General features: G+C 73.5%; 180 protein-coding genes, 3 tRNA genes and 1 other RNA gene (1 of these 184 only partly in view). 98 read left to right on the plus strand and 86 right to left on the minus strand.

The window, feature by feature from the left end:
* A protein-coding gene (locus tag ACLQ14_RS03235; RefSeq protein WP_425809815.1) for an MFS transporter crosses the window boundary here: on the plus strand, positions 1-1,295 show its 3' portion. 307 nt of this gene lie to the left of the window's left edge; the window shows 1,295 of its 1,602 coding nt (coding positions 308-1,602); its start codon lies off the left edge, out of view; the stop codon is at positions 1,293-1,295.
* 41 nt (positions 1,296-1,336) lie between these two features.
* Here ACLQ14_RS03235 and ACLQ14_RS03240 read toward each other — a convergent pair whose 3' ends face one another.
* The gene (locus tag ACLQ14_RS03240; RefSeq protein ID WP_425810190.1) at positions 1,337-2,077 is read right to left on the minus strand and encodes an HAD-IIA family hydrolase; all 741 of its coding nucleotides are present in this window, start codon (positions 2,075-2,077) and stop codon (positions 1,337-1,339) included.
* A gap of 59 nt (positions 2,078-2,136) precedes the next feature.
* Positions 2,137-2,916, minus strand: coding sequence for a VTT domain-containing protein (locus tag ACLQ14_RS03245; protein ID WP_425809817.1), 780 nt, complete (start codon positions 2,914-2,916; stop codon positions 2,137-2,139).
* An 81-nt stretch (positions 2,917-2,997) separates the two neighbouring features.
* On the opposite strand from ACLQ14_RS03245, the gene ACLQ14_RS03250 reads away from it, so the two are divergent.
* From ACLQ14_RS03250 to fbaA, 4 genes are all read left to right on the plus strand, one after another.
* The gene (locus ACLQ14_RS03250) at positions 2,998-3,840 is read left to right on the plus strand and encodes an SDR family oxidoreductase (protein WP_425809819.1); all 843 of its coding nucleotides are present in this window, start codon (positions 2,998-3,000) and stop codon (positions 3,838-3,840) included.
* Positions 3,841-3,895: 55 nt separating this feature from the next.
* A complete protein-coding gene (locus ACLQ14_RS03255) occupies positions 3,896-5,119 on the plus strand; it encodes a Fic family protein (protein ID WP_425809821.1) in 1,224 nt (407 codons plus the stop codon).
* A gap of 20 nt (positions 5,120-5,139) precedes the next feature.
* Positions 5,140-5,817 (plus strand): TrmH family RNA methyltransferase, encoded by a 678-nt coding sequence (locus tag ACLQ14_RS03260; protein WP_425809823.1) that lies wholly within the window; start codon positions 5,140-5,142, stop codon positions 5,815-5,817.
* A 76-nt stretch (positions 5,818-5,893) separates the two neighbouring features.
* Positions 5,894-6,913, plus strand: a complete 1,020-nt coding sequence (gene fbaA / locus ACLQ14_RS03265; RefSeq protein WP_425809825.1) for a class II fructose-bisphosphate aldolase — start codon at positions 5,894-5,896, stop codon at positions 6,911-6,913.
* 72 nt (positions 6,914-6,985) lie between these two features.
* Here fbaA and ACLQ14_RS03270 read toward each other — a convergent pair whose 3' ends face one another.
* Positions 6,986-7,417: an STAS domain-containing protein gene (locus tag ACLQ14_RS03270; RefSeq protein ID WP_425809827.1), complete on the minus strand. Its 432-nt coding sequence runs from the start codon at positions 7,415-7,417 to the stop codon at positions 6,986-6,988.
* A 94-nt stretch (positions 7,418-7,511) separates the two neighbouring features.
* Here ACLQ14_RS03270 and ACLQ14_RS03275 point away from each other — a divergent pair, with 94 nt between their 5' ends.
* Together ACLQ14_RS03275 and ACLQ14_RS03280 are read left to right on the plus strand one after the other, a co-directional pair.
* Positions 7,512-9,758, plus strand: coding sequence for a SpoIIE family protein phosphatase (locus tag ACLQ14_RS03275; RefSeq protein WP_425809829.1), 2,247 nt, complete (start codon positions 7,512-7,514; stop codon positions 9,756-9,758).
* A 61-nt stretch (positions 9,759-9,819) separates the two neighbouring features.
* Entirely contained in the window at positions 9,820-11,052 is a 1,233-nt protein-coding gene (locus tag ACLQ14_RS03280; RefSeq protein WP_425809831.1) for an acyl-CoA dehydrogenase family protein, read from the plus strand.
* A gap of 416 nt (positions 11,053-11,468) precedes the next feature.
* On the opposite strand, the gene ACLQ14_RS03285 is transcribed toward ACLQ14_RS03280, so the two are convergent.
* Positions 11,469-11,990 (minus strand): NUDIX domain-containing protein, encoded by a 522-nt coding sequence (locus ACLQ14_RS03285; RefSeq protein ID WP_425809833.1) that lies wholly within the window; start codon positions 11,988-11,990, stop codon positions 11,469-11,471.
* The gene (locus ACLQ14_RS03290; protein ID WP_425809835.1) at positions 11,987-12,331 is read right to left on the minus strand and encodes an STAS domain-containing protein; all 345 of its coding nucleotides are present in this window, start codon (positions 12,329-12,331) and stop codon (positions 11,987-11,989) included. The genes ACLQ14_RS03285 and ACLQ14_RS03290 overlap by 4 nt, the downstream gene beginning before the upstream one ends.
* A 28-nt stretch (positions 12,332-12,359) precedes the next feature.
* Between ACLQ14_RS03290 and ACLQ14_RS03295 the strand changes: the two genes are divergently transcribed.
* From ACLQ14_RS03295 to thyX, 6 genes are all read left to right on the plus strand, one after another.
* Complete coding sequence (locus ACLQ14_RS03295; protein WP_425809837.1) at positions 12,360-12,806, plus strand: DUF3151 domain-containing protein; 447 nt, start codon at positions 12,360-12,362, stop codon at positions 12,804-12,806.
* Between the two features lie 104 nt (positions 12,807-12,910).
* The gene (locus tag ACLQ14_RS03300; RefSeq protein WP_425809839.1) at positions 12,911-14,197 is read left to right on the plus strand and encodes an adenylosuccinate synthase; all 1,287 of its coding nucleotides are present in this window, start codon (positions 12,911-12,913) and stop codon (positions 14,195-14,197) included.
* Between the two features lie 14 nt (positions 14,198-14,211).
* Positions 14,212-15,555 (plus strand): GNAT family N-acetyltransferase, encoded by a 1,344-nt coding sequence (locus ACLQ14_RS03305; RefSeq protein WP_425809842.1) that lies wholly within the window; start codon positions 14,212-14,214, stop codon positions 15,553-15,555.
* A gap of 85 nt (positions 15,556-15,640) precedes the next feature.
* Complete coding sequence (gene purD / locus ACLQ14_RS03310) at positions 15,641-16,969, plus strand: phosphoribosylamine--glycine ligase (protein WP_425809844.1); 1,329 nt, start codon at positions 15,641-15,643, stop codon at positions 16,967-16,969.
* A 153-nt stretch (positions 16,970-17,122) separates the two neighbouring features.
* Positions 17,123-17,437 (plus strand): hypothetical protein, encoded by a 315-nt coding sequence (locus ACLQ14_RS03315; protein WP_425809846.1) that lies wholly within the window; start codon positions 17,123-17,125, stop codon positions 17,435-17,437.
* A gap of 85 nt (positions 17,438-17,522) precedes the next feature.
* The gene (gene thyX / locus ACLQ14_RS03320) at positions 17,523-18,281 is read left to right on the plus strand and encodes an FAD-dependent thymidylate synthase (protein ID WP_425809848.1); all 759 of its coding nucleotides are present in this window, start codon (positions 17,523-17,525) and stop codon (positions 18,279-18,281) included.
* Between the two features lie 60 nt (positions 18,282-18,341).
* Here thyX and ACLQ14_RS03325 read toward each other — a convergent pair whose 3' ends face one another.
* A complete protein-coding gene (locus tag ACLQ14_RS03325) occupies positions 18,342-19,472 on the minus strand; it encodes a tyrosine-protein phosphatase (RefSeq protein ID WP_425809850.1) in 1,131 nt (376 codons plus the stop codon).
* Positions 19,473-19,606: 134 nt separating this feature from the next.
* Positions 19,607-21,859: a DUF222 domain-containing protein gene (locus tag ACLQ14_RS03330; protein WP_425809852.1), complete on the minus strand. Its 2,253-nt coding sequence runs from the start codon at positions 21,857-21,859 to the stop codon at positions 19,607-19,609.
* Between the two features lie 189 nt (positions 21,860-22,048).
* Here ACLQ14_RS03330 and ACLQ14_RS03335 point away from each other — a divergent pair, with 189 nt between their 5' ends.
* Positions 22,049-22,717, plus strand: coding sequence for an SIMPL domain-containing protein (locus ACLQ14_RS03335; protein ID WP_425809854.1), 669 nt, complete (start codon positions 22,049-22,051; stop codon positions 22,715-22,717).
* Between the two features lie 99 nt (positions 22,718-22,816).
* Here ACLQ14_RS03335 and ACLQ14_RS03340 read toward each other — a convergent pair whose 3' ends face one another.
* The 4 genes from ACLQ14_RS03340 to ACLQ14_RS03355 are packed head-to-tail and all read right to left on the minus strand — an operon-like array spanning position 22,817 to position 28,483.
* The gene (locus ACLQ14_RS03340; protein WP_425809856.1) at positions 22,817-24,505 is read right to left on the minus strand and encodes an ABC transporter family substrate-binding protein; all 1,689 of its coding nucleotides are present in this window, start codon (positions 24,503-24,505) and stop codon (positions 22,817-22,819) included.
* Between the two features lie 35 nt (positions 24,506-24,540).
* A complete protein-coding gene (locus tag ACLQ14_RS03345; RefSeq protein ID WP_425809858.1) occupies positions 24,541-26,583 on the minus strand; it encodes a dipeptide ABC transporter ATP-binding protein in 2,043 nt (680 codons plus the stop codon).
* Positions 26,580-27,545 (minus strand): ABC transporter permease, encoded by a 966-nt coding sequence (locus tag ACLQ14_RS03350; RefSeq protein ID WP_425809860.1) that lies wholly within the window; start codon positions 27,543-27,545, stop codon positions 26,580-26,582. Before ACLQ14_RS03350 ends, ACLQ14_RS03345 begins: the two co-directional genes overlap by 4 nt.
* Positions 27,542-28,483 (minus strand): ABC transporter permease, encoded by a 942-nt coding sequence (locus ACLQ14_RS03355; RefSeq protein WP_425810192.1) that lies wholly within the window; start codon positions 28,481-28,483, stop codon positions 27,542-27,544. Before ACLQ14_RS03355 ends, ACLQ14_RS03350 begins: the two co-directional genes overlap by 4 nt.
* Positions 28,484-28,774: 291 nt before the next feature.
* Between ACLQ14_RS03355 and ACLQ14_RS03360 the strand changes: the two genes are divergently transcribed.
* The 4 genes from ACLQ14_RS03360 (at position 28,775) to ACLQ14_RS03375 (ending at position 31,730) form a co-directional block, all read left to right on the plus strand.
* Entirely contained in the window at positions 28,775-29,557 is a 783-nt protein-coding gene (locus ACLQ14_RS03360; RefSeq protein WP_425809862.1) for a hypothetical protein, read from the plus strand.
* Positions 29,558-29,762: 205 nt separating this feature from the next.
* Complete coding sequence (locus ACLQ14_RS03365) at positions 29,763-30,881, plus strand: ScyD/ScyE family protein (RefSeq protein ID WP_425809864.1); 1,119 nt, start codon at positions 29,763-29,765, stop codon at positions 30,879-30,881.
* A gap of 137 nt (positions 30,882-31,018) precedes the next feature.
* A complete protein-coding gene (locus tag ACLQ14_RS03370) occupies positions 31,019-31,309 on the plus strand; it encodes a type II toxin-antitoxin system Phd/YefM family antitoxin (RefSeq protein ID WP_425809866.1) in 291 nt (96 codons plus the stop codon).
* Between the two features lies 1 nt (position 31,310).
* On the plus strand, positions 31,311-31,730 hold the full coding sequence (locus tag ACLQ14_RS03375) for a type II toxin-antitoxin system VapC family toxin (RefSeq protein WP_425809868.1): 420 nt from the start codon (positions 31,311-31,313) through the stop codon (positions 31,728-31,730).
* A gap of 18 nt (positions 31,731-31,748) precedes the next feature.
* On the opposite strand, the gene ACLQ14_RS03380 is transcribed toward ACLQ14_RS03375, so the two are convergent.
* From ACLQ14_RS03380 to ACLQ14_RS03390, 3 genes are read right to left on the minus strand one after another with little or no spacing between them, the layout of a single operon-like run.
* Entirely contained in the window at positions 31,749-32,552 is an 804-nt protein-coding gene (locus tag ACLQ14_RS03380) for a hypothetical protein (RefSeq protein ID WP_425809870.1), read from the minus strand.
* A gap of 23 nt (positions 32,553-32,575) precedes the next feature.
* The gene (locus tag ACLQ14_RS03385) at positions 32,576-34,186 is read right to left on the minus strand and encodes a S41 family peptidase (protein WP_425809872.1); all 1,611 of its coding nucleotides are present in this window, start codon (positions 34,184-34,186) and stop codon (positions 32,576-32,578) included.
* A gap of 9 nt (positions 34,187-34,195) precedes the next feature.
* Positions 34,196-35,767: an amidohydrolase family protein gene (locus tag ACLQ14_RS03390; RefSeq protein WP_425809874.1), complete on the minus strand. Its 1,572-nt coding sequence runs from the start codon at positions 35,765-35,767 to the stop codon at positions 34,196-34,198.
* Positions 35,768-35,950: 183 nt separating this feature from the next.
* Between ACLQ14_RS03390 and recC the strand changes: the two genes are divergently transcribed.
* From recC to recD, 3 genes are read left to right on the plus strand one after another with little or no spacing between them, the layout of a single operon-like run.
* On the plus strand, positions 35,951-39,466 hold the full coding sequence (recC, locus tag ACLQ14_RS03395; protein ID WP_425809876.1) for an exodeoxyribonuclease V subunit gamma: 3,516 nt from the start codon (positions 35,951-35,953) through the stop codon (positions 39,464-39,466).
* Positions 39,463-43,008 (plus strand): UvrD-helicase domain-containing protein, encoded by a 3,546-nt coding sequence (locus tag ACLQ14_RS03400; RefSeq protein ID WP_425809878.1) that lies wholly within the window; start codon positions 39,463-39,465, stop codon positions 43,006-43,008. The genes recC and ACLQ14_RS03400 overlap by 4 nt, the downstream gene beginning before the upstream one ends.
* The gene (gene recD, locus ACLQ14_RS03405; RefSeq protein WP_425809880.1) at positions 43,005-44,891 is read left to right on the plus strand and encodes an exodeoxyribonuclease V subunit alpha; all 1,887 of its coding nucleotides are present in this window, start codon (positions 43,005-43,007) and stop codon (positions 44,889-44,891) included. The genes ACLQ14_RS03400 and recD overlap by 4 nt, the downstream gene beginning before the upstream one ends.
* A 46-nt stretch (positions 44,892-44,937) precedes the next feature.
* Here the strand turns inward: recD and ACLQ14_RS03410 are convergent, their stop codons facing one another.
* Entirely contained in the window at positions 44,938-45,777 is an 840-nt protein-coding gene (locus ACLQ14_RS03410; protein ID WP_425809882.1) for an MBL fold metallo-hydrolase, read from the minus strand.
* A 155-nt stretch (positions 45,778-45,932) separates the two neighbouring features.
* Between ACLQ14_RS03410 and ACLQ14_RS03415 the strand changes: the two genes are divergently transcribed.
* Both ACLQ14_RS03415 and ACLQ14_RS03420 read left to right on the plus strand, forming a co-directional pair.
* Positions 45,933-46,601, plus strand: a complete 669-nt coding sequence (locus ACLQ14_RS03415) for a hypothetical protein (protein ID WP_425809884.1) — start codon at positions 45,933-45,935, stop codon at positions 46,599-46,601.
* Positions 46,592-47,269: a DUF6318 family protein gene (locus ACLQ14_RS03420; protein ID WP_425809886.1), complete on the plus strand. Its 678-nt coding sequence runs from the start codon at positions 46,592-46,594 to the stop codon at positions 47,267-47,269. Before ACLQ14_RS03415 ends, ACLQ14_RS03420 begins: the two co-directional genes overlap by 10 nt.
* Before the next feature lie 27 nt (positions 47,270-47,296).
* Here ACLQ14_RS03420 and ACLQ14_RS03425 read toward each other — a convergent pair whose 3' ends face one another.
* A complete protein-coding gene (locus tag ACLQ14_RS03425; protein WP_425809888.1) occupies positions 47,297-47,806 on the minus strand; it encodes a heme-degrading domain-containing protein in 510 nt (169 codons plus the stop codon).
* Between the two features lie 154 nt (positions 47,807-47,960).
* On the opposite strand from ACLQ14_RS03425, the gene ACLQ14_RS03430 reads away from it, so the two are divergent.
* Positions 47,961-48,470 carry an SRPBCC family protein gene (locus tag ACLQ14_RS03430; protein ID WP_425809890.1) on the plus strand — a complete coding sequence of 170 codons (510 nt, stop codon included), beginning with the start codon at positions 47,961-47,963 and terminating at the stop codon, positions 48,468-48,470.
* A gap of 18 nt (positions 48,471-48,488) precedes the next feature.
* Here the strand turns inward: ACLQ14_RS03430 and nth are convergent, their stop codons facing one another.
* Positions 48,489-49,169 (minus strand): endonuclease III, encoded by a 681-nt coding sequence (nth, locus tag ACLQ14_RS03435; protein WP_425809892.1) that lies wholly within the window; start codon positions 49,167-49,169, stop codon positions 48,489-48,491.
* 214 nt (positions 49,170-49,383) lie between these two features.
* On the opposite strand from nth, the gene ACLQ14_RS03440 reads away from it, so the two are divergent.
* Positions 49,384-50,061, plus strand: a complete 678-nt coding sequence (locus ACLQ14_RS03440) for a Crp/Fnr family transcriptional regulator (protein WP_425809894.1) — start codon at positions 49,384-49,386, stop codon at positions 50,059-50,061.
* 325 nt (positions 50,062-50,386) lie between these two features.
* Here the strand turns inward: ACLQ14_RS03440 and ACLQ14_RS03445 are convergent, their stop codons facing one another.
* On the minus strand, positions 50,387-50,857 hold the full coding sequence (locus tag ACLQ14_RS03445; RefSeq protein ID WP_425809896.1) for a RidA family protein: 471 nt from the start codon (positions 50,855-50,857) through the stop codon (positions 50,387-50,389).
* Positions 50,858-50,862: 5 nt separating this feature from the next.
* Positions 50,863-51,024: a DUF4177 domain-containing protein gene (locus ACLQ14_RS03450; protein WP_085998081.1), complete on the minus strand. Its 162-nt coding sequence runs from the start codon at positions 51,022-51,024 to the stop codon at positions 50,863-50,865.
* A gap of 106 nt (positions 51,025-51,130) precedes the next feature.
* On the opposite strand from ACLQ14_RS03450, the gene ACLQ14_RS03455 reads away from it, so the two are divergent.
* Complete coding sequence (locus tag ACLQ14_RS03455) at positions 51,131-53,521, plus strand: transglycosylase domain-containing protein (protein ID WP_425809898.1); 2,391 nt, start codon at positions 51,131-51,133, stop codon at positions 53,519-53,521.
* A gap of 3 nt (positions 53,522-53,524) precedes the next feature.
* A complete protein-coding gene (locus ACLQ14_RS03460; RefSeq protein ID WP_425809900.1) occupies positions 53,525-54,535 on the plus strand; it encodes a metallophosphoesterase in 1,011 nt (336 codons plus the stop codon).
* Positions 54,536-54,565: 30 nt separating this feature from the next.
* Here the strand turns inward: ACLQ14_RS03460 and ACLQ14_RS03465 are convergent, their stop codons facing one another.
* Positions 54,566-55,417: an LppX_LprAFG lipoprotein gene (locus ACLQ14_RS03465; protein WP_425809902.1), complete on the minus strand. Its 852-nt coding sequence runs from the start codon at positions 55,415-55,417 to the stop codon at positions 54,566-54,568.
* Positions 55,366-56,376: a DMT family transporter gene (locus ACLQ14_RS03470; RefSeq protein WP_425809904.1), complete on the minus strand. Its 1,011-nt coding sequence runs from the start codon at positions 56,374-56,376 to the stop codon at positions 55,366-55,368. The genes ACLQ14_RS03465 and ACLQ14_RS03470 overlap by 52 nt, the downstream gene beginning before the upstream one ends.
* Positions 56,377-56,405: 29 nt before the next feature.
* Here ACLQ14_RS03470 and ACLQ14_RS03475 point away from each other — a divergent pair, with 29 nt between their 5' ends.
* The 3 genes from ACLQ14_RS03475 to ACLQ14_RS03485 all read left to right on the plus strand — a co-directional run bounded on the left by ACLQ14_RS03475 (position 56,406) and on the right by ACLQ14_RS03485 (position 59,154).
* Positions 56,406-57,923 carry a PLP-dependent aminotransferase family protein gene (locus ACLQ14_RS03475; protein WP_425809906.1) on the plus strand — a complete coding sequence of 506 codons (1,518 nt, stop codon included), beginning with the start codon at positions 56,406-56,408 and terminating at the stop codon, positions 57,921-57,923.
* 17 nt (positions 57,924-57,940) lie between these two features.
* Positions 57,941-58,915 carry an NAD-dependent epimerase/dehydratase family protein gene (locus ACLQ14_RS03480; protein WP_425809908.1) on the plus strand — a complete coding sequence of 325 codons (975 nt, stop codon included), beginning with the start codon at positions 57,941-57,943 and terminating at the stop codon, positions 58,913-58,915.
* 162 nt (positions 58,916-59,077) lie between these two features.
* Positions 59,078-59,154, plus strand: a tRNA-Pro gene (locus ACLQ14_RS03485).
* Positions 59,155-59,203: 49 nt separating this feature from the next.
* Here the strand turns inward: ACLQ14_RS03485 and ACLQ14_RS03490 are convergent.
* Together ACLQ14_RS03490 and ACLQ14_RS03495 are read right to left on the minus strand one after the other, a co-directional pair.
* Complete coding sequence (locus ACLQ14_RS03490; protein WP_425809910.1) at positions 59,204-59,908, minus strand: NADPH-dependent F420 reductase; 705 nt, start codon at positions 59,906-59,908, stop codon at positions 59,204-59,206.
* Positions 59,909-59,956: 48 nt separating this feature from the next.
* Complete coding sequence (locus ACLQ14_RS03495; RefSeq protein WP_425809912.1) at positions 59,957-60,415, minus strand: MarR family winged helix-turn-helix transcriptional regulator; 459 nt, start codon at positions 60,413-60,415, stop codon at positions 59,957-59,959.
* Positions 60,416-60,512: 97 nt separating this feature from the next.
* Between ACLQ14_RS03495 and ACLQ14_RS03500 the strand changes: the two genes are divergently transcribed.
* The gene (locus tag ACLQ14_RS03500) at positions 60,513-61,253 is read left to right on the plus strand and encodes an SDR family oxidoreductase (RefSeq protein WP_425809914.1); all 741 of its coding nucleotides are present in this window, start codon (positions 60,513-60,515) and stop codon (positions 61,251-61,253) included.
* Between the two features lie 30 nt (positions 61,254-61,283).
* On the opposite strand, the gene ACLQ14_RS03505 is transcribed toward ACLQ14_RS03500, so the two are convergent.
* Positions 61,284-62,798, minus strand: coding sequence for an amino acid permease (locus ACLQ14_RS03505; RefSeq protein WP_425809916.1), 1,515 nt, complete (start codon positions 62,796-62,798; stop codon positions 61,284-61,286).
* Positions 62,799-62,935: 137 nt separating this feature from the next.
* On the opposite strand from ACLQ14_RS03505, the gene ACLQ14_RS03510 reads away from it, so the two are divergent.
* The 3 genes from ACLQ14_RS03510 to ACLQ14_RS03520 are packed head-to-tail and all read left to right on the plus strand — an operon-like array spanning position 62,936 to position 64,772.
* Positions 62,936-63,400 (plus strand): DUF3592 domain-containing protein, encoded by a 465-nt coding sequence (locus ACLQ14_RS03510; protein ID WP_425809918.1) that lies wholly within the window; start codon positions 62,936-62,938, stop codon positions 63,398-63,400.
* A gap of 26 nt (positions 63,401-63,426) precedes the next feature.
* A complete protein-coding gene (locus ACLQ14_RS03515; protein WP_425809920.1) occupies positions 63,427-64,032 on the plus strand; it encodes a hypothetical protein in 606 nt (201 codons plus the stop codon).
* Positions 64,029-64,772, plus strand: a complete 744-nt coding sequence (locus ACLQ14_RS03520; protein ID WP_425809922.1) for a hypothetical protein — start codon at positions 64,029-64,031, stop codon at positions 64,770-64,772. The genes ACLQ14_RS03515 and ACLQ14_RS03520 overlap by 4 nt, the downstream gene beginning before the upstream one ends.
* Before the next feature lie 37 nt (positions 64,773-64,809).
* Here ACLQ14_RS03520 and ACLQ14_RS03525 read toward each other — a convergent pair whose 3' ends face one another.
* Genes ACLQ14_RS03525 through ACLQ14_RS03540 form a run of 4 tightly spaced genes read right to left on the minus strand, consistent with a single transcriptional unit; the run spans position 64,810 to position 69,140 of the window.
* The gene (locus tag ACLQ14_RS03525; protein ID WP_425809924.1) at positions 64,810-65,952 is read right to left on the minus strand and encodes a bifunctional 2-methylcitrate synthase/citrate synthase; all 1,143 of its coding nucleotides are present in this window, start codon (positions 65,950-65,952) and stop codon (positions 64,810-64,812) included.
* Between the two features lie 36 nt (positions 65,953-65,988).
* Positions 65,989-66,906 carry a methylisocitrate lyase gene (gene prpB, locus ACLQ14_RS03530; RefSeq protein ID WP_425809926.1) on the minus strand — a complete coding sequence of 306 codons (918 nt, stop codon included), beginning with the start codon at positions 66,904-66,906 and terminating at the stop codon, positions 65,989-65,991.
* Entirely contained in the window at positions 66,906-68,438 is a 1,533-nt protein-coding gene (locus ACLQ14_RS03535; protein WP_425809928.1) for an MmgE/PrpD family protein, read from the minus strand. Before ACLQ14_RS03535 ends, prpB begins: the two co-directional genes overlap by 1 nt.
* A gap of 21 nt (positions 68,439-68,459) precedes the next feature.
* Entirely contained in the window at positions 68,460-69,140 is a 681-nt protein-coding gene (locus ACLQ14_RS03540; protein ID WP_425809930.1) for a GntR family transcriptional regulator, read from the minus strand.
* A gap of 92 nt (positions 69,141-69,232) precedes the next feature.
* Between ACLQ14_RS03540 and ACLQ14_RS03545 the strand changes: the two genes are divergently transcribed.
* Complete coding sequence (locus ACLQ14_RS03545) at positions 69,233-70,042, plus strand: SDR family oxidoreductase (RefSeq protein ID WP_425809932.1); 810 nt, start codon at positions 69,233-69,235, stop codon at positions 70,040-70,042.
* Here ACLQ14_RS03545 and ACLQ14_RS03550 read toward each other — a convergent pair.
* Positions 70,032-70,610: a TetR/AcrR family transcriptional regulator gene (locus ACLQ14_RS03550; protein WP_425809934.1), complete on the minus strand. Its 579-nt coding sequence runs from the start codon at positions 70,608-70,610 to the stop codon at positions 70,032-70,034. The two genes, ACLQ14_RS03545 and ACLQ14_RS03550, sit on opposite strands and share 11 nt — an antisense overlap.
* A 72-nt stretch (positions 70,611-70,682) precedes the next feature.
* Here ACLQ14_RS03550 and ACLQ14_RS03555 point away from each other — a divergent pair, with 72 nt between their 5' ends.
* On the plus strand, positions 70,683-71,411 hold the full coding sequence (locus tag ACLQ14_RS03555; protein WP_425809936.1) for an SDR family oxidoreductase: 729 nt from the start codon (positions 70,683-70,685) through the stop codon (positions 71,409-71,411).
* A gap of 32 nt (positions 71,412-71,443) precedes the next feature.
* A complete protein-coding gene (locus tag ACLQ14_RS03560; RefSeq protein WP_425809938.1) occupies positions 71,444-72,658 on the plus strand; it encodes a DUF4232 domain-containing protein in 1,215 nt (404 codons plus the stop codon).
* Between the two features lie 3 nt (positions 72,659-72,661).
* Here the strand turns inward: ACLQ14_RS03560 and ACLQ14_RS03565 are convergent, their stop codons facing one another.
* Positions 72,662-74,590, minus strand: coding sequence for a cytochrome c biogenesis protein DipZ (locus tag ACLQ14_RS03565; RefSeq protein WP_425809940.1), 1,929 nt, complete (start codon positions 74,588-74,590; stop codon positions 72,662-72,664).
* Between the two features lie 127 nt (positions 74,591-74,717).
* On the opposite strand from ACLQ14_RS03565, the gene ACLQ14_RS03570 reads away from it, so the two are divergent.
* Entirely contained in the window at positions 74,718-75,398 is a 681-nt protein-coding gene (locus ACLQ14_RS03570; RefSeq protein ID WP_425809942.1) for a fasciclin domain-containing protein, read from the plus strand.
* 67 nt (positions 75,399-75,465) lie between these two features.
* Here the strand turns inward: ACLQ14_RS03570 and ACLQ14_RS03575 are convergent, their stop codons facing one another.
* The 9 genes from ACLQ14_RS03575 to ACLQ14_RS03615 form a co-directional block, all read right to left on the minus strand.
* Positions 75,466-76,251: an anti-sigma factor domain-containing protein gene (locus ACLQ14_RS03575; protein ID WP_425809944.1), complete on the minus strand. Its 786-nt coding sequence runs from the start codon at positions 76,249-76,251 to the stop codon at positions 75,466-75,468.
* Positions 76,248-76,820: an ECF RNA polymerase sigma factor SigK gene (gene sigK / locus ACLQ14_RS03580; protein ID WP_425809946.1), complete on the minus strand. Its 573-nt coding sequence runs from the start codon at positions 76,818-76,820 to the stop codon at positions 76,248-76,250. The genes ACLQ14_RS03575 and sigK overlap by 4 nt, the downstream gene beginning before the upstream one ends.
* A 198-nt stretch (positions 76,821-77,018) precedes the next feature.
* On the minus strand, positions 77,019-78,122 hold the full coding sequence (locus ACLQ14_RS03585) for a 3-deoxy-7-phosphoheptulonate synthase (protein ID WP_425809948.1): 1,104 nt from the start codon (positions 78,120-78,122) through the stop codon (positions 77,019-77,021).
* A gap of 348 nt (positions 78,123-78,470) precedes the next feature.
* Complete coding sequence (locus ACLQ14_RS03590) at positions 78,471-79,214, minus strand: glutamine amidotransferase (protein WP_425809950.1); 744 nt, start codon at positions 79,212-79,214, stop codon at positions 78,471-78,473.
* 78 nt (positions 79,215-79,292) lie between these two features.
* Positions 79,293-80,234: a ribonuclease Z gene (locus ACLQ14_RS03595; protein WP_425809952.1), complete on the minus strand. Its 942-nt coding sequence runs from the start codon at positions 80,232-80,234 to the stop codon at positions 79,293-79,295.
* Between the two features lie 244 nt (positions 80,235-80,478).
* A complete protein-coding gene (locus ACLQ14_RS03600) occupies positions 80,479-81,609 on the minus strand; it encodes an aminopeptidase P family protein (protein WP_425809954.1) in 1,131 nt (376 codons plus the stop codon).
* Between the two features lie 4 nt (positions 81,610-81,613).
* Positions 81,614-82,456, minus strand: coding sequence for a serine hydrolase domain-containing protein (locus tag ACLQ14_RS03605; protein WP_425809956.1), 843 nt, complete (start codon positions 82,454-82,456; stop codon positions 81,614-81,616).
* Positions 82,457-82,506: 50 nt separating this feature from the next.
* On the minus strand, positions 82,507-83,592 hold the full coding sequence (locus ACLQ14_RS03610; RefSeq protein WP_425809959.1) for an aspartate-semialdehyde dehydrogenase: 1,086 nt from the start codon (positions 83,590-83,592) through the stop codon (positions 82,507-82,509).
* A gap of 14 nt (positions 83,593-83,606) precedes the next feature.
* Positions 83,607-84,947 (minus strand): aspartate kinase, encoded by a 1,341-nt coding sequence (locus ACLQ14_RS03615; RefSeq protein WP_425809960.1) that lies wholly within the window; start codon positions 84,945-84,947, stop codon positions 83,607-83,609.
* Between the two features lie 104 nt (positions 84,948-85,051).
* Between ACLQ14_RS03615 and ACLQ14_RS03620 the strand changes: the two genes are divergently transcribed.
* A complete protein-coding gene (locus ACLQ14_RS03620; protein ID WP_425809962.1) occupies positions 85,052-85,624 on the plus strand; it encodes a GNAT family N-acetyltransferase in 573 nt (190 codons plus the stop codon).
* A 19-nt stretch (positions 85,625-85,643) separates the two neighbouring features.
* On the opposite strand, the gene ACLQ14_RS03625 is transcribed toward ACLQ14_RS03620, so the two are convergent.
* The 3 genes from ACLQ14_RS03625 to ACLQ14_RS03635 all read right to left on the minus strand — a co-directional run bounded on the left by ACLQ14_RS03625 (position 85,644) and on the right by ACLQ14_RS03635 (position 87,162).
* Complete coding sequence (locus tag ACLQ14_RS03625; RefSeq protein ID WP_425809964.1) at positions 85,644-86,057, minus strand: type II toxin-antitoxin system VapC family toxin; 414 nt, start codon at positions 86,055-86,057, stop codon at positions 85,644-85,646.
* Positions 86,054-86,284 (minus strand): type II toxin-antitoxin system VapB family antitoxin, encoded by a 231-nt coding sequence (vapB, locus tag ACLQ14_RS03630; protein ID WP_425809966.1) that lies wholly within the window; start codon positions 86,282-86,284, stop codon positions 86,054-86,056. Before vapB ends, ACLQ14_RS03625 begins: the two co-directional genes overlap by 4 nt.
* A gap of 80 nt (positions 86,285-86,364) precedes the next feature.
* The gene (locus ACLQ14_RS03635; protein WP_425809968.1) at positions 86,365-87,162 is read right to left on the minus strand and encodes a TSUP family transporter; all 798 of its coding nucleotides are present in this window, start codon (positions 87,160-87,162) and stop codon (positions 86,365-86,367) included.
* 85 nt (positions 87,163-87,247) lie between these two features.
* On the opposite strand from ACLQ14_RS03635, the gene ACLQ14_RS03640 reads away from it, so the two are divergent.
* The gene (locus ACLQ14_RS03640) at positions 87,248-88,003 is read left to right on the plus strand and encodes an AraC family transcriptional regulator (RefSeq protein ID WP_425809971.1); all 756 of its coding nucleotides are present in this window, start codon (positions 87,248-87,250) and stop codon (positions 88,001-88,003) included.
* Between the two features lie 10 nt (positions 88,004-88,013).
* Here ACLQ14_RS03640 and ACLQ14_RS03645 read toward each other — a convergent pair whose 3' ends face one another.
* Together ACLQ14_RS03645 and ACLQ14_RS03650 are read right to left on the minus strand one after the other, a co-directional pair.
* A complete protein-coding gene (locus tag ACLQ14_RS03645; RefSeq protein WP_425809973.1) occupies positions 88,014-88,799 on the minus strand; it encodes a sulfite exporter TauE/SafE family protein in 786 nt (261 codons plus the stop codon).
* A complete protein-coding gene (locus ACLQ14_RS03650; protein ID WP_425809975.1) occupies positions 88,796-89,737 on the minus strand; it encodes an alpha/beta fold hydrolase in 942 nt (313 codons plus the stop codon). Before ACLQ14_RS03650 ends, ACLQ14_RS03645 begins: the two co-directional genes overlap by 4 nt.
* 212 nt (positions 89,738-89,949) lie before the next feature.
* On the opposite strand from ACLQ14_RS03650, the gene ACLQ14_RS03655 reads away from it, so the two are divergent.
* Both ACLQ14_RS03655 and ACLQ14_RS03660 read left to right on the plus strand, forming a co-directional pair.
* Positions 89,950-90,984: an ABC transporter ATP-binding protein gene (locus tag ACLQ14_RS03655; protein WP_425809977.1), complete on the plus strand. Its 1,035-nt coding sequence runs from the start codon at positions 89,950-89,952 to the stop codon at positions 90,982-90,984.
* A complete protein-coding gene (locus ACLQ14_RS03660; RefSeq protein WP_425809979.1) occupies positions 90,981-92,156 on the plus strand; it encodes an ABC transporter permease in 1,176 nt (391 codons plus the stop codon). Before ACLQ14_RS03655 ends, ACLQ14_RS03660 begins: the two co-directional genes overlap by 4 nt.
* 21 nt (positions 92,157-92,177) lie before the next feature.
* Here ACLQ14_RS03660 and ACLQ14_RS03665 read toward each other — a convergent pair whose 3' ends face one another.
* Genes ACLQ14_RS03665 through ACLQ14_RS03680 form a run of 4 tightly spaced genes read right to left on the minus strand, consistent with a single transcriptional unit; the run spans position 92,178 to position 96,641 of the window.
* A complete protein-coding gene (locus tag ACLQ14_RS03665) occupies positions 92,178-92,735 on the minus strand; it encodes a DUF5063 domain-containing protein (RefSeq protein ID WP_425810194.1) in 558 nt (185 codons plus the stop codon).
* Positions 92,736-92,748: 13 nt separating this feature from the next.
* A complete protein-coding gene (gene recR, locus ACLQ14_RS03670) occupies positions 92,749-93,348 on the minus strand; it encodes a recombination mediator RecR (protein WP_425809982.1) in 600 nt (199 codons plus the stop codon).
* A 45-nt stretch (positions 93,349-93,393) separates the two neighbouring features.
* Positions 93,394-93,870 carry a VOC family protein gene (locus ACLQ14_RS03675; protein ID WP_425809984.1) on the minus strand — a complete coding sequence of 159 codons (477 nt, stop codon included), beginning with the start codon at positions 93,868-93,870 and terminating at the stop codon, positions 93,394-93,396.
* Entirely contained in the window at positions 93,867-96,641 is a 2,775-nt protein-coding gene (locus ACLQ14_RS03680) for a DNA polymerase III subunit gamma and tau (RefSeq protein ID WP_425809986.1), read from the minus strand. The genes ACLQ14_RS03675 and ACLQ14_RS03680 overlap by 4 nt, the downstream gene beginning before the upstream one ends.
* A gap of 119 nt (positions 96,642-96,760) precedes the next feature.
* Here ACLQ14_RS03680 and ppk2 point away from each other — a divergent pair, with 119 nt between their 5' ends.
* A complete protein-coding gene (ppk2, locus tag ACLQ14_RS03685; protein WP_425809988.1) occupies positions 96,761-97,627 on the plus strand; it encodes a polyphosphate kinase 2 in 867 nt (288 codons plus the stop codon).
* 24 nt (positions 97,628-97,651) lie between these two features.
* Here ppk2 and ffs read toward each other — a convergent pair.
* Positions 97,652-97,748: signal recognition particle sRNA small type (ffs, locus tag ACLQ14_RS03690), an RNA gene on the minus strand.
* Positions 97,749-97,875: 127 nt separating this feature from the next.
* Between ffs and ACLQ14_RS03695 the strand changes: the two genes are divergently transcribed.
* Together ACLQ14_RS03695 and ACLQ14_RS03700 are read left to right on the plus strand one after the other, a co-directional pair.
* Positions 97,876-97,961, plus strand: a tRNA-Ser gene (locus ACLQ14_RS03695).
* A gap of 723 nt (positions 97,962-98,684) precedes the next feature.
* Positions 98,685-99,641 (plus strand): SDR family oxidoreductase, encoded by a 957-nt coding sequence (locus ACLQ14_RS03700; protein WP_425809990.1) that lies wholly within the window; start codon positions 98,685-98,687, stop codon positions 99,639-99,641.
* Here the strand turns inward: ACLQ14_RS03700 and ACLQ14_RS03705 are convergent.
* From ACLQ14_RS03705 to ACLQ14_RS03715, 3 genes are all read right to left on the minus strand, one after another.
* A complete protein-coding gene (locus ACLQ14_RS03705; RefSeq protein ID WP_425809992.1) occupies positions 99,527-100,768 on the minus strand; it encodes a WxL protein peptidoglycan domain-containing protein in 1,242 nt (413 codons plus the stop codon). The genes ACLQ14_RS03700 and ACLQ14_RS03705 overlap by 115 nt on opposite strands.
* An 86-nt stretch (positions 100,769-100,854) precedes the next feature.
* Positions 100,855-102,837 carry a fibronectin type III domain-containing protein gene (locus ACLQ14_RS03710; protein WP_425809994.1) on the minus strand — a complete coding sequence of 661 codons (1,983 nt, stop codon included), beginning with the start codon at positions 102,835-102,837 and terminating at the stop codon, positions 100,855-100,857.
* 132 nt (positions 102,838-102,969) lie between these two features.
* Positions 102,970-104,193 carry a HupE/UreJ family protein gene (locus tag ACLQ14_RS03715; protein ID WP_425809995.1) on the minus strand — a complete coding sequence of 408 codons (1,224 nt, stop codon included), beginning with the start codon at positions 104,191-104,193 and terminating at the stop codon, positions 102,970-102,972.
* Between the two features lie 146 nt (positions 104,194-104,339).
* On the opposite strand from ACLQ14_RS03715, the gene ACLQ14_RS03720 reads away from it, so the two are divergent.
* From ACLQ14_RS03720 to ACLQ14_RS03750, 7 genes are all read left to right on the plus strand, one after another.
* Positions 104,340-105,038: a hypothetical protein gene (locus tag ACLQ14_RS03720; protein WP_425809997.1), complete on the plus strand. Its 699-nt coding sequence runs from the start codon at positions 104,340-104,342 to the stop codon at positions 105,036-105,038.
* 57 nt (positions 105,039-105,095) lie between these two features.
* Positions 105,096-105,749, plus strand: coding sequence for a TetR family transcriptional regulator (locus ACLQ14_RS03725; RefSeq protein WP_425809999.1), 654 nt, complete (start codon positions 105,096-105,098; stop codon positions 105,747-105,749).
* The gene (locus ACLQ14_RS03730; protein WP_425810001.1) at positions 105,746-106,702 is read left to right on the plus strand and encodes an ABC transporter ATP-binding protein; all 957 of its coding nucleotides are present in this window, start codon (positions 105,746-105,748) and stop codon (positions 106,700-106,702) included. The genes ACLQ14_RS03725 and ACLQ14_RS03730 overlap by 4 nt, the downstream gene beginning before the upstream one ends.
* Complete coding sequence (locus ACLQ14_RS03735; RefSeq protein ID WP_425810003.1) at positions 106,699-108,381, plus strand: ABC transporter permease; 1,683 nt, start codon at positions 106,699-106,701, stop codon at positions 108,379-108,381. The genes ACLQ14_RS03730 and ACLQ14_RS03735 overlap by 4 nt, the downstream gene beginning before the upstream one ends.
* 70 nt (positions 108,382-108,451) lie before the next feature.
* Complete coding sequence (locus ACLQ14_RS03740) at positions 108,452-108,748, plus strand: type II toxin-antitoxin system VapB family antitoxin (protein ID WP_036954593.1); 297 nt, start codon at positions 108,452-108,454, stop codon at positions 108,746-108,748.
* A 64-nt stretch (positions 108,749-108,812) separates the two neighbouring features.
* Entirely contained in the window at positions 108,813-109,454 is a 642-nt protein-coding gene (locus ACLQ14_RS03745; RefSeq protein ID WP_425810006.1) for a LytR C-terminal domain-containing protein, read from the plus strand.
* Positions 109,455-109,459: 5 nt separating this feature from the next.
* The gene (locus tag ACLQ14_RS03750; protein WP_425810008.1) at positions 109,460-110,134 is read left to right on the plus strand and encodes a GNAT family N-acetyltransferase; all 675 of its coding nucleotides are present in this window, start codon (positions 109,460-109,462) and stop codon (positions 110,132-110,134) included.
* A 72-nt stretch (positions 110,135-110,206) separates the two neighbouring features.
* On the opposite strand, the gene ACLQ14_RS03755 is transcribed toward ACLQ14_RS03750, so the two are convergent.
* A complete protein-coding gene (locus tag ACLQ14_RS03755; RefSeq protein WP_425810010.1) occupies positions 110,207-111,142 on the minus strand; it encodes an LLM class F420-dependent oxidoreductase in 936 nt (311 codons plus the stop codon).
* Between the two features lie 44 nt (positions 111,143-111,186).
* On the opposite strand from ACLQ14_RS03755, the gene ACLQ14_RS03760 reads away from it, so the two are divergent.
* The 7 genes from ACLQ14_RS03760 to ACLQ14_RS03790 all read left to right on the plus strand — a co-directional run bounded on the left by ACLQ14_RS03760 (position 111,187) and on the right by ACLQ14_RS03790 (position 118,416).
* Positions 111,187-112,671 (plus strand): glycosyltransferase 87 family protein, encoded by a 1,485-nt coding sequence (locus ACLQ14_RS03760; RefSeq protein ID WP_425810012.1) that lies wholly within the window; start codon positions 111,187-111,189, stop codon positions 112,669-112,671.
* 70 nt (positions 112,672-112,741) lie between these two features.
* Positions 112,742-114,349, plus strand: coding sequence for an AMP-binding protein (locus tag ACLQ14_RS03765; protein ID WP_425810014.1), 1,608 nt, complete (start codon positions 112,742-112,744; stop codon positions 114,347-114,349).
* Between the two features lie 259 nt (positions 114,350-114,608).
* Positions 114,609-115,748 carry a chitinase gene (locus ACLQ14_RS03770; protein ID WP_425810016.1) on the plus strand — a complete coding sequence of 380 codons (1,140 nt, stop codon included), beginning with the start codon at positions 114,609-114,611 and terminating at the stop codon, positions 115,746-115,748.
* Positions 115,749-115,867: 119 nt separating this feature from the next.
* Entirely contained in the window at positions 115,868-116,245 is a 378-nt protein-coding gene (locus ACLQ14_RS03775) for a winged helix-turn-helix transcriptional regulator (protein WP_425810018.1), read from the plus strand.
* Between the two features lie 86 nt (positions 116,246-116,331).
* The gene (locus ACLQ14_RS03780) at positions 116,332-117,291 is read left to right on the plus strand and encodes an NADP-dependent oxidoreductase (RefSeq protein ID WP_425810020.1); all 960 of its coding nucleotides are present in this window, start codon (positions 116,332-116,334) and stop codon (positions 117,289-117,291) included.
* 36 nt (positions 117,292-117,327) lie between these two features.
* Positions 117,328-117,888: an ATP-binding protein gene (locus ACLQ14_RS03785; protein WP_425810022.1), complete on the plus strand. Its 561-nt coding sequence runs from the start codon at positions 117,328-117,330 to the stop codon at positions 117,886-117,888.
* 21 nt (positions 117,889-117,909) lie between these two features.
* A complete protein-coding gene (locus ACLQ14_RS03790; RefSeq protein ID WP_425810024.1) occupies positions 117,910-118,416 on the plus strand; it encodes a hypothetical protein in 507 nt (168 codons plus the stop codon).
* 75 nt (positions 118,417-118,491) lie between these two features.
* On the opposite strand, the gene ACLQ14_RS03795 is transcribed toward ACLQ14_RS03790, so the two are convergent.
* Positions 118,492-118,578, minus strand: a tRNA-Ser gene (locus tag ACLQ14_RS03795).
* Positions 118,579-118,654: 76 nt separating this feature from the next.
* On the opposite strand from ACLQ14_RS03795, the gene ACLQ14_RS03800 reads away from it, so the two are divergent.
* Positions 118,655-119,500 carry an NAD-dependent protein deacetylase gene (locus ACLQ14_RS03800; protein ID WP_425810026.1) on the plus strand — a complete coding sequence of 282 codons (846 nt, stop codon included), beginning with the start codon at positions 118,655-118,657 and terminating at the stop codon, positions 119,498-119,500.
* A complete protein-coding gene (locus tag ACLQ14_RS03805; RefSeq protein ID WP_425810028.1) occupies positions 119,497-120,336 on the plus strand; it encodes an alpha/beta fold hydrolase in 840 nt (279 codons plus the stop codon). The genes ACLQ14_RS03800 and ACLQ14_RS03805 overlap by 4 nt, the downstream gene beginning before the upstream one ends.
* Positions 120,337-120,383: 47 nt before the next feature.
* Here the strand turns inward: ACLQ14_RS03805 and ACLQ14_RS03810 are convergent, their stop codons facing one another.
* From ACLQ14_RS03810 to ACLQ14_RS03820, 3 genes are all read right to left on the minus strand, one after another.
* On the minus strand, positions 120,384-121,139 hold the full coding sequence (locus ACLQ14_RS03810) for an alpha/beta hydrolase (protein WP_425810030.1): 756 nt from the start codon (positions 121,137-121,139) through the stop codon (positions 120,384-120,386).
* A 184-nt stretch (positions 121,140-121,323) separates the two neighbouring features.
* Positions 121,324-122,625 carry an LCP family protein gene (locus ACLQ14_RS03815; RefSeq protein WP_425810032.1) on the minus strand — a complete coding sequence of 434 codons (1,302 nt, stop codon included), beginning with the start codon at positions 122,623-122,625 and terminating at the stop codon, positions 121,324-121,326.
* 87 nt (positions 122,626-122,712) lie between these two features.
* Positions 122,713-123,144 carry a nucleoside deaminase gene (locus ACLQ14_RS03820; protein ID WP_425810196.1) on the minus strand — a complete coding sequence of 144 codons (432 nt, stop codon included), beginning with the start codon at positions 123,142-123,144 and terminating at the stop codon, positions 122,713-122,715.
* A gap of 99 nt (positions 123,145-123,243) precedes the next feature.
* On the opposite strand from ACLQ14_RS03820, the gene upp reads away from it, so the two are divergent.
* The gene (gene upp / locus ACLQ14_RS03825; protein ID WP_425810034.1) at positions 123,244-123,879 is read left to right on the plus strand and encodes a uracil phosphoribosyltransferase; all 636 of its coding nucleotides are present in this window, start codon (positions 123,244-123,246) and stop codon (positions 123,877-123,879) included.
* Positions 123,880-124,145: 266 nt separating this feature from the next.
* A complete protein-coding gene (locus ACLQ14_RS03830; RefSeq protein WP_425810036.1) occupies positions 124,146-124,790 on the plus strand; it encodes a winged helix-turn-helix domain-containing protein in 645 nt (214 codons plus the stop codon).
* Between the two features lie 38 nt (positions 124,791-124,828).
* On the opposite strand, the gene ACLQ14_RS03835 is transcribed toward ACLQ14_RS03830, so the two are convergent.
* Entirely contained in the window at positions 124,829-129,211 is a 4,383-nt protein-coding gene (locus tag ACLQ14_RS03835; protein ID WP_425810038.1) for a sigma-70 family RNA polymerase sigma factor, read from the minus strand.
* 179 nt (positions 129,212-129,390) lie between these two features.
* Here ACLQ14_RS03835 and ACLQ14_RS03840 point away from each other — a divergent pair, with 179 nt between their 5' ends.
* A complete protein-coding gene (locus ACLQ14_RS03840; RefSeq protein WP_425810040.1) occupies positions 129,391-130,212 on the plus strand; it encodes a hypothetical protein in 822 nt (273 codons plus the stop codon).
* A 5-nt stretch (positions 130,213-130,217) separates the two neighbouring features.
* Here ACLQ14_RS03840 and ACLQ14_RS03845 read toward each other — a convergent pair whose 3' ends face one another.
* The 5 genes from ACLQ14_RS03845 to dnaK all read right to left on the minus strand — a co-directional run bounded on the left by ACLQ14_RS03845 (position 130,218) and on the right by dnaK (position 134,739).
* The gene (locus ACLQ14_RS03845) at positions 130,218-130,526 is read right to left on the minus strand and encodes a DUF1540 domain-containing protein (protein WP_425810042.1); all 309 of its coding nucleotides are present in this window, start codon (positions 130,524-130,526) and stop codon (positions 130,218-130,220) included.
* Between the two features lie 158 nt (positions 130,527-130,684).
* Positions 130,685-131,092, minus strand: coding sequence for a heat shock protein transcriptional repressor HspR (locus tag ACLQ14_RS03850; RefSeq protein WP_425810044.1), 408 nt, complete (start codon positions 131,090-131,092; stop codon positions 130,685-130,687).
* A gap of 34 nt (positions 131,093-131,126) precedes the next feature.
* The gene (locus tag ACLQ14_RS03855; RefSeq protein WP_425810046.1) at positions 131,127-132,152 is read right to left on the minus strand and encodes a DnaJ C-terminal domain-containing protein; all 1,026 of its coding nucleotides are present in this window, start codon (positions 132,150-132,152) and stop codon (positions 131,127-131,129) included.
* A 47-nt stretch (positions 132,153-132,199) separates the two neighbouring features.
* Positions 132,200-132,835, minus strand: coding sequence for a nucleotide exchange factor GrpE (locus ACLQ14_RS03860; protein ID WP_425810048.1), 636 nt, complete (start codon positions 132,833-132,835; stop codon positions 132,200-132,202).
* 23 nt (positions 132,836-132,858) lie between these two features.
* A complete protein-coding gene (gene dnaK, locus ACLQ14_RS03865; protein ID WP_425810050.1) occupies positions 132,859-134,739 on the minus strand; it encodes a molecular chaperone DnaK in 1,881 nt (626 codons plus the stop codon).
* A 182-nt stretch (positions 134,740-134,921) separates the two neighbouring features.
* On the opposite strand from dnaK, the gene ACLQ14_RS03870 reads away from it, so the two are divergent.
* From ACLQ14_RS03870 to ACLQ14_RS03890, 5 genes are all read left to right on the plus strand, one after another.
* Positions 134,922-135,347 (plus strand): histidine phosphatase family protein, encoded by a 426-nt coding sequence (locus ACLQ14_RS03870; RefSeq protein WP_425810052.1) that lies wholly within the window; start codon positions 134,922-134,924, stop codon positions 135,345-135,347.
* Positions 135,348-135,479: 132 nt separating this feature from the next.
* The gene (locus tag ACLQ14_RS03875) at positions 135,480-136,439 is read left to right on the plus strand and encodes an ABC transporter ATP-binding protein (RefSeq protein WP_425810054.1); all 960 of its coding nucleotides are present in this window, start codon (positions 135,480-135,482) and stop codon (positions 136,437-136,439) included.
* On the plus strand, positions 136,436-137,251 hold the full coding sequence (locus ACLQ14_RS03880) for an ABC transporter permease (RefSeq protein WP_425810056.1): 816 nt from the start codon (positions 136,436-136,438) through the stop codon (positions 137,249-137,251). Before ACLQ14_RS03875 ends, ACLQ14_RS03880 begins: the two co-directional genes overlap by 4 nt.
* Positions 137,248-138,042, plus strand: coding sequence for an ABC transporter permease (locus ACLQ14_RS03885; RefSeq protein ID WP_425810058.1), 795 nt, complete (start codon positions 137,248-137,250; stop codon positions 138,040-138,042). Before ACLQ14_RS03880 ends, ACLQ14_RS03885 begins: the two co-directional genes overlap by 4 nt.
* A gap of 147 nt (positions 138,043-138,189) precedes the next feature.
* Positions 138,190-138,855 (plus strand): SDR family oxidoreductase, encoded by a 666-nt coding sequence (locus ACLQ14_RS03890; RefSeq protein ID WP_425810060.1) that lies wholly within the window; start codon positions 138,190-138,192, stop codon positions 138,853-138,855.
* A 156-nt stretch (positions 138,856-139,011) separates the two neighbouring features.
* On the opposite strand, the gene ACLQ14_RS03895 is transcribed toward ACLQ14_RS03890, so the two are convergent.
* Entirely contained in the window at positions 139,012-139,413 is a 402-nt protein-coding gene (locus ACLQ14_RS03895) for a MarR family winged helix-turn-helix transcriptional regulator (RefSeq protein ID WP_425810062.1), read from the minus strand.
* Positions 139,414-139,628: 215 nt separating this feature from the next.
* Between ACLQ14_RS03895 and ACLQ14_RS03900 the strand changes: the two genes are divergently transcribed.
* Positions 139,629-140,573 (plus strand): alpha/beta hydrolase, encoded by a 945-nt coding sequence (locus ACLQ14_RS03900; RefSeq protein ID WP_425810064.1) that lies wholly within the window; start codon positions 139,629-139,631, stop codon positions 140,571-140,573.
* A 63-nt stretch (positions 140,574-140,636) separates the two neighbouring features.
* On the opposite strand, the gene ACLQ14_RS03905 is transcribed toward ACLQ14_RS03900, so the two are convergent.
* The 4 genes from ACLQ14_RS03905 to ACLQ14_RS03920 all read right to left on the minus strand — a co-directional run bounded on the left by ACLQ14_RS03905 (position 140,637) and on the right by ACLQ14_RS03920 (position 143,420).
* Complete coding sequence (locus ACLQ14_RS03905; RefSeq protein WP_425810066.1) at positions 140,637-141,263, minus strand: GNAT family N-acetyltransferase; 627 nt, start codon at positions 141,261-141,263, stop codon at positions 140,637-140,639.
* A gap of 23 nt (positions 141,264-141,286) precedes the next feature.
* The gene (locus ACLQ14_RS03910; protein WP_425810068.1) at positions 141,287-142,249 is read right to left on the minus strand and encodes a cold-shock protein; all 963 of its coding nucleotides are present in this window, start codon (positions 142,247-142,249) and stop codon (positions 141,287-141,289) included.
* Positions 142,250-142,357: 108 nt separating this feature from the next.
* A complete protein-coding gene (locus ACLQ14_RS03915) occupies positions 142,358-142,618 on the minus strand; it encodes a GlsB/YeaQ/YmgE family stress response membrane protein (protein WP_425810070.1) in 261 nt (86 codons plus the stop codon).
* A gap of 127 nt (positions 142,619-142,745) precedes the next feature.
* Positions 142,746-143,420, minus strand: a complete 675-nt coding sequence (locus ACLQ14_RS03920) for an SPFH domain-containing protein (protein ID WP_425810072.1) — start codon at positions 143,418-143,420, stop codon at positions 142,746-142,748.
* A 445-nt stretch (positions 143,421-143,865) separates the two neighbouring features.
* Between ACLQ14_RS03920 and ACLQ14_RS03925 the strand changes: the two genes are divergently transcribed.
* A complete protein-coding gene (locus tag ACLQ14_RS03925; RefSeq protein ID WP_425810074.1) occupies positions 143,866-145,374 on the plus strand; it encodes an SDR family NAD(P)-dependent oxidoreductase in 1,509 nt (502 codons plus the stop codon).
* A 78-nt stretch (positions 145,375-145,452) separates the two neighbouring features.
* Positions 145,453-145,815, plus strand: a complete 363-nt coding sequence (locus tag ACLQ14_RS03930; protein ID WP_425810076.1) for a VOC family protein — start codon at positions 145,453-145,455, stop codon at positions 145,813-145,815.
* Between the two features lie 77 nt (positions 145,816-145,892).
* Here the strand turns inward: ACLQ14_RS03930 and ACLQ14_RS03935 are convergent, their stop codons facing one another.
* Complete coding sequence (locus tag ACLQ14_RS03935; protein WP_425810078.1) at positions 145,893-147,791, minus strand: phosphatase PAP2 family protein; 1,899 nt, start codon at positions 147,789-147,791, stop codon at positions 145,893-145,895.
* Positions 147,792-148,000: 209 nt separating this feature from the next.
* Between ACLQ14_RS03935 and ACLQ14_RS03940 the strand changes: the two genes are divergently transcribed.
* The gene (locus ACLQ14_RS03940) at positions 148,001-148,537 is read left to right on the plus strand and encodes a GNAT family N-acetyltransferase (protein ID WP_425810080.1); all 537 of its coding nucleotides are present in this window, start codon (positions 148,001-148,003) and stop codon (positions 148,535-148,537) included.
* A 13-nt stretch (positions 148,538-148,550) separates the two neighbouring features.
* Here the strand turns inward: ACLQ14_RS03940 and ACLQ14_RS03945 are convergent, their stop codons facing one another.
* On the minus strand, positions 148,551-149,048 hold the full coding sequence (locus ACLQ14_RS03945) for a GNAT family N-acetyltransferase (protein WP_425810082.1): 498 nt from the start codon (positions 149,046-149,048) through the stop codon (positions 148,551-148,553).
* A 103-nt stretch (positions 149,049-149,151) separates the two neighbouring features.
* On the opposite strand from ACLQ14_RS03945, the gene ACLQ14_RS03950 reads away from it, so the two are divergent.
* Positions 149,152-149,337: a hypothetical protein gene (locus ACLQ14_RS03950; RefSeq protein ID WP_425810084.1), complete on the plus strand. Its 186-nt coding sequence runs from the start codon at positions 149,152-149,154 to the stop codon at positions 149,335-149,337.
* On the opposite strand, the gene ACLQ14_RS03955 is transcribed toward ACLQ14_RS03950, so the two are convergent.
* Complete coding sequence (locus tag ACLQ14_RS03955) at positions 149,330-150,817, minus strand: MFS transporter (protein WP_425810086.1); 1,488 nt, start codon at positions 150,815-150,817, stop codon at positions 149,330-149,332. The two genes, ACLQ14_RS03950 and ACLQ14_RS03955, sit on opposite strands and share 8 nt — an antisense overlap.
* A gap of 151 nt (positions 150,818-150,968) precedes the next feature.
* Here ACLQ14_RS03955 and ACLQ14_RS03960 point away from each other — a divergent pair, with 151 nt between their 5' ends.
* Both ACLQ14_RS03960 and ACLQ14_RS03965 read left to right on the plus strand, forming a co-directional pair.
* Positions 150,969-151,595 carry a TetR-like C-terminal domain-containing protein gene (locus ACLQ14_RS03960; RefSeq protein WP_425810088.1) on the plus strand — a complete coding sequence of 209 codons (627 nt, stop codon included), beginning with the start codon at positions 150,969-150,971 and terminating at the stop codon, positions 151,593-151,595.
* Between the two features lie 37 nt (positions 151,596-151,632).
* Positions 151,633-152,652, plus strand: coding sequence for an LLM class flavin-dependent oxidoreductase (locus tag ACLQ14_RS03965; protein ID WP_425810090.1), 1,020 nt, complete (start codon positions 151,633-151,635; stop codon positions 152,650-152,652).
* Between the two features lie 7 nt (positions 152,653-152,659).
* Here ACLQ14_RS03965 and ACLQ14_RS03970 read toward each other — a convergent pair whose 3' ends face one another.
* The gene (locus ACLQ14_RS03970) at positions 152,660-153,217 is read right to left on the minus strand and encodes a TetR/AcrR family transcriptional regulator (protein WP_425810092.1); all 558 of its coding nucleotides are present in this window, start codon (positions 153,215-153,217) and stop codon (positions 152,660-152,662) included.
* Positions 153,218-153,314: 97 nt separating this feature from the next.
* Here ACLQ14_RS03970 and ACLQ14_RS03975 point away from each other — a divergent pair, with 97 nt between their 5' ends.
* A complete protein-coding gene (locus ACLQ14_RS03975; RefSeq protein ID WP_425810094.1) occupies positions 153,315-154,349 on the plus strand; it encodes an ABC transporter permease in 1,035 nt (344 codons plus the stop codon).
* Positions 154,350-154,404: 55 nt separating this feature from the next.
* Positions 154,405-155,454: a magnesium and cobalt transport protein CorA gene (locus ACLQ14_RS03980; RefSeq protein ID WP_425810096.1), complete on the plus strand. Its 1,050-nt coding sequence runs from the start codon at positions 154,405-154,407 to the stop codon at positions 155,452-155,454.
* A gap of 72 nt (positions 155,455-155,526) precedes the next feature.
* Here the strand turns inward: ACLQ14_RS03980 and ACLQ14_RS03985 are convergent, their stop codons facing one another.
* On the minus strand, positions 155,527-156,669 hold the full coding sequence (locus ACLQ14_RS03985) for a hypothetical protein (RefSeq protein WP_425810098.1): 1,143 nt from the start codon (positions 156,667-156,669) through the stop codon (positions 155,527-155,529).
* A 204-nt stretch (positions 156,670-156,873) separates the two neighbouring features.
* Between ACLQ14_RS03985 and ACLQ14_RS03990 the strand changes: the two genes are divergently transcribed.
* Both ACLQ14_RS03990 and ACLQ14_RS03995 read left to right on the plus strand, forming a co-directional pair.
* On the plus strand, positions 156,874-158,034 hold the full coding sequence (locus ACLQ14_RS03990; protein WP_425810100.1) for a sensor histidine kinase: 1,161 nt from the start codon (positions 156,874-156,876) through the stop codon (positions 158,032-158,034).
* Positions 158,031-158,681: a response regulator gene (locus ACLQ14_RS03995; protein WP_425810102.1), complete on the plus strand. Its 651-nt coding sequence runs from the start codon at positions 158,031-158,033 to the stop codon at positions 158,679-158,681. Before ACLQ14_RS03990 ends, ACLQ14_RS03995 begins: the two co-directional genes overlap by 4 nt.
* A 12-nt stretch (positions 158,682-158,693) precedes the next feature.
* On the opposite strand, the gene ACLQ14_RS04000 is transcribed toward ACLQ14_RS03995, so the two are convergent.
* Positions 158,694-159,779, minus strand: a complete 1,086-nt coding sequence (locus ACLQ14_RS04000) for a DUF5937 family protein (protein ID WP_425810104.1) — start codon at positions 159,777-159,779, stop codon at positions 158,694-158,696.
* Positions 159,780-159,878: 99 nt separating this feature from the next.
* On the opposite strand from ACLQ14_RS04000, the gene ACLQ14_RS04005 reads away from it, so the two are divergent.
* Positions 159,879-160,124: a hypothetical protein gene (locus ACLQ14_RS04005; protein ID WP_425810106.1), complete on the plus strand. Its 246-nt coding sequence runs from the start codon at positions 159,879-159,881 to the stop codon at positions 160,122-160,124.
* Between the two features lie 86 nt (positions 160,125-160,210).
* Here ACLQ14_RS04005 and ACLQ14_RS04010 read toward each other — a convergent pair whose 3' ends face one another.
* A complete protein-coding gene (locus tag ACLQ14_RS04010) occupies positions 160,211-162,898 on the minus strand; it encodes a beta-glucosidase (protein WP_425810108.1) in 2,688 nt (895 codons plus the stop codon).
* A gap of 204 nt (positions 162,899-163,102) precedes the next feature.
* Here ACLQ14_RS04010 and ACLQ14_RS04015 point away from each other — a divergent pair, with 204 nt between their 5' ends.
* Both ACLQ14_RS04015 and ACLQ14_RS04020 read left to right on the plus strand, forming a co-directional pair.
* Positions 163,103-164,326 (plus strand): ROK family protein, encoded by a 1,224-nt coding sequence (locus ACLQ14_RS04015; protein ID WP_425810110.1) that lies wholly within the window; start codon positions 163,103-163,105, stop codon positions 164,324-164,326.
* The gene (locus ACLQ14_RS04020; protein WP_425810112.1) at positions 164,323-164,835 is read left to right on the plus strand and encodes a GyrI-like domain-containing protein; all 513 of its coding nucleotides are present in this window, start codon (positions 164,323-164,325) and stop codon (positions 164,833-164,835) included. Before ACLQ14_RS04015 ends, ACLQ14_RS04020 begins: the two co-directional genes overlap by 4 nt.
* A gap of 31 nt (positions 164,836-164,866) precedes the next feature.
* Here the strand turns inward: ACLQ14_RS04020 and ACLQ14_RS04025 are convergent, their stop codons facing one another.
* Positions 164,867-165,880, minus strand: a complete 1,014-nt coding sequence (locus ACLQ14_RS04025) for a TIGR00341 family protein (RefSeq protein ID WP_425810114.1) — start codon at positions 165,878-165,880, stop codon at positions 164,867-164,869.
* 107 nt (positions 165,881-165,987) lie between these two features.
* Between ACLQ14_RS04025 and ACLQ14_RS04030 the strand changes: the two genes are divergently transcribed.
* Positions 165,988-166,260, plus strand: a complete 273-nt coding sequence (locus ACLQ14_RS04030) for a hypothetical protein (protein ID WP_425810116.1) — start codon at positions 165,988-165,990, stop codon at positions 166,258-166,260.
* Between the two features lie 85 nt (positions 166,261-166,345).
* Here ACLQ14_RS04030 and ACLQ14_RS04035 read toward each other — a convergent pair whose 3' ends face one another.
* Genes ACLQ14_RS04035 through ACLQ14_RS04045 form a run of 3 tightly spaced genes read right to left on the minus strand, consistent with a single transcriptional unit; the run spans position 166,346 to position 169,549 of the window.
* A complete protein-coding gene (locus ACLQ14_RS04035; RefSeq protein WP_425810118.1) occupies positions 166,346-167,272 on the minus strand; it encodes a carbohydrate ABC transporter permease in 927 nt (308 codons plus the stop codon).
* On the minus strand, positions 167,259-168,260 hold the full coding sequence (locus ACLQ14_RS04040; protein ID WP_425810120.1) for a carbohydrate ABC transporter permease: 1,002 nt from the start codon (positions 168,258-168,260) through the stop codon (positions 167,259-167,261). Before ACLQ14_RS04040 ends, ACLQ14_RS04035 begins: the two co-directional genes overlap by 14 nt.
* A complete protein-coding gene (locus ACLQ14_RS04045) occupies positions 168,260-169,549 on the minus strand; it encodes an extracellular solute-binding protein (protein ID WP_425810122.1) in 1,290 nt (429 codons plus the stop codon). The genes ACLQ14_RS04040 and ACLQ14_RS04045 overlap by 1 nt, the downstream gene beginning before the upstream one ends.
* A gap of 311 nt (positions 169,550-169,860) precedes the next feature.
* Here ACLQ14_RS04045 and ACLQ14_RS04050 point away from each other — a divergent pair, with 311 nt between their 5' ends.
* From ACLQ14_RS04050 to ACLQ14_RS04070, 5 genes are all read left to right on the plus strand, one after another.
* A complete protein-coding gene (locus ACLQ14_RS04050) occupies positions 169,861-172,950 on the plus strand; it encodes a glycoside hydrolase family 2 TIM barrel-domain containing protein (RefSeq protein WP_425810124.1) in 3,090 nt (1,029 codons plus the stop codon).
* Positions 172,951-172,960: 10 nt separating this feature from the next.
* Positions 172,961-174,004 (plus strand): LacI family DNA-binding transcriptional regulator, encoded by a 1,044-nt coding sequence (locus tag ACLQ14_RS04055; RefSeq protein WP_425810126.1) that lies wholly within the window; start codon positions 172,961-172,963, stop codon positions 174,002-174,004.
* A gap of 85 nt (positions 174,005-174,089) precedes the next feature.
* On the plus strand, positions 174,090-174,353 hold the full coding sequence (locus ACLQ14_RS04060; RefSeq protein WP_425810128.1) for a GlsB/YeaQ/YmgE family stress response membrane protein: 264 nt from the start codon (positions 174,090-174,092) through the stop codon (positions 174,351-174,353).
* 67 nt (positions 174,354-174,420) lie between these two features.
* Entirely contained in the window at positions 174,421-175,098 is a 678-nt protein-coding gene (locus ACLQ14_RS04065) for a DUF433 domain-containing protein (RefSeq protein WP_425810130.1), read from the plus strand.
* Positions 175,099-175,105: 7 nt separating this feature from the next.
* Entirely contained in the window at positions 175,106-175,519 is a 414-nt protein-coding gene (locus ACLQ14_RS04070; protein WP_425810132.1) for a hypothetical protein, read from the plus strand.
* A 15-nt stretch (positions 175,520-175,534) separates the two neighbouring features.
* Here ACLQ14_RS04070 and ACLQ14_RS04075 read toward each other — a convergent pair whose 3' ends face one another.
* Together ACLQ14_RS04075 and ACLQ14_RS04080 are read right to left on the minus strand one after the other, a co-directional pair.
* A complete protein-coding gene (locus ACLQ14_RS04075) occupies positions 175,535-176,215 on the minus strand; it encodes a response regulator (RefSeq protein WP_425810134.1) in 681 nt (226 codons plus the stop codon).
* Positions 176,212-177,567 carry a sensor histidine kinase gene (locus ACLQ14_RS04080; protein WP_425810136.1) on the minus strand — a complete coding sequence of 452 codons (1,356 nt, stop codon included), beginning with the start codon at positions 177,565-177,567 and terminating at the stop codon, positions 176,212-176,214. Before ACLQ14_RS04080 ends, ACLQ14_RS04075 begins: the two co-directional genes overlap by 4 nt.
* A 217-nt stretch (positions 177,568-177,784) precedes the next feature.
* Here ACLQ14_RS04080 and ACLQ14_RS04085 point away from each other — a divergent pair, with 217 nt between their 5' ends.
* On the plus strand, positions 177,785-178,294 hold the full coding sequence (locus ACLQ14_RS04085; RefSeq protein WP_425810138.1) for a hypothetical protein: 510 nt from the start codon (positions 177,785-177,787) through the stop codon (positions 178,292-178,294).
* A gap of 112 nt (positions 178,295-178,406) precedes the next feature.
* Here the strand turns inward: ACLQ14_RS04085 and ACLQ14_RS04090 are convergent, their stop codons facing one another.
* From ACLQ14_RS04090 to ACLQ14_RS04100, 3 genes are all read right to left on the minus strand, one after another.
* Complete coding sequence (locus ACLQ14_RS04090; protein WP_425810140.1) at positions 178,407-178,907, minus strand: SRPBCC family protein; 501 nt, start codon at positions 178,905-178,907, stop codon at positions 178,407-178,409.
* A complete protein-coding gene (locus tag ACLQ14_RS04095) occupies positions 178,904-179,257 on the minus strand; it encodes an ArsR/SmtB family transcription factor (protein WP_425810142.1) in 354 nt (117 codons plus the stop codon). The genes ACLQ14_RS04090 and ACLQ14_RS04095 overlap by 4 nt, the downstream gene beginning before the upstream one ends.
* Before the next feature lie 185 nt (positions 179,258-179,442).
* Entirely contained in the window at positions 179,443-188,049 is an 8,607-nt protein-coding gene (locus tag ACLQ14_RS04100) for a DUF5979 domain-containing protein (RefSeq protein WP_425810144.1), read from the minus strand.
* Between the two features lie 331 nt (positions 188,050-188,380).
* Between ACLQ14_RS04100 and ACLQ14_RS04105 the strand changes: the two genes are divergently transcribed.
* Both ACLQ14_RS04105 and ACLQ14_RS04110 read left to right on the plus strand, forming a co-directional pair.
* Entirely contained in the window at positions 188,381-189,643 is a 1,263-nt protein-coding gene (locus ACLQ14_RS04105) for an ArsB/NhaD family transporter (RefSeq protein ID WP_425810146.1), read from the plus strand.
* Positions 189,644-189,660: 17 nt separating this feature from the next.
* Entirely contained in the window at positions 189,661-190,101 is a 441-nt protein-coding gene (locus ACLQ14_RS04110) for a universal stress protein (protein WP_425810148.1), read from the plus strand.
* Between the two features lie 31 nt (positions 190,102-190,132).
* Here the strand turns inward: ACLQ14_RS04110 and ACLQ14_RS04115 are convergent, their stop codons facing one another.
* Both ACLQ14_RS04115 and ACLQ14_RS04120 read right to left on the minus strand, forming a co-directional pair.
* On the minus strand, positions 190,133-191,809 hold the full coding sequence (locus tag ACLQ14_RS04115) for a PP2C family protein-serine/threonine phosphatase (RefSeq protein ID WP_425810150.1): 1,677 nt from the start codon (positions 191,807-191,809) through the stop codon (positions 190,133-190,135).
* 156 nt (positions 191,810-191,965) lie between these two features.
* Positions 191,966-193,882, minus strand: a complete 1,917-nt coding sequence (locus tag ACLQ14_RS04120; protein ID WP_425810152.1) for an alkyl/aryl-sulfatase — start codon at positions 193,880-193,882, stop codon at positions 191,966-191,968.
* A gap of 229 nt (positions 193,883-194,111) precedes the next feature.
* On the opposite strand from ACLQ14_RS04120, the gene ACLQ14_RS04125 reads away from it, so the two are divergent.
* The 6 genes from ACLQ14_RS04125 (at position 194,112) to ACLQ14_RS04150 (ending at position 206,620) form a co-directional block, all read left to right on the plus strand.
* Positions 194,112-199,937 (plus strand): prealbumin-like fold domain-containing protein, encoded by a 5,826-nt coding sequence (locus ACLQ14_RS04125; RefSeq protein WP_425810154.1) that lies wholly within the window; start codon positions 194,112-194,114, stop codon positions 199,935-199,937.
* A 124-nt stretch (positions 199,938-200,061) separates the two neighbouring features.
* Positions 200,062-201,963 carry an alkyl/aryl-sulfatase gene (locus ACLQ14_RS04130; protein ID WP_425810156.1) on the plus strand — a complete coding sequence of 634 codons (1,902 nt, stop codon included), beginning with the start codon at positions 200,062-200,064 and terminating at the stop codon, positions 201,961-201,963.
* 88 nt (positions 201,964-202,051) lie between these two features.
* Complete coding sequence (locus ACLQ14_RS04135; protein ID WP_425810158.1) at positions 202,052-202,270, plus strand: hypothetical protein; 219 nt, start codon at positions 202,052-202,054, stop codon at positions 202,268-202,270.
* A 16-nt stretch (positions 202,271-202,286) separates the two neighbouring features.
* Entirely contained in the window at positions 202,287-203,477 is a 1,191-nt protein-coding gene (locus tag ACLQ14_RS04140; protein WP_425810160.1) for an AI-2E family transporter, read from the plus strand.
* Positions 203,470-204,900 carry a DUF1254 domain-containing protein gene (locus ACLQ14_RS04145; protein WP_425810162.1) on the plus strand — a complete coding sequence of 477 codons (1,431 nt, stop codon included), beginning with the start codon at positions 203,470-203,472 and terminating at the stop codon, positions 204,898-204,900. Before ACLQ14_RS04140 ends, ACLQ14_RS04145 begins: the two co-directional genes overlap by 8 nt.
* A gap of 7 nt (positions 204,901-204,907) precedes the next feature.
* On the plus strand, positions 204,908-206,620 hold the full coding sequence (locus tag ACLQ14_RS04150) for a SulP family inorganic anion transporter (RefSeq protein WP_425810164.1): 1,713 nt from the start codon (positions 204,908-204,910) through the stop codon (positions 206,618-206,620).
* Positions 206,621-206,975 lie beyond the last annotated feature (355 nt).

A 206,975-nucleotide genomic window follows, 5' to 3' on the forward strand; every position in this document is an offset into this window, starting at 1 on the left:
TCACGCTCGCGTCGGTCGCGATCGGGCTGAGCGGGTCGATCGGCGAGGTCGTCGCGTTCCGCGCGGTGCAGGGCCTGTTCGGCGGCCTGCTCATGCCCAACACGCTCGGCCTGCTCCGCGAGGTGTTCCCGCCCCGCAAGTTCGGCATGGCCGTCGGCATCTGGGCGATGGTGTCGTCGGTCTCCACCGCGCTCGGGCCGATCATCGGCGGGCTCCTCGTCGAGCACGTGGGCTGGGAGTCCGTGTTCTTCCTCAACGCACCGGTCGGCGTCGTCGCGATCCTCGTGAGCGCGCTCGTCCTGCCGAAGGGCGTCCCGGCGGCGGCCAAGCACCAGTTCGACGTCGCCGGCGTGGTCCTGCTCGCGGTGGGTCTCGTCGTCCTGGTCTACGGCGTGGTCCAGGCCCAGACCTGGGGCTGGGGCTCCGCGAAGACCCTCGCGACGATCGTCGTGGGGGCGCTGGTCCTCGTCGGCTTCGGCTGGTTCGAGGCGCGGCGCGAGCACGCGCTGCTGCCCATGCGGCTGTTCCGCAGCTCCGCGCTGACGGTCGGCACGATCATCACGGTCGTCAACTTCTTCGTGCTGCTCGGCGTGATCTTCTTCGTGATGCTCTACCTGCAGAACGTCCGCGGCCTGAGCCCCGTCGAGGCGGGCGTCTGGACGCTCCCGCTGAGCCTGGCCTCCGTGGCGGCGTCACCGCTCGGGGCGGCGGTGACCGGACGGTTCGGCCCGCGCGTCTCCATGCCGATCGGCATGGGCCTGCAGGCGGTCGCCGCCGCGCTCATGCTCCTGTGGTCCGCCGACTCCTCGTACGCGCTCATGTGGCCGCCGTTCGTCGCGCTCGGGCTCGGCGTCGGCATGGTCATGGCGGCGTCGTCGGACGCGATCGTCGGGAACGCGCCGGTCCGCGACGGCGGCGTGGCCGGCGGCCTCCAGGCCACCGCGCTCCAGGTCGGCGGGGCGCTGGGGACGTCCGTCCTCATGTCCCTCATCGCGGTGCGTGTGAACGGCACCTGGCCGGCCGAGCTGGCGTCGGCCGGGATCCCGGCGGCGCAGGCGGACGCGCTCGGGGGCGCTGCGGACGCGGTGGCGCTCGGCGTCGCCCCCGTCGGTGACGGGATGCCCGCCTCGCTGGGCACGGCGGTCACCCAGGCCAGCGACGCCGCGTTCCTGAACGGCGTCCACCTGGCGGCCGGGGTGACGGCCGTGCTGTGCGTGCTCGCGGCCGTCACCGCCGCTGTCGGCGTGCGGCGCGGCGCCCACGAGCCGGCGTCGGACGGCGAGCCGGAGGCCTGAGCGGCGCCCGGGCCCGGGCGATCCGGCACGGGCCCGGGCGGTCAGACCCGGTCGACCAGGTCGGCGATCCCGCCGACGACCTCGTTGGGCCGGAACGGCCAGCCCTCGACCTCGTCGCGGCTCGTGGAGCCCGTGAGCACGAGGTACGTGTAGAGCCCGGCCTCGATGCCGGCGACGACGTCGGTGTCCATCCGGTCGCCGATCATCGCCGTCCGCTCCGAGTGCGCGTCGATCCGGTTGAGCGCCGAGCGGAACATCATCGGGTTGGGCTTGCCGACGAAGTACGGCTGCCGCCCGGTCGCCTTGGTGATCATCGCGGCCACGGCGCCCGTGGCGGGCAGCGGGCCCTCGGGGCTCGGACCGGTCGAGTCGGGGTTCGTGCAGATGAACCGCGCGCCGTCGCGCACGAGCCGGATCGCCCGCGTGATCCCCTCGAACGAGTACGTGCGCGTCTCGCCGAGGATCACGTAGTCGGGATCCGAGTCGGTGAGCGTGTAGCCGGCCTCGTAGAGCGCCGTCGTGAGCCCGGCCTCCCCGATCACGTACGCGCTGCCGCCGGGGATCTGCTGCGACGCGAAGGTCGCCGTCGCGAGCGCCGAGGTCCAGATCGACGACTCGGGCACGTCGATGCCCGACGCCGCGAGCCGGGCCCGCAGGTCGCGCGGCGTGTAGATCGAGTTGTTCGTCAGGACGAGGAACGGCCGCTCCTTCTCGCGGAGCCGGGCGATGAACTCGGGCGCGCCGGGCAGGGCGCGGTTCTCGTGGACGAGCACGCCGTCCATGTCGGTCAGCCAGCAGTCGACCTCGCGGGCGGGTTCGTTGTGCGCCTCGGTTGCCACGGTCAGACCTCCTCGTGCTCGTTGCGGGGGTGGGTGGCCGGCGCGGCGACCCCGGCGGCGCGCCCGTGGCGCGGCCCGGGCGTAACCGGTGCTTCCGCGCGGGACGCCTTCGTCTTGCGTCGCGCCTCGATCGCGATCGGCACCACGGACAGCACCACGATGCCGATGAAGATGGGCTCGATGTTGTCGCGGATGAACGAGATGCGACCCAGGTAGTAGCCGAGCGTCGTGACGACGGTGGTCCACACGAACGTGCCGAGCAGGCTGTACGGCCAGAACGACCGGTACCGCATGCGCCCGACGCCCGCGGCGATCGGCGCGAACGTGCGCACGATCGGCACGAACTGGGCGAGGAGGATGGTGCGGCCGCCGTACCGGTCGAAGTACTCGTTCGTCTTGTCGACGTAGTCCTTGCGCAGGATCTTCGAGTCGGGTCTGCTGAAGATCCGTGGCCCGGCGAACTTGCCGATGGCGTACCCGCACTGGTTCCCGCAGAACGCGGCGGCGAACAGGATCGCTATCAGCACGGGCAACGAGATGTCGAGGCTTCGGCCCCCGTCGGTCGCGGCCACCAGCATGCCCGCGGTGAACAGGAGCGAGTCGCCGGGCAGGAACGGGAACACGAGCCCGGTCTCGATGAAGACGATGAACACGATGCCGGCGAGCGCGAGCGACCCGAACCGGTCGATCAGGTTGTTCGGGTCGATCAGGTCGAGCGGGCTCGCGGCGAGCTGTGCGGACAGGTGGCCGGCCAGCTCTCCGGACAGGGCGAGGGCGGTCATGGGTTCAGCGTAGTGGCCGGGTTCTGCGCAGGGTGGGGCCACGGTGGGTACGACCTGTGCAGGGCCCCCTACGATCGGCAGATGGCAACCGGGCAGGTCGTGACCACGGTCGTGGTGCTGGGCGGGACGGGGAACGCGGGGACCGCCGTCGTGCGCGAGGCCGCCTCCCGGGGGCTGACGGTACGGGCGGTGTCGCGGCACGTGCCCGCGCACGACGACGCGCGCCGGGTCGACGGCGTCGGCTACGTGGCGCTCGACCTCCTGGCGGACAAGGGGGTCGTGGCCGAGGCGCTGGACGGCGTGCTGGCCGGGGCGGACGTCGTCGTCGACGCGAGCAACGGCATGGGCCCGGCGTCGATGAAGGTCTTCACGATCGGCGCCGAGCGGGTCGCCGCGGCCGCCCGACGCGCCGGCGTGCGGCGCGTGTCGGTGCTGTCGATCGCGAACGTCGACCGCGCCGACTACGGCTACTACCAGGCGCACGTGGCCCAAGAGCGGACGTACCTGCGGGCCGCGGAGATCGGCGGGGCGCCCGTGACGATCGTGCGGGCCACCCAGTTCCACGACTTCCTGGAGCTGTTCTTCGGGCACGACGGGCGCCTCGGGCGCTGGGCGCGCCTCGGGCTGCTGCCCGTGCCGCGCGGCACGAAGTTCCAGTCGATCGACCTGACCGACGTCGCCCGCGCGCTCGTCGACGCGGCGCTCGAGGACGGCCCGTCGCGCACCTGGACCGTGGGCGGCCCCGAGGTGCTCGACGCGCGCGACATGGCGCGGCGCTGGCGGCGCGCCCACGGCTCGCGCCGGCCCGTGGTCGCGGTCCCGCTGCCGGGCGGCATCGGGGTGTTCTTCCGCGAGGGCCTCAACCTCGTGCCCGACGCGCGGTACGGCACGGTGACGTACGACGCCTGGCTCGCAGGGAAGTGAGCGCAACGATCCGAGCTACGCTCACTTACGGACTAACTGAGCGTAAGATGAGGTGATGGGGTCACCTTCGCTCGCGGTCCCGGCACTGCGCCTCGACGAGCACACCTGGCTCGCCGAGCAGGACGGCATGACGTCGCGCCGCGCGATGAGCCAGGCGAACGGGCCCTACCGGTCGGCCGTGCCGGCCTCGATCGCCGGTCTCGAGCTCGCGCTGCCCGGCGCCCTCGCCGCCGACGTCGAGGAGGCCGCGGCCGCGTTGGGCCGGTTCGACCTGTACGCACGCTCGGTGCTCGGACCGCAGTCGCCGGCGCTCGGCCCGATGGCATCGATCCTTCTGCGCACGGAGTCGGCGTCGTCGTCGCAGATCGAGAACCTCACCGTCGGGGCCAGGCAGCTGGCGCTCGCCGAGATCGGGCAGGCCTCGGCGCAGAACGCGGACGAGGTCGTCGCCAACGTCCGGGCCATGGAGGCGGCGCTCGCGGTGTCGGGGCCCCTCGCCGAGGACGACGTCCTCGGGATGCACCGGGTTCTCCTCGCGGGGCAGGCCAGGTGGGGCGCGCACGCCGGTCGCTACCGGGACGGGCTCGTCTGGGTGGGGACCAGCCGTGTCACGCCGCGCGGTGCGTCGTACGTCGCACCCCAGGCGGAGCTCGTCCCCGCAGCCATGCGCGACCTCGTCGCCTTCATGGCGCGCGACGACCTTCCCGTGCTCGTCCAGGCCGCGATCGCGCACGCTCAGCTCGAGACGATCCACCCGTTCGCCGACGGGAACGGGCGCACGGGCCGCGCGGTCGTGCATGCTCTGCTCCACGGCAAGGGGCTGCTCACGTCGACGACGGCCCCGGTCTCCGCCGGCCTGCTCCGCGAGACGGAGCGCTACTTCGACGCGCTCACCGCCTTCCGCCGGGGAGACGCGGCGCCGATCGTCGAGCGCTTCTGCGAGGCGTCGATGTTCGCGGCCGGCTCGGGCGTCCGGCTCGTCGACTCCTTGCACGCCCGCGTCGAGGCGTCCGAGAAGCGCCTCGACGCAGCGGGGCTGCGCCGCGACGCCGCGGCCCGGCGGGTGTTGCCGTACCTCGTCGGGAACCCGGCCGTCGACGCCGCGTTCCTCGTCGCGCGCCTCCGCCTCGCGCCGGCGACCGCGCGCCGGGCGCTCGACGACCTCACGGATGCGGGGGTGCTCGTCGAGCGCAGCGGCAAGCGACGGAACCGCGTCTGGCAGCACCCCGGCATCCTGGCGGAGCTGGACGCCTACGCACAGGCGGTGAGGCGGCAGTGACACCGCCGGACGGAGCACAGGTGGCAGGTCGGGATGACGAGCCGGGGCGCGTCGTCGGCGTCGGGCCGTGGCCGGGCGGGCCGGACGCGTGGCCGCGGCTGCCGTCCGGCGAGCTGGACCCCCGCTACGACCCCGAGCTGCTCGCGGGCGGCGACACCCGCAACGTCGTCGACGCGTACCGCTACCGGACGGTCGAGGCGATCGCCTGTGACCTCGACGCCCGCCGCGCCGAGCGCCCCGCCACCCGGCTCCACGTCGCCGTCGAGAACTGGGCGCACGACCTCAACATCGGGTCCGTCGTGCGGACCGCGAACGCCTTCAACGCGGCGAGCGTCCGGATCGTCGGGCGCCGGCGATGGAACCGGCGCGGCGCGATGGTCACCGACCGGTACCTGCACGTCGAGCACCACCCGGACGCCGAGGCGCTCGCAGCATGGGCGCGGAGCGCGGGGCCCGACGGCGCTCGCCTGCCCGTCGTCGGCGTCGACAACGTGCCCGGCTCGGTGCCGCTCGAGGGGATGGCGCTCCCGGCGTCGTGCGTGCTGCTGCTCGGCCAGGAGAGTGCGGGGCTGAGCACTTCGGCGCAGGCCGTGTGCGACGTCGTCGTGCACGTGACGCAGCACGGCTCGACGCGGTCGCTCAACGCCGGCGCGGCGGCCGCGATCGCCATGTGGGCGTGGGCCGTCCAGCATCTGTGACACCCGCGGGACCCGTGACGGATCCGTGAAACAATCCGAGGAACCCACCCTCCGCATCACACAGGAGACCACTCAGATGCCCATCGCAACCCCCGAGATCTACGCCGAGATGATCGACCGCGCCAAGGCGGGCTCGTTCGCCTACCCGGCGGTCAACATCACCTCGTCGCAGACGATCACCGCGGCCCTCCAGGGCTTCGCCGAGGCGGAGTCGGACGGCATCATCCAGGTCTCCGTGGGCGGTGCCGAGTACGCCGCGGGCTCCACGATCAAGGACCGCGTGTCCGGTTCGCTCGCGCTCGCCGCGTACGCGACCGAGGTCGCGAAGAACTACCCGGTGAACATCGCGATCCACACCGACCACTGCGCCAAGCAGAACATCGACTCGTGGGTCCGCCCGCTGCTGCAGCTCGAGGCCGAGCAGGTCAAGAACGGCGGCCTGCCGACGTTCCAGTCGCACATGTGGGACGGCTCGACCGTTCCGCTCGACGAGAACCTCGTCATCGCGCAGGAGCTCCTCGAGCTCTCCGTCGCCGCCCGGACGATCCTCGAGATCGAGATCGGCGTCGTCGGCGGCGAGGAGGACGGCCACGAGGCCGCCATCAACGAGAAGCTCTACACGACCCCCGAGGACGGCCTCGCCACGGTCCGCGCGCTCGGCCTGGGCGAGAAGGGCCGCTACCTGACGGCCCTCACGTTCGGCAACGTGCACGGCGTGTACAAGCCCGGCGCGGTGAAGCTCCGCCCGGCCCTCCTCAAGGAGATCCAGGATGTCGTCGGCAAGGAGGTCGGCAAGGAGAACCCGTTCGACCTCGTCTTCCACGGCGGCTCGGGCTCGACGGCCGAGGAGATCTCGGAGGCCGTGGACAACGGCGTCATCAAGATGAACATCGACACCGACACGCAGTACGCGTTCACGCGTCCCGTCGCCGGCCACATGTTCAGCAGCTACGACGGCGTCCTCAAGATCGACGGCGAGGTCGGCAACAAGAAGGCGTACGACCCGCGCGCCTGGGGCAAGCTCGCCGAGGCCGGCATGGCCCAGCGCATCGTCGAGGCGGCGCAGCAGCTGCGCTCGGCCGGGCACAAGCTCTGACCTGCCCGTCGACGGACACGACGAGGGCCCGGCGGACGACCGTCGGGCCCTCGTGGCGCGTCTGCGCGGGTGCTAGTCGAGGCCGCCGTCGACGTCGACCAGCTCCACGAGCTCGTCGAGGCGCGTGACCGTGAGCAGGAACTTCATGCTCGGGGGCGCGCGCAGGACGCGCACCGGCGGGTTGGCGCGGCTCGCCAGCTCCGCGAGGAACGACACGCCCGACGAGTCGATGAACGTCACGTGGTGGGCGTCGACCTCGATGGGGAGGCCTGTGCTCTCGGCGTCGCCGATCGCCTCCCGCAGGTCGTGCTCCAGATCGATGTCGATCTCACCCGCGAGGACGATGCGGACCCGCTGGCTGCCGACGATGACGCCGACGTCCCCGGGGTCGCGCGCGGCGCCGGCAACCTCGTCGATCGAGGCGCGGGCAAGCTCGTCGGCGACGTCGACGGACGCGCCGTCGGGCTCACCGGCGGGATCGGTACGGTTGTTCTGCTCGTGCACGTGCCCAATCTACGGTCGATCGGCGTCCGGGGACAGTACCCTCGACGCGTGCCGCACACGCGCTGACCTGCGCGGGCGGCGCTGAGGAGGGGTCATGGAGGGACAGGACCCGCGTCCGGCGCGTCCGCCGGACCCGTCGATCACCGTGCCCGCACCCGTGACGACGCCTTCTGCGGCACCGTTCCCGGCCGCGCTGATGGCCGCTCTCGAGGCCTCGACGGTGCCCATGTTCCTCACGGGGCCGCGGTCGGACGGCATGCGGATCGAGTGGCTGAACGAGGCGTTCCGCAACCAGGTGTCCGGGGGAGCGCGGGCCCTCGTCGGCGAGCGGATCTCCGTCCTGCGACGCCTGGTCCAGGAGGGTGCCGACGTCGGGCCCCTGCGGGCGGCGTTCGACTCGGGCCGCGCGGTGCAGGTCGTCGTCCACGACGTGACCGCCGACGGCGAGCTGCGCTGGTACCAGATCTCGTTCAGCCCGGTGCTCGGCGCCGACGGCGCGCCCGAGCACTGGCTCGGGGTCCAGGTCGACGTGTCGGACCACGTGGCGGAACCCTCCGACGAGCTCGAGACGTTCGAGCTGTCGCGCCGCAGGATGGCCCGGCTCGACCTCATGACGCAGGTGTCGTCGCTCCTCACCGACCTCGACCACCCCCAGGTGCTCCGGGAGATCGCGGACGTGCTGGGCCGCGCCGTCGGCTGCCGGATCGCGTTCTACATGAACGACAAGGGGCTCGTGTACGCGGAGAGCGTCGACGTGAACACCCCGCCGAGCTCCCGGCTGCGCACCCGCCACCACCCGCGGCACGCCGCGCAGACGGCCCCGCCGGACGGGCGGGCCTGGTCGCGCGACGTCGTGCAGGACGTGCTCGACGGCGAGGACCTCGGCCCCGTCGAGGTGGACCTGGGTGGCGCGTACCCGCCCGGCAGCGCCGGCGACGTCCTGCAGCGCGACGTGCGGTCGCGGCTCGTCTCCGACCTCACGGCTCCGGGCGCCGTGACGGTCTACCCGGTGCCCGGGCGCCGTCGGGTGCTGGGGCTGCTGGTCGTCGCGCTCGAGCCGGGCCGCGAGTTCATGCCCTCGCTGACGCCCGGCACGACCCTGCGCTCGATCGCGCGGCGCGCGGGCATGCTGATCGACACCGCCCGGCTGTACGCGCGCGAGCACCGGCTCGCGGAGACGCTGCAGCGCGCGATGCTGCCCGAGCAGGCCGACGTCACGGGCCTCGACGTGTGGACGTACTACGCCCCGAACTCGGACCACGCGCAGGTCGGCGGCGACTGGTACGACGTCCTCCAGCTCACCGAGCGAGACGTCGGCGTCGTCATCGGGGACGTCGTCGGGCACGACGTCGAGGCCGCGGCGACCATGGGTCAGATGCGGTCCGTGGTGCGGTCGTACGCGTTCGAGATGACGCTCCCCGGCGACGTCCTCGAGCGCGTCGACGAGCTCGTCTCCGGGATGCGGCTGCCGCGCGCGTCGAGCCTGGTCTACTCGCGCCTCGAGCGGCTGCCGGTCGAGCCCGCGCAGGGCGAGCCGCTCTGGGAGCTGACCTACTCGCGGGCGGGCCACCTCCCGCCGGTGCTCGTGCGCGACGGTACCGCCCACCTGCTCGACGGTGCCCCGGGCACCCTCATCGGGTACGGCCCGAGCGTGCGGGCGACCGCGAGCCTGCGCCTCCTGCCGGGCGACGTCCTGGTCTTCTACACGGACGGCCTCATCGAGCGCCGGGACCGTGACCTGCGCGCCGGGCTCGTGGCACTCGCCGACGAGGCGGGCGCGGTGAGCGCCTCGGACGCCGCGGGCGTGGGGGAGCAGCTCCTGTCGCGTGTCGGGTCGACGCCCGAGGACGACATCGCGGTCGTGGTCGTGCGGGTGCCCGACGTGCGGAGCGACGTCGCGCCGACCGACGGCGGGCCGCGCAGCCGCCGGTGGCTCCTGCCCAGCGAGCCGACGTCGATCGCCCGGGCGCGGCACGCCGTCGTGCGGACGTGCCAGGCGTGGCAGGTCGAGGGCGCGTCGCAGGCCGAGCTCGTGGCGTCGGAGCTGGTCGCGAACGCCGTGATGCACGGCTGGGGGCACGTGGCCCTGCGCCTGTTCGACACCGGCCGGACGCTGCGCATCGAGGTCGAGGACGCCAACCCGTCGCCGCCCGTGCCGACCGACGGGCACGTGAACCGGGGCGGCGGCTACGGCATGCAGATCGTCGAGCGGCTCGCGGACTGGGGCTGGCGCCCGACCCGCACGGGCAAGATCGTCTGGGCCAAGCTGCACGGCGTGAGCACGTTCACGGGCGCGCTCCGGCGGGTACCTGATACCGACAGTTCTGGTCAGTCATCCTGACCGGAGGGGTCGGCGCCGGTGTCGACCCCGCGAAGCAACGGCGCGACCAGGGAGCAGCACCATGTCGACCACGTCCACCACCCCTGCCACCACCGGTGTCGGCACCACCGAGCCCGACTACGACCTCTCCCAGCCCCTCGCGCCCGACTTCGGCGACGCCTTCCACGACGCCACCGACGCCGACCGCGCGCACCAGCTCCGCGTCCGCGCCTTCGTCCAGGACGAGGTCCTCCCCGTCATCGACGACTACTGGGAGCGCGCCGAGTTCCCCGTCGACCTCGCTCGCCGCATGGGCGAGCTCGACCTCCTGCGCGACGGCGTCGCCGTCCCCGGCTTCCCCGGCACCAGCCCCCTCGGCGCCGGGCTCGCCGCCATGGAGATGTCCCGCGGCGACGGCTCCGTCGCCACCATCTCCGGCGTCCAAGGCGGCCTCGCGCTCCGCTCGATCATGATGCTCGGGTCCGACGAGCAGATCGCCGAGTGGGCCGAGCCCATCTCCCGCGGTACCAGGCTCGCCGCGTTCGCGCTCACCGAGCCCACCCACGGCTCCGACTCCGTCTCCCTCGAGACCACCGCCCGCGCCAAGGACGGCGGGTTCGTGCTCCGCGGCGAGAAGAAGTGGATCGGCAACGGGTCCGTCGGGGACGTCTCCGTCGTCTGGGCGCGGGGCGAGGACGGTCAGGTCCACGGCTATCTCGTGCCCCAGGACTCGCCCGGCTACGAGGCCCGCACCATCACCGGCAAGATGTCGCTGCGCGCCATCTTCCAGGCCCACATCGTGCTCGACGACGTGTACGTCCCCGCCGAGAACGTCCTCCCCGGCGCGCGGTCCTTCAAGGACACCTCGCGCGTCCTCGAGGCGACCCGGCTCGGGGTCGCGTGGGGCGCCGTCGGGCAGGCCACCGCCTGCTATGAGGCCGCCGTCGCCTACTCCCAGCAGCGCGTCCAGTTCGGCAAGCCCCTCGCCAAGCACCAGATGGTGCAGGAGCGGCTCACCCAGATGCTGTCCACGCTCACGCAGCTCCAGCTCACCGTCGCCGCCATGACCCGGCAGGACGCCGCCGGGACCCTCACCGGGCCGCAGGCCTCGCTCGCCAAGTACACCTGCACCCGCGGCGCCCGGCAGATCGCCGCCACCGCCCGCGACCTGCTCGGCGGCAACGGGATCCTGCTCCAGAACCGCGTCGCACGGCACTTCACCGACATCGAGGCGCTGCACACCTACGAGGGCACCGAGAGCGTGCAGGCGCTCATCGTGGGGCGGGCGATCACCGGCATGTCGGCGTTCGCGTAGGGGAGTCTCTCGTGGTCCGGGCGGGCCTGGGACGGGGGTGTGCGCGCGGTCTACCATCCGCCTCGCTCGTTCCTCGCTCGGCTCCCGCCAGGCCCACCACGGTCGCGCACGACAACCCCGTCCCACCCGCCTCTGCGTTCCGGGTCGCCCTCGCTCACTGGGCTCGGCACGACCCGCGAGCTCGGGTGGGTGCACCGGCGTCAGCGAGGGGCGTCGAGCATGTGCCAGCCATTCCCGCCCGACCGCCGAGCATGCTGTTGCGTCGCACCCCGTCGTGCCGAGCATGTGCGTGGGCGCATGTTCGGGCTCGAGCATGGTGCTGCTCGCATGGTAGGCGGTGGCGAGGTGGGCAACCGCATGGTCGGCGCGCGGGGACGCGCGCGCCATGGCCGGTTAGGAACCTAACCTAGCCTCGCTCACCGCGCCTCGAGGCGGGTCAGGAGGCCCTCCTGCGCCGCGACGACGAGGGCGCGGGCCTCGTCGAGGGGGCACCAGCGGGTGCGGTCCAGCTCGGGGAACTCCTGCGTGCGGCCGGAGCGGGGCGGCCACTCGAGCGTGAAGGTGTTGGAGGCCGGGTGCCCCGGGTCGGGCAGGTCCCAGCCGTCCGGGACGCGGCGGGCCCACGCGGTCACGCGCTTGCCGCTCTTGTTGCGGACGGTGCCGAGCGGGACGTCGGGTTCCGCGGCGCCGTCGGGGCCGACGGCCGACGGCGGCAGCACGCCCAGCTCCTCCGCCGTCTCGCGCAGGGCGGCGTCGTAGAGCGCCTCGGTGCGTTCGGGGCCGTCGTCGTCGGCCGGGAGCGTCTCGACCTCGCCCTTGGGGATCGTCCACGCCCGCGCGTCCTTGCGCGCCCAGAACGGGCCGCCCATGTGCCCGACGAGCACCTCGACCCCGGCCGGGCCGCGGCGCCACAGGACGAGACCCGCGGCCTCGATCACACGGTGCCCTGGAGGGGGAACTCGTCGGTGCAGCGGTGCGTCCGGTCGATGCGGAACAGGTCGAGCGCGCCGCACACCTCCAGGACGAACAGGTCCCGGTCGGACGTGCCGCGCAGCACCGTCGCGCCGCCCCGCTTCCGGCCGGAGTCGGCGAGCGAGATGAGGAACGCGGCGCCGGTCGAGTCCATGAACGTGACGGCGCACATGTCGATCACGAGGAGCTGGCGTCGGAGCCCGACGACGCGGGCAGCGATCTCGGGGAACTGGTCCCGCTCCGCGAGGTCGAGGTCGCCCGTGACGACGAGCGTCGTCGTCGCCGGAGACGTGGCGATCTCGATCATGGTTGCCACCGTAACCAACAATGGGCGTATGGCACACAACCTCCTGGGTCCCGACCCCGTCCGCCTCCCCGACGACCACGCCGACATGGCCGCCCGCGCCCTGATCGCCGACGGCGCCAGCGTCCAGGACGCCGCCCGCGCCCACCCGGCGTCGTCGTACGTGTGGGCCGTCCTCGCGGAGGACGCGCTCGCGGGCCGCGGCACCACCTCCGGCCTGCCCGACGCCGACCTCCTCGCCTACGCGCTGGCCCGCACCGGGTACCACCGCGGCCTCGACTCGCTCCGCAAGGCGGGGTGGCGGGGACAGGGCCCGATCCCCGTGGACCACGTCGCGAACCAGGGCGTCCTGCGGGCGCTGCTCGCGCTCGCCGAGGCGGCGGACCTGATCGGCGAGACCGACGAAGGTGCGCGATGCCGTCAGTTCCTCGTCGACTCCGGGGTCACGCCGGACGAGGTCGCCGCCCTCCGGTCGTAGCGCCGTCGGGGCTCCCGAAGCGGGGGAGCCCCGACGAAGGTCAAGAGCGCGCCAACCGGTAGACTCGCCAAGGTTTGTCCAGCGATCGGGAAAGTGGTGGAGTCATGCCGGCCGTGGTGCTCGTCGGTGCCCAGTGGGGCGACGAAGGCAAGGGCAAGGCGACGGACCTGCTCGGGTCCCGCGTCGACTACGTGGTGAAGTTCAACGGCGGCAACAACGCCGGTCACACGGTCGTCATCGGGGACGAGAAGTATGCGCTCCACCTGCTGCCGTCGGGCATCCTGTCGCCGGGCGTCGTGCCGGTCATCGCGAACGGCGTCGTCGTCGACATCGACGTGCTGTTCGAGGAGCTGGACGCGCTGATCGAGCGCGGCGTCGACGTGTCGCGGCTGCTGGTGTCGGGGTCCGCGCACGTCATCGCGGGCTACCACCGGACCATCGACAAGGTGACGGAGCGGTTCCTCGGCAAGCGCCGCATCGGGACGACCGGCCGCGGCATCGGGCCGGCCTACGCGGACAAGATCAACCGCGTCGGCATCCGCATGTGGGACCTGTTCGACGAGAAGATCCTGGCGGAGAAGGTGGAGGGCGCCCTCGACCAGAAGAACCACCTGCTGGTCAAGGTCTACAACCGCCGCGCCATCACGGTCGACGAGACCGTCGAGGAGCTGCTCCAGCACGCCGAGCGCCTCAAGCCGATGGTCACGGACACGTCCCTGGTGCTCAACCGGGCGCTCGACGACGACAAGACGCTGCTGTTCGAGGCAGGTCAGGCGACCATGCTCGACGTGGACCACGGCACGTACCCGTTCGTGACGTCGTCGAGCGCGACGGCGGGTGGCGCCGTGACCGGTTCGGGCATCGGGCCGACGCGGGTCACGGGCGTCATCGGCGTCGTCAAGGCGTACACGACGCGCGTCGGTGAGGGCCCGTTCCCGACGGAGCTCTTCGACCAGTGGGGCGAGTACCTGCAGAAGACGGGCGGCGAGTTCGGCGTCACGACGGGCCGCGCCCGCCGCTGCGGCTGGTACGACTCGGTGATCACCCGCTACGCGACGCGCATCAACGGGCTCACCGACCTCGTGCTCACGAAGCTCGACGTGCTCACGGGCATCGAGAAGATCCCGGTCTGCGTCGCGTACGACGTCGACGGCGTCCGCCACGACGAGATGCCGACCGACCAGACGGCGTTCCACCACGCGACGCCGATCTACGAGGAGCTCGACGGCTGGTGGGAGGACATCTCGTCCGCCCGCACGTTCGACGACCTGCCGGTCAACGCGCAGCGCTATGTCCACGCGCTCGAGGAGATGTCGGGCACGCGGATCTCCGCGATCGGCGTCGGGCCGGCGCGCGACGCCACGATCCAGGTGCACGACCTGCTCGGATGAGGTGGGGTGGGGGCATGACGACGCACGCCGCCGACGCCCTCTCCTCGCTCGCCGACCGGCAGCACACCGCACCCGTCGACGAGGAGTCGGCCCGCCGCCTCGCGGCGAGCGGGCTGGACCTCCGGCTCGTCACGTCCGACGCCGAGCTGGACGCCTGGCTGCAGTCGGCGGCCCGCTCGTTCCTTGACGTCGAGCGCACGCAGGAGCAGCTCGACGCGGCCCGGGAGCGGGGCGCGCACCGCCGGCCCGTGGGCGTCTACGACCCGAGCGGGCCGGAGGCGGACGCGCCCGTCGGGACGGTCGCGTCGTGGGTCGCCGGGCTGACGGTGCCGGGCGGTTCCGTCCTCCCGTCCCTCGCCGTCTCCGGGGTCACGGTGGCGGCGACGCACCACCGCCGCGGGATCGCGCGGGCGCTCGTCGAGGGCGAGCTGCGGACCGCGGCCGGCCTCGGGGTCCCCCTCGCGAGCCTGACGGTCAGCGAGTCGCAGCTGTACGGCCGGTACGGGTTCGGCGCGGCCGCCGCGGTGACGTCCTGGCGGATCGACACGCGGCGCGCCGGCTGGGTCGGCCCCGAGCCCGAGGGGCGGGTCGACTTCGTCTCGCGCGAGCGGCTGCGCGAGCTCGCGCCCGCTCTGCACGGCCGCGTGCGGGGGTCCCTGCCCGGCGAGCTGGCGTCGCCCGACGTGCTGTGGGACACGCTCGCCGGGACGCGACCGGACGCGAAGGAGGCCGGCAAGACCCGCGCCGTGCAGTACGTGGACGCCGGCGGTGCGGTGCGCGGGCTGCTGCTGTACTCGGTGGAGGAGAACCCGGAGGACTTCGCGCGCTCGACGGCGACCGTGACCTACCTGCTCGCGGAGACTCCCGACGCCTACGCGGCGCTGTGGCGGTTCCTGCTCGGGCTCGACCTCGTCGGCGAGGTCCGGGCCTCCGAGCTGTCCGTCGACGAGCCGCTGCGCTGGATGATCGCCGACCAACGGGCCGCGCGGGTCGAGGTCGTCGACCACCACTACGTGCGCGTGCTCGACGTGCCGGCGGCGCTCGAGGCGCGCCGGTTCGGAGCGGCGGGCGTCCTCGCGCTCGACGTCGCCGACCCGCTGGGCATCGCCGGCGGCCGCTGGCTGCTGCGCGTCGACGACGAGGGGCGTGGCGTCGTCGAGGACCGGCCCGACGGGGCGGACGCGCCGGCCGGCGCGACGACCGTGACGCTCGGCGTGACGGAGCTGGCCATCGCCTACCTGGGCGGCGTCTCCCTCGCGACGCTCGCCGCGGCCGGGCGCGTGACGTCGTCGGACGCCGCCCACGCCGCGCGGGTCCTCGGGTGGCACGCCGCGCCCCGCCTGAGCTTCTGGTACTGACGCTCACCGCGTCCCCGGCCGGGCCCCGTCCACAGGGTGGTTCTGGGGCCGCCGGGAGGGGCTCCCGCGACTAGGATCGATGATCATGAAGATCCTCGTGATCGGGTCCGGCGCCCGCGAGCACGCCATCGTCCACAGCCTCGCGCAGGAGGCCCTGCACGGGATCCGTCACGAGCTGCACGCGGCCCCCGGGAACCCGGGGATCGGCGAGCACGCCGACCTGCACGACGTCGTGCAGACCGATCCCGCCGCGGTGACCGCGCTGGCGCAGCGGCTCAAGGCCGAGCTCGTGGTTGTGGGCCCCGAGGCCCCGCTGGTCGCGGGGGTCGCCGACGCCGTCCGGGAGGCGGGGATCGCCGTCTTCGGGCCGAGCGCGGCGGCCGCGCGGCTCGAGGGTTCGAAGGCGTTCGCGAAGGAGATCATGGCCGCGGCCGGCGTGCCGACCGCGATGGCGCACGTCTGCACGACGCCCGCCCAGGTGGCCGAGGCGCTCGACGCGTTCGGCGCGCCCTACGTGGTCAAGGAGGACGGGCTGGCGGCCGGCAAGGGCGTCGTCGTGACCCTCGATCACGGGGCCGCGATGGACCACGCGCGGGCGTGCCTCGCCAAGAAGGACGGGCGGGTCGTCATCGAGGAGTTCCTCGACGGGCCGGAGGTGTCGCTCTTCTGCATCTCCGACGGCACGACGGTCGTGCCGCTCGCGCCCGCGCAGGACTTCAAGCGCGCGTTCGACGAGGACCACGGCCCGAACACCGGCGGCATGGGTGCCTACACGCCGCTGCCGTGGGCGCCCGAGACCCTCGTCGACGAGGTCGTGAAGCGCGTCGCGCAGCCGACGGTCGACGTGATGCGCGAGCAGGGGACACCGTTCGTCGGGGTCCTGTACTGCGGTCTGGCGCTCACGCACCGCGGCGTGCGGGTCGTCGAGTTCAACGCGCGCTTCGGCGACCCCGAGACGCAGTCGGTGCTGGCGCGGCTCGTCACCCCCCTGTCCGCGGTGATGAACGCGTCGGCGCGCGGCACGCTCGCCGACCTCGGCCCGCTGCGCTGGACGCCCGACGCGTCGGTGACCGTCGTGCTCGCGGCCCACGGCTATCCCGGCGACGTCCGCACCGGCGACCCGATCGCCGGCGTCCACGCGGCCGACGCCGTCCCCGGCGTCCACGTGCTCCACGCGGGCACCGTCCTCGACGACGACGGCCAGCTCCGCTCCGCGGGCGGGCGCGTCCTGTCCGTGGTCGCGGTAGGGGAGGACCTGCTCGACGCGCGGACGCGCGCCTACCGGGCGGTCGAGCGCATCACGCTGCCCGGCTCGCACTACCGCACCGACATCGCGCAGGCGGCGGCGCGCCCGCACCACGCGCAGCACGACGCAGCACGCACGGGCGACAACTACCCGACCGAACGGTTCTGACGGGCCCGACCGGTGCGGGCCGCCCGCAGGTTCGACCGCATGCCCTGGGTGTTGCGTTGACGCGTGCTGCTGAAACGGTGGCCCATGGCTTCAGGATGCGTCTCCCAGCTCTGAGATGCGGCCGGTGGCAACGGTCTGCGGGATCATGACAGCGTGCGCGAGGACATGACGCTGTGGAGGACAACAGTCAAGGACGTCCTTGCACTGCTCAACCAGCTGGATCCCTACGGGCTCGAGCCGGGTCTCCCCGACGGTGCGCCCGAAGACGAGTACGAGATCGAGGCCGCACCCATCGCGCAGAGGCTGATCAAGGACGGCGCGATAACTGTCGAACGGGTCGACGCGATCTGGCTCGAGTGGTTCGACGAACCACTACACCAAGCCGTCGGCCTCGAGGCCGGTCAGCAGTTCGTCGCGAGCCTCAACGGGCTGGCTCAGCAGGGAGCGCGACCGGGAGCGACGTCCTAGCTGGGGCGCGCGGGCGGAGGGACGACGGTCCCAGGGGTGACGCCGTCGCAGCGGGTGGAGAGGCGCGTGCGGCACACTGTGCTGTGTGAGCGCGACCGGGGAATCGTCAGTCCAGTTCCGCAGCGACATCACCGTCGAGCTCGTGCGAGCGAGCGCGTCCGACGCCGACGTGCTGTTCTCGGCCCGCGTCTCGACGCTCGGGGAGCAGAGCCTCGCCGGGGCCCTCGATGCGGGCAACGCCGGAGGTCCGGAGGAACCGGCACCACGCGACCGAGGCCTCATCAACTACCTCATGCGGGACCGCCACGGTTCGCCGTTCGAGCACAACTCGATGACGTTCTACGTGCAGGCACCGATCTTCGTGTTCCGCGAGTTCATGCGGCACCGGATCGCGTCGTACAACGAGGAGTCGGGCCGCTACCGCGAGCTGCGGCCGGTGTTCTATGTTCCCGACCACGACCGGGCCCTCGTTCAGGTCGGCAAGGCTGGCGCGTACGACTTCCTTCCGGGGACCGCCGAGCAGCATGCGCTCGTCGACGTGTCGGTGCGCGAGGTCGCGACCCATGCCTACCGCTCGTATCGCGCCATGCTCGATGCCGGGGTCGCCCGCGAGGTGGCGAGGATGGTGCTCCCGCTCGACCTCTACTCGTCCATGTACGTCACCATGAACGCGCGTTCGCTCATGAACTTCCTCTCGCTGCGCCGTCGGGCGGAGGGCAGTACGTTCCCTTCGTTCCCCCAGCGAGAGATCGAGATGTGCGCGGAGCAGATGGAGGGTGCGTGGGAGCGGCTCATGCCCCTCACGCACGCCGCGTTCGTCGAGCACGGGCGCGTTGCGCCCTGACAGCCTCCCGCTGGTAACGCCGCGCCCGAGCGTCGTGCAGGCTCGGGCGCGGCGCGTCGGTCAGCCCTGGAGCAGGCGGGCGCGCAGGATCGCGCGGTCGAACAGGCCCTGGTCGAGCCCCTTCGACAGGTAGGCGTTCCACGACCCGAAGGTCGTCGACACGTCGTCGAACCCGGACTGCAGGTACTCGGGGCGTACGTCGAGCAGCGGCTTGTAGACGGCGGCGGCCGCCGCCGGCATCGAGGCCAGCGCGGCGGCGTTCGCGTCGGCCCGGTACACGTTGCTCAGCAGGTAGTCGGACTGGACTGTGGTCGCCGGGACGCCCAGCGTGGTGAGCAGCGCGGCGGAGCCCCAGCCCGTGCGGTCCTTGCCGGCCGAGCAGTGGAACACGAGTGCGCCGGGGCGACGCTCGACGTCGTCGAACAGCTCCGTGTACGCGGCCTTGCCCGTGCTCGACGAGACCATCGTCTTCTCTCCGTCGACCATGAGCTGGGCGGCGGCGTCGGGCGTGGTGGGGTTGAACGACGACGTGACCGAGCCGCCGAGGACGTCCGCGACCACGTACTTCGCGCCTGCCGGGACGCGGTCCGGGGCGGTCGTGCGCTCGTCGGCGGTGCGGAGGTCGACGTCGGTGCGGATGTCGAGGCGGCGGAGCTCGGCGAGGTCGGCGTCCGAGAGGGCGGTCAGCGCATCGGCCCGGTACACCTTGCCCATGGCGACCCACTGGCCGTCGGCGGTGCGGTAGCCGCCCAGGTCCCGGAAGTTGACGGTGCCGTCGAGCCGGACGAGCCGGTCGGCCAGGGTGAGGGACTCGCCACGGCTCGGGACGAGGCGGAACCAGCGCCGGTCCGCGGCGGCCTTGACGGTGACCGTGACGCTGCCGGTCGAGCCTCCCTGGGCCACGACATGGCGCGTGTCGATGCGGTCCTGCTCGGCGCCCGTGTAGAGGCGGACGCGGTCGACGCCGGGCGCGGTCCACGAGATCGTGAACGTGCCGTCGCCGTGGTCGGCCACGGTCGCTGCGGTGAACGGGATCGCGTGCGCGGACGGCTGGACGTGCTGGGTGAGCGGCGTCGACGAGGTGTGTGCGGACGCCGCGTGCGCCGAGGCCGCGGGAGCCGACGCGAGGCCGAGCAGCAGGACGGAGGCGACGGCAGACGCGGCGACAGCGCCGGTACGGGTTCTCTTCATGGCCCCGGACGCTGCCCCGGGCGAGCGAACGTCCGGTGAACGGGACCGGAACACCCCCGGCGTCCGCGGCTGAACATCCGGCGGCTGGCGCATGCAGGTCACCGGCCGTCGGGGCGCGCCGGTCGTGGGCGGCGTCAGAAGGGCGGGTCGTCGTCCGGTGGTGCGCCGGGGTCTTCCGGCCGGGTTCGGCGGGTGCGCGGGCGTGCCCGGTGGGTCTCGACGCCGTGTGGTTCGGGACGCGCGGATGCTCGACGGCCCTCGGAGGCTGGCGCGTCCTTGTGGTCCGGGTCGGTGACGTGGGGGCCGACGTTGTGTTCGTGACCGGTTGGTGATCGCCAGGTTACGACGCCGGTCACGGGGTCGCGGGTCGTCGACCAGCCGCCGTGGGTCTTGAGGTTGTGGTGATGCCGGCACACGGGGTGGAGGTTGTCTGCGCGTGTCTGGCCGGTCCCGCCCGATAGGCCGGTCCCGCCGGACGCGCCCGCACGGTTCGCCGGCCCGCCGCCCGATGGGCCGGTGTCGCTGACAGTGCCGTCGCCGGATGGTCCGGCGCCCGTTCGGTCGTGGTCGAAGGGTTCGACGTGGTCGAGATCGGCCCGCCACGCCGGTATGCCGCAGCCGGGGAACGTGCACGTCGCGTCCCGGACCCGGACCAGGTCGCCCAGGACCGTCCCGGGCCGGTAGGTGCGGCGTGAGACGTCGGACGCGATCCCGGTCACGGGGTCGGTCACGATCCGCTGCCAGGTCACGTCCTGGCCGGTCGCGAGCCGGCGGGCGAGGTCCGCGGGGATGGGCCCGAACCCGGTCAGGTCCCCGGGCAGGTCGTCCAGTCCGAGCAGCGTCGACGCCGCCACGGTGATGTGCACGACCGTCCGCACCGTCGGCGCGGTCCACCCAGCCACGCGCGTCGCGTCACGCAACGGGTCGACAAGCTCGCCGGTGGCACCGTGCGGTCTCGCGCCGTCGGGGCTCGCGCTCGCGCTGCTCGCGGCGTCGGAGCTCGCCAGTTCGGGGCCGCCCGTGAGCCCCGCAGCCCCGACCGATCCGAGCGGGCCGGTCTGTGCGCCCGGTGCGCCCGGGCCACACACCAGGACGGGACGGGCACCACTGAGCAGGGCGACGAGGGTGTCGGCGCGGACCTGGTCCAGGGTCCGGGACTCACCGGGCGTGCGGTGCGCCGCGACGGCGAGCGCGTCCAGGCCCGCGCGGGCACGGGCGGCGTCAGCAGCGGGCAGCAACGCCGTCAGATACGCCATGCACTCCCCGGCGGGTTCGAACCGCACGTTCCGGTCCCCGCGGGCACGCGCGCGGCGCCGCGCACCACCGTCCGGGTCGAACGCCACCACCGCGCGGCGCAGCCGCTCCCGCAACCGGGTCGCGGTCAGCCGGGTCGCCGGCCCGTCGAACCTTCGCCCGTCCTGCGAGTCCGACCCTTCCCGCGAGTCCTGCCCGTCCTGGCCATCAGTGCCGTCGGCGCCTACGACGAGGTCCGCGACCACGGTCCGGCGGTGCTCACGCGGAAGGTCCACGCACCCCTCGACCAGAACCCGGGCCCGACGATCATCGATCCGCCCCACCGCGAGCGCGTCCGCGACCTCCGGCAGCTCCGCGAGCCCCGACGCGAGGCCGAGCAGCCCCTCCGCTCCCCGCCGCGTCACACACAACCGCGCCCCGACCGCTGCGGCCGCACCATCGACCGCGGCACTGGACCCACCCGCACGGTCCGCGAGCTCACCCGCCGCACGCGCCTGCACCGCCAGCGCCCACGACCTCAAACGTTCCGCCGCCGCGACGACCTCGACCAACGCGTCGTCGGTCACGTCCGCCACGTCCAACCCGGCGAGTACCTGGGCCAGCTCCGGGCCCGGGACCACGTCCTCGAGGCCCTCCAGCGCCGCGTCCGTGAAAGCAGCGACGGGGTCAGCGCCCTCGAGATCCGCACTTCCGGGATCACCACCATCGAGCGGAACCGGCGCAGCCGATGCCACGACCAGCTCCAGCGGCGCAGCCGGTGTAGCGCTCACGGCCTCGGCCTCGGCCTCGGCCTCGGCCTCGAGCGAAGCGTCCGGCCCCTGCGTGGCGCCACCGCGCTCGGGAGCTCCGACCGGCTCCTCGACCGCGCCGTCGAGCGACCCCAACGCCCGGCGCAACGCCCCCTCCAGCACCGACTCCGCGTCGGCCACCACCGCATCGGCCACCGCATCGGCCACCGCCGCGTCCGCCATGGCGTCGGCTGCATCGGCACCGGCCACCGACGCCCCACCCGCCTCGGACCCGCCCCGGGTGCCCGCGCCCGGGTAAGCGACGTCGTCGGGCGGGCAGAACGGAAGCCGGGCCGCGGCCTCGCCGCCCCCGACCCCCTCACACCCGCCCGTCGATTCGAACACGTGTTCGATTCTGCCATGACCCACCGACACGCACCACCCCCGCGCCCGCATCCGAACGGACGCCGGGGCGCACACGAGCTCCGCGCCACCGCGCCCTGATCGACGGGCTTGACGCCGTACGACCGGGAGATGTCCGGCGGGTCGCCAGACTGCCAGGGTCGACGGTCCTCGCCGGATACCCTCGGCTCCATGCCGCTGATCGCCGTCGAGGGCCGTGCCACCCGCTTCCACCGTGCTGAGCGGGGAACCGTGACGGTCTCTGTCGCGTTCTCCGGCGACTCTCGCGAGGTGGCCCTCGACCTCGCGCAGCGCGCGCACGCGGACCTGGTCGCCGACGCGAAGGCGCACGTCGGCGAAGGACGTGCGACGTGGTGGGGCGCGGACGGGGTGGCCGCGTGGACCTACCACGAGTGGGTGAAGCCGAAGCCGCACCTGGACGCCCAGAAGGTCCGGCGGTTCCGCGCGGGCTCGAGCGTGCGCGTGAAGTTCTCCGACTTCGCGGCGCTCAGCGCCTGGAGCGCGAGCGTGGTCCAGCGGTCGGGCATCGACCTCGACGGCGTCGACTGGGCGCTGACGGACGCCACGCGGATCGGCCTGACCCGGGAGGTTCGTCGCGCGGCCGCGCTCGACGCCCGGGACCGCGCCGCGGAGTACGCCTCGGCGCTCGGCCTGAGCGAGCCGCGGCTCGTCACCTTCTACGAGGCGGGGCTCCGGCCGCACGTCGGCAGCCGGCAAGGCCCGGCGCTCGTCGCCCTCCGTGGCGCGGCTGCGGGCGGCTCCGGTGACGCAGGCTTGGAGCTGCGGCCCGACGACATCGAGGTGACGGTCGCCGTCTCCGCGGACTACGAGGCGGACTGAGCGCGGATCCTCGGCTACGCCGTCGGGCGGGCAGCTACGCCGTCGGGCGGGCGGCGCGGTGCGCCGGGCCCGACGCCCGGCGCACCGCGTGAACCGCTGCTACTTCACGTACCCCACGGTCTCGGGGAGCGGGCTGTAGAAGATCGTCGCGCCGACGTTCGCGAGCCCCTTCTTCACGCCGTAGATCGACGGGCCGGAGAACAGCGGCAGCATGCCGTAGAGCGCGAGCTCCTTCTGCTCGACGGCGTTCGCCTGAGCGACCTGCTCGGTCGGGTCGGCGATCGTGCTGACCTTCGCGATCTCCTTGTCGAGCTCCGGAGTGCCGACGCCGGTGATGTTGTTCTCGCTCGTCGAGCCGTAGAAGTCGGACAGGCCGAACGAGCCGTACGGGTCCATGGAACGGTTCCCGGAGAGGATCGCGTCGAACTTGCCGCCGTTGATGGTCGACGACCACTGCGCCGGGTCGATCGTCTTGATGTTGAGCTTGATCCCGGCCTTCTTCTCGGATGCGACGAGCGAGGACGCGACCGCCTTGTCGAGGGGTTCGTCGCCGTACAGGATGTAGTCGAGCGAGAGCTCCTGGCCGTCCTTGCTGCGGATGCCGTCCGAGCCCGCCTTCCACCCGGCGGTGTCGAGGATCTTGCTCGCCTCGTCCGCGGACGACGTCAGGACCTTCGAGACGTTGTCCTGGTAGCCCTTCTGGAAGTTGTAGTACAGCGCCGACCCGGGCAGCGGCTCGCTGTAGTCGAGGCCCTGGAACTCGATCTTCGCGATCTGCGCGCGGTCGACCGCCGCGAGGACGGCGTGGCGCACGTCCGCGTCCTTCAGGATGGGCGACTTGCCGTTGAGGAACAGCGAGTACTCGAAGGGGCTGCCGCCCTGGCGCACCTCGGAGCCCGGGACGTCCTTGATCTGGTTGAGGCTCTCCGCGTCGTTGACGCCGACGTAGTCGGTCTGGCCGTTCTTGAACGCGTTGATCTGGGCCGGTGTCGACGAGAGGTCGAGGTAGATGCGCTTGTCGAGCTTGCCGGTCCGGCCCCACCACTTCGGGTTCCGGACGAAGATGATCTTCTTCGAGTTCGGGTCGTACGACTGGACCGTGTACGGGCCCGCGCCCCAGGCCGGCTCGAGCTTGTTCGAGTAGGCGCTGTTGAAGTTCTCGACCGTGGCGGCCTTCGGGTTGATGAACGTCGAGAAGAGCGACGGCCAGGCGGTGTACGGGGTGGAGAAGGTGACGACGGCCTGCTTGGCGTCGGTGCCCTGCTTCACGGACTCGATCTGCTCCCAGCCCGCCGTCGAGCCGATCTGGTACGCCTTGTTCGAGCCGTTGTTGACCTTCCAGGTCTGCTCGATGGAGTGCCAGTCGATCGGCGTCCCGTCGTTGTAGACGGCCTTCGGGTTGATCGTGATCGTGACGACCTGCTTGCCGTCGACGGTCTTCGCCTCGGCGCTCGTGTAGTAGTCCTTGTTGATCTGGACGTCGCCGGTCGGGGAGAACGTGATCGCGTCGGGGTTGTACCAGGCCCACACGCGGGAGCCGGTGAGCGAGGTGTTGACGTTCCAGGGCAGGCCCTGGGTGTCGTCGCCGTCGAACGAGCCGGCCGTCGTGTACGTGCCGCCGTCCTTGAGGTTCTCGTACGGCTGCTCGTTGAAGTCGGCTTTGCCGAGCAGGTCGGTCGAGCCGGTGCTGCCGCTCGAGGCGGAGTGGCCCGAACCGCTCGAGCAGGCGGCGAGCAGGAAGCTCGCGGCGGCGACGGCGGCCACGCTGGGAAGGATGCGCTTTCTCATGGGTCTCCTACGGCGGGAAGGGGTGGGGTACGGGGTCACGCGGCGGTGGCGACGTGGCAGGCGACGCGCTGGGCGTCGTCTCCGACCGGCGTCGGCAGGAGCGTCTGCGGGTCGTGGCACTGCCGCTGCCGGTCGGCGGGCAGGGTCGCGTACAGCGGACATCGGCTGCGGAACACGCAGCCCTCGGGCTCGCGCTCGTCGCCCACCTCGCCGGTCAGGACGACGCGCTCGCGCGCCCGCTCGACGCGGGGGTCGGGCACGGGGCTCGCCGACAGCAGCGCCTGTGTGTACGGGTGCCGGGGCCGCTCGAACAGCTCGGCCGTCGGCGCGGTCTCGACGATCGTGCCGAGGTACATCACCGACACGCGGTCGGAGAGGTAGCGCACCACGGAGAGGTCGTGCGCCACGAGCACGTACGCCACGTCGAGCTCGTCCTGGAGCCGCACCAGGAGGTTGAGGACGTCGGCCTGCACGGACATGTCCAACGCCGACACGGGCTCGTCGAGGATGACGACGCGCGGGTTCAGCGCGAGCGCCCGGGCGATGCCGATCCGCTGGCGCTGCCCGCCCGAGAAGGCGGCGGGGAAGGAGTCGACGGCACGGCGCGGCAGACCCACGAGGTCGAGGAGCTCGTAGACCCGCGTCCGCACCTCGGCCCGGGTGCGCCCGGCGGCCCGCAGCGGCTCGGCGAGCACGTCGTAGACGGTCAGCCGGGGGTCGAGCGAGCCGGTCGGGTCCTGCATGACGAGCTGGACGCCCGAGCGGAGGGTCCGGCGCGTGGCGGCGTCGAGGTGGTCCTCGAGGCGCGTGCCGAGCAGCTCGACCTCGCCCGCCTCCGGGGGCCGCAGCTGGAGCACCTCGAGCACCGTGCTCGTCTTGCCGCTGCCCGACTCGCCGACGAGCCCGTGCGTCTCGCCCTCGAACAGGTCGAGGTCGACGCCGCGGACCGCCGTGTGCGTGCCGATCGTCCGCCGCAGCACCGACCCCTTGGTGATCGGGTACGTCTTGACCAGGCCGCGGACGTCGAGCACCCGCTCGCGCGCCGTCGTCGGCAGGGCACGGGCGGGCGCGGGACCGCGCTCGAACAGCCGACCGACCTCGAGCACGCCCGACGCGATCTCGCCCGCGCGGACGCACGCGCTCGCGTGGCCCGGCCCGGTCTCGACGAGCGCGGGCTCGCCCTCCAGGCAGGCCGCCGACGCCGCGGGGCAGCGCGCCGCGAACGGGCAGCCCTCCGGCTCCGCCGCGAGCTGCGGCGGCTCTCCGGGGATGGCGAGCAGCGGCTGCCGGTCGCCCGTCGACGCGGACGGGACCGCGCCCATGAGGCCGATCGTGTACGGCATCCGGGGGGCGTCGAACAGCTCGTCGACGGGCGCCCGCTCCACGACGCGGCCCGCGTACATCACGGCGACGTCGTCCGCGTAGCCCGCGACGACGCCGAGGTCGTGCGTGATGAGAAGGAGCCCGGCCCCGGTCTCCCGCTGGGCGGTCCGCAGGACCTCCAGGATCTGCGCCTGCACGGTGACGTCGAGCGCCGTCGTGGGCTCGTCTGCGATGAGCAGGTCCGGGTCGTTCGCGATCGCGAGCGCGATGACGACGCGCTGCCGCATCCCGCCGGAGAACTCGTGCGGGAACGACCCGGCACGCCGCTGGGGCTCGCGGATCCCGACGAGGTCGAGCAGCTCGACCGCCCGCCGCGCCGCCTCCGCCTTGCTCACCCGCTGGTGCACCCGGACGGCGTCGGAGAGCTGGCGGCCGACGGTGAACATGGGGGTCAGCGCGGACAGCGGGTCCTGGAAGACCATGCCGATCCGGTCGCCGCGCACCCGCGACAGCTCCTTGTCGCGGAGCCCCAGCAGGTCCTGGCCGTCGAGCTGGACGCGCCCCGAGAGCGTCGCCGACCCGGGCAGCAGGTTGATGACGGCGCCGGCGGTGGCCGACTTGCCCGACCCGGACTCGCCGACCAGGCACAGCGTGCGGCCCGCCTCGAGGTCGAGGTCGACGCCGCGCACGGCGTGCACCGGGCCGTGCTCCGACTGGAAGGTGACGCGCAGGTCGCGCACCGAGAGAAGAGTCATCGCCGCCCTCCCGCGACCGACGTCGGGTCGAAGGCGTCACGCAGACCGTCGCCGATCAGCGTCACCGAGACCGTGAGCAGCACCAGCACCGTGGCCGGCGCGAGGAAGACCCAGGGGGCCGTGGTCAGCGAGGTCGCGCCGTCCTGCAGCATGACGCCCAGCGACACGTCCGGCGCCTTGATGCCGAAGCCGAGGAACGACAGGGACGTCTCGGTGAGCACCGTCGCGACGACGCCGAGCGTGACGTTCACGACGAGCAGCGAGCCGAGGTTCGGCACGATGTGCCGCAGGATGATCCGCATGGGCCGGACGCCCTGGAGCTCGGCCATCTTGACGTAGTCGCGCTCGCGCAGCGTGGTGGACACCGACCAGACGACGCGCGCCGTCCCCATCCAGCCGAACACGGACAGCACGAGGATGAGCGCCCGCCAGTCGCCGCCCGCCCGGTTCGACACGAGCGCGAGGATCAGGAACGACGGCACGACGAGCAGGAAGTGGATCACCGCGAGCGCCACGCGCTCGACGCGCCCGCCGAGGTACGCGGCCCCGGCGCCGATGATCGCCGAGAGGGCGATCGTGATGACGGAGACGGTGACGGCGATCACGAGCGAGCGGCGCAGGCCGTGCACGACCTCGGCCAGGATGTCGTTCCCGCCGGTCCCGGTGCCGAGGAGGTGCTGGCCGCCGGGCGGCTGGGTCAGCGCCGTGAAGTCGGGGTCGGCGTAGCCCCAGGACGTGAACACCTGGCCGACGAGGCTGAACAGCACGAGGAGCACGAACACGACGAGCCCGACGACGGCGGCCCGGTTGCGCAGGAAGCGCCTCAGGTAGACGCGCCCACGGCCCAGCCGGACGAACTCGACCGCGCCGTCGTCGCCCTCGGCGAGGACCTCCGCGACGCTGGGCGTCGCGAGCGCGGGGTCGGCCTGGTCGACGGACCCCGACGGTGGCAGGACGCTCATCCGAGCCTCACTCTCGGGTCGAGGAGCGCGGTGGCGACGTCGGCGAGGATGGCACCGATCGCCGTCATGAGGGCTCCGAAGGCCGCGACCGCGACGACGCCGTGCACGTCGTTCTTGCTGAGCGTGAGCGAGAAGTACTCCCCCATGCCGTGCCAGCCGAACACGCTCTCGGTGATGACCGCGCCCGTGAAGATCGCCGGGATGCTGAACGCGACGGAGGTGGCGGTCGGGATCAGCGCGGCCCGGAGCGCGTGCCGCCGCACCGCCTGGGCCTGCGTGAGACCTGTGGCCCGCGCCGTCCGGACGAAGTCGGCGTCGATGGTGTCGAGCAGCAGCGAGCGCTGCGTCAGGTGGTAGCCGACGTAACCGAGCAGCGTGAGGGAGATGGTGGGCAGGACCAGGTGCTCGATCCGGTCGACGACGGTCGGCATCAGGCCGGTGACGTCCGGCGAGCTGGCGTCCGTGACGTAGAAGACGCGGTGCCCGACGGCCTCGTTGATCTTGATCGCCCCGAAGACGAGGAGCAGCGCGAGGACGGCGGTCGGGATGTTGTAGAACAGGATCGACACGCCCTGCAGGATCCGGTCGGTCGGCCGGTACTGGCGGATCGCGCTCACGACGCCGAGCCCGACGCCGATGACGACGGAGAGCACGGTCGCGAGCAGGACGAGCTGGCCGCTGACGAGCACCCGGTACCCGATCTCGGCGTTCACCGAGCCACCGGTCGGCGAGCGGCCCCAGTCGAAATGGAGCACGACGCCCTGCAGCCAGTCCCACCAGCGCGAGAACAGCGAGGTGCGGGGGTCGAGGCCGTACGGGGCGAGCGCGTTGTCGATCTGCGCCTCGGGCGGGATCGGGCGGGTCTCGCGGTAGTTGGAGCGCGGATCGAGGAAGAGGCTTGCCAGGACGAAGGTCACGTTGGTCGCGACCACGATCATGGCCACCCACACCACGATCCGGCGGGCGACGAGCTTGAGTATCGGACTGCTCCTGACTTGGTGCTGCGCGAGACTTCCAGGGGTCTCCCGGACGCCTCGCGCGAGGTGTGCTACTCGTCGGTAACCTTCGCAGGGCACGTGGGCCTCCGAGGGTGACCGCCCGGAATCCGGGTCAATGTAACCGAATGTTGCCATTGGCTACGTTTCCGTCCGCGGTCGGCAGGTTTCGGACACGTGAAATCTCGCCGCCGGGCGGTACTGTCACCGCGCAGACGGCGGAGGAGGTCGAGGGTGAGCGTGACGCACGCGGCTTCCCCGCGGCCGGGCGCGGTCCCGCCCGTCCCCGTCCAGCTCGACCTGTTCGACGGGCTGCCCCTGGACCCCGGCAACGACGCGAACGCCTGGGGTGTCGCGGCACCGGTCTCCCCCGCGCCGTCGTCGCCCGAGCCGGACGCCCAAGCGGCCGCCGGCCCGACCGGGCTGCGCGGCGCCGACGCGCTGCTCGCCGTGCAGGGCATCGACCGCCTCCTGCTGAGCGACGCGTTCACCACGCTCGCAGGGCACGACCGCGCGTCCGCCACGCTCACGAACGTCCGGCTCCACGTCGAGGTGCGGCTCGACGGCGCCGGGCACGTCCTGACCGTGGCGTCGGCGATCGAGCGCGAGGTCCGCCGGCTGGAGTCCGCGGTCGCCGCCGCCGGAGCTGCGCCGTCGGACGCCGCGCTGGCGGGGGCTGTCGCGGCCGCAGGACCCCAGTCGAGCGGCCCGGGCGGGCTGCGGGTCGCGGGCGCGAGCGGCAGCGGGGGCGCGCTCCTGCTCGTCCTGGAGCCGGTCGGCCCGACGACGCCGCTCACCCGCTGGCCGCGTCTCTCGCTCGCGCTCGCCGCGGCCGCCGTGGCGGACCGGGGCTTCCGGATCGCCGACGGCTCCGGGCCCGAGCTGACGGTCGAGCTGGCCCGGCAGCGCTCCCGCGCGGTGGCAGGCGGGCTCCCCGACGAGGCCGTGACGATGATCCTCGTCGGGCGGCAGTCCGGCGTCACGCGGCAGGTGCGCGTCGTGACGACGGGCGACTGAGGCCGAGGCGCCCGAGGTTCACCCGTCGATCCTGTGCCCTCGCGTTGACAGTGCTGAGCGACGGGCCACACGATGGTGAGCGGCCGAGTGTGACCTGCGTCACTCCGACCCCGCTCGCCTGGCCGTGCCCCCTCTCGCGTCCCCGCGCCTCGCGCCCCGCGCGCCACATCCCTTCATCTCGTCTCACTCTCGATGGGGAGAGCTCATGCGCACCTCCACGAAGCTGGCGGCGGCGTTCGGCGCCGTCGCGCTCGCGTTCGCGACCCCGGCCGCCGTCGCCTCCGCGCACGGCAAGCCGGCACCGACCCCGAACCCGGTGGTCCAGTCCGACCAGCTCGCAGCACCGTTCAACCTCGACCTGTCGTTCGGCAAGGTCTACTTCGCCGACGGCGGCCTCAACATCGTCGGCACCCTCGGCGCAGGCGGTGCACCGGTCCCGATCGCGACCGACCAGCCCGGTACCTCGGGCGTCGCGCGCTCCGGGAGCTACCTGGCGTTCACCACGACCGTCACGAACGAGGAGACGTTCGAGAACTCGGCCAGCGGCCTCAACATCTGGGGTCCGCTGGGCAGCCGCGTCTACGCGGACACGCACGCGTTCGAGGTGACGAACAACCCCGACAAGGTCAACCACTACGGGGTCACGAACCCGAGCCAGTGCGTCACCGACGCGCTCACGGCGGCCCAGTTCCCCGTCTCCTACACCGGCCAGGTCGACTCGCACTCCTACTCGGTCGCGTCGTACGGGCGAGGCTTCGTGGTCGCGGACGCGGGCGCCAACGCGCTGTGGAAGATCAGCTCGACCGGCCAGATCAGCACGCTCGCGGTGCTCCCGCCGCAGCCGCACCGCATCACCGCGCCCGAGGCGACGGCGCTCGGACTGCCGGCCTGCGTCGTCGGCGTCACGTACGCGTTCGAACCGGTCCCGACGGACGTCGAGGTCGGGCGCGACGGCGCGCTGTACGTCACGACGCTGCCGGGCGGGCCCGAGGGTCCGCAGCTCGGTGCGCGCGGCTCGCTGTGGCGCGTCGACGGCCGCGGGCACGTCTCGCAGGTCGCGACCGGGTTCCTCGGCGCGACCAACCTGGCCATCGGCTCGCGCGGCGAGGTCTACGTCGCTGAGCTCTTCGGCGGCCAGATCTCCAAGGTCGACCACGGCCGGGTCACGCCGTTCGTGACGCTGCCCGGCGTCGTCGCCGTCGAGACCGCCCGCGACGGCTCCGTGTGGGCCGCCACGCTCGCCAACGACGACCCGCCGGCCCCCGGCACGATCGTCCAGATCACGAAGGGTCACACCCACTGGCGCGGCTGGATCCACCGCTGACCAGCGCTCCCGCGAGGTAGCGCCTTTCGCCCGAGGTAGCACGAATTCCGCGCTAGCTCGGGCGAAAGGCGCTACCTCGCGGGACTCGCGCGTGTACAGCCTTGTACATCCACGTACAAGGTGCGACGGTAGAGGCCATGAACGCCCTGACCGCCAGCGAGGCCCGCGCAGCGCTCCCGTCGATCCTCGACCGCGTCGAACAGGGCGAGGAGGTCACGATCACGCGTCACGGCCGGGCGGTCGCGGTCGTCGTCCGGCCCGACCTTCTCCGCGCGCGCCGCAGGTCCGACGTCTGGGACGAGGCCGACCGGATCGCCACGCTGCTCGACGCCGCCCGCCGGGCTCCGGCGACGACGGCGCCCGGCCTCACCCCCGGCCGCGCCGACGAGCTCGTCGCCCGGATCCGTGCGGACCGGAACGCACGCTGACGTGACGACCGCCTTCGACGCCGACGTCCTCGTCTACGCCGCGGCGCCCCTGCACCCGCTCGGCGCACGGGTCGCGCCGCTCTTCAGCACCACGCCCGACGACGGCCCGGTCGGCGTCGGCTCGCTCCTCCTTCTCACCGAGGTGCTCGCCAAGCCGCTCCGACAGGGATCGGACTCCGACGAGGCGCTGACGCTGATCAGCTACCTCGGCCGCCTCGACCTGCTCCCCGTCGACGCGCCCACCGCTCGACTCGCCCTAGCGCTGGCGGTGAGATACGGGCTCCGCGCCGCGGACGCCACGCACCTGGCGACGGCGGTCGCGGTCGGCGCGGACCGGTTCCTCACGAACAACCGCAAGGACTTCCCGCGCTCGATCACCGAGCTCGACGTCGTGTACCCGGACGACCTGCCTGCGCCGTGAGTCGTGCCCGTCGCGTGTTCAGGACCTCGGGGCGACCCACTCGATCGTGTGCAGCAGGTCCCGCGACGGCCGGCTGACGCCGTTGTTGTGCCGCGGCGTGGCCTTCCTCCCCCAGGCGTCGTCGCCGAGGAACGCCGGCACCCCGAACGGGAGGTCGCCGCGCGGGATCGGCGCGTAGTCGGACTCGCGGAACGACGTCCCGTAGTTCGGCAGCGCGACCCCGGCGGCGCCGTCGGGGTCGGGGTCGGGGGTGACGATGCCGCGCAGCCGCGGGATCGCGGCGTGCCAGGCGGTGAGCAGCGCGGACGCGCTCCGCGAGGACGGGTGCGGCACGCGCTCCACGTGCACCCCGGCGGGAAGGTCGGCCCAGAGGTCCAGCGCGGCCTGCGCCTGCCCGCCGAACGCGACGACCGCCTGCAGCTGCGGCCCGGTGATCAGGTCGAGCAACGTGGCACGCCACGCGACCTGCTCGGGCAGCGGCAGCACGTCGGTCAGGGCGTCGTCGGCCTTCGACGGCAGCAGCGCGTAGGCGTAGGCGTTCACGCACACGTACGACGACGTCAGCCCCAGCTTGGTGAGGAAGCCCTGGACCCGCTGGCCCGCGTCGCCGACGAGGGTGCGGTGCGCGACGCGCTCGGTCGGACCGGGGTCGGACGCGAGGCACAGCACGCGGGCGGACCGGTCGAGCCGGCCGCGGTACAGGATCGGCCCCCAGTCGAACCAGAACAGGCCGGCGTGGGCCGCGTACGACGGCAGCGTCGCGAAGTGCTGCGCGACCGCGGCCGGCGGTCCCGGGTCGAAGCCGGGCTGGGTGCTGGTCATGGTTCCTCCTCGATCCGCGGACGTCAGGCGTCCCCGAGCACCTGCGCGCAGAAGCGCAGCAGGTCGACGTTGCCCTCGAGCACGTCGCGCTTGGTCATCGTGTACGGGCGGCCGCCGACGCCCAGGTCCTCGAGCGGGACCCCGTCGGCCGCCGCCGAGCGGACGGCCCGCCGGACAGCGACCGTCAGGCCGCACCCCTCGGGCAGCGCGGGGAGCGGCTGGTCGGTGCCGTCGAGGGCGTCGCGCAGCTGCGCGTACGTCCACACGGTCGCGCCGCCTCCGCCCGTGGCGTGCGCGCCGGGCCCGGCGCCGACCGCGACGAGCGGCCCGACGCCGTTGTCCACCCAGCCCGCGGCGAACAGGTCGCCGGACGAGTAGGTGGTCGCGTCGACGACGGCGACCGCCCGCCCGGGAAAGGCGCGGTCCCGGTCGCGGCACCAGGCGGGGTCCGTGACGGGCAGCGGCTGCGAGTACACGTCGCCCGTCGTGACGGCGTCCTGCAGCGACGGGCTCCACGCCTCGAGCTCGAGCCGGTTGAACGGGCTGTCCGCCATCTGCCGGGTCAGGGGTGTCGCGAGCAGGCTGAACCGCGCGGGCAGGACCGGGCCGTCCGTGAAGAGCTGGAGGAGCCGCTCGGCCGCCCATACGAGCCCGCCCGGGTTGCCACGCAGGTCGACGACCAGCCGCTCCGGGGGGAGCCCGCGGAGCAGCGCGGCGACCTCGTCGAGGTACGCCTCGTCGTCCTGCACGTCGAACGACCACAGCCGCAGGTAGCCGGTGCGGTCGTCGAGCGCGCGGGCGGTCACGACGTCCTGCATCGGCGCGGCGGCCGTCCGGTCGGCGTGCCACAGGTCGCTGGAGAACTGCATCTTCTTGGCGCGACGCACCGCCTCGCCGGCCGGGTCGATCGCGAGCTTGCGCGCGAGCCGAGCGTCGCGGACGGCCGTCGCCGCGCGCCCGGGGGCGAGCACCCGCCAGGCGAACCGCGCCTCGCGCACGGCCCCCAGCCCGCCGCGCGTCCCGACCGGCCGGTAGCCCACGTCGACCCACCACTCGTCGGGCGGTGGGCCGTAGTCGAGCGCCCGGAACGTGAGCGACTCGAGCGCCCGCGCGCGGCGCGCGTCCGGGCGGCCGCCCGTCTCGGCGTCGGCGTGCCGCTCGACCGCGCGGGCGATCGGCACGGCGTTCCACGACACGACCTCGGCGCCGGGCGCGAAGCCGTCGGGCATGCCGCCCGTCCCCCCGGCCGCATCGGTCTTCGAGACCACGAACGTCGGCCTCGGGCCGTAGGCCTCGACCAGGAACGGGAGCGCGGCGACCCGGCCGTGCAGCGGCGTCGGGCCCACGTACCGGGTGTGCCGGTCCCGTAGCCCCGCGACGATCCGCGTGAGCGTCAGGTGGAGCTCCGCGTCGCTCAGCTCCCCCGCCCGACGACGCAGCAGCGCCAGCGCCTGCACCGGGTCGGTGGCGTAGGCGGCGCACTTGGCGGGCAGGTGGGCGTACACGCCGTCGAGCACGGTCACGAGCGCGTCGATCACCTGCAGGCGTTCGCCGCCGTCGAGGCGGGACGCGGCCGCGAGGCGCGGCGCGACGTCGGCGAGCAGCGTGCCGCGCGCGTGGTCGTCCGTCGTCATCGCCGCGTCCTACCGGTAGTACGCCGCGAGCCCGTCGAGCAGGCCGCCGTGGAACCCGCGGCCGTGCACCGAGGCCAGCCAGTCGGCGTCGTGCACGAGGGACTGCACGGGCGGCACGACGACCTGGCCGAGGTCGTGCGGGAGCCCGCCGACCGGGCCCACGCCGGTCGGCATGTCCAGGGCGAGCTCGAAGCCCGGGCCGGCCCCCGGGTCGGCGTCACCGAACGCCGACGCGCGCTCCTGCGCCGCCTGGATCTCGTGCTTCGGGTCGGCGCGCACCGCCTCGAGCCGGGCGGTGACGTGCTCCCAGGTCCAGGGGGTCGCGCCGTCGGTCGGGTCGGTCAGGACCAGCCCCATGTCGCGGGATCCGACGCGGACAGCGGTCGGCTCGGGCGACGCCGCGGGGCCGGCGGCGGCGAGCGCGCCCCTCAGGACCGCCGGCTCCCCGTAGACCGGGCGCCCCGCGACGGTCACGAGCCGGACGTCGTCCTCGGTCGCCCGCACGAGCGCCCCGTACGGGTTCGCGCGGGCCGTCGCGTCAAGGACGAGCAGGTCCGCGAGCGCCCCCGGCTCGAGCCGGCCGACCTGCCGACCCCAGGCGCGGAAGAGTACGTCGCCGGGTGCGGACGTCACCATGCGCGCGAGATCCTCGTCGGCGAGACCCCAGCCGAGGTGGTCGCTCACGAGCCGCGCGGCCTTGAGCTCCCCGAGCACGTTCTTGCTGCCCGACGGCGCCCAGTCGGCCCCGAGGCAGACGCTGAGCCCGGCGGCGCGCGCGGCGGGGACGTCGGTGGTCTGGCCGTACAGCCACAGGTTCGAGAAGGGGCTCCACGCGACCGCGCCGGCGTCGGTCCAGTCGGCGAACCGGCCGCCCGGGACCGAGGTCGCGTGCACCGCGACGAACCGGGGCTGCAGGCAGCCGGCGGACTCTGCGTCGTCGTACTCGCGCGCCACGATGCTCCCCCGCTGCCCCTCGCCGCAGTGGTAGACGAACGCGGAGCCGGCGCGCATCTTGTTGGCGCGGTCGGCGAGGACGGCGGGCGTCGCCGTCAGCACCGACGCGAGCACGAGGTTGCGGTTGCCGGTGCCGAAGGACTCGTCGTCGACGTTGCGCACGAGCCAGCCGTCGCGGGGCCGGTTGCTGGGCGGTGAGCCCTGGATCGACGTCGTGCCGCCGACGAGCGCCTTGACCTCGACGTACGCGAGCAGCTCGGCCGGGCAGGCGGTGATGAACGCGTACGCGGGCCACGTCGTCGACGCCGCGTACGACGCCGCGCGCGGCCACGCGTCGTGGTGCGCCCACGGCGTCGTGCGGGTCGGCTCGGTCCAGAGCGGGAGCGTGTTGTAGGCCAGGTGGTTGTGCAGGTCCACGAGGCCGGGCAGGACGAGCGAGTGCCCGACGTCGACGACCGGCGCGCCGCGGAGCTCCGCCGGCCCTCTCGCGGTCCCGTGGGTGACGGCGGCGATCGTGCCGTCGTCGCGCACCCAGACCCGTCCCGTGAACGCGGCGGGACCGGAGTCGGCCATCGTCACGATGCGTCCGTGGATCGCCCAGCCCGACATGTGCGCCTCCCTCGGCACAGCACTCCTTGACGGGAAGGAGTCCCAGGCAGCCGGATGCGGACCTGCGTCGCGGATGAAAAGCCCGGGACCTACCGCGCGCGAGCGGTCGACGGCCACCCCCAGACGCGTGACGCGGGCGTCCGTCCACCGATCGGGGGTGGTGCCGCCCGCGCGTCGGCGGGCGCTGCTACGGTCCGGGACATGACGACGGCGACCAGCGACCCGGCACCCTCCGCCGTGCTCGTGCGCAGGGGCGGGCTGCGGGTCCACACCTCGGAGCGGGCGGACGTCCTGGTCGACGAGCTCGCCGCCGTGCTGGCCGCGGACCCGCCGGCCGACCCCTTCGCGGCCGAGGTGGTCGCGGTCCCGACGCGCGGGGTCGAGCGCTGGGTCGCGCAGCGGCTGTCGCACCGGCTGGGTGCGCTCGGCGCGCCAGGCACCGGCGGGGAGGCCGGGGTGTGCGCCAACGTCGTCTTCGACTCGCCGGCTCTCGTGCTGCATCGCGTCGTCGCCGCGGCGGGCGGGGTCGACCCCGACGCCGACCCGTGGGACCGCGAGCGACTCGCCTGGCACGTGCTCCGCGCGATCGACGCCGCCATCGAGGAGGGGCAGGCGTGGGCGGCCCCGCTCGCGCGCTTCCTCACCGACCCACCCGGCCAGTCCGCGGCGGACGGCGTCCGGGCCGGGCGGCGCATGCGCCTCGCGCAGCGGGTCGCGGCGCTGTTCGCCGCGTACGGGGCGCAGCGCCCCTCGCTCGTGGCGGCCTGGGCGGAAGGGGCGGACGACGACGGCGCCGGGGCCGCGCTCCCCGCCGACCTGGCCTGGCAGCCGCAGCTGTGGCGCGCGGTCCGGGAGGCCGCGGCGGTCCCGAGCCCGGCCGAGCGCCTCGCGACGGCGCTCGAGGTCCTCCGGGACGACCCCGACGCCGTGGAGCTCCCGGCCAGGCTCTCGGTGTTCGGGCCGACGCGCCTGGCCGAGGCCCAGCTCGACGTGCTCGACGCCCTCGCGGCGCACCGCGAGGTCCACCTCTGGCTTCCGTATCCCTCACCGACCCTGTGGGGGCGGGCGACCGGCGCGCTCGGGTCGGCGCGGACGCGCACGGCACCGCGGCGCGCGGCGGTCCGGACGCCCGCGACGCACCCCCTGCTGGGATCGCTCGCGCGGGACGCCACCGAGCTGAGCCTGCGGCTCGCGTCCCGCGACATCCAGGTCACGCACCATCCCGCTGCCCCGCCGCCCGCGACGGTGCTCGGGGCCCTCCAGGCCGCGCTGCGCGCCGACGCGCGCCCCGCCGCGGACGCCAGGCCCGCGGCCGCGGGGGCGGACCGGACGGTGCAGGTGCATGCGTGCCACGGCCGCTCGCGGCAGGTCGAGGTCCTGCGCGAGGTCGTCGTCGGGCTGCTGGCGGACGACCCGACGCTCCAGCCACGCGACGTCGTCGTGCTGTGCCCGGACGTCGAGGCGTTCGCGCCGCTGGTGACCGCGACGTTCGGTGCGGCCTCGACGACGTCGTCCGCGGACGACCTGGGCGGGTCCCACCCGGGCCGCAGCCTGCGCGTCCGGATCGGCGACCGGTCCCCGGCACGCACCAACCCGGTGCTCCGCGTCGTCGCGGACCTGCTGACGCTCGCCGGGTCGCGCGTGACGGCGTCCGCGGTCGTGGACCTCGCCGGCCTCGACGCGGTCCGGCAGCGGTTCCGCCTCGACGACGCCGACCTCGAACGCCTGCGCGCGTGGACCCTCGAGACCGGGGTGCGCTGGGGCGAGGACGCGAACCGTCGGGGACGGTTCGGGGTGCGGGTCGGGCAGGGCACGTGGTCGGCGGCGATGGACCGGCTGCTGCTCGGCGTCGCCATGTCCGACGAGGACTACCGCCACCTCGACGCGACCCTCCCGCTCGACGACGTCGGCAGCACCGACGTGGACCTGGCGGGGAGGTTCGCGGAGTTCGTCGACCGGGTCACCGGCCTGCTGGCGGAGCTCGAGGGCGTCCGGCCCGCGCCGGCGTGGTTCGACGCGCTCGACCGCGCGCTCGTCCTGCTCACCGACACGCCGCCCGCCGACCAGTGGCAGCGGGTCGAGGCCCGCGCGGTCCTCGCCGACGCGCGCGCGAGCGCCGGGGCGTCGCCCGAGCAGGCGCTGCGCCTGCCCGACGTCGTCGCGCTCCTCGAACGGCGGCTCGCGGGACGTCCGACGCGCGCCGGCTTCCGTACCGGCGCGCTCACCGTCTGCTCGCTCGAGCCGATGCGCGCGGTCCCGCACCGCGTCGTCTGCCTCCTCGGCATGGACGACACGGCGTTCCCGCGCGTCGGAACCCCGAGCGGCGACGACGTGCTCGCGCGCGACCCGCTCGTGGGCGAGCGCGACCGCCGCTCCGAGGACCGCCAGCTCTTCCTCGACGCGGTCCTGGCGGCCACCGACCACCTCGTCGTCGTCCACTCGGGCGCCGACGAGCGGACGGGCCGCCCGCTGCCGCCCGCGGTGCCGGTCGGCGAGCTGCTGGACGCCGTGGACGAGTGCGTGACCTTCCCGGCCGGCGCCGACGGCACGTCCGCGGACGCGCGCGGGGCACTCGTCGTGCACCACCCGCTCCAGACCGTCGACGAGCGGAACTTCGAGCCCGGACGGCTCGGTCGCCCGGGCCCGTTCAGCTTCGACGACGTCGAGCGGCGGGCGGCCCTCGTCGGCCGCGCGCCGCGCGCCGACCGCCCGCCGCTGCTCGAGGCCCCGCTGCCACCCCTGCCCGACGACGACGCCACGCTCGGCCTCGAGGGTCGCGGTGGCCTCGTGCCCACGCTCGAGCACCCGGTCAAGGCGTTCGTCCGGGACCGGCTCGGCGTCTGGCTCCCGCGCGAGGAGACCGACCTGGAGGACCGGCTCCCGCTCGAGCTGGGCGGCCTGGACGGCTGGGCGGCCGGCGACCGGATCCTGTCGGCCGTGCTCGACGGCGCGGACCCCGCGCTCGCCGCGAGCGCCGAGCGGCTCCGCGGGAAGATGCCGCCCGGGCGGCTCGGCTCGGCCGTGCTCCAGGGGGTCTCCGACAACGTGGCCGCCGTGGCCGCCGAGGCCGTGCGCTTCGTGCGCGCACCCGCCGCGACGCTCGACGTCACGGCGCCGCTCCCCGACGGGCGGACGCTCGTCGGGACCGTGGCGGGCGTACGTGACGCCGACGGAGGGGGCGGCACGGTCGTCCGGGCGCTCTACTCGCGCCTCGCTCCCAAGCACCGGCTGCGGGCGTGGGTCCAGCTCCTCGCCCTCGTCGCGAGCGGTGCGCCGGTGTCGTCGGCGGTGACGATCGGCCGGGGACAGGGCAAGCGGCCCACCGCGACCGCGAGGCGGCTCGTCGCGCCGTCACGCGACGAGGCCCGCGAGCTCCTCGGCCGCCTGGTGGCCGTCCGCGACCTCGCCCTGCGCGAGCCGCTGCCCCTCCCCGTCGACCAGGCGGAGCGGTACGCGAGCCGTCGCGCCGACGGCGAGGACACGGGCGCGATCCTGCGCGACCTCGACGACCGCATGGTCGGCGACCGACGGTTCCGTGAACCCGACGCGTACGAGGTCCTCGCCTGGGGCGACGACTGGCGGCTCACCGCGATCGCAGGGCTCCCGTCCGACGCCGAGCACGGCCTAGTGCCCGACGAGGCGACCCGGTTCGGTGTGCTCGCGCGCTTCGTCTGGGACCCGCTGCTCGCCCACGAACGCACGGAGGGAGCGTCATGAGCGCGACCACGACCGGCGGGCCGACGGGGCTCGGGAACCAGGACGCCCTGACCGTCTTCGACGTCTGCGGACCGCTCCCCCGCGGTACGACGGTGCTCGAGGCGAGCGCCGGGACCGGCAAGACGTACACGATCGCGGCGCTCGCGACCCGGTACGTCGCGGAGGGGCTCGCCGAGCTCCCGCAGCTGCTCGTCGTGACGTTCGGGCGGATGGCGACGAGCGAGCTGCGCGACCGCGTGCGCGAGCGCCTCGTGGCGACCGAGCGCGCGCTGCGCGAGCCGGACGCGCGGGCGAGCGACGACCCGGTCGTGCGGCTCCTCGCCGACGTCGACGACGCCGAGCTGGGGCGCAGGCAGGCGCGGCTCGCGGTCGCGCTGACCCAGGTCGACGCCGCCACCATCACCACGACGCACGGGTTCTGCCAGCAGATGCTCGCGGCTCTCGGGACCTCGACGTCGGGCGGTGTTGTCGAGCCGGGGACCCCGCTCCTCCCGGACGTCGCCGACCTCGAGACCGAGGTCGTGGACGACCTGTACCTGCGCAAGTACGCCGGCGTCGACCGGGCGACGCTCACGGTGAAGAACGCGCGCGAGGTCGTGCGCAGCGCGATCTCCGACCACGCGGCGGTGCTCGCCCCCGACGACGCCGCGCCGGGGAGCGCTGCGGCCGACCGGTACGGCATCGCGCGGGCCGCGCGGTCGGAGCTGGACCGCCGCAAGCGCCTTGCGCACCTCGTCGACTACGACGACCTGCTGGTGCTGCTGCGGGACGCGCTGACGGACCGCGTGTCCGGGCCCGCCGCCGTCGAGCGCGTCCGCGAGCGCTACCGGGTCGTGCTCGTCGACGAGTTCCAGGACACCGACCCCGTGCAGTGGGAGATCCTGCGGGCCGCGTTCCACGAGCGCCCGGACGAGGCGAGCGCGCTCGTCCTCGTCGGAGACCCGAAGCAGGCGATCTACGCGTTCCGCGGTGCCGACGTGCACACCTACCTCGCGGCGCGGGCCGACGCGACCGCGTCGACGCTCGGCCGCAACTGGCGGACGGACGCGCCCGTGCTCGAGGGGCTCGCGCACCTGTTCGGCGGCGCGGCCCTGGGCGACCCGCGCATCGTGGTCCATCCTGTCGAGGCCGCGCGCCGGGAGCGCCGGCTCGTGGGCGGCCCGCCCGTGCTCGTGCGGCGCGTGGCCCGGGCGGCGATGGGGGCGAGCGGGAGCGGCAAGGCGCCCGGCGTCGGGCCGGTGCGCGAGGTCGTCGTCGCGGACGTCGCCGCCCAGGTGGTCCGCACGCTCGACGGGACCCGGCTCCGGGACGGGGCGGACGACGTCGCGACGCGGGCCGCCCTCCCCGGCGACCTGGCCGTCCTGGTCCGCACGAACACCCAGGCCCTGGCCGTCCGCGAGGCCCTCACCGACGCGGGCGTGCCCGCCGTGATCTCGGGTCTGTCCAGCGTGTTCGGCTCGCCCGCCGCGCGGGACTGGCTCGTGCTCCTCAGCGCGCTCGCGAGCACCGGCGACCCGGGCCGGGTGGCCGCCGCGGCCCTCACGCCGTTCGTCGGGTGGGACGCAGCGCAGCTCGCGGAGGCGGACGACGCCACCCGCGAGGACCTCGCCGACCTGCTGCGCGCGTGGTCGCACGTCCTCGACGAGCAGGGCGTCGCCGCGCTCGTCGAGGCGACGACCGCGCACGGTCTGCACGAGCGGCTCCTGCGCCGCACCGACGGGGAGCGTGCGCTCACGGACGTCCGGCACGTCGCGGAGGTCCTGCACGCGACCGTGCGCGACGCCGGGCTCGGCGCGACCGCGCTCGTCGAGTGGCTCCGCGCCCGGATCAAGGACGCCGCGTCGGACTATGCGGAGGAGCGCAGCCGCCGCCTCGAGACGGACGCGGCCGCCGTCCAGGTGGTGACCGTCCACGCGGCGAAAGGCCTGGAGTACCCGGTGGTCCTGGTGCCCTTCGCGTGGGACCGGTTCCTCCCGCGCGACCCCGAGCTGCTGCACTTCCACGACCCCGACGGCACGCGTCGCCTGCACGTGGGCGGCCGCGGCAGCCCCGGCTACGACGACGCCGTCGCCCGCCACCGGACCGAGGAGGCGGGCGAGGACCTGCGCCTGGCCTACGTGGCGCTGACCCGGGCCGCGAGCCAGGTCGTCGTCTGGTGGGCGCCGACGGGCCTCAACTCCGCCGCGGGAGCGCTCGGCCGGCTCGTGCTCGGCGAGCGCGACGTCGACGGCAGCCCGAACGCGACCGCCCCGGTGCCCTCCGACGCCGACGCGCAGCGGGCGTTCGACGCCCTCGCCGCCACCAGCGGCGGCACGATCGCGCACGAGAGCGTGTCCGAGCGCCCGCCGGCGGCGCGCTGGACGCCCCCGCCGGGCGACCGGCCGGCGCTGGAGGTCGCGCGCCTGCGCCGGTCCGTCGACACCGCCTGGCGGCGCACGTCGTACTCCGGCCTCACGGCCGCCGCGCACGACGCCGGGCCGGCATCGTCGGCGGAGTCCGGGGCGCGCGCGTCGGTCGGCGTCGCGGACGAGCCGGAGAACCCGGGCATCACCGACGAGCCCGACGAGCCGACCGCGCCCGTCGAGGGCGCCGCGGGACACTCGGACGAGTCGGAGGACGCCGCCCTGCGCGCCGTGCCCTCGCCGCTCGCCGACCTCCCCGGCGGGACGGCGTTCGGGACGCTCGTCCACGCGGTCCTCGAGCGCACCGACACGGCCGCGGACGACCTGCTGGCCGAGGTCCGCGCCCGCTGCGAGGACACCGGGCTCGCCCCGGGGATCGGGGTGCAGCCGACCCGGCTGGCGGAGGCCCTGCTGCCCGTGCTGCACACGCCGTGCGGGCCGCTGCTCGGCGGCCGCTCGCTCGCGGACCTGGCGCCGCGCGACCGGCTCGCGGAGCTCGACTTCGAGCTGCCCCTCGCCGGCGGGGACGTCCCCCGCGCGGGCGGCGGGCGTGCGCCGAGGCTGCGCGACGTCGCCGACCTCCTGCGCGAGCACCTCGCCCCCGACGACGTGTTCGCGCCCTACGCGGAGCGGCTCGACGAGCTCGGCACCGAGGAGGCCCGCGGGTACCTCACGGGCAGCATCGATGCCGTCCTGCGCGTCCCGGCCGACGGCGCGGGTGGTGTCGCCGCCGCGACGGGCGCCACCCTCGCCCGCGCCCGGTCCGGGTCGGGGGCGACGCACCCGGCGGACTGTCGCTACGTCGTCGTCGACTACAAGACGAACCGGCTCGCGCCACCCGACGAACCGCTCACCGCGTGGCACTTCCGCCCCGACGCGCTCGTCGCCGGGATGATCGACTCCCACTACCCGCTGCAGCTCCTCCTCTACACGGTCGCGCTGCACCGGTACCTGCGCTGGCGGCTCCCCGGCTACGAACCGGACCGGAACCTCGGCGGCGGGGTGTACCTGTTCGTGCGCGGGATGTGCGGCCCGGAGACGCCGGTCGTCGACGGTTCGCCGTGCGGGGTGCTGTCGTGGCGGCCGCCCACGCCGCTGGTCGTGGCGCTGTCGGCGCTGCTGGACGGAGGGCGGTCATGAGCGTGCTCGAGGTCGTGGACGGGGACCCGCGCGCGCCGTGGCGCGCCGGACCGCTCCTGGGCGCGTTCGCGCGGGCCGGGGTGCTGACGTCGGCGGACGTGCGCACGGCGGAGCGCCTGGGCGCGCTGACCGGCGAGACCGACGAGACCGTGCAGCTCGCGGCCGCGCTCGCCGTGCGGGCGCTGCGGTCCGGGTCTGCGTGCGTGGACCTGCGCGACGTGCGGAGCCTCGTCGCGGAGGACGTCGACGACGCCGCGCCCGACACGCTCTCCTCCGAGGGCGTCGGCGAGGCCCGCACGCCCGTCGCCGAGCTCCCGTGGCCCGACCGCGACGCCTGGGAGACCGCACTGCGGCGCAGCCCGCTCGTGGCGGACGGGGTCGACGGCCCGCCGGACCGGCCCGTCCGGCTCGTCGACCACCGCCTGTACCTCGACCGGTACTGGCGTGACGAGCAGGTGGTGCGGGCCGCCGTCGAGGAGCGGCTCGCGTCCCCGCTCCCGGTGGACGGCGCCGCGCTCGACGCGGCCCTCGCCCGGTACTTCCCGGGCGGGTCCGACGACCGGCAGCGGCTCGCCGCCGCGACCGCGGCCCGTTCCCGGCTCACGGTGCTGACCGGGGGCCCGGGCACGGGGAAGACGACGACGGTCGCGCGCCTCGTCGCGACGCTGCGCGACGCGCTCGACACGGACTCCCAGCCGCTGCGCGTCGCGTTCTGCGCGCCGACCGGCAAGGCGGCCGCACGGCTCCAGGAGGCCGTCGACACCGAGCTCGCCCGGCTGGACGCCGGGACGGTCCACGCGACGACCATCCACCGCCTGCTCGGGACCCTGCCCGACTCCCGGACCCGCTTCCGGCACGACCGCGCGAACCGGCTCCCGCACGACGTCGTCGTCATGGACGAGGCATCGATGGTGTCGCTGCCGCTGCTGGCCCGCGTGCTCGAGGCGCTGCGCCCGGACGCGCGGCTCGTGCTGGTCGGCGACCGGCACCAGCTCGCGTCCGTCGAGGTGGGCGCCGTCCTCGGCGACCTCGTGGACCGGCTCGCATCGCCCGTCGGCGTCCGCTCGCCCGACGATCCGGGCACCGACCTCGACCTGGCGACGCCGGGCCGCCATCCGGGCGCGGTCGTCGAGCTGGTCGTGCGGCACCGGTTCGGTGAGGAGCTCGGCGCGCTCGCCGACGCGATCAACGCCGGCGACCCCGACGAGTCGCTCGCGCTCCTGCGGGCGGGCGGCCAGCACGTCCAGCTCGTCGAGCTCACGGACGGCGTGGTCCGCGAGACCGAGGTGCCGCAGGTGCGGGACGACGTCGCCGCCGCCGGGGCCGCCGTCACCGCCGCGGCCCGCGCGGGCGACGCGGAAGGCGCGCTCAACGCGCTCGGCACGCACCGCCTGCTCGTCGCGCACCGGCGCGGCCCGGCGGGCGTCGTCCGCTGGGCGGCGCTCGCCCAGGGCTGGGTCGCCGAGGCGACCGGACTGCGCGAGACCGGACCGTGGCCCGTCGGCCGCCCGGTGCTCGTCACGACGAACGACCGCACCACCGGGCTGTCCAACGGCGACACGGGCGTGGTGGTCGACGACGGCGCGGGTGGCGTCGTCGTGGCGTTCGGGGAGCCGGGCAACCCCCGCCTCGTCCGGCCGCACCGGCTCCCCGCCGTCGAGCCGGTGCACGCGATGACGGTCCACCGGGCGCAGGGCAGCCAGTTCGAGCGCGTGACGGTCGTGCTTCCGCCTGCGGACTCGCCGTTGCTGACCCGGGAGCTCCTGTACACGGCCGTGACGCGCGCGCAGGACCTGGTGCGCGTCGTCGGGACGGCCGACGCGGTCCGCGCCGCCGTGTCGCGGCCGGTGCGCCGCGCCAGCGGGCTCCGCTTCGCCCGCTGAGACGGCCCCGCCCGCCACCCACCGCACGATCGACGCGGCTCCGCGATCACTCCCCGCGGCCGCCGACCAGCTCCAGAAGACGAGCGTGCACGTCGGCCATGCCGGGGTTCGCACGTCGCGGGTCGCCGGGGTCCCGCCCGGCCAGCAGCGCGTCGAGGTAGCGCCGGTCGGCGTCGAGCCGCGCCAGACCGTCCGACGTCGGCCGCCCGTGCCCCGGGACGACGACGCGCGCCCGCGCGACGTACGGCGCGAGCCGGTCGAGCCCCTCGAGGTAGGCGGACAGGTCGTCGGGGGCGAAGGGCAGCGGGAGCTCGAGGTCGCTCAGCATGTCGCCGGCGAGCAGCACGCGACTCTCGGGAAGCCAGACGGCAGCGTGCCCGGGCGCGTGGGCGTCGTGCACCACGAGCTCGGGCGCCCCGGGCACGCCCGCTGTGGGCATCCGTTCTGCTGTCTCGGCCCCTCCCGAACCGGCAGAACGGATGCCCACAGCGGGGAAGGGGTCGACGCGGCCGACGAGGTCGAGCAGCTCGGGCGTCCACGGGTCGCGGACGTCCTCGGAGCCCTCGCCCGCGAGGACCGCTTCGCGCAGCTCCGCCCGCTGCTCGCGGGCGAGTGCAGCGGACGGCGGGGACGCCCACCGCGGCACGTTCCCGAGGCGCGGGTGCCAGAGCAGATGGTCGTGGTGGGCGTGCGTCGCGAGGCCGGCGACGACCCGCAGCCCCCGCGCGTCGATCGCGTCCGCGAGCCCCGCGAGCTCGTCGGGATGCCACGCCGGGTCGACGAGAAGCGCGTCGCCGCCACGCGCGACGACCGTGGACGTGGTCGACATCGTCCGGCTCGTGGCGACGAGCACCCCCGGCGCCACCTCGACGAGCTCCCTGGGCACCGCGCGACCGTAGCACCGGCGTCGAGCCCGTACCCGCGTCGACGCGAGCCGGCGCAACGCGCGAGGGCCACCCACCGCGAGCCCGCTGCGGCGGCCGTGCACAAGCCACGGATGGCCCGGCGCACGCGCCGCCCCGCTGCGGCCAGACTCCCCGCATGACACCGACCACGACACCCCGACTCGCACCCCGCACCCGGCCGCCCGACGACGCCTCGGGCCGCCCGACCACGCGCACGACGACGCCCCCACCCCGCGTGCGGCTGCGCGCCACCTGGCAGGCGCACCTCGACGCGTACGACCCCGAGGACTGCGCCCGCCCCGGCGGCGGAACCCCGGGCCACGAGCACGGCCGGCTGCTCGGGACGACGCTGCCGGAGTCGCTCGAGCCCTTCGTCCGGGGCATGCTGCTCGACCCGCCCGGACCCACGGACATCGTCCCGTTCGCCCGCCTGGACGGCGACGCCGCGGCCGACCTCCTCGACGCCCTGGCGCCGGCCGACCTCGACGACCGGCAGAACGACGCCCCGACACTCCGCGCGATCCTCGAGGCGACCGCCCTCCACCCGGACCGGCTGGAGGTCCACGGGTACGCCGTCGGGCCGGGCCGGTGCGACGAGCGCCTGACGGCGGAGGGCTTCTACGTGCGGTTCGACGACGACGTGCACCTGTCGCGCCGCCACGACGACGGCTGCGACTGCGAGCGCCTCTGGTCCTACGTGGTCGACGAGCTCGGGCTCGACGACGACGGCGCACGCCGGCCCGACGAGATCCTCCCGGCCTACCGCACGGACGACGAGCGGTGGTGGCGGCTGTGGTGGGACTGACGACCCGGGCGAGCCGGACGCTCGCGGCGTGGGTCGCGCACCGGCCGCGCCGCCTGGCCGGGGCGGCCGGCGCGCTGCTCGTCGGGGGCCTCGCTGCGGTGGCGGTCCTCGCCGTGCACGCCGGACCCGAGGGAGGCGGGGCGGCGGGCGGCGACCGGTCGACGCCGTCGGCCGCGCTCCCCCGCCCCGCCGCGACGGCGGCCGACGCCACAGACGCCCCGGCGCGGCCCGAACGGCCGCCGGACCTGGAGCGGTCGGACGAGCGCGGCGCCGCCGCGGCCGCCGTCTACGTGCTCGAGCTCGAGCCGTACGGGCTCCATAGCGGCGACTGGCGAGACTTCGCCGCGCTGTGCTCGGCGCGGAGCAGCTGGTGCCGGGACAAGACGGCGTCCATGCGGCTCGTGGCCGCCGGCGAGGTCCGGTACGACGGGTGTGCCACCGACGTCCGGGGGCTCCGGACCACGCCGACGGACGCGCCCGACACGTTCGTCGTGACCGTCGTGCAACGGCAGGCCGCGTGCGTGCGGCATGCGCTCGCGGCCTCGGCGGACGGCGGCGTCGACGTGTACGGCGGCAACCACGACCCCGACGCGACGCCCGACCTCATCGACGTGACCGTCCGGCACGGGAGCGCCGGGTGGCAGGTGCTGCGGGCGAGCCTCGCGTGACCAGGGCTGTTGAACGACCGAGGGCGGTCAGCCGGCCAGGCCCAGGAACTCCCGGATGACGGCCACCACGAGCTCGTGGTCCTCGTGCTGCGTGAGCCCGGACACCGCGACCGACCCGACGACTCCCACTCCCTCGACCCGGACGGGGAACGCGCCGCCCGCGGCCGCGTACTCGAGGAACGGCAGCTCGTGCGCCTGCGTGAAGGTCCGTCCCCGCGCGACCTCGCGCAGGCTCGCCAGGTACGTCGAGACGCCGAACCGCGCGACGACCCGCGCCTTCCGCTCGACCCACGAGTCGTTGTGCGGGCTCGTGCCGTCGAGCGCCGCGTGGAAGAGCTGCTGCTCGCCGCGCCGGACGTCCACGACGACGGCCAGCCCGCCGGCCCGCGCCCGCTCGACGAGCAGGCAGCCGAGCCGCCAGGCGTCGTCGTTCGTGAACGTCCGGAAGACGAGCTCGCGCTCCTGCTCCTGGAGGGCGGCGATCGTCGCGGAGAGGTCGACGTCGGGCATCGGGGTGGCGTGCGCATCGGTGGCCATGACCGCATCGTGCCACCGCCGGACACCCTCGCGCGGCGCGCCGGGACGCCGCGCGCCGGGACCCGGTCCGCCGGCCCGCCGTGTACGCATCGGCGGCGTCGTCGCTCCCTTGCAGGGTCGGCGCCCGCCGACGACGGACCGACAGGACGGAGCCATGGTGAGGCCGATCGAGATCGAGGTGTCCGTCGACGTCGACGTGCCGGCGGAGCACGCGTGGCGCGTCGTCGCGAACTATCGCTACGACGCCGCCTGGCGGGTCGGCGTCGAGACCATGACCCAGGAGCAGCCGGTCCCGACCCCGCGCGCCGCCGACCACACCGCCGCCGACCACGGCACCGTCACCAACGACACCCGGACCGTGGAGCGCTATCGCATCCTCGGGACGCGCCGGGTCAACGTGGCACGCATCTTCGACGTCGACCCCGGCCGCAGCTTCGCGTGGCGCACGGTCAGCGGGACGGACGCGGAGGGCACGAGGACCGTCGTCCCGCTCGGCCCCGAACGGTGCCGCGTCGTCCTGCGCACCGTCTCTCGCCCGCGCGGCCTCGAGACGATCCTCCGGCCCCTGGTCGCGCCGACCCTGCGGCGCACGCTCACGGCATCGACCGTCCGGCTCTCCGACCTGCTGCTGACGCGCGAGCCCGCCGGGCAGCCCGACGCCTGAGCGCCTCCGGCCCGAGCGTCAGCCCGCCGTACCGGCCGACGGGCACAGCCCCGCGACCGGGCACCCCGAGCAGTTCGGCTTCCGGGCGAAGCAGCAGCGGCGGCCGTGGAAGATCAGCCGGTGCGACATCATCGTCCACTCCGACCGCTCGATCAGGTCGCCCAGCGCCGTCTCGATCTTCACGGGGTCGGTCTCCTCGGTCCACCCGAGCCTCCGCGACACCCGCTTGACGTGCGTGTCCACCGTGATGCCCGGCACCCCGAACGCGTTCCCGAGCACCACGTTCGCGGTCTTGCGGCCCACGCCCGGCAGGGTCACGAGGTCCTCCAGCCGGCCCGGCACCTCGCCGTCGAACCGCTCCACGAGCGCCTGCCCCAGCCCCATCAGCGACGCCGACTTCGCCCGGAAGAAGCCCAGCGGCTTGAGGATGGTCTCCAGCTCGTCCCGGTCCGCGCCCGCGTACGCCGCGGCGTCGGGGAACCGGCGGAACAGCGTCGGCGTCACCTGGTTGACCCGCACGTCCGTCGTCTGCGCCGACAGCACGGTCGCGACCAGCAGCTCCAACGGGCTCGTGAAGTCAAGCTCGCACCGGGCGTCCGGGTACGTCTCCGCGAGCTCGCGGTCCACCCGCCGCGCGCGGCGCACCAGCCCGAGATGCGTCGTCGGCGGCTTGGCCGGGACCTTCGTGGAAGCTGCCATGCCGCCACCCTAGAGCCGGCCACCCACCACCGCCCGCGGCCTCGCGCCGCACCCGCCGGGAGGGCCCCGGAGAACCGCCCGGACGCCACCTGCCCGCATGACCTCGCAGGATGCGGCAGACTGTAGGGGACCGCGACGGCGTCGCGCCGGACAGCGGCCGCTCCCAGCCGGCACACCCCCGATCGCCGGCGACGACGACGAAGGACCAAACGGCGTGGACGACGAGGTTGTTCTCAAGGCCCCCCTCTTCGCAACCATGGAACCCGAGGAGACCCGCAAGCTCTTCGAGTCGATGCAGAAGGTCACCCTCGGGCGAGGCGAGATCCTCTTCCACGAGGGCGAGTCCGGCGACCGGCTGTACGTGATCGCGCGAGGCAAGGTCAAGCTCGGCCGCCGAGCCCCCGACGGACGCGAGAATCTCCTGTCCGTCCTGGGCCCCGGCGAGATGTTCGGCGAGCTGTCGCTGTTCGACCCCGGACCCCGCACCGCCACCGCGTCCGCCGTCTCCGACGCCCTCCTCTACGAGCTCCACAACAAGCAGCTCGTCGCCTGGCTCACCGAGCACCCCGGCGTCTCCAGCCACCTGCTGCGCGCGCTCGCACAGCGCCTGCGTCGCACCAACGACTCGCTCGCCGACCTCGTCTTCTCCGACGTCCCCGGCCGCGTCGCCAAGGCGCTCCTCGACCTCGCGAGCAAGTTCGGCGAAGCCACCCCCGACGGCGTCCGCGTCGCCCACGACCTCACCCAGGAAGAGCTCGCGCAGCTCGTCGGCGCGTCCCGCGAGACCGTCAACAAGGCGCTGGCGGACTTCACGCAGCGGCAATGGGTGAGGCGCGAGGGCCGTGCGGTCGTCCTGCTCGACGTGGACCGCCTGGAGCGTCGCGCGCGCTGAGGTACTCCGGCGGTCCGTGGTCGGGTCCGCGGAATGAGCGGGGAGAGGGCGTCGGATCTTCCATCCGCTCACTCGTTCCTCGCTCGCTCCCGCCAGACCCACCACGATCCGACGCCCTCTCCCCGCTCATTCCGCTCGGCGGTTGGGTCGCCCTATGTGGCTCTGCATGCACGACGACGGCGGTCGCCCGGGGTGGGCGACCGCCGTCTCTCGCTGGGGTGCTCGGGTTCAGGTGGCCGGTCATGACGCCGGCACACCGCCCCGCAGTCCCGGCCGTTCCGCGAAGTAGCCGGGCGGCCCGGATATCTCGGCGGAGCGGGTCAGGTCAGGCCGGGAGCTCCGCGATCAGCTCGACCTCGACCGGGGAGTCGAGCGGGAGGACCGTGACGCCGACCGCGCTGCGGGCGTGGACGCCCGCGTCGTCGAGCCACTCGCCGAGGGCCAGGCTCGCGCCGTTGATGACGCCCGGCTGGCCGGTGAACGACGGGTCCGACGCCACGAAGCCGGTGAGCTTGACGATGCGGACGCCGTCGAGGGTGCCCGCGACCGACCGGACCGCCGCCAAGGCGTTCAGGACGCACACGCGCGCCAACCCGGCGGCGTCGGCCGGGGGAACCAGGCCGGGACCGTCGCCGACCTTGCCCGTGACCGGGAGCGCGCCGTCCACGAACGGGAGCTGGCCCGACACGTACACGTGGTTGCCGCTGCGGACCGCGGGGACGTACGCGGCCACGGGGGCGGCGACGTCGGGCAGGGTGATGCCGAGCTCCGCGAGGCGGGCCTCGACGGACGCCACGCCGGTCACTCCCCCGTCGGGCGCTTGAGGTAGGCCACGAGCCCGTTGCCGTCGGGGCCGGTCACCACCTGCACGAGCTCCCAGCCGTCCGCGCCCCACTGGTCGAGCACAGCCTTGGTGTTGTGGATGATGAGGGGGATCGTCGCGTACTCCCAGGTCTTCGCCATGCGACCGAGCGTAGCCGCGCAGACGCCTTGCTTCTCACGAAACCCGCACAACCCCGCCGCGATCGCCGCCCGGAGACGCCCAGGTGCCTCACGTAGCCTAGGCATCATGGCTTCTCCTGCGGCTCCGCCTCCTCGCCCCCGCGGCCACAAGGTCAACGCCTTCCAGCTCATCGCGCTGCTGCTCGCGTTCGTCCTCGTCGCGACCGTCGGCGGCGTGCTGGCGGCCGGGCTGTTCATCCCCGCCGTCGCGGGCGCGAAGGCCGTCACCGACACCACCATCGAGGTGTTCAACGACCTGCCGACGGAGCTCGAGCAGAAGCCCCTCCCCCAGACGTCGACCTTCTACGCGAGCGACGGCAAGACCGTCCTGGCGCGGTTCTACGACCAGAACCGCACGGACGTCTCCCTCAAGGAGATCTCGCCGTACATGCAGCACGCGATGGTCGCGATCGAGGACAAGCGGTTCTACGAGCACGGCGGCATCGACGTCCAGGGCACCCTGCGCGCGCTCGTCAACAACGCGACGTCGTCGGACACCCAGGGCGCGTCGACGCTGACGCAGCAGTACGTCAAGAACGTGCTGATCCAGAACGCGCTCGCCGAGACCGACCCGGCCAAGAAGGCCGCAGCGCTGGAGGCTGCGCGGGGCAAGACCGAGGAGCGCAAGCTGCGTGAGGCGAAGCTCGCGATCTCCCTCGAGAAGAACATGACCAAGGACCAGATCCTCGAGGGCTACCTCAACATCGCCCAGTTCGGCCTCAAGGTGTACGGCGTCGAGGCGGCGGCGGAGTACTACTTCTCGACGACGGCGGCCAAGCTCACCCCGGTCCAGGCGGCCACGATCGCCGGCATCACCCAGCGTCCCGGCGACTACGACCCGACCGTCAACCCGGGCGACTCGCAGCGCCGTCGCAACCAGGTCCTCAACGACATGTACCAGCAGTCGTACATCACCAAGAAGCAGTACGACCAGGCAGTGAAGACCCCGCTGAAGAAGTCGCTGAAGATCGACACGACCTCGATCACGAACGGCTGCCAGCCCGCGACCGCGGCCGCGCTGTTCTGCGACTACGTCACGCGCGTCATCTCCAACAACGACGACGGCGCGTTCAGCTCGTGGGGCAAGACCTCCAGCGCGCGTCTCGACACCCTGAAGAAGGGTGGCTACAAGGTCGTCACGACGATCGACCTCAAGGACCAGAAGATCGCGACCAAGAAGGTCCGCAACGCGGTCCCGGTCGGGAAGAAGTCCACCACCACGACCAAGAGCGGCAGCGTCATCAAGCTTCAGCTCGAGAGCGCCCTCGCCTCGGTCGAACCCGGAACGGGCAAGGTCATCGCGCTGGCGCAGAACCGACCGTTCGACGGGTCGGCCAAGCCCATCAAGAACGGCTCCTCCGTGAACTTCGCGGCCGACCAGGACCATGGCGGGTCCCAGGGCTTCTCGCCCGGGTCGAGCTTCAAGGTGTTCGTGCTGGCGGAATGGCTCAAGGAGGGCCACTCGCTCTACGAGAACGTCAACGGGACCCCGCGGACGTTCCCCAGGACGGCGTTCCACGCCTCGTGCATCCGCGGCTGGAGCCCGTGGACCGTCGGTAACTCCGACGGCAGCGAGACGGGCTCGATGAACGTCCTGCGCGCGACCTACGACTCGGTCAACGCGGCCTACGGCGACATGGAGACACGACTCGACATGTGCGGCATCGGGAAGACCGCCGAGTCGATGGGCTTCCGGGGTTCGGCGACCGGCGACTCGAAGGTGCGGGTGACCGGACCCTCCATGGCCCTCGGAACCCAGAACACCTCGCCCCTCCAGCAGGCTGCGGCGTACGCGACGCTGGCCTCGAACGGGACGTACTGCGAGCCGATCGCGATCACCTCGATCACCAACGCCAAGGGCAAGAAGCTCCAGGTCCCCAGCGCCCACTGCGACTCGGGTGCTCTCGACCCGAAGATCGCGTCGACGATCACGTACGCACTGAGCAACGTCCTCACCCAGGGCTCCGCCAAGGGCAACCAGCTTGCTGACGGCCGGACCGCCGTCGGCAAGACCGGTACCGCGCAGCGCTCGAAGGCCGTCTGGTTCGTCGGCTACACGCCCCAGCTCTCGACCGCAGTCGTGGTCACGAACGCCGAGAAGGAGGTCGACCTCCACAACGTCACGGTCGCGGGCTCCAAGTACGCCCCGACCGAGCAGCGCTGGATGTACGGCGGCACGATCTCTGCGCCCACCTGGAAGGCCTACATGGACGAGGCCCTCGCCGGTGAGCCGAACGAGTCCTTCCCGTCCCCCGACTCGAGCCTGGTCGGCAAACCCAAGGCTCCGGTCAAGACGGACACCGGCTCCAGCACGAAGTCGAGCGGCAAGAGCGACTCCAAGGACACCAGCTCCAAGGACAGCAGCTCCAAGGACAGCAGCTCGAAGGACACCAGCAGCGGCGGTTCGAGCGACAAGGGCGGCAAGGGCGGCGGCGACAAGCACGGCGGGGGCAAGTAGCCGGTGACCGCTGGACGACGCGCGCTCGGCGCGCTGGGGTTCGTGGCGGCGTCGGCGACGGCAGGTGTGGGGTACGCGCTGTGGGAGGCGCGCCAGTACACGCTGCGGGACAGGACCGTCCCGGTGCTGCCGCCGGGCCAGCCCGACCTGACGATCCTCCACTTCTCCGACCTGCACCTGGTCCCCACCCAGGCGGACAAGATCGCGTGGGTGCGCGACCTGGCGTCGCTCCGACCGGACTTCGTCGTCGACACGGGCGACAACATGGCGCACCGCGACGCGCTGCGACCCCTGCTGCACGCGCTCGAGCCGTTGATGAGCACGCCCGGAGCCTTCGTCATGGGCTCGAACGACTACTACGCGCCCATGCCGAAGAATCCGGCGCGCTACCTCAGGCGCGACGCCCGCAAGGGTCCGGTCGTGAACCCGCCCAACCTCCCGGCCGCAGCGCTCGCCGCAGCGCTGACGGGCGCGGGCTGGAGGGACCTCACGAACCGGCGCGACGTCGTCGACCTCGACGACCGTCCCGCGGGAGCCGCGCGCCGGATCGAGCTGGTCGGCGTCGACGACCCGCACCTCGACCGCGACCTCTTCCCGCCGCGCCTGCCGGCCTCGGTGCCGCCGCACGCGTGGACCGAGGGCCCCGACGCGGACGCGCCGGCCGACCCGGCCGCCGCCGAGCCGCTCGTCCGGCTCGGCGTCACCCACGCGCCGTACGTGCGCGTCCTCGACCAGATGTACGACGACGGCGCCGAGCTGATCCTCGCCGGCCACACGCACGGCGGGCAGCTGTGCCTCCCGGGCTACGGGGCGCTCGTGACCAACTGCGACGTCGACCGGGAGCGAGCCAGTGGCCTGCACGGCTGGCCGGGCGCCAGCCCGGCCACCCCGGCGGGCGCCGGCTCGACGTGGCTCAACGTGTGCGCCGGGCTCGGCACGAGCCCGTACACGCCGGTCCGCTTCGCCTGCCGCCCCGAGGCCGTCCTGCTCCGCCTCACCGCCCGCGCGTCGTAGCGCGCTCCCGGCTCGGGCGGGCCGGCGCCCTCAGCTCTCGATGGCCGTGAGCTGGTCGAGGCCGCCCTCGAGGATGTCGCTCTTCGACGGCGCGGTGATGGTGACGGGCTCGCCCCAGTGGGTGAACGTCATCTCGACCGTCGCCCCGGAGACGTCAGCCTCGATCTTGCGCACGAGGTCGTCGTCGCCCACCCAGTACGTGTAGGTGACGGTCCGGGGCAGCGACGCCCCCGCCGTCCCGAGCTGGCTCTTGAGCGCCCCGCCGAGCTTCGCCGTGTCCACGACGACGACGTACTTCTGCGCCTGGACGCCGTCGATCGTCGTGGGCGCCCCGCTCTTCTCGAGGGAGGTGACGGCGTCCTTCAGCCCGGCGATCTGCTGCGTGGGGTCGCCGCCGTCGAGCAGGCCCTTGAACTGCGAGGCGAGAGGGTTGCTCGTGTCGGACGGGTCGATCTCGACCCACTTGTTCTTCGAGAGCTCGCCGAGGTTCATGTAGACGATGCCGTCGACGGCGCGGACCGTCATCTCAGGCATCGCGCCGGGCATCGTCACGGTCTCGTCCATGGCGACCTTCGAGCCGCCCATGTCGACGGTCCCGTCGACGCTGATCCTCTGGCCGGCCACGCTCGTCGTCATCGACAGGCGCACGGACTTCTTCGCGTGCTGCGCGGCGGTGAGCCGGGTCGCGAAGTTGTCGGCGGTGAGGGCGGCGGCCTCGGCGCCTGCGCCAGCCTGAGCAGCCGGCGCCGACGACGACGCGGCCCCCGCGGCGGGCGACGCGCTCTTCGCGGCGGTCGCGCCGTCGTCGGACGTGGAGCATCCGGTGACGGTCAGAGCGGCGCCGAGCGTGAGCGCGGCGAGGCCGAGGAGCGGACGACGCACGGGGACCTCCGGGTCGGGGCAGGACTGGCAGGTCCGTCCACCGTACCGGCCCGGAGGCCGAGCACGAGGCCTACGCCGACGACGGCGATGCCCGCCCAGACCCCGACGCCCGGCAGCGCGAGTCCCCCGGCGACGCCCGCGCCGGCCGCTGCGACGGGGGCCAGGCCGGTCAGGAGGCCCGCCCGGTCGGACCCGAGGGCGCCGACCGCGCCGTACCAGAGCACGAACGCGACAGCAGTGACGAGGACCGCGAGGTACGCGACCGTGAGGAGGTCGGCGCCGTCCAGCTGCCCGACGGCGCCCCACCCCTCGAGCGGGACGGCCAGGGCCGCGAACAGCACCGCCCCGATCCACACCGCGTGCAGCGACACGCCCCACGGCCCGTGCCGCCGCAGGACCGGGACGGCGAGCAGCGTGAACCCGGCCTCGCACACGAGCGTGACGACCGCCCACGCGATCCCCACGGCGTCGGCGTGCCCCGTCCCCTCGACGAGCACGGCCCCGGCGGTCACGACGACGGCCGCCACGACCAGCCGGGCCCGCGGCCTGCGCCGCTCGAGCGCCGGCCCGACGACGCCGAGCAACACGGGCACGCACGCGACGGCGACCGCCAGCACGGCCGGCTCGGCGTGCGCGGCCCCGCGGACCAGCGCGACGTTGAACAGCACGAGGCCCGTCGCGGCGACGGCGGTGAGCCACAGCCACTCGGCGCCGCGCGGACGCCGGATCGGCACCCCGCGCACCCGGGCGATCAGGACGAGCACCGCGGCCGCGATCGCGTAGCGCAGGGCCTGCGCCGTGAACAGCGGCGCGTCGACGAGCACGCGGGAGACCGCCGCGCTCGACCCGACCAGCACCATCGCCGCCGCGCCGCCCACGACGGGCACCCGCGAACGCCGGCCGCTGGCCGGGTTCGTCGGGGTTCGAGCCGGGCCCGGTCGTGTCGCGGTGCTGTCCATGTCCCGAGGCTCTCGCGCACACTGGTCCGGTGACCAGGTCCATCGACACCTCAACGAGTTGGTCCAATCCGTCGTCCGACTTCCTCCAGCTCGACCGCGGCCAGGCGTTCCCGCGCGACCTGTCGGGCTGGCTCGCCGACGCCGTGCGGTCCGCGATCGCGGACGGCCGCCTGCGCCCGGGTGCCGTCCTGCCGTCGACGCGCGCGCTCGCCGACGACCTCGGCGTCGCTCGCGGCACCGTCACCGAGGCGTACCGGCGGCTCGCCGAGAGCGGCCAGGTCGAGGGACGGGGGCGCGCGGGGACCGTGGTCCTCGAAACCCCCGTCATGGCGCCGCAGCGCCGGGAGCCTCGACCGGCACGCCCCGCGCCCGCCGGGCGCCCGACGCTGGCCCGGCCCGCGCCGTCGCCCGTGACGCGCGAGGCCGACGCCTCGACGTTCGAGGCCGTCCGCGCCGCGCGCCCCGCCGTCGACCTCATGCCCGGCGTCCCGGACCTCGCGGCCTTCCCCCGGGCCGCGTGGCTGCGCGCCGAGCGCCGCGTGCTCGACGACCTCGGCGCCGGGGCGCTGGCCTACGGCGACCCCCGCGGCGAGCCGGCGCTGCGAACCGAGATCGCGGCCTGGTTGGCGCGGTTCCGGGGGCTGCGGGTCGACCCGGACCGGGTGATCGTCGTCGCGGGCGTCGCCCAGGCGCTCGCCCTGGTCGCCCGCGCGCTGCGCGACGACGGGCACCGGGCGATCGCCGTCGAGGACCCGGGCTCGCTCGGCGCCCGGGACCTCCTCGCCTCGTGGGGCGTCGCGACCCCGCCGGTCGGCGTCGACGACCGCGGCCTCCGGGTCGACGAGCTGCGCGCGTCCGGCGCGGACGTGGTCCTCGCGACGCCGGCCCACCAGTTCCCGCTCGGCGTCGTCCTCGACGGGCCGCGCCGCCGCGAGCTGGCCGCCTGGGCCGCGGACGGCGGCCTGGTGATCGAGGACGACTACGACGCCGAGCACCGCTACGACCGCCCGCCCGTGGCGGCGTTGGCCGCCGGCCTCCCCGACCAGGTCTTCTACACCGGCAGCGTGTCGAAGCTGCTGGCTCCGGCCCTGCGGCTCGGCTGGCTCGTCGCGCCGCCGCGCCGGCACGACGTCCTCGTGGACGCGAAGCGCCACAGCGACCTCGGCAACCCGGTGCTCGGGCAGCTCGTGCTGGCCTCGCTGCTCGGCTCCGGCGCGCTCGAGCGCCACCTCCGGCTTGCCCGGAGCCGGCACCGGCGCCGGCGCGACGTCGCGGTCTCCGCCCTCGCGCGCGAGCTGCCGGGCGCCCGGGTCCACGGCGCGGCCGCGGGCCTGCACCTCACGGCCACGTTCGACGACGAGCCCGCGCTCGACGACGTCGTCCTCGCCCGCGCGGCGCTCGAGCGGGGCGTCGCGGTGCACCCGCTGGCGTGGCACCGGCAGCGGCCGGGGACGCCGGGCGTCGTCCTCGGGTACGGCGCCTCGTCCACCGGCACCATCGAGGACGGCGTCGCCCGGCTCGCGGCCGCGCACCGGGACCTGAGGTGAGGGCGGAGAATCGGCAGGTGACGCGAGACCGCGGGCCCTCGGCGCCCGGCACCCTGCCCCGCCCGTCCGACCCCGCGCCGTACCGCCGCGTCCTCGTCACGGGCGCCGCCGGCCTGATCGGGCGTGCGGTCCTGCGCCACCTCGCCCAGCGCGACGTGCCGGTGACGGCCCTCGTCCGGACCGACCCCGGCGACCTGGCGACAGGGCGCGGACCCGACGCCGATCCCACGAGCGTGGACCGCGTCGTCGTCGGGGACGCCGCGGACCCGCGCGTGGTGACGGACGCGCTCGACGGCGTCGACGCCGTCGTGCACCTGGCCGCGATCCCCTCCCCCGAGGGTGCCGAGGCGCAGGAGGTCTTCGCGACGAACACCGCGACCACGTTCGCCGTGCTCGAGGCCGCGGGCGTCGCGGGGGTCGAGCACGTCGTCGTCGCGGGCAGCATCAACGCCGTGGGCCTGCGCTTCTCGCCCGTCCCTGCGACGCCGGCCTACCTGCCGCTCGACGTCGCCTCGCCGACCCGTGCCGCAGACCCGTACGCGCTGTCGAAGGTCGTCGGCGAGGCCACGGCCCGGACGATGCACCGGCGGCACGGCACGACGATCAGCGTGCTGCGCTTCCCGATGGTGGGCGGCCTGGGCGAGGTGCCGGGGCTCGACGACCGGCTCACACCCTTCGCGTCGGGCACGGGGTTCGACCTGGCCGTCACCGCCCGCGACCTGTGGTCCTACCTGGAGACCCGCGACGCCGCGCGCGCCGCGGTCCTCGCACTCACGCCCGCCGAGCCCGGCGTCCACGTCGCGTTCGTCGCGGCCCCGACGACGTACGCCCCCTACCGCACGGCCGAGCTCCTCGCCCGCTACTGGCCGGGCGTCGAGGTGCGGCGCGAGCTGCCGGGGCGCACGGTCCCCCTCGACCTCGAGCCCGCGCGTCGGCTGTTCGGCTTCGAGGCCGAGCACGTGCTCGACCTCCCGGAGCTCGACCTCCCCTGATGCTCACCCGACGTGTCAGAACCTGACGGCGCTCGAACGCCGTCAGGTTCTGACAGCTCGAACGCCGGCCGGAATCGGATTTCGTCCAGGGGCCACGGGTCGGCTATCCTGGGCAGGCTCCGGAAGCGGTCGTGGTTCATGACGCGCGCCGGTGCACGACCTCGGGGTGTGGCGCAGCTTGGTAGCGCGCCTCGTTCGGGACGAGGAGGTCGCAGGTTCAAATCCTGTCACCCCGACCAGCCGGAAGGCCCGGAACCGCAACGGTTCCGGGCCTTCCGTCGTCTCCGGTCAGCGCGGGGCGCGGAACTGCTCGGGTCGCTCGCGCGGAGTCTCGGCCAGCGCCCGCACGACGCCGGCGGCGTCGAGGTCCGCGCCGTACACGGGCGTCCCGGGCTGCTGCCGCCACGACTCCGCGAGCGGGCCGGCGTCGACCGGGTCGAACCCGAGCGCGTCGACGATGCCCGACACGATCGGCCGCCCGGCGTCGTCGTCGCCCGCGATCGGCAGGGCGATCCGGCCCTCCGCGCCCGGCTCCGCGCCGCGGTCGCGCAGGTGTGTCCAGTTGATCCCGTTGAACACCTTGAAGACCGGGACCCCCAGCACCGACGACACCCACACGCTCTCGGGGACGTCGGGGTCCTCGATGCCGTCGATGCGGCCGTCGCGCTGCCAGTAGTAGTTGTTCGTCTCGATCACCGGGGCACCGGCGGCCCGCGCGTCGACGATGCCGGGCGCGAGGTCCGGGACCGCGCGCTCCGGGATGCTGAGGATCACCAGCTCGGCGTCGGCGGCCGCGTCCTTGGCCCAGACCGGCGTCGCACCGGTCTCGGCGGTGAGCCCCGCGAGCGTCTCGGGTGCCCGCGAGTTCGCGACCCGCACGTCGTGTCCGAGCGCGGTCAGCCGCCGCGTGAGGGTGCCGCCGATGTGTCCTGCTCCGATGATGCCGATCCGCACGTTCGTCTCCTGTTCGTCGTGGTCACCTGCTGCAATCACGACGTCCGGCTCGATGTTCCGGGCAACCGTCCAGAACCGCGCCGGACCCTAGGCGGGCTCGGGCCGGTGGGCGCGCAGGACCTTCGTCAGGAGCGCATGGAGCTGCTGCTGCTCGTGAGCGTCGAGACCGGCGAGCAGCTCGGCTTGGGCCCGGTTCGCGGCGTCCTGGATCGCGACGAGCCGACGCCCGCCGGCCGTGGTGAGGGTGACGACGTTGCGGCGCCGGTCGTCGGGGTCGGGCGTGCGGTCGACGTGACCGGCGGAGTCGAGCCGGGTCACGATCCCGCTGATCTCGTTGCGGTCGATGCCCAGCCTCCTGCCGAGCCCGGCCTGGCTGAGCGGGCCGTACTCCTCCAGGGCGGCGAGGACGGCGAAGTCGGAGCGCGCGCTGAGCGGCATGTGCCGGGCCGTGGCGCGGGCACCGATCGTGGACACCCTGCTCGCCTGCCAGCTCGTCAGCGCACGCAGCCGGGCGGGCGGCCGCACGTCGTCGTCGGTCTCTTCCATGCCGTGAGCATATCCGTTGGGGAGCCCAACCGATCAGTGCTACGTTGTCCACACCAACGTTGGGCTTCCCAACGGCCCTGATCCGAGGAGAGCACTCATGTCCGAGACCCCATCCCGTCGCGACCTGTCCGACCGTCACGTCCTGATCCCCGGCGGCACGGGCGGCGTCGGGGAGGGCGCCGTGCGGGCGTACCTCGCGGCCGGCGCCGACGTCGTCGTACCGACGCGGACCCAGGAGCGCGGGGACGAGTTCCGGGCCTTGCTCGGCGCGGCCGCCACCGAGCGCCTGCACCTGGTCGTCCACGACTACACGAGCTTCGCCGGTGCCGAGGCCCTCGTGGCGACAGCGGTCGACCGGCTGGGGAGCGTCGACGACGTCGTCGCCCCGATCGGCGGCTGGTGGTGGGGCAAGCCGCTGTGGGAGATCGACGAGGCCGACTGGCAGGGCGCGTTCGTCGACCTCGCGACCACCCACATGGCCGTCGTCCGCGCCGCCCTGCCGCGCATGACGCGGCAGGGCGCCTACACGATCGTCGTGGGCGAGTCCGCCCACGTCCCGGTCCCGGGCAGCGGCCTCGTGAGCATGGAGCAGACCGCGCTGCACATGATGCACCAGGTGCTCACCGCGGAGCTGGCCGACGCCAAGCGGGTCTTCTTGCTCGAGCTCGGCCCCGTCAGGACCCGGCTCACCGAGGCGCACGACCCGCAGCAGGTGACCGCCGACCAGGTCGGCGCCGTCGCCGCGGCGGCCTCCGCGTCGACGGTCGCCGGGCAGCACCTGCGGCTCCCGGACGGGCGCGCGGCGGCCGAGGTCCTCGCCCGGCTCCGAGAGGACTGAGCCCGGCGGACGACGTCGGGACCCGTCCGATCACGCCTGGCGGCCCGAGGACCCGGAGGACGCGCGAGCCTCCCCCGGGTCCGCGGCGCCGTCGTCGGGCACCCGCGAGTGGCGCCGCCCGTACGCGAAGTAGATGACGAACCCGATCAGCATCCAGACGAGGAACCGCAGCCACGTCTCGACGGGCAGGTTGAGCATGAGGTACAGGCACGCGAGGACCGACGCGATCGGGAGGACCGGCACCCACGGCACGCGGAAGGCGCGCTCGAGATCGGGCCGGGTCCGGCGCAGCACGATCACCCCGATCGACACCACCACGAACGCGAACAGCGTCCCGATGTTGACCAGCTCCGCGAGCGCCGACAGCGGGATGAACGCCGCCAGAACGGCCACGACGGCGCCGATGAGGATCGTGATCCGGTAGGGAGTGCGGAACGTCGGGTGCACGGTCGCCAGCCCGCGGGGCACCAGGTTGTCCCGTGACATCGCGAACAGCACGCGCGACTGGCCGAGCATGAGGATCATGACGACGGTCGTGAGACCCGCGAGCGCCCCGACCGTGATGATGGTCGCCGCCCAGTCGGCGCCGACGGACTTGAACGCCTCGGCGAGGGGTGCGTCGGGGTCGAGCTCGGAGTACTTCTGCATCCCGACGACGACGAGCGACACCCCGACGTACAGGGCCGTGCAGATGACGAGCGACCCGATGATCCCGCGCGGCACGTCGCGCTGGGGCTTGTGCGTCTCCTCGGCGGCGGTCGCGACGACGTCGAACCCGATGAACGCGAAGAACACGATGGCGGCGGCCGTGAAGATGCCGACGACGCCGAAGTCGGCGGGCGCGCTGCCGAGGATCGTCTGCCACAGCGTGGCCTGGAGGCCGGTGGTGTCGGGCGCCGGCTTCGACGGCGGCACGAACGGGTGGTAGTTGGCGGCCTTGACGAAGAACAGCCCGGCGACGATGACGAACAGCACGATCGCGACCTTGATCGCGACGATCACCGAGTTGACCCGCGCGGACAGCTTGACCCCGAGCACCAGGACCGCCGTGAGGATCACGACGACGAGCAGCGCGGGCAGGTCCATGAACGCGCCGTCGCCGCCGGCGATCGACGCGGGCAGGTGCCACCCGATCGTGTCGAGCAGGCTCGAGAAGTACTGGGACCAGCCGACCGCCACGACCGCGGCACCGAGCGCCATCTCGAGCAGCAGGTCCCAGCCGATGATCCACGCCACGATCTCGCCCGACGTCGCGTACGCGAACGTGTACGCGCTGCCCGCCACCGGCACGGTCGACGCGAGCTCGGCGTAGCAGAGCGCCGCCAGGGCGCAGACCAGGCCCGCGATCGCGAAGGAGATCGCCACCGCCGGGCCGGCGTGCTCCTTGGCGGCGAGCCCCGTGAGCACGAAGATCCCGGTCCCGATGACGACGCCCACCCCGAAGACCGTGAGGTCGAGGGCGGACAGGTCACGCTTGAGCTGGTGCTCCGAGTCGTCGGCGTCCGCCATCGACGCCTCGACGGACTTGGTACGGAAGACGCTCATTGACACTCCTTCGAGCCGTGGCGGTCGTCGGGGTCCTGCCCGTCCACTGTCACGCGGGCGTCTGACGTCGGCAAACGCTCGGCCGCAGGTGGGGCGGCGGGGCACGGGTGCGCCGCGGCCGCCGCTAAGGTGTCCCGGTGCGCATCCTGTTCGTCGTCGTGCCCGCGTTCATCGCGGTGGTCCTGCTCTGGATGATCGTCGGGGCCGTGCGCGAGATCGGCGGGCTGCGCGCTTTGCAGCGGTCCGGGCAGGAGACGCGAGGAACGGTCGTCGCGAGCCACGTGAGCCACTCGACGAGCGGCTCGGGCGACGACCGCCGGATCAGCTCGGCCCTGGTCGAGACCGTCGAGTTCCCCACGCTCGACGGGCGCCGGATCCGCGCCGTCCCCACCTACTCGGACGTCGGTATGCTCGACCGCTCCGGCCAGGACGTGCGCGTGCTCTACGACCCCGAGCGACCGGAGCGCTTCGTCGCCCCGACTGGGGCGCAGATCGGGGCCGGTGCCGCCGGGACGCGCATCGTCGTCGCCGTCGTCTTCCTCGCGCTGATCGGTGGGTTCGTCGCGTTCTCGCAGAGCCTGATCAACAGCTCGCCGTTCTGACCGCCGCGCCGACCAGGAGACCACCTGTGCCAACCGCCCCCGATCCCCTCGCCGGAGACGTCCCGGCCGAGCCCGCGCCCCGCGGCCGACGCCGGTTCACGCCGTGGGTCGCCGCGCTGCTCGCCGTCGTCGTGGTGGTCGGGTGGTTCGTGCTGTCGCGCAACCCGAGGCTCGAGGCGGAGGGCTCGAGGTGGAGCTCGCCTGCGACGGTGACCTGCGCGGACGAGAGCATCTCGCTCCACTCGAGCGAGGACGCGGCCGTCACCGACGGCTCCCCGGTCTACGCGGCGCTCGTGCGCAACTCCTCGCAGTTCCCGGTCACGATCTCGGCGGAGCAGCCGGCCGGGTTCCGGGTCGCGTTCACCGGTGTCGTGGACGTGAGCACGGCGGCGTCCCGCGAGCCCGGGAGCACGACCGCGTCCGTCTCGGTCCCGACCGGGCAGACCGTGTCCCTGGTCGTCTCGGCCGCGTCGCCCCTGCCGGCCCTGGCAGACGATGCCTCGGTGGGGATCGCGCGGGTGCGGCTCCGCACCACGACCCTCGGGACGACGTCGTCGCAGGACTTCGTCCTCCCCGACCAGGTCATGATCTACGGCGGGGAGACCCCGCCCGACGGGTACCGCTGCTCGTGACCCGCCGACGAAGCCGCGGCGACAGCACGGTCGAGGTCGTCGTCGAGCCGGACGAGGGCGGTACGCCCGCGAGCCCACCCGTCCGCCGGATCAAGCACCCGTGGCGCAGGACGACGGCGCTGGTCGTGGTCGTCGCCCTGGCCCTCGTGGCCGTGCAGTGGCAGCGGCTGGCGCGCGACGTGGACGTCGTCGACGCAGGCGTGGGCTGGACGGACGCCCCGGTGCTGATGTGCTCCGGCGGGAGCGAGGCTGCCGTGCACGATGCGAGCCCCGACCGCACCGGCGACGACGACCGCGCGCACCTCGCGGACGACCCGCACGACGTCGTGACGCTCGCGAACCGCGGACGGTGGCCGGTCACGCTCCGGCTGACGGACACCCGGCGGGGCGCGTTCGAGGCCGATTCGGTCGGGCGGACACCGACCCCGACGAGGGCGACCTCGGACGAGCCCAACGATCTCCCGACGCCGACCGCCACCCAGGTCACCGACGAGGTCCGCGTCCCGGCGGGCTCGAGCGTACGGCTGCGCCTCGTGTACCCGGTGCTCACGGTCAGGGGCGAGGGCACCGGCACGGCACGACTGCGATCGATCGGGTTGCACGTCACGTCGCTAGGCGTCACGACGACCCAGATCCTGACTCTCGACCGGTCCATCTACACGTGGACCTCCGCCGAAGGCACGGCAGGGAACGTGTCGCCGCTGACGCTCGCCGACGACATCTGCGCGCCGTCGCGCTGACCTTCCGGGTGGACCCACCCTGCCCCGACGGCCGGGCTCAGCGCTCCGGTACCTCGCGCTGGTCGGGCCCGGTGTACGCGGACAGAGGACGGATGAGCGCGTTGCCGGCGTGCTGCTCCATGACGTGCGCGGTCCAGCCGACGACGCGCGACGCCACGAACAGCGGTGTGAACGTCGGGGTGTCGAAGCCCATGACGTGGTACGCGGGCCCGGTCGGGTAGTCGAGGTTCGGCAGGATCCCCTTGCGCGCGGCCATCGCGGACTCGAGCGCGTCGTAGAGCGCGGCGAGGTCCTGGCGGCCGGTGTGCTCGAGGAGCTCGTCGAGCGACGCCTTCATGGTGGGGACGCGCGAGTCGCCGTGCTTGTAGACGCGGTGCCCGAAGCCCATGATCTTGCGGCGCTCCGCGAGCGCCCGGTCGAGCCAGGCCTCGGCGCGGTCGGCGGTGCCGATCTCGTCGAACGTCGCCATGACGGCCTCGTTCGCGCCACCGTGCAGCGCTCCCTTGAGCGCCCCGACGGCGCCGGTCACGGCGGAGTGCAGGTCCGACAGCGTCGACGCGATGACCCGCGCGGTGAACGTCGAGGCGTTGAACGAGTGCTCCGCGTACAGGACCATCGACACCTCGAACGCCCGGACGACCACCGGGTCGGGCACCTCGCCGAACGTCAGCCACAGGAAGTTCTCCGCGTACGAGAGGTCGTCGCGGGGTTCGACCTCGTCCAACCCGTGGCGGCGTCGCTGGTCGAGCGCGACGACGGCGGGCAGCACGGCCCACAACCGCGCCGCCTTGGCCTGCTCCGCCTCGGGCGACGAGTCCTCGGCGTGCGGGTCGTTCGCGCCGTGCACCGACACCGCGGTGCGGACGACGTCCATGGGGTGGCTCGTCGTCGGGAGCGCCAGCACGGCGTCGCGGACCACCGACGGCAGGGCCCGCGCCGCGCGCTCCGCGGACGTCTGCTCGGCGAGCTGCGCCGTCGTCGGGAGCTCGCCGTGCCACAGGAGGTACGCGACCTCCTCGAACGACGCGCGGGCCGCGAGCTCCTGCACCGGGTACCCGCGGTAGAGCAGCGAGTTGGTGTCGGGGTTGACCTTGGAGATCGCGGTCTCGTCGGCGACGACGCCGACGAGGCCCTTCCGGATCGCGGGCGGGTCGAGGGGGCCGGTGGTCGTGCCGGTCATGGCGTCACTCCTTCGTGAAGTTCGGTTCGCACGGGGTCAGGGGCGGTAGGTAAAGATGCTGGTGTCGAACGTGTTGTAGCCGGCGTAGTCGAGGAGCTCGTAGAGCCGCGCGCGGGTCTGCATGCCCTCGACGAGCCCCGCCTGCGTGCCCTCCGCGGCGATCTCCTCGAGCCCCCGCTCGACGGCGCCCATCGCGATCCGCAGGAGCGTCACCGGGTAGATGACCATCCGGACGCCGGCGTCGGCGAGCTGCCGGGTGGTGAACAGCTCGGACTTGCCGAACTCGGTCATGTTCGCGAGCACCGGCACGTCGACGGCGGACGCGACGGCCTCGAACTCGCGCAGGTCCTTCATGGCCTCGGGGAAGATCGCGTCCGCCCCGGCGTCGACGAGCGCCCGCGCACGGTCGACGGCGGCCCGCAGCCCGGCGTCGCCGTCGAGCGACCCGCGCACGTCGGTGCGGGCCATGACGAGGAAGCTGGGGTCGCGGCGGGCGTCGGCGGCGGCGCGGACCCGCTTGAGCGCGGTCTCGAGCTCGACGACGGACTTGCCGTCGAGGTGGCCGCACCGCTTCGGGTTGACCTGGTCCTCGATGTGGCAGCCCGCGAGGCCGGCGTCCTCGAGCTCCTGGACGGTGCGGGCCACGTTCATGGGCTCGCCGAAGCCGGTGTCGGCGTCGACGAGCGCCGGCAGGTTGGTCATCCGGGCGATCTGACCGGACCGCTGCGCGACCTCCGTCAGCGTCGTCAGGCCGATGTCGGGCAGGCCGAGGTCCGCGGACAGCACCGCCCCCGACACGTACACGCCGTCGAAGCCCTTGTCCTCGATCAGCCGCGCCGACAGCGGGTTGAACGCGCCCGGGAAGCGCAGCACCCGCCCCTCGCTCCCGGCCGCCGCGAGCGCGTCGCGGAACGCCACGCGCTTGTCGGACGCCGTCGTCGTCGCGTACAGCATCACTTGCCTCCCAGCTCGAAGAGCCCGCGCGGGCTCTGGACGGACTCCAGCACGCCGGGCGCCGCCACGACGGTCAGCTCCCGCAGCTCGCCGGCCGCGAGGTCGGGCAGGCGCTGCGCGAGGTCGAGGAACCGCTCGACCTCCTCGGGCTCGACGAGCCCGTCGGCGAGGGTGCGGAACTTGCGGACGTAGTCCTTGCGCTCGAACGGCCGGGCGCCCAGCGGGTGCGCGTCGGCGACGGCGAGCTCGCGGACGATCCGGCCGCCGTCGGCCAGCTCGATCTCGACCCGCCCGCCGAACGCCTTCTCCGCCGGGTCGGTGGAGTGGTACCGCCGCGTCCACTCGGCGTCCTCGGCGGTCGTGACCTTCTGCCACAGCTCGACGGTGTCCGGACGCGCCGCGCGCTCGGGCGCGTAGGACGCCACGTGGTGCCAGCCGCCGTCCTGCAGGGCGACCGTGAAGATGTACGGCACCGAGTGGTCGAGGGTCTCGCGCGAGGCGTGCGGGTCGTACTTCTGCGGGTCGTTCGCGCCCGAGCCGATGACGTAGTGCGTGTGGTGACTGGTGTGGATGACGATCCGCGCGACGTTCGCGGGGTCGGCCAGGAACGGGTGCTCGGCGTGCAGGGCGCGCGCCAGGTCGATGAGGGCCTGCGCCTGGTACTCCGCCGAGTGCTCCTTGGTGAAGGTGTCGAGGATCGCGGTCTTGGCCTCGCCCACGTCCGGGAGCGTGACGTCGTAGGACGCGTCGGGGCCGTCGAGCAGCCACGCGATCACGCCGTCCTCGCCCTCGTAGATCGGCTCGGGGCTCGTCTGGCCGCGCATCGCCCGGTCGACGGCCTCGACCGCGACCTTGCCCGCGAACGCCGGCGCGTACGCCTTCCACGTCGAGATGCGGCCCTTGCGGGACTGGCGGGTCGCCGTCGTCGTGTGCAGGGCCTGGCCGATCGCCTGGAAGATCACCTGGGCCGGGAGCCCCAGCAGCGTCCCGATCCCCGCCGCCGCGGAGGGGCCGAGGTGCGCGACGTGGTCGATCTTGTGCGCGTGCAGGCTGATGGTCCGCGCGAGGTCGACCTGGATCTCGTAGCCCGTCGCGACGCCGCGCACGACGTCGCGCCCGGACCTCCCCGCGTGCTGCGCGACCGCGAGGACCGGCGGGATGTTGTCGCCCGGGTGCGAGTACTCGGCGGCGAGGAACGTGTCGTGGAAGTCGAGCTCGCGGACCGCGACGCCGTTCGCCCACGCCGCCCACTCGGGGCTCGTGCGCGTGGTCAGCGGGCTGCCGAAGACCGTCCCGCCCGGCACGTACGGGTGCGTGAGGGCCTGGGCGCGCGCCGCGACGACGGGTGCCCGCGTCAGGCTCGCGACCGCCACCGACGCGTTGTCGATGACCCGGTTGATCACCATGTCCGTGACCTCGGGGGTGACGTCGACGGGGTCGGCGGCGAGCTCCGCGAGCTTCCAGGCGAGCTGGTCCTCGCGGGGCAGGTCGTCCGCGCTGGGGTGCACGCGGACGGTGTGGGTGATGGGCATGGCGTCTCTCTTCCGGTGGTGCTACGGCGTGTGGCGGTCGAGCGCGCGCGCCGCCGCGGCGGCGCTCGACTCGATGTGGGCGCGCATGGCGTCCTCCGCGGCGTCCGGGTCCCCGCCGACGACGGCGCGCGCCACCGCGCGGTGCTCGTCGACGTGAGCGGTGGTCCCGACGCGCTCGCGGGTGGCGAGCATGCGGTAGCGGTCGACGTGGCCGCGGATCTGGCGGAGCAGCGCCGCGCACAGGCGGTCGTCCGCGAGCCGCTCCACGACCGCGTGGAACTCGGCCCCGATCCGCAGGACCTCGTCGTCGTGATCTCGGACGGCGTCCATGAGGTCGACCAGGCGAGCCAGGCGGGCGACGTCGTCGGGGGCTGCCGCGCCCTCGGGGCGGGCGACGCGCTCGGCGGCACGGCGGGCCAGGAGACCCTCGAGCCGGGCACGGACCTCGTAGACCTGTCGTGCGTCGGCGACGTCGAGCGGCGCGACCCGCACCCCGCCGGTGGGCTGCTCGACGACGAGCGTCTCGGCCTCGAGCCGTCGCAGCGCCTCCCGCACGGGGGTCCGCGAGACACCGAGACGGGCGGCGAGCGCGGGCTCGGACAGGCGCTCGTCGGGGGCGAGCGTGCCGTCGATGATCTCGGTCCGGAGGGCGTCGTAGACGGCCCGCGCCCCGGACTGCCGGGGGCTGAGCGTCGTCGTCATGGAGCCATTCTCGCACGCTGGTGTGCACGTGTATACATCGTGGCTGCCCGCTGCGGTGTCACAGACCGGCGCACTCCGACGTCTTCTCTGACATGGAGACCATCGACACCACGTCACGCCCCGGCGACCCCACGCAGCCGAGCGGGGAGCGCACCCTCACGGTCGCCGTGGTCGGCGGCACCGGAACGCTCGGCAGGCAGGTCGCGGCAGCCCTCGACGCCGCGGGCCACGACGTCCGTGCGCTCTCGCGCCACTCCGACCACCCGGTCGACCTGCGGACCGGGCTCGGTCTGGCCCCCGCGCTCGCCGGGTGCGACGTCGTCGTGGACGCGGGCAACGGCACCGGGCCCGCACGGAAGGCGGCTCGGACGCTCGTCGACGGCACCGAGCGTCTGCTCGACGCCGAGGCGGCGGCGGGCGTGCGGCACCACGTCTCGGTCGACATCGTCGGGTGCGACGTGGTGCCGATGGCGTACTTCGAGCTCAAGACGGCGCAGCAGCACCTCGTCGAGTCCGGCCCGGTGCCGTGGAGCACCGTGAGCGCGACGCAGTTCCACGAGTTCGCGGTCACGACCCTCGCGAGCTACACCCACCTGGGCCTCACGTTCGCACCGCCCATGCGCGTCCAGCCTGTCGCCTCGGCGGAGGTCGCGGCCGTCGTCGCGGGGGTCGCCCAGGGCGCGCCGTCGGGTCGGCGGACGACCGTCGTCGGCCCGGAGGTCCGCGAGCTGCGCGAGCTCGCCCAGGTCTGGAAGCGCGGCACCGCGCGGCACTCGCTCGTCACGCCCGTACCCTTCCCCGGCGCTGCCGGGCGCGCGCTCCGCAGCGGCGCGCTCACGTCGGACGCGGCGGACGTCGTCGGGCGGACGACGTTCGAGGAGTGGCTGGCGCTCAGCCGCTGATCAGGGCGACGAGCTCGCCGACCACCGCGTCGGCCCCGAGCGCCCGGTCCGTGAGCACGCGGTACCAGATCACCCCGAAGACGACGTCGAGCAGCGTGTCCACCGACACCCCCGCCGGGAGCTCGCCGCGCGCCGCCGCCCGGTCGAGGACCGTCCGCAGCGCGGCCCGGCGGTTCTCGATGAACACCTCCCGGAATCGCCGGCCGAACGCCTCGTCGAGCTGGGACTCCGCCATGAGCGCACGCAGGATCGCGACGACTTGCGACGCCCGGCCGAGCGCGACGCTCGCCTCGAGGAAGCCGCGCAGGTCGGCGGCGAGCGAGCCGTCGTCGGGCACGCGGATGTGCAGGTCGGCCTTCTCGACGAGCGCCTCCATGACCACGTCCGCCTTGGTGGGCCACCAGCGGTAGATGGTCTGCTTCCCGGTGCCCGCGCGCGCGGCGATCTTCTCGACGGTGAGTGGCCCGTAGCCGTGCTCGGCCACGAGCTCGACGGCGGCCGCCAGGATCGCGCGTCGGCTGTCCTCGCTGCGGCGGCGTCCGGGCCGGAGGGGGCTGGCGTCGGTCATGGGTCGATGCTAGCGTGAATCGAACCGAGACGGTCCGTCTAGGTTTAGAACGCTCGTCCCTCAGGAGCAGCCATGTCCCACAGCACCACCGCACGCACCGCCCTCGTCGTCGGCGGCACCTCCGGCATCGGGCTCGCCACCGCGCGCCTCCTCGCCGACCGCGGCTACGACGTGCACGTCGCCGGCCGGTCCGCCGAGCGCGTCAAGGCGGTCACCGACCTCGACCCCCGGCTCACCGCCCACCAGGCCGACGGCGGGGACCGGCCTGCGATCGACGCCCTCGCGGCGGAGCTCGCGCCCCTCGACGCGCTCGTCGTCACCCTCAGCGGGTCGCTCGGCATGGGCGCGCTCGCCGAGCTCGACCTCGACGTCCTCCGCCAGGCCTTCGACGCCAAGCTCTGGGCCCACCTCACCACGCTGCAGGCCGCGCTGCCCCACCTCGCGCCCGACGCGTCCGTCACCCTCCTCGGCGCGATCTCCGCCCACGCCGCGATGCCCGGGACGGCGGGCCTCAGCGCGCTCAACGCCGCGGTCGAGGGGCTCGTGCGGCCCCTCGCCGTCGAGCTCGCGCCGATCCGCGTCAACGCCGTCTCGCCCGGCGTGGTCGACACCGCCTGGTGGTCCGGCCTGCCCGACGACGCCCGCGCCGCGTTCTTCGAGGCCACGGCGGCAGGCATCCCCGTGCGGCACGTCGCGACGGCCGACGAGGTCGCGGAGGTCGTGGCGCTCGTCGCGACGAACCGGAACCTCAGCGGCACCGTCGTCGAGGCGGACGGAGGCGCGCGGCTGGTGTCGCTCTGACCCGACGCCGCCCACCTCCGTAGGGTGGGCGGGTGCGCCGCCCCCCGACCGTCCCGACCGGTGGCGCCGCCGCGCTCGTCGCGGTCGCGGCCCTGACGCTCGCCGGCTGCGCGACCGGTCCGTCGACGCCCTCCGGCACGATGGCGGGGAGCGGTGCCAGCGCGGCCCCGTCCGACCTCGCCGACCGCGTCGCGGCGCAGGCACGCGCCCTGTCCGGCGTCAGCCACGCCCGGGTGGAGCGCCCGGCATCGGGGCCGGCACGCGTCGTCGTCGTGAACGACGCGACCCGGGGCGCGCAGGGCACCGCCGAGCTGGTCGGCGCCCTCGTGTCGGCGGCCGAGCAGCGGCCGGCCCCGGGGCGCACCGCGTCGCCCGCCTCGAACACCGGGATGCCGGAGATCTGGGTCGCGCCCACGACCCCGGCCGGCGCCGAGGTCCGCGTGCTCGCCTGGTCGCCCGGCGGTGCGACCCCGACGACCGGGCCGGCGGGGGTCCCGCTCGCGTCCGCGGCGATGCGGGCCGCCTACCGGCTGGCCCTCACGCCCGGCGTCGTGCGGGTGAGCGCCGACGGCGACGGCCCGGTCGAGGTGCAGGTCGCGAGGGCCACCGACCTCGGTCCGGTCGCCGACGTCGCGAGGGCCGGCGGCATGCCCGTCGAGCGCGTCACCGTCCGGGGCGGTGGGCCGTCGCTCGCGGTCGCCGACGCCCCGCCGCGCCCGACGGTCGACGACGGCGCGTCCTGGGCTGCCGACGCCGACGCCCCCGCGTGCCGCGCCGGCGACCTGTACCTCGGGCTGGTCGGTGAGGACGCGGGGCTCGGGCACCGGGCGCTCGTCGTCGGCGCGACCAACACGTCGGACGCCCCCTGCGCGCTGGACGGCTACCCGGCGGTCGGCTTCGCGACCCTGACGCACCGCGACCTCGCCGTGCACGTCGCCCACGGCAGCTCGTACATGGCGTCCGACGGCGGCGCCCGCCGCGTCGTCGTGCCGCCGCGCGGGCGCGCGCTGGCCGTGGTGTCGTGGGACGCGTCGTCGACCGCGCCCGACGCGACGGGCCACGTCCCCGCGACGACCGCCGAGGTCCGCCTCGCCGTCGGTCCGGGCGCCGCGACGACCACGCGCCCCGTGACCTCGATCGCACCCGTCGCGGGGCCGGTCGGCGACCCGCCGACCGACCTCGACGTGCTCGCCGGCGGCCGCGTCACCGTCACCGCCTGGGCCCCGGGCACGTCGAGCTTCGGCTGACCGTCACCCGAAGGTGAACGAGTAGACCGTGACGCCCTTCGGGACGCGCAGGTCGAGCGTCCCCTGGGTCCGGGACCCGCCGTCGAGCACGTGGTGGAGCGTCGGGGCCCCGGACACGCCGATCGTCCGGCGCGCCCCACCGATGTCAGCGGTCACGGTGCCCGTGCCGCCGAGCACGACGTAGACGTCGCGCGCCCGGTAGGCCAGGTGCACGGCGCCCGTGCCCGACGCCGGCCGCGCGCCCTGCTGGTCGAGCCTCCACCGCCCGTCGAGCGAGAAGGTGTCGGCCGGCTGGTCGGCCGTAGGCGTGAAGGCGTGCGTGCCCGCGGCGAACGGCTGCGCGCCGCGGTACTGCGTCGCCTTGCCGATCGACAGGTACGTCTCAGGTGTGATCGCGTCGGTCGGGGTCGTGTCCTTCACGTCCGTCGCGGCGGGGAGCCTCGCCCCGGGGTGGGCCTGCGTGAGGAGCTGCCGGAGGAGGTTCTCGGTGTCCGCGTAGCCGCCCTCGCCGAACCGGATGTGGCGCACCGTGCCCGACGCGTCGACCAGGTACTCGGCCGGCCAGTACTGGTTGCGGTACGTGGTCCAGGTCGAGTAGGCGTTGTCCTGCGCGATCGGGTACGTCACGCCGAGCGATCTCGCGCCGGCGACGACGTTGCGGGTCTCGCGCTCGAACGCGAACTCGGGGGTGTGCACGCCGATGACGACGAAGCCGTCGCCCGCGTCCTTGTACCGGTCGTACCAGGCCTCGACGTGCGGGATCGCGCGCTGGCAGTTGATGCACGAGTAGGTCCAGAAGTCGATGAGCACGACCTTGCCCTTCAGGCTCGCGAGGTCGACCGGCTGGTCGCCGGGGGTGTTGAGCCACCGGTCGATCCCCGTCAGCGGGGGCGCCTGCCCGCAGCTCTGCAGGGTCGGCGAGCCGTTCGAGCACCGGGACAGGTCCTTGTTCTGGTCCGTGACGATGCCGCCGAGGTTCAGCGCCTTCTGCACGCTCTGCGAGGTGCCGACCTTGTCCTGCAGCGCGCCCGTGTAGTCGGGCAGGGCGCGCTGGAGCGCCGACGTCAGGTTCAGGGCGAGCGCCACGGCGAGGACGATGACCACGACGCCGCCCGCGACCCGGGTGCCGCGCATGTGCCGGCGGAAGACCGTGACGCGCTCGGCGACGCGACGCCCCGCGAGCGCGAAGACCAGCAGCGGGATCGCCGCCCCGACCGCGAACGACAGCGTCAGCACGACCGTCCCGGGCCCGACGTGCCCGGTCGCGCCGGCGACGGTGATCGCGGCCAGCACCGGGCCCGCGCACGGCACGTACAGGACGCCGAGGCCCAGCCCGAGCGCGAAGGCGCCACGGTCCGGGCGGGCCGCGCCCGCCCGGGCGCCGACCGCCGCCACACGGTTGAAGGGCCGCTCGAGGACCTGCTCGAACCGCGGCACGATCATGCCGATCCCGAGCAGCACCAGCAGGCCCACGCCGAGCCAGCGCAGCAGGTCCTGCGGCAGCCCGAGCGCGCTCAGGATCACCGAGCCGAGCAGCGTGAAAAGGCTGAAGCTCAGCACGAGCCCCGCGATGACGACGAACGGCCGACGCGACGGCCGTGCAGCCCGGCGTCGCGGGGCGGTCCCCGGCTCGGGCGACGCCGCGACCGCCGGCGGCGCGCTCGGCGGGCTCGCGGGCGAGGTGTCGACCGTGACGGTCGCCGACGACGACCGCGACAGCCGCACGGCGCCGGGCGCGCCGACGAACAGCGACGGGCCGGGCGACCGGTCGCCGTCCGGCCGCCCGGACTCGGCCGACGCCGGCGGCGGACCGGCCGTCCGGGCCCCCTGCACGCCGCCGGCGAAGAAGATCACGGGAAGCATCGGGAGGATGCACGGCGAGATGCCGGTGATGAGGCCGCCGATGAGGCCGATGAGCGCGAGGGTCAGCATGCCCGTGGTTCGACGCCCGCCGCGTCCCGGATGGGTCACGATCCCGGACCCATCCGCGCCCGGCGACGCTCCGAACCCCCCGTGAACGGTCCCGCGTCAGGCGGGTCGCCGACACGAGGAGAGACCGATGAACGTTCGAACCCGCACGTCGTACGCCGTCGCCGGCCTGGCCGCCTTCGCGGCGCTGGGCCTGGCCGCCTGCAGCAGCTCGAGCGACGGCAGCACCGGCTCGCAGTCGTCCGACAGCCCGATGTCCACGCCGATGTCGACACCCAGCGCCATGTCGGGCGACATGTCGACCGACGCGGCCGCAGCGTCCGACCTGGTCGGCCCGGGCTGTGCCGCGTACGCGAAGCAGGTGCCGACCGGCGCCGGCTCGGTCCAGGGCATGTCGACGGACCCGGTCGCCGTGGCGGCGTCCAACAACCCGCTCCTCACGACGCTCACCGCGGCGGTCAGCGGCAAGCTCAACCCGGACGTCAACCTCGTCGACACGCTCGACGGCGGCCAGTTCACCGTCTTCGCGCCGGTCGACGACGCGTTCAAGGCGATCCCCGCCAAGACGATCACCAGCCTCAAGACCGACGACAAGACGCTGACCTCGATCCTCACGTACCACGTGGTGCCGGGTCAGCTGAGCCCCGACCAGGTCGTCGGCAGCCACAAGACCGTCGAGGGCAGCACGGTGAAGGTCACCGGGTCGGGCGACGACCTGATGGTCGACGGCGCGAAGGTGATCTGCGGCGGCGTGCACACGGCCAACGCCACCGTCTACCTCATCGACTCCGTCCTGATGCCGAAGGGCTGAGCCCCCGGTCCGCCGACGCCGAAGGGCCGTCCCCGAGGGGGCGGCCCTTTCGCGTGCTCGGCCGCGGTCAGGTGCGTGCGGGCGAGGCCGGGGCCGCGGTCTGCAGCGCGACGACCGGGTCCGTCGTCGGCTGCTCGGACCCGCCGGCGGGCTCGACGGTGATCGCGAAGACCGAGTCGCCGGGCGCGTCGAAGAGGAGCGCCGCCGACCCGTCGTCGGCGTGCACCAGCCCGACCGACACCATGGTCTTCCCGTCGACGCTCTTCCAGAGCTGGTAGTCCTTGCCGCTTCCCGCGGGCGACATCCCGGAGCCCGTGAAGAGCACCTGGTCGCCCGCGACGAGGACGCTCGCGTCCCCGCCGGTCGACATGGTGCCGGTCACGAGCTGGGCCTGCGGGTCCGCGAGCATCGCGGCCACCGTCTGCGCCCGGTCCTCGAGATCGGCGCGCTGACGGGACTCGTGGACGGCCACGCCCGTCGGGATCGCGATCGCGACGACCGCCGCCGCCGCGATGCCGGCCACACCCCACCGCCGCCGGGCCCTGCGGCCGCGTGCACCCTCGGCGCCCGCGCGCTCCGCGCTGGTCGTGGACGACGGCGCGGCGCGAGGCGTCGTCTCGGTGAGACGGTCGAGGACGTCGGAGCGGAGCGCGGCGGGCGGCTCGACATCGGGCACCATCGCGGACACGACCGCGCGGTACTCGGCGAGCGCGCGGCGGGCGTCGTCGTCGGACGCGACCAGCCGCTCGACCGAGCGGCGCTCGAGGTCGTCGACGGCGTCGAGCGCGTACGCCGGCAGAAGCTCCCAGGCGGGGTCGCGTGGCGCGGCGCCGGCGTGCGTCGGGTCGGTCACGACGCCACCCCCAAGCAGTCGCGCAGCCGGATCAGGCCGTCCCGGATCCGGGACTTCACGGTCGGGAGGGCGGCGCCGACGTCCTCGGCCACCTCGCGGTAGGTGCGCCCGCCGTAGTAGGCGCGGACGACGGCGTCACGCTGGGTGTCGGTGAGCGTGTCGAGGCAGTCCCTGACGGCCGCCGCCTCGAACAGCCGCTCGACGTGCTCGGCCACGACGTCCCGCTCGGACGCCACGACGCTGCGGTCCAGGTCGCGCTGGTCGCGGGTGCGCCGCGCCTGCTCGGACCGCACCCGGTCGACCGCGCGCCGGTGGGCCAGCGTGACCACCCAGGTGCGGGCCGAGCCCTGGGCGGGGTCGAACCTCGAAGCCGTCTGCCACACCTCGACCATCACCTCCTGGGTCACCTCGGCCGCGTGGTCGCGGTCGCGGAGGACGCCCACCGCCACACCGAAGGCCGCGGGGGCCAGCCCGTCGTAGACGAGCTCGAACGCGCGCCGGTCACCCGAGGCGCACGCCACGAGCGCGGCGGCGAGCGCCTCGGGCTCCGTCGTCCTCGTGGTCGGCACCCGATCAGTCTCCTGCACGACGGGCGGGTCGGCGTCCGTCACCGGGGGTTCGGCGCGGTCGGCCCGGCGGATGGGTCGCCCATCCCGCTCCCTCCCCACCTCCCCGCCGAACACGGGGTGGCCGCCTGTCCCGACGCGTGGACGGTCGCCCGTCACGTGATCGCGGGGCTCAGATCACGGGCTCGGCGTCGATGATGCTCAGACCGCGTGCTCGGCCCGGCGCGCGCGGACCGAGCCCGCGAGCTCCCGGAGCAGGTCCGCCGTCGTCGGCCAGTCGATGCACTTGTCGGTGACGGACTGCCCGTAGACCAGGCCGGTGGGCGCCGGCGCCTGCGCCCCCGCCTCGATGAAGCTCTCCATCATGAGGCCCGTGACGCCGCGCTCCCTGGTCGCCAGCCGGGCGGCGAGCTCGCGCACGACCTCGGCCTGCCGGACGTGGTCCTTGCCCGAGTTGCCATGGCTCGCGTCGACGACGACCCCCTGCTCCACGGCCCCGCCCAGGCCCGACGCGCGGGCGACGTCGAGGGCCGCGGCGACGTCGGCGGCGGCGTAGTTCGGGCCGCCCCGGCCCCCGCGGAGGATCACGTGGCAGTCCGGGTTCCCGGTCGTCTCGACGGCGGCGGCGCGCCCGTCCGCGGCGAGCCCGAAGAACGTGTGCTCGCTCGACGCGGCGATGCACGCGTCGACCGCGGTCTGCACGTCGCCGTCGGTCGCGTTCTTCATGCCCACCGGCATCGACAGGCCCGACGCGAGCTGACGGTGCACCTGGCTCTCCACGTTGCGGGCGCCGATCGCGCCCCACGACACGGCGTCGGCGATGTACTGCGGGCTCGTCGGCTCGAGGAACTCCGTCGCCGCCGGCACGCCCGCGTCGAGGACGCCGAGCAGCACCTCGCGCGCGAGCCGCAGCCCGTGGCGCACGTCGTGCGAGCCGTCCAGGTGCGGGTCGTTGATGAGGCCCTTCCACCCGACCGTGGTCCGCGGCTTCTCGAAGTACACGCGCATGACGACGAGCAGGTCGTCCGCGAGCTCGTGCGCGACGGCGGCCAGGCGGCCCGCGTAGTCGAGCGCGGCGACCGGGTCGTGGATCGAGCACGGGCCGACGATCACGAGGAGGCGGTCGTCCTCGCCCGTGAGGACGTCGCGGATCTCGCGGCGCGAGTGCGTCACGAGGTCCGAGCGACGGGTGCCGAGCGGCAGGTCGTCGAGCATGTCCCGCGGCGGGTCGAGGGCGTCGATCTCCCGGATGCGCAGGTCGCTGGTGCTGGCCTGCAGCTCGGGACGGGTGGGGTCCGCGCTCATGTCGTCGACGGTACTGCCGCCGGCGGCTTCGAGGGTAGTCGTCGTCGAGGTGGCGGTCATGGCGGTGGCTCCTTGGGTGCTGCGCTCGGCTGGTGGCTGGTCGATCTCGCGTGCCGCCCAGCCGGGGATCCCACTCACCGGCTCGCCCGAGCCGGCCCGTCTGAACGACGAAGGGCCCGGACGCGTCGCGTCCAAGGCCCTGTGCTGGCTCCGGTGGGGTTGGTCAGGCGCAAGCCCGCCAGGCTCCACCCGGAGCCGGCGTAAAGCGCCAATACCAACGGTTGATCACGTCGAGCACCGTAGCACGGGCCTCACGACGACGGCCGCCCGTGTCCACGCTGTGAGCCCTCAGCGGCGGAAGATCTCGACGAACCGCGCGACCATCCGCGGCGGCACGGCCACGTCGGAGCCCTGGACGGACGCCACCACGGCATCCACCTCGGCCGGCGGGTAGTAGCCGTCGTACTGGTAGGCGCGGATCCGCGCGACGAGGCCGGCAACGTCGAGCTCCGGGTGGAACTGCGTCGCGTACACGTTCCGGCCGAGGCGGAACACCTGCGCCGGGCACGACGGCGAGCTCGCGAGCAGGACGGCGTCCGGCGGGAGCGTCGTGCAAGCCTCCTTGTGCCCGACGAACGCCTCGAAGGTGGTCGGGAGCCCCGCCAGCAGCGGGTCCCGTCGCCCCTCGTCGGTCAGCGTCACGGGCACCGCGCCGATCGGCTCCCCGTACGTGCCGTCGACGACGCCGCCGAACCGCGTGCCCAGCAGGCCCACCCCGTAGCACGCGCCGAGGAGCGGCAGGTCGCGGGCCACCACGTCGTCCAGGACCTCGCCCAGCTCGGCCTCGACGCGGCGCTGCGTCGCAGACTTGGTCTCCGGCGGGTCGGACGCGTTGAACGGGCCGCCGCCGATGATCAGTCCCGCGTACTCGGCGGGGTCGAAGCCGGGGACCGCCCGCTCGAGGGCGCCCGCCTCGAGGCGGACCCGCACGAGCTCGTCAGGCTTGAGGCTCCCGTACCGGCGGAACGCCTCGTACTCCGCGTCGGCGACGGCGTCGTCGGCGCGCGTCGCCAGCAGGACGAACGGCCTCACCCGCCGAGCGTAGGCACGAGCAGGACCGGTCGCAGGAGGGGCGGGCCGTGGTGCGCCTCGTCCGAGCGGTCCGGGCGACTACGGCGAGCGCCGCCGCGGCACCGGCACACGATCGAGGTCCCGGGCGACGGTCAGGGTCCCGGCGAACACCTCCCGCGCCTCGCGCTCGTACTCGACCGGGTCGGAGTAACGCTGCGAGAAGTGCGTCAGCACCAGGCTGCGTGCGCCCGACTCCGCCGCGACGGTCCCCGCCTGCCGGGCCGTCAGGTGCCCGAAGTGCCGCGCGGCGTCGGCGTCGCGCTCGAGGAACGTGGACTCGATGACGAGGAGGTCGACCCCGTCGGCGAGCGCGTACGCCGCGTCGCACACCCGCGTGTCCATGACGAACGCGGCGGACTGGCCGCGACGCACCTCGCTGACGTCCTCGACCCGCACGGTCCGGCCGTCGGCGCCCACGGCGACGCCATCGGCGACGAGCCGCCCGACCGCGGGCCCGGACAGCCCGACGTCGGCGAGCCGTTCGGGCAGCAGCCGCCGACCGTCAGGCTCGTCGACGCGGTAGCCGAACGCGTCGATCGTGTGGTCGAGCCGGCGCGCCGTCAGGGTCAGCGGCGTCCGCGCTCCCGGCCCGGGTCCGCCGGGCACCGGCCCGTCCTCGACGAGCGGCTGCAGCTCCAGCTCGACCGCCCGGTGATAGACGGTCGCGTCGACGAGGCGCTCGACCCACGGCGCCCCGGACGCCGGGAAGCACACGGGCACCACGTCCGGCACCTGGTCCAGGCTGAGCCGCTGGACGACGCCCGGGAGCCCGAGGGCGTGGTCGCCGTGCAGATGGGTCAACGCGATCCGGGTCACCGACGACGCCGACACCCCGGCCCGCGTCATCTGCCGCTGGGTGCCCTCGCCCGGGTCGAACAGGATCCCCGCATCGTCCCAGCGCAGCAGGTAGCCGTTGTGGTTGCGGTCCCGGGTCGGGACCATGCTGGCGGTCCCGAGGACGACGAGCTCACGCGCTGACACGCCGCCAGTCTGGCATCACGCGCGCCGTGTTTGCCGGGGCGAACTCCGAGCCGCGACACACCCCGCACGACGGCGCAGCTCACCAGGCGCCGTCGTCCTCCGACGTGAGCGCCTCGCGCTCGTCGACGAGCTCCCGCCGGTTGATGAACAGCACCTGCCGCCCGACCTCGTAGTCCTCGAGCACTTCGGCCGCCACGAGCTCACGCAGCAACCTGATCGCCGTCGGACGCCAGCCACCGACCGCCTACCCCACCACCCGCAGCCCGTGGTCGGTGCTGTTGAGCCGCCGGACGCCGTCGTCGGTGACGGTGACGATGTCCTCGATCCGCACGCCGAGCTCGCCGGCCAGGTAGATCCCGGGCTCGACGGAGAAGCACATCCCCGGCACGAGCGGCTGCTGCTCCCCCTCGACCATGTACGGCGGCTCGTGGGTCGTGACGCCGATGCCGTGTCCCGTGCGGTGAAGGAACTGCGGGCCGTACCCGGCCTCCTCGATCACGGCGCGCGCGGCCCGGTCGATCTCCTGGCACGCCACACCCGGCCGGACGGCGTCGACCCCGGCCTGCTGGGCGGCGCGGACGACGTCGTGCACCTCCTGCTGCCTGGCGCTCGGCTCCCCCACGCTCACGGTCCGCGTGGTGTCCGACCCGTAGCCGTACCGCAGGCCGCCGAAGTCCAGCACCACCAGGTCGCCCTCCTCGATGACACGCGAGCCGGCCTCGTGGTGCGGGTTCGCGCCGTTCGGCCCGGACCCGACGACAGTGAAGTCCACCTGCTCGTGCCCGAACCGGCGCAGCAGGTCGGCGAGGTCAGCGGCGACCTCGGTCTCGCGCCGGCCGGCGAACCGGACGCCGACGATCTCCTCGTACGCGCGGTCCGCGGCGGCGCCGGCGGCCGCGAGGCGCGCCAGCTCGTCGTCGCCCTTGACGGCGCGCAGCATCGGCAACCCCTCGGTGAGCCCCACGTACGACGAGCCCGCGACCGCCCGCTGCAGCCCCAGCAGGTGCAGGGCCCAGGCGGAGTCGGAGACGCCGTAGCGCCCGCCCGGCCGCAGCAGGCCCGACGACGCCGCGTACGGGTCGTCGCCGTCGGACCAGTCCGCGAATGCGAGGGCCGGCGCGCCCGCGGCCGACTCGGCGTCGCCCCGCTCGAGGCGCGGCACGAGCAGCGTCGCCGGCCGGTCGGGGGTGAGCGCCAGGAGCGTCAGGCGCTCGGTGATCGCGGTCGGCTGGTACCCGGTGAGCCAGACGAGGTCCGGGCCGGGCGTGACGAGGACGCCGTCGAGCCCGGCGTCGAGCGCCTCGCGCAGCGCGCGCTGCTGACGGGCGGCGAAGTCGTCGGCGGTGAAGGGTGGTGGTGCGGCGTCGTCGGGCATGTCTTCAGGGAAGCACCTTCGGGCGTGCACCACCCGTCGCACGGTGCGCGGCGAGGATCTCCTCGTTCAGCACGGGCCAGAGCTCGCCGTGCACGTCGGAGCGGAACGAGCGAGCGCCGAGGAACGCGGCGACCAGGCCGGCGTCGGGGTCCGCCCAGACGAAGCTCCCGGACTGACCGAAGTGTCCGTACGTCGCGGGCGAGCTCGACGCCGCGGTCCAGTGCGGCGACTTGTGGTCGCGGATCTCGTAGCCGAGGCCCCAGTCGTTGTGGTCCTGCCGTCCGAACCCGGGCAGGACCCCGCTCAGGCCGGGAAAGGCGACGGTGCGGGCCGCCTCGCCGAGCTCGGCGGAGATCAGGCTCGGCGTCAGCATCTCCAGGCCGAGCGCGAGAAGGTCGTAGGTGGACCCGCTCGCGGCGTGCGCGGGGCTGCCGTCGAAGACGACGCTCGTCATCTCCAGCGGCTCGAGCACGGCCGTGCGGGTCCAGTCCGGGAAGGACATCCCCACGGCCGCGGCGACGTGGTCCCCGAGGACCTCGAAGCCCTGGTTGGAGTAGACCCTCCGCAGGCCCGGTCGCTGGAGCACCGCCCCGGCCTCGAACGGGAGGCCTGAGGCGTGCGCGAGCAGGTGCCGCACGGTCGAGCCTTCGGGGCCGGCGGGGTCGTCCAGCGCGACCTTGCCGCCGTCTACCGCCACCAGCGCGGCCAGCGCAGCCAGCGGCTTGGTGACCGACTTCCACGCGAACACCTCCTCGACGTCGCCGTCGAAGGAGAGCACCTCGTGCGCGGACGAGACGGCCAGCGCCACGGGGAAGTCGAACCGGTCGAGCGTGGCGTAGGAACCCATGGATGCAGCCTGCCATGGGTCCGTTCGAGGTTCCGGCGCGAGGGCGCGGCTCAGACGGTCGCCGACGCTCCGAGCCGCGCGGCGACGAGCTCCGCGAGCTGCACGGCGTTGAGCGCCGCACCCTTGCGCAGGTTGTCGTTGGACACGAACAGCACGAGCCCTCGCCCATCGGGGACGGACTGGTCGCGGCGGATCCGGCCGACGAACGACGGGTCCTTGCCCGCGGCCTCGAGCGGCGTCGGCACGTCCGCGAGCGCGACCCCAGGTGCGCCGTCGAGCAGGTCGCGCGCCTCCGCGGGAGCGAGCGGGCGCGCGAACTCCGCGTGGATCGCCAGCGAGTGCCCGGTGAAGACCGGCACGCGCACGCAGGTCCCGGCGACGGGCAGGTCGGGCAGCCCGAGGATCTTGCGTGACTCGTTGCGGAGCTTCTTCTCCTCGTCGGTCTCGCCCTCGCCGTCGTCGACGATCGACCCGGCGAGCGGGATGACGTCGAACGCGATGGGCGCGACGAACTTCTCCGGTGCGGGGAGGGTCACGGCCGACCCGTCGTGGACGAGCCCCACGAGGTCCTGGCCCTGCGCGGCCTCGAGCTGCGAGCGCAGCTCCTCGACGGCGGCGAGCCCGCCGCCGGACACGGCCTGGTAGGTCGAGATGACGAGGCGCTCCAGCCCGGCGGCCTTCGCGAGCGGCGCGAGCACGGGCATCGCGGCCATCGTGGTGCAGTTCGGGTTCGCGACGATCCCCTTGCGGGCCTCGCCGAGCGCCTCGGGGTTGACCTCGGACACGACGAGCGGCACGTCGGGGTCCATGCGCCACGCGGACGAGTTGTCGATGACGACCGCCCCGGCCTCGGCGAACCGCGGCGCGTGCTCCTTGGCCGTCCCACCGCCCGCCGAGAAGAGCGCGATGTCGATGCCGCGCAGGTCCTCGGTCGCGGTGTCGGGTGTGGACTCGACGACGACGTCCTCGCCCTTCCACGGCAGCGTCGTGCCGGCGGAGCGCGGCGAGGCGAAGTAGCGGATCTTCGCGATCGGGAGGTCACGCTCGTCGAGCAGGCGGCGCATCACGCCACCCACCTGCCCGGTCGCGCCGACGACGGCGACGGTCAGTCCGCCTGCGAGGTTCGGGTTGCTCATGGGTCGGTCTCCTCTCAGCGGCCGGTGCCGCCGTAGACGACGGCCTCGTCGGTGGACGCGTCCAGGTCGAACGCGGAGTGGACGGCGCGGACGGCGTCGTCGAGGTCGTCGGCGCGGGTCACCACGGAGATGCGGATCTCGGACGTGGAGATCATCTCGATGTTGATGCCGGCGTCGCGCAGGGCCCCGAAGAGCTTCGCGGACACGCCGGGGTGCGACTTCATCCCGGCGCCGACGAGCGACAGCTTGCCGATCTGGTCGTCGTACTGGAGCGAGTCGAAGCCGATCTCCGCCTGGATCGCGGTGAGCGCCGTCATCGCGACCGTCCCGTCGCCCTCGGGGAGCGTGAACGAGATGTCGGTGAGGCCGGTGCGGGCGACCGACACGTTCTGGACGATCATGTCGATGTTCGCGCCCGAGCCGGCGACGACCTCGAAGATCCGGGCCGCGGTGCCGGGCACGTCGGGGACGCCGACGACGGTGATCTTGGCCTCGGAGCGGTCGTGCGCGACGCCGGAGATGATCGGGGCTTCCATGGCGAGCTCCTGGGGGACGAGGTCGGAGGGCGCCCCCACCACGGGGGCCGAGGGGTCGAGCGCGGCGGCGGGCACGGGCCCGTACGCGTCGGCGCTCACGAAGGTGCCGTCCTTCGCGGAGAACGACGACCGGACGTGGATGGGCACGCCGTAGCGGCGCCCGTACTCGACGCTGCGCAGCGCCAGCACCTTCGCGCCCGACGCCGCCATCTCGAGCATCTCCTCGTACGTGATGCGGCTGATCTTGCGGGCCGCCGGGACGATGCGCGGGTCGGCGGTGAACACGCCGTCGACGTCGGTGTAGATCTCGCAGACGTCGGCGTCGAGGCCGGCCGCCAGCGCCACCGCGGTGGTGTCGGAGCCGCCGCGCCCGAGGGTCGTGACGTCGTTCGTCGACTCCGTGACGCCCTGGAAGCCGGCGACGATGGCGACCTGGCCCCGCTCGACGGTCTCCCTGATGCGGTGCGGGACGACGTCGACGATGCGCGCCTTGCCGTGCACGGCGTCGGTGATGACGCCGGCCTGCTGGCCGGTGAACGACTTGGCCCGGACCCCGAGGTTGTTGATCGCCATGGCGAGCAGCGACATCGAGATCCGCTCGCCGGCGGTCAGGAGGATGTCGAGCTCGCGCTGGGGCGGGAGGGGCGTGACCTGCTGGGCGAGGTCGAGGAGCTCGTCCGTCGTGTCGCCCATGGCCGAGACCACGACGACGACGTCGTTCCCGGCTCGCCGGGTCGCGGCGATACGCTTCGCGACCCGCTTGATGCTCTCGGCGTCCGCCACGGACGAGCCGCCGTACTTCTGCACGACAAGTGCCATTGTTCTGCTCCGATGTCGCCGACCTCCGTCTCTTTCAACGGCCCGCCGGGGCGTGTGATGCGTCAGCCATGATACCGGTTCGTGCTCGTCGGCATACTGCCTCCATGGACCGCACCGGAGCGCCACGGGAGTCCGCCGTCCACGAGACGGGGCGCCTGCGCCTTCGGCCGTGGCACGTCCAGGACGCCGTGTTCCACCGTGAGCTGTGGCTGGAGCGTGACCCTCGCGTCCCGGCGCACCGTCGCGTCGACGCCGACGGTCGACCCACGGTCGTCGACCTGGAGGACTGGGCCCGCCACTACGTCCCGGAGCCGTCACCCGGCCTGCTCGTCGTGGAGCTGCGGGGCTCGGGCGCGCCCATCGGGTACTGCGGCCTCGTGGCCAACAGCGTCGGTCGGCCCGACGAGCCGGAGCTGGCGTTCGAGTTCCTGCGCTCGACGTGGAACCGGGGGTTCGCGACCGAGTCGTCGCGGGCCGTCCTCGAGCTGGCAAGCCGGTCGGGGTACCGGCACGTCGCGTCGACCGTTCGGGCGTGGAACGGCGCGTCCCTGCGCGTGCTCGAGAAGCTCGGATTCCTACGTACGGGCTACGTGGAGCGCGACAGCGACCACGGCGACTCACTGCTGCTGCGGTTGGTCGTCCATCATGACGATGCCGACGCACTCGACCCGTCGTGAGACGCCGGAGGGCCGCAGGTCAGTGGTCGCGCCAGTCGACGACCCGCAGCCCGTCGACGCGTGAGAACTCGCGCAGGTTCCCCGTCACGAGCACGGCACCGACCGACCTCGCGTGCCCCGCGATGAGGACGTCGTAGCCGCCGATCGGCGTGCCCGCGGCGGCGAGCGCACCGCGGATCTCCCCTGAGTGGGCAGCCGCGGCCGCGTCGAGCGGCAGGACCTCGAGGAACGCGAGGAACTCCTCCACGGCCGTCCGATTCGACGACGGCGCGCTCGACCGCGCCGCCCCGTAGTGCAGCTCGGCCACGGTCACCGCGGAGACAGCGATCGCGTCGTCGTGCTCCGAGAATCGCTCCAGCATGACGGGCGACCGCGACCGAAGGACGTCGATGACGACGTCGGTGTCGAGCACGAAGAGCTGCCGAGCTGTCACCAGGCGCGCTCCTGGGCCTCGGGCTGCTCACGGTGCGACATGAAGTCCGGCGAGACCTCGAGCCCGTGGGCGAACCAGAACTCCCACCGTCGCCTGGCCGGGACGATGACCCGCGCCTCCCCGACGGCCACGATCTCGACCTCGCGCACGTCGTCGGGCAGCGCGACGCTCTTGGGCAGCCTCACGGCCTGGGTGCGGTTGCTGTGGAACACCGTGGTCGTCACCATGACGCCTCCTGGGACCGGGTGGGATATACGTTCAGGATATACCTGCGCCGGAGGGACTGGCCCAGGCGGGGACGAGCGCCTCAGCCGACGACGGCGACCGTCGCGCCTGCGGCGACCAGCAGCCCGACGTACACGCCGGCGTGGACGGCGTCGGGGATGCGCGGCGGCCTCCGCCGGAGGAGGACGACGACGGGCAGCGACCCGGCGAGCAGCGCGACCGCCGACGGGACGTCGACGCCGCCGACGAGGCCGGGCGCCGTCGGCGTCGTGCCGCGGGCGAGGAGCGCGACGAGGAGCGCGGGCACCGCGATGGCTGCCGTGAGCGGGTTCGCGAGCGCCGCGGCGACCGGCATGGGAGCTCCGGCACGGCGCATGAGCGGCACGGTCATGACACTGCCTCCCACCCCGAGGAACGACGCGACCGACCCGATGGGCAGGCCCAGCGCGGTCGGCAGGCCGCCCGCCCGCCCGGGCGAGCCCACTCTGCCTGCGACGCCCGGTCGCAGGAACCCGGGCCGCACGAGCAGGTCGACGACCGTCGCGCCGACGTAGACGACGAACCCCCAGCGCAGCAGGGCGTCGGGGGCGTACCGCCCGGCGGCGGCGCCCGCCGCCCCGCCGACCGCCAGCAGCACGAGCAGCGCGCGACGCCCGCGCAGCCGAACCAGCACGTCGCGCGGGGTCGCGGACGTCGCCACGAGCGCGTTGACCACCATGACCAGGGCGGACGACGCGGCGGCGACGCGCACCGCCTCGCCGCCGAGGCCGGCGTCGACGACGGTGATCACAGGGACGGTCACGAACCCGCCGCCGAAGCCGAAGAGGACGGTGGTGAGGCCGACCGCGAGGCCGACGACGAAGAGCACGAGAAGCAGCACCCTCCGAGTCCACCGGAAGCGCGGCCCGGCGGGCAATCACAGGTTCGCCAGGTTCTGTCGACTTTCGGCCACTAGCCTGGAGGTCGTGCACAACGTCCCGCTCGACGCCGTCGACCACCTGCCCGTCGACGTCCTCCCGATCGGCACGGACTACCCGCCCGACCACCTCCTGGCGCGGCATGCGCACCGCCGCGCCCAGCTGCTCTACGGGGCGAGCGGTGTCATGCGCGTCGAGACGGACGACGGCTCGTGGACCGTGCCCACGAACCGCGGCGTCCTGATCCCGCCGGGCGTCCCGCACGAGGTGGGGATGCAGGGCGTTTCGACCTGGAGCCTCTACGTCGAGCCGTCGGCCGTGCCGTGGTGGCCGGCGTCGTGCACGGTGATCGAGGTCGGTCCGCTGCTGCGCGAGCTCCTGCGCGCGGCGAACGACCTCGAGGCGAACTACGACGTGTCCGGGCGCGACGGGGCCGTCGTCGGGCTGGCGCTCGAGGAGCTGCGCCGCGCGACCCCGCTCCCGCTCACCGTCTCGCTCCCCCGCGAGGAGCCCTTCCGCACGCTGTGCCGCGCCTACCTCGCCGAGCCCGACCTGGCCGTGACCAACACGACCTGGGCGCGCGCGGCATCGATGAGCGAACGCAGCTTCGCCCGCCGCTTCCGGGCCCTGACGGGCACGAGCCCCGCGACCTGGCGGGCCCGGGCGCGGCTGCTCGCCGGGCTGCCGCTCCTGCGGTCGCACAGCGTGACCGCGGTCGCGTCGCGCCTCGGCTACGCCTCACCGTCCGCGTTCACCGCGGCCTTCACCCGCGCGCTCGGCGTCCCGCCGTCGCGCTTCTCGTGAGCGCGCGCCGTCACCCGCGCAGCACGTCCCACCCGAGCTTGCAGATCAGCGTCCCTACGACGACGACGAACACCACCCGCACGAACGCGCTCCCCTTGGCGACGGCGGTCCTCGCCCCGAGGTAGCCGCCGCACAGGTTGGCGACGCCGACCATGAGCCCGAGCCCCCAGACCACGGCCCCGTACGGGACGAAGAACAGGAGCGCGCCGAGATTGGTGGCGAAGTTGACGATCTTCGCGATCGCGGACGCCGGGAGGAACGCGTACCCGAGCACGCTCACGCACGCGAGCACCAGGAACGTGCCGGTGCCTGGGCCGAGGAGACCGTCGTACGCACCGACGACGAGCCCGATCCCGGCCGCCGCCCAGCGGTGCCCGTTGCCCGACCAGCGCAGCTCGGTGTGCGTGCCGAGGCGCGGGCGCGCGAGCGTGTACGCGAGCACGCCGACGAGCACCGCGAGGATCACCGGCTTGAACGCCGACGCCGGGATGTGCGAGGCGAGCGCGGCTCCCCCGAACGCGCCGACGAGCGCCGTCGCGGCCATGGGGCCCGCAGTGCGCAGGTCCGGCCCGACGCGCCGGTAGTACGTCGCCGCGGAGACCGACGTCCCCATGATCGCGGCGAGCTTGTTCGTCGCGAGCGCCTGAACGGGGCTCATGCCGGGCACGAGCAGCAGCACCGGCAGCTGGACGAGCCCGCCGCCCCCGACGACGGCGTCCACCCAGCCGGCGACGAACCCGCCCACCACGACGAGCACGATCGTCCAGGTGTCGAGGTCCAGGCCGCCGACCGTCACTGCGCGTCGGCCCAGAACCGCGACCAGACCCGCGCCGTCGCCTCCGGCTGGTCGTTCTGGGGGCTGTGCCCGGCGTCGGGCACGACGGTGTAGCGGGCGCCGAGCCGCTCGGCCATGTCGCGCTGCCAGGCGATGGGCCAGGCGTCGTCCCGGTCCCCGTGGACCACGTGCACGGGGATCCCGCGGGCGCGCGCGACGGCGGCGAGGTCGTCGGTGGTGTCGGGCACGGACTGCAGGGTGAGCGCCCCGACCTCGAGGCCGGACAGGCTCGCGTCGACGAGCCGGCGGGTCTCGAACCGCTGCCTCGGCGCGAGCGCGTGGGCGGGAGCCTCGAGCGCCGCCCGCGCCTGCGCGACTCCCTCGCGCAGCGGGCCGACCACCTGCTCCTCGGACGGCGCGCCGCGGCCGGCGTCCCCGCCGACCCCGCGGACGGCCCAGCCGTGCGGGCCGGAGCAGAACATCGTGTACGAAGCGAACGGCGTCGGGTCGGCGAGCATCGCGGCGCGCGTGACGATGCCGCCGTAGCTGTGCCCGAGCAGGTGCAGGGGAAGGCCCGGCGCGACCAGCCTCCGGACGAGCGCCGCGACGCCGAGCACGTCGCGGCCCTCCTTCTCGAGCGCGTAGTCCTCGCGCCCACCCAGCAGCACGGAGTCCGGCTGACCGCGCCGCGAGTACGCCACCACGAGCCACCCGGCGTCCGCGAGCGGCCGGAGGATCGGCAGGAAGTCCTCCTTGGACCCCGTGAACCCGGGGACGAGCAGCGCCGCACCGCGCGGCGGCCCGTCCGGCGCGGCGACGAACCCGGTCAGCCGCCCCACGGGCACGTCGAGCCCGACGACGTCGACCCCGGCCGGGACCGGCAGCTCGCCGTACGGCGCCGTCGCCGGGAGTGAGGTGTGCAGGGCCGCGGAGTCGTCGCGGACGTCGTCGAGGGTCACGACGGGAAGCCTAGGAGATCGCCGTAGCGCGACCGACCTACACAGCGACCGCTACCTGCGCAGCAGGCCGCGCGACACAACGGGATGATCGCGACAGATCGCTCGCTTGCAGACGCCGGTGGCGCCGGGCTGTGTAGGTCGGTCGCGCAACGGGCAGCGCATCCTTCCGCGCGCCGTTCTCAGGGGACGCTCAAGGACGGTATGTTCCCGGCATGTCACGCGCGGACGCGTCGCCCCCGGTCCCTCCAGCCGCCCCGTCGGCGCACGTCCCGAGGCCGCCCGCCGACGCCGGAGCGCACGGCATCGACGCGATCGGCGTCCGCCGCAGCTTCGGGGCGGTGAAGGCCGTCGAGTCGGTGACCTTCACCGCGCACGCGGGCCGGGTGACGGCGCTGGTCGGCCCGAACGGCGCCGGCAAGACGACGCTCCTGCTGATGCTGGCGGGCCTCCTCACCCCGGACGCCGGCACGCTCGCGGTCGCGGGCCACGACCCGGTGGCCCAGAACGTCGGCGTGCGGGCGCGCACCGGCTGGATGCCCGACACCTTCGGCACCTGGGACTCCCTCACTGCCCGTGAGGTTCTCGTGACGGTCGGCGCCGCGTACTTCCTCAGCCCCGCCCAGGCACGCCGGCGCGCGGACGAGCTGCTCGGCGTCGTGCACCTGGAGGACCTCGCGGACGCCCCGGCCCGAGTCCTGTCGCGCGGGCAGAAACAGCGCCTGGGCCTGGCGCGCGCGCTCGTGCACGACCCCGAGGTGCTGCTGCTCGACGAGCCGGCGTCGGGGCTCGACCCCCGCTCGCGGGTGGACCTCCGGGTCCTGCTGCGCCGACTCGCCTCGGAGGGGCGCACGATCCTCGTCTCGAGCCACGTGCTCACCGAGCTCGACGAGCTCGCGGACGACGCCGTCTTCATCTCCCGCGGCCGCACCGTGCGCGAGTCGTCGCTCGCGGCCGCGACGGGCGAGCGCCGGACGTGGCGGCTGCGCGCGCTCGACCCGGTGGTCCTCACGGCCTGGCTCGATGACGCGGGGATCGCCTACCGGCGCGTCGCGGCCGGGCCCGACGGGGAGCCGGGCCTGTCGGCCGCCCCCGACGACGGGTCCGTCCACGTCGACCTGGACGACGACGAGTCGGCCGCCGGGCTGGTCCGGGCCGCCGTGCTCGCGGGCGTCCCCGTGGTCTCGGTCGCCCCGGCGACCGGCGCGCTGGAGCAGGTGTACCTGTCGCTCGAGGAGGAACGCCGATGAGCCACGCCGTCGAGGTCGAGCACGAGCCGGGCGACCTCCCCGCCGCCCCCGACGAGCGCCGCGCGCCGCGCCGCACCGGCACCTGGACGCTGCGCCGGCAGGGTCTGCGCACCATCGTCGAGCTCGAGCTGCGCCAGCGTGTTCGGTCCGCGCGGTGGCGGGTCGCGCTCGGGGCGTGGTTCGTCGTCTGCGGGCTGGTGACGTGGCTGACGTTCGAGGCGTCCGCGCAGCTCGTCGGCCCGGACTACGTGGGCTCTGTGGAGGACGACGGCACCGACGCCTTCTCGTCCCAGCTGACCGTCACGGTGCACGTGCCACGAGGCCCGCTGATCTTCGGCTTCATCGTGTTCTTCGTCCTGCTCGCAGGCTTCCTCGTCGCGCCCACGCTGAGCGCCGGCACGATCAACGGCGACCGGGAGGCGGGCACCCTCGCGACCCTCCAGGTCACCCTCCTGAGCCCGGCCGAGATCGCGGTCGGCAAGCTCCTCGCCGGATGGACGGCCGCGGTCGCGTTCCTCGTCGTGGCGCTGCCGTTCGTGATCGTGTCGCTCGCCGCGGGGGGCGTGCGGGTGCTCTCGCTCGTCGTCACGCTCGTGCTGCTGGTCGTGCTGCTCGGGGTGGTGTGCGCGATCGGGCTCGGCTTCTCGGCGCTCGTCTCCCGCACGACGGCGTCCGCGCTCCTCACGTACCTCACCGTCCTCGCGCTGACGGTCGGCACGGTGATCCTGTTCGCCCTGACCTTCCCGATGATCACGCAGACGGACGACGTGCGCGCCTACCAGTCGGCCGACGTCGCGGGGGTCGGCTGCACGTGGACGACCGACACGGAGAGCCGCGCCCACACCGAGCGGACCTGGTGGCTGCTCGCCGCCAACCCGTTCGTCGTCGTCGCGGACGCCGCGCCGGCCGCGCCCTCGGCGGCCCGCTTCGGGGTGCCGGACCCGCTGGGCGCGATCCGGGCGGGGGTCCGGACGGCGCGGAGCGGGCCGCCGGACCGCGAGGACTGGTGCGGGGACGGGACGGTCGACGACGGGCAGAGCACCTCGAACGCGCCCGTGTGGCCTTGGGGCCTCGGCGCGAACCTGCTGCTGGGAGGCGGCGCCGTCTGGCTCACCGTCCGGCGGCTGCGCATCCCCCAGAGCACGCTCGCGCGCGGCACGCGCGTCGCCTGAGTCGCGGCGCCCGCCCGCGCGCTACGGCTGGAGTGCGTCGTACTCGGCCTCGGCGGCGACGTCGTCGTCCACGTCGAGGCGCAGGTGCGCGAGGAGCAGCTGGAGCATCCGCAGCGCCGACGACGCCCGCTCGCCCCAGCTCGACAGGTAGGAGAACTGCCACCACCACAGGGCCTCGACGCGGTCGCCGGCGTCGTCGTGGGCGATGCCCTGGGTGAGGGCGTCGGCAACGGTCGCCAGGTCGGCCGACAGCGACGCCTGCCCGATCTCGGGGCCGAGCACGGGGTCCACGACCTCGACGTAGCCGTCGAGCCCGTCGAGCACGCGGGCGAGCGCGGTCCGCAGCGGGTCCAGGTCGAGGTCGGGGCCGGCGTCGGGCTCGAAGCGCTCGGACGGCACGACGTCGACCATCGCGCCGAGACGCGCCCCGCACGCGAGCAGGTCGGACGTGGCGAGCAGGAGCAGCGGGATCGCGGCGTCGACGGCACGGCCGGACGCCACCTCGGCGACCGTCGCGACGAACGCGCGCGCGTGCCTGCTGGTGGACGCCGCGACGTCGGCGAGCTCGTCGGGCGCCATCGTGGACGTCACCTCAGGCACCGATCACCCTCCTGCCCTCGAACGCGCGGCCGAGCGTGACCTCGTCCGCGTACTCCAAGTCTCCGCCCACGGGCAGCCCGGACGCGAGGCGAGTCACCGTGACCCCCATTGGGGTCAGCAGCCGCGCCAGGTAGGTGGCGGTCGCCTCGCCCTCGACGTTCGGGTCGGTCGCGAGGATGACCTCGGTGACCGTCCCGTCGGCGAGGCGCGTGAGAAGCTCCTTGATCCGCAGGTCGTCCGGCCCGACGTTCTCGATCGGGTTGATGGCCCCGCCGAGCACGTGGTACCGGCCGCGGAACTCGCGCGTGCGCTCGATCGCGACGACGTCCTTGGGCTCCTCGACGACGCAGATCACCGCGGGGTTGCGGCGCGGGTCGCGGCAGATCTTGCACTGGACGTCCTCGGCGACGTTGCCGCAGATCTCGCAGAACCGGACCTTCTCCTTGACCTGCGTGAGCGCGTCGGTCAGGCGGCGCACGTCCGCCGGGTCCGAGGCCAGCAGGTGGAACGCGATCCGCTGCGCGCTCTTGGGCCCGACGCCGGGCAGCCGGCCGAGCTCGTCGATCAGGTCCTGGACCGCGCCTTCGTACACCCCGACAGCCTAGGCGGTGCCACCCACCCCCGAGTCGTCAGAAGCTCACGAGGCCCGAGACTCACCAGGTTCTGACAGCTCGGTCGCGACGAGCTCGACCTCGAACCCGTCGCCGTCCTCGAGGTAGGCCGCGTAGTGGTCCGGGCCGCCGGCGTGCGGGTACCGGTCGGCGAACAGCTCACTCCACCCCTGCCCGACGGCGTCCTTCACGAGCGCGTCGACGTCGCCCGGCGCACCCGCCCAGAAGGCGAGGTGGTTGACGCCCGGGCGGACGCGGTCGTGCGGGACGGGCCGCACGTCCGGCCCGGACTCGAGCACCAGGTACGTGGCGCCGAGGTCCCAGCGTGACCCGTTCTGCCAGGTCGACGTGCACGCGTAGCCCAGCCGCCCGAGCAGCCAGCCCCAGGCGCGCTCCGCCCTGGCGTGGTCGGGCACCCAGAGCTCCACGTGATGCAGCCCCCGCGGGCGCTCGGCGGCACGCGACCCGCTGTCGGGGCCGCCCGAACCCGGCTGCGCAGTCACTGGCGCTGCTCGACGATCTCGTCGATCACGGTCCCGCCGAGGAGCTGCGCGACGAGCGCCGCGCCCACGAGGTTCGGAGGCGCGCTACCGCCGGGCCCGCCGTCCCCGGCCCGGCCCGGCCCGCCGCCCGAGCGACCGGAGGGCTCGTCGTCCCAGGGCGGGCCGTCGTCGTCGGGGGGCGTCGAGGTCCGCGCCGGCGCAGGCGCGACCGCGACTCTGGCGCGCGGCGCGTTCGCGGCCGAGCGTGCCGCCGCGATGCCGGCCGAGACCGCGGCAGGCGCGGCGGGCGGCGTCGTGGCCGGTGCCCGGGCGACGGGCGGTTCGGCCACCGGCGCCACCGGGCCGGCCGGCTGCGTGCCGGGAGCGAGGCGTGCGCCACCAGCGGCCGCAGCTCGCGGAGCCCAGGACCCGCCGTCGTCGGGGAACGGGGCGTCGTCCGGCGGCTCGGCCACCGGGATCCCGTCGTAGGACGCCCGCTCGTCGGGGCCCGCCGGGCCGCTCGCGGGCGGCCGCGCTGCGCGCGCGCCCGCCCCGTCCGAGGCGGGTGCAGGGGCCGGGGCCGCGTCGACCCGCGGCCCGGCGGCCGGCGTCCCGACGCCGGTGGACGACGGCGTCGGACCGGGGCCGGCGGCGAGCGTCGTGGACCGGGGCGACCCCGCGAGCCAGGCTGCGTCGGCGGCCGCCGCGGCGTCGGTGCGCGGCGACGGGGTCGTCGGCGGTGCGCTGCCGCCTGCCTCGCCCGGGGGCGGGCCGCCGGGAGTGCGGGACACGCCTGCCGTCGTAGCAGCCGGGACGGCCGCGTCGGGGACCACCGCGCTCGGAGCGGCCGTCGCCGCGGCTGCCGGGGCTCCGTCCGGAGCGACCGCTCGATCGCCGGGGGCGTCGGTGCCGCCGTCGTCGTCCTGCGACGCCTGCCGGTGCTCGGCCCGCGGCCTCGCGACGGGCGCCGGCACGCCGCCGACGACGGCGCTCACCTTGACGGGGAAGCCGAGCGTCTCGTACACGGCCTTCTCGACGGCCTCGGACTTGCCGCTCTGGAACGCTCGCTGCAGGCCGGGCGAGCTGAACGACAGCGTCAGCACGTTGCCGTCGAGCGAGGCGACCGACGCATCCTGCTTGACGAGCGTCCAGGCGCCCTTGTTCATCCGGAACAGGGTCTGCAGCACCTCGTCCCACCGGCGGCGGACGAGCTCGCCCTCGACGTGCGCCACGTTCGATCCCGCAGGCGTCGGCGCGGCCTCCGCGGGGGCGACCGGGGTCGCCGCCGAGTCCGTCGTGCGGACGTCGGCCTCCGCGGACGGCACGGCCGCGGGCAGCTCAGCCGCGGTCAGCTCGGCCCCGGGCAGCTCGGCCCCGGACTCGTCCGACGGCTCGTCCGAGGGCGTTGCGGACTCCGGCTCGTCCGACAGTTCGGCCGCGGGCACATCGGACTCGGGCTCGTCGGCGGGCACCGACTCGGGTTCCGGGTCGCGCACCACCACCGGCCGCAGATCCTCCACGGCAGCGCGCCGCGGGGGAGCCGGCTGCGCCGGGGCGGGCGCCGCAGCCTGCGACCCGCCAGCCGTGCCGACCCAGCCCCGCTCCAGGCGGTCGAGCCGTGCGCCGAACCCGGCAGCGCCGTCGTCGGCCCCAGGGAGCAGGAGCCGCGCGCACAGGAGCTCCAGGTGGAGGCGCGGCGACGTCGCGCCGGTCATCTCGGTCAGCGCGGCGTTCGCGAGGTCCGCGGCGCGCGACAGCTCGCCGAGACCGAGCGCGGTGGACTGGGCGCGCATACGTTCGAGCTGGTCGGACGGGAGATCACCGAGGGCCGCGACAGCCTCGCCGTCCGCGACGGCCAGCACGACGAGGTCCCGGAGGCGCTCGAGCACGTCCTCGACGAACCGGCGCGGCTCGTGTCCCGACTCGATGACGCGCTCCACGACGCGGAACATGCTCGCGCCGTCGCGCGCCGCGAGCGCCCCCACGACGTCGTCGAGCAGGGTGGCGTGCGTGTAGCCGAGGAGGGCGACGGCCTGCTCGTAGTCGAGCACGCGCCGCCGCTGGCCGCCCTCCCCCGACCCGGGCGCCTCGTCGGCGCCCGCGATGAGCTGGTCGAGCACGGAGAGCGTGTCGCGGACGGACCCGCCGCCGGCCCGCACGACGAGCGGCAGCACCCCGGACCCGACCTCGACGCCCTCGGCGCGGCACAGCTCGTCCAGGTACGGGATCAGCACGTCCGGCGGGACCAGCCGGAAGGGGTAGTGGTGCGTGCGGGAGCGGATGGTCCCGATGACCTTGTCGGGCTCGGTCGTCGCGAAGATGAACCGCACGTGCTCGGGCGGCTCCTCGACGATCTTCAGCAGCGCGTTGAACCCCGCCGACGAGACCATGTGCGCCTCGTCGATGATGAACACCTTGTACCGGTCGCGGCTGGGCGCGAAGGTCGCGCGCTCGCGCAGCTCGCGGGCGTCGTCGACGCCGCCGTGGCTCGCCGCGTCGATCTCGACGACGTCCAGGCTCCCCGAGCCGCCGCGGGCCAGGTCCACGCAGGACGGGCACTCGCCGCAAGGCGTGTCGATCGGGGTCTCGGGCGTGTTGCGGTGGCAGTTCAGCGTGCGCGCGAGGATGCGCGCGGACGTCGTCTTGCCGCAGCCGCGGGGCCCCGAGAACAGGTACGCGTGGTTCACGCGCCCGGTGCGCAGCGCCTGCATGAGGGGCCCCGTCACGTGCTCCTGACCGATGACCTCGGCGAACGTCTCGGGCCGGTAGCGGCGGTACAGGGCTGTGCTCACCCCGGCAACTGTAGACGCCACCACCGACGCTCCGGGAGCCGTCCACCGGACGACCGCGGCGCCCGATCTCACCCGCGTCCCGCACGCCCCGACCCACGCCGTGGGCATACCGTGCCGCCATGGCGAAGGAGCAGAAGAAGTCGGGCGGTTCGAAGAAGACCAAGCGCGGGCCACGCCTGCCCGACGACGTGTACGAGGCCGAGCTGTTCCGCCTCCAGGCCGAGCTCGTGAAGCTCCAGCAGTGGGTGCGCGCGACGGGTGCGCGCGTCGTCGTCGTGTTCGAGGGACGAGACGCGGCGGGCAAGGGCGGCACGATCAAGCGGATCACCGAGTACCTGAGCCCCCGCGTCGCGCGGATCGCGGCCCTGCCCGTGCCGACCGAGCGCGAGAAGTCCCAGTGGTACTACCAGCGGTACGTCGCGCACCTGCCGGCCGCCGGCGAGGTCGTCCTGTTCGACCGGTCCTGGTACAACCGGGCGGGCGTCGAGAAGGTCATGGGCTACTGCACCCCGCAGGAGCACGCGCGGTTCCTGCGCCAGACGCCGATCTTCGAGCAGATGCTCATCGACGACGGCATCCTGCTGCGCAAGTACTGGTTCTCCGTGTCCGACGCCGAGCAGCTGCGCCGCTTCCGGTCCCGGCTGACGGACCCCGTCCGCCGGTGGAAGCTCAGCCCGACCGACCTCGAGTCGATCCACCGCTGGGAGGACTACTCGCGCGCCAAGGACGAGATGTTCGTCCATACGGACCTGCCGGCGAGCCCGTGGTTCGTCGTCGAGTCGGACGTCAAGAAGCACGCGCGGATCAACATGATCAGCCACCTGCTGTCGACCATCCCGTACGAGGACGTGTCCGCGGGAGAGGAGGTCGAGCTGCCCGACCGGCCGGCGCCGTCGCGCGGCTACGAGCGGCCGCCCCGCGAGCTGAGCACCTACGTCCCGGACGCCGCGCTGGCGCTGCTCGGGGATCCCGAGCGGTCGAGCTGAACCGGAGCCACGCTGCGGGGGCAAAGTAAGGACCCCCCGCACACCCGCCAGAGCCCGCCTGCCCTTGCTACCTTCCGGTCCTGGGGGAGTTCAGCAGGATGACGCCGCACGAGGGGTCTGCGACCAGGGTACCGGACCGACGTGGTCGTCCCGAACGCCCTCGCACGGTTTAGGCCCGGCGCGGTCCGTCCGGTATCCTCGGGGGGCCGCAGTGCGTGACGGGCCCGCCCGACGACGCAGCGCGGCGAGGAGGATTCGCCTAGTGGCCTATGGCGCACGCTTGGAAAGCGTGTTGGGTTAACAGCCCTCGGGGGTTCGAATCCCCCATCCTCCGCAGCACCGGCAAGGCCCCGAACCCGCACGGGTTCGGGGCCTTCGTCGTTGCGGCACCTGCCGACCGAGGCCCGGGAAGCAGTTCCGTGACTCCGATATCAACGTCAGCGATCTTGACGTCGATATCGGCGTCAGAGGAGGCGACGTGGCCTGCACTGGCACGGTGACGAGTCCTGAATCGCTCGGGCGGATCCTGCAGCAGGCGCGACTGCTCGCAGGCCTGAGCCAGCGCGAGGTCGCCCAGCGACTCGGGACGCGACGTCGCCGGCGAGCTGCAGATCTGGGACCCGGACCTCCCGGACGAACGTCCGGGATAACCGCTGGGAAACAGGCCCGTCGGGGGCAAGACCTCTCGCTGGCCGGCGTGCAGGACAAGATCGTTCTCGCACGAACGACTGACGGCTGGAATCGGGTCGTCGACGGCCCGCTGTCGACCCACGTCATCAAGCCCGTGTAGCGCGACCGTCCGACAACGATCTACGACGAGGAATACGGCGCGCGCACCGTCCCGCGCGGCCGTGCTCCGCGTGCCCGTGCTGGAGGCGCCGTGGACCGCGTCGGTGATGCCCGGCGATCCGACAGCGCCAACGCTGACGCTCGCCGTTGGCCGGCGGTCAGCAGGTTCGGTTTGACCACGGGGCCCCCGGCGTACCGTGGAGAGCAGCCCCGGGACGACAGGCCGCCGGCTCGTCCGCCTGCTCACCGGCACCTCCGAAGAGGCACCATGCCCGTCCACCGCGCGCCGTCGCCCTCGCAGCAGCCCACCGGTGGTGCGGCAGGTACCGGGCCGATGTCCGGGCGGACCGTGCTCGTCACGGGCGGCTCCGGCGGCATCGGCAAGGCGACGGCGACGGCGCTGGCAGCCATGGGCGCACGGGTCGCGATCGTCAGCCACGACCGTGCCCGCGCCGAGCGCGCCCGCGACGAGATCCGAACGGTCACCGACGCACCGGTCGACGCCTTCGTCGCGGACCTGTCGTCGCAGGCAGAGGTCCGCCGGCTCGCCGACGACGTGCTGGGCTCGTTCCCGCGCATCGACGTGCTGGTCAACAACGTCGGCGGCTACTGGAGCACGCGCCACGAGAGCACCGACGGCCTCGAGTACACGTTCGCGTTGAACCACCTCGCACCGTTCCTCCTCACCAACCTGCTGCTGAGGCGGCTGAGGGCGACGGGACCGAGCAGGGTCGTGATCGTCGCGTCGAACGCGCAGGCGCTCGGGCGCCTCGACTTCGACGACCTCCAGGGCGAGCGGGCCTACTCCGGCTCGCGCGCCTACAACCAGTCCAAGCTGGCGAACGTCATGTTCGCCTACGAGCTCGCACGGAGGCTGGAGGGCTCGGCGGTGACAGCCAACGCGCTGCACCCCGGCATGGTCAGCACGTCGTTCGGTACGGCGGATCCCGGCCGGCTCAGCCGGCTCCTCGTTCCTCTGATGCGGCCGTTCATGAAGAGCACCGGCCGGGGCGCCGCGACATCCGTGCGGGTCGCGTCCGCCCCGGACCTCGCAACAGTGACGGGCCGCTACTTCGCGGGAGGGTCGCCGAGGCGGTCGTCCCGACGGAGCTACGACCTGCTCTCGGCGGCCCGGCTCTGGCGTGTCAGCGCGGCGCTCGTCGGGCTCGAACCCGGGACGCCGGGCTCTGCGAGCGCCGCGTCCTCCGCCGCCTCAGAGGCTTGAGGCCGCTGCGCGCGCAGCGCCTGCGCGACCGCCTCCTCGACGCGCGCGTCCTCGTTCTCCCGACGCCGCGAGCGTGCGCGCCGCAGGCCGCGGACCGCGAGCACCACCGCGGCCGCGACGACCACGACGACGGCGAGCAGCACCCACGGCACCGCCCACCCGTGCGCCGACCCCTCGACCGGCGCGAGCGACGACGTCGAGCCCGACGCGTCGGTGACCACGGGCGTCGCGGTGACGTGGGCCGTGAGCCGTCCGCTCCCGACGACGTCGGGCACCGTCACCGACACGGGCCACGACTCCCCCGGCAGGAGGTCGGGCGAGCCCTCGGGCGCCGGGACGTCCGCCGCGAACCGGCCGAACGGGCCGGCCAACGAGACGGCCTGCTGGGCCGACACGATCGTGTTGCCGGTGTTGTGCAGCGTGTAGGTGACGGTCGCGTCGCCGCGACCGAGCGGGTCGGCGGTCGTCTCGTGCTGCACCCGCACGTCCTCGACCGCGAAGGCGGGCGCGATCTTCCCGCCGACGTGCAGCGTCAGACGGACGCCGAGCCGGCGGTCCACGTTGATCCCCTCGGCTTCGTCCTCCTGGCGCAGCGAGGTCACGATGCCGCCGGCGTAGTCGCCGGGGGTCGCGTTCTCGGGGACGGCGACCGTGAACGGCACGGTGACGGTCTTGCCCGGCGCGACCGTGAGGCTCTTCTTCCCGGCGGCGACCCACGCTCCGACGCCGACCGACTTCTGACCCGCGACGAGCAGGTCGAACTGCCCGGCGTCGGTCGTGTACCCGTCGGCGGCGTAGACGGCGAGCTCGAGGGCGGTCTTCCCGTGGTTGGCCACGACCAGGCCGTCGGTCGTCGTCCGTCCCGGGTTCAGCGTGTAGGCGAAGCTCGTCCGGTCGGCCCCGCGGTCGTTCGACGCCGTCCGGACGGTCCACGTGACGTCCTGGTCGGCCGGTGACGCCGCGGCGAGGCGCGGCGCGGCGGTCGTCGGCGCGGCGGCGAGCGTGCCCGCCACGAGCGCCACCAGCAGCACGACGACGGCACGGGCCGCCCGCGGGAGGCTGCGCCGTCGGGCGGGGACGGCGACCGGACGGGACGCGGGGGCCGGGAGAACGGTCGGGAAGGTCATGGGGTCCTCGGGGTCGTGCCGATGTCGGGTGGCCCGGCGGACGGGCGCCTCGCGGCGCCCGCCCACCGGTCCGTGAGTGACCGTGCTCAGCTGCTCAGCGCGGTGATGGTGAGGGTCGCGCGGTAGCTGCCCTTGTCGACCGAGTCCGGGAGCTGGAGGTCGAGGTCCGCACCGAGCTTCGCGGTACCCCGGTCGTGCCCCTGCGCCGCGGAACCGAGGCCCCGCGACGACGCCAGCCCGTTGCCGCCGCCGAGGCCCGAGGCCACGACCGCGCCCGCCTTCGCGCCGGCGCCGGACTGGACGAGCTTCGGCGTCCAGCCCAGGTACTTGCCGTCGAACGACTTCGAGCCGTCGGTGAAGTCACCGACCGACGCCGAGATCGACCAGGGGGCGTGCGAGCGACGCGTGTCGGTCACGGTGATCGGGTTGATCTCCCCCGCCGCCTCGAAGTGGTCGCCCTTGTCCGTGGCGGTGCCGAGGTCGACGAGGCCGTTGTAGCCGTCGATCGTCCAGCCGAACTCGCCGGGCGCCGTCTTCGGGACGTCGACCTGGATGTCCTCGCCGGAGCCGTGGTACGGGTGCACCGTGACCTTGTCGACGACCGAGCCGACCGGCTGGTCCTCGTCCGTGTTGGTGCACCACGAGACCTTGCCGAGCTCCACGGCCGCGTTCGGGGCCGCGCAGGTGCCCGAGCGCACGTCGGACACGGTCAGCTTGCCGGCCTGGACCTCGACCTTGACGTAGCTGCGGACGTGCTCCTGGTTCGCGACGGACGCGTACCAGTAGTTGCTCGGGTTCAGCGGGTCGGCGTAGTTGTCGGGCTTCGACGCGGACGCCGGGACGGGCGCCGTCAGGTCGTAGTACTTCGAGCCCGACGACGAGTTGGCCGTCACGTAGAGGACGCCGCCCTTGCCGGCGAACACGTCGGCCTGGCCGGGCTGCTCGTCGGCGTCGGCCTTCTTGTTGCTGTTGATGAGGTAGCTACGGGCGTAGCTGTGGTCGTGGCCCTGCAGGACCAGGTCCACCCCGAGCTTGGAGAACGTCGCGGGCAGGTCCTTGCGACGCTGGATGTTGTCGGAGTCCTGCGCGTGGTCGGCGACCGAGTACACCGAGTGGTGGTACACGAGCACCTTCCACTTGGCCTCGTCGCCGTGCTGCTTGATGACGTCGCTCACGTACTGGATGTGCGCGTCGTCACCGCCGCCGCCCTGGGACGTGGCGTAGCTGTTCGAGTTGAGGTCGATGAACAGCACGTCCTTGTAGATGTACCAGTAGTCGCCGCCGGACGTGTTCGACGTCGGGCTGCCGTTGGCGTAGTACGACGCCGAGCGGTCCGTGTTGGGCGTGGAGAAGTGCTGCTCGTACGCCTTGCCGCCGACGTCGTGGTTGCCGATGGTGGCGGCCCACGGGATCTGCCGGAGCTCGTCGGGCGCGAGGAACGCGTCCCACTGCGACTCGGTGTTGGCGCTCTCGACCTGGTCGCCGCCCGAGACGAGGAGCTCGGCGTCCGGGTTGGCGGCGGTCGCGACGTCGAGGGTGTCCTGCCAGCCCGCCTGGTCCTTGGCGGTGTTGCCGGAGGAACCGATCTGCGGGTCGCCCAGGAACAGGAAGTCGAAGTCGCCGTCGAAGTCGTGGGTCTTGAACGAGTACGTGGGCGACCAGCTTCCGGCCGTGCCCACGCGGTACGAGTAGGTCGTGTCCTCGGTGAGGCCCGTGACCGTCGCGTGGCGGTTGAAGCCGCCGCTGGTCGCGATGTTGGCGGTACCGGTGGCGTCGAACTCGGCGCTGTCCGCCGGGAAGGAGCCGTCGGTGAGGGACGACGTCGGTGCGAGCTGGACCTCCTGCGCGGTGTCCGCGCTCGAGTACCAGCTCAGGATCCGCTGCGACTCGTCGGCGCCGACCCCGAGAACGATGCCGGTGAGCGTCGTGGGGGTCGTGTCGGCGTGCGCGGGCAGGGCGGCGAGAGTGCCGATCCCGACGGTCGCTGCGACCGTCGAGGCTGCGGTGAGGCCCACGACGAACCGGCGCCGGGCCGGTCCGTGGGGGTGTGCCGCACGGGTCAAAGACATGGGGTGTCCATCCTTCGATCGGTGAGTGCTGCTAGGGCGAGCACAACGTGACGAAGCGGGATGAACCCGCGATGAACGCGAGAGCTCCGCGGCGCGGCACGCGCGGGAACTCCCAGGCTTCTCCCGGGTTCGTCATCCCGTCGTGACCCGCTCGACGAACCAGACGAGCCCCATCACGGCGACCCCGGCGGCGACGGCGCCCGTGACCCAGGCGCCCAGGCGCGGCGCACGGCGCCGCAGCAGGGCGAGCAGCGGGAAGACCGTCAGGATGATGCCGAGCTGCACGGCCTCGATCCCGACGTTGAACACGAGCAGCGACCACAGCAGCGACCCCGACAGCTCGCGGTCGAGGCCCAGCGCCCCCGCGAAGCCGAGCCCGTGCACCAGCCCGAAGCAGAGCACGACGGCGAGCCGCAGCCAGCCCGCACGGTCGAGCCCGAGCGGACCGCGGGCAAGCTCGAGGGTGCCGTAGCGGCTCACGGGCGACCGCAGCCGCCACAGGTGCCACGCGGCGACCACCGCGATCGACAGCGCGATCACCGGCTCCACGACGCGCGCGGGCACGTCGACGACGCCCGTGGCCGCGCAGACGAACGTGATCGAGTGGGCGACCGTGAACGCCGTCGCCGCCAGGACGATCTCGCGCAGGCGTCGCGACCCGACGATCACGGCGAGCAGGAACAGGATGTGGTCGGTCCCCGTGAGCAGGTGCTCGGCGCCCAGCCGGAAGAACGTCCAGGTCTCCGCGAGGAACGACTGGTCGGTCGAGAACGACGGGTGCGACGGGTCGAGGGCGGCGCTCCCGTGCTGCTCGTCGAGGTCGTAGGACACGACGGTCTTCGCGTCCTTGACGTAGCCCTCGGCGTCGGGGAAGAGCGTGCTCGTGATCCGGTGCGAACCGTCGGACGGCGGGCAGGCCTCGTCGAGGACGAGCACCGCGTACGGCACGCCCTCGCGGCGGGTCATCGTCACGTCGCCGTCCTGGGCCGGCGTGCAGGCGGCGTCGCCGGACGCCACCCCGAACCGCTCGGTGACGTAGGCCAGGACCGGCGCCGGATGGTCCGCGAGCGCCCGCGCCATGGCGGCCGTGTCGCCGTCGTCGAACGCGGCCTGGCCCTCCTGGTAGAGCGCGTCGACGTGCTGGGTGTCCGCGACCGAGACGACGAGGAGGTCGTACTCGAGGCCCAGCTCGACGCGGACGTGCCCCCGCTCGGGCTGGGTCACGTCGGCGTACACGGTGGTGCTGAACCCGTGCGCCGACGCGGCAGCGGGCCACAGCGCCAGGGCGAGCAGCAGGACGGCCGGCGCGAGGCGGGCGAGGCGAGCGGGGGTCCGGGCGGTCGTCCGGAGGGGCATCGTGGTCCTTACGTCTCGGGGAGCGATCGCACGATGTCGTCGTCGGATGAACGGGCCAAGGAGGGCCGACGAACGCTCGGCGAACGATCGCCCACGGAGCGTCCGCGCAGGTCGGAGCTGCGAACGCCTGGGGTAGGAATGGACCCATGTCCCGCCGCCCCCGCACCCTCGTCGCCGTCGTCGTCGGGGCCGCCGTCGCGGGCGCCCTCGCGGTCGGGGTGGCCGTCGCGCGGGGCTCCGACGACTGGTCGGGACCCCACGTCACGCCGACGGCGCGGGGCACGCTGGCGGCGGACTTCGTCCTCCCGTCGGGGACGCCGAGCCCGGAGGCCACCATCACGCCCGCCCCGGGCTCCTGGGACGGGGTGCACCCGTCCGCGCAGCTGCGCGTCGTCCTGCTCACCACGAGCGAGGACGACCGCCCGGCGACCACCGTCGCCGACGCGGTGCGGGACTGGGCGCACGACGAGGACGTGTCCCTCCGCACCGTCGTCGCGGACGGTCCGACGGACCGGCTCCCCGCGGTCCTGCGCGCAACCGCGCTGCACCCCGACCTGGTGATCTCCGCGGGCGACGACCTCGTCGACCCCCTCGCCCAGGTCACGCCGAGCCACCTCGACCAGCAGTTCCTCGTGGTGGGCGCCGAGCTCGCCGAGCCCACGGAGAACGTCACCGCCGCGGACTGGTCGGGGGCGTCGTTCCGCGGCGAGGGCCTGGGGACGTCGTCGGCGTACGACGCCGCGACGTTCACCCCGGCCCGGTGCCGCGCGGCCGTGCAGGCGGGGGTGGCCTCCGTGCTCAGCGGCCTCACCGGCATCGTCGTCTCGCTGGACGACGCCACCTGAGCCGACCGGCCGTGTGGGGGCTTGCTCCCTGCTGAACGCGTGTATAGCGTATTGAACGTGCGTTCAGCCCTCGACGACGACCTCACCGCCCGCGCCCGGATCCGCGACGCCGCGATCGCGCGCTTCGCGGCCGACGGCTTCCGCGTCGGCCTGCGCACCATCGCCGCCGACGCCGACGTCAGCCCCGGCCTCGTGATGCACCACTTCGGGTCCAAGGAGGGCCTGCGCCGCGCGTGCGACGAGCACGTGCTCGCGCAGATCCACGAGGCGCGCGCCGAGGCGCTGGTCTCGAACGACCCGTCGTCGTCGATCCTGCGGCTCGCCGCGGACGGCCACTACGCGTGGCTCGCGACCTACCTCCTGCGCTCGCTGCAGGCGGGGGGCGAGCTCGCGCGTACGTTCGTCGCGGACCTCGTCGTCGAGACGCGGGACAACCTCGAGGCCGGCGTCGCCGCGGGGAGCGTCCAGCCGTCGCGCGACCCGGACGCGCGGGCAGAGATGCTCACCAGCATGAGCCTGGGCTACCTGCTGCTCGCCTACTCGCTCGAGCCGGAACCCCCCACGGACCTCGCGTCCTGGATCCTCGGCCTCAACATGCGCGGCACGCTCCCCGGGCTCGAGATCTTCACCGAGGGTCTCTTCACCGACCGCAGGTTCCTCGACGCCTACCTCGCCCAGACTCCCGCCCGCACCACCCAGGAGGATCGATGAGCACGCCGCCGGTCGAGGTGCACGACCTGCACAAGAGATTCGGGTCCGTCCACGCGCTCGACGGGCTCGACCTCGTCGTCGAGCCCGGCCAGGTCGCCGGGTTCCTCGGGCCCAACGGTGCCGGCAAGTCGACGACGATCCGCATCCTGCTGGGTCTCCTCCACGCCGACTCGGGCACCGCCCGGCTGTTCGGGCAGGACCCGTGGGCCCACGGCGTCGGGCTGCACGAGCGGCTCGCGTACGTGCCCGGGGACGTGACGCTGTGGCCGCAGCTCACCGGCGGGGAGACGATCGACCTGCTCCTCAGGTTGAGGGGGCTGCGCCCCGACCCGGCCCGCAAGGCCCGGATGCTGCACCGGTTCGAGCTCGACCCGACCAAGCGCACGCGCACCTACTCGAAGGGCAACCGGCAGAAGGTCGCGCTGGTCGCCGCGTTCTGCGCGGACGTCGAGCTGCTGGTGCTCGACGAGCCGACGTCGGGCCTCGACCCGCTCATGCAGGCAGTGTTCCAGGACTCGGTCCGCGAGGCCGTCGAGGCGGGCACGAGCGTGCTGCTCTCGAGCCACGTGCTCGCCGAGGTCGAGGCGCTGTGCGACACGGTGACGATCATCCGCGCGGGGCGCACCATGCAGACCGGGACCCTGGACGAGCTGCGGCACCTCACGCGGTCCGCCGTGACCGCGCGCGTCGACGACCCCGCGGCGGCCCGCGACGCGCTCGCCCGGATCGACGGCGTGCACGACGTCGCAGTGCCCGGCCCGGACGCGGACAAGGTCACCTTCCACCTGGACGACGCCGCCACCGCCGCCGCGACCCGGGCCCTCGCCGACCTGGGCGTGCGCGGGCTCACGGTCTCGCCGCCGTCGCTCGAGGAGCTCTTCCTGCGGCAGTACGGCGACGAGCTCGAGCTCCTGGAGGGCGACGCCCGGCCGGCTCAGGCGGTGGAGCGATGACGACGACCACCCCGGCCCCCGCCGCACGCGCGGAGCGGGCCGCCGTCTGGCCCGGGCGCCCGCTCGCGGGGACCGGCCTGCTGCTGCGGCTCGCGCTGCGCCGCGAGCGGGTCACGCTGCCCGTGACGGTCGTCGTGCTCGTCGGGACGTTCGCGATCACGATCGCCTCCGTCAGCACCGCCTACGGGACGCAGGCGGACCGCGACTCCGCCGCCGCGACCCTCGGCTCCAACACCGCGTTCCGGGTGCTCCTGGGGCCGCTCGAGCACACGCAGTCCGTCGCGAGCGTCGCCCAGTGGCGGATCGGGCTGTTCATGCTCGTCGTGGTGGGCGTCCTCGCCGCGATGACCGTGGTCCGGCACACGCGCCGCGAGGAGGAGGCCGAGCGGCTCGAGCTCGTGCGCGCCGCGCCCGTCGGCGCCCTCGCGCCGCTCGCGACCGGCACGATCGTCGCGGCGATCCTCAGCCTCGTCACGGCCGCCGGGATGGCGGGCTCGCTCGCCGCGGTGGCCGAGGCCCCGGGCGACGGCGCGGGCGCGCTGGCCGTCGGGGTCCAGTACCTGGCGATCGGCCTCGCGGGCGCCGGTCTCGGGGCGGTCGGCGCGCAGGTCGCCACCGTCTCGCGGACCGCCACGACCATCGCGGTGCTCGTCCTCGTCGCCGGCTACGCCCTGCGCGGCATCGGCGACGTCCAGGACGGGCTCGGCTGGCTGCGCTGGCTCTCGCCCGTCGGCTGGGCGGAGGAGATGGACCCGTTCGGCAGCAGCTCCTACGGCCCCGCCCTGCTCTGCCTGGCGCTCTTCGTGCTGGGCGGCGCGGCGGCGGCGCGGCTCGCCGTCGGGCGCGACGTCGGGGCGGGCATCGTCCAGCCGCGCCCCGGCCCGGCCGACGCGCCCGGGCTCGACTCGTCCCTCGCGCTGACCCGCCGCCTCCAGGGCGCGTCGCTCGCATCGTGGGCGTACGCCGTGGGCGCCTACTGCTTCCTCCTGGGGCTCATCCTCAGCTCGGCGGACGACCTCGTCGGCGGCAACGCCGACGCCGCGAAGCTCATCGAGCAGCTCGGCGGCACCGGGCGGCTCGAGGACGTCATGACCGCGCTCATCCTGGGCTGGGTGGGCATCGCCGCCGCAGCCTGGACCGTGACGTACGCCGCTCAGCTGCGCGCCGAGGAGTCGTCGGGACGCGCGGAGGTCCAGCTCAGCACCGGCGTCACCCGGGCCCGGTACCTCGGGGTCGCGGCGTGCGTCTCCGTGGTCGGCGTCGTGCTGATCCTCGCCGCGGCGGGCGTGCTCATGGGCCTCGGGCACGCGATCACCGGCGGCACCTGGGGAAGCGCGTTCGCGGACGCCGTCGGTGGCGCCGCCGTCCAGGTGCCCGCGGCGCTCGTCGTCGGCGGGCTCGTGCTCGCCTGCTACGCGTGGTGGCCTCGGCTCGTGGCGGCGGGCTGGGGCGTGATCACGGTGATCCTCCTGCTCGAGGTCGTCGGTGACGCGCTGAACCTGCCGCAGTGGGTGCTCGACCTGTCCCCCTTCACCCACACGCCCCGCGTGCCGCTCGACGACGCGACGGCGCTCCCGCTCGTCGTCCTCACCCTGGTGGCGGCCGCGTTCTACGCTCTGGCGTACGCGCGCTTCGCGGGCGCCGTCGGGGTCCGCCGGCGCGACGTCCCGGCCGCATGAGGCCGCCGCGTGCAGCACGCTCACGGCATCTTCACGGGCAACCCGCAGGTCGTTTCGTAGACTTCCGCGCATGATCTTCAAGGCCGTGGGAGACGGGCGCCCCTATCCGGACCACGGCAAGGTCACGCCCAAGGACTGGGCAGACGTCCCGCCCCGCATGGTTCGGCTCGACGAGCTCGTGACCACCAAGCGCACCCTCAACCTCGACAACCTCCTGTCGGAGGACTCGACCTTCTACGGCGACCTGTTCGCGCACGTCGTCGAGTACAAGGGCGTGCTCTACCTCGAGGACGGCCTGCACCGCGCCGTCCGCGCGGCCCTCCAGCAGCGGCCCGCGCTGCACGCGCGCGTGCTCGTCCTCACCTGAGTTCCCCCACCCGCTCCAGCGTGCCCGTTGGGCCGGAACGGGTAGCACCTCGTACGCTCGTCGCGTGGCGAACCAGCACCCTTCACCGACCCCGCGCGAGCTGCGGCGCCGCCACATGCACGAGCGCCAGGCCGTCGTCTTCGGCGTGCTCGTGGCGGCACTCGCCCTCGTCGGCATCGGCGCCGCCGGGATCATGACGGGCGCCATCAGCTCGCCGTTCAGCAAACCGATCGCGACCCCGACCGCCAGCGACGACGTCATGACGACGGCCGTGCCGTGCCTGCCGAAGGGCACCAAGCCCGTCACGTACTCCGACGTCACGCTCAACGTGTACAACGCGTCGGGCCAGCCGGGCCTGGCCCGCAGCACCGCGGACGCCTTCACGGAGCGCGGGTTCGTCGTGAAGAAGGTCGGGAACGACTCGTCCAAGATCGTGGCGCCGCGCGTCGTCTTCGGCAAGCGCGGCCTCTACCGGGCGTACACGGTCGCGGCGCAGCTCAAGGACGCGAAGTTCGCCTACGACGGCCGCAAGGACGCGAGCGTCGACGTCGTCCTCGGCACGGAGTCGCACGTGCTGCTCGGGACGAAGGACGTCCACCTCAACGCCAAGAAGGCCATGAAGTCGGCGCCGGGCTGCGTCGCGCTGGCCAAGGTCAAGCCCCTGCCGGCCGCACCCAAGGCCACGTCCAAGCCCACCAAGAAGTAGGGCCGGTGCGCCCCCTCGCCCTCCGCGCTGCCCGCGCCCACGACCCCGCCGAGGTCGACCGCATCTACGACGTCTGCCTGCGCACCGGTGCGTCGGGCGCCGACGCGACGGACGCGTTCGCCGACCCCCGGCTCCTCGGCGAGGTCTACGCGGGCCCCTACCTGCGGTTCGCGCCCGACCTCGCGTTCGTCCTCGATGCCGGCCCGACGACGTCACCCACCTCCGCGCAAGGCGCGCGGCCCGGCGCGGGGTCGCCCGGGGAGCCGGTGGCCGGCGTCGTCGGCTACGTCCTGGGGGTGGCGGACACCGCCGCGTTCGAGGACGAGCTCGAGGCCTCGTGGTGGCCGGACCTGCGCGCGCGGTACCCGCTCGACCGGTTCCCCGCCGGGAGCCCCGACGCGGGCGTCGTCGGGCTGATCCACGAGCCGCCGCGCGCCGCGCCCGAGCTCCTGCGGGACTACCCCGCCCACCTGCACGTCGACCTGCTGCCGCAGGCCCAGGGCGGCGGGAACGGCAGGCGCCTGATCGCCACCCTCCTCGACGCCCTGCGCGCTGCCGGTGCCCCCGGCGTGCACCTGGGCGTCGCCGCGGACAACGTCAACGCGCAGGGGTTCTACGAGCATCTCGGCTTCCGTCGCGTCGAGGAGGCACAGGGGCACGTCTACGGCCTGCGCCTCTGACTGCCCTCCGCCGCGAGCTGCCAGAACGTGGCGCCGCTGCACCGGCCTCACGTTCTGACAGCTCGCCGGGAGTCAGGACAGGCGCGGGACGACCTCGCGCGCGACGAGGTCGAGGTGGTCGAGGTCCTGCAGGTCGAGCGTCTGGAGGTAGAGCCGGCTCGCGCCCGCCTCGCGCACACGCTCGATCACCGCGACGGCCTCCTCGACGGTCCCGGCGATGCCGTGCTCGCGCAGCTCGTCGGGCTCGCGGCCGATCGCGGCGGCCCGACGGCGGAACTCGGCCTCGTCGGCGCCGACGCACAGCACGAGGGCCGTGGAGTAGCGCAGCTCGTCGGGGTCGCGCTCGATCGCCTCGCACGCCTCGCGGACCCGCCCGAACAGCGTCGGGATGTCGGCGAGCTCGGGGAACGACGCGTTGTACTCCGCCGCGAACCGGGCGGCGAGCGCCGGCGTGCGCTTGGGCCCGCTGCCGCCGACGATCACCGGGACCCGCGGCTGCACGGGCTTGGGCAGGGCGGGCGAGTCGACGACCTGGTAGAGGTCGCCGTCGAACGAGTAGGAGCCCCCGAGCGGCGTCGACCAGAGCCCGGTGACGATCTCGAGCTGCTCGGTCAGGTGGTCCATGCGGTTCTTCGGGTACGGGATCCCGTACGCGGCGTGCTCGCGCTCGAACCAGCCGGCGCCGAGGCCCAGCTCGACCCGCCCGCCGGACATCTGGTCGACCTGCGCGACCTGGATCGCGAGGACGCCGGGGTACCGGAAGGTGACGGGCGAGACGAGCGTGCCGAGCCGGATGCGCTCGGTGTCGCGGGCGAGGCCGGCGAGCGTCGTCCAGGCGTCGGTCGGGCCGGGGAGCCCGTCCGTGCCCATCGCGAGGTAGTGGTCGGAACGGAAGAACGCGTCGAAGCCGAGGCGCTCGGTCGCCTGCGCGACGGCGAGGACGTCGTCGTACGTGGCGCCCTGCTGGGGCTCGGTGAAGACGCGGAGCTGGAAGGGGTGATCCGTCATGCGTCCTACTCTGCCGCACGGGCCGGGCCGCTAGGGTTTGGCCCATGAGCGAGCCCGCACCTGCCGAGTCCGCGGGCTCCGACCGCACGACCGTCCCGACGACGCCGGAGCCCGCGCCGGCACAGCCTCTCGCGGCACCCGGCCGCCTCAGCGCGGCGGTGCACACGGCGACGGGACGCACCGGCGTGTGGGTGGCGTTCGTCGTCGTGCACGCGGTGCTGTTCTGGGAGGCCGGGCACCACGCGCAGGCGCTGTACGGGGACCCGGAGCTGTACCGGCAGTGGGCCGCGGGCGGCGTGCAGGACGGCGTGTGGCCGGTCCTCGACATCTCGTGGGTGTACCCGATCGGCGCGCTCGTGCCGGTCACCCTGCCGGCCCTCGTGTCGGTGGACGGCGAGGCCTACCGCTATCTCTTCATGGTCCTGGTGGCCGTGCTCGACGGCCTCGCGCTCGGCTCGCTGCTGCACGCGGGCCGCGGCCGGACCCTCGGCGCCTGGTGGTGGCTGGTCTTCCTGCTGTTCCTGGGGCCGATCACGCTCGTGCGCCTCGACGGCATCTCCGCCGCGCTGACCGTGATCGCGCTCGCACAGCTCATCGGGTCGGCCAAGAATCCCGACGGTCGAGTGAGCGTGGCGAGCGCCGTCGCGACGGCGGGCGCGTGGGTCAAGATCGCGCCGGGCGCGGTCCTGATCCCGCTCGCGCTGACGGCGAAGCGGCCGTGGCGGCGCGTGGTGCTACCCGCCGTCGCGGTCACGGCGGTCGTCGTGGGGCTCGCGGTGCTCGGCGGCGCCGGGTCGCGCGTGCTGGGGTTCTGGGGCACGCAGGACTCGCGGGGGCTCCAGGTCGAGTCGGGCGCCGCGACCCCGTTCTCCCTCGCGCGCCTGTGGAGCGGCGAGTACCGGGTCTTCTATAACGCGCCCCTCAACGTCCTCGAGATCACCGGGCCCGGGACCGCGTGGTTCGCGCAGGCGCTCGACGTGCTGCTGCTCGTCGCGGTCGTGCTCGCCACGGTCGTGACGTGGCGCGCGGCGGTCCGGCTGCGGCGCGACCTGCCGGACGACGTCGAGCGCCGCACGCCGCAGCTCGAGCTCGTCCTGCTGGCGACCCTCGCGCTCACGCTCGTGCTGTTCGCGTTCGACAAGGTCGGGTCGCCCCAGTACGTGGCGTGGTTCGCGCCGCCGGTAGCGGTGGCGCTCACCGCGCTCCGTTCGCCCGCGTGGTGGCCCGGGCGGCGACGCGGCACCGAGCCGCACCAGGCCGGCGCGCGCGCGTGGGAGATCTTCGCCGTCGCGCTCCTCGTCGTCGCCCTGCTCACGCACCGGCTGTTCCCGGACCACTACAACGACTTCCTCGGCGCCCGGCCGTTCGACACCGTGCTCGCGGCGGTGCGCAACGTCCTGGTGCTGGCCCTCGCGGTGGGTTCGCTCGTCCTGCTCGGGCGGCATGCCCGACGCGGGATGACCCGGCCGTCCGGGTCGCTGAGTTCCAGGGACGCCGGGTACCGGGAGAGTTCCCGCGACGCCTCCTGATCTGGTCCAATGGGGCCAGCGGTCGCGGCAAGGACGCTGCGAGCCGTGCGTGGATCGAAGGAGATGCACCGTGTTCCGTGGCCCCCACCCCGACGTCGACGTGCCGAACGTCGGCGTCTACGACTTCCTGTTCGCCCGCCTGACGGACGACGACCTCGAGCGCACGGCGCTGATCGACGGACCCAGCGGCGCCCGCTGGACCTACCGCGACCTGCGCGACCAGGCGAACGCCGTCGCCGGTGCCCTCGCCGCGCGGGGCCTGCGCCCGGGCGACGTGATCGGGCTGCTGTGCCCCAACACGCCGGCGTTCGCGGTCGTCTTCCACGGCGCGCTGCGCGCGGGCGTGACCGTGACGACGATCAACTCGCTCTACACGCCCGACGAGATCGCCGCCCAGCTCCGGGACTCCGGGGCGCGGCTCCTGGTCACCGTCGGCGCGCTCGCCCAGGGCGCGGCCGTCGCGGCCGGGAAGGTCGGGCTCGAGCCGGGCGACGTCGTCGTGCTCGACGGGCCGGGCGAGGCCGCGGACGGGCACCCGAGCCTGCGGGACTGGCTAGCCGCTGCGCTGCCCGCGCCGGACGTGTGGTTCGACCCCGCCACACACCTCGCGGTCCTGCCGTACTCGTCGGGCACGACGGGCCTTGCCAAGGGCGTCATGCTGACCCACAGCAACCTGGTCGCGAACGTCGCGCAGACCGCGCCGACGCTCGAGATGGTGCCCGACGACGTCGCCCTCGCCGTGCTGCCGTTCTTCCACATCTACGGCATGACGGTCCTGCTGAACCTCGCACTGTCGCAGCGGGCGGCTCTCGTGACGATGCCGCGGTTCGACCTCGCCCAGTTCCTGGCGCTCGTCGAGCAGCACCGGTGCACGTACCTGTTCATCGCGCCGCCCATCGCCGTCGCGCTCGCCAAGCACCCGCTCGTCGAAGGGCACGACCTGTCGAGCGTGCACACCGTCTTCTCGGGCGCCGCCCCGCTCGACGCGGCGCTCGGGCACGCGGTCGAGGCCCGCCTCGGGTGCCGCATGAAGCAGGGCTACGGGATGACCGAGCTGAGCCCGGTCTCGCACGCGATCCCGCCGTCGGTCGACCTGCCACTCGACTCGGTCGGGTACTCGCTGCCGAACACCGAGTGCAAGCTCCTGGACCCCGCCACCGGCGAGGAGATCCCGCAGCCGGCCACGCCCGACGACGGCGAGTCGGCCCCCGGCGAGCTCCTCGTCCGCGGGCCTCAGGTCATGGCCGGGTACCTGAACAACCCGCAGGCGACGGCCGACACGCTCGAGCCCGACGGGTTCCTGCACACCGGCGACATCGCGACCGTGACGTCCGACGGTGTCGTGCGGATCGTCGAGCGGCTCAAGGAGCTCATCAAGTACCACGGGTACCAGGTGGCGCCTGCCGAGCTCGAGGCTCTGCTGCTCGCGAGCCCCGACGTCGCCGACGTCGCCGTCATCGGGGTACGCGACGAGGACGGCGAGGAGGTGCCCAAGGCGTACGTCGTCGTGCAGCAGGGGCACGAGCTCGACGAGCAGGGCGTGAAGGACTACGTGGCCGCGCGCGTCGCGCCGCACAAGAAGGTGCGCAAGGTCGAGTTCGTCGACGCGATCCCGAAGTCGTCGTCGGGGAAGATCCTCCGCAAGGACCTCCGCGCCCGCGAGGCCGGCCGCCTCTGACTCCCGACCGTGCCGCCCGCCCCCGACCGGTGCCCCGGTCCCGCCGCGAGGTAGCGCGTTTCGCCTGAGACAGCGCGGATTCCGCGCTGCCTCGAGCGAATCGCGCTACCTCGGCACGCCCAGGTCTTGTGACGGCGCCGCCGCGGGTCTAGCGTCAGGCTTGCGTTCGTTAGGCGCGCTAACACAAGGTGCCGGGCCGCTCGTCGGCGCCGGTGCCGGCACCCGGTCCGTCGACGACGACGGGCCCGAAGGAGAAGCAATGAAGCATTCCGTCCTTCGCACCGGAGCGAGCGCCCTGCTCGCTGCCGTGCTCGTCGCCGGCCCCTTCGCGGCGTCGGCCCTCGCCGGGAGCCCCCACGGCCACCACGGCCACCACGCAGGCGGCCACGTCAAGCCGCTGCCGACCAGCGTCTTCGCGCCCTACCTCGACGTCACCGCCGTCGACTCGATCGCCCAGACGTCCGCGGACTCCGGCTCGAAGTACGTCACCCTCGCGTTCCTCCAGGCCGACAAGCCCGGGTCCTGCGACCTGGCCTGGGCGGGCGACCCGGCCAAGTCCGTCGCCAGCGGCGCGCTCGGCGAGGAGATCGCGAAGATCCGCAAGGCCGGCGGCGACGTCGTCCCGTCGTTCGGCGGCTACAACGCCGACACCGACATCATCACGTGGTCCGGCGATCCCGCGAACCTGACCGAGATCGCCGACTCCTGCAAGGACGTCTCCCAGCTCGCGAAGGCCTACGAGCAGGTCGTCACCACGTACGGCGTCCAGCGCCTCGACTTCGACATCGAGTCCGACTCGATCAACAACGCGCCGGGCGTCGACCGCCGCAACGCGGCCATCGCCGAGGTCCAGAAGTGGGCGAAGAAGAACCACCGCACCGTCGAGATCTCCTACACCCTGCCGTCGACGCCGAACGGCCTCGCGGCATCCGGCCTCGCCGTCCTGCAGTCGGCGGCCGCGCACGGGGCCGTCATCCACAACGTCAACATCATGACGTTCGACTACTGGGACGGCGTCCAGCACGACATGGTCGCCGACGCGGAGAGCGCCGCGAGCGCCCTGACCGGCCAGCTCAAGGCGACGATTCTCCCCCACGCCTCGCAGGCCGAGCTGTGGCGGCACGTCGGCGTCATCCAGATGAACGGCACCGACGACTACCGCACCGCCGACGGCGTCGCGACCGAGGTCTTCACCCCGGCCCAGGCCGTCACCTTCGAGCGGTGGGCCGCCAAGCAGCACCTGGCATTCCTCGGCTTCTGGGCGCTCCAGCGCGACAACGGGTCGTGCCCCGACGCCACCGTGGCGCAGAACAACTGCTCCGGGATCGAGCAGGACACCTGGGCCTTCACCCAGGCGTTCAAGCCGTTCACGTCGAACGGCTCGCCGCACCGGCACTGAGCGAGAACCGGCCGCCTCGACGGTCCGCGCCGAGCAGTCGCTCGGCGCGGGCCTCGCCGTCGTCAGCACCCAGGCGTTGTGGCGGTACTCCCGACGACGCCCCGTGCCAGACTCTGGGGATGCCGAGACCACGCGCGTACGTCGACGCGTTCTCCGCCGAGTGCCCCACCCGCGAGGTACTGGACCGCATCAGCAGCAAGTGGGTCAGTCTCGTCCTGGTGGCGCTGGCGGACGCGCCGTCCGGCTACCGCGAGCTCCTCCGTCGGATCGAAGGGGTGAGCCCGAAGATGCTGACGCAGACCCTCCGCGCGCTCGAGACGGACGGCATCGTGCTCGCCCGACGCTCGACGGACCGGCCGTCTCGCTCCGTCTACGCGCTGACCGATCTGGGCCGCACCCTCCTCCCAGTCCTGGCGGCGGTCAAGCTCTGGGCGGAGGACCACCTTCCCGAGGTCCTGCGTGCACGGGAGCTCCTCGCCGAGGCCCGTCCCTCGTAGCGGCGCGCACCTGGAGGTGCCTTCTTGTGCGGCTCCGTGGACGAGAGCAACGCTGTCGTCACGCGAAGCCGAGACGAGGAGACAGCGTGCGAGCAGTCGTGGTCGAACAGTTCGGACCACCATCGGTGGCCCGGATCGCCGAAGTCCCCGTCCCGCCGGTCGGGCCGGGGCAGGTACGGGTCGCCGTCGCCTCCGCCGCGATCAACCCCGTGGACCTCGTGACGCGCCGAGGCGCGCTCCACGAGGCGGGCCTGCACGACGCCGCCCCCGTGCGGCTCGGCTGGGACGTCGCCGGCACCGTCACCGCCGTGGGCGCAGGCGTCCGGCGGCTGCGCGAAGGCCAGCGTGTGATCGGTCTGTCGGACCGGCTGTCCGCTCCCAGCAAGACGCACGCCGACCAAGTACTCCTCGACGAGACCGCAGTCGCCGCGGTAGACGAGCATGCTGACCTCATCAGCTTCGGCGCGCTGCCGCTCGCCGGACTGACGGCGTGGCAGGCCCTCGACCTGGCGCACGTGGGAGCCGGCAGCACTCTGCTCGTCACAGGGGCGGCCGGACGGGTCGGGTCCACGGCGCTCCAGCTCGCGCTCCTGCGCGGGGCGAACGTCCTCGGGGCCGGCCGCACCGGGCATCGCCCGCTGGTGGAGGCGACGGGCGCGACGTTCGTCGACGCTGCCGGCCTGGCCGAGCACGTCCGGGACGTCGTTCCCGGCGGTGTCGACGCGGCGATCGACGCCGCCGCCCTGGGTGCGGCGAGCCTCGACGCGGTCCGTTCCGGCGGACGCCACGTCAGCCTCGTCGTGACGGAAAGTCCTGCCCCGCTCCGTGGCGTCGCCTCGTCGTCGCTGGCGGTCCGGGCGGACTGGCAGCAGCTCGCGCTCGTCTCGCATCTTGCCTCGACCGGCGCGCTTCGCCTGCCGCAGGTGACGACCATCGGCCTGGACGACGCCGTGGCCGCCTACGCGCAGGCCGAGAAGGCCGACGGCGCGCGGTACGTGCTCGTTCCCGAGGCGGTCGCGTCGTCCATGGACGCCGCGCCCCTATGATCTGTGGCCTGCCGGAAGCGACAAGGAGGGGAAGTGATGGTGACACGACCGACCCTGTTCCTGACCGTCGGGCTACCGGGCACGGGCAAGACCACGGAAGCGCGACGCATCGAGGTCGAGCACCAAGCGCTTCGCCTCACGAAGGACGAGTGGGTCAGGGCCCTCTACGGGCTCGCGAACCCGCCGTCGGCCTCGGACGTGATCGAGGGGCGACTCATCGAGATCGGGCTGCGTGCTCTCGAGCTCGGCGTCAACGTCGTCATCGACTTCGGCCTCTGGGGCCGGGACGAGCGGTCCGCGCTGCGGCAGGCAGCCGCCGACCGCGGGGCGGCGGTGGAGATGCGCTACTTCGAGCTCTCGCCGACCGAACAGCGGAGACGACTCGACCGGCGGCAAGCCGAAGAGCCCCACACGACGTGGCCCTTGTCGGACGAGGAGCTCGCCGAGTGGGCGGCGATCATCAGCGTCCCGACGGCGGGGGAGCCCGACGGCAGCGAGGCCATCGATGCACCGCCGGCCGGATTCGCGACGTGGGACGCGTGGCGCAGGCACCGCTGGCCGAGGACGATGACCCTTGACCGCCCAGGACGTCGCTGAGCCGAGCTGACAGGTGACCACGTGACCGGCAAGAACGACCGCAGCGTGCTCTGGTTCGTCATCTACGCCGTGGGCGCGGGCGCTGTACTTCTCGGCCTGCTCACGGTGGTCATCCCCGGCGTGGCAGGGGCGCTGCTCGTCGGCGGTGGACTCCTCGCGCTGGTCGTCGTCCGCGGCTTCGGGCCCTCGTCTGCCGGGGCCATCAGCGGCCTGTCGCTGCCGCTGTTCTTCGTGGCGTGGCTGGACCGTCGCGGTCCGGGAGGCCTGCCGTGCCACGCCGGCGGCTCCTGCTCCGAGGATCCCAGCCCCTGGCCGTGGCTCGTCGCCGCCCTGATCTTCATCAGCCTCGGCGTCGTCATCTTCCTCGTCGCCCGGCACACGATCCAGCCACCGCCCGCAGCACCCCCCTCCGACGTACCGCCTCAACCCTGGATCGCCCCGGCGGGGTCACAGCCTCGGCCACCGGGACCCACCACGGCAGACCCGAACCGCCCGCGTGGCCCGACGGACTGGGCGCCACCCGAGTAGGTCGTCCTCGAGTGAGGTTGGAGCCGGATACCACGAAGGGCCCCGACCTACCCGGTCGGGGCCCTTCGTCGTGAGCGGTAGCGGTGAGATTCGAACTCACGGTGGACTTTCACCCACACACGCTTTCGAGGCGTGCTCCTTAGGCCGCTCGGACACGCTACCTCGCCGGTTGTACCCGGCCGCAGAAGCGTACCCGCTCCCCCCGCCTGATTCCGAATCGGCCCGTAGGCTCGACTCCGTGGAGACCCTTCCCGCGGCCCGCGCGGCCGCCCAGGACGCCCTGGCGGTGCTGCGCGGCCGCCGGCTGGCGGTCCTGACGGGCGCGGGAATCTCGACGGACTCGGGCATCCCCGACTACCGCGGCCCGGACTCCCCGCCCCGCAACCCGATGACGTACCAGCAGTTCGTGGGCGACGAGGGCTTCCGTCGGCACTACTGGGCCCGGAACCACGTGGGCTGGCAGCACGTGAACCGCACGACGCCGAACGCGGGCCACCGCGCGCTCGTCCGGCTCGAGGAGGCGGGCGTGGTGACGGGGATCATCACCCAGAACGTCGACCTCCTCCACGAGGACGCCGGGTCCCGGAACGTCATCGACCTGCACGGGCGCTACGACCGCGTGATCTGCCTGCAGTGTGGTCGCGTCATCTCGCGCGAGCACCTCGCCCAGCGGCTCGACGCGCTCAACCCGGGGTTCGTGGAGTCGGTCGCGGGCGACGTCGCCGACATCGAGATCGCCCCCGACGCGGACGCTGTCATCGAGAGGACGGCGCACTTCAGGCCGGCGCCCTGCGAGTTCTGCGGCGGGATCCTCAAGCCCGAGATCGTGTACTTCGGCGAGAACGTCCCCCGCGAGCGCGTCGACCGGGCCTTCGCTCTGGTCGACGACGCCGACGCGCTCCTCGTGGCAGGGTCGTCGCTCACCGTCATGAGCGGTCTGCGGTTCGTCCGCCGGGCAGCGAAGAACGGGCAGCCCGTCGTCATCATCAACCGTGGCCCGACGCGCGGTGACGACCTCGCGACCGTCAAGCTCGACACCGGCACCAGCGAGACGCTGACCGCCATCGCGGACGCGCTCACGTGACGGGCGGCCGCGCCCTCGAGGTCCGGACCCTCGACGGGCGCGTCCTGGTGGTCCACGACACGGGCGTCGTCGGCGACGTGGAGGGACCGGTGCTGGTCTGGCACCACGGTTCGCCGTCGACGGGCGCCCTGCTGGCGCCGGTTGTCGAGGCGGCGGCGGTGCGCGGCGTCCGCGTCCTGTCGTACGCACGGCCGGGGTACGGGGGCTCGACGCCGGCCCCCGGGCGGGACGTGGCCTCCGCCGCGACGGACGTCGTCCAGGTGCTCGACGCGGTCGGCGTCGGGCGCGCGACGGCGCTCGGCTACTCCGGCGGAGGCCCGCACGCGCTCGCGTGCGCCGCGCTGCTCGGTGACCGGGTGCCCGCCGTCGCCGTCGTCGCCTGCCTGGCGCCGTTCACGGACGACGCGCCGTGGTGGGACGGCATGGCCGCACCCGGGGGCCTGCATGCGGCGTCGCACGGCCGCCAGGCGCGCGCCGCCTACGCGCTGACGGAGACGTTCGACCCGGCGAGCTTCGTCGACGACGACTGGGGCACCCTCGAGGGCCCGTGGGGCGCGCTGGGCCAGGACGCGCAGCGCGCGGAGGCGGACGGCCCCGACGGCCAGGTCGACGACGACGTCGCGTACGTCTCCCCGTGGGGCGTGGACCTGGGGACCGTCGCCCAGCCGGCGCTCGTCGTGCAGGGCGGACGGGACCGGGTGGTGCCGCCGACGCACGGCACCGCCCTGCTGCAGCACCTCGCGCGGGGCGAGCTCTGGCATCGTCCGCGCGACGGGCACGTGTCCGCGCTCGCCGCAGTGCCCCTCGCGATCGACTGGCTCCTGCAGCACCGGTGACCCGGCCCACGGGCGGCCCATCGGCAGGGCCGCCCGCGGGCACCGCCTCAGGCCGCGGGCCTCAGATGGCGGACGAAGAACCGCACCGCGCTGTCGGCCTCGAACCGGGGCAGCTGCTTGTGCCGCCCGGCGTTGGCGTGGAGCGTCTTCTCCGTCGACGCGAACGCGTCGAACAGCTCCAGCCCGGCCGCCCGGTCGATGTGCTCGTCGTCCCACTGGAGGTCGAACTCGATCGGGACGGTGATGCGCCGCGCGAGCGGCACGAGCGTCTCGGGCCAGAACTGCCCGAGCACGGCCGCGCGGATCCGTGGTTCCACGGCCAGCAGGGGCACGCCGATCGCGGTGCCCATGTTGATGCCGTAGTAGCCGACGGGCCCGCCGACGTCCGGCAGCCGCAGGAGCTCGTCGAGGACGGCGCGCCACTCCGGCACGGCCTGCTCGGCGAGGTGCCCGTTGTAGCGCACGACGATCGGCCCGACCGGTTCCCCGGTCTCCATGGCCCTCTGCATGGCGTCGATCTCGCGCTCGTCGTGGTCGGTCCGGGGGCGTCCGCCGTGGCCGGGCGCGTCGAGCGAGGCGGCGACCAGGCCGCCGTCGACGACGAGCCTGCGGGCCCGCCCGACCATGGCGGGCGCGGTGCGGTGGTTGCCGCCCCCGTGGCCGAGCAGGACGAGGGGCGCGGGTCCGGCGGCGTCGGCCGCCGACCAGAGCGCCCCGGTGAGCTCACCGACGGTGAACTCGCGTTGCACGACGCCGTCGACGGTCGTCGTGCTGGTGAAGCGAAGAGTGTGAGGTGTGTTCATGGGTCTGTTCCTCTCGGGAGCACGTGCGTCGGTGCTCCTGGCGACCCCTACGTCGCGCGACCCGCCGCGACCGCGAGCGGAGCACCCATCGTTGCTGCGAACATCGGGCACCACCTCCTCGGTCGGGTCACGGCTCGGGGAACGTTACGCGCTCCGTCGCAGCCGTCCCAGGGATTTGTCCGCGTCAGCTCGACGCCGCCTTGATCGCCGCCTCGCACGCGGCCTTGGTGCTCGGGACCTCCGACGCGTCGATGCCGTCGGTAGCCCGGTTCTTCGGGGTCGCGGGTGCGGTCGGCGTCTTCGTGCCCGAGCCCTTCGTGCTGGGCGTCTTCGTGGTGGGCGTCTTCGTGCCCGTGCCCGACCCCGACGAGCCCCCGCTCTTCTCCGACGACACCAGCGGCTTGTCCTCCTTGAGCTTCTTCCAGACGCCGGCGGCCGACGGCGCCCACTGGACTTGGGCCGGCTTCGGCGCATAGGTCTCGTAGGGAATCGTGAGGAAGACGACGTCGTCGAGGGAGACGTGTCGCAGGCTCCACCCGAGGCCCACGAGGTTCTTGAGGCTCGACAGGTTGCTGCTCGTGGTGAGGGACTTCGTCGCGGCGTCGAGGAAGCTCAGGAGCTTCGGCGCCGACGTGAGGACGTTCTGGTCGACGAGCTTCGTGAACATCGCGCTCACCATCTCCTGCTGGCGCAGGATGCGGCTCGTGTCGCTGCCGTCGAGGCCCTCGCCCTTGCGGGCCCGCGCGTAGCCGAGGGCCTTCTTGCCCTTGAGCGTCTGCCAGCCGGGGTCGAGGACGAGGTGGTTCGCCTCGGGCGAGTCGATGTGCCGGGTGATGCACATGGGGACGCCGTCGAGCGCGTCGATCATGCCCGCGAACCCGGCGAAGTCCACGACGACGAACCCGTCGAGGTTCAGCCCGGTGTCCTTCTCGACCGTCTGCCAGGTGCACAGCGCGCCGCCCGCGACCGAGCCCGTCGCGTCCGCCCCGTACGCGAACGCGGCGTTGAACATCCCGATCGCGTACTCCCGGGTCGTGGTGCCCTTCGTGTCGACCTTGCAGGCGGGGATGTGGACCATCGAGTCGCGCGGGATCGAGACGACCTCGACGCGCTTCCTGTCGGCCGAGATGTGCAGGATCATCGTCGTGTCCGAGCGCTGCCCCACCTCGCCGTCGCCGACCTCCTTCGCGTTGGCGCCCCCGCGCGAGTCCGAGCCGAGCACGAGGATGTTGAGGTCGTCGCCCGCGTCGGGGTCGTTCGGGTCGTCCGGGGTGTGCGTGGGCTTGCCGAGCACCTCCTCGACGTTCACGCCCTCGACGTTGCCCTGGTAGTGCCGCGCCAGCGCGTACGCACCGGTCCCGACGGCGGCGACGGCCCCGACGACGACGAGCGAGACCACCTTGACCAGCCGGTGCCCGCGGCGGGCCCGGGCGTGCGCGGGGGGCCGCGGGGCGTCGTCGTCGGGAGCGGGTGTGGCGGTCGTCACAGCTGCGAGCCTAGGCCCGGTTCGCGAGGTTCTCCCGGCGGGGCGCGTGACGGAACTGTGCGGAATCGGGGAAGGCGTCCCCGCAGGTCAGCGCTGGTTCTCGAAGAACGCCCGGAGCAGGTGCCCGCACTCGGCCTCCCGCACGCCGCCGACCACCTCGACCCGGTGCACGGCGCGCGGGTCGCGCACGAGGTCCCACACCGAGCCGGTCGCCCCGGCCTTCGGGTCCCACGCCCCGAGCACGACGCGCGGCACCCGCGCCAGCACGACCGCGCCCGCGCACATCGCGCACGGCTCGAGGGTCACGACGAGCGTGCAGTCGTCGAGGCGCCATCGGCCCAGGGTGGCCGCCGCCGCTCGCAGCGCGACGACCTCGGCGTGCGCGGTCGGGTCGCCCGTCGCCTCGCGCGCGTTACGTCCAGCCCCGACGACGGCGCCGTCCGCGTCCAGCACGACGGCGCCCACGGGCACGTCCCCGGTCGCCGGGGCGGCCTGCGCCTCGACCAGGGCGAGGCCCATCACGTCGTCGAATCGTCGCGGGTCGCCGTACACGCACCCAGCCTCCCAGACCGCGGCAACCCTGCGCCCGCGCGGCCCGCCCGCCGGTACCGTTAGGCCATGCGCACCATCGTCGCCGACCACCCGCTCGTGGCCCACAAGCTCGCCGTGCTGCGGGACGCGAGCACCCCCTCCCCCACGTTCCGCCACCTGGTCGACGAGCTGGTGACCCTCCTGGCCTACGAGGCCACCCGCGAGGTGCACGTGGAGGCGCGCGAGATCCACACGCCGGTCGCGGTCACGCAGGGCGTCTACATCGCCGAGCCGCCGCCGCTGATCGTGCCGATCCTGCGCGCCGGGCTCGGGATGCTCGACGGCATGACCCGCATGGTCCCCAAGGCCGAGGTCGGGTTCCTCGGGATGGTGCGGAACGAGGAGACCCTCCAGGCCACGACGTACGCGAACCGGCTGCCCGACGACCTCACCGGCCGCCAGTGCTTCCTCGTCGACCCCATGCTCGCGACCGGCGGCACGCTCGTCGCCGCGATCGAGTACCTGCTCGACCTCGGCGCCCGCGACGTGACCGCCGTGTGCCTGCTCGCCGCCCCCGAGGGGCTGGCCGCCGTCGAGGCGGCCGTGGGCCACCGCGCCGAGGTGACGGTCGTCGTGGCGGCAGTCGACGAGCGCCTCGACGAGCGGGGCTACATCGTGCCCGGGCTCGGCGACGCGGGCGACCGCCTCTACGGCGTCGTCTGACCCGGTCGTCACGATGTCTCACATCGCGAGACATCGTGCCGCACTGCTTGGCTCGCACCGTGAGACGTGCGACTCTGCCCGTATGAACGAGCAGCCGAACGCCGCAGCGCCCCTGAGCGCCGCCGTCGGCATGCCTCGGTGTCCCCGCGTCTGTTGTTGCGCCTGACCTCCCTCGCCTCCCCGCGAGCCCCGCGCACCACGCGTCCCACGACGCACCCAGACGCCAGCCCCGGACCCCCGGTCCGGCCGCACCCCGAGGTTCAGCCATGACGCTCGTCTCCGAGTCCCGTCCCACCACCCAGCGCACCCCCCGCACGAGCCCGCCCGGCTTCGTGCTCTACGTCGGCGTCGACCCCCGCACCGCGCACCGCAGCGGTGAGCTCGTCGAGCTCGCCGAGACCCTGAGCGAGTTCGCCCGCGAGTGGCTGCCCGACGCCGAGACGTACACCGCGCTGCGGCTCACCGACGCGCCCCCGCGGCCGGCGGCCCCCTCACGGCCGGGTGCGCCGGCCAACCCCCGCACCCGGGGCGTCCCGCGCGAGCCTGTCCCCGCCGTCCGGCACGACGACGTCTCGGCGTTCCGCGAGCGGCTCGCCCACATCCAGGCCGTGCCCCGGCTCGTCATCGACGCGCGAGCCCGCACCGTCACCGTCGACGACCGGCCCGTGCACCTCACCTACAAGGAGTTCGAGCTCCTGGTGCACCTCGCCCGCTCCCCCGAGCGCCCCGTGACCCGCGACGAGCTGCTCGACACCGTCTGGGGCCGCGACGCCGTCCGCGAGGGCACGCGGACCATCGACGTCCACGTCCGGCGGGTCCGCGAGAAGCTCGACGTCGGGCACGTGATCACGACGGTCCGCGGCGTCGGGTACCGGTTCGCGACCGCCGCCGAGGTCGTGCTCGAAGGCTGACGCGTCGCCCGCGGTGACGTTCCGTTCGCCGTCGGCGGTCAGCCCTCGCGCGACCAGGGCTGCGGGAGGCCGACCGACTGCGCCCAGTCGTTGGCGGCCGGCGGCGCGAGCAGCGAGAGCCGGTGGTGCCCGAGCACGCCGTGGTCGAGGCGCCAAACGTCCCCGTCGTAGGTCACGCGGTCACCCTCGTCGTAGAACCCCCGCTGCCAGTCGGGGACGCACCGGACGCCGTCGACGGGCAGGGTGAACGTCTCGCCCGCGGCGTTCACGGTGAAGGCGGCGGCCTGCTCGCCGACCGTGCGCTGGACGGTGCTGGAGTCGCCGGCCTCGACGAGGACGCCCCGCCCGCCGGACACCCGGAACCAGACGTCGACGGACGACGCCGTGTTGTCGAGGAGGATCGCGACCGGCGCGGACGACTGCTGGCTGCCGCGGTCGAACGTGCACGCGCCGACGGAGGCGACGGACGCCGCGGGGTGGGTGCAGTCGGGCGCGTCGTAGGAGGCGTCGCGGGACGTCGTGAAGTCGCCGCGCGAGATCGTGACGTGCACGGAACCGGCCCGGACGTGGCCGTGGTGGCGGTCGGCGCGGACGGTCACGTCGACCGACCCGTTGCCGGGCACCTGCACCGACTTCCCGTCGACGACGGCCGTCACGTCCCAGGCCGAACCGTTCGTCAGGGTCAGGGTCACGGTGCCGTCGCACTGCGCGGCCGCGGCCGCCCCGACCGGCCAGCGCACCTCCGTGGCGACCTGGACGGCGGCTGTCGCGTCCGCGACGCCGTGACCGCCGAAGGTCACGGCCACCCGGTCGGTCCCGGCCGCAGCGTCGCGGTCGACGCCGAGGTCGAGCCGCAGCGTCGCGGTCTGGCCGGGCGCGAGCGAGCGGTCGGCGACGATCGAGCCGTACCGGCCGTGGAAGTCGCCGCCGACGCCGTCCACCGTGTACCCGGCCGGCAGGTCGAGGTCCGCGCCGAGGCGGTACGCGGTGGCGGTGCCGTCGTTCGTGACCGAGACGGTGACCGTGACGCTGCCCGGGTTGGGCACGCTCGCGTCGGCGCCGTCGTGCGCGTCGAGCACGGGCTTGCCGGGGCAGCGGTTCTGGACGTACGTGACCGTGCGGGTCGTGGTCTGCCCATCACGGGTGAGGGTCACGTCCACCGACGCCTGGCGTCCGTGCCAGCCGTGGTGACGCTGGTACGTCACCGGCACGACGAGCTGGGCGCCGTCGGACCCGACGGTCACGTCCTTCGCACCGGGCGCGCCCGCCGTGAGTGCCGCGACCGAACCGTTGGCGACGGCGATCGTCAGCGTGCCCTGGCCCGGCTTCTCCCAGCCCGTGCACTGCACCGCTCCGGCGGCGGTCGCGCTCGCGCCGGTCCACGGGTCCTCGACGACGAGGTCCTGCGACCAGGACGCCGTCCGGTGCGTCGCGTCCGCGTCCCCCGGGTTCCCGACGGCGAAGGTCACCTGCACCGGACCCGACCGGGCGCCGTCGCGCGTGGTGAGGGTGAGCGGCAGACTCGCCTTGTCGCCCGCGGCGACCGAGCCCCCGAGCGTCCACGTGCTGTCGCCCGTCTGGGTCCAGCCGTCGCCGACGCGGACGAACACGCCGTCGGGGGCCGCGACCGTGGCCGTGACGCCCGTGGCGGCGACCGAACCGCCGTTCGACACCGACGCGCTCGTGCTGGTCGTGTCGGGGTTCGCGAGCGTCGCCGAGCGGGCGGTGGCGGCCGACAGGTCGGGGGCGCACGGATCCGCGCGATAACTCGTGGTGACGGGCGCGGAGACCCGGAGCACGCCGTCGACCGTGCGCTGGAACGTCACCGTGAGGCCCTGCGCGCCGCCGCCCGCGTAGACGACCGGCACCCCGACGGAGCCCGACGACCCGGAGACGCCCGCGTCGCCGGAGACCGCGTCGCGCGTCACGACCGCGGTGAGAGCGGCGGACGAGCCGTTCACGACCGGCACGGCCACCGTCGCCGCGCCCACGCTCTCCGGCCCGGTGCACTGCAGGCTCGGCGTGCCGACGTCGGCTCCCTGCCACGGCTTCTCGACGGTCAGGCCGGTGGATGCCGTGGGCGTGCCGTTGTCCGCCACGGCGCCGCGGACGGTGAGCGTCGCCCGCCCGGCGCCGTCGGGCGCCGTGCCGGACGCGCCGCCCGTGCCGTCGGCCACCACGTGCGCGGTGAGCGCCGTCGAGTCGCCGCTCGGCAGGGCGAACCCGGCGGGGACCCTCCAGACCGTCCCACCGAACCCGTCGACCGGCGTCCAGGACCCGCCGCCGGTGAGGCTCGTGACGCGGACGCCGTCCGGCACGGTGAGCGCGACCGTCGCACTGGACGGGGCGCCCGCGTCGCCCGTGTTGGCGAGCGTGAAGCGCACGTCACCCTCGCCCGGGTTCGCGACCGTGAGGTCGGACGACGACGACGGCACGAGGTTCGCGCTGTGGACCGTCGAGTCCTGGGGTGCCACGCTGCCCGTCCACGGCGCCGTGTACCCCTCGGCGGAGATCTGCCACCCGATGCCGCCGAAGCTGCGCGACCGCGGCGTGAGGTTGACGCTCACGCCGACCTGCGCACCCGCGGCGAGCGAGGCCACGTGGCAGACGACGGTCGGGCCACCGTCGGCGCCCGACGGCGTCACGACGCACGTGCCGTCGGGGACGTCCAGGCGGAGCGCCGCGCTCGTGAGGCCGCCGCCCGAGCCCCCGGTGCCGCCGGGCAGGAGCGACGCGCTGTCGGCGTCGACCGACTGCGGGAGCTGGAGCGTGAGGTCGACGTCCTGGGCGGCCGTGCCGCCCGTGTTCGAGGCCGTCAGCGACACCTGCGTCGCGGAGCCGACCGTGAAGGTCGGGGCGCCGTCGAGGCCGACGGCGAGGCTGGCCGGCGTGGGCGGCGGGGGCGGGTCGACCGGAGCGGTCGTCGCAGGCGGGTCGACCGGGGCGGTCGTCGGGTCGGCGGTCGGCGCCGTCGTGGGCAGCGGATCCGCGACCGGGACGACGGGCGGGACGACCGGGTCCGTCGTCGGCTGCGTGGTGGGAGTCACCTCGGGAAAGACCGGGGCGACCGTCGTCGGGGACGTCAGGTCTGGGGTCGTCGGCTCGACGACGGGCGAGCTGGGCTCTGCGCCGGGCGTCGGGAGCGATGGCTCCGTGAGCGCCGCGGTCACCAGCGGCGCGGCCGCCTCCGGCGGCGTACCGCCGGAGAACACGCCGAGCCCCGCGGCGACGCCGACGCCGACCGCTGCCGTCAGGCCGACCGTCACGACGGTGGCCGTGATGGGCGCCGCCGCGAAGAACGCCGCGATCCCGGTCGCACCGGCGCTCGCGGTGCCTGCCCCGCCGACGACCGCCGCCCCGCCGGTCGCCCCGGCGCCCGACGCTGCGGCGCCGACACCGGACGCGACTCCCCCGGCGGCGCCGGAGGCCCCGCCGGCACCCGCCGTCCCGGCGCCGCTCGCGGCCATGGCACCCGACCCCGCCGAGCCGGCGCCGGCCGTGGCGCCGCCCCCGGTGGCCGCGCCACCTCCCGCGGCCGCGCCTCCTCCGGTCGCCGCCGACCCGGCACCGCCCGCGACGGTGGCCCCGCCGGCCACGCCCGCACCGCCGCCGAGGGGCAGCGCGTGCCCGACGAGCGCCAGCCCGCCGGTGCCCAGCACGAGCGGAGCGATCACGCCGCGCATGCCGTGCGCGACGTCGCCGAGCTCGAGCGCCAGCGCGCGGCACTCGCCGCAACCGGCAAGGTGCGACTCGACCTGCGCGGTCTCGCGCTTCGCGAGCCCGCCGCGCACGTAGGACCCGAGCAGCCCGTTGACAACGTGGCAGCCCTCGTCTGCCGTGCCGCTGAGGTGCTGCTGGAGGTACGCCTGCCGCAGCCCCTCCCGCGCCCGGTACGCGAGCGCGGACACGCCGTTGGCGGTCAGCCCGAGCAGCGGCGCGATCTGCGCGGGGGTGAGGCTCTCGACCTCCGTGTACCAGAGGACGGCCTGCCAGCGTTCGGGCAGACCGCGGTAGGCGCGGGAGACGACGGACCGTTCGAAGCTCTCGAGCGCCGGCTCCTCGGTGGACGCCGCGAGCCCGAACGCCGACTCGTACATCGTCCAGTCGTCCGTGGGACGCTGGCGCCGGCTGCCCTCGGTCATCCCGTAGGCCGTGTGCCGCACGACCGTGAACAGGTACGCGCGGAACGCGACGTCGGGCCCCCCGCCCGACTGCAGCACGGACAGCACCTTCGCGAAGGAGTCCGAGACGACGTCGTCGGCGTCCGCGGGACGACTCACGTACTGCCGCGCGACCGTCGCGGCCGCGGCGCCGTGCCGTTCGTAGAGCTCGCCGTAGGCGTGCTTGTCCCCGGCACGTACTGCCGCGATGAGCTCGGCGTCGCTGGCCGTGCTCGGAGTCCCGGGATCGAGGGCCGTCATGCGGAGTGTTGCTCCAGTCTTCGGACGCCCCCACATCGTAGGCTTGCGCGCTCGCGCGAACCATGCTTTGAGCGGGCGAAACCTGGCGATCGCGGGTTTCAGTGCCGGCGTCGGGCACGGAACGTCGTTTCACCCGCTCGCGTCGCGTCATGCGGGGTGCCCTGCCCGCTCTCATCTGCATGACCCACGGACGACTGCCGCCGCTCGAGGCGCCTGCGCAGCGTCTCCGCGACCGCTGGCGGGACGAGAGCCTCGCCGCTGTCTGGCTGCACGACGGCGACTGGTACCACCCCGCGGTGGACGCGCTCGCCGAGGGGATCGCCGAGCAGCGCGACGTCACCGGCGCCGCGGAAAGACTGGGCCGGTCCCGCGCCGCGCTGGGCGTGGGCATCGGCGAGGCGCTCGACGACGTCGCGTGCCTGTACGCCGTGACCGGGACGCCGCCCGACCCGCAGGTGCTGCGGGCGGTGAGCGTGGGCTGGGTCGTCGGGAACGAGACCGCACCCGCGCCCGTCGGCCTGGTCGACCCGTGGTCGGGGCTGCCCACCCTGGACTACCTGATGCTGAGGCTGCGCGAGACCTACGGCGAGGCGGGCCGCCAGGAGAAGGACCCGGCGACCACGCACGCGCTGGTCGTCGTCGACGTCGCGGTCGACCAGCTCACGGCTTTCCAACGCCTCGCCAGGGCTGCCGTGATGGGCGGGGTCATGGCGGAGGCGTTCGGCGACGGCCACCCGATGGCCGTCGCGGCGCCCGGCGTGTACGTCGCCCTCGTGTCACGCGACGAGACCCTCGGGCCACGCGTGGCGGAGCTGCGGGAAGCCGTGGAGCGCGCAGCCGAGGAGCGCAGCGTCTCCGCCGTCGTGCGCCGGCCACCGCGCGTCTGGATCGAGGGGCTGCCGCCGTCGGTCGACGACGTCCCCGCCCTCCTCGGCGCCGCGGGTGCGGTCGCCTTCGCCGGCTCGGCCGGCGTCGAGGTCGAGGGTGAAGACCGGCGCTGACTGACTCAGGCCGGGTCGAACGTCAGGCAGTCGGCGTGGTCCGCGCTCGCAGCGCCGGGGCCGACGCGGACGGACGCAGCGGCACACTCGAGGTGGTCGTTGTGCGTGCAGTCGGTGCGCTGGCAGGCGCCGACGAAGGTCATGACCTTCGGCAGGCCGCCCTTGACGTCGAGCGGGATGAAGGTCGCGCACTCGGCCTCGCCGGTCTCGCGCCCCCCGATCGTGACCGCGGCGGCGTGGCACGCGGTGTGGTCGTTGTACGAACAGCCGAGCACCGTGCACTCGGTGACCCGAGGCATCTCCATCGTGGCCATGTCGTTCTCCCGGGGTGTGGTCGTGGGCGGCTTCCGCTCTCGACACTATTCCGCGGAAATACATTCCGCCACCACGAGGACCCGCTTTTGTGGTGCTCTTTGGAAAAGCCTTTAGATCACATTCTTCTTGCGTAATCCGCGGCGGCGCTCGCGGCGGCTCAGAACGGCGACCACCGGACCAGGGCCGCGCGCTCCTCGCCCTCCGGCACGCTCGCGCGACGGCCGCGCGGCACGATCACCACGTCGCCCGACGACGCCGCGGCGAACACGCGGCGCCCGGGGTCGGCACGCAGGGCGAGGGCCTCGAGCATGCCCTCGAGCCGCTCGACCCGCTCCTCCAGCGTGAGGATCTTCTTGATCCCCGCGAGGTTGATGCCCTCCTCGTGCGACAGACGGTAGACCTCCCGCAGCTTCGCGACGTCGCGCGGCGAGTACCGCCGGCCGCGGCCGCGAGCGCGCCGCGGCGACACCAGGCCCAGCCGGTCGTACTGACGCAGCGTCTGCGGGTGCATGCCCGCGAGCGCGGCCGCCTCCGAGATCACGAACCGTGGCTCGTCGTCGTTCACGCCGCACCTCCCTGGGCGGGTGCCGCGGCGGCGCTCACTGCGCCGCGCGCTGGGCGAGGTCCGCCCGGACGTCGTCGGCCGACGTCTGGGACGCGAACTCCTCGACGGCCTGCTTGGCCGCCTTGGAGAGCTTCTGCGGCACCACGACCTGCACGGTGACGTAGAGGTCGCCTGTGCCCTTGGCGGTCTTGACGCCATGTCCCTTGACCCGCAGCGTCCGGCCCGACGGCGTCCCGGCGGGGATCTTCACGCGCACCGTCTGCCCGTCGAGCGTCGGCACCTCGAGCGTCGTGCCGAGGGCGGCCTCCGGGAAGGTGACCGGGACGGTCATCCGCAGGTTCTTGGGGTTCGCCGGGTCGAGCGAGAACACCGGGTGCGGGGTGACGTGGACCGTCACCACGAGGTCGCCGGCAGGGCCGCCCGTCATGCTCGTCCGGCCCTTGCCGGCCAGCTTGAGCTTCTGCCCGTCGCGCATGCCGGCCGGGATGCGGGCGCGCACGGTCCGGCCGTCGACGTCGAACGTCACTTCAGCGCCCTCGACCGCCGTGCGGAACGGCAGGGTCGTGGAGGTCAGGACGTCCTGGCCGCGTACCGGCGCCTGGCGTCCGTACGGACCGGCAGCACCGCCGCCGCCGAAGAGGCCGGACAGGATGTCCTCGAAGCCTCCCCCGCCGGCGCCGCCGGCACCGCCGGCACCGCCGGACGAGTAGCGGACGCGCTGGCCGCCGGGGGCGCCGCCCCCGAACATCCCGCCGAACATGTCCTCGAACCCGCCGGCCCCCGCGCCGCCGCCCGGGCCGCCGGCGGAGAAGCGGGCGCCGCCGCCTGCCATCGCCCGGACGGCGTCGTACTGCTGACGCTGCTCGGGGTCCGACAGAACGGCGTACGCCTCGCCGATCTCCTTGAACTTCGCCTCCGCGGCGGCGTCCCCCTGGTTCTGGTCGGGGTGCCACTGCCGGGCGAGCTTGCGGTACGCCCGCTTGATGGCGGCGTCGTCCGCGTCCTTGGGGACGCCGAGAGCCGCGTAGAAGTCCTTCTCGAACCAGTCCTGCCCGGTCACGGCGTCTCCCTTCGTGTCGTTCGGTCGGTGCGAGCCCTCGGCTCGGATCAGCTCTCGGGCCCGACGACGGCGACGTTCGCCGGCCGGACCACCTTCTCGCCGATGCGGTAGCCCGGCTCGATGACGATGCTGATCGTCGTCGAGGTCGCGTCCGCGTCGGCCTGGTGCATGAGCGCGTGGTGCAGGTTCGGGTCGAACTCCTCGCCGACCCGACCGAAGCGCTCCACCCCGTACTTGGCGAGGACGCCGTCGAGCTTGTCCGCGATCGCCGCGAACGGCCCGGCGAGGTCGCCGGCCGCGCGGGCCCGCTCGACGTCGTCGAGCACAGGAAGAAGGGCCAGCAGCACATCTTCCACGCCGCGCGACCGCGCCGCCTCGGACTCGCGCTTGGCGCGGTTGCGGTAGTTCACGAACTCCGCGCGCTCACGCTGCAGCGCGTCCAGGTGCGTGGCCGCCTCCGCCTGCGCCGCGGCGAGGGCCGAGTCGACCCCCGCGAGCGCGTCGGCGCCCTGCTCGGCCTCGAAGTCGAGGTGGTCGATCGAGTCCTCGCCGCCCGCGGGGGCCGCGGCGTCGGGCGTTGTGCCCGACGACGCGGCCTCGCGCGGCTGCCCCGTCTCCGGGTCGATCCGACGCTTGTCGGTGAAGTGGAACGGGGTGCCGGAGGAGGGCTCCTCCTCCGGCACGTCCGGAGTGTTCCCTGAGGTCGTCACTTCTTGTCGTCCTCGTCCACGATCTCGGCGTCGACGACGTCCTCGTCAGGGGCCGAGCCGGCGCCCGCTGCGGCGGTCGCGTCGTCCTGGGCGGCGCCGGCGTTCCCGGCCGCCTGCTCCTGCTCGGCCGCCGCGTAGAGCGCCTGGCCGATCTTCTGGCTGGAGGCGCCGAGCTTTTCGTGCGCGGACTTCACCGCGTCCGCGTCGTCGCCCTCGAGGGCCGACTTCACGGCGGCGATGTCGGACTCGACCTCGGACGCGACGTCCGCCGGGATCTTGTCCTTGTTGTCGTTGACGAGCTTCTCGGTCGAGTAGACGAACGCCTCGGCCTGGTTGCGGGTCTCGGCGTCCTCGCGACGCTTCTTGTCCTCGGCCGCGTGCTCCTCGGCCTCCTTGACCATGCGGTCGATGTCCTCCTTGGGGAGGGCCGAGCCGCCCGTGATGGTCATCTTCTGCTCCTTGCCGGTGCCGCGGTCCTTGGCGCCGACGTGCACGATGCCGTTCGCGTCGATGTCGAAGGTGACCTCGATCTGCGGCACGCCGCGCGGGGCCGGGGCGATGCCGGTCAGCTCGAACGTACCCAGCGGCTTGTTGTCCCGAGCGAACTCGCGCTCGCCCTGGAACACCTGGATGAGCACCGACGGCTGGTTGTCCTCGGCCGTCGAGAAGACCTCGGAGCGCTTGGTCGGGATGGCCGTGTTGCGCTCGATGAGCTTGGTCATCACGCCGCCCTTGGTCTCGATGCCGAGCGACAGGGGGGTCACGTCGATGAGCAGGACGTCCTTGCGGTCGCCCTTGATGACGCCGGCCTGCAGCGCGGCGCCGACGGCCACGACCTCGTCCGGGTTGACGCCCTTGTTGGGCTCCTTGCCGCCCGTGAGCTCCTTGACGACGTCCGTCACCGCGGGCATGCGGGTCGAGCCGCCGACGAGGACGACGTGGTCGATCTCGGAGACCGAGACACCCGCGTCGGAGATGACCTTGTGGAACGGGCCCTTGGTGCGGTCCAGGAGGTCCTGCGTCATCTGCTGGAACTGGGCCCGCGTGAGCTTCTCGTCCAGGTGGATGGGGCCGTTCTCGCTCATCGAGAGGTACTGCATGGAGATCGTCGTGCTCGTGGCCGACGACAGCTCCTTCTTGGCCTGCTCGGCCGCCTCGCGCAGACGCTGCAGCGCGATCTTGTCCTTGGACAGGTCGACGCCCGAGCTGTTCTTCACCTGCTTGATGAGGTGCTCGACGATCCGGTTGTCCCAGTCGTCGCCGCCGAGGCGGTTGTCGCCCGACGTCGCGCGGACCTGGATGGTCGAGAAGTCGTCCTCGTCCTTGCCGACCTCGAGGAGCGAGACGTCGAACGTGCCGCCGCCCAGGTCGAAGACGAGGATGAGCTCGTCCTCCTTGCCCTTCTCCAGGCCGTACGCGAGCGCCGCCGCGGTGGGCTCGTTGACGATGCGGAGCACGTTGAGGCCCGCGATCTGCCCGGCGTCCTTGGTGGCCTGACGCTCGGCGTCGTTGAAGTATGCGGGGACGGTGACGACGGCGTCCGTGACGGGCTCGCCGAGGTACTCCTCCGCGTCGCGCTTGAGCTTGCCGAGGACGCGGGCGCTGATCTCCTGGGCGGTGTACTTCTTGTCGTCGATCTCCGTGGTCCAGTCCGTGCCCATGTGGCGCTTGACGGACGAGATGGTGCGGTCCACGTTGGTGACCGCCTGGCGCTTCGCGACCTCGCCGACGAGGACCTCGCCGGTCTTCGAGAACGCGACCACCGACGGGGTGGTGCGCGAACCTTCCGCGTTCGCGATGACCGTGGGCTCACCGCCCTCGAGGACCGCGACGACCGAGTTGGTGGTGCCGAGGTCGATGCCGACTGCACGTGCCATGGGTGTTGCCTCCTGTATCGCCGGGGCGAGCCCGGCCGGGTTGAGTCTGCTGCACTCAAGGTAGCCACGCCGTCGTCGGGCGCGCAAGCCCGCGGCGGTCAAACTTGAGTCTGTCTCGCTCAACCTTGACGAAGTCGGGGGTATTCCCCCGTCCCAACACCCTCGCGAGCACCGTTCGGCCCGTGGCAGGGTGGTCGCGTGGACGACGCCGCCCCTCCCACCTGGCCTCCGAGAAGTCGTACGGGGAGGCGGGCGGGAGACCGCAGCCGTGGCTCGACGCGCGGTTCGTCCCGCCGCCCGCGACCGGCGATCGGCTCCGTCACCACGACTTCCCCGCCGGTTCGGAGACCCGGCTCGACGTCGCGCTCCGGGTGTACGACGCGATGACGGACCTGCTCGGCCTCGACGTGGACGAGCTCGTGATCGTGACGCACGGCTTCACGGCCGGGCTGGTCGTCGCCGCCTGGATCGGGATGCCGATCGAGGCGGCCGGTCACATCGCGTTCCCGGTCCCGTCGGGCAGCATCACGACGCTGCGAGAGGACGGGTACTTCCACAACCGTGCCGTGGTCGGCGTAGGCGACGTCGCACATCTCGTCTCCGAGTGACACGACGACTCCGGCGACAGGCCTTCGCCTCGATCCCCGGCTAGGCTCGTGATCGAGCTCCGTCAGGGCTGGAGCGCTCGAAGCCCGACTTTCTACCGACCCCCGCCCTGCGTGGTCGGTGAGGAGTCGACCATGCCTTCGCCCGCCACCCGTTCTGAGCCGGTCATCTCGGCGACCGGCCTGAGCAAGCACTACGACTTCTACCGCCAACCCCCGGGACTTCTCGGTGCCGTGCGCGGTCTGTTCGGCCGCGAGCTCACCAGCGTCCAGGCCGTCGTCGGCCTCGAACTGACCGTCGAGCGCGGCGAGATCGTCGGGCTGCTCGGCCCGAACGGCGCCGGCAAGACCACCATCGTCAAGATGATGAGCGGCCTCCTGGTGCCGAGCGACGGTGAGCTCCGCGTGTGCGGGTATCGACCGGCGGCCCGCTCCTATCCGTTCCTGTCGCAGATCTCGGTGATCTTCGGTCAGAAGGCGATGCTCTGGTGGGACGTGTCGACGCGGCAGTCGCTGAAGATCCACCGCAGCATGTACGAGATCCCGCGGAACGAGTTCACTGCCACCGTGGTCGAGCTCGGTGAGCTTCTGGGCATCACCGACATCCTCGACACGCCGGTGCGCAACCTCTCCCTCGGCCAGCGGATGCGGTGCGAGCTGGCGCTCGCGCTGCTCCACCGGCCGGCGCTGCTGTTCGCCGACGAGCCGACGATCGGGCTGGACGTCCAGGCGAAGCTCGTGGTGCGCCGCCTCTTCCGTGAGATCAACCGGGCCTTCGGCACCACGATCGTGCTCACCAGCCACGACATGAGCGACGTCGAAGCGCTGACCGAACGTGTCGTGGTCGTCGCCGGGGGACGGGCGACGTTCAACGGCGAGCTCGCCGAACTGCGCGCGCGTGCCGATCTGCCGAAGCACGCGGTCCTCACCTACCGCGGCGGACGCGTGGAACGGGTGCAGCTCGGTGACGAGGCGATCGGCGCACTGGTCGAGGCGGCTTCGCGGTCCGGGGAGCTGGTCGACTTCCGCGTCCTCGAGCCGGGACTCGACGAGGTCATGTCCAAGGTGTTCAGCGAGAGCGCTGTGCAGTCGTGAGCACCTCGACGGCGCGGCGTACCGGCTCGGTGCTCCGGAGCCTGGTGGAGCAGGAGGTCCAGACGATCACGCAGTACCGCTGGTGGCTGGTGGCGATGCAGGCGAGCGTCGTCGTGGTGCCTCTGATCTCGCTGCTGGTGTGGCGTGGGGCGATGGCGCGCGGTGCCGAGCCCCCGGTCACCCGCGACTACCTGACGACCTACCTGGTCATGGTCAGCGTCGTGACCATGCTGACGTCGAGCTGGACCGCCCGGTTCCTGGCCGAGAGCATCCGCGGGGGGCAGCTGAACGCCTGGCTCGTCCGCCCCTGCTCGACGCACCTGGTCGCGGCGGCGAACAACGTGTCCGAGAAGCTCGCCAAGCTCGCGACCATGCTGCCGCTCGTCGTCGTCCTGGGGATCGTCTTCCACCGCGACGTCGAGCTGCCCTCCGACGCCGGGCGTTGGCTGCTCTTCTGCTGGGCGCTGGCCATGGGCGCCACGATGATGTTCTGCTTCGACGTCGTCGTCGGGTCGCTGGCCTTCTGGTGGGACGAGGTCGCAGCCGTGGACCGCTTCCGCCAGCTCGCCGCCCTGTTCCTGTCGGGCGCCCTCATCCCCCTCTCGGTCATGCCCTCGGCCTGGGGCGCGTTCCTGCAGGCCCAGCCGTTCGGTTATGCGGTCGCGTTCCCGATCCAGACGCTGCTCGCGCCCGACCTCGCCCCGTTGCGGACCGGGCTCGCGGTCCAGGCTGCCTGGGTGCTTCTCGCTCTCGTCGCCGCCCGGCTCGTCTGGGTCAGCGGCCTGCGCCGGTACAGCGGGGCCGGCGCATGAACCGGCGGACCGCACGCATCACCGTGGTGGTCTGGCTGAAGCTGTTCCGGCAGGCCGTCATGCGGGACCTCCAGTTCCGCTCGCAGGTGTGGCTGCACCTGTGCGCCAGCATCGGCGAGCTGGCCGTCGGGATCCTCCCGGTGCTCATCCTGACCAGCTTCATCGGTACCGACTCGAGCGTCCGACAGGCCGCCGCACTCGCAGTCGGGGTCTTCGCGTTCACCACCGGGCTGATGGACTGCTTCGTGTCGCCGGGACTGCGGCGGTTCGACTCGGCGATCCGCAAGGGAGAGCTGGATCTCGCGATGATCCGGCCGGTGCCGACCTTCTTCTATGCGGTGCTGCGCTGGATCCAGCCCAGCGAGCTCGGCCGGTGTGTGAGCGGGGCGGCGGTCGTGGTGGTCGCCGCGTCCGCCTTCGACCTCGGGTCGGGTGCGAAGGCTCTCGTCGCCCTGATCGTCTGGGCTCTCGCGGGGACCGTCGCCTACTGCGCCTTCTGGGCGGACCTCGCCCTGCTGGCCTTCTGGGTGCGCTCGATCGAGCCTGTCAACGACCTGGCCGCGGCCTGGCGCGGTGCCGGCCAGTACCCGCGCCTGTTCTTCCCGCGGACGGTACAGATCGTCCTGGTCTCGTTCGCGCCTGCCGCGCTGATCGGATCGTTCCCCGGTGAACAGCTCCTGCGCCCGACCGCAGCGCTTCTGCTCGCCCCGGTCGTCGTCGTGGGGTCGTGCTCGGTCACCGCACTGATCTGGCGATTCGGGCTGGTCCGGTACGACAGCGCAAGCAGTTGAGATCCGGGCCGGATCCCGCGGCAGCCATTGGCTGGTCGCGCCCACCACGGCCGCGCAGGGCTCCCTTGCTATGGCGGTCGGAACACCTTCCGTCCTACAGCCGGCCTTCGGCACAAAGACGTGGTCCCGGCCGATAACGTGCAGAGCATGCCCCTCGCTCTGGTCACCGGCGCCGCGCGCCCCAACAGCATCGCCGCCGGGATAGTGCCGCGGCTCACGGCCGAGGGCTGGGACGTCGCCACCAGCGACCTCGCCGACGTCGACTACCCGTGCGACCTCTCCACGCCCACCGGCCCGGACGAGCTGGTCGCCACCGTCGTGCAAGAGCGCGGCCCGATCGACGCCCTCGTCCTCAGCCACGCGTACGACGTCGAGTCCGGCATCCTCGACACCACGGCCGCGAGCTTCGACATGCACGTCGCGGTGAACGCGCGGGCCAGCCTGCTCCTCGTCGCCGCGTTCGCGCGCCAAGCACGGCCCGAGGGCGGCGCTATCGTCGCGCTCACCAGCGATCACACGACGGGGAACCTGCCGTACGGCGCGTCCAAGGGCGCGCTCGACCGCATCGTCATCTCGGCCGCGCGCGAGCTCGGCCCGCGGGGAATCTCTGCCAACGTCGTCAACCCAGGCCCCATCGATACCGGCTGGATCGACGACGACGTGCGCGCCGCGCTCGTCCCGTCACACCCGCTCGGGCGCCTCGGCACACCCGCGGACATCGGTGCGGTCGTGTCGTTCCTCGTCTCACCCGAGGGTCGATGGGTGTCCGGCCAGCTCCTCAACACCGACGGCGGGTTCTCAGCCCGGTTCTAAGAACAGCGCTCGTCCCCGCCCGCCTTCGTCGCTGAATCCGACCGGGGTCGCCGAGCCGCCACGATCCGGTGCCTCCAGCGGGTCGCGGCAGCAGGTTCTGGCAGTTCGGCGGGGCCGCGCCACAGAGCGGTCGGGGAGCACGTGACCGGGCGCGTCTCAGCGGTTCGGCTCTTCGCGGGGGCCGGCGGCGGCCTGTCGGAGGACGCCGAGGGTGCCGGCGAGGCGGTCGAGCGCGGATTCCGTGAGCGGCGCGCCCAGGAGCCGCCCGAGCTCGTCGTCGAACACGGGGCCGGCACGGCGGAGGAGCACCTCGCCCTCGGCAGTCAGCTCGATGATCGAGGAACGACGGTCGGCCGGGTTGGCCTTGCGCACGCACCAGCCCGCCTTCTCCAGGCGATCGACAGCCTGACTGGTGCCGCCGACCGTGATCGACAGCGCCTGGGCAACGTCGAGGACGCGGCACGAGGGGGTCGCGTCGACGATCAACATCACGTTGAGACTGCCCAGGCCCAGGCCGCACTCGGCCTTCAGGCGGTCGTCGACCGCCGCCCACAGCATCGTCTCGAACCTCACCAGGTCGTCGAAGACCTGCCGCAGCTGACTCACACCATCCTCCTCGCTCGCGCCTGAACCCGCCGAGGCGACAGTTTAGCTGCAAGTCGCTTGACTCTAATTAGCTTAGCTGTAATGTAGATTCCCCAGCCTCGGCCGACCGGTCGCATCGAACTCACGACCAGCCGATCGCCGCCACCCACGCGCCAGAGGAAGCAGCCATGACCCTTCAGCAGCGACAGCTCGTCCACCAGATCCTGCGCGACGCACCCTTCGACCTGGGCGGAGACGTCCACGTCCAGCGCCCGCTCCTCGAACGGATGCTCACCGCACACCCGCTGCCCGACGACATCCGCGTGAGCCCCGGCGAGCTCGGCGGGGTCCCGGTACTCGTCGTCGACATCGAGGGCGTCGAGCCGCGCGGCACGCTGTTCCACCTTCACGGCGGCGGCTTCGCCCTCGGCTCGGCCCGGGGCGCGGCGGGCCTGGCCGCCGACCTGGCGCGCAGGACGGGCATGCGAGCGGTCTTGGTCGAGTACCGCCTCGCACCCGAGCACCCGCACCCGGCCGCGTTGCACGACGTGACGGCCGCCTACCGGGCCCTGCTCGACCGGACGCGGCTGCCCGTCGTCGTCTCGGGCGAGTCCGCCGGCGGCAACCTCGCGCTCGAGCTGCTCGTCGGAGGGAAGGCCCAGGGCCTGGCGATGCCGGCCGCGATCGTGGTGCTCTCCCCCATGACCGACCTCACCGTCGGCGGAGCCAGCTTCACCGGCAAGGCGGACGTCGACCCCAACCTCACCGCCTCGGCCATCCGCACCCGCGTCGACGACTACCTCGGCGGCACCGGCACCCTCGCCACCGACCCTCTGGTCAGCCCGGTCTTCGCCGACCTCCGCGGTCTGCCGCCGCTCCTGGTCCAGGCCGGCTCCCACGAGGTCCTCCTCGACGACGCCACCGCGCTCGCCACCAAGGCCGCCGCCGACGACGTCCCGGTCGTCCTCGACATCACGCCCGGCGTCCCGCACGTCTTCCAGGCGTTCGCGGCCCTCCTCGACGAGGGCGACGCCGCACTGGGACGCGTCGCCCGGTTCGTCGACGACAACCTCGCGGCTCGGGCGGACAGCGCGGAGCACGGGTCCGCTACGCCGGCGGCCGTCGCGGCGTAGCCATCGAGGTAGCGCGTTTCGCCCGAGATAGCACGAATTCCGCGCTACCTCGGGCGAGACGCGCTACCTCGCGGGGGTGTGCGGCAGTCCCTGCGCCAGCTCCCACTGCTCCCTGGTGATCTCGTACCGGTAGCCGCCGAGCTCGGCTCCCTCGACCGCCAGCATGTCGTCGGGCGTCTCCAGCTTCTCGGTCACCACCATCCCGACCTTCTCCATCACACGCTGGGACGCGCGGTTCAGCGCCATCGTCTCGCCCCACACCATGCGGACGTCGAGCTCGGTGAACGCCTTCGCGAGGAGGGCCGCGGACACCTCCGTGGCCAGGCCCCTGCCCCAGGCGGCCTGCCGCAGCCGGTACCCGAGCTCGGCCTCGTCGAGGGGCCCGTCACGCTCGGGACGCAGGCAGAACCACCCGACGAACGCGCTGCCCGCCGTCTCGTATGCGGCGAAGAGCCCGAAGGCGCCGGCCCACCGGTCGTAGGCGGCGAGAATGCCGGGGATGCCCTGATCGCGGTACAGCTCGAGCGGGGTCGGCTCGCCTCCCGACAGGTAGCGCATCACGGCGGGATCGCTGTCGAGCTCGGTCAGCAGCTCGGCGCCGTCGGCACCGAAACGGCGGAGCGTCACACGTTCGGTCTGCAGGTAGGGGTCCACGGCGGCAAGCATGCCCGAGTCGCGGCGGACGAGCACGGGATTTGGCAAGGGCTGCGGGCTCAGAGCAGCTCGACGGCGTCGGCCTGCGGGCCCCGGTCGCTCTGACGCACCTTGTACCGGACGCGGTCGCCCTCCTCGAGGGCCTCGGTGCCCCGCACGACCGACACGTGCACGAACAGGTCGTCGCCCCCGGCGTCGGGCGTGATGAAGCCGAACCCGCGCTCGTCGTCGTAGCGCGCCACGGTGCCCTCGCCTCCGCGCACGGCACCACCGGACGACGCCGGGCGGCCAGCCGACCGGCCCCGATCCGCGCCTCCGCGAGCGCCGCCGTGAGCACCGCCACGAGCGCCGCCGGAGCCGCCGACGAGCTGCACGTTGCGGGCGTTGGGCCCCTTGTCGCCCTCGACGACGTCGAACGTCACACGCTCGCCCTCGGCCAGCTCGGTCAGACCTCGGTCGAGCGCGCTGACGTGGACGAAGACGTCGTCGCCGCCGGCGTCGGGCAGGAGGAACCCGAAGCCCTTGACGTCGTCCCACCAGGACACGGTGCCGTCCGCGCCATCTGACGGCACAGCCTGCCGGCCCGCTTCCGCCCCGAGCGGGAGCAGGTGGTCCGCCTGCGGACCCTTCTCCCCCTCGACGACCATGAACGCCACCCGCTGACCCTCGGAGATCACGCCGCCACCCACGATGGCGGAGCTGTGCACGAAGATCTCGGGCCCCCCGCCGTCGGCGGCGACGAAGCCGTACCCCTTGGCCGGCTCGTACCAGTTCACGGTGCCGAGCACACCGACGGCGGCGTCGGCGGCACGGTCGCCCGTGACGCGGACGTGCCGCGCCTGAGGGCCGCGGTCGCCCTCGCCGACCTCGAACTCGACGGCCTGCCCCTCGCGGAGCACCCGCGGTCCGTCGTCGCCGACGATCTCGGTCGCATGCACGAACAGGTCTTCGGCCTCGTTCCCGAGGTCGATGAAGCCGAACCCTCGGTCGGCGTCGAACCATCGGACAGTTCCCTGGGGCACCGTGAACTCCTTGTCGCAGCAGAGGTTGCTACCACCCATTGTCCCCGACCCGTGCAGGCCGCGGGATGGCACCCGTGCTCAGCCGCGGGGACGCCGAGCCCGACGGCGTCAGGCGCTCTGGCGGGTCCTCGCCCACCGCCAGATCGCGGTGACGACGATCGCGCCGACGATCGAGCCGATGACACCGCTCGGGCGGAACGCGAGACCGTCGCCGGCGATCAGGCTCGCGAGCAGCCCTCCGACGAACGAGCCGACCAGACCGGCGACGATGGCCATCGTCCAGTCGATGCCCTTCCCCTGCCGTCCGAGAATCAGCTGAGCGAGCGCTCCGACGAGCATGCCGAAGAGGATGAGACCGATGATGAGCACGCGCCGAGGGTAGAACAGGTCGGCGCACGGGGCGCGTCGGGCGACCCCGACCGGCGGCGGACCCTTCGACGGTGACGGGCCGGCCGCCCCCGAGGACGGCCGGCCCTCTCCACTACTCGCTCCTGCGTCAGGCCTGCACGACAGGACCGACCGGCGCGGCGCCTGTCGACAGGAACACGGTCGCGCCACCGGCCTCGACAGCCTGCAGCGTGCGCAGCTGCAGCAGGGCGGGCTGGTCGGCGACCATGCGCGCCGCGTTGGCGAGCGCACGCGTCGCTGCGACCTCGGAGCGCGCCCGCTCGAGGGCTGCGAGGCCCTCGGCGCGGGCGGTCGCGACGTCGGCGGCGGCACGCCGCAGCTCCGCCGGCACGACGACGTCCCGCAGCGCCACGCTCTCGACGACGACACCGACCCGCGCGGCGCTGTCGCGCGTGGCGACGAGCAGGCGCTCGCCCACCTCCGACCGGTCGGCGAGCAGCTCGTCGAGCGTGCGCGACGCGACGTCCTCGCGCAGCGCGACCTGCACCGCGGCGTAGACGAACGCGTCCGGCGCGTCGACGGCCTCGTGCCACACCCGGGCGTCGTCCACGCGCACCACCGACGCGAGGCTCATCTTGACCGCGAGCCCGTCACCCGTCAGGACCTCCTGCACCGGCGTGACGACCAGGCGCGGACGGACCGTGACGGGCACGACCGTCCGCCGTCTGCGCGCCAACCGGTGACGACCAGGGCCGAGCTCGACCTCGAAAAGCCCGTCCCGATACACCAGGACACGCTGCCACTCCTGCACGACGACTCTCATGCTCGCCTCCTCTCGTCGTCCGGCCGGCCCGGGGCGGGCGCGACCACGCCTGGTCGGCCACGCCCGCGCGCGGACCGGCCGGCACGCGTCGGACGGTCGTGGGGGACGTCCCGTCGGGACGGGCGTCGCAGACCACGGCCACCCTGGTGACCCGTGCCGGCCGGCGAGTCGGGAGTCGAACCCGGGCGCGAGAGGCGCTGCTTACCAGAGCAGTGCTCCGGCGTTCGGCACAGGACCCGCGACGGCGACGCCGCCCGGCTGCTCTTCCGGAGCACCGCGACGCTAGACGCTCGGAGCGCTGCGCGTCATCGGATTTGCCCCGCCAGACCGTCGGCAGAGCACAGGCCGGTCCCGTGACCGCCACCGGCCCGGGGGGCCGGCCCCGTAGAATCGTTCGGGCCCGCGAGACCGCGACGGGCCCTTTCCCATGCAGGACGGACGCCGCATGAGCGCGCACTCGACCACGTCGACGGGACACCTCGACGTCACCACCACCGAGCAGGACGGCATCGACCCTGCCGACTTCGCGACGTTCCTGCGCGTCATGGACCAGGTCGCCGTCCTGCCGCAGACGCACGCGCAGCACGCGGCCGCCCGCCGCGCGTCGTCCGCGCTGTTCAAGGCGGCCAAGAAGCACCGACGGGACGAGCGGCGTCAGGCGATCAGCACCGCCGACGCGGCCGTCGTCGCCGCGACCGCGACCGGGAGCCCGGGGCGGATCGACGACGAGACCAAGGGCCTCCCGCTGACGTCGACGTCGACCGGGGCCGTCGCGGGCACGCTGCGCCGCGCACGCCCCTGCTACGTGTGCAAGCAGGACTACACGGTCGTCGACGCGTTCTACCACCAGCTCTGCCCGGACTGCGCGGCGCTGCACCACGCCAAGCGCGACGCCCGCACCGACCTCACCGGACGCCGGGCCCTGCTGACCGGCGGCCGCGCCAAGATCGGCATGTACATCGCGCTGCGGCTGCTCCGCGACGGCGCCGACCTGACGATCACCACCCGCTTCCCCCGCGACGCCGTCCGCCGGTTCAGCGCGATGGACGACGCGAGCGACTGGCTCCACCGGCTGCACGTCGTCGGGATCGACCTGCGCGACCCGGCCCAGGTCGTGGCACTCGCGGACCACGTCGCGGCGCAGGGCCCGCTGGACGTCCTCGTCAACAACGCCGCGCAGACCGTGCGCCGGTCGCCCGGCGCGTACACGCGGCTCGCCGACGCCGAGCTGGCCCCCGTGCCCGACGACGTAGCCCGGATGATCACGACGTTCGGCCACACGAGCGACGCCCACCCCCGCGCGCTCGCCGGCTCGGTGAGCGAGCTGACGAGCCCCGCGCTCGCGATCGAGCGGGCGGCCCGCGCTGCCGACGAGCTGACGGCTCAGTCGCTGACGGCCGAGGCCGCGAGCCTCGAGCGGCTCGTGGCGGGCACCTCGATCGACGCCGGCGGGCTGATCCCCGACGTGGCGACCACGAACAGCTGGGTCGCCACGGTCGACCAGGTCGACCCGATGGAGCTGCTCGAGGTGCAGCTCTGCAACCAGACCGCGCCGTTCATCCTGATCAGCCGGCTGCGCCCGGCCCTGGCCGCGTCGCCGGCCCGGCGGACGTACATCGTGAACGTCTCCGCGATGGAGGGCGTGTTCTCGCGCCGCTACAAGGGCGCGGGACACCCGCACACCAACATGAGCAAGGCGGCGCTCAACATGCTGACGCGCACCAGCGCGGAAGACATGCTCGCCGACGGCATCCTCATGACCGCCGTCGACACCGGGTGGATCACCGACGAGCGGCCCCACGCCACCAAGGTGCGGCTCGCGAACGAAGGGTTCCACGCCCCGCTCGACCTGGTCGACGGCGCGGCGCGGGTCTACGACCCGATCGTCCGCGGCGAGGCCGGCGAGGACCTCTACGGCTGCTTCCTCAAGGACTACGTGCGCGCGGCCTGGTGAGCGCGCGCCGGCGTCCCGCGGCCTAACCTGGACATCAGGCGGCCCGTCGGCGGCCGCCCTTCCCCGCGGAGGCGTGCCATGGCGCACGGAGACATCACGCACATCGACATCCCGGTCACCGACCTGAAGGCGGCGGCGGAGTTCTACGGCGGGCTGTTCGGCTGGCAGATCGCGGCACCTCCGGGCTTCGAGGACTACCCGATGTGGCGCGCGCCCAACGGGATCAGCGGCGGCGGGCTCACCCCCCGCGGCGAAGGGTTCACCCAGCCCCGCAGCTACGTCGAGGTCGACTCGATCGACGACGCGCTCGCCCGGGTCCGCGAGCTCGGTGGCACGGTCGCGATGGAGAAGTCCGAGATCTCCCCGACGAGCTGGTGGGCCGCGTTCGCGGACGCCGACGGCAACGTCGTCGGGCTCTACGAGGGCACCACCGAGGCCTGACCGGTCCGTCGGCCGGCGCGATGCCGGGGGTTCGGCGGGGCCGGTCGTCGACCTGGCGGAGCGCCGCGGGTGGGCCGTCAGTGGCGTCGGCCCGTGCCGTGCGAGTCGTGCGGCCCAGCGCCGTGCCCGCGCGTCGACGTGACGACCAGGTGCACGCGCCCGCCCCGATACTCGACGGTCGCCCGGTACCCCGACGCGAGCCCGGTTACCTCGACGTGCTGGAAGCGCCCGGAAACCTGGTGCGCCGCGACCAGCACCACGTCGCCGCCCGACGCGACCGCGGCGCCGTCGGCGACGGCGATCTTCACGGAGCCTCCGAGCGTCGCCCGGCCGGCGACCGAGACGGCCGGCCCCCGGCCCTCGACCGTGAGCGACAGCGCGGCGTCGCGGCGCTGCGTCAGGTTTCCGCCGACCCGAAGCGTCCCGGTCGCGGTCTCGGCGAGCGTCGCGTCGTCGGTGGCGACGGAACCGGTGCCGAGCGCCGTCGTCGACGCCGCGGTGAGGGTGCCGCCGTCGACCGTCGTGCCGCCGCGGTACGCGTTCGCGCCCGAGAGCGTCAGCGCACCGGAGCCCTTCTTGGTCAGTGAGCCCTTGCCGGCGATCGCGTTGCGCCAGGTGTCGGACGCGTCGAAGCCGCCCTGCGAGGCGTCCATGGTCGCGGTCACCGGACGGTCGAGCGCGCCGTAGCCGTTCGACGCCGAGAACAGGTCGAGCCGGCCCCAGCCCTCGGCGTCGTCGAGGAACGGGTAGCCGGAGGGCAGCGCCGTCGTGCGCAAGACCTCGCGCAGCTGCGCGTCGCTCAGATAGGGCAGGCGGGTGCGCAGCAGCGCCTCTGCGCCCTTCGGGACCGACGCCGCGACGTGCGTGTCGCCGGTCTGAGTGAAGCCGTAGGTCAGGCGCTGCCGGTACTCCGCGCGGGCCCGGGCGTAGTCGGCGTCGCTCGCGGCCCCGGAGTCGTCCGCGGAGCCGTCCGCCGCGGACAGCACCGACTCGGCCTGCGCGTGCGCGTCCTGCTCGAGCGACGAGTTCGCCGGGTCGTCGAGGATCGCGGCCGCGAGCGCCGTGGCGAGAACCCGGCCGCCCATGACGTCGAGGGGCGAGTGCATGCCCGCGACGATGCGGCTGTTGCCGATCTCCGACGCGTTGCCGATCAGCGCGTCGTAGCGCTCGGGGTAGGCGTAGGCCAACGCGAAGCTGGCCAGGTAGGCGGCGTTGGTGTGGCCGCTGGGGAACCCGCCGTCCGTGGCGGGCGTCGTCGACTCGGCCGGCACCAGCGCCGGGAGCACCGAGACGGCGTCGCTCTGCCGCCAGGGCCGGGGGTACTGGTAGAAGCTCTTCGCGTTGTTGCCCGACGAGTAGTTGCCCCGCAGCGTGTTGACGAGCTCGACGACCTTGCCGAGCGACGACGACGTGTCCGCCCAGGCACCGTTCGCGTTCCCGCCGTCGTCGTGGCGCGTGGTGGTGGCGTCGTCGGCAACGGTGTCGGGGATCGTGGTGCCCGCGTTCGAGCCGGCGCGGAAGGCGTCCGCGAGCGACCCCAGGCCGGCGATCGACGAGTAGCTCTGGTTCCGCCGGTCGTCGAGGTAGGCCTCGTCGCCCTGCGCGGCCGTGCGCGTCTGCGTGATGGTCGCGGCCTGGGCGATGTTGGACTCGAGGACCGGCGCGTCGAGCGCGGTGCCCGTGTCCCACGTGCTGCCGGCCTGCCACAGGGTGCTGAACGGTGAGAGCAGGCCGATCGCGGCGTTCGTCGCGCCCGTCGTGTTCGTGCTCACGTTGGTCCGGTAGCTGTCCACGAAGTGGCGGCCCCACGGGTCGGTGGAACCGGCCGCGGCCGAGCTGCCGGACGTCGTCGACGTGCCGGACGCCTGGGCGGGCGCGACGAACGCCGCGAGCCCGGCGACGACGCCGACGCCGGCGACGCCCAGGACGCACGCTCGAGCGCGAGCGGACGGTACGGAGGGGCGGGCGAGGCGCATGGGAGCGGCTTCCTCTCGGGTTCGCGGTGCGTGGCGACCCGGGCCGGGGCCGCGGGCTGCTGCGACCGTAGGCAAGGCCGCGAACGCGTCGACGACGTGCCGGTGAACGCCGCGGAAGCATCGGGCGACGTCGACCGCGCCGTGGCGTCTCCCGTCGATACCGTGGTGCCCGTGCCTCCCGCGCTGATCTCCCGTGCCGCAGCGGCCCCATGAGTGCTCTCCCCTGGCCACCGGAGCCTCTCCGGACCGAGCGCCTCCTCCTCCGGGAGCCCGAGGCCGGCGACCGGGCTGCGCTCGTCGAGCTGATGTCCTCGGCGGAGGTCGGCAGGTTCATCGGCGGGTCACGCCCGCGCGAGGAGGTCGAGCGCGACCTCCCCGACCCGCCCCGGCGCCGTCCGGGGCTCTGGGTCGTCGAGCACGACGGCGCCACGATCGGCGCGGTCATGCTCGACCCCCGCGACGCCGCCGACCAGGGAAACCTCCGGCCGGACGTCGTCACCGAGCTCGGCTACCTGTTCCTCCCCGACGGCTGGGGCCGGGGCTACGCGACGGAGGCGTGCGCCGGCGTCCTGCGCTGGTTCGACGGCACGGGCCCCGGAAGTCCGGTCGCGCTCTGCACCCGGACCGCGAACCTCGGCTCGATGCGCGTGGCCGCCAAGCTCGGCTTCACCGAGGCGGGCCGGTTCCACGCGTTCGACGCCGAGCAGTGGCTCGGGGTGCGGGCTCCGGGCGGAGAGGTCGCCTGAGCGACACGGGACCTCACCGCACCAGGCGGACCGCCGCGATCCCGCCGAACGTCGCGCCGTCGTCGGTGGCACCGTCGGGCTCGAAGCCGTTCCGCCGGTAGAACCGCACGGCCCGCGGGTTGCCTTCCGCCACCCAGAGCTGGGCCGGGGTGGCGGGCGGCAGGACGGCGTCGAGGAGGGCCTGGCCGACGCCCGTGCCGTGGTGCGCGGCGAGCACGTAGAGGTTGCTGAGCTCGAGGTCGCGCACCGCGGCGTGCCCTCCGGTCTCCTTGCTGGCACCGGCAACGGCGAGCCCGACGATGGCGCCGTCGACCTCGGCGACCGTGGCCTCGACGCCCCCGTCGAGCCACCGCCGCCAGCCCGCCGCGCTCCGCTCCGCCGACGCACGGTCCCAGAACTCGGAGCTCGCGAGGCCGGTGTAGGTCTCCACGAACGAGGTGTAGTGGACGGCGCCGAGGCGGTCGGCGTCGTCGGTCGTCGCGGCGCGCAGGACGGGCTCGGGTCGTGACATCTCGGCAGGCTAGCCGAACCCACCGGCCACGGGCGGGGCTGTCGACGCGCGTAGCCGCAGCGCCGCGCCTACCGTCGGACCAAACTCGAGGAAGGGCACGACCATGTGGAGGCTGCTCAAGCTGCGTCTGAGGACGCTCGTGATCGCCGCGATCCTCATCCCGCTCGCCGGGTGGGTGGCCCGCCGGCTCGCCGAACGCGCCGAGCAGAAGCACCAGGGCCCCACGACGACCTCGCGGGTGCTGCGCGGGGTCGACGCGACGGCACGCAGGGCGCGCGCCATCATCTGACCCGCGCCTCAGGGCGCCCGGCGGCGCGACCGCCCGGGCGGAGGAACACCAGTGCAAGGACCACGCCGAGCAGGACGAGCGCGGTGTTCACGACGAGCGCCGCGGCCACTCCGTGCCGGACCGCGGAGGCGGTGGCGGTCCCGACCACGGCCGCGCTGACGACGGCGGACATGATCGGCGTGCCCATCGTGATGCCGACCTGCTGCGACATCGACGCGAGGCCGGTCGCGAGGCCCTGCTCGGCGTCGGGCAGGCCGCTGGTGGCGGTGACCATGAAGCCGACGATCACGAGCATGTTCCCGACCCCGCCCAGGAAGGTGGCGGGCAGGAGCAGCGCCATCGACGCCGACGTGCCCCCGAGAAGCAGCAGGGTCGCCGTGAAGAAGGCCTGGACGAGGCCTCCCGCGATGAGGGCGGTCCGGGCCGACCACCTCGCGATGACGCGGGGGGCGAGGAGCCCGCCGAGGACCGTCCCGAGGCCGAGGACCCCGAACGAGAGACCGGCGGCGAGCGCCGAGAACCCGAGCGACCGCTGCAGGTAGAGGGTGAGCAGGTAGACGAGCGACGTCTCGGTGGCGAAGGCGATGAGCCCGATGACGTTCCCCCAGGCCACCGTGCGTCGGCGGAGCGTGGCGAGCGGGACCAGCGGTTCCGCGACCCGCCGCTCGACCAGGAAGAACGCGACGAGCAGGACAGCGCCGGCGCCGAGACCGACGGCGGCGCGCACGTCCGTCCAGCCGTGCTCGCCGGCCTGGGTCAGCCCGTAGACCAGGGCCAGCAGCCCCGACGTGACGGTCAGCGCGCCGGGCAGGTCGAGGCGCGGTCTGACGGCGGGCCGGGACTCCTTGATGAAGGTCGGCGCGACGACGACGACCGCGAGCGCCACGGGAACGTTGATCAGGAACGCCCACCGCCACGACAGAAGGTCGGTCAGCACGCCGCCGAGCACCGCGCCGGTGGTGAAGCCGGCGGACATCAGGGCTCCGTTGACCCCGAGCGCCCGCTGACGCAGGGGCCCCTCGGGGAATGACGTGGTGAGCAGGGACAGCCCGGCCGGCGTGGCCGCCGCGGTGGCGAGCCCCTGGGCCACCCGGGCGGCGAGCAGGACGGCGGGACTGGTGGCCAGGCCGCCCGCGAGGGACGCAGCGCCGAGGAGGGCGAGGCTCCCGATGAAGATCTTCTTGCGCCCGACGAGGTCGGCGATCCGCCCGAAGAAGAGCGTGAAGCCTGCTGCGGCAAGCGCGAAGGCGGTCGCGACCCACTGGAGGTTCGCGAGCGAGAAGCCGAGGTCCTGGCCGACCGCGGGGAGCGCGACGTTCAGGATCGAGAAGTCGACGGCCAGCATGAACTGGGCGACGAGGAGGACCGCGAGGGTCACCTTGAGGGGCCGGGTGAGCCGCGGGGGCGCGACCGGGGTGGCGGGGGCGGCCACGGGACGGGGCGGTGCGACGCGGCGTTCGTCCGCGGGGGTGATGGTCATGGCAGGGCGTCCTTCCGACGCAGGCGACGTGCAACACGGAACCAGGCTTAATGGGTCTTGCGTTCCGTTAACGCAGACGCTAGCACCGGTGCGACGGTAAGGGAACCCCAGTTCCGATAGGATCGGTGAGGTCGAACCACGAGGAGGACGGATGCCCAGCCCACGGACGCCCGAACCGGCTCCCGCGCCCGGCAGCCTGCGCCCCGGCGGGCGCACCGCCCGGACCCGCGAAGCCGTGCTGCAGGCCGCAGGCGACGCGCTCGCGGCCGACGGCTTCGAGGCCCTCGACCTGGGCGAGGTCGCCCGACGCGCGGGGGTCGGCAAGACCACCGTGTACCGGCGCTGGGGCACCCCGGGAGCCCTCGCGGCGGACCTCCTGGCGGACATGGCCGAGCAGTCGCTCAGCCGCAGCGACACCGGTCGTCTGGAGCAGGACCTCCGGGCCAACGCCCGGCTCGTCGTCAAGACGCTCAACGACCCCCGCCAGGGACGGCTCTTCAAGGCGCTGATCGCCGCGTCGCTGTGCAACGAGCAGGCCGCCGTCGCGCTCCACCACTTCTACGACGTCCGGATCGAGGAGTGGGCCGGCTGCGTCCGCGACGCCGTCGCGCGCGGCGAGGTGCCAGCCGGGACCGACCCGCACGCCGTCGTCGCCGCGGTCTCGGCGCCCCTCTACTACGGGCTCCTCAACACCGGGCGCGCGCTCACCGACTCCGACGCCGACGCCGCAGCCCGCGCCGCCGCGACCGCCGCCCAGGCGGGGGTGTGGTCGAGCTAGCGCCGGTGCCGGGTCGACACGCTCGTAGAGTGACGCCATGCCCACCCCGGACCGCCCGCTGCGCCGCCTCGGCTTCCTCACGATCGGCCTGTTCGACCCCGCCGACCCGCGTGCCGGCCACGAGGCCACGCTCGAGCTGATCGAGCTCGGCGAGCGCCTCGGCTACGACAGCGCGTGGCTGCGCCACCGGCACCTGCAGCACGGCATCTCGTCGCCGGTCGCGGTGCTCGCGGCGGCGTCGCAGCGCACGTCGCGGATCGAGCTCGGGACGGCGGTGACGCCGCTGGGCTGGGAGAACCCGCTGCGCCTCGCCGAAGACCTCGCGACGGTCGACGTCCTGTCGGGCGGCCGGCTCAACCCCGGCGTGAGCGTCGGACCGCCCATGCACTACGACGACCTCAAGGACGCCCTCTACCCGGACACCGCCGACGCCGAGGACTTCAGCTACGAGCGCGTCCTCCGCCTGGCTCGGCTGATCCGGGGCGAGCGGGCGTCGTCGTTCTCGGGAACCCAGGGGTTCGAGACGTTCTCCGAGCGCGTCGAGCCGCACTCCCCCGGCCTCGCGGACCGGCTCTGGTACGGGGCCGCGAGCATGCGTTCCGTCGTCTGGGCGGCGGAGCAGGGGCTGAACCTGCTGACGAGCAGCGTGATCCGGGCCGAGGACTCCGACGACTTCGAGGAGACGCAGCTCGCGCAGGTCCGCGCGTTCCGGGCCCACCACCCTGCGGGCGCGGCGGCGCGCGTCTCCCAGGGGCTCGTCGTCGTGCCGACGGACTCCGCAAGCCGCGAGCAACGCGAGAAGTACGAGGCATACGCGGCCTCACGCCTGCCGCGCACGCGCGAGCCGCAGGGACCGGCGCGGATGATGTTCGCGCCCGACCTCGTGGGGACGTCCGAGCAGATCGCGGAACGCCTCCACGCCCACGCGGCCTACCGCGAGGTGGACGAGGTCGCCTTCGCGCTGCCGTTCAGCTTCGAGCGGGACGACTACGTCCAGATCGTCACCGACGTCGCCGAGCACCTGGCCCCGCTGCTGGGCTGGGAGCGCGCGGCCTGAGTCGGGCTCAGGGGCGCAGGCCCCGCAGGTAGACGTCGGTCATCCACTCCTGCTGGTCCGGCGGGACCAGCGGGACGTCCACGGGCAGCGTCCGGGTGACGGCGCTCAGACCGATCGTGAAGCGCGCGGCCGTGACGTCGTCGCGGACCGCTCCCGCCCGGCGGGCGACGTCGAGCACGGACTCCACGGCCGCGAGGGAGTCCTGACGCATCTGCTCGATCTCGGACGAGTCGGGAACGGCGGCCAGGACGGCCACCAGCTCGGGCAGGAGCGCTCCGAGCCGGAGCCGCGCGAGCGCGTGGGCGAACGCGTCCCAGCCGGCCGCAGGGTCGGCGGCGACGCGGTCCCGGTGCTCCTCGACGACGGCGACCACGCGGTCCCGCGCATCGAGGACCACGGCGGCCAGCAGGTCCTGCCGGGTCGGGAAGTGCCGGTAGAGCGTCGCGATCCCGACGCCGGCGTCGTCGGCGATCGCGCTCAGCGACACGTCGGCCCCCTGGGTCGAGACGAGCGTGCGCGCGGCGACGACGACGGCGTCACGGTTGGCTCGCGCGTCCGACCTCATGACGGTCCTCCTTCGTTCACCGGGCTTGATCGGGCAGTAAACGGAGTATTACACTCCGCTTGAAACGGAGACAACCCCTCCACTTAAGGATCTTCCGATGACCACCAGCACCGAGCAGCAGGCCGACCGCGAGGCGCCCGCGGCGACGCCCCGTAGCCCCGGCCCGCGCGTCATGATCGGCCTCGTCCTCGCCCTCACGGCCGCGATCGCCCTCATGGTCACGGCCTTCGCCACACCCGCCGTCCACTCCGGCGCGCACGACCTCCCGATCGTGATCTCGGGTCCGCCGGCCGCGGTCGAGCAGCTCACGCAGACCCTCGACCAGGCGCAGCCCGGCGCGTTCGACGTCACCACCGGCCCCGACGCCGACGCGGTGACGTCGGCGATCGAGGACCGCGACGCCGTCGGCGGGATCTCGCTGGACCCGGCCGACCCGATCACGGTGACCGTCCAGGTCGCCTCGGCGGCCGGAACCCCGTACGCCTCCCTGCTGCGCACGGTCGGCACGACGCTCGCCGCGCACGGCGCCACGGTGACCACCACCGACGTCGTCCCGTTGACGGCGGACGACCCGACCGGCGCCGGCCTGTCCGCGCTCGCCCTCCCGATCATGTTCGGCGGCATGATCTCGGCCGTCACCCTCGTGAACGTGGCGCGCCGCAGCCGGACGCGCCGCGTCGTGGCGTCGGTCGTGTTCTCTGCGCTCGCCGGCCTCGCGGCCACCGCGATCCTCCAGCTCTGGCTCGGGTCGTTCGACGGCCCGTTCTGGCTCACCACCGCCGGCATCAGCCTGGGCGTCGCCGCGGTCTCCCTCACCGTCCTCGGCCTCGAGTCGCTGCTCGGGTACGCGGGACTCGGGCTCGGTGCCGCGCTCATGCTCTTCGTCTCGAACCCGCTGTCCGGGATGGCGACCGGGCCCGACTGGCTGCCCCAGCCGTGGGGAGAGATCGGCCAGCTCCTGCCCATCGGAGCGGCGGGCACGGTGACCCGGTCCGCGGCGTTCTTCGACGGCGCGGGCTCCGGGCAGGCCGTCGTGGTGCTCGTGTGCTGGATCGCCCTGGGACTGGCGCTCGTCGGGCTGTCCAAGCTCCGGAGCCGCCGCCGGGCCGCGGCTGGCAGGACCGACGCCTGACGGCGACGATGGTCGGGCCGGGCGCGAGCCCGGCAGGAGGAGAGGAGCGCGCCGGATGCCGCCAGCACAGGTCGAGGCCCCGGCCCCGCCGCGGACGCGCTACGTCGTCGACGGTCACCTGACGTTCGCGCCGGTCGGGACGACGGCGGCCGACGCCCTGCGGTTCACCGAGGCGGCGGAGGGCCGGATGGCGCTCCTGCTGTTCCCCTCGCCCACGCCCGCGGAGATCGACGACCTCGCCGCCGCGTGGGGGCTGCACCCGCTGCTCGTCGAGGACCTGCAGCACGCGGGCCAGCGTCCCAAGCTCGAGCGCTACGGCGACGTCCTGTTCCTGGTGGTCCGCTCGGCCCGCTACGTCGACGAGGCCGAGGACGTCGACATCCTCGAGTTCCACGTCGTCGTCCGCGGGGAGGCGATCGCCGTCCTGTGCCAGGACGGCCGGTGGATCGACGGGTCCGACGAGTCGCAGCTCCCGGGCGGCCCCGACGGACCGCCCGCCGACGAGTCCACCCTGCTCGACGACGAGGACCTCCTCCGCCTCGGGCCGGAGGCGGTGCTCTACCGCCTGCTCGACGCCGTCGTGGACGGGTACGCCCCGGTGCTCCGCGGGCTCTCGGTCGACAAGGAGCAGATCGAGCGCCAGGTGTTCGGCGGCGACGCCGCCGTCACCGAACGGATCTACCGCCTGAGCCAGGAAGTCATCGACCTGCAGCACGCGACGTCCTCCCTGACGGACGTGCTCGACTCGCTCCGGCGGGGCTTCGAGCGGTACGGGATCCCCGAGGCGCTCCAGAGCTACCTCCAGGACGTCGCCGACCACCTCGCCCGCGTCGACGCCCGGGTCGAGGTGCTCCGCGACGCGCTGTCGCAGATCCTCAGCGTCAACGCGACGCTCGTCGGGCAGCGGCAGAACGAGGACATGAAGAAGATCTCCGGCTGGGCGGCGATCCTCTTCGCGCCGACGCTGATCGGTGCGATCTACGGCATGAACTTCGACCACATGCCCGAGACCCACTGGGCGCTCGGGTACCCGCTGGCGCTCGCGGCGATGGTCGCCTTCGGCGTCGTGCTGTACGTCGTGTTCAAGCGCAAGCGCTGGATGTGAGGGGCGGCCGCCTCCCCGACGGGCGCCACGGTCGTCCGGAAGCGGGCACCTCCGGAGGACCGGGCGACCGCGTCAGCGAGCGCGACGACGGCTCAGGCCGGCCGCCAAGGCTCCGGCACCGATCAGGCCGGCGCTGACGAGCGCGGGGAGCACCGGGTCGGTCCCGGTCTCGGCGAGCTCGGCCGGGCCGGCCGTCGTGGCCGGCTCCACCGCGGTCGAGCTGCGGTCGAGGTCGATCGACGCCGGGCCGCCGGCCGCCGTCGACAGGGCCGGCACGACGGTCCTGGCCGGGACGGCCGGGTGGTCGACGGTCTCCGCCGGGACACGGACGACGACCGCGGGGTGGTCGACGACGTGCGTGACCGCGGGGTGCTCGATCACCTCGGTCCAGGCGTCCTTGTCGACCACGACCTCGGTCCACGCCGCCCGGTCCACCACGGTCTCGGTCCACGCGGCCCGGTCCACCACGGTCTCGGTCCACGCGGCCCGGTCCACCACGGTCTCGGTCCACGCCGCCTCGTCCACGACCGTCTCCGTCCACGCGTCCTTGTCGACCACGACCTCCGTCCAGGCCTCCCGGTCGAGCACGGTCTCGGTCCACGCGGGCCGGTCCACGACCGTCTCCGTCCAGGCCTCGCGGTCGAGCACCACGCGGGTCTCGCCGGTCGCGGTCCACCCCGACTGCTTCCAGTCGGGGCTCTCCCACCGGCTCTCGCCCTCGCCGACGAACTGCGCCTCGGTGCGGGTCTCGGCCGGGTGCTCGACCGTGTGCGTGTCAGCGGGGTGCTCGACCGTGACGATCCTCGCGGGGTGCTCGACGTCGTGCGTCTCCGCGGGGTGCTCCACGGTGCGGGTCTGCGCCGGGTGCTCCACGTCGTGCGTCTCGGCCGGGTGCTCGACCGTGCGGGTCGTCGCCGCGTGGTCGACCGTGTGCGTCCTCGCCGGGTGCTCCACGGTGTGGGTCTCGGCCGGGTGGCGGACGGTCTCGGTCCACGCCGCACGGTCGACGACCGTCTCCGTCCAGGCGGCCCTGACGATCCTCGTCCAGGCCTTCTGCACCGTCTCCGTCCAGGCGGGCGTCGCGATGCGGGTCTGCGACGCGGCGACGGGCTCGACGCTACGAGGTGCCGCGCTGGCACCGGCTCCCATCCCTCCGGCGGCGACGATCCCGACGCTCGTCGCGACCGTGAGCAGGGCAGCGGCCCGTGTACGCATGTTCTTCACCTCTGGCGCGATGGTCGGGCGTGGAACCTCGGTGGCCCCGGAACCGCTCCTCCTGATCGCACAACCAGACTCGCAACCAGGAGGGGGTCGGCGCGTCGGCCGGATGGTCGGACCGTGGCGACGTTGGTCGCTCTCCCCGCGACGAAAGTCGTTCAGCGGTCGAGCGCCCACCAGCCACCGAGCAGACTGGGTGACGTGACCGACACGGTGCTCTTCGCGCGGGGAACGCTGGATGCCCGCGCCGCGGTGCTGGCACGCGCGTCGGTCGTCATGCTGGGGATCGCGTGCGGCGTGTGGTCGCTGCGAACGCACGGCTTCGACGAGGGCGCGGCGGACGCCCTCGTCGGGCTCGTGGCCGCGGCGGCCGTCGTCGCGGCGCCCCGGTGGCCCGTCGTCGGCGCATGCCTCGGCCTTCTCGACTATGCCGTGAACGGTCCGAGCCCTGCACTGTTCTTCGTCACGATCCTGCTCACGGCCCGCGCGCGGCGGCGTCCCGGGGTGCTGCTCGCGGCGGCGACCGTGATCGCCCTGATCCTGGGCGCCGTCGACGTGGGTTGGTCGGCGCCGACGTTCTGGGAGGCCGTGCGCATCGCGGCTGTGATGGTGCTGCTGCCGGGGCAGATCGGACTGGTCCTGCGTTCCGGCGTGGCCCGCGCGCAGCTCCGGCACGAACGCGACGAGGAGCGTGCGCGCGCCCTCGAGCTCGACCGTCAGAACGCCGAGATCAGCGCGCGGCTCGCGCTCGCCCGGCAGCTGCACGACGGGCTCGGGCACCAGCTCAGCCTCGTCGTCCTGGGGCTGTCCGGTGTCGACGGGCTGCTCGGGAAGGACGACGAACAGGCGCGCGAGCTCCTGGCGAACGTGCAGTCCCTCGGCCGCCAGGCGATGTCCGACCTGCGCGACGCGGTCGTCGGTACGGGCACGGCCGACGCGCGGCCGGGCAGCCCCGCCGGCCCCACCGTCAAGGAGCTCCTGACCACCGTCGTCGAGCGTGCCGACCGGGCCGGCATCGACGTCACCCTCCGGTGCCAGGGCGACGTCCGCGTCGGCGCCGCCGCGCGCGACCTGCTGGGCCGCGTCGCCACCGAGGGCATCACGAACATCGCGAAGCACGCCCCGGGAGCGACGGCCACGGTCACGCTCGCCGAACGCACCGGAACCGCACACCTGGACGTGACGAACACGCGTCCGCCGGGTCCGGTGCCGCCCACCCCCGCGTCCGGGACCGGGCTGCGCGCGCTCGAGGAGTCGATCGTCGCGGCGCACGGCACGATGGACTCCGGCCCCACCGCCGACGGCGGCTTCCGCCTGGCCGTCACCTTCCCCACCACGGGCGACGAGAAGGAGACCACATGACCACGGTCGTGATCGTCGACGACGACGCCCTCGCTCGCCGGGGGATCCGGGCGGCGCTCGAACCCGAGGACGACCTCACGGTCGTGGGCGAGGCTGCGGACGGCGTCGAGGCCGTGACCGTCGCCCGCGAGCTCGACCCGGACGTCGTGCTCATGGACGTCCAGATGCCTCGCCTGGACGGCGTCGGCGCGACGCGGGCGATACTCAGGCTCGACGACCCGCCGAAGGTCCTCGTCCTCACCGCCTTCAACCTGACGGAGAACGTCGTCGCCGCGATCGACGCCGGCGCGAGCGGGTTCGTCCTCAAGGACGCCACCCGGACCCAGCTGGTCTCCGCCGTGCGCGCCGTCGCGGCCGGCGACCCCGTGCTCGATCCCCGGAGCATCAAGACGCTCCTCGAGCGCGTCGACGCCGCGCGCCGCGACGAGGAGCAGGCCAAGGAACGGCTCACCGGCCTCACCGCCCGGGAGCGGGACGTGCTCGCCCTCCTCGCGGACGGTCAGACGAACGCGAAGATCGCCGAGGCGCTGTTCGTCAGCCAGCCCACGGTCAAGACGATCGTCTCGCACATCCTCGACGAGCTCGGAGTGGAGAACCGGACGCAGGCGGCGATCCTCGCCCACCGGGCTGGGCTCGACCACGCGTGAGCACGGCCGCGGTCAGCGCAGCATCGCCTCGAGCACGTCGGCGCCGAGCCGCGCGACCGCCGGGACGTCGAGCCGGTACGTGACGTAGCGTCCGCGCCGCTCGACCGTGACGAGCCCGGCGTCGCGCAGCACCGCGAGGTGCCGCGAGATCTCCGGGGCCGACACCTCCCAGATGTCGGCGAGCTCCGTCGTCGTGTGCGGGCCCGCGACGAGGCTGCGACCGAGGCGCAGGCGCATCGGGTGGTCGAGCGCGCGCAGCCGCTGCTGGACGTCGGCCGACGGGGTCTGGACGGCGTCGCGACCCGCGACCGGGTAGCGCACGACGGGCTGCCACCCCGGCGCCTGGACCACGAGCAGGTGCGGGTCGCCCAGGATCGTCGGCAGGAACGTCACACCGGTCCCCCGCGCCGACACGTGCACGTCGACGAGCTTGTCGACGACGACGCGCTGGGCCTGCTCGTCGAGCCGGACCGCGGGCGCGACGGCCGCGAGCGCCGCCGCGGGCCCCTGGTTCCACAGGAGGTCGGTCTTGTGCCGCGCGTCGACGGTGAGGTGGGCGACGAGCGTGCGCCACGCCTGGTCGAAGAACGCCTCCTGGCAGTCCTCGAGCAGCACCCGCACCTCGCCCCGGACCTTGCCGGGGTCGGCCAGGATGCGGTCGACGAACGCGAGGGCGACCGGCCCGGAGGCGGCGGCGCGCTCACGCGCGAGCTCGACGGCCCGGTCGTCGGCGAGCACGGTCCCGAGCCCCATCGAGCGCGCGAGGGCCCCGCACCGGCAGGTGACCAGCACGTTGTCGACCCACGTCTCGTCGTCGAGCGCGTCGACGGCGTCGAGCTCGGCGGCGAGCGTCGCCGCGGGGCGGGCGGGCAGGAGGAAGTCGGCGCACGACTTGTCCCACAGGTGCCCGAACGCGACGGCGCGGTCGACGAGCTCCTGGCCGGCCGCCGCGGACATCGCCTGGATCTGCCCCGCCTGGCCGGGGTGGTGCCCGTGCTCCACGAGCAGGTGCAGCGCCGCGGTGAGCTCGGAGACCGGCGACGGCGCGAAGAGGTACGCCGTCGGGGGCAGCCCGGTCACGTCGATGGTCAGGGTCACGGCACCATCGTCCCCCCGCCCACCCGGCCGGACCGCGCCGATTGACGACGATCGTCAATCCGTCCCCGCCGCCCGGCGCCGGGCCGCAGCGTTGGCGTCATGACCACCGCGAACCTCCACCCGTCGCCCGCCGCCCGTCCCGCCACCGACGCCCACGCTGCCCTCCCGGTCCGGGAGCCCGCTCGCCCGGCCGCCGCGCGCCGTCGTCGTGCGCTGGACCCGCGCCGCACGGTGCGCCGGCTGGGCGGCTGGCTCGCCGACGACGCGCGGCGCGGCGCGGGCATCTCGGCCCGCCTCGACGCCGCGCGCACCACCGACGAGCGCCGCTTCCTCGAGCGCCCGTGACGCCCCGGACGCCCCCGTGCCGGACATGTCAGAAGCTCGTGAGCCTCGGGGCTCACGAGCTTCTGACAGGCCGTGCCGGGCTCGCGTCAGCGCACGTGCACCGTCCGCTGGACGGCGAGGTCGCGCGACGACCCGCCGACCGACACCGTCCGGTCGCCCGTGGCGACCGTCCACGCGTGGGCCGACGTCGACCAGTAGGACAGCTCACGCTCGCCGACGGTCAGCGTCACCCAGCGCGACTGGTGCGCCGGCACGGTGACCCGGTCGAAGGCCGCGAGCGCCTGCTTCGCGAACTGCGCGCCCTTCGGCTGCTTCGCGGGCGCACCCAGGTACACCTGGGGCACGGCGTCGCCGGAGGTCCGGCCCGTGTTGGTCACCTTGACGCGGACGGTCAGCGCCCCGTCGTGCTGCGGACGGACGCTCAGGTCCGAGTAGCGGAACGACGTGTACGACAGCCCGTAGCCGAACGGGTAGAGCGGCGTCAGCTTCTGCTGGTCGTACCAGCGGTAGCCGACGAAGATGCCCTCGCTGTAGTCGGTCTCGCAGTTGGGGACGGACCCGAACCCGCTGTCGTCGGTGCACGGCGTCGTCGTGCCGGGGTCGACGCCGAGGCTCGTCCGCTCGGGGTGCGCCGGGTCGTTGGCGACGCCCTGGCCGAGCGACGCGGGCCACGTGTAGGGCAGGTGCCCGCCGGGGTTCGCCTTGCCCGTGAGCAGGTCGGCGAAGGCCCACCCGCCCTCGTCACCCGGGAACCAGCCCTCGAGCACGGCCTTGACGTTCCCGAGCCACGGCATTGCGACGGGGTTGTTGTTCTGCAGCACCACGATCGTGTTCGGGTTGACCGCGGCCACGGCGCTGATGAGCGCGTCCTGGCCCTCGGGCAGCGGCGTGGAGAGGTTGCCGCTGTTGGTCGCGTACGCGAAGACGACGGCGGTCGTGGCCTTCTTGGCGGCGGCGACGGCGGCCGCGGTGGTCGCCTTCTGCTGGGACGGCGTCACCCAGTACAGGTGCGCCTGGACGGGCGAGCCCGAGATGTCCGCCGTCTGCGTCACCGTGATCGTGTGGGCGCCCGTCGACAGCTGCACCTGGGCCCGCTTGTTGTTGAGGCCGTCCGTGCTGGGCAGCACGCCCGTGTCCCCGGCCTTGACCGTGCCGTACCGCGGCGCCGCAGACAGGAACCCGTCGGCGCTGATCACGGTCTTGCCGTCGATCTGGACGGTGCCGGTCGTGCCGAGCTCGCCGAAGTTGATCCAGTAGCTCCCCGCCTCGGGCGCGGTGAGCGTGCCCGTCCACGTGTGGTTCGAGCCCGCCGGCAGCGCCGTGCGCTTCGCCGTCGTGAAGTCGAGCGTCGCGTCCACCTGCGTGGCCGAGGAGCCCGTCGTCGTGCGGACCAGGCCGGGCTGCCCGCCGTGGCTCAGCGCCGACGCCGGCACCGCGGTCCCCGTGAGGTCGTCGCCGACGGCGAAGCTCACCTTGGCGTACGGCACGGCCTTCTTGATGGTCGTCGCCGTGCCGACCCAGCGGTCTGCGCGGCCCGTGGAGCTCTCGCCGCCGCCGCCCGTGGCGATCGTCTGGCCGGCCCCGGGCCCGATGAGCGCGAGGTTCGCCAGGTCCGTGCGGTCGAGGGGCAGCGCGCCGCCGTCGTTCTTGAGCAGGACGGCGGCGTCGGTCGCGGTCTTGCGCACGACGGCCGCGTCCTGGGTCACGTTCTCCGGCGTGACCGTGTGCTTGCCCGCGCCCTTGAGCAGCCCGAACTTCTCGTACTGACCGAGGATCCGGCCGACGGCGTCGTCGATCCGGGCCTGCGTCACGGTTCCGTCCGCGAGGGCGGCCTTGACCTTGTCGGGGGCGAAGTACTGCGGGATGGCGCCGCCCAGACCGCCGCCCGGCATCTCGAGGTCGAGGCCCTTGGCGAGGAAGTCGGTGGCGTGGTTGGCGCCCCAGTCGGACGTCACGAAGCCCTTGAACCCCAGGTCCTTCTTGAGGATCTGGTTGAGCGTGGTGTCGTTGCCGCACGCGTCCTCGCCGTTGACGGCGTTGTACGAGCACATGATCGACGAGACCCCGGCGTCGACGGCGTCCTCGAACGGCTTCACGTAGATCTCGCGCAGCGTCTGCTCGTCGACGACGACGTTGCCGCTCGCCCCGTCGTAGGCGATGTAGTGCTTGGCCTGCGCCATGACGCCTTGGCTCTGGATGCCCTCGATCTCCTGGGCGCCCATCGCGCCGGTGAGGAGCGGGTCCTCGCCGAACGTGTTCCAGGTGCGCCCGCCGGCCGGGTCGCGGTCGATGTTGATGAACGGCTCGAGCATGACGTCCTGGCCCAGCGCCTTCGCGTCCTTGCCGATGACGACGCCGTTCGACCGGGCCGCGCCCGCGTCCCACGTCGCCGCGACGCCCATGGTCGAGGTCATCCCCGTCGACAGGTCCTTGGTGGCGACGCCGGGAGGCCCGTCCGCGAGGCGGATCGACGGGATGCCCAGGCGCGGGATGCCCGGCAGGTAGCCGGCGGCGTAGGTCTTGCCGGCGGGGTCCGTGCTCTCGTCGGCGCCGGTGATGAGGGTGAGCTTCTCGTCGAGCGTCATCTGCGCGAGCAGGCGCTGCGCGGTCGAGCCGTTGCCCGCATGATGGCCGGGCGAGCCGGACCCGCCGTGCGAGCCGTGAGCCGAGGCTGCCGTGCCGGACGCGACCAGGCCGGTCAGGCCGAGCGCGGCGACGGCCACGCAGGCGGCGACCTGGCGGGCTCGGGGTCGGTGGAACACCGTGTCGTTCATCTGCACCACTCCATCGGGGCGACGTGCCTGGCGGCGCTGAGCGTCGGATGTTCGTTCAAACGACTCAGAGTCGCCGCTCAGGCGGGACTCTGTGACCGTAGAAACGCAGCAGGGGGCCGGTCAAGCAGGCGCACGGTTGCAGTCGCGTCACTTTCGAACGAGTCAGCGGATAACACGCCGACGCCGGACGCTACGCTGACCGCCATGCCGGACCGCACCCGCGCCACCTCCGAGCGGATCGTCGCCGAGCTCGAGCGCGCCGCGCCCCTCACCCGCCGCGAGCTCGCGACGCACCTCGACCTGCCCGTCACGACCGTCACGAGCGCCGTCGAGCGGCTCCTCGTCGGCGGCACCCTGCGGGAGCACACCGACGCGCCCGGCCGCACGTCCGGCCGCGGCCGCCCACCGCGACACCTCGTGCTCGCCGCCCGTCAGCTCGTCGCGGTGATCGTCGTCGGGCACCGCACGCTCGAGGCGGCCGTCGTCACGCTCGACGGCGTGATCGAGACCCGCGCCGCGCGGCCCTTCGACCCCCGCTCCGCCGACGACGTCGTCGGGCCGGGCGTCGCGCTGCTCGAGGAGGCGTGGGCCGGGTCGGGCCTCGACCGGGACGAGATCGGCGCCGCCGTCCTCGCGTTGCCCCGCCCGTACCGCGCGGGCGCCGGCTCGCCCTGGCCCTCGCGGTCGAGCGTCCGCGACGTCGGCGCTCCTGTGCCCGGGTGGCTCGCGGACGACCCCGCCCCCGCCCTCGCGGAAGCCCTCGGCGTCCCGGCGCTCGCGGAGAACGACGCCAACCTCGCCGCGCTCGGCGAGATCGCGCGCGGCGCCGCCATCGGCCTCGACGACGTCCTCTACGTCGACCTCGTCCCGGGCTTCGGCGCCGGGGTCGTCGCGGGCGGGCAGCTCGTGCACGGCAGGCTCGGGTTCGCGGGCGAGCTCGGGCACGTGCAGGTCGACGAGCACGGGCCGCTGTGCGTGTGCGGGAACCGCGGCTGCCTCATCCGCGTGGCGACGGTGCACCACGTCATCGAGCAGCTCCGGCCCACGTACCCGGCGTCGCTGACGTTCGAGGACGTCGTCGGGCTCGCGGAGGCCGAGGACCCCGACGTGCACCGCGTCCTCGCCGACCTCGGCCGGACGCTCGCGCCGATCCTCGCCACCGCGTGCCTGGTGCTCGACCCGCAGGCGATCGTCGTCGACGGGTCCCTCGGCGCGGGCAGCCGAGCCGTCGTCGCCGGCGTCCGGGAACGGATCGAACGGGCGCTGCCGCGGCGGGTGTTCGAGGAGCTCGTCGTCGTGCCGGGGAGCCTCGCGGACCAGGCCGAGCTCGTCGGCGCGGCCGCGCTCGCCTCGCGGGAGCGGCTCGTGCACACGCCGCGACGGGGGCGCGATGAGTCGCGCGGCGCCGGCAGGTCGGTACCGGCATGACGAACGAGCCCCGTGTCGACGAACGCCCCGCGACGCCCTACGTCGCGATCCGACGCTCCGTGCCGATGTCCGGCCTCGCGGGCGTGGCCGACGAGATCCCCCACGTGATCGAACGGGCGCACGCCCTCGGGCTCGAGCCCGACGGACCGCCCTTCTTCCGGTACGACGTGATCGACATGGCGCGCGAGCTCGTGGTCGAGGCCGGCATCGCGGTCGCGCGCGAGGTTGCGCCGGGGACCGCGCTCGGGGACCTCGAGGCGGGCATCCTGCCGGCCGGGAGGTACGCGACCGTCGTGCACGTCGGGCGCCCCGACACGCTCGTGGACGCCACGGCCCGGCACCTGCGCTGGGCCGCGGACGCCGGGCTCGCCTTCGACGTGCGGCCCAGCGACGACGGCGACGTGTGGGGCTGCCGGCTCGAGCGGTACCTCACCGACCCGCGCGTCGAGCCGGACGCCGACCGGTGGGAGACCGAGCTCGCGTTCCGGCTGGCGGACGACTCCGCCTGAGCCTTCCGCGGGCGGCCGCGCGAGCGGGCGGTCAGCCCGTCGTGCCCACGTCGACCGTCTGGCCGAACGTCGTGACGACCGTGACGTGCAGGCCGGGGACGGTGCGCGCGTCGAGCTCGTCGAGCAGGTCCTGCGTCGACGGGATGGCGCCGTCCGGGGTCTGGATCGAGATCCGCAGGTCCCGTCCCACCACGGAGACGTCGCTCACCGACGCTCCCGGGGTCGCGGCGACCCAGTCGTCGGCGACCTGCTCGGCGTGCCGCGCGTACGTCGAGACGGCGGCCGTGAACACCGAGTTCCCCACCAGCGGCAGCGCCACGAGGACGAGCAGCAGGCCGATCCCCACCGACGTGCGCCGGTCGCGGCGCGCGCGCCGCTCCATCACCTCGGCCTTGTAGCCCGCCGCCGTGAACGTGAGCGTGCCCGCGAGCACCATGGACACGAGGTTCGACAGGAACAGGAACAGCGCGCCCAGCGCCGACGCGTACGAGCCGTGGCCCAGGCACACCCCCACGACGGCGAGCGGCGGGACGAGCGAGATGGCGATCGCCACGCCCGGCAGGATCGCCGCCACGTCCCGGCGCGCCAGGGCGATCGACCCGGCGAACCCGGTCGCGAGCGCCGTCACGAGGTCGAAGATGCCCGGCGACGTGCGGCCCGTGATCTGCGAGTTCCCGACCAGCGCCCCCGAGGACGCCGGCAGGATCGCCGAGACGGCCGCCCCCAGCGCGACGACCACGACCATCCCGCCGAGCACGAACAGCGCAGAACGCCACACGAGCGCCGACGTGCCGCGGGTGAGACCGAGCGCGACGGCCATGATCGGCGTCGACAGCGGCGCGATGATCATGGCGCCGATCACCGTGGCCGTGGAGTCCGTGATGATCCCCGCCGACGCGATGATCGCCGACAGCACCAGCATCGTCCAGAAGGCCGACCGCTTCGCCTTCACCTCCCCGGCGCCCAGGTCGAGGTCGGCGGTGAGCTGGTCGAGCGTGCGTCGCTGCGACACCGGCAGGACGTAGGTGAGGACGCCGTGCGGCATGCGGGAACTGTGGCACGACGCGCGGCGCGCGCCCCGGCGACACACCGCCCCGGCCGGGCGGATCTCACGCGGTCGCGCGGCGTCGTCGTCGGGCGCAGGCTGGTGCCATGTCCGATCCCCAGCCCGTCGAGATCCGCACCGTCGCCTACACCGTGTCCGCCGACTACCTCGCGAGCGTCGGGGGCGACTTCGACGCCCGCGGCGTCGACGACGCCGTCCTCGACCGCCTCAACGCCGACCTCCCCGAGGGGATCGAGGTCAGGCGCGACGGGCGCGTCTTCGCGCTGCCCGACGTGGCCGACGCCGCCCGCGCCGTCGACTTCGACCAGCTCCTCGCGGACATGGACCTCGACCAGATCCTCGCCGAGCACGGCCGCTGACCCCGCCTCCTCGTCACTCCGCCCGCCCCGCCCTTTCCTCGGAGGAAGGGCGGAGCGGGACCGCGCGGGGTGTGCGAGCCGGGCGTCAGCCCTTCAACGCACCGGCGGCGATGTTCGCGATGAAGTGCCGCGACCCGATGAGGAACACCCCGACCAGCGGCACGACGCTCAGCAGCGCGCCCGCCATGACCATGCCGTAGTCGGTGTTGTAGAGGGAGTTCAGCTGTGACAGCGCCACCTGCAGGGTCTGCCTGCCCGGGTTGATCAGCACGACCAGCGGCCAGACGTAGTCGTTCCACGCGCCGATGAAGGTGAAGATGCCCAGGAATGCGAGCCCACCGCGCAGCATCGGGACGGCGATCGAGAAGTAGCAGCGGAAGAACCCCGCGCCGTCGATCCGCGCCGCCTCGAGGAGCTCGTCGGGGATCGCCCCCTCTGCGAGCTGGCGCAGCAGGAAGATGCCGAAAGCGTTCGCCGCACCCGGCACGATGAGGGCCTGGAGCGTGCCGATCCAGCCGAGGTGCGCCATGATCACGAAGTTGGGGACCAGCGACAGCTGGCCGGGGATCATGAACGTCACCAGCAGCAGACCGAACAGCGTGCGCTGGAACGGGAACGAGTACTTCGCGAACGTGAACGCCGCGAGCGAGTCGAAGAACATCACCAGCACGGCACAGGCGGTGGACACGATGATCGTGTTGCCGAGCGCTCCCAGCAGGTCGACGTTCTGGAACACGTGGTGGATGTTCGTCCACAGGTCAGGACCGAACGTCAGCTTCGGCGGGTAGCCGAAGATGTCGGCCGTCTTGTTCGTGGACATCACCACGAGCCAGTAGAACGGGAAGATCGACAGCAGCACACCGAGGATCAGTAAGCCGTGCTTGACGAGGGACGTCACGACCGTCGCACGGGGGCGGTGCCGTGTGCCGGGACCCCCGGGCCCCGTCGCCGGGTTGTCCGACTGCGCGTGCGGCTGCACCCGGACCGGGTCGACTGCTTCAGTGGTTGACACTGTTCTTCCTCCGTCCGTGGAACAGGCTGGGGTGGCGGTCGACGTTGCCGCGCAAGGACCCGCGCTCCCTGACGAGCCGCCAGTTGATGACGGCGAACAGCGCGGCGATGACGAACAGCGCCCAGCCGATCGCCGAGCCGTACCCGAAGTCGAACTGGGTGAACGCCTGGTTGTACTGGTAGAGGACGATCGTCATGCCGGACTCGTTCGGCCCCCCGCTCTCCGTCAGCAGCACCTGGGGCTCGGTGAAGAGCCCGAGGCCGCCGATCGTCGACGTGATCACCACGAAGAGGATCACCGGTCGCAGCAGCGGCACCGTGATCCGCGTGAACGTGCGCCAGATGCCCGCGCCGTCGACCTTGGCGGCGTCGTAGAGGTCCGGCGAGATCGACTGGAGGCCGGCCAGGAAGATGATCGCGTTGTAGCCGGTGTAGCGCCAGATCACCATGACCGAGATGGTGGTCTTGATGCCCCAGTTCGAGCTCAGCCAGGGGATCGCGTCGAGGTGCAGCGCTGTCAGGGCCGAGTTGACCAGGCCGAACGAGTCGGAGAACACCGAGCCGAAGACGATCGCCATCGCGACCATCGACGTGACGTTCGGCAGGAAGTACGCGACCCGGTAGAAACCCTTGAACCGGACGCTCTGGTGCAGCAGGAACGCCAGGATCAGGGCGAAGAACACCATCGGCACCGTCGACATGAACCAGATGATGAAGGTGTTCTTGACCGCGTTCCAGAACCGCGGGTCATGGAGCAGATAGGTGTACTGCTGCAGGCCGACGAACTTCATCGAGCCGACGCCGTCCCAGTCGTGGAACGAGATGTACAGCGAGAACACGATCGGGACGAGCCCGAAGACCAGGAACAGGAGGTAGAACGGCGAGATGGCCACGTACTGCGGCCAGAACCGCCTGATCGACGTCGGCTTCTGCTTGATGCTGGGCCCGGTCTGCAGGGGGGTCGCCGGGAGCGTCGTCGTCGCCGCCATCAGATCAGACCCTTCTTCTTGAGCTGGCGGTCCGCCTGCGCCATGGCGTCGTCCCACGCGCGGTCCGGGTCCTTGCCCTGCGTCTCGATGTTGGTCAGCTGGAGGTTGATGCCGTCACCGACCGCGCTCTCGTAGGGGCTGATGAAGGTCGTCGGCACCTCCTTGGCTGCCTCGACGAACGTCTGCGTGATCGGCTGGCCGCCGCAGAACTTGTTCGGTGCGTCGGGCTTGATCGAACGGAAGGAGTCGGGCGTCGACGGGAAGAGCTGGGACTCCTCGTAGGTGACGACCTGGTTCTCCGGCGAGGTCAGCCAGGTGATGAGCGCGAACGCCGCCTCGGGATCCTTGGACGTCTTGGGGATCGTGAGGAACGAGCCGCCGTTGTTGCCGGGTGGGCCGGGCTGGTGCGCGACCCCCCACTTGCCGGACTGGTGCGGCGCCGCGGCCTGCAGCTGGGGTCCCCACCAGACAGCCTCGACGTTGCTCACCGTGTGCCCGGCGGACAGCGACGAGTTCTTCTCGGTGTCCGTGTAGGCCTTCTGGGTGACATGGGCACGACTGGCCTTCACCGCGACGTCCCACGCCTTGCGCACGGCCGAACCTTCCTTGTCGTACAGCCGCGTGCCGTCCTTCGCGAAGTAGCGCTCCGCGCTCGCACCGAGCACGGCGTTGTACGCCTGCTGGGCGCTGATGATGATCGAGGCGTTCGTGTTCTTCCGGAGCTGCTTGCCGGTCTCGATCCAGGCGTCCCAGTCGGTCATCGCCGCGGTGACGGCGTCCGGGTCGCCGTCCAGGCCGGCCTTGTCCCAGATGTCGCGGCGGTACCAGAGCGCGGTGGGACCGGTGTCCATCGGCCAGAAGCACTGGCGGCCGGTCGACGTGACGCCGAGCGCCAGCTTCCAGTCGAGGTACTGGTCGCGGTACCTGTCCGCGCCGAGCTCGTTCATGTCGACGAACTGGTCCTCGAGCGGGAAGTACGTGTTGACGTTCGAGTTGAGTGCCGAGACGTCCGGGATGAAGGCACGGCCGGCGAGGCTCGTGCGCAGCTTGACGTCGAAGTTGCCGCCGATCTTGTCGACTTCGAGCCGGCGGTCGGTGCCCGGGATGCGCCTCCTGGCCTTGGCCAGGAGGCTGTCCGCGATGCTCAGGTTCCAGTACCAGAGCGTCAGGACGTCGGGGTTCGCCGAGACGGATACGGACGGGGCGCACCCGGACAAGGCCCCTGCCGCGGCCAGGCCCGCGATCCCCAGGGCGCCCGCCAGGAATGAGCGACGGGAGGGTCCTTCCACGTGTCACCAGCCTCTTCATCGAGTCGTGGTTCGCCAGGGCGAATCATCGTGAACGATCACGAATGGCGATGACCATGACACGGGCCAGACAACGGTGTCAAGGGATCCGCTGGCGTCGCTTCCGCCTTGATCGGCCGTGACAGGCCGATCCGGCGGCCGCTGTTGACGCAGGCCGCCCGGACTCCTTAGCCTCTGAGTACGTGAACGTTCACGGAAATGTTTCCCGCGTCGGCCGCACGCTGTCGTCGCCGAGGCGGGCATCCCCGAGCGAGCGTCCACCCCGCAGATCCCACCGGAAGGTTCCGAGCCCCATGCACGACACCAGCCCCGAGTACCTCGACGACCGCGCACCGGGGGGTGGCCTGCGCGCTCCGGCGAGGGCGTGGGTCGTGACGGACGCGCCGTCGTCGGAGCTCGGCGGGGAATGGCGGTTCCGCCTGCTCGACGCCGCCCCCGGAACCCCCGGCGGGGCCGCGGCGCTCCCGGCGGGCGAGCGGCCCGACGACGTCGCGGCCCCCGGCTACGACGACGCCACCTGGGACGACCTCACGGTGCCAGGGCACTGGGTGCTGCAGGGCGACGGACGTTACGGCCGGCCGATCTACACGAACGTCCAGTACCCCTTCCCGGTCGAGCCGCCGTACCCGCCCGACGCCAACCCGACGGGCGACCATCGGCGCCGCTTCACCCTGCCGGAGGACTTCAGCACCGCGGAGTCGGTGCTGCTGCGGTTCGACGGCGTCGAGTCGCGGTACCGGGTCTGGCTCAACGGGCAGGACGTCGGTTGGGGCGCCGGGAGCCGGCTCGTCCAGGAGTTCGACGTCACCGACCTGGTGCGGCCCGGGGAGAACCTCCTCGTCGTGCGCGTGCACCAGTGGTCGGCGTCGAGCTACCTCGAGGACCAGGACCAGTGGTGGCTTCCCGGCATCTTCCGCGAGGTCACGCTGCTCGCACGGCCCCACGGGCGCGTCGACGACCTGTGGCTGCAGGCCGACTTCGACCACGTCACGGGCCGGGGCCGGATCACGCCGTCCGTCACCGCACCGACCTCCGCCTACCCGGTGACGCTCTCCGTCCCGGAGCTCGGCGTCGAGGTCTCCTGGCAGAGCCCTGGCGACGTCGCTCCGGTCGAGGTCGAACAGGTCGAGCCATGGTCGGCAGAGGTGCCGCGGCTCTACGAGGCCACCGTCGCGTCGACGGGCGAGACGATCACGACCCGCCTCGGCTTCCGGACCGTGCGCATCGTCGGTGACCAGTTCACGGTCAACGGCCGACGGGTGGTCTTCCACGGCATGAACCGGCACGAGACGCACCCTGACCTCGGCCGCGTGTTCGACGAGGACTTCGTGCGCGCCGACCTGGCGATGATGAAGCAGTTCAACGTCAACGCGATCCGCACGAGCCACTACCCCCCGCACCCGCGCGTGCTCGCGCTGGCCGACGAGCTCGGGTTCTGGGTCGTGCTGGAGTGCGACCTCGAGACCCACGGGATGTGGGCCGACAGCTGGCGCGACAACCCCAGCGACGACCCGCAGTGGCACGACGCGCTGCTCGACCGCATCGAGCGCACCGTCGAGCGCGACAAGAACCACCCCAGCGTCGTGATGTGGTCGCTCGGCAACGAGTCGGGCACGGGCTCGAACCTGGCCGCGATGGCCGCCTGGGTGCACGACCGCGACGCGAGCCGCCCCGTCCACTACGAGGGCGACTACACCGGGGAGTACACCGACGTCTACTCGCGCATGTACTCCTCGGTCGCCGAGACCGCGTCGATCGGCGGCGACGGCAGCGACCTCTTGCTGCAGGGCTGCGACCTGGCGGAGTCGCGCCGGCAGCGCACCCTGCCGTTCGTCCTGTGCGAGTACGCCCACGCCATGGGCAACGGTCCCGGCGGCCTGAGCGAGTACGAGGAGCTCGTCGACAGCTACCCGCGCCTGCACGGCGGCTTCGTCTGGGAGTGGCGCGACCACGGGCTGCGCACCACCGCCCCCGACGGCACGGAGTTCTTCGCGTACGGCGGCGACTTCGGCGAGGTCGTGCACGACGGCAGCTTCGTCATGGACGGCATGGTGCTCAGCGACAGCACGCCGACGCCGGGGCTGCACGAGTTCAAGGCGGTCGTCGCGCCGGTCCGGCTGGAGCTGGAGCGCGAGAACGGGTCGGACGTCGTGCTCGAGGTGGCGAACCTGCGGCACAGCGCCGACACGTCCGACGTCCGCTTCGTCTGGCGCATCGAGCGCGACGGGCTGGGCGTGGCCGCGGGCGACGTCAAGACAGCAGACCCGGACGACGCCCTCGCGCCAGGCGAGCGCGGCCGCGTGCTCCTCGAGCTGCCGGACCTCGACCCAGCGCGGGAGGACGCCGGCCGGTTCGGCGTCGAGACCTGGCTCACCGTCGACGCCGTGCTGCGCGCCGACAGCCCGTGGGCCCCCGCCGGCCACGTGGTGTCGTCGGCCCAGCTCGCGCTGGGCGCGACGCCGGCGCGCAACCGCCTCTCGTTCGGCGGCCTCGGAAGGACGAGCAGCGCCGTCGGGCAGGGCGCAGATCACGGCCGGCGGCGCCTCGGGCCTGCCGCGTTCGACGGCGCGACGCTCGTCGAGCTGGCCGGACGGCCGGTCGCCGGGCCGTCGCTCAGCCTGTGGCGGGCGCCGATCGACAACGACAAGCTCGTGGAGACCTCGTGGCGTGAGGCCGGCCTCGACCGGCTGGTCGGTCGGGTCGAACGCGCCGAAGCCACGGACGACGGCGTCTCCACTCGGGTCCGGTACTCCGCTGCCGACAGCAAGCTCGCCGTCTGGATGGACACCCTGTGGAGGCCGCTCGACGACGGCACCGTCGCCGTGCGCATCGACGTCGCCCCCGGGCCCGGCTGGGACCTCGTCTGGCCGCGCATCGGGGTCCGCCTCGACGTGCCGGCCGACGTCGATCGTGCCGACTGGTTCGGGACGGGCCCGCTCGAGTCCTACCCCGACAGCCGCCGCGCCGCCCAGGTCGGACGGTTCACCGCGTCGGTCGACGACCTGAACGTGGAGTACGCGCGTCCGCAGGAGACCGGCCACCGCGGCGACGTGCGCCGGCTGGAGCTCACCGCCGGCACGGACCCGTGGCTCGTCGTCAAGGCCGTGCGTGACGGGCGTGGGCGCCTCCCAGGATTCACGCTCACCAGGCACACCGCCGAGGAGCTCACGGCGGCCGCGCACCCGCACGAGCTCCCGCCCGCCGACCGCCACCACCTCTATCTCGACGCCGTCCAGCACGGGCTCGGCAGTGCGTCGTGCGGTCCCGACGTCCTCCCGGACTTCGCCCTGCGGCCCCAGGCGCGCACGCTCACGTTCGTGCTCCGGGCGGCGACGTCGGACGGACTCTCGGGCGGGCAGGGCGCTGCTAGCGTGACGCCGTGAGCGTGACATCGTGAGCCAGGGATCGTCGGGGGCGGGCGGCACCGGGCAGGTCGGCGGAGGGCGGAACGGCTCCAAGCGGGCGACCGTCCTGGACGTGGCGGCCCGCGCCGGAGTCTCCCGCCAGACGGTCACCAGGGCGATGAACGACATGCCCGGCATCAACCCCGCGACGAAGCAGCGCGTGATCGCGGCCGCCAAGGAGCTGAAGTACCGGCCGAGCCGGTTCGGCCGGGGACTCGTCCTCGGGCACCAGCTCACGCTCGGCCTCGTCATCGACGACCTCACCAACCCGTACTACCCGGAGCTGGCGGCGAGCGTCATCACGACAGCCGCCGGGCGCGGCTGGAGCGTCGTCGTCACGGACTCGGCCCACAGCCCGAACGGGGTGACGTCGGCGCTCGAATCCCTCGTCGACCAGGTCGACGCGGTCGTCGGGTACATCCGCATCCCACCCGGCGACTTCGACGCCGTCTTCGGGGATCTGCCCGTCGTGGCGCTGGAGAGCGCCCCCGCGCCCGGTCATCGCGGGGTCATCGAGCTCGACTTCGGGCCGGGGATGCGCGCCGCCGTCGCCTACCTCCACGGTCGCGGCAGGCGGCGGATCGCCATGGTCGACATCGGCGTGCCCGGCACCTGGTCGGACCGGGAGCGCCACTACCGTGCGGCGATGACCGAGCTGGGTCTCGAGCCGACGGTCTACTTCGCCGACCAGTCCGTCGACGGTGGCATGGACGCGGCCCGGGCCGTACTCGCCGAGGCGCCCGACGTGGACGCGATCATCGCGTTCAACGACATCATGGCGTTCGGCATCATGAAGGAGCTGGCCCGGTCCGGGGTCGAGGTCCCGAAACGGTGCGCGGTGCTCGGGATCGACGGCCTGGCGATCGGGCGCGTCAGCACGCCCGAGCTGTCCAGCCTCGCGCTCGACCTCACCGAGGTGGGGAGGCTCGGCGTCGAGCTGGTCATCCAGATGCACTCCGGCGCGCTCCCACCCACCGGACAGGCGGTGCACCGCAAGGTCTCCCACTCGCTGCTGCTGCGCGAGTCCGCTTGACCGGCGACCGCGCCATGGGCGCGGCTCGACATGCCGCAGCGGCGCGCGAGGTGCGTGCGACCCCAGGACGTGCCACGGTCGAACCATGTGGTTTTTGTCATGGATCGTGATCGGCCTGATCATGGGCGCCATCGCACGGGCGATCCTGCCCGGGCGTGCCGCCGGCGGATGGTTCGTGACGCTCGTCGTCGGGGTGATCGGCGCGATCGTCGGCGGGTTCGTCGGGCGTGCGTTCGGCGCCGACCCCAACCAGCACTTCTGGTCGTTCTCGACGTGGTTCTGGGCGTTCGTCGGGTCGCTGATCGTCCTGTTCGTGTGGGGTCTGATCGCGGGGCGTCGGCGGACCTGAGCGTCCGGGGTGCCGCGCTCCCTGTGGATATCCGGGCCTGGCAGCACGCCGCCTATACGCTGGCAGCATGGAGGCTCCGGAACGTGAGGGGACGCCCGCGCTCTACACGCTGGGTGAGGCCGCGCGCATCGTCGACGTTCCTCCGACGACCCTCCGCAACTGGGCCCGGGGGTACGTCTTCAAGGGCACCGACGGCCGGCAGCACAGCTCGGCCGCGTTGATCACGACGACGGGCATCGGCCGCGGACCGGTGGTCCCGTTCGTCGGCCTCAGCGAGGCGTACGTGCTCAGCGCGTTCCGCGGCGCCGGCGTGCCCATGCAGCGGATCCGTCCCGCCATCGAGGTGCTCGAGCGCGAATGGGGAGTTCGAGCGGCCCTCGCGAGCGAACAGCTGCGCACCGACGGCGCCGAGATCCTGTGGGAGTACGGCAACGAGACCGCGGATCCGGAGCTACGGAACAGCCTCGCCGTCGTGCGCAACGGCCAGCTGGTGTTCCGCGACGTCATCGAGCACTACCTGAAGGCCATCACCTATCGCGACGGCGTGATCCGCCTGATCCGCCTTCCTCAGTTCGACACGGACGTGGTGGTGGACCCCCACCGGAACTTCGGGCAGCCCACGATCGCGAGCCGCGGCATCCGGGTCGACGACGTGCGTTCGCGGCTCTCGGCCGGCGAGTCCGCCGAGCTGGTCGCCGAAGACTTCCGGCTCGACCTCGCTGACGTGCTCGCACTGGCGGCCTGACGCGGCGATGGTCGAGCGCCCGCCGACGTTCTTCGTCGACCGCGGGCTGGGCTCCGTGATCCTGCCGCGCCTGCTTCGCGAGGCGGGCTCGTCGGTGACCACCATGGACGAGCGGTACGGCGCGGCGCGCAGCCAAGGGATCGCCGACGTCGACTGGATCCGTGACGCGAGCGAGCACGGCGACGTCCTGCGCACCAAGGACGTGGCCATCGCCCGGCGCCCTGTGGAGGCTCAGGTCGTGCACATGTGCGACGCGGCCGTCGTGACGGTCACGAACACACACCTGCCCGCCGCGACGACCGCACACTGGCTGCTGCGCCACGAGGCCGCGATCATGCGCTGGGCGGCACGGACAACGAGGCCGTTCGTGCTCGGGGTCTACGAGAAGCGCATCGCGCGGCTCAGGCTCCACTACCCGTGAGCACGACCCGAGTCGTCATCGCCTGGCTGCCCCGTCTCGCACCAGGCCCGCCTCGTACGCCGCGATGACGAGCTGCACGCGCCCGCGGCAGCCGAGCTTGCGCAGCACCTCGGAGACGTGCGACTTCACGGTCTCCTCGCCGATGAACAGCTCGCCGGCGATCTCCGCGTTCGACAGCCCGCGCGCGACCGCGAGCAGCACCTCGGTCTCGCGCGGCGTCAGGTCCGCGAGGGCGGCCGACGGCGTGGCGTCTCCGCCCGCGGCTGGCGGCTGGGAGCGCGCGGCCACGTCCTGGACGAGGCGGCGGGTGACGTTCGGGCCCAGAAGCATCGACCCGTCCGCGACGGCCCGCACGCCCTCCACCAGCCGGGCGGCCGTGACGTCCTTGAGGAGGAACCCGGACGCCCCCGCGTGGAGCGCGTCGTAGACGTACTCGTCGAGGTCGAACGTGGTGAGGATCAGCACCCGCGTCTCCGGGTGCTCCGCCACGATCCGGGTGGTGGCCGCGATCCCGTCGAGCACGGGCATGCGCACGTCGACGACGGCGACGTGCGGCTTCGTTCGCCCGACGAGCCCAAGGAGCCGCTCGCCGTCGGGCGCCGTACCGACGACGTCGAGGTCCGGCGCAGCGCCCAGCATCGCCGCGAACCCCTCGAGCACGACGGGCTGGTCGTCGGCTACGACGACGCGCGTCACCGCTGCCCCGCGTCGGTCGCGCTCAACGGCAGGCTGAGGCTCAGGACGAACGTGCCGTCGTCGACGGCGTGGTCCGCGGCGCCGCCCAGGGCCTCGGCGCGCTCACGCATGCCCAGCAGGCCGCGGGCGGGCGCCGGGGTCGCGGGTCCGCCGTCGTACGCGTTGGTGACGCGCACCCCGACGACGCCGGACCGGACCTCGACCTCGACACGCACCGGGTGGCCGGGTGCGTGTCGGCGCGCGTTGGTCAGCGCCTCCTGCACCGCCCGGTAGACGACGTAGCCCTGCGCCGCGGGAAGGTCCGGGACCGGGCCGACGAGCTCGACCCGCTGGCCGGCGTCCGTCGCTTCCGCGACGAGGCCCGCGACGTCCGCGCCGCCCGGCTGCGGCAGGCGCGGTGCGTCCTCGTGACCCGCGCGCTGGAGGATCGTCAGGACCTGGCGGAGCTCGTCGAGGGCGTCGCGGGCGTCGTTCGCGATGTCGCCCAGCACCTCGCGCGCCGTCGCGTCGAGCTCCGGGTGGACGTACGGCGCGCTCTCCGCCCGGACCGCCACGAGCGAGACGTGGTGCGCGACGACGTCGTGCAGGTCGCGGGCAGCGCGCGCCCGCTCGGACGTCGCCGCCTCCGCATCGAGCGCCTGGTGCGCCTCTGCCTCCGCCCGGATCGCGCGTGCGCGGACTCGTTGCTGCCAGCGCACGAGGATCCCCGTGACCGCGCACCCGCCGACCAGTAGCCCGATCGCGACGAGATACACGATGAGGGTCTGAGCCCGCAGTCCCGCATCGGTGCCGGCCGTGACGAGGCCCACCGGCAGGACCGCTAGCGCACCCGACAGGCAGTACCACTGGGCGGCAGCCACGACCACCGCGGTCATCGCGACCGCCGCATACCAGCGTCCCCGCTCGGCGTCGAAGGCGAGGATCGCCGCGACGAACAGAGCCCCGAGCCACCAGCCCCACACGAAGACGCCCGTGACACCGATCGACGCGAGGGGCAACGCCACGAGGACGGCGGCGAGCCACGGACGTGCCCGCGCCAACACGACGCCTGCCACGGCGAGCACCCCCATCACCAGGCTGACGTACAGGAGGACACCCGGGACGTAGCCGTCGCCGTAGACGACCCGCCACGTCTCCGCCGGCCGCGGCAGCAGACCCCCGACGGGCACCCAGACCATCGGAGTCGCGACCAGGAGCCCGCCGAGGAGGAGCCCAAGCAGGCCGGGCACGAGCCACGTCGACACGTAGCGCGCACGGCGGCCCGACGACGGCACGGCCGACGGCCAAGGCGGCCCCGACCGCGGACCGACATGGAGGGATCCGGCATCGGGAGCGACGGTGGCTTCGACCATGACCCGATCCTCCCGGGTCGCCTGCTACGTCGACCACCCTCGTCCGAGGGATCTTCGCTCCCCCGCGAGCCCTCGGCCGTGCAGCTCGCCGAGAAGCCGGATTCCGTTCAGCGACCGGCCGCTCACGAACGGATCTCGGTTCTCGAGGAGGTTGCAGGTCGGTCACGGGTCCGGGCGGGAGGCTGCGCCGTCGGGCGGGCGGTGGGACGCTCGCGGCATGACGACGCAGTCGCCGCCGCACGCGGTGCCGGGGTGGAAGCGCAGTCTGCAGCGCCGACGACGACGCCGGGTCGCGACCGCGGTGCTCGTCCCGGCGCTCGTGGTCGGCGGGTTCGTGACGTACGGCGTCGCGCACGGGCTGGCATCCGGGCCGCTCGACGTCGCAACCCTCCCGAAGGAGCCACTCTTCAGCCGTGGTGACACCGCGGTCGTGAACGGCACGCTCCACGGCTCGGTGGGGGCTGGGGCCGAGCGTGGCACCGCCTGCTTCTGGCTCGAGCTGCCGGACGGTGTGGCCGGCTACATCGAGTGGCCTCACGGGTGGTCCGCTGACGATCACCCACTCCGAATCCTCGACGACTGGGGCAGAGAGGTTGCGACGGTCGGCGACCAGCTCGAGGGCGCGGGTGCGGCCGGCGTCGGCGACGGACCCGCGGTCCACCTCCAGGGTTGCCCCCTGTCGCGCGCGACCGTCGCGCTCGGGACCGTCTCGCGCGGCGGGACCTGACCACCGAAGGCGGCCGACGCGCACCGGGGAGAGGAGATCTGCACGCCGGAGGCTTTCGTCGGCCGAACAGATCTCCCCTTCTCGCGGGTCCGCGTCGACGCAGCAGCCCGGCTCAGCTTGCCGACGTCGCCGCGAGAGTCGGCAGCAGGTCGTCGAGGCGCTGGTAGCCCTCGGTGAGCCCGCCCTCCATCCCGCTCGCGACCATCCCGTCGCGGTCCTCGACGCTCTGGTAGACGGCGCGGGTGCTGACGCGGGTGCGGCCGCCGTCGAGCGCCTCGAAGCGGGCCGACTCGAGGGCGACGTGCCCGGGGTAGCCGTCGAACTCGAAGGTCTGGACGACGAGCTCGGGCGAGACCGTGTGGAACGTGCCGCGGAAGCCGTACTCGGCCCCCTGAGGGTCGCGGTGGGCGTACGCCCAGGAACCGCCGCTGCGGGCGTCGTAGTGGTCGAGGACGATCTCGTACGCGCGCGGGCCGAGCCACTGCGCGACCAGGTCGCCGTCGGTGTGGGCGCGGAAGACCAGCTCGAGCGGCGCGTCGAACTCGCGGACGATGTCGATGAACGGCGTGCCGGGCTCGGCGGTGACGGTGGTCGGGTTGCGCTGTGCGTTCATGGCTTCGGTTCCTTCTGGACGAGTGACGCCAGGACGGCGTCGAGGCGGCGGTAGGTGCGCTCGGTGGCGAGCCGGAGCCCGTCGATCCACGACGTGAGCTCCTCCAGGGCCGCGGGGTCGAGGTGGCACGGTCGGCGCTGCCCGTCGCGCGTGCGGGTGATGAGCCCGGCGTGCTCGAGGAGCTGGACGTGCCGTGACACGGCCTGCTTGGTGATCGGGAAGAGCTCGGTGAGCTCGTTCACGGTCGCGGGGCCGCGCGAGAGACGGGCGACGATCGCGCGACGCACCGGGTCGGCGAGGGCCGTGAAGGCCTGGTCGAGCCGGGTGTCGCGAGCGTCGTCGTCGGTCATCGCATCCTTCTTAGTCAATCGTACGGTTGATCAACCGCTAGGTTGACTGTATGCCCGCCGCTGAGACTCGTCAACCCCTCCTGCCCGCCCGGCCGCCGAACACGGGCTCCCCGCCCGACGACGACGGGCTCCCCGCCCGTCCGGCGATCCGGACGGACGGGGAGCCCGTGTTCGGCGGAGGGTCGTTACTCCCGACGGCGGGTCCAGAGGGCCGCGAAGAACACCAGCAGGCCGAGCGCCAGGACGCCCGCGGCAATCAGCCCCAGGTGCAGGAAGTCAGCACCCGTGATCGCCAGCCCGCCGGTGCCGGCCTGCGTCGCTGTGCTCGACGGCGACGGCGACGGGGGCGGCGGCGTGGCTCCGAACGTGTTCGTGACGGTGATCGCCACGCTCGAACCCACCGGCACCGTCACCGTGCCCGGGTCGATCCGCGCGGAGTCGGCCCCGCCGTCGTCGGTCTCGGTCAGCGTGCAGGTCGCGTTCGCCGGCAGCCCGGCGTAGGTCGCGTCCTTCGTCGCCGAGACCGTGCGGATCGCGCCGCCCGGGACCATGACGTCCGTCAGCGTCCCGTCCACGTCGCGGGTGCAGGCCAGCGACACGGTGAACGTGTCGGACCGGTGGTCCGCCGCCCCGTCGCCGTCGAGCGCCTTGTGGACCACGATCGACCCGACGTCGAAGGTGTTGGTCACCGTGAACGTCGCCGTGGCGGGCGAGTCGTCCGGCCCCGGCACCGTCACGCCGTCCGCGGGCGACACCGTCGACGACGTCGCACCGCCCGCGCCGGGCTCGGTCACGTCGCAGTGCGCACCCGTCGGCAGGTCGCCGACCGTCCAGGTCAGGTCGCCCGGCTTCAGCTCGTGCGTCGCGTCGTACACGGGCGACGGGTCCGTGCCGTCGAGCGTGCACACGAGCCGCACCGTGAACGGGCCGGACCCCCACGCGTCGGCGCCGTCGCCGGCGAGCTCCTTCGTGACCTTCACGCTGCCCACGGTGTAGTGGTTCGTCACGGCCACCGTGTTGACGTCCGCGCCGCCCTCGTCGAGCACGAAGGTGCCCGAGGACGTCCCCGTGGTCGCGTCCCGCGCGTCACCGGTCTGCGTGATCACCATCGTGGTCGAAGGAGCGCCTTGCACGTCGGTCTCCTCGACCTGGCAGACCGAGTTCACCGGGACGCCCGTGACCGTGTGCGTCTCGCCGTCCTTCAGCGTGAAGCTCTGGTCGGCGTCAGCGAGCTGCTCGGTGCCGTTGAACTCGCACGTCGCCGTGAACCCGTAGGAGCCGGTGTAGTCGACCGCGTCGCCGCCGGAGTCCTTCGCGCCGCCGTCGTCGACCGTCTTCGACACCGTGAACCCGGTGTCGTCGTAGGTGTTCGTGACGACGAGCGTGTTCGCGTCGGGGTCGTCGCCCGGCAGGACGATGGTCGCCTGGCCGTCGTTCGTGACCGTGGTCGACGTGGCGCCGCCGTTGTCGTCCTCGGTCACGGTGCACTCCGAGCCGATCGGCAGGTCGGCCGTGGTGAACGGCGTCCCCGGCGTGATGTCGGTCTGGAAGGGCCCGGGGTTGGCCTGCGGGTCGTCGGGATCGACCGGGAGCGCGACCCGGTTGTCACCCTCGCCGTAGAAGCACTCGATCGTCACCGGGAACGAGTCGGGCGCCTGGTCGGCCGCGTCACCGGTCACGACCTTGTCGACGGTCAGCGGCGCCGCCCGGAAGACGTTGGTCGCCGCGACCCCGACGGTCGTCCCGTCACCGACGGTCACGGTCCTCGGGACGATCAGCACCACGGGAGGCTGCTCCTCGCCGCCGGGGAACTGCTCCGTGACCTGGCACGTCGCACCGGTCGGCAGCCCGTCCCACGTCCCCACCGGGTCCTCCGAGGGCGTGACCTGGATCGGGTTGTCGCCCGGGATCGGGACCTCTTGCTGGACGCCGTCGACCTCGCGGGTGCACGCGAGCGAGAACGTGTAGGTCGCGTCGAGCGCCTCCTGGTACTCGGTGCTGTCCGGGTCCAGACCCGCGATGCGCTTCGTGACCTGGATCGCGCCCTCGGTGAACGTGTTGGCCACGGTCACGACGCTCGGGTCGTCGGTGTCGTCGTCGCCCACCGTGAACGTCGCGTTGTCGATCGTCGTGTCGTTCGCGCCGCCGTCGTTCGGCTCCGTGACCGTGCACGACGCGCCGGTCGGGAGGTTCTCGACGGTCCACGTGAGGTCGTCTGGCGGGGTCAGCGTGTGGTCGGCGTCGTAGACCGTCGTCGGGTCTGCGCCGTCGAGCGTGCAGGTCAGGTGGACCGTGAACGGCCCCTGGCCCCAGTCGTCGGCGCCGTCACCGTCGACCGCCTTGGTGAGCTCGACCGAGCCGACGGTGTAGGTGTTCTCCACGTCGACCGTGTTGGTCACCTGGTCGTCCGCGTCAGGGGTGATCGTGAACGTCGACGACGTGCCGTCCGTGGGCTCGCCCGTGGCGTCGGCCGTCGTGGTGGTCGTCGTGGTCGACGCCGCACCGCCGGTGTCCGTCTCGGTCACGGTGCACTCGGAACCGGCCGGCAGCCCGTCGACGGTCTTGGACTCGCCGTCGTTCAGCGTGAAGGTCTGGTCGGCGTCCGGGACCACCTCGGTGTCGTTGAACGTGCACGACGCCGTGAACGTGTAGTCCCGCGTGTACGCGATCGGGTTGCCGTCCTGGTCGACCGCGCCGCCCGTGTCGACGGCCTTGCTGACGGTGAAGCCGCCCTCCTCGTACGTGTTCGTGACGGTCGCGCCGTTGATGACGTCCGGGTCGGTCGAGATCGGGTGCGCGATGTCCGTGCGGTTCGAGTAGTCGCGCAGCGCGGTGATCGGGCCGGACCGTGCCGGGAGGATCGGCGACGTCGGTTGGTAGGTGACCGTCGACCCCTGCGACGTGGGCTGCTCCTGGACGTAGCAGGTCGCGCCCCACGGGATCGTCACGTTCGACCACGCCGTGGTTCCCGGGTCGGAGCGGTCGTTGACCGTGATCGTCCCGTTCGCGGGCACGTCGACGACGCTCTTGTCGGCCCCGTTGGTGTCGAGGATCTGCACAGGTACGGGGACCGGTTCGTCGAACGCCCCCACGGACGTGCAGACGAGCTTCACGGGGTACGTGTCCGGCAGAGGGAAGTCGGTGCCCGGCGGCGTCACGACGTCCTTGGTGAGCTTGAGCGAGCCCGTCGCCATCGCGACGCCGACCTTCGGCGGCTCGGTGACCAGGCTCACGGGGTGCGTCACGTCGCCCGTGTCAGGGTCGACATAGACGCCCTGGGCTCCCTCGGCCACCTTGTTCCAGGCGATGGGCTCCTGGCCGGCCGTGGTCTGGGGGGCGTTGGCCGGCGTGCGGGTGTCGAACGTCAGCGCCAGGTCGTCGCCCGGGCCGAGGCCCTCGTTCGCGTCGTCGTACGTGAGGACCGCCTTGAGCGCGGTCGCCTGCGTGAGCTGGCTCTCGGGCGTGGTGCTCGTGACCTCCTGCCAGGTGCGGCCCTCGACGTCGCTCTGGCAGCCGCTGTAGTCGGGATCGCTCCAGTCGACGCCGCCCGGGGTGGTCTCGTTGAGGATGTCCGCCTCGTTGCACGCCTCGTCGAGGGTGTCGGTCGTGTAGAAGAGCTTCATCGGCGTCGTGTCCGTGACGGGCTGGCCGTCGTAGGTGAAGTTGCCGATGAGGCGGGGGCGCCACTCCGAGCCGCGGTCCGTCGGCACGACGACGCCGACGTCACCCGGCACCGGCAGCACGTCGATGCCCGCGACGATGTGGGCCGGGATGTTGCCGGCGTTGACCAGGCGGACCTGCCACCGCTCGACGCCGCCGGGGCGGGTGATCGGGACGCAGTGCTCGCCGTAGTAGATGACGTTCTCTTCGTAGTCCGGGACGCTGGGCTCCTGGCACCCGGACGCGTTCTCGTCGTTCGCGTTGACGTCCAGGACGCCCAGGTCGTCGTAGTTCGGGTCGCCCTCGCTCACGGCGGGGTCGCCGGCACCCACGCCCTTGACCGCCTTGGTGATGCGCAGCGGCGTGAGCGCGACGGGCTGCGTGGTGGTGTCGGCGGTGCAGTCGGTGACCTCGGTGGTCTGCGGGTTGTCGATCGAGGCGTTGTGGGTGCTGTCGCACGTGTCGTAGATGCGGTCGTCGGAGACGGTGACGGAGTTGGTCACGTTGGTGCCGGGGTCGACCGGGTCGGTCCCGCCCCGGTACTCGAGCGGCGTGTCCACGACGATCGCCTCGCCCGGCTGGAGGACGAAGTCGTCCGGCAGGGTGACGGCGATCGTCGGGGCGCCGTCCGCGTCCATGCAGTACTGGGCGCTCGCACCCTCGATCGGCGTCGTGCCGTCCGCGTTCCTGAGCTGGACCGTGAAGTCGTCCTGCGTCGCGCACGTCCCGTTGTCAGGGATCTCGCCGGAGGTGGGGACCAGCGACGGCTCGCCGCCGTCGGTCGGCAGCGAGTCGACGATCGTCACGCCCGTCTGCGGCCACTGGCCGTTGTTCGTCACGACGAACGCATAGGGGATGGGGCTGTTCGGGTTCTCGTCGCGGGGCTGGTCGCCGTCGCCCGGCGTCTTGGTGATGGTCACCTGGTTGGTCAGGTGCTGCAGGAGCGTGTCGTCGGTCGCGTCGTCGTCAGCGGTCCAGGCCTGCTGCCCGTTGTTCCACGAGCCGTCGGCGTGCACCTGCTGCGTGTTGGTGGTGTAGCCGAGCTTCGTCTCGCCGGGCGCGATCTCGTTGGTCGACAGGTCGGACGGGACCGGGGTGTCGGTCGCGCCGTCCACGCCGTACCGGAGGAACTCGCGCTGCGTCGCCTTGAACGCGCCCGTAGCCGTCGGGTTGGACGGGTGCTCCCAGTTGGGCAGGTCCGCGCCGCCGTCGAACGTGTAGCGCAGGCCCTGGACCTGACCGTTCGTGACGCCGGCCGGCAGCGCCGGGCTGTTCGCGTCCGAGGGCGTCCCCAGCTCCCAGCAGGCGGTCAGGTCGGTGTCGCCGTTGCACGTCTGGACGAGCGTGCCGTTGTCGAGCGCGTAGTCGACGCCGACGAGCGCGTCGACCGTGACCCGCGCGATCGGGGTCGCGTTGTTCGTGGCTGCGAACCCGTTGAAGTCGAACGCGTTCCAGAACCGCGGGTCGTCGTCGGTGATGGTGAGCTTCTTGGTGCGCACCGTGCCGGTCGGCTTGCCGGTGAGGGTGACCGTGTAGTCGTTGTCCGAGCCCTCGTACCGGCTCGCCGGGTCGATGTTCTTCGTCGCGTCGACGCCGTAGGTCGGCGCCACGATGTTGACCGTGTCGTTGGCAGTGTCGGTTGCGGTGGCTTCCGGGTTGGTCGCCGAGGCGAACGAGTAGTTGTCGACCGCGTCGCCCTCCGTGATCGGTGTGCCGTCGCCGCGGTGGTCCGCCCGCAGCTGCATGTCGAGGACGACCCGGGCCGGCGTGGTGTCGTCGGTGGTGGTGACCATGAGGCCGTGGAACACCACGCGCACGCCCGTCACGTCCGCAAGGTCACCGGCGGTGAGGGCGAGCGCCGCGTCGGCCGTGATCGCCGGGTCCTCCGTCCCGCCGCGCGTCAGGAAGACCTCGGTCTTGCTCGCGTCGGCACCCGTGGGCGCGTCGATCGTCCGGAACCCCGTGAGGTTCATGAGGTCGAACGTGTTCGAGTCGTTCGCCGGCGCAGGTGCCGGGTCCTGGATCGTCATGGTCCGGACCTTGGCGTTCGTGGTGTTGTCCGCCGTGAGGGTCAGGGTGTCCTTCGGGTAGTCGCCCGCGGCCGTGCCCTCGGGCGGCAGCCCGAGGGTGTCCTCCTCGAACTGCTTGGTGGTCGTGACGTTGACCGGGCGGTCGGTGATGGTGATCACGGCCGAGTCGGTGTCGTGATAGTCGGCCGGGTCGGTCGTCGGGGTGTCGAGCGCCCAGCTGTCCATGCCGACCGTGTTCGACACCAGGCCGTCCGTGCCCGTGTTGTAGGTCTGCTGTCCGTTGTCGGGGTCGTTGCCGAGCACCGGGTCGCCGGACACCCGCATGTCCTGCCGGATGCGGAACACCAGGTCGACGGGGCGGTCGTTCCCGACGGAACCGGCGACGCCGGAACCGACGGGCGGGTCGTTGGGGGAGGTGATGCGCGAGGCGCGCGTCGGGCTCTCGACGAACGTCAGCCGCACGCTGAGCGTGGTGTCCTGCTCGGCGGCGCTCAGCGTGTAGCCGCCGAACGTCCCGTCGCACCCGTTCGCGCAGGCTGCGGCCGTGATGTCGACCCACCCCCCGGTCGCCGAGGAGAAGAGCTCGACCTTCGACACCTGGTCGAACGCGATGAGCGGGTCGGTGGTCGTGGTGATCGGGGCGATCCGGACGAGGTCGAACGCGTCGTACACCGTGTCCGCGACGGCGTCGCCCGTCGCCGGGCTGGGCACGTCGGCGAGCTGCACCTGGCTCATCGGGTACCCGCCCGTACCCCAGGAGACCCGGGCTGTGCGCTCGTCGTCGGTGAGCGCCGGGACCAGCACCCCGGAGTCCAGGACGTCGCCCGTGTCGGGGTCGACCCAGCCCTTGTCGACGGAGTCGCCGGGCCCGCTGCCGTCCGTCGGGTCGACGGTGATGTCGGCGGAGTCGTCGTCGGTCACCGGGCTCGTGTCGGCGTCCGGGTTGTCGACCTGCGACTCGACGTCGTTCGTGTAGGTCACCGGGTCCGTGCCCGTCGGGAGCGCGGACGTGCTCGGGTCGCTGCGCAGCGTCCCGCGGTGGGTGAACGACATGTAGGGCTCGACCTTGAAGCCGGGCGGGAGCCCCGCGTCCGGGTCGGTGGGCTCGAAGTCGAACTGGATGCCCTGGATGTCGTCGGGGCTCGGGTCGGAGCCGACCTGGTAGGTCCACGGCGACTGGTCGGACGTGATGGGGCCGGCGAGCGGCACCCACGCGGAGCCGTTCCAGTAGTTGACCTGGAGGGTCGAGCCGGCCGGGATGTCCATCGGGCCGATGGACGTGAGGTTCATGTGGTCCCAGAACTCGGTCGGCGTCGCGCCCGGGTTCGCGGGGTCGGACACGATGAGGTCGTCCGACGGGACGGTCGACGTGGCGTCGCACGTGCCGGCGTCGACCTGGGTCTGCCCGCACACCTCGGCGGGCAGCTCGACGACCGTCCGGGCGCCGGGGACGCCCAGGATCTCGTCGGGCGTGAAGATCTTGTCCACGTTCGTGTCGATGCGGGCCGGCTGGCGTGTGATGTCGTCCGAGGCGTCGTCCGTGCCGGTGGAGCCGTCGGCGGCGGTGACGTCGGTGGTCGTCGTGTTCGTCGTCGTGACGTCGTCCTCGCCGGGCACGGCCTGTGCCGTCACGTCGAAGGGCACGTTCGCGAAGTCGCCCGGCTCGATGCCGTTGGGGTCGTCGCTCGTGAACGTGATCGTGAAGCCCGTGACCTGGTCGTTCCCCTGGGCGGTCGGCGGCGGGAAGGCGTCGCGCGTGTCGGACTCGACCGTCTGCGTGCTGCCGTCGGCGAACGTGTACTCGATCGAGACGTGGTCCGCGCCTGCTGGCCAGGCCGCGTCGGAGCCGAACCCGCCGAAGGTCAGGCCCTGGTCGGCGAGGTCGTCCTGACCGTCCGTCGGGTCGGAGATCACCATCGTCGAGACGGGCCGGTCGCCGACGACCGACCGGACGGTCGCGGTCGTCGACTCGCCCGCGAGCAAGTGGTCGTCGTCGAAGCTCTTGCTGGTGGTGACGGTCGGCGGCTCGCTGACGATGTCGACGGCGGCGTCGTCGGTGGCGGAGTCGTCGCCGTCGGGTGACGTCACGTCGGACTGCGCCGTGTTCGTCACCGTCTCGGTCTCGCCGTCCGGGATGTCGGCGACGTTGTCGCGCGTCTCGGTGGCCAGGACGATCGTCGCGTCGTCGTCGATCGGGATGCCGTCCGCGCCGGTGAACGTGAAGGACAGCCCGTGGACGTCGCTCAGCGGGTCGATCCCCGTCAGGAGATCGTTCGGGTCGGACGGGATCGCGCCGTCGTAGCCCTGATGGGTGGCGCCACCGGCATCCGTCCACTCCACGGAGACGTGGTCGGCGCCGTCGGGCGGCGTGAACGACGAGATGCCCGTGACCGCGAGGTACTCGAACGGATCGGCGCCCCCGTCGGACGGGTCCGAGACGACGAGCGAGTCGACCGCCTCGTTCGAGGTGTTCGTCGCGTGGATGGTGAAGCTGACCGGCTGGCCCGCCACCGCGGGAACGGACGAGGTGCTGGCGTCCTTCGTGACGGTCGTGGCGATGGTGGTCGGGACGTCGATCGTCACGTCGGCCGTGTCGGAGTCCGAGTTGCCGCCGTCCTGCGTGACGTTCGCGGTGTTGGTGACCGTTCCGTTGTAGTCGGCCGTCGCGTCGTCGGGCACGCGCGCCTGCACGCTGACGGTCGCGGTCGTGCCGGGCGCCATGCCCGGGTTGCCGTCCTCCTGCACCTGGGTCGCGTCGACGACGACGTGCGTGCCACCGTCGCCGTCGGAGCCCGCAGTGGAGTAGGTGCCGCCGCCCGCGGTGGTGACCTGGATGGCGTCGTCGCCGTCGAGCACGAGGGGCGCCGGGAGCGTGTCGGTGAGCTCGGCGGCCGCGCACGGGTCCGACTGGCACGTGACCTGCATCGTGAACGTCATCGTGTCGCCCGGCCCGTAGGGCCCGGGCGAGTCGACGGACTTGGTCACCTCGAGCGTGCCGCCGACAGCGTCGGCCGCGGGCGCGAGCACGATCCCCGCGACCGTCAGCGGCAGCGCGAGCGCGAACGCGAGCACGGATGCGATGAGTGTGCGGGTCTTCGTCACACGTCCCCCAGACGACAGGCCGATCGACCGGCCCCCCGGTCGCTGCGCACCACTCTGTCCGCAGTTGGGGCAGGTCACCACCGGAACGACGGGAAACCACCCCGAACGGAGGATCCCCCGATCCGTGCCCTCGTGTCCGGTTTGGCCTCGTCGCTCCTGCCCGCCACGCTAGGAGACTCCGCGCGGGGCCGCACGCCGAACGCTCGCGACCACGCGGTCCCCGCCCGCCGACCACGGGCTGCCGGGCCGTCAGCCCGAGCTGACGGTCGCCGACCGCGTGTTCGGCGAGAGGAGAGCGCGTGTTCGGCCGGCGGCCTGGGACGCTGTGCACATGGACGTGACGACGACAGCCGGTGCCGTGGTCGCCGTCGTCGTCCTCGTGGCGGTGCTGGTGTTCGCCGTCGTCCGCCCGCGCGGCCTCCCGGAGGCGGCGGGCGCGCTGCCGGCGGCCGTCCTCGTCGTCGCGCTCGGCCTCGTCCCGTGGTCCGACGCGCTCGACGAGGCCCGCACCCTCGGCCCGACGGTCGGCTTCCTCGCCGCGATCCTCGTGCTGGCGGAGCTGGCGCGCGAGGAGGGCGTCTTCGCGTGGGCGGGCGGCGTCATGGCGCGCGGCTCCCGCGGCAGCCCGCGCCGGCTGCTGGCCGCGGTGTTCGTCATCGCGTCGCTCACCACCGCGGCGCTGAGCCTCGACGCGACGGTCGTCCTCCTGACGCCCGTCGTCCTCGCGACGGCCACGCGGATCGGCGCCCGGCCCGCGCCCGGCGTCTACGCGAGCACGCACCTCGCGAACACGGCGTCGACGCTCCTGCCGGTCTCCAACCTCACGAACCTCCTGGCGTTCGGCGCCAGCGGGCTCACGTTCGCCGGGTTCGCGGGGCTCATGGCCCTCCCGTGGCTCGCGACGGTCGCGGTCGAGTACGGCGTGTTCCGCTGGTGGTTCCGCGGCGACCTCCGCACCCCCGCCCACCCCGTGCCCGACGGCGACCCCCACCCCGCGCCCCGGTTCGCCCTCGCGGTGCTCGCCGCGACGCTCGTCGGGTTCGCCGTCGTCGAGCCGCTCGGCGTGGCTCCCGCGTGGGTCGCCGCGGCCGGCGCCCTGGTGCTGGCCGCGCCCCGCCTCCGGCGCGCCCCGCGACGCGAGACGGCCGCCGTCGTGCGGGCTGCGAACGTGCCGTTCCTCGTGTTCGTCGTCGCGCTCGGGGTGGTCGTGCTGGCGGTGCGGAACGGCCCGGTCGGCGACGGCGTCGCGCACCTCGTCCCCGACCGGGCCGACCTGCTCGGTCTGCTCGCCGTCGCGGGGCTCGCGGCGCTGCTCGCGAACCTGCTCAACAACCTGCCCGCCACGCTCGTCCTCGTCCCGCTCACCGCGCACTCCCCCGGCCTCGTGCTCGGGGTGCTGCTCGGCGTCAACATCGGCCCGAACCTCACCTACGTCGGCTCGCTCGCCACCCTGCTCTGGCGGCAGGTCCTCCACGCGCACGACCACGCGCCGTCGGCCGGGCGGTTCGTCCGCCTGGGGCTGGCGACGGTCCCCGCGTGCCTCGTCGTCGGCGTCGCGGCACTCTGGGTGGGGCTGCGGGTCACCGGCCGATGACGAACGAAGGGACCACCATGCGCGTGCTCGTCTGGCTCACGGAGGGCACGTGGGAGGCCGCGGTCGACGCCGCCCGCGAGCTCGCGTCGGGCCGCGACGCCGAGGTCGTCCTCCTCCACGTCGACGACGTCGCCACCGCCGACGCCTGGAGCGCCGCGTCCGCCGGGCTGCTCGGGCGGGGCGGGGCGGCGCCCTCGGCCACGCCGCTGGCGGGCGCCACCCGGCAGCTCCTCGAGGCCGCGGAGCTCCGCCTCGGCCTCCCGTCGAGCACGGACGAGCGCGCGCCGCACGGGCACGAACGCGTCGAGACCGTGGTCGTCGACGCGTGCCGCGACGCGGACGTCCTCGTGTGCTCGCGCGACGGCGACCGGCCCGGGCCGCACAGCCTCGCCCCGCCCACCCGGTTCGTCGTCGACCACGCGCCGTGCGACGTCGTCCTGGTGTGGGCCCGGGGCTGACCCTGCTGCCGGGCGACGTCGCCGGGCGCCGTCAGGGAGCCGCGGCGAGCCCCACGCCGGTGCCGAGGCTCGTAGCCGTCGCGACCGGTGCGGCGTCGTAGAGGACGAGCGCGATGTCGTCGGACGCACCGTCGGGCCGCATGGCGCGGGAGAGGAGCTCCCCGAGCTCACGGCGGTCCGCGTCCCGGACGACGGGTGCCCCGACGGACGCCAGCCGCTCCAGCCCGGTGCGCAGGCTCTCACCCCGCCGCTCGACGAGCCCGTCGGTGTAGAGCAGGAGCGCGTCCCCGGGCCGGAGCAAATGCGTGGCCTCGGTCCGTGGGGCGTCCAGCAGCGCGAGGAGGCCGCCCCTGCCGCCGCGGAGCCACTGGTGCCCGTCGGCGCCGACCACGAGGGGAAAAGGGTGGCCCGCCGCGGAGTACGTGAGCTCGCCGGTGCCCTCGTCGACGACCGCGCAGACCACCGTCGTGAACTCCGCGCCGGGGACGGTGCGGGCGTAGCGGTCGAGCCCCTCGAGCGTCGCCGCGGGGCCGTGGCCCGTCAGCAGCAGCGCGCGGGCCGCCGCCCGGAGCTGGCCCATGTGGGTCGCCGCCTCGAGGCCGTGGCCCACGCAGTCGCCCACGACCACGCCGGAGCGCTCCTCCCCCAGCGGGACGACGTCGTACCAGTCGCCGCCGACCTCGAGCGACGACTCGGCGGGCTGGTAGTGCACGTGCCAGCGGCCGGGTGGCAGCGCCTCGGGCAGCATGGCGCGCTGCAGGACCTCGGACACCGAGCGGTGATGGTCGACCTCGCGCTCGTGGGCGAGCGTGACGCCGATCGCGTTGCCCAGCTTGGACGCGACGAGCGCCTGGAACTCCCTGTTCCCGCCGTCGAGCGGGCGACGGCTCGCAGGGCGGAGCGCGAGCGCCCCGGTCACGTCGCGGCGGAGCGCGCCGAGCGCGTGGACGACGACGCCGTCGTGCTCGACCACGTGTCGCCCGCGCGCGACCGCTTCGAGCACCTCGACGGGGACCAGTCCCGGCCCGGCGCCGGTGGTGCCGCGCACCACCTCGACGTCGTCCGCGCCGGACCCGTGCTCGAGCCACAGCTCGGCGTCGGCGACGTCGGCGCTGGTCGCCAGGACCTCCATCGCGGCGTCGACGACGTCCTGGGCACTCCCCTCGATCTCGAAGAGCCGCGATGCGAGGTCGCTGATGGTGTCGAGCCGCCGAGCGGCGACGACGAGGGCCGTGGTCTCCGCCGCGATGTCCAGGACCCCCTGCACCGTGCCGTCGTCGTCGCGCAGCGCGGAGTAGGAGAAGGTGAACGACGTCTCCTCGTCGTACCCCGAGCGGTGCATGAGCAGCGGCATGTCGACGCGCCACACGGGCTGCCCGGTCGCGAGGACCTCGTCGCACAGCGGGCCGATCTCGTCCCAGATCTCGTCCCAGACGGTCTCGAACGAGGCCCCGAACGCGGCCGGGTGCTTGCCGCTGCCGAGCATGTCGCGGTAGCCGTCGTTGTAGACCATCGTCAGGGACGGGCCCCAGGCCACGACGACCGGGAACCGCGTGCTGAAGCACAGCGTCACGGCCGCGCGCAGCTCGGACGGCCAGGTCGCCGGGTCCCCGAGGGGCCCCGAAGCCCAGTCGTGCGCGCGCGCGAGCCGGCCGCACTCGCTGTCGCCGAGGGCGAGAAGGGCGTCGTCGAGCCAGGTCGCGTCCATGTGCTCCCGCTCTCGTGGCCGTCGGCGCCCACGCTGCTTGGAGAGCCTGCTTGGAGCATAGGTGCCCGACGACGCCGGTCCGGACTCGCCGGGACCGTGGGCTCGGTCACGACATCGGCCCGGACCGCGCCGGCCCGTCCCAGGAGCCCGACGCCCTCACGGCGTGACGATGGGAAAGTTCGGGTCGAACTCGTCGAGCAGGGCGCCGTACGCGGCGAGGACGGACGCGTCACCATCGACCGTGAGCCTCCCCGCGGCCGCGAGCTTCTCGGCCGCTGCGGGCTGCAGCACCGCCCCGACGACAGCGCCCTTCGGACCTGCGACCGTGACCGAGGGCGAGCCCCACACGCCCTCGCGCGCGTTGAGCACGCCGTTCGCGACCCACACGGTCCACGCCGTCCCCCCGTCCCCGACGTCGGTGAACGTGAACGCGAGACGGAGGTCCGCGTCCGCGGCCTTGACGCCGTCGACGTGCACGGCCGCGAAGTCGAAGAGGATGTCGAGCGGCATGCCGAGGATCGTGTCCGGGCTCGCGGTCGCGAACGCCGCCGGCACGACGCCGCCCCGGAGCTCGCGCGCCGCCGTGAGATAGATCCCGCGCCACTGGGGGCCTTCCGCCTGGTAACCGAGCTGCTCGTAGGCGTCGGCCTGCAGGTCCTTGGCCTCCTCATCGTCCGGGTCGGCGAAGACCAGGTGGTGGAGCACCTGGGCGGCCCACCGATAGTCGCCCGCGTCGAACGCGCGGCGCCCCTCCGCGAGGACGGCGTCGCGGCCGAAGGCGTCGAGGTAACGCCGGGCGGTGTCGACCGGAGGGTGCGGATGCAGCGAGACCGGGTCGCCGTCCCACATGCCGAGCTCCTTGGTGAAGACGGCGCGGACGTCGTGGTGGAGCGTCCCGTGGTAGCCGCGGTTGAACCACCTACGTCCGAGGACGTCGGGCAGCTCGACCACGTCGGCGGCCTCGAGCGGGGTCCAACCCTGGTTCGCGAGCCGCAGCGCCTGGTCATGGATGTACTTGTAGGTGTCCCGCTGCGACTCGAGGAACGCGACGATGTTCGCGTTGCCCCAGACCGGCCAGGTGTGGGGGCCGAAGTGCACCTCCGCCCGGTCGCCCCAGCGCACGAGGGTCTCGTCGAGGTAGCGCGCGAAGTTCCGGGCGTCGCGGGTCCGGGCTCCGCGGAGCGTCTGGATGTTGTGCAGCGAGTGGTTCGCGTTCTCCGCACAGGTCAGCGCCTTGATCGCGGGGATCCAGATGTGCATCTCCTCGGGCGCCTCGGTGTCCGGTGCGTACAGGAACTCGAACTCCCAGCCCCCGAAGGTGCGCGTCTCGCCGGTCCGCGTCACCGGGTCGGTCGGCGAGAGGTAGGAGACCGTCGGCGCCTTCGTGGAGATGATGCCGATCCCGCAGGACACCATGCCGTTCGGCCCGATCGGCAGCAGGCTGCCGAAGGCGTAGCCGGCGCGGCGCGACATCGCGTTGCCGGCGACGACGTTCTCCCCGATGGCGTACTTGTCGAAGCTCGCGACCGTCCCCGGCGCGACGACCGGGATCCTTCCCGAGCGCACGTCCTCCTCGGACACCACGCCCTTGATGCCGCCGTAGTGGTCGATGTGCGTGTGCGTGAGGATCACCGCCACGACGGGCTTGTCGTTGACGTGCTCGCGGAACAGCGCCAGCGCCTGCGTCGAGGACTCGACGCTCGACGTGCAGTCGATGACGACGAGACCGTCGGGGGCATCGACGATCGTCAGGTCGCCGAGGTCGTTGTTGCGGACCTGGTAGAGGCCCTCCACGACCCGGTAGAGGCCGGCCCGCTTCATGAGCTGGCCCTGCCGCCACAGGCTCGGGTTCACGGTGTCGGGTGCGGGGACGTCGTCGGCGAACTGCTCGAACTCGTGGAGGTCGAGCACGACGTGACCGTCTGCGGCGACGACCCGCCCGTCGGGGACCGCAGCGATGAAGCCGCGGTCGGCGTCGGCGAAGTCCTCGCGGTCGTCCATCGCGTAGAGCGCGGTGACGTCCTGGTTGGCGGTCGCAGTGGCCTGGCTCGCGGCCTTGGGCTCGTAGGTCATGGCTCTCACGGTGCGCGCGCACCCAGCGTCGTCGCCTCACCCGTGGCGGATGACGCGTGTCGCACGCTGCCCTCGCACCGGGCGAAGTCTGGCCCGCCTGTGGACACCCGCCGGGGTGGCGGTGACACTGCGAAGGGTAGGGCGCGTCAGATCCGGACTGCTTCGTGCACGTCCGAATGTCCAGCTGGGACCGGACGTCGGGGGACAGATGCATCGCGGATACCGAGGGATGGCCGTCGTCGCGGGTGTCACGGTCATGCTCCTCACCGTGGCACCGCTCGCCGGTGCGGCCGACGGCCCGACGTCGTCCGGCACAGCCACGCTCACACCGTCGCCCGACGCCCCCGCAGACGCGGCGTCCCCGACCGCGAGCCCCACGCCCACGTGGACCGCCACGCCCACGCCCTCGCCGTCCCCGTCGACGACACCCACGCCGTCGGCCACCCGGTCGCCGTCGCCCACGGCGACGCCGTCACCGCCCGCCTCGATCGCGTCGCCCGACGCCCTCGCCGTCACGCCGTTCGTCGTGCCGGTGCCGCCCGCGAACAGCTCGGTGATCACGGTCAAGGTCGGCAGCGCGAGGACCAGCCTCACCGCGGTCGGCAACCTCGCCGGCGTGACGCTGGGGCTCTTCACGACGCCCGGAGCCACCACCCCCGTCGCGGGCTTCGGCACCTGCGTCTCCGACGCCGACGGCGACTGCTCCTTCACGGTGCCGAACACGCAGACCGGCGGCACGAACCGTGACCGCGTGTTCTACGTCAAGCAGGTCGCGGGCGCCGCGGCGATCCCGGCGGGCTACTACACGAACCCCACCCTCGGCACGGGGACGACCGTCGCGGCCGACACGTACGTCTTCCCGACGTCGAGCCAGCTCCGCGCGGCGACGATCTACCGCTCGACGGCCGACTTCATGATCTCGACCGGCACGACCAACAACGAGGCGTCGGGCGGCATCTGGCAGCAGTCGCTCGACAACCCGACCTTCCCGGCGCAGTGCGGGATCACCGTCGGGCTCGTCCTGGACCTCAGCAACTCGGTCACCGACGCGCAGCTCGTGTCGCTCAAGGCGGCAGCCAACCAGATGGTGAGCGCGCTGACGGGGACCCCGTCGCGCGTCGGGACGTTCACGTTCGCGACCTCGGCTCCCGCCTCCACGGGCGACACCCTCGCTCCCACCACGGTGTCCACCGCGGCCGGCGCCTCCGCGGTCACCGCGAAGATCAACGGCTACGCCAAGCCGGGCGGCAACGCCGGCGGCACCAACTGGGACCGCGGCCTGTACCAGGTCGCCCAGTCGCCGTCCCGCTTCGACGTCGCCGTCGTCATCACGGACGGCAACCCGACCTTCTACGGCAACGGCGAGGGCCCGGGCAACCGCACACGGTTCCGCGAGGTCGAGAACGGCATCTTCTCGGCCAACGCGATCAAGGCCCAGGGGACCAAGGTCATCGCCCTCGGCGTCGGTGACGGCGTCGGCAGCACGGGCAGCGGGTACAACCTGCGGTCGATCTCCGGCCCCACACTGAACACGGACTACTACCAGACGGCCGACTACGCGGCCGCCGGGGACCAGCTCCGGCAGCTCGCGCTCGGGAGCTGCCTCGGCTCCGTGACGGTCGTCAAGGAGGTCGTGCCGTCGACGGCGGCTCCCGGCACCACCACGGGCGCGGTGCCCCAGGGCGGCTGGACGTTCACCGGCGCGGGCTCGACGGGCGTCGCCGTCGACGCCCCCACGGCGCGGGTCACCGCGGACGGCACCGGCGCGGCCAACTTCCCGCTGACGTTCAGCGGCGGCACCACCACCGGCCCGGTGACCTTCACCGAGACCCAGCAGGCGGGCTACACGCTGCAGCAGGTCGGCGGCGCCAACGCCGTCTGCACCCGCGTCGACACCGGCGTGGGCGTCACCGTGACCAACGCCGGCGCGACGGGGTTCAGCGTGCCGGCGTCCTCGACCTACCCGGTGAGCTGCGTCGTCTACAACCGCGCACCGGTGCCGCTGGCGTCGGTCGTGCTGCACAAGCGGTGGGTGGTCAACGGCACGACGTACGCCGACGGCGCGCAGCCGCCCGAGCTCGTCGCGAGCGGCTCGATCGACGGGACGCTCGCCCCGTGGGAGCAGACGCAGACCGGCTTCCGCCAGGGCGACACGGTCAGCGTCGACGAGAGCACCGACCTCACCGCGGTGCCCTTGTGCACGCTGACGAGCGCCCGGCTCACCGGAGCGAACGGCGCGACCGTGGACCTTGCGCTGCCTCAGGCGGAGACCCTCGCAGCGGGGACCAACAGCTACACGATCACCAACACGGTGACGTGCGAGACGCGGCTGGAGCTCACCAAGACCGTGCAGGGCGGCTCCGCCGACCCGGACGACTGGACGCTCACGGCGACCGCGCCCGCGTCGGCCGCGGCCGGGCCGACGGGCACCGACGGCGTCAACGGCCTCGTCACCGCGGGTGCCACCTACGCGCTCAGCGAGAGCGCCCCCCACCCGGAGTACCAGCAGTTCGTCGACCCGAACGCGGTCCTGGTCCCGGGGTCGACCGGGAGCTGGAACTGCCAGGAGGTCGAGGCGGACGGCACCACGGTCATTCCCGGGTTCCAGGACGGCCTCAACGGCGGCGTGACGGTGCCGTTCGGGTCGTACGTCCGCTGCGACGCCGTGAACCGCACCGCCACGCTCACGCTCGAGAAGCTCGTCGAGAACACGCACGGCGGGACCGCCGTACCGGGCGACTGGAGCCTCACGGCGACACCCGTCGGCACCTTCCCGGCCGGTCTTCCGGCGCACACCGTCACGAGCTCGACGCCCGGGGCGACCTTCAACGTCCGCCCCGGCGTGAGCTACAACCTGACCGAGAGCGGTGGCCCGCCCGGGTACGTGCTCGACTCGATCCAGTGCGTCGTGATCCCGGGGCCGAAGGTCACGTCGGTCACGCTCGGGGCCCTCGACGACGCGACCTGCGCGTTCACGAACCTCGACCAGCCCGCTCAGCTGACCCTCGTCAAGACCGTCACCAACGACGACGGCGGCGCGGCCGTCCCGACGGACTGGACGCTCGCGGCCGACGGCCCCACCCCGATCACCGGCGCGACCGGGTCCGACGCCGTCACCGGCGCGACCGTCGACGCCGGGACCTACACCCTGTCCGAGTCCGGCGGACCGGCCGGCTACTCCGCGGGCAGCTGGTCCTGCACGGCGGGGACGCTGACGGGGGCGAGCCTCGTGCTGGGGGTCGGCCAGAGCGCGACGTGCACGCTGAACAACGACGACCAGCCGGCGCAGCTCACCCTCGTCAAGACCGTCACCAACGACGACGGCGGCACGGCGGCGCCCACCGCCTGGACGCTCGCCGCCGACGGCCCGACCACGATCAGCGGGGCGACCGGCTCCGACGCCGTCACGGGCGCGACCGTCGACGCCGGGACCTACACCCTGTCCGAGTCCGGCGGACCTGCCGGGTACACGGCAGGCGACTGGTCCTGCACCGGCGGCACCCTGACCGGGTCGAGCCTGACCCTGGCGAACGGCGGGAGCGCCACGTGCACGCTGGACAACGACGACCAGCCCGCCCACCTCACCCTCGTCAAGACCGTCACCAACGACGACGGCGGCACGGCCGTCCCGACCCAGTGGACCCTCACCGCGGGCGGCCCCACCCCGATCAGCGGGGTGACCGGTTCGGCGGCGGTCACCGGTGCGACCGTCGACGCCGGGACGTACACCCTGTCCGAGTCCGGCGGGCCGGCCGGGTACACGGCCGGGAGCTGGTCCTGCACGGCCGGGACGCTCACCGGGGCGACGCTCGTCCTCGGCGTCGGCCAGAGCGCCACCTGCACGCTGGACAACGACGACCAGCCCGCCCACCTCACCCTGGTCAAGGTGGTCGACGCCGGCGCCACCGGCTCCGGCAGGACGCCGTCCGACTGGACGCTGACGGCGACGCCGAGCGCCATCCCCGGGCAGGGCACGGTGAGCGGTACGGGCGACCCGACGACACCCGGCGGCGTGGACGCGGTCAGCGTGTCGGCAGGCGACTATGAGCTCACCGAAGACGGTCCGGGCGGCTTCGACCCCGGGGACTGGGTGTGCCAGGGCGGTGTCCTCGGCGGCGACGGCTCGACCGTGACCGTCCCGAACGGCGGCAACGTCGTCTGCACCATCACGAACACGGCGGTCTCGCCCACCCTCACCCTGGTGAAGGTCGTCGAGAACACCCACGGCGGCATCTCGACGGTCTCCGACTGGACGCTGACCGCCGACGGCCCCACGCCCGTGAGCGGGGCGACCGGCGAGGACGCCGTCACGGGCGCGCCGGTGCAGGTGGGCACGTACGACCTCTCCGAGACCGGGCCTGTCGGCTACGTCGCGTCCGACTGGGTCTGCACCGGCGGCACCACGAGCACGGCGACCACGGTCACGCTCGCCGAGGGCGACGACGTCACCTGCACCGTCACCAACAGCGACGCCGCGGCGCACCTGACCCTCGTCAAGCAGGTCGACAACCTGCACGGCGGGACCGCGGTGCCGACGGACTGGACCCTGGGCGCCGACGGCCCGACGCCGATCAGCGGCGCCACCGGGACCGCGGACGTGACAGGGGCCGTCGTGCACGCCGGTGCCTACGACCTGTCCGAGTCCGGCGGTCCGACCGGCTACGAGGCGGGAAGCTGGTCCTGCGACGGCGGGCTCGTCGTCGGCGCCGTGGTCACGGTGCCGACCGGGGCCGACGTGACCTGCACGCTGACCAACACGGACCTCGCGGCCGCGCTCACCCTGGTGAAGGTCGTCGAGAACACCCACGGTGGCGACGCCGTGGCCACGGACTGGACCCTCGCCGCCGACGGCCCGACGCCGGTGACCGGCACGAGCGGCTCCGACGCCGTCACCGCCGTCGCGGTGGACGCGGGCAGCTACGGGCTCACGGAGTCCGGCGGCCCGTCGGGCTACGGCGCGTCGAGCTGGGTCTGCACGAACGCCGGGAGCGGCGGGTCGACGACGGTCACCGACGCCTCCGTGGTCCTCCCCAACGGCGCGGACGTCACCTGCACGATCACCAACAGCGACCAGCCGGCCCACCTGACGCTCGTCAAGAAGGTCGTGGGCGAGGACGCGGCGGCGCCCACGGCCTGGACGCTGTCGGCGGACGGTCCGACGCCCGTGTCCGGGGTGACGGGCTCGGACGCGGTCACGGGCGCGGCGGTCACCGCGGGCGACTACGAGCTCGCCGAGTCCGACGGCCCCGCGGGCTACGACGCGGGACCGTGGCTCTGCACCGGGGGGACGCTCGACGGGTCGACGCTGACGGTGCCGCTCGGCGGCGAGGCGACCTGCACGATCACCAACACGCTGCCCGGCTCGTTCGACGTGAGCAAGAGCAGCGACCCCGCGACCGGTTCGACGGTCGTGCCCGGCCAGACCATCACCTACACCGTCACGGCACGCAAGCTCGCCGGGACGGACCCGAGGAACGTCGTCGTCGACGACGACCTGTCCGACGTGGTCTCCCACGCGACCCTGGTCGAGGGCAGCGTGCACGCGAGCGCCGGCACGGCCGCCGTCCGCGGCGGCGACCTCCTCCGCTGGACCGTGCCGACCCTCCAGGGCACGCAGACCGTGACGTACCAGGTCGTCGTCGACCAGGACGCCGTCGACGTCCGGCTCACGAACGTGATCACCAGCGCGGGCTCCCAGACGTGCGTCCCTGCCTCGAGCGTCGCCGCGGAACGTGCCTTCACCGAGAGCGCCTTCACGGCGAGCGCCTTCGCCGTGAGCGCGGCCGCCACGCCCGTGCAGCCTCTCGCGGCGACGGGCGACGAGCACTGCTCGACCACCCACACGACGGGCCCCGCGCCCACCCCGACGCCCACGACGGACCCCACGGCGACGCCGTCGTCGCCGGCCACCGGGACGCAGCCGCCCGGCGCGGAGCCTCCCCTGGCGGTCACGGGCGCCACGGTCCTCGCGGTCGGCGGCGTCGCGCTCGCGCTCCTGTGCGTGGGTGCGGCCCTTGTACTGATGGTGCGCCGCCGTCGCGGCCCGACGGCGTAACACCGCGGCGCCGGCCCGGACGGCCGAGACCATCCCCCGCGGGTGAGGCGCCCCGGGCGCCCGCGCGCCGACCCTGGGATCCGGGGGCGCCTCGGAGCGTCCGCCCCACCGTCGAGGAGGCACCGTGACCGGCACCAAGGAACCCACCGCTGCGACCGCGCAGGCCAACGAGGCCGCGCTCGCCCGCTACGCGATGGACGACCGCGAGGACTTCGCGCTCGCCGACCGCGGGCTGGTCGCCGAGATCACCGAGACGGTCCGCGACGACGGCGAGGTCGTCTTCGACGCCTCGCACCTCGCCTACATCAGCGACGACGCGCCGCACCCGCCGAGCGTGAACCCCAGCCTGTGGCGCCAGTCGCAGCTGATCAAGCGGGCCGGCCTCTACCGGGTCGTCGACGGCCTCTATCAGGTCCGCAACAACGCCGGAGCGAACATCACGTTCGTCGACGCCCCGGACGGCGTCGTCGTGATCGACGCGAGCGAGGCCGTGGAGTCGGCGGCCCAGGCGCTCGCGCTGTTCCGCGAGCACGTCAACGACAAGCCCGTCGTGGGCGTGATCTACACGCACACGCACTTCGACCACTACGGCGGGGTCAAGGGCGTCGTGTCGGAGGACGACGTGACCTCCGGGCGGGTACCGATCGTCGCGCCCGGGACGCTCGCGTCCTTCGCCAAGTTCGCCATCGGGGAGAACGTCATCGCCGGGAACGCGATGTCGCGCCGGGCGAGCTACGCGTTCGCGACCCTGCTGCCGCAGAGCCGGTACGGCCTCGTCACGGGCGGCATCGGCCCGAGCGGTAACAAGAACTTCTCGGTCAGCTACCTCTCCCCCACGGACCCGGTCACCAAGACGGGCCAGACGCTGACGCTGGGCGGTTGGGAGTTCGAGTTCCTCTATGCGCCCGACACCGAGGCGCCCGAGGAGATGCACATCTGGATCCCCGCGATCAAGGCGCTGACCTGCGCGGAGAACGCCAACCACACCATGCACAACATCCAGACGCTCCGCGGAGCCCGGACACGCGACGCCCGGAACTTCGCGCGCTACCTCGACGAGACCCTCGTCCGCTGGGGTGACGACGTCGAGGTGCACTACGGCCCGCACACGTGGCCCGTGTGGGGCAATGCCGAGGTCGTCGAGCTGCTCGAGTCGCAGCGCGACCTCTACAAGTACATCCACGACCAGTCCCTGCGGCTCGCGAACCAGGGGTACACGCCTGTCGAGGCCGCCGAGGTCATCGAGCTGCCGCCCGTCCTCGGGCGGCGGTGGTCCAACCGGTACTACCACGGCGCCCTGCACCACAACGTGCGCGCCGTGTTCGCGAAGGAGCTCGGGTTCTGGGACGGCGACCCGGCGTCCCTGTGGCCTCTCGTCCCGACCGAGTACGCGAAGCGGCACGTCGCGCTCGTCGGCCGGGAGAAGCTGCTCGAGGAGGGCAGGCGAGCGATCGACGCCGCCGACTACCGGTGGGCCGTCCAGGTGCTGCACCACCTGGTGTTCGCCGATCCCGACGACGCCGAGGCCAAGGGGCTCCAGGCCGACGCCTACGAGCAGCTCGGGTACCAGCAGGAGATCCCGCAGTGGCGCGGCATCTTCCTCACGGCCGCGCAGGAGCTGCGCGGCGGCGTGTCGACCGAGGGTGCGCTCGCGACCGCCAGCCCGGACACGATCCTCGCCATGCCCGTCGACCTGCTGTTCGACTTCGCCGCGGTCCACGTGGACGGCGTCAAGGCGGCCGAGGTCGAGGTCCGGATCGACCTCACTTTCACGGACACCGGCGACGAGTGGACCCTGTGGGTCCGCAACGGCGTCCTCAACGCCCGGCCCGCTCACTCCGGCGCCGCGCAGCTCACCGTGTCCGGACCGAAGGCGGCGCTCGTCGGGTTCCTGCTTCAGCCCGGCACGGCGCTGGCGCTCGTCGATTCCGGCGCCGTCACCGCCGACGGCGACCGGACCGCGATCGCGACGCTCGCGTCCGTCATGGAGGAGTTCGACCCGGCGTTCCCGCTCGTCACGCCCTGACGACGCCGCGGCGCGGACCACCCACCGCGGATGAGGCGGCCTCCGCCTCCCGTGCCCGAGAGTGGGAGCAGGACGAGGAGGTGGGCCCGTGAGGTACAGCGTCCGTGTGGGGGGACGACTCACCGGCATCCCGCTGCACGACTACATCGAGATCGTCGAGCGCGCCCCCGGAGACGCGCCCGACGAGACGGTCCTGACGGTCCGGGTGGCCGACGCCGCGGCACTGACCGGCGTCGTCGCGCTCCTGCACGACCTCGGTCTCACCGTGACGGAGATGCACGCCCTGCCCGACGTCTCGACGTCGTGACCGCGAGGAGGAGCCGTTGACCAGCGAACCCGTCGCGGACGACGCCGCCACGTTCGGCGAGGACTCGGGCCGCCCCCTCCAGCACGACTCCCGACGCCCGCCCCGTTGGTTCTCGCGCGGGCTCGTCATGGCCGCGCTCGCGGTGTTCGTGGCCGCGTTCGCGTGGCACGCGTTCTTCCAGCTCAAGGGCCTGATCGTCAACGTCCTCATCGCGTTCTTCATCGCGCTCGCGCTCGAGCCGATGGTGCTGTGGCTCGTGCGGCGCGGCTGGAAGCGCGGGCTCGCGGCCGGGGCGGCGCTCGTCGGGACCATCATCTTCGCCCTGGTGATCGTCGGCCTGTTCGGCAACCTGTTCGTGCAGCAGCTCCTCGAGCTGTTCCGCAACGTCCCGGCCATGTACGCGGACCTGCAGGACTGGCTGTCGTCGAGGTTCGACGTCACGATCCCCGACTCGGGCGTGCTCGTGAAGGAGGCGATGGGGCGCTGGGGCGACGACGTCGCGTCGGGCGTCCTGCTCGTCGGCACGAGCGTCGTCTCGGCGCTGTTCGCGATCACCACGATCCTGCTGGTCGTCTACTACCTGTCCGCCGCGGGCCCGCGCTTCCGCGCGGCCGTGTGCGCGCGGCTCACGCCGAACCGCCAGACCGAGGTCCTCATGCTCTGGGAGACGGCGCAGCGCAAGGCGTCGGACTTCATCACCTCGCGCGTGGTGCTGGCGGCGCTGTCGAGCGTCTTCACGTTCGCCTTCCTGACGATCGTGCGGACCCCGTACGCGCTGCCGCTCGCGCTGTTCACGGGGATCGTGTCGCAGTTCGTCCCGACGATCGGCACCTACATCGGCGGCGCGCTGCCCGTCACCGTCGCGCTCACGTCGCAGGGCATCCCGCAGGCCGTGGCCGTGCTGGCGTTCATCATCGGCTACCAGCAGATCGAGAACTACATCTTCTCGCCCAAGGTCTCGGCCAAGGCGCTCCAGATGAACCCCGCGGTCGCGTTCCTCGTCGTGCTCGCGTTCGGCGCCGTGTTCGGGGCGATCGGCGCGTTCCTCGCGCTCCCCGTCGCCGCGACCGTGCAGGCCGTCATGGACACCTACTGGAAGCGCCACGAGCTCGTCGAGTCCGAGCTGCTCCGTGACCCCGAGCCCCAGTCGCGCGCCCGCCGCGACCACGACCGAACGCGCACACCCAAGGAGACACCTGATGCCTGATTCCACCCCCTGGCCGGGCTCGGAGATCCCCGACCGGTCCGCCCTGCGCGGTCCGCTCGCAGACGTCCGGTTCGACGGCGACCTTCCGGCGCGCGAATCGCTCCCGCTGATCTTCGACGAGCTCGACCACCAGCTGGCCGTCCAGGCCTACCTGTGGTCGCTGCCGCTCGTGTCGTACGCCCAGTGGAAGACGCAGCACTACGACGTCTTCGGGGCGACCGGCTCCGACCTCGTCCGCTACCTCACCTACCGCGACCGGCTCGGGCTCATCACCGCGAACGCGACGACCCCGTACATCCTCAACTTCTTCGACCTGGCCCAGACAGGCCCGCTGGTCTTCGAGCTTCCGGCCGGACCAACGGCGGGTGGCGTGTCCGACTTCTGGCAGCGCGAGATCGGCGCCATGGGCGAGCTGGGCCCCGACCGGAACCAGGGCGGACGGCACCTCGTCCTCCCGCCCGGTGAGGAGCCCCCGGCCGGGCTCGACGACGACTTCTTCGTGCTCCGGTCCACGGGCGTCAACATCATGTTCGGGTTCCGGACCCTGGATCCCGACCCGGATCGTTCGCAGGCGCTCGTCGACGCCGTGCGCATCTATCCGTTCTCCGAGCGCGACGACCCGCCCGCCACCCGGATCCTGTCGCCGGACGGACGCCCATGGACCGGGGACCAGCCCCGCGGCCTCGCCTACTGGGAGCGGCTCCACGACATCTACCAGGACGAGGTCGTCGACGAGCGCGACCGCTTCTACCTGGCGATGCTGCGCCAGCTCGGGATCGAGAAGGGCAAGCCGTTCGACCCGGACCAGCGCCTCCGGGCCATCCTGGAAGGCGCCACCGCCACGGGTGAGGTCATCGCCCAGGCGAACGCCTTCGCCAAGCGGTTCGACGGGAGCCGCTACTGGCCCGACCGTCAATGGGACCTCACCGTGACGCTCGACCACTCCGACCAGCGCGGCGCGGGATACGACCAGCTGCTCGAACGCGCGACGTGGTTCTACGAGGCCGTGAGCTTCTCGGAGGCGATGAAGAGCCAGACGCCCGGCCTCGGCCAGGCCTACCTGAGCACCTATACGGACTCCGACGACGCCTGGCTCGACGGCGCGCGCAGCTACACGCTCCACGTGCCCCCCGACGTGCCGGCCAAGCTCTTCTGGTCTGCCACCGTCTACGACGTGACGACCCGCTGCCTCATCGACAACCCCCAGCAGCGCGGGGACCGAGGTTCGCGCGACCCGGACCTCGCCGTGAACGACGACGGCTCCGTCGACCTGTTCTTCGGTCCGACCCCTCCCCCGTCGGGCGAGAGCAACTGGGTCCAGACCGTCCCGGGTCGGCACTGGTTCTCCTACTTCCGGTTCTACGGTCCCCTCGAGCCCTACCTCGACCGGAGCTGGAAGCTCGGGAACGTCGTGCCGGTGTGAGGCGCCCGTGACGGCCGAGGAGACGCCCGCCGGCCCCGCCCGCACCCTGCGCCAGTGGTGGCGCACGGTCGGGCCGCGCCGCGAGAACCTGCGCAGCGACGTCGTCGCCGGGCTCACCGGCGCCGTCAGCGCGGTGCCCGACGGGATGGCGTGCGGGCTCCTCGCCGGCGTCTCCCCCGTGCACGGCCTGTACGCGACGTTCGTCGGGCCCATCGCCGGCGGGCCGGGCGCGTCGACCCAGCTCATGCGCGTCACGACGACGAGCGCCGCCGCCCTCGCGGCCGCCTCCGCCCTCGCCGGGGTGCCCGGAGACAAGCGCTCGGACGCGCTCGTCTGGCTCACGCTGCTGGCGGGGGTGCTCATGGCGGCGGCCGGAGCCGCACGGCTCGGGCGGTACGTGCGGTTCGTGTCGCAGTCCGTGATGCTCGGCTTCCTCACCGGCCTCGCCCTCAACATCGCGTTCGGCCAGCTCGACGACCTCACCGGGTCCGAGGCCCACGGCAGCATCGCGATCACCAAGGCGTGGAGCGTCGTCACGAACCCCGGCGCGTGGAGCTGGCCGTCCGTCGTCGTCGGCGTCGGGGCGCTCGCGATCCTCGTGGTCCTCTCCCGGACCCGGTTCGCGCAGCTCGGCGCGGTGTTCGCGCTCGTCGTCCCGACGCTCGTCGTCGTGCTCACGGGGGCGACCGTCGCGCGTGTGCACGACACCGGGGAGATCCCTCGCGGGTTCCCCCTGCCGTCGCTGCCGGCGTTCTCCGCCCTGTCACCCGACGTCCTCGTGGGCGCGGTCACGGTCGCGTTCGTCGTCCTCGTCCAGGGGGCCGGCGTCGCGGAGGCGGCCCCGAACCCGGACGGCACCCGGTCCAAGAGCAACCTCGACTTCGGCGCCCAGGGCGCCGCGAACATCGCCTGCGGGTTCTTCGGGGCGCAGCCCGTCGGGGCGTCCATCAGCGCGACGGCGCTCAACATCGCGGCCGGGGCGCGCAGCCGGTGGGCGTCGATCTTCGCCGGCTGCTGGGTCCTCATCTTCCTCGTGGCCCTGTCCGGCGTCGTCGGGGTCGTCGCGATGCCGACCCTCGCCGCGATCCTCATCTTCGCCGCGCTGAGCTCGCTGCGGCCCCGGCAGGTCCGCACGCTCCTCTACGCCGGCAGCACCCCCGCCATCGCGCTCGTCGTGACGTTCGTCGCGACGTTGCTCCTGCCCGTCGCTGCGGCCGTCGGGGTGGGCGTCATCGTGTCCCTCCTGCTCCAGCTCAACCGCGAGGCCGTCGACCTGCGCGTCGTCCGCCTCATCCCGCGGACCGGCGGAGGCGGGCCCATCGAGCGGCCTGCGCCACGGACGCTGCACGACCACGACGTCGTCGTCCTCGACGTCTACGGTTCCCTCTTCTACGCGGGCGCGCGCACGCTCCAACGCCAACTCCCCGACCCCGCCGGCGCGACCGACGCCGCCGTCGTCCTGCGGCTGCGGGGTCGCACCACCCTCGGCGCGACGTTCTTCATGGTGATCGCGCAGTACGCCGACGTCCTCGAGGCCGGGGGAAGCCGGCTGTACCTGTCCGGGCTGTCGCCTCAGGTGCTGCACGTCTGGGAGTCGCGGGTGCTCGCCGAGCACCTCGCGAACGTCCGGCTCTACCCCGCGACCGACGTCGTCCTCGGGTCCACGCATGCCGCCTGGCTCGACGCGCGGGCGAGGCGGGTCGGGCGGCCGAGAGACTGAGCGGCGCACCCGCCCGAACATCGCCTCGAGCCGCCGCACCGCCTGATCGCAGGGAGCAGGGCCCGTCCGCGGCCGGTCCGACCTGGCATCGGGCCCGACCCGTCCCGGGCATGGGCGCAGCACATCGAGGACGCTCGCCTAGAACGGTGGCGGGCCGAACGGTGGCGGGCCGTCGTGGTGGCTCGGATGTGGGCCCGCGTCGGCATCGGCAGGCTCCGCGGGGCCGCCTCGATCACGGGATGCGCATCTCGCGGGAGCGCTGTCGAGCGTGGGTGGGACGGGGATGGTGGGGTCGGTCGGGCTGGTCGGGACCTTGTAGGCGTGTCCGGAGGGCGCGGTCCACACGATGGTGCCG

The organism is Luteimicrobium sp. DT211 (genome assembly GCF_049844995.1).
GTDB lineage: Bacteria > Actinomycetota > Actinomycetes > Actinomycetales > Cellulomonadaceae > Luteimicrobium.

Excerpts from the sequence above, each read along its gene's own strand:
- ACLQ14_RS03735 (WP_425810003.1), top strand. The coding sequence starts at position 106,699 with ATGACGACGACCACCCCGGCCCCCGCCGCACGCGCGGAGCGGGCCGCC.
- ACLQ14_RS03655 (WP_425809977.1), top strand. The coding sequence starts at position 89,950 with ATGTCACGCGCGGACGCGTCGCCCCCGGTCCCTCCAGCCGCCCCGTCG.
- ACLQ14_RS03305 (WP_425809842.1), top strand. The coding sequence starts at position 14,212 with ATGACGACGCACGCCGCCGACGCCCTCTCCTCGCTCGCCGACCGGCAG.
- ACLQ14_RS03715 (WP_425809995.1), bottom strand. The coding sequence starts at position 104,193 with ATGCCCCTCCGGACGACCGCCCGGACCCCCGCTCGCCTCGCCCGCCTC.
- ACLQ14_RS03810 (WP_425810030.1), bottom strand. The coding sequence starts at position 121,139 with ATGAACACACCTCACACTCTTCGCTTCACCAGCACGACGACCGTCGAC.
- ACLQ14_RS03660 (WP_425809979.1), top strand. The coding sequence starts at position 90,981 with ATGAGCCACGCCGTCGAGGTCGAGCACGAGCCGGGCGACCTCCCCGCC.
- ACLQ14_RS04085 (WP_425810138.1), top strand. The coding sequence starts at position 177,785 with ATGACGACGCAGTCGCCGCCGCACGCGGTGCCGGGGTGGAAGCGCAGT.
- ACLQ14_RS03275 (WP_425809829.1), top strand. The coding sequence starts at position 7,512 with ATGGAGGGACAGGACCCGCGTCCGGCGCGTCCGCCGGACCCGTCGATC.
- ACLQ14_RS03945 (WP_425810082.1), bottom strand. The coding sequence starts at position 149,048 with ATGTCACGACCCGAGCCCGTCCTGCGCGCCGCGACGACCGACGACGCC.
- ACLQ14_RS03935 (WP_425810078.1), bottom strand. The coding sequence starts at position 147,791 with ATGCGCCTCGCCCGCCCCTCCGTACCGTCCGCTCGCGCTCGAGCGTGC.
- ACLQ14_RS03290 (WP_425809835.1), bottom strand. The coding sequence starts at position 12,331 with ATGATCGAGATCGCCACGTCTCCGGCGACGACGACGCTCGTCGTCACG.
- ACLQ14_RS03925 (WP_425810074.1), top strand. The coding sequence starts at position 143,866 with ATGAGCGCGCACTCGACCACGTCGACGGGACACCTCGACGTCACCACC.
- ACLQ14_RS04020 (WP_425810112.1), top strand. The coding sequence starts at position 164,323 with ATGACGAACGAGCCCCGTGTCGACGAACGCCCCGCGACGCCCTACGTC.
- ACLQ14_RS04105 (WP_425810146.1), top strand. The coding sequence starts at position 188,381 with ATGGACGTGACGACGACAGCCGGTGCCGTGGTCGCCGTCGTCGTCCTC.
- recC (WP_425809876.1), top strand. The coding sequence starts at position 35,951 with ATGACGACGGCGACCAGCGACCCGGCACCCTCCGCCGTGCTCGTGCGC.
- ACLQ14_RS03370 (WP_425809866.1), top strand. The coding sequence starts at position 31,019 with ATGAACGCCCTGACCGCCAGCGAGGCCCGCGCAGCGCTCCCGTCGATC.
- ACLQ14_RS04070 (WP_425810132.1), top strand. The coding sequence starts at position 175,106 with ATGGTCGAGCGCCCGCCGACGTTCTTCGTCGACCGCGGGCTGGGCTCC.
- ACLQ14_RS03335 (WP_425809854.1), top strand. The coding sequence starts at position 22,049 with ATGCCGCTGATCGCCGTCGAGGGCCGTGCCACCCGCTTCCACCGTGCT.
- upp (WP_425810034.1), top strand. The coding sequence starts at position 123,244 with ATGCGCACCATCGTCGCCGACCACCCGCTCGTGGCCCACAAGCTCGCC.
- ACLQ14_RS03540 (WP_425809930.1), bottom strand. The coding sequence starts at position 69,140 with ATGACGACGACGCTCAGCCCCCGGCAGTCCGGGGCGCGGGCCGTCTAC.
- ACLQ14_RS03940 (WP_425810080.1), top strand. The coding sequence starts at position 148,001 with ATGAGTGCTCTCCCCTGGCCACCGGAGCCTCTCCGGACCGAGCGCCTC.
- ACLQ14_RS03885 (WP_425810058.1), top strand. The coding sequence starts at position 137,248 with ATGAACCGGCGGACCGCACGCATCACCGTGGTGGTCTGGCTGAAGCTG.
- ACLQ14_RS03425 (WP_425809888.1), bottom strand. The coding sequence starts at position 47,806 with ATGGCCACCGATGCGCACGCCACCCCGATGCCCGACGTCGACCTCTCC.
- ACLQ14_RS03495 (WP_425809912.1), bottom strand. The coding sequence starts at position 60,415 with ATGGAAGAGACCGACGACGACGTGCGGCCGCCCGCCCGGCTGCGTGCG.
- ACLQ14_RS04050 (WP_425810124.1), top strand. The coding sequence starts at position 169,861 with ATGCACGACACCAGCCCCGAGTACCTCGACGACCGCGCACCGGGGGGT.
- ACLQ14_RS03845 (WP_425810042.1), bottom strand. The coding sequence starts at position 130,526 with ATGGCCACGATGGAGATGCCTCGGGTCACCGAGTGCACGGTGCTCGGC.
- ACLQ14_RS03355 (WP_425810192.1), bottom strand. The coding sequence starts at position 28,483 with ATGATCGTGGTCGCGACCAACGTGACCTTCGTCCTGGCAAGCCTCTTC.
- ACLQ14_RS04040 (WP_425810120.1), bottom strand. The coding sequence starts at position 168,260 with ATGGCGGCGACGACGACGCTCCCGGCGACCCCCCTGCAGACCGGGCCC.
- ACLQ14_RS03565 (WP_425809940.1), bottom strand. The coding sequence starts at position 74,590 with ATGCTGACCCTCGCGCTCATCGGCCTCATCGGCGGCCTCATCACCGGC.
- ACLQ14_RS03455 (WP_425809898.1), top strand. The coding sequence starts at position 51,131 with ATGGCTTCTCCTGCGGCTCCGCCTCCTCGCCCCCGCGGCCACAAGGTC.
- ACLQ14_RS03995 (WP_425810102.1), top strand. The coding sequence starts at position 158,031 with ATGACCACGGTCGTGATCGTCGACGACGACGCCCTCGCTCGCCGGGGG.
- ACLQ14_RS03300 (WP_425809839.1), top strand. The coding sequence starts at position 12,911 with ATGCCGGCCGTGGTGCTCGTCGGTGCCCAGTGGGGCGACGAAGGCAAG.
- ACLQ14_RS04080 (WP_425810136.1), bottom strand. The coding sequence starts at position 177,567 with ATGGTCGAAGCCACCGTCGCTCCCGATGCCGGATCCCTCCATGTCGGT.
- vapB (WP_425809966.1), bottom strand. The coding sequence starts at position 86,284 with ATGGTGACGACCACGGTGTTCCACAGCAACCGCACCCAGGCCGTGAGG.
- ACLQ14_RS03365 (WP_425809864.1), top strand. The coding sequence starts at position 29,763 with ATGCGCACCTCCACGAAGCTGGCGGCGGCGTTCGGCGCCGTCGCGCTC.
- ACLQ14_RS03770 (WP_425810016.1), top strand. The coding sequence starts at position 114,609 with ATGAAGCATTCCGTCCTTCGCACCGGAGCGAGCGCCCTGCTCGCTGCC.
- ACLQ14_RS04090 (WP_425810140.1), bottom strand. The coding sequence starts at position 178,907 with ATGAACGCACAGCGCAACCCGACCACCGTCACCGCCGAGCCCGGCACG.
- ACLQ14_RS03585 (WP_425809948.1), bottom strand. The coding sequence starts at position 78,122 with ATGAGCGCGGACCCCACCCGTCCCGAGCTGCAGGCCAGCACCAGCGAC.
- ACLQ14_RS03960 (WP_425810088.1), top strand. The coding sequence starts at position 150,969 with ATGCCCAGCCCACGGACGCCCGAACCGGCTCCCGCGCCCGGCAGCCTG.
- ACLQ14_RS03875 (WP_425810054.1), top strand. The coding sequence starts at position 135,480 with ATGCCTTCGCCCGCCACCCGTTCTGAGCCGGTCATCTCGGCGACCGGC.
- ACLQ14_RS03555 (WP_425809936.1), top strand. The coding sequence starts at position 70,683 with ATGTCCCACAGCACCACCGCACGCACCGCCCTCGTCGTCGGCGGCACC.
- ACLQ14_RS04060 (WP_425810128.1), top strand. The coding sequence starts at position 174,090 with ATGTGGTTTTTGTCATGGATCGTGATCGGCCTGATCATGGGCGCCATC.
- ACLQ14_RS03240 (WP_425810190.1), bottom strand. The coding sequence starts at position 2,077 with ATGGACGGCGTGCTCGTCCACGAGAACCGCGCCCTGCCCGGCGCGCCC.
- ACLQ14_RS03755 (WP_425810010.1), bottom strand. The coding sequence starts at position 111,142 with ATGACGGATCACCCCTTCCAGCTCCGCGTCTTCACCGAGCCCCAGCAG.
- ACLQ14_RS03760 (WP_425810012.1), top strand. The coding sequence starts at position 111,187 with ATGAGCGAGCCCGCACCTGCCGAGTCCGCGGGCTCCGACCGCACGACC.
- ACLQ14_RS03930 (WP_425810076.1), top strand. The coding sequence starts at position 145,453 with ATGGCGCACGGAGACATCACGCACATCGACATCCCGGTCACCGACCTG.
- purD (WP_425809844.1), top strand. The coding sequence starts at position 15,641 with ATGAAGATCCTCGTGATCGGGTCCGGCGCCCGCGAGCACGCCATCGTC.
- ACLQ14_RS03950 (WP_425810084.1), top strand. The coding sequence starts at position 149,152 with ATGTGGAGGCTGCTCAAGCTGCGTCTGAGGACGCTCGTGATCGCCGCG.
- ACLQ14_RS03890 (WP_425810060.1), top strand. The coding sequence starts at position 138,190 with ATGCCCCTCGCTCTGGTCACCGGCGCCGCGCGCCCCAACAGCATCGCC.
- ACLQ14_RS03380 (WP_425809870.1), bottom strand. The coding sequence starts at position 32,552 with ATGACCAGCACCCAGCCCGGCTTCGACCCGGGACCGCCGGCCGCGGTC.
- ACLQ14_RS03250 (WP_425809819.1), top strand. The coding sequence starts at position 2,998 with ATGGCAACCGGGCAGGTCGTGACCACGGTCGTGGTGCTGGGCGGGACG.
- ACLQ14_RS03255 (WP_425809821.1), top strand. The coding sequence starts at position 3,896 with ATGGGGTCACCTTCGCTCGCGGTCCCGGCACTGCGCCTCGACGAGCAC.
- ACLQ14_RS03450 (WP_085998081.1), bottom strand. The coding sequence starts at position 51,024 with ATGGCGAAGACCTGGGAGTACGCGACGATCCCCCTCATCATCCACAAC.
- ACLQ14_RS03985 (WP_425810098.1), bottom strand. The coding sequence starts at position 156,669 with ATGCGTACACGGGCCGCTGCCCTGCTCACGGTCGCGACGAGCGTCGGG.
- ACLQ14_RS03820 (WP_425810196.1), bottom strand. The coding sequence starts at position 123,144 with ATGGGCCTCGCCCTGGTCGAGGCGCAGGCCGCCCCGGCGACCGGGGAC.
- ACLQ14_RS03730 (WP_425810001.1), top strand. The coding sequence starts at position 105,746 with ATGAGCACGCCGCCGGTCGAGGTGCACGACCTGCACAAGAGATTCGGG.
- ACLQ14_RS03895 (WP_425810062.1), bottom strand. The coding sequence starts at position 139,413 with ATGCTGTGGGCGGCGGTCGACGACCGCCTGAAGGCCGAGTGCGGCCTG.
- ACLQ14_RS03665 (WP_425810194.1), bottom strand. The coding sequence starts at position 92,735 with ATGGCGCCCGACGAGCTCGCCGACGTCGCGGCGTCCACCAGCAGGCAC.
- ACLQ14_RS03710 (WP_425809994.1), bottom strand. The coding sequence starts at position 102,837 with ATGTCTTTGACCCGTGCGGCACACCCCCACGGACCGGCCCGGCGCCGG.
- ACLQ14_RS04015 (WP_425810110.1), top strand. The coding sequence starts at position 163,103 with ATGCCGGACCGCACCCGCGCCACCTCCGAGCGGATCGTCGCCGAGCTC.
- ACLQ14_RS04095 (WP_425810142.1), bottom strand. The coding sequence starts at position 179,257 with ATGACCGACGACGACGCTCGCGACACCCGGCTCGACCAGGCCTTCACG.
- ACLQ14_RS04110 (WP_425810148.1), top strand. The coding sequence starts at position 189,661 with ATGCGCGTGCTCGTCTGGCTCACGGAGGGCACGTGGGAGGCCGCGGTC.
- ACLQ14_RS03345 (WP_425809858.1), bottom strand. The coding sequence starts at position 26,583 with ATGACTCTTCTCTCGGTGCGCGACCTGCGCGTCACCTTCCAGTCGGAG.
- ACLQ14_RS03980 (WP_425810096.1), top strand. The coding sequence starts at position 154,405 with ATGCCGCCAGCACAGGTCGAGGCCCCGGCCCCGCCGCGGACGCGCTAC.
- ACLQ14_RS03350 (WP_425809860.1), bottom strand. The coding sequence starts at position 27,545 with ATGAGCGTCCTGCCACCGTCGGGGTCCGTCGACCAGGCCGACCCCGCG.
- ACLQ14_RS04025 (WP_425810114.1), bottom strand. The coding sequence starts at position 165,880 with ATGCCGCACGGCGTCCTCACCTACGTCCTGCCGGTGTCGCAGCGACGC.
- ACLQ14_RS04030 (WP_425810116.1), top strand. The coding sequence starts at position 165,988 with ATGTCCGATCCCCAGCCCGTCGAGATCCGCACCGTCGCCTACACCGTG.
- ACLQ14_RS03835 (WP_425810038.1), bottom strand. The coding sequence starts at position 129,211 with ATGACGGCCCTCGATCCCGGGACTCCGAGCACGGCCAGCGACGCCGAG.
- ACLQ14_RS04065 (WP_425810130.1), top strand. The coding sequence starts at position 174,421 with ATGGAGGCTCCGGAACGTGAGGGGACGCCCGCGCTCTACACGCTGGGT.
- ACLQ14_RS03605 (WP_425809956.1), bottom strand. The coding sequence starts at position 82,456 with ATGGGTTCCTACGCCACGCTCGACCGGTTCGACTTCCCCGTGGCGCTG.
- ACLQ14_RS03415 (WP_425809884.1), top strand. The coding sequence starts at position 45,933 with ATGACACCGACCACGACACCCCGACTCGCACCCCGCACCCGGCCGCCC.
- prpB (WP_425809926.1), bottom strand. The coding sequence starts at position 66,906 with ATGCTGTACGCGACGACGACGGCGTCCGACAAGCGCGTGGCGTTCCGC.
- ACLQ14_RS03830 (WP_425810036.1), top strand. The coding sequence starts at position 124,146 with ATGACGCTCGTCTCCGAGTCCCGTCCCACCACCCAGCGCACCCCCCGC.
- ACLQ14_RS03975 (WP_425810094.1), top strand. The coding sequence starts at position 153,315 with ATGACCACCAGCACCGAGCAGCAGGCCGACCGCGAGGCGCCCGCGGCG.
- ACLQ14_RS03295 (WP_425809837.1), top strand. The coding sequence starts at position 12,360 with ATGGCACACAACCTCCTGGGTCCCGACCCCGTCCGCCTCCCCGACGAC.
- ACLQ14_RS03570 (WP_425809942.1), top strand. The coding sequence starts at position 74,718 with ATGAACGTTCGAACCCGCACGTCGTACGCCGTCGCCGGCCTGGCCGCC.
- ACLQ14_RS03620 (WP_425809962.1), top strand. The coding sequence starts at position 85,052 with ATGGACCGCACCGGAGCGCCACGGGAGTCCGCCGTCCACGAGACGGGG.
- ACLQ14_RS03500 (WP_425809914.1), top strand. The coding sequence starts at position 60,513 with ATGTCCGAGACCCCATCCCGTCGCGACCTGTCCGACCGTCACGTCCTG.
- ACLQ14_RS03385 (WP_425809872.1), bottom strand. The coding sequence starts at position 34,186 with ATGACGACGGACGACCACGCGCGCGGCACGCTGCTCGCCGACGTCGCG.
- ACLQ14_RS03970 (WP_425810092.1), bottom strand. The coding sequence starts at position 153,217 with ATGAGGTCGGACGCGCGAGCCAACCGTGACGCCGTCGTCGTCGCCGCG.
- ACLQ14_RS03430 (WP_425809890.1), top strand. The coding sequence starts at position 47,961 with ATGGTGAGGCCGATCGAGATCGAGGTGTCCGTCGACGTCGACGTGCCG.
- dnaK (WP_425810050.1), bottom strand. The coding sequence starts at position 134,739 with ATGGCACGTGCAGTCGGCATCGACCTCGGCACCACCAACTCGGTCGTC.
- ACLQ14_RS03280 (WP_425809831.1), top strand. The coding sequence starts at position 9,820 with ATGTCGACCACGTCCACCACCCCTGCCACCACCGGTGTCGGCACCACC.
- ACLQ14_RS03325 (WP_425809850.1), bottom strand. The coding sequence starts at position 19,472 with ATGAAGAGAACCCGTACCGGCGCTGTCGCCGCGTCTGCCGTCGCCTCC.
- ACLQ14_RS03600 (WP_425809954.1), bottom strand. The coding sequence starts at position 81,609 with ATGCCCGACGACGCCGCACCACCACCCTTCACCGCCGACGACTTCGCC.
- ACLQ14_RS03505 (WP_425809916.1), bottom strand. The coding sequence starts at position 62,798 with ATGAGCGTCTTCCGTACCAAGTCCGTCGAGGCGTCGATGGCGGACGCC.
- ACLQ14_RS03900 (WP_425810064.1), top strand. The coding sequence starts at position 139,629 with ATGACCCTTCAGCAGCGACAGCTCGTCCACCAGATCCTGCGCGACGCA.
- ACLQ14_RS03470 (WP_425809904.1), bottom strand. The coding sequence starts at position 56,376 with ATGGACAGCACCGCGACACGACCGGGCCCGGCTCGAACCCCGACGAAC.
- ACLQ14_RS03615 (WP_425809960.1), bottom strand. The coding sequence starts at position 84,947 with ATGGCACTTGTCGTGCAGAAGTACGGCGGCTCGTCCGTGGCGGACGCC.
- nth (WP_425809892.1), bottom strand. The coding sequence starts at position 49,169 with ATGGCAGCTTCCACGAAGGTCCCGGCCAAGCCGCCGACGACGCATCTC.
- ACLQ14_RS03545 (WP_425809932.1), top strand. The coding sequence starts at position 69,233 with ATGGAGACCATCGACACCACGTCACGCCCCGGCGACCCCACGCAGCCG.
- ACLQ14_RS04145 (WP_425810162.1), top strand. The coding sequence starts at position 203,470 with ATGCCTGATTCCACCCCCTGGCCGGGCTCGGAGATCCCCGACCGGTCC.
- ACLQ14_RS03340 (WP_425809856.1), bottom strand. The coding sequence starts at position 24,505 with ATGAGAAAGCGCATCCTTCCCAGCGTGGCCGCCGTCGCCGCCGCGAGC.
- ACLQ14_RS04010 (WP_425810108.1), bottom strand. The coding sequence starts at position 162,898 with ATGAACGACACGGTGTTCCACCGACCCCGAGCCCGCCAGGTCGCCGCC.
- ACLQ14_RS03245 (WP_425809817.1), bottom strand. The coding sequence starts at position 2,916 with ATGACCGCCCTCGCCCTGTCCGGAGAGCTGGCCGGCCACCTGTCCGCA.
- ACLQ14_RS04120 (WP_425810152.1), bottom strand. The coding sequence starts at position 193,882 with ATGACCTACGAGCCCAAGGCCGCGAGCCAGGCCACTGCGACCGCCAAC.
- ACLQ14_RS03705 (WP_425809992.1), bottom strand. The coding sequence starts at position 100,768 with ATGACCTTCCCGACCGTTCTCCCGGCCCCCGCGTCCCGTCCGGTCGCC.
- ACLQ14_RS03775 (WP_425810018.1), top strand. The coding sequence starts at position 115,868 with ATGCCGAGACCACGCGCGTACGTCGACGCGTTCTCCGCCGAGTGCCCC.
- ACLQ14_RS03525 (WP_425809924.1), bottom strand. The coding sequence starts at position 65,952 with ATGACCGGCACGACCACCGGCCCCCTCGACCCGCCCGCGATCCGGAAG.
- ACLQ14_RS03400 (WP_425809878.1), top strand. The coding sequence starts at position 39,463 with ATGAGCGCGACCACGACCGGCGGGCCGACGGGGCTCGGGAACCAGGAC.
- ACLQ14_RS03965 (WP_425810090.1), top strand. The coding sequence starts at position 151,633 with ATGCCCACCCCGGACCGCCCGCTGCGCCGCCTCGGCTTCCTCACGATC.
- ACLQ14_RS03740 (WP_036954593.1), top strand. The coding sequence starts at position 108,452 with ATGATCTTCAAGGCCGTGGGAGACGGGCGCCCCTATCCGGACCACGGC.
- ACLQ14_RS04125 (WP_425810154.1), top strand. The coding sequence starts at position 194,112 with ATGGCCGTCGTCGCGGGTGTCACGGTCATGCTCCTCACCGTGGCACCG.
- ACLQ14_RS03700 (WP_425809990.1), top strand. The coding sequence starts at position 98,685 with ATGCCCGTCCACCGCGCGCCGTCGCCCTCGCAGCAGCCCACCGGTGGT.
- ACLQ14_RS03610 (WP_425809959.1), bottom strand. The coding sequence starts at position 83,592 with ATGAGCAACCCGAACCTCGCAGGCGGACTGACCGTCGCCGTCGTCGGC.
- ppk2 (WP_425809988.1), top strand. The coding sequence starts at position 96,761 with ATGGCGAAGGAGCAGAAGAAGTCGGGCGGTTCGAAGAAGACCAAGCGC.
- ACLQ14_RS03785 (WP_425810022.1), top strand. The coding sequence starts at position 117,328 with ATGGTGACACGACCGACCCTGTTCCTGACCGTCGGGCTACCGGGCACG.
- ACLQ14_RS04115 (WP_425810150.1), bottom strand. The coding sequence starts at position 191,809 with ATGGACGCGACCTGGCTCGACGACGCCCTTCTCGCCCTCGGCGACAGC.
- ACLQ14_RS03535 (WP_425809928.1), bottom strand. The coding sequence starts at position 68,438 with ATGCCCATCACCCACACCGTCCGCGTGCACCCCAGCGCGGACGACCTG.
- ACLQ14_RS03550 (WP_425809934.1), bottom strand. The coding sequence starts at position 70,610 with ATGACCGACGCCAGCCCCCTCCGGCCCGGACGCCGCCGCAGCGAGGAC.
- ACLQ14_RS03720 (WP_425809997.1), top strand. The coding sequence starts at position 104,340 with ATGTCCCGCCGCCCCCGCACCCTCGTCGCCGTCGTCGTCGGGGCCGCC.
- ACLQ14_RS03840 (WP_425810040.1), top strand. The coding sequence starts at position 129,391 with ATGACCCACGGACGACTGCCGCCGCTCGAGGCGCCTGCGCAGCGTCTC.
- ACLQ14_RS03920 (WP_425810072.1), bottom strand. The coding sequence starts at position 143,420 with ATGAGAGTCGTCGTGCAGGAGTGGCAGCGTGTCCTGGTGTATCGGGAC.
- fbaA (WP_425809825.1), top strand. The coding sequence starts at position 5,894 with ATGCCCATCGCAACCCCCGAGATCTACGCCGAGATGATCGACCGCGCC.
- recD (WP_425809880.1), top strand. The coding sequence starts at position 43,005 with ATGAGCGTGCTCGAGGTCGTGGACGGGGACCCGCGCGCGCCGTGGCGC.
- ACLQ14_RS03955 (WP_425810086.1), bottom strand. The coding sequence starts at position 150,817 with ATGACCATCACCCCCGCGGACGAACGCCGCGTCGCACCGCCCCGTCCC.
- ACLQ14_RS04005 (WP_425810106.1), top strand. The coding sequence starts at position 159,879 with ATGACCACCGCGAACCTCCACCCGTCGCCCGCCGCCCGTCCCGCCACC.